Source organism: Stenotrophomonas sp. Y-13, assembly GCF_046267925.1.
Lineage (GTDB): Bacteria > Pseudomonadota > Gammaproteobacteria > Xanthomonadales > Xanthomonadaceae > Stenotrophomonas > Stenotrophomonas acidaminiphila_A.
The window spans coordinates 2,109,447-2,333,999 of record NZ_CP176501.1 but is presented as its reverse complement, the minus strand read 5'-3'; the positions used below and the strand labels follow the sequence as shown (position 1 = coordinate 2,333,999).

Annotated in this window: 203 protein-coding genes, 5 tRNA genes, 1 other RNA gene and 2 pseudogenes (2 of these 211 running past the window's edge); 111 read left to right on the top strand and 100 right to left on the bottom strand. The window is 68.5% G+C overall.

Annotated elements, in window-relative coordinates; translation table 11 throughout:
* Window positions 1-1,612: the 5' portion of an alkaline phosphatase gene (locus ACJ7VY_RS10620; protein ID WP_161613598.1), read on the bottom strand. 86 nt of this gene lie to the left of the window's left edge; only the first 1,612 of its 1,698 coding nucleotides appear in the window; its start codon is at window positions 1,610-1,612; its stop codon lies off the left edge, out of view.
* Between the two features lie 148 nt (window positions 1,613-1,760).
* On the opposite strand from ACJ7VY_RS10620, the gene ACJ7VY_RS10615 reads away from it, so the two are divergent.
* The 3 genes from ACJ7VY_RS10615 to ACJ7VY_RS10605 all read left to right on the top strand — a co-directional run bounded on the left by ACJ7VY_RS10615 (window position 1,761) and on the right by ACJ7VY_RS10605 (window position 5,977).
* A complete protein-coding gene (locus tag ACJ7VY_RS10615) occupies window positions 1,761-3,071 on the top strand; it encodes a dicarboxylate/amino acid:cation symporter (RefSeq protein ID WP_161613599.1) in 1,311 nt (436 codons plus the stop codon).
* 106 nt (window positions 3,072-3,177) lie between these two features.
* Window positions 3,178-4,545, top strand: a complete 1,368-nt coding sequence (locus ACJ7VY_RS10610; RefSeq protein WP_321989005.1) for a pitrilysin family protein — start codon at window positions 3,178-3,180, stop codon at window positions 4,543-4,545.
* A 10-nt stretch (window positions 4,546-4,555) separates the two neighbouring features.
* Window positions 4,556-5,977, top strand: a complete 1,422-nt coding sequence (locus ACJ7VY_RS10605) for a pitrilysin family protein (protein WP_313247912.1) — start codon at window positions 4,556-4,558, stop codon at window positions 5,975-5,977.
* A gap of 131 nt (window positions 5,978-6,108) precedes the next feature.
* On the opposite strand, the gene ACJ7VY_RS10600 is transcribed toward ACJ7VY_RS10605, so the two are convergent.
* Window positions 6,109-6,855, bottom strand: a complete 747-nt coding sequence (locus tag ACJ7VY_RS10600) for a C40 family peptidase (RefSeq protein ID WP_409475588.1) — start codon at window positions 6,853-6,855, stop codon at window positions 6,109-6,111.
* A gap of 105 nt (window positions 6,856-6,960) precedes the next feature.
* Complete coding sequence (locus ACJ7VY_RS10595) at window positions 6,961-7,494, bottom strand: C40 family peptidase (protein ID WP_313253423.1); 534 nt, start codon at window positions 7,492-7,494, stop codon at window positions 6,961-6,963.
* A 110-nt stretch (window positions 7,495-7,604) separates the two neighbouring features.
* Here ACJ7VY_RS10595 and ACJ7VY_RS10590 point away from each other — a divergent pair, with 110 nt between their 5' ends.
* The 6 genes from ACJ7VY_RS10590 to ACJ7VY_RS10565 all read left to right on the top strand — a co-directional run bounded on the left by ACJ7VY_RS10590 (window position 7,605) and on the right by ACJ7VY_RS10565 (window position 13,800).
* Window positions 7,605-8,087, top strand: a complete 483-nt coding sequence (locus ACJ7VY_RS10590; protein WP_293758439.1) for a peptidylprolyl isomerase — start codon at window positions 7,605-7,607, stop codon at window positions 8,085-8,087.
* 126 nt (window positions 8,088-8,213) lie between these two features.
* On the top strand, window positions 8,214-9,434 hold the full coding sequence (locus ACJ7VY_RS10585; protein ID WP_313253419.1) for a DUF418 domain-containing protein: 1,221 nt from the start codon (window positions 8,214-8,216) through the stop codon (window positions 9,432-9,434).
* A 251-nt stretch (window positions 9,435-9,685) separates the two neighbouring features.
* Window positions 9,686-11,038, top strand: coding sequence for a glutathione-disulfide reductase (gorA, locus tag ACJ7VY_RS10580; RefSeq protein WP_313253416.1), 1,353 nt, complete (start codon window positions 9,686-9,688; stop codon window positions 11,036-11,038).
* 54 nt (window positions 11,039-11,092) lie between these two features.
* A complete protein-coding gene (locus tag ACJ7VY_RS10575) occupies window positions 11,093-12,061 on the top strand; it encodes a DMT family transporter (protein WP_409475587.1) in 969 nt (322 codons plus the stop codon).
* Window positions 12,058-12,402, top strand: coding sequence for an MGMT family protein (locus ACJ7VY_RS10570; protein WP_313253413.1), 345 nt, complete (start codon window positions 12,058-12,060; stop codon window positions 12,400-12,402). Before ACJ7VY_RS10575 ends, ACJ7VY_RS10570 begins: the two co-directional genes overlap by 4 nt.
* Before the next feature lie 729 nt (window positions 12,403-13,131).
* Entirely contained in the window at window positions 13,132-13,800 is a 669-nt protein-coding gene (locus ACJ7VY_RS10565; protein WP_161613609.1) for a rhomboid family intramembrane serine protease, read from the top strand.
* Window positions 13,801-13,963: 163 nt separating this feature from the next.
* Here ACJ7VY_RS10565 and ACJ7VY_RS10560 read toward each other — a convergent pair whose 3' ends face one another.
* Window positions 13,964-15,973 (bottom strand): M13 family metallopeptidase, encoded by a 2,010-nt coding sequence (locus ACJ7VY_RS10560; protein WP_313253410.1) that lies wholly within the window; start codon window positions 15,971-15,973, stop codon window positions 13,964-13,966.
* Between the two features lie 209 nt (window positions 15,974-16,182).
* Entirely contained in the window at window positions 16,183-18,282 is a 2,100-nt protein-coding gene (locus ACJ7VY_RS10555) for a M13 family metallopeptidase (protein ID WP_409475586.1), read from the bottom strand.
* A 150-nt stretch (window positions 18,283-18,432) separates the two neighbouring features.
* On the opposite strand from ACJ7VY_RS10555, the gene ACJ7VY_RS10550 reads away from it, so the two are divergent.
* Entirely contained in the window at window positions 18,433-20,037 is a 1,605-nt protein-coding gene (locus ACJ7VY_RS10550; protein WP_409475585.1) for a phytoene desaturase family protein, read from the top strand.
* A 25-nt stretch (window positions 20,038-20,062) separates the two neighbouring features.
* Here ACJ7VY_RS10550 and ACJ7VY_RS10545 read toward each other — a convergent pair whose 3' ends face one another.
* The 3 genes from ACJ7VY_RS10545 to ACJ7VY_RS10535 all read right to left on the bottom strand — a co-directional run bounded on the left by ACJ7VY_RS10545 (window position 20,063) and on the right by ACJ7VY_RS10535 (window position 25,954).
* Window positions 20,063-20,887: a hypothetical protein gene (locus ACJ7VY_RS10545; protein WP_313253406.1), complete on the bottom strand. Its 825-nt coding sequence runs from the start codon at window positions 20,885-20,887 to the stop codon at window positions 20,063-20,065.
* A 154-nt stretch (window positions 20,888-21,041) separates the two neighbouring features.
* Window positions 21,042-23,045 (bottom strand): alpha/beta hydrolase family protein, encoded by a 2,004-nt coding sequence (locus ACJ7VY_RS10540; protein ID WP_104939117.1) that lies wholly within the window; start codon window positions 23,043-23,045, stop codon window positions 21,042-21,044.
* 86 nt (window positions 23,046-23,131) lie between these two features.
* Window positions 23,132-25,954, bottom strand: coding sequence for a TonB-dependent siderophore receptor (locus tag ACJ7VY_RS10535; protein WP_287130771.1), 2,823 nt, complete (start codon window positions 25,952-25,954; stop codon window positions 23,132-23,134).
* Between the two features lie 414 nt (window positions 25,955-26,368).
* On the opposite strand from ACJ7VY_RS10535, the gene apbC reads away from it, so the two are divergent.
* Both apbC and dcd read left to right on the top strand, forming a co-directional pair.
* Window positions 26,369-27,229, top strand: a complete 861-nt coding sequence (apbC, locus tag ACJ7VY_RS10530; protein ID WP_409475584.1) for an iron-sulfur cluster carrier protein ApbC — start codon at window positions 26,369-26,371, stop codon at window positions 27,227-27,229.
* Between the two features lie 106 nt (window positions 27,230-27,335).
* On the top strand, window positions 27,336-27,908 hold the full coding sequence (gene dcd / locus ACJ7VY_RS10525; RefSeq protein WP_054666666.1) for a dCTP deaminase: 573 nt from the start codon (window positions 27,336-27,338) through the stop codon (window positions 27,906-27,908).
* A gap of 72 nt (window positions 27,909-27,980) precedes the next feature.
* Here the strand turns inward: dcd and ACJ7VY_RS10520 are convergent, their stop codons facing one another.
* The 3 genes from ACJ7VY_RS10520 to ACJ7VY_RS10510 are packed head-to-tail and all read right to left on the bottom strand — an operon-like array spanning window position 27,981 to window position 29,257.
* Window positions 27,981-28,148: a LiaI-LiaF-like domain-containing protein gene (locus ACJ7VY_RS10520; protein WP_162838910.1), complete on the bottom strand. Its 168-nt coding sequence runs from the start codon at window positions 28,146-28,148 to the stop codon at window positions 27,981-27,983.
* Between the two features lie 30 nt (window positions 28,149-28,178).
* On the bottom strand, window positions 28,179-28,601 hold the full coding sequence (locus tag ACJ7VY_RS10515; RefSeq protein WP_104939115.1) for an HIT domain-containing protein: 423 nt from the start codon (window positions 28,599-28,601) through the stop codon (window positions 28,179-28,181).
* Window positions 28,598-29,257 (bottom strand): dienelactone hydrolase family protein, encoded by a 660-nt coding sequence (locus tag ACJ7VY_RS10510; protein ID WP_409475583.1) that lies wholly within the window; start codon window positions 29,255-29,257, stop codon window positions 28,598-28,600. The genes ACJ7VY_RS10515 and ACJ7VY_RS10510 overlap by 4 nt, the downstream gene beginning before the upstream one ends.
* Before the next feature lie 141 nt (window positions 29,258-29,398).
* On the opposite strand from ACJ7VY_RS10510, the gene rimO reads away from it, so the two are divergent.
* Window positions 29,399-30,760, top strand: a complete 1,362-nt coding sequence (gene rimO, locus ACJ7VY_RS10505) for a 30S ribosomal protein S12 methylthiotransferase RimO (protein WP_409475582.1) — start codon at window positions 29,399-29,401, stop codon at window positions 30,758-30,760.
* Window positions 30,761-30,909: 149 nt separating this feature from the next.
* On the top strand, window positions 30,910-31,614 hold the full coding sequence (locus ACJ7VY_RS10500; RefSeq protein ID WP_409475581.1) for a DUF3025 domain-containing protein: 705 nt from the start codon (window positions 30,910-30,912) through the stop codon (window positions 31,612-31,614).
* Between the two features lie 137 nt (window positions 31,615-31,751).
* Here ACJ7VY_RS10500 and greB read toward each other — a convergent pair whose 3' ends face one another.
* Both greB and ACJ7VY_RS10490 read right to left on the bottom strand, forming a co-directional pair.
* Complete coding sequence (gene greB, locus ACJ7VY_RS10495) at window positions 31,752-32,258, bottom strand: transcription elongation factor GreB (RefSeq protein ID WP_104939111.1); 507 nt, start codon at window positions 32,256-32,258, stop codon at window positions 31,752-31,754.
* Between the two features lie 228 nt (window positions 32,259-32,486).
* On the bottom strand, window positions 32,487-33,992 hold the full coding sequence (locus ACJ7VY_RS10490; protein ID WP_409475580.1) for a helicase HerA-like domain-containing protein: 1,506 nt from the start codon (window positions 33,990-33,992) through the stop codon (window positions 32,487-32,489).
* A gap of 122 nt (window positions 33,993-34,114) precedes the next feature.
* Here ACJ7VY_RS10490 and ACJ7VY_RS10485 point away from each other — a divergent pair, with 122 nt between their 5' ends.
* The 9 genes from ACJ7VY_RS10485 to ACJ7VY_RS10445 all read left to right on the top strand — a co-directional run bounded on the left by ACJ7VY_RS10485 (window position 34,115) and on the right by ACJ7VY_RS10445 (window position 43,850).
* Window positions 34,115-35,695, top strand: a complete 1,581-nt coding sequence (locus ACJ7VY_RS10485) for a transglycosylase SLT domain-containing protein (RefSeq protein ID WP_240211855.1) — start codon at window positions 34,115-34,117, stop codon at window positions 35,693-35,695.
* Between the two features lie 79 nt (window positions 35,696-35,774).
* Entirely contained in the window at window positions 35,775-36,272 is a 498-nt protein-coding gene (locus tag ACJ7VY_RS10480) for a CinA family protein (RefSeq protein WP_161613623.1), read from the top strand.
* Window positions 36,273-36,309: 37 nt separating this feature from the next.
* Complete coding sequence (gene ubiB / locus ACJ7VY_RS10475) at window positions 36,310-37,989, top strand: 2-polyprenylphenol 6-hydroxylase (RefSeq protein ID WP_312346437.1); 1,680 nt, start codon at window positions 36,310-36,312, stop codon at window positions 37,987-37,989.
* A gap of 98 nt (window positions 37,990-38,087) precedes the next feature.
* Window positions 38,088-38,738 carry a transcriptional repressor LexA gene (lexA, locus tag ACJ7VY_RS10470; protein ID WP_161613625.1) on the top strand — a complete coding sequence of 217 codons (651 nt, stop codon included), beginning with the start codon at window positions 38,088-38,090 and terminating at the stop codon, window positions 38,736-38,738.
* 181 nt (window positions 38,739-38,919) lie between these two features.
* Window positions 38,920-39,954 (top strand): recombinase RecA, encoded by a 1,035-nt coding sequence (gene recA, locus ACJ7VY_RS10465; RefSeq protein ID WP_104939106.1) that lies wholly within the window; start codon window positions 38,920-38,922, stop codon window positions 39,952-39,954.
* A 144-nt stretch (window positions 39,955-40,098) separates the two neighbouring features.
* Window positions 40,099-40,590, top strand: a complete 492-nt coding sequence (gene recX / locus ACJ7VY_RS10460; protein WP_409475579.1) for a recombination regulator RecX — start codon at window positions 40,099-40,101, stop codon at window positions 40,588-40,590.
* A 98-nt stretch (window positions 40,591-40,688) separates the two neighbouring features.
* Window positions 40,689-43,340 (top strand): alanine--tRNA ligase, encoded by a 2,652-nt coding sequence (gene alaS / locus ACJ7VY_RS10455; RefSeq protein WP_409475578.1) that lies wholly within the window; start codon window positions 40,689-40,691, stop codon window positions 43,338-43,340.
* A gap of 139 nt (window positions 43,341-43,479) precedes the next feature.
* Window positions 43,480-43,683 (top strand): carbon storage regulator CsrA, encoded by a 204-nt coding sequence (gene csrA, locus ACJ7VY_RS10450; protein WP_054668711.1) that lies wholly within the window; start codon window positions 43,480-43,482, stop codon window positions 43,681-43,683.
* Window positions 43,684-43,757: 74 nt separating this feature from the next.
* Window positions 43,758-43,850, top strand: a tRNA-Ser gene (locus ACJ7VY_RS10445).
* A 36-nt stretch (window positions 43,851-43,886) separates the two neighbouring features.
* Here the strand turns inward: ACJ7VY_RS10445 and ACJ7VY_RS10440 are convergent.
* The 3 genes from ACJ7VY_RS10440 to ACJ7VY_RS10430 are packed head-to-tail and all read right to left on the bottom strand — an operon-like array spanning window position 43,887 to window position 44,542.
* A complete protein-coding gene (locus tag ACJ7VY_RS10440) occupies window positions 43,887-44,120 on the bottom strand; it encodes a helix-turn-helix transcriptional regulator (protein ID WP_409475577.1) in 234 nt (77 codons plus the stop codon).
* Window positions 44,113-44,331: a hypothetical protein gene (locus tag ACJ7VY_RS10435; RefSeq protein ID WP_409475576.1), complete on the bottom strand. Its 219-nt coding sequence runs from the start codon at window positions 44,329-44,331 to the stop codon at window positions 44,113-44,115. The genes ACJ7VY_RS10440 and ACJ7VY_RS10435 overlap by 8 nt, the downstream gene beginning before the upstream one ends.
* The gene (locus tag ACJ7VY_RS10430; RefSeq protein WP_409475575.1) at window positions 44,324-44,542 is read right to left on the bottom strand and encodes a hypothetical protein; all 219 of its coding nucleotides are present in this window, start codon (window positions 44,540-44,542) and stop codon (window positions 44,324-44,326) included. Before ACJ7VY_RS10430 ends, ACJ7VY_RS10435 begins: the two co-directional genes overlap by 8 nt.
* 96 nt (window positions 44,543-44,638) lie before the next feature.
* On the opposite strand from ACJ7VY_RS10430, the gene ACJ7VY_RS10425 reads away from it, so the two are divergent.
* A complete protein-coding gene (locus ACJ7VY_RS10425) occupies window positions 44,639-44,878 on the top strand; it encodes a hypothetical protein (RefSeq protein WP_409475574.1) in 240 nt (79 codons plus the stop codon).
* 18 nt (window positions 44,879-44,896) lie between these two features.
* Here ACJ7VY_RS10425 and ACJ7VY_RS10420 read toward each other — a convergent pair whose 3' ends face one another.
* From ACJ7VY_RS10420 to ACJ7VY_RS10375, 10 genes are all read right to left on the bottom strand, one after another.
* On the bottom strand, window positions 44,897-45,634 hold the full coding sequence (locus ACJ7VY_RS10420; RefSeq protein WP_409475573.1) for a hypothetical protein: 738 nt from the start codon (window positions 45,632-45,634) through the stop codon (window positions 44,897-44,899).
* Window positions 45,631-45,888, bottom strand: coding sequence for a hypothetical protein (locus ACJ7VY_RS10415; protein ID WP_409475572.1), 258 nt, complete (start codon window positions 45,886-45,888; stop codon window positions 45,631-45,633). Before ACJ7VY_RS10415 ends, ACJ7VY_RS10420 begins: the two co-directional genes overlap by 4 nt.
* Entirely contained in the window at window positions 45,885-46,331 is a 447-nt protein-coding gene (locus tag ACJ7VY_RS10410; protein WP_409475571.1) for a hypothetical protein, read from the bottom strand. Before ACJ7VY_RS10410 ends, ACJ7VY_RS10415 begins: the two co-directional genes overlap by 4 nt.
* Complete coding sequence (locus ACJ7VY_RS10405; protein WP_056931375.1) at window positions 46,328-46,555, bottom strand: helix-turn-helix transcriptional regulator; 228 nt, start codon at window positions 46,553-46,555, stop codon at window positions 46,328-46,330. The genes ACJ7VY_RS10410 and ACJ7VY_RS10405 overlap by 4 nt, the downstream gene beginning before the upstream one ends.
* Window positions 46,555-47,139 carry a hypothetical protein gene (locus tag ACJ7VY_RS10400; RefSeq protein ID WP_409475570.1) on the bottom strand — a complete coding sequence of 195 codons (585 nt, stop codon included), beginning with the start codon at window positions 47,137-47,139 and terminating at the stop codon, window positions 46,555-46,557. Before ACJ7VY_RS10400 ends, ACJ7VY_RS10405 begins: the two co-directional genes overlap by 1 nt.
* A gap of 2 nt (window positions 47,140-47,141) precedes the next feature.
* Window positions 47,142-48,035 carry an ATP-binding protein gene (locus ACJ7VY_RS10395; RefSeq protein WP_409475569.1) on the bottom strand — a complete coding sequence of 298 codons (894 nt, stop codon included), beginning with the start codon at window positions 48,033-48,035 and terminating at the stop codon, window positions 47,142-47,144.
* A 459-nt stretch (window positions 48,036-48,494) separates the two neighbouring features.
* Window positions 48,495-49,010: a hypothetical protein gene (locus ACJ7VY_RS10390; RefSeq protein ID WP_409475568.1), complete on the bottom strand. Its 516-nt coding sequence runs from the start codon at window positions 49,008-49,010 to the stop codon at window positions 48,495-48,497.
* A gap of 38 nt (window positions 49,011-49,048) precedes the next feature.
* Window positions 49,049-49,282 carry a hypothetical protein gene (locus ACJ7VY_RS10385; RefSeq protein ID WP_409475567.1) on the bottom strand — a complete coding sequence of 78 codons (234 nt, stop codon included), beginning with the start codon at window positions 49,280-49,282 and terminating at the stop codon, window positions 49,049-49,051.
* Between the two features lie 85 nt (window positions 49,283-49,367).
* Window positions 49,368-49,652, bottom strand: coding sequence for a hypothetical protein (locus tag ACJ7VY_RS10380; protein ID WP_409475566.1), 285 nt, complete (start codon window positions 49,650-49,652; stop codon window positions 49,368-49,370).
* The gene (locus tag ACJ7VY_RS10375; protein ID WP_409475565.1) at window positions 49,649-49,771 is read right to left on the bottom strand and encodes a hypothetical protein; all 123 of its coding nucleotides are present in this window, start codon (window positions 49,769-49,771) and stop codon (window positions 49,649-49,651) included. The genes ACJ7VY_RS10380 and ACJ7VY_RS10375 overlap by 4 nt, the downstream gene beginning before the upstream one ends.
* 408 nt (window positions 49,772-50,179) lie before the next feature.
* Here ACJ7VY_RS10375 and ACJ7VY_RS10370 point away from each other — a divergent pair, with 408 nt between their 5' ends.
* Genes ACJ7VY_RS10370 through ACJ7VY_RS10330 form a run of 9 tightly spaced genes read left to right on the top strand, consistent with a single transcriptional unit; the run spans window position 50,180 to window position 59,230 of the window.
* The gene (locus ACJ7VY_RS10370; RefSeq protein ID WP_409475564.1) at window positions 50,180-50,593 is read left to right on the top strand and encodes a terminase small subunit; all 414 of its coding nucleotides are present in this window, start codon (window positions 50,180-50,182) and stop codon (window positions 50,591-50,593) included.
* Window positions 50,577-51,437 (top strand): hypothetical protein, encoded by an 861-nt coding sequence (locus ACJ7VY_RS10365; RefSeq protein WP_409475563.1) that lies wholly within the window; start codon window positions 50,577-50,579, stop codon window positions 51,435-51,437. The genes ACJ7VY_RS10370 and ACJ7VY_RS10365 overlap by 17 nt, the downstream gene beginning before the upstream one ends.
* A 2-nt stretch (window positions 51,438-51,439) precedes the next feature.
* On the top strand, window positions 51,440-52,222 hold the full coding sequence (locus ACJ7VY_RS10360) for a hypothetical protein (RefSeq protein ID WP_409475562.1): 783 nt from the start codon (window positions 51,440-51,442) through the stop codon (window positions 52,220-52,222).
* Window positions 52,222-54,081, top strand: coding sequence for a hypothetical protein (locus tag ACJ7VY_RS10355; RefSeq protein ID WP_409475561.1), 1,860 nt, complete (start codon window positions 52,222-52,224; stop codon window positions 54,079-54,081). Before ACJ7VY_RS10360 ends, ACJ7VY_RS10355 begins: the two co-directional genes overlap by 1 nt.
* A gap of 39 nt (window positions 54,082-54,120) precedes the next feature.
* Window positions 54,121-54,630 carry a hypothetical protein gene (locus tag ACJ7VY_RS10350; protein ID WP_409475560.1) on the top strand — a complete coding sequence of 170 codons (510 nt, stop codon included), beginning with the start codon at window positions 54,121-54,123 and terminating at the stop codon, window positions 54,628-54,630.
* Entirely contained in the window at window positions 54,630-55,250 is a 621-nt protein-coding gene (locus ACJ7VY_RS10345) for a hypothetical protein (protein WP_409475559.1), read from the top strand. Before ACJ7VY_RS10350 ends, ACJ7VY_RS10345 begins: the two co-directional genes overlap by 1 nt.
* Window positions 55,250-55,945: a hypothetical protein gene (locus ACJ7VY_RS10340; RefSeq protein ID WP_409475558.1), complete on the top strand. Its 696-nt coding sequence runs from the start codon at window positions 55,250-55,252 to the stop codon at window positions 55,943-55,945. Before ACJ7VY_RS10345 ends, ACJ7VY_RS10340 begins: the two co-directional genes overlap by 1 nt.
* The gene (locus ACJ7VY_RS10335) at window positions 55,938-57,011 is read left to right on the top strand and encodes a hypothetical protein (RefSeq protein ID WP_409475557.1); all 1,074 of its coding nucleotides are present in this window, start codon (window positions 55,938-55,940) and stop codon (window positions 57,009-57,011) included. The genes ACJ7VY_RS10340 and ACJ7VY_RS10335 overlap by 8 nt, the downstream gene beginning before the upstream one ends.
* Window positions 57,011-59,230: a hypothetical protein gene (locus ACJ7VY_RS10330; RefSeq protein WP_409475556.1), complete on the top strand. Its 2,220-nt coding sequence runs from the start codon at window positions 57,011-57,013 to the stop codon at window positions 59,228-59,230. The genes ACJ7VY_RS10335 and ACJ7VY_RS10330 overlap by 1 nt, the downstream gene beginning before the upstream one ends.
* Here the strand turns inward: ACJ7VY_RS10330 and ACJ7VY_RS10325 are convergent.
* Window positions 59,224-59,505: a hypothetical protein gene (locus ACJ7VY_RS10325; protein ID WP_313213880.1), complete on the bottom strand. Its 282-nt coding sequence runs from the start codon at window positions 59,503-59,505 to the stop codon at window positions 59,224-59,226. The two genes, ACJ7VY_RS10330 and ACJ7VY_RS10325, sit on opposite strands and share 7 nt — an antisense overlap.
* 42 nt (window positions 59,506-59,547) lie before the next feature.
* A complete protein-coding gene (locus ACJ7VY_RS10320) occupies window positions 59,548-60,102 on the bottom strand; it encodes a hypothetical protein (RefSeq protein ID WP_409475555.1) in 555 nt (184 codons plus the stop codon).
* A gap of 240 nt (window positions 60,103-60,342) precedes the next feature.
* On the opposite strand from ACJ7VY_RS10320, the gene ACJ7VY_RS10315 reads away from it, so the two are divergent.
* The 8 genes from ACJ7VY_RS10315 to ACJ7VY_RS10280 all read left to right on the top strand — a co-directional run bounded on the left by ACJ7VY_RS10315 (window position 60,343) and on the right by ACJ7VY_RS10280 (window position 65,423).
* Complete coding sequence (locus tag ACJ7VY_RS10315) at window positions 60,343-61,377, top strand: hypothetical protein (RefSeq protein ID WP_409475554.1); 1,035 nt, start codon at window positions 60,343-60,345, stop codon at window positions 61,375-61,377.
* A gap of 300 nt (window positions 61,378-61,677) precedes the next feature.
* Window positions 61,678-61,932 (top strand): holin, encoded by a 255-nt coding sequence (locus tag ACJ7VY_RS10310; RefSeq protein ID WP_240211908.1) that lies wholly within the window; start codon window positions 61,678-61,680, stop codon window positions 61,930-61,932.
* Window positions 61,925-62,410 (top strand): lysozyme, encoded by a 486-nt coding sequence (locus ACJ7VY_RS10305; RefSeq protein WP_409475553.1) that lies wholly within the window; start codon window positions 61,925-61,927, stop codon window positions 62,408-62,410. Before ACJ7VY_RS10310 ends, ACJ7VY_RS10305 begins: the two co-directional genes overlap by 8 nt.
* On the top strand, window positions 62,407-62,862 hold the full coding sequence (locus tag ACJ7VY_RS10300) for a hypothetical protein (RefSeq protein ID WP_409475552.1): 456 nt from the start codon (window positions 62,407-62,409) through the stop codon (window positions 62,860-62,862). The genes ACJ7VY_RS10305 and ACJ7VY_RS10300 overlap by 4 nt, the downstream gene beginning before the upstream one ends.
* Window positions 62,862-63,578, top strand: coding sequence for a hypothetical protein (locus ACJ7VY_RS10295; RefSeq protein WP_409475551.1), 717 nt, complete (start codon window positions 62,862-62,864; stop codon window positions 63,576-63,578). Before ACJ7VY_RS10300 ends, ACJ7VY_RS10295 begins: the two co-directional genes overlap by 1 nt.
* Window positions 63,579-63,588: 10 nt before the next feature.
* Window positions 63,589-64,104, top strand: coding sequence for a hypothetical protein (locus ACJ7VY_RS10290; RefSeq protein ID WP_409475550.1), 516 nt, complete (start codon window positions 63,589-63,591; stop codon window positions 64,102-64,104).
* A gap of 81 nt (window positions 64,105-64,185) precedes the next feature.
* Window positions 64,186-64,905, top strand: a complete 720-nt coding sequence (locus tag ACJ7VY_RS10285) for a glycine-rich domain-containing protein (protein ID WP_409475549.1) — start codon at window positions 64,186-64,188, stop codon at window positions 64,903-64,905.
* Window positions 64,902-65,423, top strand: a complete 522-nt coding sequence (locus ACJ7VY_RS10280) for a DUF4376 domain-containing protein (RefSeq protein WP_409475548.1) — start codon at window positions 64,902-64,904, stop codon at window positions 65,421-65,423. The genes ACJ7VY_RS10285 and ACJ7VY_RS10280 overlap by 4 nt, the downstream gene beginning before the upstream one ends.
* Before the next feature lie 771 nt (window positions 65,424-66,194).
* On the opposite strand, the gene ACJ7VY_RS10275 is transcribed toward ACJ7VY_RS10280, so the two are convergent.
* The 4 genes from ACJ7VY_RS10275 to ACJ7VY_RS10260 are packed head-to-tail and all read right to left on the bottom strand — an operon-like array spanning window position 66,195 to window position 67,439.
* Window positions 66,195-66,800 (bottom strand): DNA-3-methyladenine glycosylase, encoded by a 606-nt coding sequence (locus tag ACJ7VY_RS10275; RefSeq protein ID WP_240211914.1) that lies wholly within the window; start codon window positions 66,798-66,800, stop codon window positions 66,195-66,197.
* On the bottom strand, window positions 66,793-66,993 hold the full coding sequence (locus ACJ7VY_RS10270) for a hypothetical protein (protein ID WP_313250178.1): 201 nt from the start codon (window positions 66,991-66,993) through the stop codon (window positions 66,793-66,795). The genes ACJ7VY_RS10275 and ACJ7VY_RS10270 overlap by 8 nt, the downstream gene beginning before the upstream one ends.
* 7 nt (window positions 66,994-67,000) lie before the next feature.
* On the bottom strand, window positions 67,001-67,216 hold the full coding sequence (locus ACJ7VY_RS10265) for a hypothetical protein (RefSeq protein WP_240211916.1): 216 nt from the start codon (window positions 67,214-67,216) through the stop codon (window positions 67,001-67,003).
* Window positions 67,209-67,439, bottom strand: coding sequence for a hypothetical protein (locus tag ACJ7VY_RS10260; RefSeq protein WP_240211917.1), 231 nt, complete (start codon window positions 67,437-67,439; stop codon window positions 67,209-67,211). Before ACJ7VY_RS10260 ends, ACJ7VY_RS10265 begins: the two co-directional genes overlap by 8 nt.
* A 53-nt stretch (window positions 67,440-67,492) precedes the next feature.
* On the opposite strand from ACJ7VY_RS10260, the gene ACJ7VY_RS10255 reads away from it, so the two are divergent.
* Window positions 67,493-68,425 (top strand): SOS response-associated peptidase family protein, encoded by a 933-nt coding sequence (locus tag ACJ7VY_RS10255; RefSeq protein WP_409475547.1) that lies wholly within the window; start codon window positions 67,493-67,495, stop codon window positions 68,423-68,425.
* A 346-nt stretch (window positions 68,426-68,771) separates the two neighbouring features.
* Here ACJ7VY_RS10255 and ACJ7VY_RS10250 read toward each other — a convergent pair whose 3' ends face one another.
* Complete coding sequence (locus tag ACJ7VY_RS10250) at window positions 68,772-69,920, bottom strand: tyrosine-type recombinase/integrase (protein WP_409475546.1); 1,149 nt, start codon at window positions 69,918-69,920, stop codon at window positions 68,772-68,774.
* 375 nt (window positions 69,921-70,295) lie between these two features.
* On the opposite strand from ACJ7VY_RS10250, the gene ssrA reads away from it, so the two are divergent.
* Window positions 70,296-70,649, top strand: a transfer-messenger RNA (tmRNA) gene (gene ssrA / locus ACJ7VY_RS10245).
* Between the two features lie 645 nt (window positions 70,650-71,294).
* Here the strand turns inward: ssrA and smpB are convergent.
* On the bottom strand, window positions 71,295-71,798 hold the full coding sequence (smpB, locus tag ACJ7VY_RS10240) for an SsrA-binding protein SmpB (protein WP_054666626.1): 504 nt from the start codon (window positions 71,796-71,798) through the stop codon (window positions 71,295-71,297).
* 52 nt (window positions 71,799-71,850) lie between these two features.
* Between smpB and ACJ7VY_RS10235 the strand changes: the two genes are divergently transcribed.
* Both ACJ7VY_RS10235 and ACJ7VY_RS10230 read left to right on the top strand, forming a co-directional pair.
* Window positions 71,851-72,279: a type II toxin-antitoxin system RatA family toxin gene (locus tag ACJ7VY_RS10235; protein WP_161613652.1), complete on the top strand. Its 429-nt coding sequence runs from the start codon at window positions 71,851-71,853 to the stop codon at window positions 72,277-72,279.
* A gap of 3 nt (window positions 72,280-72,282) precedes the next feature.
* Entirely contained in the window at window positions 72,283-72,540 is a 258-nt protein-coding gene (locus tag ACJ7VY_RS10230) for an RnfH family protein (RefSeq protein WP_161613653.1), read from the top strand.
* A 21-nt stretch (window positions 72,541-72,561) separates the two neighbouring features.
* Here the strand turns inward: ACJ7VY_RS10230 and ACJ7VY_RS10225 are convergent, their stop codons facing one another.
* Window positions 72,562-72,957 (bottom strand): outer membrane protein assembly factor BamE, encoded by a 396-nt coding sequence (locus tag ACJ7VY_RS10225; protein WP_104939099.1) that lies wholly within the window; start codon window positions 72,955-72,957, stop codon window positions 72,562-72,564.
* Between the two features lie 104 nt (window positions 72,958-73,061).
* Here ACJ7VY_RS10225 and fur point away from each other — a divergent pair, with 104 nt between their 5' ends.
* Window positions 73,062-73,469, top strand: a complete 408-nt coding sequence (gene fur, locus ACJ7VY_RS10220) for a ferric iron uptake transcriptional regulator (RefSeq protein ID WP_054668708.1) — start codon at window positions 73,062-73,064, stop codon at window positions 73,467-73,469.
* A gap of 273 nt (window positions 73,470-73,742) precedes the next feature.
* On the opposite strand, the gene recN is transcribed toward fur, so the two are convergent.
* Entirely contained in the window at window positions 73,743-75,407 is a 1,665-nt protein-coding gene (gene recN / locus ACJ7VY_RS10215) for a DNA repair protein RecN (protein WP_313231202.1), read from the bottom strand.
* A 186-nt stretch (window positions 75,408-75,593) separates the two neighbouring features.
* Here recN and grpE point away from each other — a divergent pair, with 186 nt between their 5' ends.
* From grpE to ACJ7VY_RS10190, 5 genes are all read left to right on the top strand, one after another.
* Window positions 75,594-76,109, top strand: coding sequence for a nucleotide exchange factor GrpE (gene grpE / locus ACJ7VY_RS10210; protein WP_409475545.1), 516 nt, complete (start codon window positions 75,594-75,596; stop codon window positions 76,107-76,109).
* Window positions 76,110-76,250: 141 nt separating this feature from the next.
* Window positions 76,251-78,173: a molecular chaperone DnaK gene (gene dnaK / locus ACJ7VY_RS10205; RefSeq protein WP_104939096.1), complete on the top strand. Its 1,923-nt coding sequence runs from the start codon at window positions 76,251-76,253 to the stop codon at window positions 78,171-78,173.
* A 133-nt stretch (window positions 78,174-78,306) separates the two neighbouring features.
* The gene (dnaJ, locus tag ACJ7VY_RS10200) at window positions 78,307-79,437 is read left to right on the top strand and encodes a molecular chaperone DnaJ (protein ID WP_104939095.1); all 1,131 of its coding nucleotides are present in this window, start codon (window positions 78,307-78,309) and stop codon (window positions 79,435-79,437) included.
* A gap of 124 nt (window positions 79,438-79,561) precedes the next feature.
* Window positions 79,562-80,470: a pyridoxal kinase gene (gene pdxY, locus ACJ7VY_RS10195; RefSeq protein WP_161613657.1), complete on the top strand. Its 909-nt coding sequence runs from the start codon at window positions 79,562-79,564 to the stop codon at window positions 80,468-80,470.
* Window positions 80,467-81,588 carry a prephenate dehydrogenase gene (locus ACJ7VY_RS10190; RefSeq protein ID WP_409475544.1) on the top strand — a complete coding sequence of 374 codons (1,122 nt, stop codon included), beginning with the start codon at window positions 80,467-80,469 and terminating at the stop codon, window positions 81,586-81,588. Before pdxY ends, ACJ7VY_RS10190 begins: the two co-directional genes overlap by 4 nt.
* Window positions 81,589-81,982: 394 nt before the next feature.
* Here ACJ7VY_RS10190 and ACJ7VY_RS10185 read toward each other — a convergent pair whose 3' ends face one another.
* From ACJ7VY_RS10185 to ACJ7VY_RS10165, 5 genes are all read right to left on the bottom strand, one after another.
* A complete protein-coding gene (locus tag ACJ7VY_RS10185) occupies window positions 81,983-82,174 on the bottom strand; it encodes a hypothetical protein (protein ID WP_104939092.1) in 192 nt (63 codons plus the stop codon).
* 74 nt (window positions 82,175-82,248) lie between these two features.
* Complete coding sequence (locus ACJ7VY_RS10180) at window positions 82,249-84,018, bottom strand: ABC transporter transmembrane domain-containing protein (protein WP_409475543.1); 1,770 nt, start codon at window positions 84,016-84,018, stop codon at window positions 82,249-82,251.
* A 37-nt stretch (window positions 84,019-84,055) separates the two neighbouring features.
* On the bottom strand, window positions 84,056-84,646 hold the full coding sequence (locus ACJ7VY_RS10175; RefSeq protein ID WP_161613661.1) for an IMPACT family protein: 591 nt from the start codon (window positions 84,644-84,646) through the stop codon (window positions 84,056-84,058).
* Between the two features lie 80 nt (window positions 84,647-84,726).
* Window positions 84,727-85,632, bottom strand: a complete 906-nt coding sequence (locus tag ACJ7VY_RS10170) for a hypothetical protein (protein ID WP_409475542.1) — start codon at window positions 85,630-85,632, stop codon at window positions 84,727-84,729.
* Window positions 85,629-86,147 carry an RNA polymerase sigma factor gene (locus ACJ7VY_RS10165; RefSeq protein WP_409476804.1) on the bottom strand — a complete coding sequence of 173 codons (519 nt, stop codon included), beginning with the start codon at window positions 86,145-86,147 and terminating at the stop codon, window positions 85,629-85,631. Before ACJ7VY_RS10165 ends, ACJ7VY_RS10170 begins: the two co-directional genes overlap by 4 nt.
* 205 nt (window positions 86,148-86,352) lie before the next feature.
* Between ACJ7VY_RS10165 and ACJ7VY_RS10160 the strand changes: the two genes are divergently transcribed.
* Window positions 86,353-89,256, top strand: coding sequence for an EAL domain-containing protein (locus ACJ7VY_RS10160; protein ID WP_409475541.1), 2,904 nt, complete (start codon window positions 86,353-86,355; stop codon window positions 89,254-89,256).
* A gap of 733 nt (window positions 89,257-89,989) precedes the next feature.
* On the opposite strand, the gene ACJ7VY_RS10155 is transcribed toward ACJ7VY_RS10160, so the two are convergent.
* From ACJ7VY_RS10155 to purB, 10 genes are all read right to left on the bottom strand, one after another.
* Window positions 89,990-90,583 carry a TIGR00730 family Rossman fold protein gene (locus ACJ7VY_RS10155; RefSeq protein ID WP_409475540.1) on the bottom strand — a complete coding sequence of 198 codons (594 nt, stop codon included), beginning with the start codon at window positions 90,581-90,583 and terminating at the stop codon, window positions 89,990-89,992.
* Between the two features lie 113 nt (window positions 90,584-90,696).
* Complete coding sequence (gene lpdA / locus ACJ7VY_RS10150; RefSeq protein ID WP_409475539.1) at window positions 90,697-92,133, bottom strand: dihydrolipoyl dehydrogenase; 1,437 nt, start codon at window positions 92,131-92,133, stop codon at window positions 90,697-90,699.
* A 129-nt stretch (window positions 92,134-92,262) separates the two neighbouring features.
* On the bottom strand, window positions 92,263-93,456 hold the full coding sequence (gene sucB / locus ACJ7VY_RS10145; RefSeq protein ID WP_104939086.1) for a dihydrolipoyllysine-residue succinyltransferase: 1,194 nt from the start codon (window positions 93,454-93,456) through the stop codon (window positions 92,263-92,265).
* 42 nt (window positions 93,457-93,498) lie between these two features.
* Window positions 93,499-96,330 (bottom strand): 2-oxoglutarate dehydrogenase E1 component, encoded by a 2,832-nt coding sequence (locus ACJ7VY_RS10140; RefSeq protein ID WP_293758530.1) that lies wholly within the window; start codon window positions 96,328-96,330, stop codon window positions 93,499-93,501.
* 178 nt (window positions 96,331-96,508) lie between these two features.
* Entirely contained in the window at window positions 96,509-97,414 is a 906-nt protein-coding gene (locus ACJ7VY_RS10135) for a GNAT family N-acetyltransferase (RefSeq protein WP_409475538.1), read from the bottom strand.
* A complete protein-coding gene (locus tag ACJ7VY_RS10130) occupies window positions 97,411-98,853 on the bottom strand; it encodes a cupin domain-containing protein (protein ID WP_313253320.1) in 1,443 nt (480 codons plus the stop codon). The genes ACJ7VY_RS10135 and ACJ7VY_RS10130 overlap by 4 nt, the downstream gene beginning before the upstream one ends.
* Window positions 98,854-98,911: 58 nt before the next feature.
* Window positions 98,912-101,167, bottom strand: coding sequence for a putative bifunctional diguanylate cyclase/phosphodiesterase (locus ACJ7VY_RS10125; protein WP_104939082.1), 2,256 nt, complete (start codon window positions 101,165-101,167; stop codon window positions 98,912-98,914).
* 141 nt (window positions 101,168-101,308) lie between these two features.
* Window positions 101,309-101,596, bottom strand: a complete 288-nt coding sequence (locus ACJ7VY_RS10120; protein ID WP_104939081.1) for a hypothetical protein — start codon at window positions 101,594-101,596, stop codon at window positions 101,309-101,311.
* Between the two features lie 160 nt (window positions 101,597-101,756).
* The gene (locus ACJ7VY_RS10115; RefSeq protein ID WP_409475537.1) at window positions 101,757-103,745 is read right to left on the bottom strand and encodes a methyl-accepting chemotaxis protein; all 1,989 of its coding nucleotides are present in this window, start codon (window positions 103,743-103,745) and stop codon (window positions 101,757-101,759) included.
* Between the two features lie 291 nt (window positions 103,746-104,036).
* Entirely contained in the window at window positions 104,037-105,419 is a 1,383-nt protein-coding gene (gene purB, locus ACJ7VY_RS10110) for an adenylosuccinate lyase (RefSeq protein WP_240211937.1), read from the bottom strand.
* A 143-nt stretch (window positions 105,420-105,562) separates the two neighbouring features.
* Here purB and ACJ7VY_RS10105 point away from each other — a divergent pair, with 143 nt between their 5' ends.
* A complete protein-coding gene (locus ACJ7VY_RS10105; RefSeq protein ID WP_409475536.1) occupies window positions 105,563-106,960 on the top strand; it encodes a class II fumarate hydratase in 1,398 nt (465 codons plus the stop codon).
* A gap of 314 nt (window positions 106,961-107,274) precedes the next feature.
* On the opposite strand, the gene ACJ7VY_RS10100 is transcribed toward ACJ7VY_RS10105, so the two are convergent.
* The 7 genes from ACJ7VY_RS10100 to ACJ7VY_RS10070 are packed head-to-tail and all read right to left on the bottom strand — an operon-like array spanning window position 107,275 to window position 111,767.
* Window positions 107,275-107,709 (bottom strand): hypothetical protein, encoded by a 435-nt coding sequence (locus ACJ7VY_RS10100; RefSeq protein WP_104939078.1) that lies wholly within the window; start codon window positions 107,707-107,709, stop codon window positions 107,275-107,277.
* Between the two features lie 60 nt (window positions 107,710-107,769).
* Window positions 107,770-108,357 carry a DUF2884 family protein gene (locus ACJ7VY_RS10095; protein WP_409475535.1) on the bottom strand — a complete coding sequence of 196 codons (588 nt, stop codon included), beginning with the start codon at window positions 108,355-108,357 and terminating at the stop codon, window positions 107,770-107,772.
* A 33-nt stretch (window positions 108,358-108,390) separates the two neighbouring features.
* Complete coding sequence (locus ACJ7VY_RS10090; RefSeq protein WP_409475534.1) at window positions 108,391-109,230, bottom strand: DUF4097 family beta strand repeat-containing protein; 840 nt, start codon at window positions 109,228-109,230, stop codon at window positions 108,391-108,393.
* A gap of 50 nt (window positions 109,231-109,280) precedes the next feature.
* A complete protein-coding gene (locus ACJ7VY_RS10085; RefSeq protein ID WP_161614040.1) occupies window positions 109,281-110,294 on the bottom strand; it encodes a hypothetical protein in 1,014 nt (337 codons plus the stop codon).
* Complete coding sequence (locus ACJ7VY_RS10080; RefSeq protein WP_104939075.1) at window positions 110,291-111,163, bottom strand: ABC transporter ATP-binding protein; 873 nt, start codon at window positions 111,161-111,163, stop codon at window positions 110,291-110,293. The genes ACJ7VY_RS10085 and ACJ7VY_RS10080 overlap by 4 nt, the downstream gene beginning before the upstream one ends.
* Complete coding sequence (locus tag ACJ7VY_RS10075) at window positions 111,160-111,522, bottom strand: GntR family transcriptional regulator (RefSeq protein WP_240211942.1); 363 nt, start codon at window positions 111,520-111,522, stop codon at window positions 111,160-111,162. Before ACJ7VY_RS10075 ends, ACJ7VY_RS10080 begins: the two co-directional genes overlap by 4 nt.
* Window positions 111,523-111,524: 2 nt before the next feature.
* The gene (locus ACJ7VY_RS10070; RefSeq protein WP_104939074.1) at window positions 111,525-111,767 is read right to left on the bottom strand and encodes a hypothetical protein; all 243 of its coding nucleotides are present in this window, start codon (window positions 111,765-111,767) and stop codon (window positions 111,525-111,527) included.
* A gap of 171 nt (window positions 111,768-111,938) precedes the next feature.
* Between ACJ7VY_RS10070 and ACJ7VY_RS10065 the strand changes: the two genes are divergently transcribed.
* From ACJ7VY_RS10065 to ACJ7VY_RS10045, 5 genes are all read left to right on the top strand, one after another.
* On the top strand, window positions 111,939-112,469 hold the full coding sequence (locus ACJ7VY_RS10065; protein WP_233996378.1) for a glutathione peroxidase: 531 nt from the start codon (window positions 111,939-111,941) through the stop codon (window positions 112,467-112,469).
* A 100-nt stretch (window positions 112,470-112,569) separates the two neighbouring features.
* A complete protein-coding gene (locus ACJ7VY_RS10060; RefSeq protein ID WP_104939072.1) occupies window positions 112,570-113,529 on the top strand; it encodes an FKBP-type peptidyl-prolyl cis-trans isomerase N-terminal domain-containing protein in 960 nt (319 codons plus the stop codon).
* Between the two features lie 21 nt (window positions 113,530-113,550).
* Complete coding sequence (locus tag ACJ7VY_RS10055) at window positions 113,551-114,900, top strand: UDP-glucose dehydrogenase family protein (RefSeq protein WP_409475533.1); 1,350 nt, start codon at window positions 113,551-113,553, stop codon at window positions 114,898-114,900.
* The gene (locus tag ACJ7VY_RS10050; RefSeq protein WP_104939070.1) at window positions 114,893-115,135 is read left to right on the top strand and encodes a SlyX family protein; all 243 of its coding nucleotides are present in this window, start codon (window positions 114,893-114,895) and stop codon (window positions 115,133-115,135) included. The genes ACJ7VY_RS10055 and ACJ7VY_RS10050 overlap by 8 nt, the downstream gene beginning before the upstream one ends.
* Window positions 115,136-115,152: 17 nt before the next feature.
* A complete protein-coding gene (locus tag ACJ7VY_RS10045) occupies window positions 115,153-115,797 on the top strand; it encodes a DUF2058 domain-containing protein (protein WP_104939069.1) in 645 nt (214 codons plus the stop codon).
* Between the two features lie 26 nt (window positions 115,798-115,823).
* On the opposite strand, the gene ACJ7VY_RS10040 is transcribed toward ACJ7VY_RS10045, so the two are convergent.
* Both ACJ7VY_RS10040 and ACJ7VY_RS10035 read right to left on the bottom strand, forming a co-directional pair.
* Window positions 115,824-117,044: an MFS transporter gene (locus ACJ7VY_RS10040; protein WP_409475532.1), complete on the bottom strand. Its 1,221-nt coding sequence runs from the start codon at window positions 117,042-117,044 to the stop codon at window positions 115,824-115,826.
* A gap of 150 nt (window positions 117,045-117,194) precedes the next feature.
* Window positions 117,195-118,645 (bottom strand): annotated as a pseudogene (locus tag ACJ7VY_RS10035) (amidohydrolase family protein).
* 229 nt (window positions 118,646-118,874) lie between these two features.
* Between ACJ7VY_RS10035 and ACJ7VY_RS10030 the strand changes: the two are divergent.
* Entirely contained in the window at window positions 118,875-119,756 is an 882-nt protein-coding gene (locus ACJ7VY_RS10030; protein WP_104939066.1) for a LysR substrate-binding domain-containing protein, read from the top strand.
* A 46-nt stretch (window positions 119,757-119,802) separates the two neighbouring features.
* On the opposite strand, the gene ACJ7VY_RS10025 is transcribed toward ACJ7VY_RS10030, so the two are convergent.
* From ACJ7VY_RS10025 to ACJ7VY_RS10010, 4 genes are all read right to left on the bottom strand, one after another.
* Complete coding sequence (locus tag ACJ7VY_RS10025) at window positions 119,803-120,972, bottom strand: amidohydrolase family protein (protein ID WP_409475531.1); 1,170 nt, start codon at window positions 120,970-120,972, stop codon at window positions 119,803-119,805.
* Window positions 120,973-121,233: 261 nt separating this feature from the next.
* Window positions 121,234-123,915 carry a methionine synthase gene (gene metH, locus ACJ7VY_RS10020; RefSeq protein WP_409475530.1) on the bottom strand — a complete coding sequence of 894 codons (2,682 nt, stop codon included), beginning with the start codon at window positions 123,913-123,915 and terminating at the stop codon, window positions 121,234-121,236.
* On the bottom strand, window positions 123,912-125,045 hold the full coding sequence (locus tag ACJ7VY_RS10015; protein WP_161614049.1) for a homocysteine S-methyltransferase family protein: 1,134 nt from the start codon (window positions 125,043-125,045) through the stop codon (window positions 123,912-123,914). Before ACJ7VY_RS10015 ends, metH begins: the two co-directional genes overlap by 4 nt.
* Window positions 125,046-125,091: 46 nt before the next feature.
* Window positions 125,092-126,021: an ArsR/SmtB family transcription factor gene (locus ACJ7VY_RS10010; protein ID WP_161614050.1), complete on the bottom strand. Its 930-nt coding sequence runs from the start codon at window positions 126,019-126,021 to the stop codon at window positions 125,092-125,094.
* A gap of 205 nt (window positions 126,022-126,226) precedes the next feature.
* Between ACJ7VY_RS10010 and ACJ7VY_RS10005 the strand changes: the two genes are divergently transcribed.
* The 6 genes from ACJ7VY_RS10005 (at window position 126,227) to ACJ7VY_RS09980 (ending at window position 141,990) form a co-directional block, all read left to right on the top strand.
* Window positions 126,227-127,375: an acyl-CoA dehydrogenase family protein gene (locus tag ACJ7VY_RS10005; protein WP_409475529.1), complete on the top strand. Its 1,149-nt coding sequence runs from the start codon at window positions 126,227-126,229 to the stop codon at window positions 127,373-127,375.
* Between the two features lie 615 nt (window positions 127,376-127,990).
* Window positions 127,991-130,144 (top strand): type I secretion system permease/ATPase, encoded by a 2,154-nt coding sequence (locus tag ACJ7VY_RS10000; protein WP_409475528.1) that lies wholly within the window; start codon window positions 127,991-127,993, stop codon window positions 130,142-130,144.
* Window positions 130,141-131,562, top strand: coding sequence for an HlyD family type I secretion periplasmic adaptor subunit (locus ACJ7VY_RS09995; RefSeq protein WP_313248349.1), 1,422 nt, complete (start codon window positions 130,141-130,143; stop codon window positions 131,560-131,562). The genes ACJ7VY_RS10000 and ACJ7VY_RS09995 overlap by 4 nt, the downstream gene beginning before the upstream one ends.
* Window positions 131,563-131,565: 3 nt before the next feature.
* Window positions 131,566-132,639, top strand: coding sequence for a redoxin domain-containing protein (locus ACJ7VY_RS09990; RefSeq protein ID WP_409475527.1), 1,074 nt, complete (start codon window positions 131,566-131,568; stop codon window positions 132,637-132,639).
* A gap of 97 nt (window positions 132,640-132,736) precedes the next feature.
* On the top strand, window positions 132,737-133,522 hold the full coding sequence (locus ACJ7VY_RS09985; RefSeq protein ID WP_313248353.1) for a hypothetical protein: 786 nt from the start codon (window positions 132,737-132,739) through the stop codon (window positions 133,520-133,522).
* Window positions 133,523-133,545: 23 nt separating this feature from the next.
* Window positions 133,546-141,990: a calcium-binding protein gene (locus ACJ7VY_RS09980; RefSeq protein WP_409475526.1), complete on the top strand. Its 8,445-nt coding sequence runs from the start codon at window positions 133,546-133,548 to the stop codon at window positions 141,988-141,990.
* Between the two features lie 213 nt (window positions 141,991-142,203).
* Here the strand turns inward: ACJ7VY_RS09980 and ACJ7VY_RS09975 are convergent, their stop codons facing one another.
* The 4 genes and pseudogenes from ACJ7VY_RS09975 to ACJ7VY_RS09960 all read right to left on the bottom strand — a co-directional run bounded on the left by ACJ7VY_RS09975 (window position 142,204) and on the right by ACJ7VY_RS09960 (window position 147,369).
* Window positions 142,204-145,371, bottom strand: a complete 3,168-nt coding sequence (locus ACJ7VY_RS09975) for a multidrug efflux RND transporter permease subunit (protein WP_293758585.1) — start codon at window positions 145,369-145,371, stop codon at window positions 142,204-142,206.
* 21 nt (window positions 145,372-145,392) lie between these two features.
* A pseudogene (locus ACJ7VY_RS09970) lies at window positions 145,393-146,571 on the bottom strand (efflux RND transporter periplasmic adaptor subunit); the annotation flags it as partial.
* 22 nt (window positions 146,572-146,593) lie between these two features.
* Window positions 146,594-147,142: a TetR/AcrR family transcriptional regulator C-terminal domain-containing protein gene (locus tag ACJ7VY_RS09965; protein WP_233996377.1), complete on the bottom strand. Its 549-nt coding sequence runs from the start codon at window positions 147,140-147,142 to the stop codon at window positions 146,594-146,596.
* A gap of 98 nt (window positions 147,143-147,240) precedes the next feature.
* The gene (locus ACJ7VY_RS09960; protein WP_409475525.1) at window positions 147,241-147,369 is read right to left on the bottom strand and encodes a hypothetical protein; all 129 of its coding nucleotides are present in this window, start codon (window positions 147,367-147,369) and stop codon (window positions 147,241-147,243) included.
* Between the two features lie 99 nt (window positions 147,370-147,468).
* On the opposite strand from ACJ7VY_RS09960, the gene ACJ7VY_RS09955 reads away from it, so the two are divergent.
* From ACJ7VY_RS09955 to ACJ7VY_RS09935, 5 genes are all read left to right on the top strand, one after another.
* Window positions 147,469-152,448, top strand: a complete 4,980-nt coding sequence (locus tag ACJ7VY_RS09955; RefSeq protein ID WP_409475524.1) for an NAD-glutamate dehydrogenase — start codon at window positions 147,469-147,471, stop codon at window positions 152,446-152,448.
* A 323-nt stretch (window positions 152,449-152,771) separates the two neighbouring features.
* Complete coding sequence (locus ACJ7VY_RS09950; RefSeq protein WP_161614058.1) at window positions 152,772-153,542, top strand: NAD kinase; 771 nt, start codon at window positions 152,772-152,774, stop codon at window positions 153,540-153,542.
* A 50-nt stretch (window positions 153,543-153,592) separates the two neighbouring features.
* Window positions 153,593-154,549: a 5'-nucleotidase gene (locus ACJ7VY_RS09945; RefSeq protein ID WP_104939057.1), complete on the top strand. Its 957-nt coding sequence runs from the start codon at window positions 153,593-153,595 to the stop codon at window positions 154,547-154,549.
* A gap of 41 nt (window positions 154,550-154,590) precedes the next feature.
* Window positions 154,591-155,271 carry a transferase gene (locus ACJ7VY_RS09940; protein WP_409475523.1) on the top strand — a complete coding sequence of 227 codons (681 nt, stop codon included), beginning with the start codon at window positions 154,591-154,593 and terminating at the stop codon, window positions 155,269-155,271.
* Window positions 155,272-155,541: 270 nt separating this feature from the next.
* On the top strand, window positions 155,542-155,754 hold the full coding sequence (locus ACJ7VY_RS09935) for a cold-shock protein (protein WP_054666511.1): 213 nt from the start codon (window positions 155,542-155,544) through the stop codon (window positions 155,752-155,754).
* A gap of 302 nt (window positions 155,755-156,056) precedes the next feature.
* On the opposite strand, the gene ACJ7VY_RS09930 is transcribed toward ACJ7VY_RS09935, so the two are convergent.
* The 15 genes from ACJ7VY_RS09930 to asnS all read right to left on the bottom strand — a co-directional run bounded on the left by ACJ7VY_RS09930 (window position 156,057) and on the right by asnS (window position 167,435).
* Entirely contained in the window at window positions 156,057-156,200 is a 144-nt protein-coding gene (locus ACJ7VY_RS09930) for a hypothetical protein (protein ID WP_199776709.1), read from the bottom strand.
* 30 nt (window positions 156,201-156,230) lie between these two features.
* The gene (locus ACJ7VY_RS09925; RefSeq protein WP_161614060.1) at window positions 156,231-156,476 is read right to left on the bottom strand and encodes a hypothetical protein; all 246 of its coding nucleotides are present in this window, start codon (window positions 156,474-156,476) and stop codon (window positions 156,231-156,233) included.
* A 9-nt stretch (window positions 156,477-156,485) separates the two neighbouring features.
* Entirely contained in the window at window positions 156,486-156,749 is a 264-nt protein-coding gene (locus tag ACJ7VY_RS09920) for a YkgJ family cysteine cluster protein (protein WP_409475522.1), read from the bottom strand.
* 479 nt (window positions 156,750-157,228) lie between these two features.
* Window positions 157,229-157,780 (bottom strand): DUF2939 domain-containing protein, encoded by a 552-nt coding sequence (locus ACJ7VY_RS09915; protein ID WP_409475521.1) that lies wholly within the window; start codon window positions 157,778-157,780, stop codon window positions 157,229-157,231.
* Between the two features lie 16 nt (window positions 157,781-157,796).
* Window positions 157,797-158,267, bottom strand: a complete 471-nt coding sequence (locus tag ACJ7VY_RS09910) for a hypothetical protein (protein WP_409475520.1) — start codon at window positions 158,265-158,267, stop codon at window positions 157,797-157,799.
* Window positions 158,268-158,341: 74 nt separating this feature from the next.
* Window positions 158,342-159,028, bottom strand: a complete 687-nt coding sequence (locus ACJ7VY_RS09905; RefSeq protein ID WP_409475519.1) for a DUF2461 domain-containing protein — start codon at window positions 159,026-159,028, stop codon at window positions 158,342-158,344.
* Window positions 159,025-160,467 carry an exodeoxyribonuclease I gene (sbcB, locus tag ACJ7VY_RS09900; RefSeq protein WP_409475518.1) on the bottom strand — a complete coding sequence of 481 codons (1,443 nt, stop codon included), beginning with the start codon at window positions 160,465-160,467 and terminating at the stop codon, window positions 159,025-159,027. The genes ACJ7VY_RS09905 and sbcB overlap by 4 nt, the downstream gene beginning before the upstream one ends.
* An 85-nt stretch (window positions 160,468-160,552) precedes the next feature.
* The gene (locus ACJ7VY_RS09895) at window positions 160,553-161,926 is read right to left on the bottom strand and encodes an NAD(P)/FAD-dependent oxidoreductase (protein ID WP_313231148.1); all 1,374 of its coding nucleotides are present in this window, start codon (window positions 161,924-161,926) and stop codon (window positions 160,553-160,555) included.
* Between the two features lie 18 nt (window positions 161,927-161,944).
* Complete coding sequence (gene kynU, locus ACJ7VY_RS09890; protein ID WP_409475517.1) at window positions 161,945-163,219, bottom strand: kynureninase; 1,275 nt, start codon at window positions 163,217-163,219, stop codon at window positions 161,945-161,947.
* 112 nt (window positions 163,220-163,331) lie between these two features.
* Window positions 163,332-163,850 carry a 3-hydroxyanthranilate 3,4-dioxygenase gene (locus ACJ7VY_RS09885; protein WP_409475516.1) on the bottom strand — a complete coding sequence of 173 codons (519 nt, stop codon included), beginning with the start codon at window positions 163,848-163,850 and terminating at the stop codon, window positions 163,332-163,334.
* 16 nt (window positions 163,851-163,866) lie between these two features.
* Window positions 163,867-164,529, bottom strand: a complete 663-nt coding sequence (can, locus tag ACJ7VY_RS09880; RefSeq protein ID WP_104939048.1) for a carbonate dehydratase — start codon at window positions 164,527-164,529, stop codon at window positions 163,867-163,869.
* A gap of 67 nt (window positions 164,530-164,596) precedes the next feature.
* On the bottom strand, window positions 164,597-165,307 hold the full coding sequence (locus tag ACJ7VY_RS09875) for an FMN-binding negative transcriptional regulator (protein WP_313248376.1): 711 nt from the start codon (window positions 165,305-165,307) through the stop codon (window positions 164,597-164,599).
* A 7-nt stretch (window positions 165,308-165,314) separates the two neighbouring features.
* Window positions 165,315-165,629: a hypothetical protein gene (locus ACJ7VY_RS09870; RefSeq protein WP_104939046.1), complete on the bottom strand. Its 315-nt coding sequence runs from the start codon at window positions 165,627-165,629 to the stop codon at window positions 165,315-165,317.
* Window positions 165,626-165,931: a hypothetical protein gene (locus ACJ7VY_RS09865; protein WP_161614067.1), complete on the bottom strand. Its 306-nt coding sequence runs from the start codon at window positions 165,929-165,931 to the stop codon at window positions 165,626-165,628. The genes ACJ7VY_RS09870 and ACJ7VY_RS09865 overlap by 4 nt, the downstream gene beginning before the upstream one ends.
* Before the next feature lie 109 nt (window positions 165,932-166,040).
* On the bottom strand, window positions 166,041-167,435 hold the full coding sequence (gene asnS, locus ACJ7VY_RS09860) for an asparagine--tRNA ligase (RefSeq protein ID WP_161614068.1): 1,395 nt from the start codon (window positions 167,433-167,435) through the stop codon (window positions 166,041-166,043).
* Between the two features lie 145 nt (window positions 167,436-167,580).
* Between asnS and ACJ7VY_RS09855 the strand changes: the two genes are divergently transcribed.
* The 12 genes from ACJ7VY_RS09855 (at window position 167,581) to gyrA (ending at window position 182,858) form a co-directional block, all read left to right on the top strand.
* The gene (locus tag ACJ7VY_RS09855) at window positions 167,581-167,919 is read left to right on the top strand and encodes a HesB/IscA family protein (RefSeq protein WP_161614069.1); all 339 of its coding nucleotides are present in this window, start codon (window positions 167,581-167,583) and stop codon (window positions 167,917-167,919) included.
* Window positions 167,920-168,169: 250 nt separating this feature from the next.
* Complete coding sequence (gene rpsF, locus ACJ7VY_RS09850) at window positions 168,170-168,601, top strand: 30S ribosomal protein S6 (protein ID WP_104939042.1); 432 nt, start codon at window positions 168,170-168,172, stop codon at window positions 168,599-168,601.
* A gap of 11 nt (window positions 168,602-168,612) precedes the next feature.
* Window positions 168,613-168,843 (top strand): 30S ribosomal protein S18, encoded by a 231-nt coding sequence (rpsR, locus tag ACJ7VY_RS09845; RefSeq protein ID WP_054666474.1) that lies wholly within the window; start codon window positions 168,613-168,615, stop codon window positions 168,841-168,843.
* Between the two features lie 161 nt (window positions 168,844-169,004).
* On the top strand, window positions 169,005-169,454 hold the full coding sequence (gene rplI / locus ACJ7VY_RS09840; protein WP_104939041.1) for a 50S ribosomal protein L9: 450 nt from the start codon (window positions 169,005-169,007) through the stop codon (window positions 169,452-169,454).
* Window positions 169,455-169,676: 222 nt separating this feature from the next.
* Entirely contained in the window at window positions 169,677-173,180 is a 3,504-nt protein-coding gene (gene smc / locus ACJ7VY_RS09835) for a chromosome segregation protein SMC (RefSeq protein WP_409475515.1), read from the top strand.
* A 46-nt stretch (window positions 173,181-173,226) separates the two neighbouring features.
* On the top strand, window positions 173,227-173,961 hold the full coding sequence (gene zipA / locus ACJ7VY_RS09830) for a cell division protein ZipA (protein WP_312347256.1): 735 nt from the start codon (window positions 173,227-173,229) through the stop codon (window positions 173,959-173,961).
* Window positions 173,962-174,068: 107 nt separating this feature from the next.
* Entirely contained in the window at window positions 174,069-176,549 is a 2,481-nt protein-coding gene (gene ligA / locus ACJ7VY_RS09825; RefSeq protein WP_409475514.1) for an NAD-dependent DNA ligase LigA, read from the top strand.
* Window positions 176,546-177,022 carry a GNAT family N-acetyltransferase gene (locus ACJ7VY_RS09820; RefSeq protein ID WP_161614073.1) on the top strand — a complete coding sequence of 159 codons (477 nt, stop codon included), beginning with the start codon at window positions 176,546-176,548 and terminating at the stop codon, window positions 177,020-177,022. Before ligA ends, ACJ7VY_RS09820 begins: the two co-directional genes overlap by 4 nt.
* On the top strand, window positions 177,019-177,963 hold the full coding sequence (gene epmA, locus ACJ7VY_RS09815) for an EF-P lysine aminoacylase EpmA (RefSeq protein ID WP_409475513.1): 945 nt from the start codon (window positions 177,019-177,021) through the stop codon (window positions 177,961-177,963). The genes ACJ7VY_RS09820 and epmA overlap by 4 nt, the downstream gene beginning before the upstream one ends.
* A 181-nt stretch (window positions 177,964-178,144) precedes the next feature.
* Window positions 178,145-178,840 (top strand): DUF3011 domain-containing protein, encoded by a 696-nt coding sequence (locus tag ACJ7VY_RS09810; RefSeq protein ID WP_312347261.1) that lies wholly within the window; start codon window positions 178,145-178,147, stop codon window positions 178,838-178,840.
* Between the two features lie 22 nt (window positions 178,841-178,862).
* The gene (gene mtnA / locus ACJ7VY_RS09805; protein ID WP_240211966.1) at window positions 178,863-179,927 is read left to right on the top strand and encodes an S-methyl-5-thioribose-1-phosphate isomerase; all 1,065 of its coding nucleotides are present in this window, start codon (window positions 178,863-178,865) and stop codon (window positions 179,925-179,927) included.
* A gap of 234 nt (window positions 179,928-180,161) precedes the next feature.
* Complete coding sequence (gene gyrA, locus ACJ7VY_RS09800; RefSeq protein ID WP_409475512.1) at window positions 180,162-182,858, top strand: DNA gyrase subunit A; 2,697 nt, start codon at window positions 180,162-180,164, stop codon at window positions 182,856-182,858.
* A gap of 255 nt (window positions 182,859-183,113) precedes the next feature.
* Here gyrA and ACJ7VY_RS09795 read toward each other — a convergent pair.
* From ACJ7VY_RS09795 to ACJ7VY_RS09750, 10 genes are all read right to left on the bottom strand, one after another.
* Window positions 183,114-183,190, bottom strand: a tRNA-Arg gene (locus tag ACJ7VY_RS09795).
* A gap of 52 nt (window positions 183,191-183,242) precedes the next feature.
* Window positions 183,243-183,319 (bottom strand) — tRNA-Arg (locus ACJ7VY_RS09790).
* 62 nt (window positions 183,320-183,381) lie between these two features.
* Window positions 183,382-184,224, bottom strand: a complete 843-nt coding sequence (locus ACJ7VY_RS09785; protein WP_409475511.1) for an alpha/beta fold hydrolase — start codon at window positions 184,222-184,224, stop codon at window positions 183,382-183,384.
* On the bottom strand, window positions 184,221-185,030 hold the full coding sequence (gene thiD / locus ACJ7VY_RS09780; protein WP_409475510.1) for a bifunctional hydroxymethylpyrimidine kinase/phosphomethylpyrimidine kinase: 810 nt from the start codon (window positions 185,028-185,030) through the stop codon (window positions 184,221-184,223). Before thiD ends, ACJ7VY_RS09785 begins: the two co-directional genes overlap by 4 nt.
* Before the next feature lie 35 nt (window positions 185,031-185,065).
* Window positions 185,066-185,740 carry a YoaK family protein gene (locus ACJ7VY_RS09775; protein ID WP_104940213.1) on the bottom strand — a complete coding sequence of 225 codons (675 nt, stop codon included), beginning with the start codon at window positions 185,738-185,740 and terminating at the stop codon, window positions 185,066-185,068.
* Window positions 185,741-185,765: 25 nt separating this feature from the next.
* Window positions 185,766-186,260, bottom strand: a complete 495-nt coding sequence (locus ACJ7VY_RS09770) for a hypothetical protein (RefSeq protein WP_409475509.1) — start codon at window positions 186,258-186,260, stop codon at window positions 185,766-185,768.
* A gap of 28 nt (window positions 186,261-186,288) precedes the next feature.
* Complete coding sequence (locus tag ACJ7VY_RS09765; protein WP_158681870.1) at window positions 186,289-186,525, bottom strand: hypothetical protein; 237 nt, start codon at window positions 186,523-186,525, stop codon at window positions 186,289-186,291.
* Between the two features lie 42 nt (window positions 186,526-186,567).
* The gene (locus ACJ7VY_RS09760; RefSeq protein ID WP_104939031.1) at window positions 186,568-187,968 is read right to left on the bottom strand and encodes a PhoH family protein; all 1,401 of its coding nucleotides are present in this window, start codon (window positions 187,966-187,968) and stop codon (window positions 186,568-186,570) included.
* Between the two features lie 81 nt (window positions 187,969-188,049).
* Complete coding sequence (locus ACJ7VY_RS09755; RefSeq protein WP_409475508.1) at window positions 188,050-188,529, bottom strand: peroxiredoxin; 480 nt, start codon at window positions 188,527-188,529, stop codon at window positions 188,050-188,052.
* A 78-nt stretch (window positions 188,530-188,607) separates the two neighbouring features.
* Entirely contained in the window at window positions 188,608-189,267 is a 660-nt protein-coding gene (locus tag ACJ7VY_RS09750; protein ID WP_409475507.1) for a glycine cleavage system protein R, read from the bottom strand.
* A 63-nt stretch (window positions 189,268-189,330) separates the two neighbouring features.
* Between ACJ7VY_RS09750 and dapA the strand changes: the two genes are divergently transcribed.
* Both dapA and ACJ7VY_RS09740 read left to right on the top strand, forming a co-directional pair.
* A complete protein-coding gene (gene dapA, locus ACJ7VY_RS09745) occupies window positions 189,331-190,224 on the top strand; it encodes a 4-hydroxy-tetrahydrodipicolinate synthase (protein WP_409475506.1) in 894 nt (297 codons plus the stop codon).
* A gap of 31 nt (window positions 190,225-190,255) precedes the next feature.
* Window positions 190,256-190,765 (top strand): hypothetical protein, encoded by a 510-nt coding sequence (locus ACJ7VY_RS09740; RefSeq protein ID WP_161614082.1) that lies wholly within the window; start codon window positions 190,256-190,258, stop codon window positions 190,763-190,765.
* 131 nt (window positions 190,766-190,896) lie between these two features.
* Here ACJ7VY_RS09740 and fdxA read toward each other — a convergent pair whose 3' ends face one another.
* Together fdxA and ACJ7VY_RS09730 are read right to left on the bottom strand one after the other, a co-directional pair.
* Window positions 190,897-191,220, bottom strand: a complete 324-nt coding sequence (fdxA, locus tag ACJ7VY_RS09735; RefSeq protein WP_161614083.1) for a ferredoxin FdxA — start codon at window positions 191,218-191,220, stop codon at window positions 190,897-190,899.
* A 223-nt stretch (window positions 191,221-191,443) separates the two neighbouring features.
* A tRNA-Glu gene (locus ACJ7VY_RS09730) sits at window positions 191,444-191,518 on the bottom strand.
* Window positions 191,519-191,559: 41 nt separating this feature from the next.
* On the opposite strand from ACJ7VY_RS09730, the gene pcnB reads away from it, so the two are divergent.
* The 6 genes from pcnB to pgi all read left to right on the top strand — a co-directional run bounded on the left by pcnB (window position 191,560) and on the right by pgi (window position 197,182).
* Window positions 191,560-192,933, top strand: coding sequence for a polynucleotide adenylyltransferase PcnB (pcnB, locus tag ACJ7VY_RS09725; protein ID WP_161614084.1), 1,374 nt, complete (start codon window positions 191,560-191,562; stop codon window positions 192,931-192,933).
* Window positions 192,934-192,938: 5 nt separating this feature from the next.
* Entirely contained in the window at window positions 192,939-193,427 is a 489-nt protein-coding gene (gene folK, locus ACJ7VY_RS09720; protein WP_409475505.1) for a 2-amino-4-hydroxy-6-hydroxymethyldihydropteridine diphosphokinase, read from the top strand.
* Window positions 193,428-193,458: 31 nt separating this feature from the next.
* Entirely contained in the window at window positions 193,459-194,274 is an 816-nt protein-coding gene (panB, locus tag ACJ7VY_RS09715; protein WP_409475504.1) for a 3-methyl-2-oxobutanoate hydroxymethyltransferase, read from the top strand.
* Window positions 194,271-195,110: a pantoate--beta-alanine ligase gene (panC, locus tag ACJ7VY_RS09710; protein ID WP_313231113.1), complete on the top strand. Its 840-nt coding sequence runs from the start codon at window positions 194,271-194,273 to the stop codon at window positions 195,108-195,110. The genes panB and panC overlap by 4 nt, the downstream gene beginning before the upstream one ends.
* A 180-nt stretch (window positions 195,111-195,290) precedes the next feature.
* Window positions 195,291-195,671, top strand: a complete 381-nt coding sequence (panD, locus tag ACJ7VY_RS09705; protein WP_104939022.1) for an aspartate 1-decarboxylase — start codon at window positions 195,291-195,293, stop codon at window positions 195,669-195,671.
* Complete coding sequence (gene pgi, locus ACJ7VY_RS09700) at window positions 195,668-197,182, top strand: glucose-6-phosphate isomerase (RefSeq protein ID WP_409475503.1); 1,515 nt, start codon at window positions 195,668-195,670, stop codon at window positions 197,180-197,182. The genes panD and pgi overlap by 4 nt, the downstream gene beginning before the upstream one ends.
* Window positions 197,183-197,309: 127 nt before the next feature.
* Here the strand turns inward: pgi and ACJ7VY_RS09695 are convergent, their stop codons facing one another.
* On the bottom strand, window positions 197,310-198,347 hold the full coding sequence (locus ACJ7VY_RS09695; RefSeq protein WP_312347280.1) for an AraC family transcriptional regulator: 1,038 nt from the start codon (window positions 198,345-198,347) through the stop codon (window positions 197,310-197,312).
* A gap of 121 nt (window positions 198,348-198,468) precedes the next feature.
* Here ACJ7VY_RS09695 and ACJ7VY_RS09690 point away from each other — a divergent pair, with 121 nt between their 5' ends.
* The 4 genes from ACJ7VY_RS09690 to ACJ7VY_RS09675 all read left to right on the top strand — a co-directional run bounded on the left by ACJ7VY_RS09690 (window position 198,469) and on the right by ACJ7VY_RS09675 (window position 204,901).
* Window positions 198,469-199,686 (top strand): parallel beta-helix domain-containing protein, encoded by a 1,218-nt coding sequence (locus ACJ7VY_RS09690; protein ID WP_313248412.1) that lies wholly within the window; start codon window positions 198,469-198,471, stop codon window positions 199,684-199,686.
* 10 nt (window positions 199,687-199,696) lie between these two features.
* Window positions 199,697-200,824 carry an SO2930 family diheme c-type cytochrome gene (locus tag ACJ7VY_RS09685; protein WP_409475502.1) on the top strand — a complete coding sequence of 376 codons (1,128 nt, stop codon included), beginning with the start codon at window positions 199,697-199,699 and terminating at the stop codon, window positions 200,822-200,824.
* A 92-nt stretch (window positions 200,825-200,916) separates the two neighbouring features.
* Window positions 200,917-203,388 carry a TonB-dependent receptor gene (locus ACJ7VY_RS09680; protein ID WP_409475501.1) on the top strand — a complete coding sequence of 824 codons (2,472 nt, stop codon included), beginning with the start codon at window positions 200,917-200,919 and terminating at the stop codon, window positions 203,386-203,388.
* Between the two features lie 106 nt (window positions 203,389-203,494).
* Window positions 203,495-204,901, top strand: coding sequence for a coniferyl aldehyde dehydrogenase (locus ACJ7VY_RS09675; RefSeq protein ID WP_240211979.1), 1,407 nt, complete (start codon window positions 203,495-203,497; stop codon window positions 204,899-204,901).
* Window positions 204,902-205,067: 166 nt separating this feature from the next.
* Here ACJ7VY_RS09675 and ACJ7VY_RS09670 read toward each other — a convergent pair whose 3' ends face one another.
* Both ACJ7VY_RS09670 and ACJ7VY_RS09665 read right to left on the bottom strand, forming a co-directional pair.
* Window positions 205,068-205,529: a phasin family protein gene (locus tag ACJ7VY_RS09670; protein WP_409475500.1), complete on the bottom strand. Its 462-nt coding sequence runs from the start codon at window positions 205,527-205,529 to the stop codon at window positions 205,068-205,070.
* A 92-nt stretch (window positions 205,530-205,621) separates the two neighbouring features.
* Entirely contained in the window at window positions 205,622-205,897 is a 276-nt protein-coding gene (locus ACJ7VY_RS09665; RefSeq protein WP_240211981.1) for a polyhydroxyalkanoic acid system family protein, read from the bottom strand.
* Window positions 205,898-206,016: 119 nt separating this feature from the next.
* Here ACJ7VY_RS09665 and ACJ7VY_RS09660 point away from each other — a divergent pair, with 119 nt between their 5' ends.
* The 4 genes from ACJ7VY_RS09660 to aroA all read left to right on the top strand — a co-directional run bounded on the left by ACJ7VY_RS09660 (window position 206,017) and on the right by aroA (window position 210,702).
* Window positions 206,017-206,817, top strand: a complete 801-nt coding sequence (locus ACJ7VY_RS09660; protein WP_293763139.1) for an FHA domain-containing protein — start codon at window positions 206,017-206,019, stop codon at window positions 206,815-206,817.
* A 141-nt stretch (window positions 206,818-206,958) separates the two neighbouring features.
* Window positions 206,959-208,044: a phosphoserine transaminase gene (gene serC, locus ACJ7VY_RS09655; RefSeq protein WP_409475499.1), complete on the top strand. Its 1,086-nt coding sequence runs from the start codon at window positions 206,959-206,961 to the stop codon at window positions 208,042-208,044.
* A gap of 56 nt (window positions 208,045-208,100) precedes the next feature.
* Window positions 208,101-209,249 (top strand): prephenate dehydratase, encoded by a 1,149-nt coding sequence (gene pheA, locus ACJ7VY_RS09650; protein WP_161614095.1) that lies wholly within the window; start codon window positions 208,101-208,103, stop codon window positions 209,247-209,249.
* Between the two features lie 142 nt (window positions 209,250-209,391).
* Window positions 209,392-210,702, top strand: a complete 1,311-nt coding sequence (aroA, locus tag ACJ7VY_RS09645; protein ID WP_409475498.1) for a 3-phosphoshikimate 1-carboxyvinyltransferase — start codon at window positions 209,392-209,394, stop codon at window positions 210,700-210,702.
* A gap of 69 nt (window positions 210,703-210,771) precedes the next feature.
* Here the strand turns inward: aroA and ACJ7VY_RS09640 are convergent, their stop codons facing one another.
* Window positions 210,772-211,326, bottom strand: a complete 555-nt coding sequence (locus ACJ7VY_RS09640) for an energy transducer TonB (protein WP_409475497.1) — start codon at window positions 211,324-211,326, stop codon at window positions 210,772-210,774.
* Between the two features lie 130 nt (window positions 211,327-211,456).
* Entirely contained in the window at window positions 211,457-212,107 is a 651-nt protein-coding gene (locus tag ACJ7VY_RS09635) for an energy transducer TonB (RefSeq protein ID WP_313248428.1), read from the bottom strand.
* A gap of 130 nt (window positions 212,108-212,237) precedes the next feature.
* Between ACJ7VY_RS09635 and serS the strand changes: the two genes are divergently transcribed.
* The 13 genes from serS to ACJ7VY_RS09570 all read left to right on the top strand — a co-directional run.
* Window positions 212,238-213,518: a serine--tRNA ligase gene (gene serS, locus ACJ7VY_RS09630; RefSeq protein ID WP_104939011.1), complete on the top strand. Its 1,281-nt coding sequence runs from the start codon at window positions 212,238-212,240 to the stop codon at window positions 213,516-213,518.
* Between the two features lie 175 nt (window positions 213,519-213,693).
* Window positions 213,694-214,686 (top strand): LysR family transcriptional regulator, encoded by a 993-nt coding sequence (locus ACJ7VY_RS09625; protein ID WP_161613668.1) that lies wholly within the window; start codon window positions 213,694-213,696, stop codon window positions 214,684-214,686.
* Between the two features lie 69 nt (window positions 214,687-214,755).
* Window positions 214,756-214,845: transfer RNA gene (locus tag ACJ7VY_RS09620), tRNA-Ser, on the top strand.
* Window positions 214,846-214,908: 63 nt separating this feature from the next.
* A complete protein-coding gene (locus ACJ7VY_RS09615; RefSeq protein ID WP_240211987.1) occupies window positions 214,909-215,373 on the top strand; it encodes an acetyltransferase in 465 nt (154 codons plus the stop codon).
* Complete coding sequence (gene tadA, locus ACJ7VY_RS09610; protein WP_104939008.1) at window positions 215,370-215,882, top strand: tRNA adenosine(34) deaminase TadA; 513 nt, start codon at window positions 215,370-215,372, stop codon at window positions 215,880-215,882. The genes ACJ7VY_RS09615 and tadA overlap by 4 nt, the downstream gene beginning before the upstream one ends.
* Before the next feature lie 97 nt (window positions 215,883-215,979).
* A complete protein-coding gene (gene orn / locus ACJ7VY_RS09605) occupies window positions 215,980-216,564 on the top strand; it encodes an oligoribonuclease (protein WP_104939007.1) in 585 nt (194 codons plus the stop codon).
* A 3-nt stretch (window positions 216,565-216,567) separates the two neighbouring features.
* On the top strand, window positions 216,568-217,422 hold the full coding sequence (locus ACJ7VY_RS09600; RefSeq protein WP_409475496.1) for an EcsC family protein: 855 nt from the start codon (window positions 216,568-216,570) through the stop codon (window positions 217,420-217,422).
* Window positions 217,423-217,470: 48 nt separating this feature from the next.
* Window positions 217,471-218,007, top strand: coding sequence for a GNAT family N-acetyltransferase (locus tag ACJ7VY_RS09595; RefSeq protein ID WP_313253202.1), 537 nt, complete (start codon window positions 217,471-217,473; stop codon window positions 218,005-218,007).
* A gap of 252 nt (window positions 218,008-218,259) precedes the next feature.
* Entirely contained in the window at window positions 218,260-218,883 is a 624-nt protein-coding gene (locus ACJ7VY_RS09590; RefSeq protein WP_409475495.1) for a glutathione S-transferase family protein, read from the top strand.
* Window positions 218,884-218,926: 43 nt separating this feature from the next.
* A complete protein-coding gene (locus ACJ7VY_RS09585) occupies window positions 218,927-221,203 on the top strand; it encodes a thiamine pyrophosphate-dependent enzyme (protein ID WP_409475494.1) in 2,277 nt (758 codons plus the stop codon).
* An 8-nt stretch (window positions 221,204-221,211) separates the two neighbouring features.
* Entirely contained in the window at window positions 221,212-223,155 is a 1,944-nt protein-coding gene (gene asnB / locus ACJ7VY_RS09580; protein ID WP_409475493.1) for an asparagine synthase (glutamine-hydrolyzing), read from the top strand.
* A 73-nt stretch (window positions 223,156-223,228) separates the two neighbouring features.
* Window positions 223,229-223,786, top strand: a complete 558-nt coding sequence (locus tag ACJ7VY_RS09575; RefSeq protein WP_161613675.1) for an NADPH-dependent FMN reductase — start codon at window positions 223,229-223,231, stop codon at window positions 223,784-223,786.
* 216 nt (window positions 223,787-224,002) lie between these two features.
* Window positions 224,003-224,553, top strand: partial view of a replicative DNA helicase gene (locus ACJ7VY_RS09570; protein ID WP_054666361.1) — the start only. 865 nt of this gene lie beyond the right edge of the window; the window shows 551 of its 1,416 coding nt (coding positions 1-551); it begins with the start codon at window positions 224,003-224,005; its stop codon lies off the right edge, out of view.

The following is a 224,553-nucleotide window of genomic DNA, read 5'->3' as shown; positions in this document are numbered from 1 at the left end:
GCTCGCGCAGGCGCGGGGTGGCCTGCACGATCAGGTGGTAGATGGCGTTCTGTTCCAGCGTGCCGCGCACCGCGGTGCTGCCGGGGCCGCGCGCCCAGATGCCGACGTCCTCGCCGCCGTGCGATTCGGCCTTGGCCGGGACCAGCGCTTCCTGCATGTAGTCCGGGTGCTCGGTGTCGACGTGGGTCAGGTCGGGGCGGCCGCGCGCCGGCTCGTAGCTGCTGGGCGCGTGCGGGAAGGTCTTGGGGCCGGCCGGCTGGCGGTTGCTGGCGCCGGTGTAGCCGGGACCGTTGGCATAGCTGAGCGTGGTGTAGGGCAGGCCGGTGGCGTCGCGCGCCAGGTCGAGGCCGCCGGCACCGTCCTCGCCGCCCTTGTCCTTGACCTTGCCCAGGATCGGGTTGCCGCGCGCCGGGTAGCCGACGAAGTTGAGCGTGTGCGAATGGTCGGCGGTGACGATGATCAGGGTGTCATCGGCCGAGGTCGCTTCGGCCGCCGCGCGCACCGCATCGGACAGGGCGATGGTGTCGCCCAGTGCGCGCGCCGCATTGCCGCTGTGGTTGGCGTGGTCGATGCGCGCGCCCTCCACCATCAGCACATAGCCTTCCGGATGCCTGGACAGGTTGGCGATGGCCGCACGGGTCAGCTCGGCCAGCGACGGCTCGCCGGCCGGGTCGCGGGCGCGGTCGTGCTCGTACTGCATGTGGTCCGGCTCGAACAGGCCCAGCAGCGCCGGGGCATCGGCCGCGGCCTTGAGCTGCGCGGCATTCCACACGTAGGCGCCCTGCGGGTGCGCGGCCTGCCATTCGGCCACCAGGTTGCGGCCGTCCAGGCGCAGGCCGACCTTGTCGGCATACTCCGGATCCTGCTCGTTGACGGTGGTGAACTGGCCGCGGCCGCCGCCCAGCGCGACCAGCGGGCCACGGCCGTAGCGCGTGGTCGACAGCAACTGCTGGGCGATGTCCACGCAGCCGGCGGCGCGGGCCGCCTCGGGCACGTCGGTGTCGTTCTCCCAGTTGCGGTCGGGCGAATGCGCGTAGGTCGCCGCCGGGGTGGCGTGGGTCAGGCGCGCGGTGGACACCACGCCGGTGGCCATGCCGGCGCTGTCGGCCAGCTGCAGCCAGGTCAGCGCATGCTTGCCCAGGCTGTCGGCGCAGTCGCTGCGGCTGCCGGCGCTGACGCCAATGGCGCCCATGTGGGTCTTCACGCCAGTGGTGATGGCGGTCATGGTGCCGGCCGAGTCCGGCGTCTGCGAGTCGGTGTTGTAGGTCTTGCTGAAGGCGGTCGCCGGGAAGCGCTCCCAGGACAGCAGGTTCTCCTCGCCCGGGTTGCCGTGGCGCTGGCCCTCGAGGATGCGCGCGGCAGCCACGGTGGTCAGGCTCATGCCGTCGCCCAGGAACAGGATCACGTTCTTCGCCTTGCCGGCCATGGCGCCATTGCCGGCGGCCTGCGCGGCGCCGGCGCGGTACCACCATTGCGGCGTCTCGCCCTGCGGGTGGCTGACCGCCGGCACCTCGACGGCGAGGGCCTGCGGCGCGCGGGGCGCGGCGGTGCTGGCGCAGGCGCCGAGCAGCAGGGTGGACAGGGCGGCGAGCAGGGAAGGGGCGTGGCGCATGCGATCGACCATGAATCCGGAACAGGCCGCCATTATGACGATCCTGAAAAGGCATGCCGATGACACGCAGCTTTTCCGCGCTGGCGTCGTGCCGCCCGCGGGCTTGCGCTATCGTGCCGGTTCCTGAAAAAAGTCCCCGGATTCCCCTATGAAGCTGGTTTCTGCCTGGTTGCGGATTCCGTTCTGGCAGCGCGTGGCAGGCGGCTTCGTGCTTGGCGCGCTGGCCGGCTGGGCGCTGGGCCCGGCCGCCGAGCTCTGGTTCGGCCCGCTGGGCGAGCTGTACGTCACCCTGATCAAGATGATCGCCGTGCCGCTGGTGTTCTTCGCGGTGATCAGCGCCATCGGCTCGCTGCACGGGCAGAAATCGGTGGTGGCGCTGGGCGGGCGCACCTTCCTGTGGTTCATCATCACCGCGGCGCTGGCGGTATGCGTCGGGCTGGGCGTGGGCACGGTGATGCAGCCGGGCACCGGCGGCCTGAGCCTGGCCATGGACAGCGCCTATACCCCGCGCGACGTGCCGTCGGTGGCCAAGGTGCTGATGGACGTGGTGCCGTCCAACGTGTTCTACGCGCTGTCGGGCATCGGTACCAAGGTCAACGCCGCCGGCGAGACCGTGTTGGCCGCCGGGCGCGGCTCGATCCTGCCGGTGATCTTCTTCGCCGGCCTGCTCGGCTTCGCCATGGTCAAGCTCGGCGACAAGGTCGGCGAGGCGCGCAGGCTCACCGGGCAGCTGAGCGAGGTCATGATCCAGGTCACCCGCTTCGTGCTGGAGATGACCCCGCTGGGCACCTTCGGCCTGATCGCCGGCCTGGTCGGCAGTTATGGCTTCGAGAAGCTGCTGCCGCTGGGCAGTTTCGTGCTGGCGCTGTACGTGGCCTGCGCGCTGCATATCGTGGTGGTCTACAGCGGCCTGCTGCTCGCCCACGGGCTGAACCCGATCAAGTTCTTCCGCGGCGCTGCGCCGGGCATGCAGGTGGCGTTCGTGGCCTCGTCGAGCTTTGCGGCGATGCCGGCGGCGATGCGCTCGATCACCGCCAACCTGGGCGTCAACAAGGACTACGCGTCGTTCGCGGTGCCGCTGGGCGCGAGCATCAAGATGGACGGCTGCGGTGCGATCTACCCGGCGCTGTGCGCGGTGTTCATCGCCCAGTACACCGGGGTGCCGCTGACCCCGGAGCAGTACGTGGTGGTGCTGATCGCTTCGGTGCTGGGCAGCTTCGGCACCGCCGGCGTGCCGGGTACGGCGGTGGTCATGGCCACCGTGGTGCTGAGCGCGGCCAACCTGCCGCTGGAGACCATCGGCTACCTGTACGCCATTGACCGCGTGCTGGACATGATGCGCACCATGACCAACGTCACCGGACAGATGGTGGTGCCGGTGATCGTGGCCAAGGAAACCGGGCTGCTGGACCGGCAGGTCTACGACGCCCCGGTCCGTCCCGGCGTCGGGGTGGACTGACCGCCCGTCGCCGGGGCCTGCCCGGGGACGGCCATCCGCGCAAGGCGGGTGCATCATGGGGGCGGCGGCCATCCGGCCCGTCCATGACAACGAAAGGAGTCGCTCCATGATGCTGCAACGAATGCTCCTGCTGGCCGGCTGCGCGCTGGCCGGCACGGCCGCTGCCGCCGACGCCGACCAGTGGCGGGTGCCGGTGGCGGTCGAGAAACTCGACAACGGCCTGACCGTGGTGGTGTCCGAGGACCACAGCGCGCCGGTGGTCGGGATCAGCGTGGTCTACCGCGTCGGCATGCGCCTGGAACCGCGCAACCGCACGGGTTTTGCGCACCTGTTCGAACACCTGATGTTCCAGGGCACGCCACAGGCGCGCAAGGGCGTGTTCGACAGCGTGATCACCGGCGGTGGCGGCCGCAACAACGGCTCCACCCGCGCCGACTTCACCAACTACATCGAAACCGCGCCGGTCTCGGCGCTGGAACCGATGCTGTGGCTGGAAGCGGACCGGATGCGCACGTTGGACTTCAACCCGGAAACGCTGAAGAACCAGCAGGACGTGGTCAAGGAGGAGATCCGCAACAACGTCCAGAACCAGCCCTATGGCGGCTTCATGTGGATCGACATCGGCCAGCACGCGTTCTCCAAGTGGGAGAACAACCATGACGGCTACGGCAGCTTCCACGATCTGGAGAACGCCAGCCTCGACGACGTGCGCGCCTTCCACCGCGATTACTACGGCCCCAACAACGCGGTGCTGTCCATCGCCGGCGACGTCACCCCGGAACAGGGCTTCGCCCTGGCCAAACGCTACTTCGGCGACATCCCGGCGCGGCCGACGCCGCCGCGGCCGGATTACACCGAAGGGCTCAATACCCGCGAGGTCCGCCTGCAGCAGTCAGATGCGCTGGCGCAGGTGCCGGCGCTGGCGGTGGGCTGGAAGATGCCCGACCGCGGCAGCCGCGACCAGGCGCCGATGGCGGTGCTGGGCGCGCTGCTGGCCAATGGCGAGGCTTCGCGCCTGCACCAGGGTCTGGTCAAGGAGCGCCAGCTGGCGTTGAACGTCGACTCGCTCTATGGCCTGACCAGCGCCTGGGAGTACGACGGTCCCACCCTGTTCGTGGTGTTCGCCATGTACAAGCCCGACCACGACGCCGACGCGGTGCTGTCCGGGATCGACGCGGAGATCGCCCGGGTCGCCAGCGAAGGCGTGGACGCGGCCACGCTGGCGCGGGTCAAGACCCAGTTGCTGGCGCAGTGGTACGACGGCCTGGAGATGTTCCTGGACCGCGCCGACGCGCTGGCCAAGCTGCAGGCGCTGTGGGGCGATGCCCAGGTGGTCAACCGGATCCCGGGATGGATCGAAGCGGTGGACGCCGCCGACGTACAGCGCGCCGCGCGCACCTACCTGACCACCGCCAACCGCACCGTCATCGACCGCAAGCCGGCGGCGATGCTGGCCCCCGCCGCGCAGAAGTGAGGACACCGCCATGATCAAGCCGATACCCTGCCTGCTCGCGATGGGCCTGGCCCTGTCGCTCGCCCCGACCGGCGCGGGCGCCGCCCCCGCGGCGCTGCCCGCCGGCCTGCCGGACTATGCCGCCGACAAACCGCTGCCGGTGCCCGAAATATCGCGCAGGACCCTGGCCAATGGCCTGGAAGTGTGGGTCGTGCCCCGCAACGGGCTGCCACGCGTGGACTACGTGCTGGCCATGCGCGGTGCCGGGCTGGCCGCCGATGCCGCCGCCACGCCCGGCTTCGCCACCGTGCTTGCGCGGCTGTTGAGCGCCGGCACCCAGGCGCACGACGCGCGCCAGATCGCCGAGCTGGCCCAGGGCATGGGCGGCAGCGTCAGCGCCGTCGCCAGCGTCGACGGCCTGCTGCTGAGCGGCTCGGCACTGGCCTCGCAGGCCAAGCCGATGCTGGCGCTGCTCGCCGAAGTCGCCCGCACCCCGGCCTTCGCCGACAACGAAGTGGAACTGGCCCGGGCCAATGCCGCCCAGGAGCTGAAGGCGGCCGAGGCGCAGCCGGGCTTCCGTGCCTCGCGCGCGCTGCTGCAGGCGGTCTACGGCGACCACCCGTATGCGCGCACGCAGCTCGACCACGCCACTTTGCCGGCGCTGACCCCGGCCGCGCTCAAGCGCGAACACGCGCGTCGCTTCCACCCCGGGCATGGCCTGCTGGTGATCACCGGCCGGATCGACGCCGCCACCGCGTTCGCCGAGGCCGAGCGTGCCTTCGGTGACTGGCGGGGGCAGGGCGATGCGGTCGCCGACACCGCGCCCGCGCCGCGCCAGGCCCCGGCGCAACGCACGATACTGCCGCGCCCGGGCAGCGTGCAGTCGACCTTCCGCATCGGGCGCCCGGCCATCGCCGCCACCGACCCGGACTACGTGCCGCTGCAACTGGCCAGCACCGTGCTGGGCAGTGGCATCAGCAGCCGCCTCAACCAGAACCTGCGCGAGGAAAAGGGCTACACCTACGGTGCCGGCGCGGGCCTGGCGGCGCTGCGCGCCGGCGGCAACCTGGTGGCGTCGGCCGACGTGCGCAACGAGGTCACCGGCGCGTCCCTGCACGAGTTCATGAAGGAGTTCGACCGGCTGGGCAAGGAGCCGGTACCGGCCGCCGAACTGGAATCGACCAAGCGCTATGTCGCCGGCGGCTACCTGATCAGCAACCAGTTGCAGGCCACGGTGGCCGGCACCCTGGCCAGCAACTGGCTCGCCGGGCTGCCGCCGGAGTTCCTGGGCCAGTACGTGGGCAGGATCCGTGCGGTGGACGCGGCGGCACTGCAGGCGGTGGCCGCGCGTTACTACGCACCGGAGACGCTATCGGTGATCGTGGTCGGTGACCGCGACGCGGTCGCACCGCAGCTGGAGCCGTTCGGCCCGTTCGGCGTCGAGCAGCGCTGAGGCACCCCATCCGGGCCGGAGCGACTCCGGCCCGGAGACACGGCGGCCAGGTGGCTGGCGCCATCCGGGGACAGGCATGAAAAAAGCCGCGGCGGAGCCGCGGCTTTGCAAGAGGCAGCCCGGGACGCCGGTTACAGGTCCAGGCGGCGCGCCTGCATGAACTTGTCGCCCCAGTATCCGCTGAGCAGGGTGTCGGTGCGCACGTCCTTGCCGGTGCTCGGCGCATGCAGGAAGCGGCCTTCGCCGACGTAGATGCCGACATGGTCGACGCGGCCCCTGCGGCCGAAGAACACCAGGTCGCCGGCGACCAGCGCCGAACGGTCCTTGATCAGCTCGTTGCTGGCCTGGCTGGCCATCTCGCGCGACACCCGCGGCAGCTCGATGCCCAGCGCGGTGCGGAACACGTAGCCGACCAGGCCGCTGCAGTCGAAACCGGCGTCCGGCGAGGTGCCACCCCAGCGGTACGGGGTGCCCAGCAGGGTCATGGCGCGGCGCAGGATCGACTGCACCTTGCCGTCGCTGTCGTTGGCCAGCGCCGTGTCGGTGGCGCCGGCCACGCTCTTGGATGCGTCGTAGGCCGAGAGCAGGCGGCCGAGGTCGCCGGCGAACATCGCCGAGCGGTCCATCAGCGGAATGGTGTCGTTGGCGGCCAGGTGCGGGAGCAGGGCGGCCAAGGTCGCGGTGGCGGCGGCGTCGGCCTTGCTGCGCTGGGCGTCCGGCTTGGCCGCGGCCGGGCGGGCGGCGGGCTCGGCATCGGGAGCGCTCTGGGCGAGCGCCGGCATGGCGGTGATGGCCAGGGCCGCGGCGCACAGCAGCCGGCGGAAGGCGGGAATTCGGTGACCGGGTTGACCCGGATGGGACGGATTTTCGTTCGTCACGCGGCAGTCACGGAAAAAAGCGATGGGCGATCATGCCCTGTGAAAAGTGTGCATAGGTACAAATTTCGTTAAATTTTCATTATTTCCTATGACTTTTTTCACACTTCAATGCAGCACGCGCTTGGCGCCGGTGTAGTGGTCGCGCCAGTACGGGCCTTCCAGATGGTCCAGCCGCACCGTGCCACCGGTGCTCGGCGCGTGCACGAAGCGCCCCTCGCCGACATAGATGCCGACGTGCCAGACGTTGCCCTTGTCGCCGAAGAACACCAGGTCGCCGGCTGCCAGCTGCCGCGGCTCGATGCGCGGCCCCTGCACGGCGGCCAGCTCGCGCGAGGTGCGCGGCAGGTTCAGCGCCAGCATGTCGCGGTAGACATAGCTGACCAGCCCGCTGCAGTCGAAACCCGATTCGGGCGTGTTGCCGCCGTAACGGTAAGGCGTACCGACCAGCCCCAGCGCCCGCATCAGCACCGACGAGGCCGCGGCCGGATCGGCCGGGGTCACCTGTGGCCAGGCATGGCTGGCCGGGGGCGAGGCGGGGCGCCTGGCGGGCGCATGGCCGCAGGCGGCGAGAACCGAGGCCGCGGCGAGCAGGGCCGGCAGCCGCCAGCGGCGGTACCGGAAAACTGGCGTGATGTGCATGGAGCCCGGATAATGCGCCACCTCAAGACGGCTGCCATGATGGCCGCCTCCCCGTCGGCCGGCAAGGCCGTCCCAACGTCTGCCAGCGGGCAGCCACTGAAGAGTTGCGCATGAAGATCGAAAAAGACCGCGTCGTCCGTTTCCACTACACCGTTTCCGAAGTCGGCCAGGCGCCGATCGAAAGCTCCCGCGAGCGTGGTGAGCCGCTGGCGATCCTGATCGGCCACGGCAACATCATCCCGGGCCTGGAGACGGCGATGATGGACAAGGAGGCCGGCGAGAGCTTCGGCGTGGACGTGAAGTCGGCCGACGCCTACGGCGAGCGCCGCGAGGGCCTGACCCAGCGCGTGCCGAAGAAGCACTTCGGCAACACCCGCCTGGTGCCGGGCCAGCAGGTGATCCTGCAGACCAACTTCGGCCCGCGCGCGGTCACCGTCGAGAAGGTCGGCATGACCGTGGTCGACGTCGACCTGAACCACCCGATGGCCGGCAAGGACCTGCACTTCGACGTGGAGATCGTGGAAGTCCGCGAGGCCAACGAAGAAGAAGTGCAGCACGGCCACGTGCATGGCGACGGTGGCCACCACCACTGATCGCCCGACCGGCGATTCCGCAGCGAACGGCCCGCCCTGTGCGGGCCGTTTCGTTTTCCGGCGCCGCGGACGGTGGCCGTGGCCGCATGCTCTAATCGCCGGTCCATCCACGGGGGAACCACGGACGTGTCCAACGCCACTTTCCAGCCGATCGCGCCGGACGAGCGCATCGCCACGCTCGATGTCCTGCGTGGACTGGCGCTGCTGGGCATCCTGCTGATGAACATGGAGGCCTTCGTCGGCCCGCTGGACCTGTCCACCAGTGGCATCGACCCGCACTGGCGGGGCGTGGACCGCTGGGCGGACGCCTTCGTCTACATCTTCGTGCAGGGCAAGTTCTTCACCCTGTTCTCGCTGCTGTTCGGCGCCGGCTTCGCGGTGATGGCGCAGCGCGCCGAGGTCGCCGGGCGCGATTTCACCCGCTTCTACCTGCGCCGCAGCCTCGCCCTGCTGGGCATCGGCCTGGTGCATGCGCTGCTGCTGTGGTCCGGCGACATCCTGGTCGCCTACGCGCTGTTGTCGTTCCTGTTGCTGGCGTTCCGTGACGCGCCGCGTGCCTGGCTGCCGGCAATGGGCGTGCTGGCCTACCTGGCGGCGGTCGGGCTGATGCTGCTGCTGGGCGCGCTGATGCTGCTGGTGCCGGCCGACACAACGGCCGCGCAGGCGGCCCACGCGCAGGCCGCGATCGAGGCCCAGCGACAGGCCTACGGGCACGGCACCTATGGCCAGGCGGTGCTGCAACGGCTGCGCGATTTCGGCGCATCGCTGGGCGCGCTGCTGGTGGTGGGGCCGCAGGTGCTGGGCATGTTCCTGATCGGCAGCTGGTTCGCGCGCAGCGGCGCCATCGCCGATCCCGAGGCGCACCGGCGGCTGTTCGCGTGGCTGCGCTGGGGCGCGCTGCCGCTGGGCCTTGCGCTGATGCTGGCCTGTGCCTGGTACCAGCCGTGGCTGGCGCCGGGGCGTTTCGACCTGCGTTCGGCCGCGGCCTACGGCGGCACCGCGGTGGCCGGCCTGCTGATGTGCCTGGGCTACCTGGCCTGGGGCGTGCGCTGGAGCCACGCGCTGCGCGGGCTGGCCCCGGCCGGGCGCATGGCGCTGAGCAATTACCTGGGGCAGTCGCTGGTATGCACGCTGCTGTTCTACGGCTATGGGCTGGGCGGTTTCGAGCAGATGGGACGCGCGTGGCAACTGCTGTTCGCGGTGGCGCTGTTCGCGGTGCAGCTGCTGCTGAGCCGGGTCTGGTTGCGCCATTTCCGTTTCGGGCCGATGGAATGGCTGTGGCGTGCGATCACCTACTGGCGGTTGCCGCCCCTGCGCCGCGATCCGGCCGACGCGCGGCCGCGGTAGCCGCGCCGCGGGCGACCACGCCCGGCTGCGCCCGCTGCCCGCGCGTTGCCTGATGCCCGCCCGGCGGCGTCGGTGGCGCATGGCCGCGGCCGCGTGGATCGGTTTCGCCGGGGCATTTACAGGCCGGCAACGGCACGGCATGGCATGCTCGGGGCCCGCATGGACAACAGGAGTGGACGCGCAATGACCGACCTCATCAGCGGGCATGTGGCGGTGATCGAAACCGCATCCCGGCGCATGGGAGCGGCGCGGTGAGCGGGCAGTCATTCGATCTGGTCGTGCTCGGCGGTGGTTCCGGCGGGCTGGCCGCGTGTTTCCGCGCCGCGTCGCACGGCGCGAAGGTGGCGATGCTGGAACCGGCGTTGCTGGGCGGTACCTGCGTCAATGTCGGTTGCGTGCCGAAGAAGGCCATGTGGCTGGCGGCTGACCTCGCCGAACGCATCGCGCTGGCCTCGGCGCTGGGCTTCGACGTGCCGGCGGCGCCGCGCCTGTCGTGGCCGCGGCTGCTGCAGCGCCGGCAGCAGTACATCGATGGCATCCATGCCAGCTACCGGCAGCGGCTGCAGGACAGCGGCGTGGTGCACATCGCGCAGCGCGGCCGCCTGCGCGACGCCCGCACCGTGGAATGCGAGGACGGCACCCGGCTGCACGCCGGGCATATCGTCATCGCCACCGGCTCGCATGCGTTGAAGCCGGACCTGCCCGGTGCCGGGCTAGGCGGGGTCTCGGACGATTTCTTCGCCCTGCAGGCGGCACCGGCGCGGGTGGCCATCGTCGGTGGCGGCTACATCGCGGTAGAACTGGCCGGCGTGCTGCATGGGCTGGGCAGCGAGGTGACGCTGCTGGTGCGCGGCAAGGAGCTGCTGTCGCAGTTCGACGCCGAAATGACGGCGCAGTTGGCGCAGAACCTGCGCCAGCAGGGCATCACGGTGCGGTTCGAGTGCCAGTTGCAGGCCCTGGAGCGGCGCGCGGGCGGCATCCACGCGCGCCTGCAGGGCGGTGCCGCGGACGCGCTGTTCGACACCGTCCTGTTCGCCACCGGCCGTGCCCCGAGCACCCGCGGGCTGGGGCTGGAGGCCGTGGGGGTGGCGCTGGACGACAACGGCGCCATCGTGGTCGATGCGTTCCAGGACACCTCCGTGCCCGGCATCAGCGCGGTCGGCGATGTCACCGCGCAGGCGATGCTGACGCCGGTGGCGGTCGCCGCCGCGCGCCGGCTGATGGACCGCCTGTACGGCGGCCAGCCGGAGGCGCGGCTGGACTACGACAACATCCCCAGCGTGGTGTTCTCGCACCCGCCGCTGGGCAGCGTCGGCCTGAGCGAGGCGCAGGCACGCGGGCGCTTCGACACCGTCACCACGTACCACAGCCGCTTCCGGCCGATGCTGCAGGCGCTCGGCGAGGGCCAGACCCGTTCGCTGTTCAAGATGGTCTGCGCCGGCGCGGACGAGAAGGTCGTCGGCATCCACCTGCTGGGCGAGGGCGCCGACGAGATCCTGCAGGGCTTCGCGGTGGCGCTCAAGGCCGGGGTGACCCGCCGGCAGATGGCCGATACGGTGGCGATCCACCCGACCTCGGCCGAGGAAGTGGTGCTGATGCGCTGAGCGCGCCGCAGGCGGGATAATGCCGGGCTCATCTCCCCCGGATGCGCTCATCCCGTGAATGCTCCCCCCCGCGGCGCCGCTGCGGCGCCGCCGCCGGCGCCGGTCGCTTCGTCGCTGCCGACCACGTCGCGGCGCCTGCTTGCCAGCGGCCTGCTGCTGGCCGGCGTGGGCGCCATTGCCGCATCCGGCAAGGCGGTGATCGTCAAGCTGGCCTACCGCCACGGTGCCGATGCGACCACGCTGCTGGCGCTGCGCATGCTGGTCGCGCTGCCGTTCTTCGTGGCCATGGGCGCGTGGGCCGCGCGCCGGGCGCCGGCGCTGTCGCGCGGCGACCTGGGGCGGGTGGCGCTGCTGGGTTTCAGCGGCTATTACCTGTCCAGCTACCTGGATTTCCTGGGGCTGCAGTACATCAGCGCCACGCTGGAGCGGCTGATCCTGTACCTGAGCCCGACCCTGGTGGTGCTGATCGCGCTGCTGGTGCTGCGGCAGCGGCCGACGCGGCTGCAGGTGCTGGCGTTGCTGGTCAGTTACCTGGGCGTGCTGCTGGCCTTCGGCCACGACATCCAGCTCGATGGCCGGCGCACGCTGCTCGGCGCGGCGCTGGTGTTCGCCAGCGCGCTCAGCTACGCGGTCTACCTGTTCGGCAGCGGCCAGGCGGTGGCGCGGATCGGCGCGGTGCGCCTGACCGCCTACGCCAGCACCGTGGCCTGCGTGCTGTGCATCGGCCAGTACCTGTTGTTGCAGCCACTGGCGGCGCTCGGCAGGCAGCCGCCGCCGGTGTACTGGCTGTCGCTGCTCAACGGCACCGTGTGCACGGTGCTGCCGGTGCTGGCGATCATGCTCGGGGTCAAGCGCATCGGTTCCTCGCTGGCCGCGCAGGTGAGTATGCTGGGCCCGGTCTCCACCATTGTGCTGAGCGTATGGCTGCTGGACGAACCGATGGGCCCGTGGCAGGGCGCCGGCACCGTGCTGGTGCTGCTGGGCGTGCTGCTGGTGGGCAGCGGCGTGGCCCGCAGACGATGAGCGCGGCGACCGATGCGGCGGCGGCACAGGCACGCATCCTGGCGGTAATCCGCGCCATCCCGCGCGGGCAGGTGATGGGCTACGGCGAGGTCGCGGCCAAGGCCGGGCTGCCGGGCCGCGCGCGGCTGGTGGCGCGGCTGCTCGGCGGCAACGACGACCGGACCCTGCCGTGGCACCGGGTGCTGCGTTCGGATGGGCGCATCGCCCTGCCCGAGGGGTCGGCCGGCTGGCGCGAGCAGGCACAACGCCTGCGCGCCGAGGGCGTGGTGGTCGAGAACGGCCGGGTCCGGCGCGCACGGCCGCCGCCCGACCTGGATGCCCGGATCTGGGGGCCTGCCTGAAGCAGGAACGGGTAAAGAAGCGCGGGGAACCAGGACACCGCGACCGGTTTCAAGTGAGCGGATCGAGCGCGCAGCCGACAGCCGGCACCCGCCTATATATCTGGAACCTGGAACCAAGCCCCCTGAGTCAGGGGGCGGCCGCGAAGCGGCGGGGGTCTGGAAGCACGGGATGGGGCCCGCGGTTTGCGTTGCAAACCGTGGGGCGTCAGCGCGAAGGCGATGACGCATTCCCCCTGAGTCAGGGGGCGGCCGCGAAGCGGCGGGGGTCTGGAAGCACGAGATGGGGCCCGCGGTTTGCGTTGCAAACTGTGGGGCGTCAGCGCGAAGGCGATGGCGCATTCCCCCCGGGTCAGGGGGCGGCCGCGAAGCGGCGGGGGTCTGGAAGCACGAGCTGGGGCCCGCGGTTTGCGGCGCAAATCGTGGGGCGTCAGCGCGAAGGCGATGACGCATTCCCCCTGAGTCAGGGGGCGGCCGCGAAGCGGCGGGGGTCTGGAAGCACGAGATGGGGCCCACGGTTTGCGTCGCAAACCGTGGGGCGTCAGCGCGAAGGCGATGACGCATTCCCCCTGAGTCAGGGGGCGGCCGCGAAGCGGCGGGGTCTGGAAGCCCGAGATGGGGCCCGCGGTTTGCGTTGCAAACCGTGGGGCGTCAGCGCGAAGGCGATGACGCATCAGCGAAGGTAGCGGCGCGTCCCCGGCTATCATGGCGGCAGTTCCCAAGGATGCCGCCATGTTTCCCCGATTGCCCACCGTCACCAAGGCGCTGCTGATCGCCAACGTCGTGCTGTTCATCCTGCAGCAGCCGTTCCTGCTGGGGATGGAAACGTTCGAGCCGTTCATGTTGTGGCCGCTCAATACCGGTGGCTTCGACCCGTTCTCGCCCGGGCAGAACTTCCAGCCTTGGCAACTGCTGACCTATGGCTTCCTGCATGGCGGTTTCACCCACCTGTTGTTCAACATGCTGGCGCTGTACATGTTCGGCGCACCGCTGGAGCTGACCTGGGGCGAGAAGCGCTTTGCCACGTATTACCTGGTGTGCGTGGCCGGCGCCGGCCTGTGCCAGCTGCTGGTGGCGGCGCTGATCGGCGAGGGCGGCCCGGTGCTGGGTGCGTCCGGTGGCGTGTTCGGCTTGCTGCTGGCGTTCGGCATGCTGTTCCCGAACCAGCGGGTGATGCTGCTGTTCCCGCCTATCCCGATGAAGGCGCGCACCTTCGTCATCGTGTTCGGCGCCATCGAACTGATGCTGGGGTTCACCGGCTGGCAGCCGGGGGTGGCGCATTTCGCGCACCTGGGCGGCATGCTGTTCGGCTGGCTGCTGATCCGCTACTGGCGCGGGCAGCCGCCGTTCAACCGCCGCGGTGGTGGCGGCCGACCCAACCACCTGCGCCGGGTGAAGTGACGCGCGGCGCGCGTCACGCGTAGGTGCCGGGCTTGCCCGGCACAGGGCTGTCCAGGCGAGGCGTCATGCAGGGGTCATGCGCGGCGAGCCCCGCCTCTACAGGGCAGGAAACAAAAAAGGCGCGGAAGTCCGCGCCTTTTTCGTGGGCCGAGGGAGTGGCCCGTCAGCGCCAGATCCGGATCTGCTCCGCATCGGTGCGCTGCATCGGCTGGCCGGGCTTGCACTGGAACGCCGCGCCGAAGGCCGGCAGGTTGGCCAGCGGGCCGTTGGTACGCCAGCGGCCCGGCGCGCGCGGTTCGGCGCCCAGCCGCTGCACCGCCTCGTTGGGCGAGAGCTGCTGCGGCCACAGCGATGCCCAGGCGCGGAAGAAGGCCTGGCGGTCGGCCGGGCTGGCGTCCGGCTGCGCGGCGGCGAACGCCTCCCAGGCGATCTCCACGCCGGAGATGTCGGCCATGTTCTCGTCGCGGGTCAGTTCGCCGTTGACCTTGGCGTCCTTCACCCCCGGGAACGGGTAAGCGCCGTACTGCGTGGCGACGCGGTTGCCGATCAGGGTCCAGGCGCTCTTGTCCGCCGGCGTCCACCAGCTGCGCAGCTCGCCCTTGGCATCGACCAGCGCGCCCTTGGCGTCGATCGCGCGGCTGATCTCATGCGCGACCAGGCCGCCGTAGGCGCCGAACTTGCCCGGCAGGCCGTCGGCATCGGTGAAGATCGGCCCCTGCAGCGCGGCGGCGGTGACGATCAGGCGGTTCTGCGCCAGGTCATAGGACAGCGCTGGCTGCTGTGGCAGCACGTCCCAGCGGCGGTCGGCGTTGCCCTTGCCGATGCGCTTCATTTCCTGGGCATGGCGCCAGGTCGAGGCGATCAGCATGTTGCCGCCGAAGCTGCCACGGCCCATCGGCTGCACGGTGTAGTCGAGGTCGCGCAGCGGCTTGCCGATCTCGATCTTCAGCGCGGCCAGCTTGGCCTCGGCCTCGCTCCTGGCCTCGGCGCTCATCCAGGTGCTGCGCTTGACCGCGGCGATCTGCGCTTCACGGATCTGGTCGACCATCAGCCCGGCCTGGCGCAGCGCGTCGCGGCTGACATGGGCGGCGGCGTATTCATGGCCCAGCATCGGGCCGGCGGCGACGTTGATCGCGTCGAGCACCTGTTCCCAGCGCGCCGGCGCGATGGCCTGGCCGCGCAGCACGCGGCCGCGGAACTCGAATTCCGCGTCACGGTAGGCCTTGGACAGGTACGGCGCCATGGCATCGCCCACGCGCCAGCGCAGGTAGGCCTTCCACTGCTCGGCCGGCAGCCGGGTGATCATGCCGTTGAGCTGCTGGAACAGCGCCGGATCGGACAGCGACACCAGGTCGTCGTTGACGCCCTGCGCCTTGAGGAACGCGTCCAGCTGCAGGTTGCGGTAGCGGCTGTTCAGGTCCTTGGTGGAGACCGGCGCGTAGTTGTTGAACGGGTTGTTGATGCCGGCCAGCGGCTGCGCGTTGCGCGCCAGCTCGGTCTCCAGCTGGATCACCAGCGCCGACTCGGCGTCGAGCTTGCTGGCCGGGGTGCCGGTCAGCGCCAGGATCTGCTTCACATAGGCGCGGTAGCGACCCATCAGCGCCACCGTGTCGGCGTCGGTGCGGGTGTAGAAGGCCGGGTCGGGCAGGCCCATGCCGCCCTGCATGAAGTAGCCGATGTGGCGGTCCAGCGCCTTGAGGTCGACGTCCGGGGCGAAGTTGAACGCCACCGGGATGCCGACCTGGTGCAGCGCGGCGATCGAGGCGGGGATGTCCTTCGCTTTCTTGATCGCATTGATGCGGCCCAGCAGCGGCGCGATCGGCTTGGAGCCGTCGGCTTCCACGGCCGCCTCGTCCAGGCCGCTGGCCCAGAAATCGCCCAGCAGCTTCTGCACGTTGCCCTGCGGCGCAGTCATCGCGCGCTCCAGCAGCTGGCGCTGCTGGGTGCGGGCGTTGTCGGCCAGTTGCCCCAGCGCGGTGACGGCGCCGACCTGCGGGACCGGATTGGCCTTGAGCCAGTCTGCGTTGGCCTGCTCGTAGAAGTCGGTGCAGGCGGGGCTGACCGCGGGCGCGCGCGGGGCAGCCTTCTTGCGCGCGGCATCGGCGCCAGGCGCCGACAGCGCGGCGGCCACGCCAAAGGCCAGTGCCAGGGAAAGCGGGCGGAGGGTGGGCATGTGCAGCGGATCCGTCGAGGACTGAAAGTGGGCGGAGTTTAGCAGCGGGCGGCGCAGACGGAGGAGCGTGCCACGGCACCGGTGCGGGCAGGCGCCGCGGTTGCGTCGGCGCCGCGCGCGTGGCGCCTTCGTGCGTGCGCGGCGCGCGGAAAAACGAAGGCCCGGGAAATCCCGGGCCTTCGTTGGCTGGCGCGTGGTGCGCTGGCCGATTACCAGATCACCACCTGCTTGTCGCCGCTGCGGACCATCGGCGAGCCGGCCTTGCACTGGAACGCGGCGGCGAAGGTCGGCAGGTTCGACGGCGCACCCATGGCGCGGAACTGCGCCGGGGCGTGCGGGTCGGTGGCCAGGCGGACCTTGGCATTCTCCGGGGTGTACTTGGTGCGCCACACGGTGGCCCAGTTGAAGAAGAAGCGCTGGTCGCGGGTGAAGCCGTCGATCTTCGGGTCTTCCTTGCCGGCGCTGGCCTTCTGCAGGGCGTCGTAGGCGGTGGCCAGGCCGCCGAGGTCGGCGATGTTCTCGCCCAGGGTCAGCGAGCCGTTGACGTTCTGGTCGCCCACCTTGTACTCGTCGAACTGCTTGACCAGCTTGCCGGTCAGGCTGGAGAAGCCCTTGGCGTCGGCCTCGGTCCACCAGTTCTCGAAGTTGCCGGTCGGCCCGAAGCGGCTGCCCTGGTCGTCGTAGCCGTGGGTCATCTCATGGCCGATCACCGCGCCGATGCCGCCGTAGTTGAGCGCGTCGTCGGCGTTGGGGTCGAAGAACGGCGGCTGCAGGATGGCGGCCGGGAACACGATCTCGTTCTGCAGCGGGTTGTAGTAGGCATTGACCGTCTGCGGGGTCATGCCCCACTCGGTCTTGTCGACGGGCTGGCCGATCTTGGACAACGCGAACTTGTAGTTGAACGCGTTGGCGGCGCGGATGTTGCCCAGGTAGTCGTCGTGCCTGGTCTGCAGGCCGCTCCAGTCGCGCCACTTGTCCGGGTAGCCGATCTTCGGGGTGAAGGTCTCCCACTTGGCGATGGCCTTGGCCTTTGTCTCGGCGCTCATCCACGGCAGGTTCTGGATGCGGTCCTTCAGCGCCGCGGCCAGGTTCTTCACCAGTTCTTCCATCTTGGCCTTGGCTTCCGGCGAGAAGGCGACCTTGACGTACATCTGGCCGAAGGCTTCGCCGGCGTCGTTCTCGATGGTCCCCAGCACGCGCTTCCAGCGCGGCTTGATTTCCTTCTGGCCGTTGAGTTCCTTGCCGTAGAACGCGTAGTTCTCCTGCACGAACGCATCGCTCAGGTACGGCGAGGCGCCGTCGACGGTGTGGAAGCGCAGGTAGGCGCGCCATGCGGCCGGGTCGGTGTCGCCCAGCATCTTGCTCACTTCCTGGTGGAAGCCGGGGATGGCCAGCGAGAACTTCTCCGGCGCGGCGATGCCCTGCGCCTCGAAGAACTTGCTCCAGCTGAAGTTCGGGGTCAGCTTGTCGGCGTCGGCCACGGTGACCGGGTTGTAGTACAGCGAGACATCGCGCGACAGCTCGACGCTGGACTTGGAGGCCTTGGCCAGGCGGGTCTCGAACTTGACCACGTCCTCGGCCTGCTTGGCGGCGTCGGCCGCGGCCACGCCCGACAGTTCCAGCACCTTGGCCACGTGCGCCTGGTAGGCCTTGAGCTTGTCGGCCTTCTTCGCGTCGGTGTAGTAGGTGCTGTCCGGCAGGCCCAGGCCGCCCTGGCTGGCGTAGGCCATGTTCATCGACGAGTTCTTGAAGTCCGCTTCGGGGCCGAAGCCGAACAGCACGTTCTCGCCCTTGGCGGCGCTGGTGCGCAGGTAGTTGGCGATGGCGTCCTTGTCGGCCAGCGCGTCGATGGCCTCCAGGTCGGCCTTCAGCGGGGTGATGCCCAGCGCGTTGATCTTGGCTTCGTCCATGCCCGAGGCCCAGAAGTCGCCGACGATCTTCTCCACGCCGGTCGCGTTCTTCATCGCCGCGGCCTGTTCGGCCAGCTGGTGCTGCACGGCGACCGAGCGCTCGTCGAGGATGGTGAAGGCGCCCCAGCTGGTGCGGTCGCCCGGGATCTCGTTGGCGCTGAGCCACTTGTCGTTGACGTAGCCGCCGAAGTCGGTGCAGGCGTCCTTGCTGGGATCCAGGTCGGCCACGCTGAAGGCGTTGTAGGCCGGCAGCTTGGACTCGTCCAGCTTCAGTTCGGCGGCGGCCTCGGGGGTCGGCGCGGTGGCGGCCGCGGCCGGGGCTTCTTCTTTCTTGCAGCCGACCAGCGCGGCCGAGACGGCCAGGGTCAGCAGGAGAATCTGGGGTTTGCTAACGATCACAGGAGGCCTCCGGGCCGGATTCGGTGCATGGGTGAGACCCCGATCACGGGGCGTGCGCAGAAGATACGCCTGTAACCGTTGCCGAAAGGGTGTCGAAGGTCATGCCGGTCGCCGGGTCCGGCGGCTGCCGCGGGGTGATATACAGGGCGGATGACAGACAACGCTTCGCGGCAGTGGGATGCGGTCCTGGTCGGCGGCGGCCACAACGGACTGGTGTGCGCGGCCTACCTGGCCAGGGCCGGCAAACGGGTACTGGTGCTGGAGCGGCGCGAGGTGGTCGGCGGCGCCGCGGTCACCGAGGAATTCCATCCCGGCTTCCGCAATTCGGTGGCGTCCTACACGGTGTCGCTGCTGCAGCCGCGGGTGATCGAGGACCTGCAGCTCGAGCGCCATGGCCTGCGCGTGGTGCCGCGGCGGATCAACAATTTCCTGCCACTGCCCGGCGGCCGCTACCTGCTGGCCGGCGGCGGGCGCACCGGCCTGGAAGTGGCGAAGTTCTCCGCCCGCGATGCCGAACGCCTGCCGGCCTACGAGCAGCGCCTGGAGATCTTCGCCGACGTGCTGCGCGCGGTGGCGCTGCAGCCGCCGCCGAACGTGACCGGCGGCGGCTGGCTGCATGCGCTGCCGGAACTGTGGAAGGCCGGCCAGCTGGGGCGGCGCCTGCAGGGCCTGGACATCGCCTTGAAACAGGAGTTGCTGGACCTGTTCACCCTGTCCGCGGCCGAATACCTGGACCGCTGGTTCGAAAGCGAACCGATCAAGGCGCTGTTCGGCTTCGACGGCATCGTCGGCAACTACGCCAGCCCGTATGCGCCGGGCACCGCCTACGTGCTGCTGCACCACGTGTTCGGGCAGAGCAACGGGGTCAAGGGCGCCTGGGGCCATGCCATCGGCGGCATGGGCGCCATCACCCAGGCGATGGCACGTTCGGCGATCGAGGCCGGCGCAGTGATCCGCACCGGCGCCGGCGTGGAGCGGGTGCTGGTGGAAGGAGGGCGGGCGACCGGCGTGGTGACCGCCGGCGGCGAGGTGATCCGCGCCCGCGCGGTGGTCGCCAACGTGAATCCAAAACTGCTGTACGAGCGGTTGCTGGAACCGGCGGACGTGCCGCCGGCCACCCGCGAGCGGATGGCGAACTGGCGCTGCGGTTCGGGCACGTTCCGCATGAACGTGGCGCTGTCGCGGCTGCCCGATTTCAGCGTGCTGCCGGGGCAGGGCGACCATCTCACCGCCGGCATCATCATCGCCCCGAGCCTGGACTACATGGACCGTGCCTGGCAGGACGCGCGCCGCCACGGCTGGTCGCGCGAGCCGGTGGTGGAGATGCTCATTCCCAGCACGCTGGACGATTCGCTGGCGCCGCCGGGCCAGCACGTCGCCAGCCTGTTCTGCCAGCACGTGGCACCGCAGCTGCCGGACGGGCGCAGCTGGGACGACCACCGCGAGGAGGTGGCCGACCTGATGATCGCCACCGTCGAGCGCCACGCCCCCGGCTTCGCCGCCTCGGTGCTGGGCCGGCAAATCCTCAGCCCGCTGGACCTGGAACGCACCTTCGGCCTGGTGGGTGGCGACATCTTCCACGGCGCGCTGAGCCTCAACCAGCTGTTCAGCGCGAGGCCGATGCTGGGCCAGGCCAACTACCGCGGCGCGATCCCCGGGCTGTACCTGTGCGGTTCCGGCACCCATCCCGGCGGCGGCGTGACCGGGGCGCCGGGGCATAATGCGGCGCGGGAGATACTAAAGGACCGCGTTTGACGACGACGGAGCAGGTCCGGCGTTGTCAGGGACTGTCACGGAGGCCTTCAATACGGGGCATCTCATCGTCTGCGTCCGGTTCTGGAGCGTCCAGAAGCGGCGCCACCGGCGGTATGCGTGACGGCTGCTTGTCGGCAGGCAGCTGTTGCGCGGAGCCGACGTTTACGGTGGCGATGCGCGGCTTCATCCATGACGAATCCTGCCATGCCTGGTACTTGGCAGGATCCCAATAGCGTTCGTCATAGAACTTCGAACCATCAATTTCGGTACTGCCCACGGCCGTGGGAATGATGATGCGTACGTTCCCGCTAAAACCGGTCCTGCTGCCGGTAAGGCTCCTGCGCTCTCTGCGTAGCTTGGAGGCAATACGCGGCAACGCCGCCGCGTCACCGTAACGGGCATAGACCTCCTGCCCTACCTCAAGCGCCTGTGCACGCTCGTCTTCTGACAGGTCAGTCCAGTACCGCTCGCGCATCCCCGCAAAACCCTCGTAGCCACGCTCTGCTGCGAGATCCATCCAGGCATAGGCCCGCGCCCGGTCGCGCTCGGTGCCGGTGCCGGTCCATAACATCTCCGCGACCATGCCTTGTGACGGCTTGTCCCCGTAGAAGGCAGCATTCTGGAAGTATCGCAGCGCCTTTTTGTGCTCACCCGACTTGTATTTTTCAATGCCAAGCATTCGAAAGCGCAAGTCCGGGTGTCCATTGAGGAAGCCGGATGTGACCATCAGTGGATCCTGTACAGGATCGGCCGGAAGCGTACCGACTGCCTCGCGCGCGACAGCGGGAGTCCAAGCGCTCGACAGGGCCAATAAGATAAATGCCCTGGTGAGTGTGCCTTTAAGCGTCATATGTCTGCTTTCTGCTGTCCCTGCCATGAAGCAATGTTCGACTGGCTGGCAGGTGCCGTGGAACGGTCAAAAGTCATTGCGGCGACGGGGGGCGCGAAACGCCCCCCGTCGCTCGTGGCACCGCCATTCTCCGGGCGCGTTTACCACGCCCGCGTCAGTCCGCGTTGGTCGGTTGGCCGACATCGACCTTGCCATCGCCGATATGACGCTGGAAGAAGCCCAGCATCTCCGTGTACAGGTTGACGCGTGCGTCCTCGCCGTAGAAGCCATGCATTTCGCCGGACTGGATGATCATGCCTTCCGGTTTGTTGCCTGCTGCGATCAGAGCCTTGTTCATCAGTTCCGTCTGCTCTGGCGGAGTGCGTACGTCACGGGCACCAGCGGCGAGATACACCGGGATCTTCACTTCGTCAGCCCGGCGTGCGGGTGAGCTCTCCGCCCACAGCTTGGAATCGGTCCCATGCGTACGCCGCAGGAAGCGACGACCCGAGTCCCGCTCGGGTATGTCGCCCTTCTTGAACATCATGTCGATGTCATAGACACCCACATATCCGAACGTGCATTTGAACAGGCCGGGCTCTCTGATGGGTGCCATCAGTGCGGAATAGCCGCCGAAGCTGCCGCCGTATATACAGATGCGATCCTTGTTGGCGTAGCCGTTGTCGATCACCCAGTGCGTCGCGTCGAGTATGTCGTTCTGGATTCCTTGGCTCCATTGCTGGTGGCCTGCATCCTGAAATTCCTTGCCATACCCACCAGAGCCTCGGTAGTTGACCTGCAGCGTCGCATAGCCCCTGCTGGCAAACAATTGTGTTTCCGGATTGAAACCCCAGCGGTCGCGCGGGCCGATGGGGCCGCCGTGTGGATTCACGATCAGTGGAAGATTCTTGCCATCACTGCCGTGCGGTAGGGTGAGGAATGCATGGATGAGCTTTCCGTCACGAGAGGTGAACGAGAAAGGCTTCACCGAGGCGAGCCGGGCCGACGCCAGCTGCGGCCTCTGCTTCATCAGAAACCGCGCCTTGCCGCTTTCACGATCGAACAGATACAGCTCGGATGGGTTGGTATCGCTGTAAACGTTGACGATGATCTTCTTGCCATCGGCAGTGGCGTTGGAGAAGTCGACCATCTGCCCTTCGAACGCATTCGCCAGCGACAGATAAAGCTGTGCATCCGGATGATCTTCATTGGTGAGTGTGACCTTGGGGGCCCCGGCCTCGGTGACCACGCCAATGAGCGTTGTTTCATCCGTTGACCAGATCATGTCGGAGACCTCGGCGACGGGATCCTGGTGAAGCGTCGTGAACTTTCCTGTCGAGGGATCCAGCGTGCCTATCGCGGCTGGCCGCCGTCCGTCATCGCGACTTGCATAGATCGTGCCGTTCGTGGTTGCCCGCACGATATCCAGATGGTTGCCGTCCGATTGGGATGAGTTGATCAGGGTCCAGTTGCCCGCATCCCGCCGGTAGAGCTCGGTTCGCTCATCGTACTCGCCATCGTCACCCTTGCTGGTGGAGCAGACTGCGAACTGCGGTTGCTTGGCGGAATCCAGGGTGATGTTGCAGTTCTCCTTTGGTGCGCGCGCCAGGCTGGTACGCCGACCACTCAAAGTATCCATCCTGACGATTTCGGTGCCGACGCCCTCGGAGGAACGGGCGCTGGTCACTTGCATGATCACGTTCTGATCGTCGTCTTTCAGCGTATCAAGCAGACTGAAACGCTCTGCGCCGACGGTCTTTGCCCGTTGGGTGGCATCACGGGTGCCGTAGAAAATGAGTGGCCGCGGCTGCGAGCCATCTGCGTTCACGGCAAACCATTCTCCGGTCGAAAAGGGAGCCGCATAACCGCCCATCTTCTTGACAGCGTTGAACATCAGGCGTTCCGGGCTCGTCCAGTAGAAACTGCCAACGCTTTTCTGGTCGGGGAGCTGGTTGACCTTGACGATCTTGAGGTCGGAAGTCCGCAGTACGGCCAGTACGTCCTGTTCACCGCGATCCATGGTGATGGCGATATAGCGCCCATCCGGCGAAATCTTGGCGGTACCGTAGGCGGAGTGCGCGACAAAGTCGCGGATTGACGGGGGCGACTGCACCGGCGCCGCAGAGGCGGCAGAGATGGAAAGTGTGAGCAGAATGGCTGCTGGCAGGCATGATTTCATCTGGATTTCCTTGTCTGATATCGGCTTGCGCATCAACAGAATGGCCCGGGAGTACCCGGGCCATTCGGTTTACATCACGTGTTCAATCAACGGAAGCGGTACTGGAACTCGACCGCAACCTCACGTCCAACTGCATCAAAGGCGCGCCAGAAGTACGGGTAAGAGTTGAAGCCGTCGTCCCTCGGGTGATGGTTGTCGAACATGTTGTTGACGTACAGGTTCACCTGTGCCTTGTCAGTGATCTTCTTGCCGACACTGCCGTTCCAGATGAAATAGGGGGCGATGCGGCCGGTTTCCTGCCAATTGGGCAGGCTGCCATAGCGGATCATGAACAATGCCGCCTGCCAGTCATTACGCTGCCAGGTACCGGTTGCACGGATACGGCTACGGAAATCGAAGTTACCCAGGTCATCGCGGTAGTCCAGGACCGGGTCGGTCTTGAACTGCGCGGAGGTCTGGCCCAGGGTGTGCGACCAGCCCACCTGGACGCGGAAGTCACCCAGTCGGTCGGTGTCCAGCCTGTAGTCCAGGGTCGCGTCGATACCCTTGGTGCCGAGGACCGCGCGGTTGATCGGGCCACGGCGGATCTCCGTGATCTGACCATCGTTCGGCGTGCCCGGAGCGCTCAGGCGGGAAACACGCGACAGCATGTCGTTACAGAATGCGGAACCCAAGGTGCCCAGGGTGAACGGCTGGCCATTGCGGGTCTTGCCGGTGATGCAGCCCGCTTCCCCTTCCAGGATATAGGCGGAAGTGATGTCGGAGACCACGTCCTCCAACTCGATGTGGTAGTAGTCGGCGCTGATCGACAGGCCGTCAATGATGTCCCACACGAAGCCGGCCGTCCACGACTTGCCGGTCTCTTCACGCAGATCCTTGGTGCCCTGGCGGACGCCGAACGCAGTGTAGTTGGTGGTCGTATCCGAGGTCGGGCACTGCGACGCCACGCGGCCACTTTCAAGGCAGCGGCGCACGTCGAGAATGCTGCTGTACGAGCCGCTGCGCTCTGCGAATACGTAGTGCATGTCCGGGGCGCGGAAGCTGGTCGCGTAGGAGCCGCGCACCAGCAGGTTCGAGAACGGACGCCATTCGAGGCCTGCGTTCCAGGTGCGGGCGTCATCCACCGCCGTGATGTCGTCGTACTTGTCAAGACGGCCGGCGATGCTGGCCTTCAGGCTGTCGAAGATCGGAACAGACAGCTCGACACCCGTCGCGTAACGGTCACGCTTGCCGCCGCCGCCCGTGCCCGTGCGGTTGTAGGGGCGATCGGCACCGGTATAGTCCGGCAGGATACGCGGATCTTCGTTCAGCTCGTACTCTTGCTGGGATGCTTCCACCACGGCTGCGAAGCCGAGCGGACCCGCAGGCAGTTCGAAGAGATCACCGGAAACCACGAAGTTGCCCTGGTTCACGTACGACTTTGCATCCGTCTTGATGACGGTGCTCATCGACGCGAACTGCTCAGGCGTCAGCGCACTGTAGTAGCGGGATTCATTCAGATCATAGATCGCGTAGCCGTTGCGCGTGCCAATACGCTGGCCGAGGAACCAGTCGTTGATCTTCGAGGCGATAAGGCGCGGAGTTTCGACCTTGATGCGGTACTCCGCGCGGGACAGGGTGGCATCCCAGTCGAAGCGTTCACCGAAGTTCCCCTTGAAGCCGACGGCAAAATCGTAGGACTTCTCGTCGTTCTTGCTCATCAGCTTGTCCACGCCGCCGGCTTCCTGCGGTGTGAAGACGCGCTGCGCGTCGACGATGGTGCCAAGGCCCTGGTCGTACCAGAGGCCACCGACAGTGGGGCCACCCCAGAACTGGGTGCCACCGGTGTACTTGGCGCGCGACCAGTAAGTCTGCAGGCTTGCCCATGCCTGGACCCCGCTGTCGAAATCGAACGTGCCGTACAGGTAGGCCGACATGTCGTTGTTGCCATTGCTGATCGTCTGGTAACCCACATCCTTGTAGCTGCCGCAAGCCTGGCCAAGGTTGGTGATCACGCCGGCTGCATTAGCGGAGCGATAGTTGTGGCGAACCCACTCGTCGCCAAACTGCTCGCACGCCCCCGGGGGCGGCGCGATATAGCTGTTCGCGCTCTTGGTGCGGTCGCGGACGCGCATGGTTCCGGTTGGCTGGATGCCCACGTAGTCCGGTGGCAGCGGGTTGTCCAGCAGCGAGTCCATGAAGTCACGCTGGAACGCATGCAGCGGCTCGGAGTTGAAATACTCGACGGCATAAGTGACGCTCCACTTGTCGCCCGTCTTTCCGCCAATCCACTGCAGGTCGGCGCGATCTCGGCCGCCATCGGTGGTGGTGGAGCCCTTGACCTTGAGCAGATCGCCTTCGAAGTTCGTTTTGAGAACGATGTTGACCACGCCGGCAACGGCGTCGGAGCCGTAAATCGCCGAAGCGCCGCCTGCCAGCAGTTCGATACGCTCGACTGCGGCGGCGGGGATATTGCCGAAGTTGGCGAAGTTGCTCTGCCCGTTGTAGGGCAGTGGGTAGTCGGCGGCACGACGGCCATTGATCAGCAGCAGGGTGCGGCCCGGGCCGAGGCCGCGGAGGTTGATCACGCTGGCATTCGGCGTGAAGCCACCCTGGAAAATCTCATTCTGGGTGGATCCGCTGGCCTGGGTCAGGGTGTTGAGCGCATCGAAGACGGTAGTGAAGCCTTCGCGCTCGATCTGAGCGGAGGAAATCACTGTTACCGGTGCTGGACCCTCGACCTCTGCGCGCTTGATGCGGGAGCCGGTGACTGTGACCTTGTCCAGATTGGTTGCATTCTTGTTGCTCACCTCATGGCCGGGCTGGAGTTCAGCTTCCTGAGCATGAGCCGGCGCTACTGCAGTGACTAGCATGGCACTGGCGAGCGCGAACGACAGCGGGTGACGGCTGAGTGAGAAGCGGTTGATCATCGGTTGCCCCTGGGTGCAGTGTGCGAGGTGAAAGCCGGATCGGCAGTCCGTGCTTCACTCTCCTCGCGGTCTGGAATCACGTCGCAAAAAATTCATGTGCCGATAACTTCGAATTAACACATGGTTAATTTTGCATGTCAACCATTCAGTTCATGGTCATAAGTGCGTGATCCGGCAAACTTCTGGCTCGACGACGGTGGTCAGGTCTCATTGAAGATCCGAGCGCACTGGATGTCCTATGGAAGCGCAACTGCGTGGTGGCCCAGAACTCAAGTCGTCGGAGTGCCGCACGTGATGCAGGGTCTGGCGCCGCTGCATCGGGCCATCAAAGGAATGGGGCGCCTGGCCTGCCGCTACCCTGGAGCTCTTCTATGAAGCATCATCTGCGGGTTTATCTGATCAGGAATTACTAGCATGGCCTCGCAGAAAGCCGCCCTGTCGACGAGCATTCACCGCGTCCAGAAGGGACTTTCGCCCCATCCCCGCATCCGCAACGTCATCGCCGTGGGTTCCGGCAAGGGCGGGGTCGGCAAGTCGACGACGGCGGTGAACCTGGCTGTGGCGCTGCAGCAACTGGGCGCGCGGGTGGGGGTGCTGGATGCTGACATCTACGGGCCCAGCATGCCGGCGATGCTGGGGCTCAGCGGGCGCCCGGAGAGCCCGGACAACAAGTCGATCGAGCCGATGCGGGCGTTCGGGGTGGAGACCATGTCGATCGGGTTCCTGGTCGATCAGGACTCGCCGATGATCTGGCGCGGGCCGATGGCCACGTCGGCGCTGACCCAGCTGTTCAACGACACCCGCTGGGACGATCTGGACTACCTGCTAGTCGACCTGCCGCCGGGCACCGGCGACATCCAGCTGACCCTGGCGCAGAAGATCCCGGTGGCCGGCGCGGTGATCGTGACCACGCCGCAGGACATCGCCACCCTGGACGCGCGCAAGGCGCTGAAGATGTTCGAGAAGGTCGAAGTGCCGGTGCTGGGCATCATCGAGAACATGGCGGTGCATACCTGCTCCAGCTGCGGCCACGTCGAGCACCTGTTCGGCGCAGGCGGCGGCCAGCGCATGGCCGCCCAGTACGGGGTGCCGCTGCTGGGCTCGCTGCCGCTGGAGATCGGCATCCGCGAGCAGGGCGACGCCGGCACGCCGATCGTGGCGGCGGCGCCTGATTCGGCGGCCGCCAAAGCCTATGTGGCCGCGGCGCGGCGCATGGTCGAGGAGCTGGGCAAGCGCCCGCGGGCGGGCATTCCCATCGTTTCCTCGCTGGTCTGAGCCGGCGGCCGCTACCACCCGGGCGCCATGCCAGGCGCCGGGCTTGGGCTAGAATCGCCCTCCCTCCGGCCCGCGGGCCGGGTTCCATCGCCACCAGGAACGTCGAATGAGCATCAAGAGTGACCGCTGGATCCGCCGCATGTCCGAGCAGCACGGCATGATCGAGCCGTACGAAGCCGGGCAGGTCAAGCAGCTTGATGGCCAGCGCATCGTCAGCTACGGCACCTCCAGCTACGGCTATGACGTGCGCTGTTCGCGCGAATTCAAGGTGTTCACCAACATCAACTCGACCATCGTCGACCCCAAACACTTCGACCCGAAGAGTTTCGTCGACATCGAGGCCGACGAGTGCATCATCCCGCCGAACTCGTTCGCGCTGGCGCGCACGGTGGAGTACTTCCGCATCCCGCGCGATACGCTGGTGGTGTGCCTGGGCAAGAGCACCTATGCGCGCTGCGGGATCATCGTCAACGTGACCCCGCTGGAGCCGGAGTGGGAAGGCCACGTGACCCTGGAGTTCTCCAACACCACGCCGCTGCCGGCACGCATCTATGCCAACGAGGGCGTGGCGCAGATGCTGTTCTTCCAGGCCGACAAGGACGATGTCTGCGAGACGTCCTACCGCGATCGCGGCGGCAAGTACCAGGGCCAGACCGGGGTGACCCTGCCGCGTACCTGAGCGGCGGGTTCCGCGGCAGACGAAAAGGGCGCGGAATTCCGCGCCCTTCGTGTTTGCGCCGGCGGCCCGGGCCTACTTGCCGCGCCCGAACAGCATGCCGATGCCCACGGCCACCAGGATGGCCGGCCACCAGGTGGCCAGCATCGAGCCGATGTTGCCGTTGATCCAGCCCAGGTTCTTGGCCAGGAAGAACAGGCCGACGACGATCAGGATCAGGGCGGCGATCAGGTTGGAGCGCATCGACTTGCGGGTCCTTGATTGAAGTGGTGGCTATCGTAGCCGCTGGCGCCAGATTTCGACACGCTCGGCCAGCACCCCCGGGTCGAAGCGCTGCGCCGGGCCGCTGCCCCAGACCGGTCCGGGCCAGGCGGCATCGCCCTCATGGCGGCCGACCAGGTGGATGTGCAGCTGCGGCACGATGTTGCCGAGCGCGCCGATGTTGAGCTTGGTGACGTTGGGCTTCTGCTTCAGGTGGCGGGAGACCTGGTTGATCTCGGCCAGCAGCAGCCGCTGCTGGTTGCCGTCCAGGTCGATCCACTCGCTGGCGCCGGCGACGCGCGGCACCAGCACGACCCAGGGGAAGCGGTCGTCGTTCATCAGCCGGATCTGGGACAGCGGGCCGTCGGCGATCAGCACGCTGTCGGCGGCAAGGCGGGTGTCAAGCTCGAAATCGGACGTCACAACGTCGGTCATCGCAGGTTCTCGCTGAGGAAGGCCAGGGTGCGTTCGCGCGCCAGCGCGGCGCTCGGAGCGTGGTAGTGCGCGCCGACCTCGCGGTTGAAGGCGTGGTCGGCCGGGTACACGTATACCTGCATCGACGGTTGCTTTTCACGGTGCGCTGCAACGGCGGCCGCCGGGATCGAGGGGTCCTGCGCGCCGAAATGGAAGATCGCCGGGGCCTTGAACGGCGCATCCAGGAACGGCACGTTGCGTGCGCCGTAATAGCTGGCCGAGGGCAGGCCCAGCCGCTGCGCGGCGAGCAGGGCGATGGTGCCGCCCCAGCAGTAGCCCACGGTCCCGACCTTGCCGTGCCCGGCCAGGGCGTGCGCGGCGGCATCCACGATATCGACGGCGCGGTCCACGCCAAGCGCGTCCACCAGCGCCCTGCCGCGGGCGGTGCCGGCGGCGTCGTAGTCCAGCTCCAGCCCCGGTTCGATCGGGTCGAAGAAGGAGGGGGCCAGCACCGCGTAGCCCTCGCCAGCGTACTGCTCGGCGACATGGCGGATATGGGCATTGGCGCCGAAGATCTCCTGGATCACCACCAGCCCCGCGCGCGCGGGGCCGTCGGGCAGGGCCTGCCAGGCGCGTACCGGGCCATGGGCGGTTGCGAGGGTGATCCAGTGGTTCATGGAGGGCTCCGTGGCGCGGGGGAATGATTCCCGCCGATGTTAAGGCCACTGCCGGGTAGCGCCGGCATCCGGCCGGTATAATCGCCGCCCTCACGGCCCCGCGGCCATTCCGGCCCCGGCCTTCCAGAACCGCCAGACCCCATGTCCCAGCTGAACCCCAAAGTCGGCTTCGTCAGCCTTGGCTGCCCGAAGGCCCTCGTCGATTCCGAGCGCATCCTCACCCAGTTGCGGGTGGAGGGCTACGACATCGTGCCGTCCTACGACGCGGCCGACGTGGTGGTGGTCAACACCTGCGGCTTCATCGATTCGGCCGTGGCCGAGTCGCTCGATGCCATCGGCGAGGCGATGAACGAGAACGGCAAGGTCATCGTCACCGGCTGCCTGGGCAAGAAGTCGGAGATGATCCGCGAGCAGTACCCGGACGTGCTGTCGGTGTCCGGGCCGCAGGACTACGCCAGCGTGATGGATGCGGTGCATGCCGCGCTGCCGCCCAGGCACGACCCGTTCGTGGACCTGGTGCCGGACTACGGCATCAAGCTGACCCCGCGCCACTATGCGTACCTGAAGATTTCCGAAGGCTGCAACCACCGCTGCAGCTTCTGCATCATCCCGTCGATGCGCGGCGACCTGGTCTCGCGCCCGGTGGAGGACGTGCTGCGCGAGGCCGAGCGGCTGGTGAAGGGCGGCGTGCGCGAACTGCTGGTGGTGTCGCAGGACACCTCGGCCTACGGCGTGGACCGCCGGTACGCGCCGGGCACCTGGCGCGGCAGGGAATACGCCACGCGCATGAAGGCGCTGTGCGAGGGCCTGTCCGAGCTGGACGCGTGGACCCGCCTGCACTACGTCTACCCGTATCCGCACGTGGACGATGTCGTGCCGCTGATGGCCGACGGCCGCATCCTGCCGTACCTGGACATCCCGTTCCAGCACGCCAGTCCGCGCATCCTCAAGCTGATGAAGCGCCCGGGCGCGGTCGACAAGACCCTGGAGCGGGTGCTGCGCTGGCGCCAGATCTGCCCGGACATCACCGTGCGTTCGACCTTCATCGTCGGTTTCCCGGGCGAGACGGAAGCCGAGTTCGAGCAGCTGCTCGAGTTCCTCGACGCCGCCCAGCTCGACCGCGTCGGTGCATTCGCCTATTCGCCGGTGGAAGGCGCCACCGCCAACGAGCTGCCCGACCCGGTGCCGGAAGGCGTCAAGCAGGAGCGCCTGGCGCGCTTCATGGAAAAGCAGGCCGCCATCTCCGCGGCCAGGCTGGAAGCGAAGGTCGGCAGCGTGCACCAATGCCTGGTGGACGCCATCGAGGACGGCATCGCGGTGGCGCGCTCCCGGGCGGACGCGCCGGAGATCGACGGCCTGGTGCATATCCAGAATGCCGACGCGGCGGGGCTGCGCGTGGGCGATTTCGTCGACGTGGAGATCACCGACAGCGACGAGCATGACCTGTTCGGCGACGCCCGGGTCAAACCCGCCACGACGCCGTTCGATCTCAAGGTGCTGTGACCGGCCAGCCGGGAGGCGGGGGCGGTGGCGCGGACGGCGCTTGCGCTGCACCCGGGCGGCGCCGTTTCATCGCGCCGTCGCGTGCGCAGGTCGATCCGGCGTGCTTCCGGCATCCGCTGTTCGATGGATATGCCGCCCATCGCGGATGGATGACCGCCGCAGGGTGGCCCGGGATCGACGCACTCAACGCTTTGTTGCCGGCGCACGGGCCGCGCTTCGTCGTGCAGGACGAGGCGCTGCTGGCCGATGGCCTGCACTACGAAACGCGCATCGCCACGCGGGGGCGCATCGCCACCCGCCCGGAGAACTGGCACGACCTGTTCAACGCACTGGTCTGGGCACGTTACCCGGCGATCAAGTCGGCGCTCAACGCGCGCCAGTGCCTGCATGTCGCCGCGATGGGGCCGCAGCGGCGCAACCGCGCGCAGCAGGCGCTGACCCAGTTCGACGAATGCGGGGTGATCGTGCGCATTGCCGATCCGGGGCTGCTGCGGTTGTGGGATGGCCATCAGTGGCCTGCGCTGTTCGCCGCGCAGGCCGCGCGCTGGCAGGACGGTGGCATCGGCGTGGCCGCGGTGATCGGGCACGCGCTGATGGAGCAGGCACTGGTGCCGGGGCGGCGCCTGGTCGGGCGCTGCGTGGTGGTGCACGGCGCGGACGATGCGGCCTGCGTGGCGCGCGTGGCCGGGGCGCTGGCAGCCGGCGAGATCCTCGACGATCCGTTGCAGCTGCGCCCGCTGCCGCTGGCCGGCGTGCCCGGCTGGCAGCCGCGGCAGGACGATGCCTTCTACGCCGAAGCCGGCTATTTCCGGCCGTTGCGCGAAGGGCGCACATACCCCGCGCCGCTGCGCTGACGCGGTCCGGGTTCGCCGGCCATGACCGGTGCGTCCCGCTTTGCGCGGGATGCCGTGCCGACTTGCCGGCCCGGCGGCCTGGCCGGCGCGAAGCCGCAGGCGGGGGGGGGGCGGCTCGCACCCGTCGCCGTGGGGCATCACCCGGCGGCGTAGTCGATGCCGATGATGGCGAACCCCTGCCGTCCGCCCGGCAGTTCCACCTCGAATTCGTCGTCGATGCGCTTTTTCAGCAGCGCGCGGGCCAGCGGCGAATCGATGCTGATCCAGCCGGCGGTCGCATCGGTTTCATCCGGGCCGACGATGCGGTAGACGTGGACCTGGCCGGACTGGACGTTCTCCAGTTCCACCGTGGCGCCGAAGAACACCGCATCGGGGTCGCTGGGGCGGGTGTCGACCACGCGCAGCGCTTGCAGGCGCTTGCTCAAATAGCGCACGCGGCGGTCGATCTCGCCCAGCTGCTTCTTGCGGTAGGTGTATTCGGCGTTCTCCGATCGGTCGCCTTCGGCCGCGGCGGCGGCCAGCGCCTTGACCACCTCGGGTCGCCGCTGCCGCCACAGTTCATCCAGCTCGGCCTTCAGCCGCGCATGGCCCTGGGCGGTGATCAGGGCAGTGCTCTTTTCTGCAGGGGGACGCCAGCGGCTCATTGCGACGGAACATCGGGAAGACGCGGCGCATGGTAGCCGCGCACGCGTGCGCCAGGCCAACCAATGGCTGACGTCACGGCACGTCGATGGAGCGCGGGCACGCCGGGCGGGCTGCCCGCGGCGGCCACGGCACCGGGTTGGGGCGCTTGCCGAGCGCGGCGTGACACGCGGTGGCGCAGGCATCCGGCGACGTCGGCCAGCGGACGCCATGGCGGTCGCGGGGACCGGTCAGCGCTTGCCGCCGAAAATCCCACCGAGGATGCCGCGCACGATCTGGTTGCCCAGTTTGGTGCCGACCGTGCGCGTGGTCTGTTTGGCCATGGTCTCGATCATGCCCTGGCGGCGCCTGGTACCGAAGATGGCGTCCTTGATGGCCTGGCCGAAGCCGCCTTCCTGGCTGTCGTCCTGCTCGCGGGTGCGCGCCGCCGGCGCCTTGGCCTGGTCGGCGGCCTGTTGCGCGCGACGCGCCAGGATCTCGGCCGCCGATTCGCGGTTGACCGCGCTGTCATAGCGGCTGCCGACCGGGCTGCCGGCGCGGACCTGGGCGCGCTCGGCGTCGGTGATCGCGCCCATGCGGCAGCGCGGCGGCGCCACCAGCGTCTTCTGCACCGGCGCGGGCACCCCCTTGTCCTGCAGGGTGGACACCAGTGCCTCGCCGGTGCCCAGCTGCGACAGCGTGGCGACCACGTCCAGCTTCGGGTTCGGGACGAAGGTCTCGGCCGCGGTCTTGACCGCCTTCTGGTCGCGCGGAGTGAAGGCGCGCAGCGCGTGCTGCACGCGATTGCCGAGCTGGCCAAGGATGTTGGCCGGCACGTCATCGGGGAACTGCGAGCAGAAATACACGCCCACGCCCTTGGAGCGGATCAGCCGCACCACCTGCTCGATGCGCTGCACCAGGGCGGGCGGGGCATCGTCGAACAGCAGGTGCGCCTCGTCGAAGATGAAGACCAGCTTCGGCTTCTCCAGGTCGCCCACTTCCGGCAGTTTCTCGAACAGTTCGGACAGCAGCCACAGCAGGAAGGTCGAATACAGGCGCGGCTTGAGGATCAGCTGCGCCGCGGCGAGGATGCCGATCACGCCGCGGCCGTCGTGGTTGACGCGCATGATGTCGGCCAGTTCCAGCGCCGGTTCGCCGAAGAACCCCTCGCCGCCGTCCTGCGACAGGCGCAGCAGCGCGCGCTGGATCGCCGCCACCGACTGTGCGCTGACCAGCCCGTACTCGGTGGACACGTCCTTGCGCTCCTCGGCCACCAGGTTGAGCAGGGCGCGCAGGTCGTCCAGGTCGAGCAGCAGCAGGCCGCGGTCGTCGGCCAGCTTGAACACGATGTCGAGCACCCCGGCCTGGGTGTCGTTGAGCTCCAGGATGCGCGCCAGCAGGGTCGGGCCCATCTCGCTGACCGTGGTCCGCACCGGGTGGCCGAGCTGGCCGTACAGGTCCCAGAACACCACCGGGCTGGCGGCCGGGGCGTAGCCGGGCACGCCGATGTCGGCGGCGCGCTGGGCCAGCTTCTCGCCGCCGTCGCCGGGCACGGCCAGGCCGGCCACGTCGCCCTTCACGTCGGCCAGGAACACCGGCACGCCCAGCCGCGAGAAGCCCTCGGCCAGGGTCATCAGCGTCACTGTCTTGCCGGTGCCGGTGGCGCCGGCCACCAGGCCATGGCGGTTGCCGAAGCGCGGAAGCAGGGTGACGGCGATGTCGTCGGTGATGCCCTTGCCGATCAGGATGGGGTCCATGCAGTGCTCCCGGGTGTTCGTGGGGGTGATTCTAGCTGCCGACTGTATCGCCTGGCCGTTCCGGTTGCCGGGCAGCGAGGCCGGCGGCTACCCTGCCAGCCTTTCCGCCCGTAAAGCCGCTGATGCCTGCTTCCGTTCCGTCCTTCCGTCGTTGCTCGCTGCTGGTCGCCGCCTCGCTGCTGATCGCCATTCCCACCGCGCACGCGCAGCGCGTGTCCGCCCGCGACAAGGCCCGGGTCGAGGCGATCGAACAGCGCATGGCCGCGGCTGAGAAGCGTTATGCGGATGCCCTGCTGCTGGTTGCCAACGCCGACCCCAAGGGCACCGCCGAGGGCAATGCCGCGCTGGAGGACATGGAGGACGTGATCAATGCCTGCATCGGCCAGAAGGGCTGCCAGGTGGGCAACCTGCTGTCCACCTACAAGCGGCTGCTGAAGAAGCAGGCCGACGACAGCGCCGGCGACAGCGCCGACGAGGCCGGCGATACGCTCGAGGCCGATCCCGACCACGTCGGTCCGCTGGTCGCCGACGTGCCCGAGGCCGCGCGCGCGGCGGCACTGCTCAACGACCACCGCCACGCCTTCGATGAGATGGTCGAATACAACCCGGCCATCCAGGCCGGCATCCGCCGCTGGCTGACCGACATGCGCCCGGCGCTGCTGACCAGCTACGAGAACTACATGAACCTGCGCGCGGTGATGTGGCCGGAGTGGGAAAAGCGCGGCCTGCCCGAGGCGCTGCTGTTCGGCATCATGGCCAAGGAGTCCAACGGCCGCGTGCACGCCTCCTCGCGCGCCGGCGCGGCGGGGCTGATGCAGTTCATGCCGGCCACCGGCCGCCGCTTCGGCCTCGGCCCGGACGGCAGCGGTTTCGATACCCGGTTCGACGCGCGCAGCGCCGCCGAGGCCAGCGCCTCCTATATGAACGAGCGCATGGGCCAGCTCAACCGCAACATCGAGCTGGCGCTGGCCGCCTACAACGGCGGCGAGGGCCGCGCGCAGCGGGTGTTCAACCAGGGCGGCGGGCAGGGCTTCTGGACCGATTCGATCTACAACCAGTTCCCGGGCGAGACCAAGGACTACGTGCCGATGGTGATCGCCGCGGCGTGGATCTTCCTGCACCCGCAGCAGTACGGCGTCGAGTTCCCCAAGGTCAACGCGCAGCCGGCGACGATCCGCCTGGCCAGGTCCACCACGATCTACGAGCTGACCATCTGCCTGGGCAGCGCCGGTACCCGCGACGGCTACATGCGCGTGCTGCGCAACCTCAACCCGCGCTACGAGGCCGATGGCTGGATTCCCGCCGGCACCACCATCAACGCCACCACCCGCATCGCCGGGCTGTACAACCGGCATTGCGTGAACGGGCCGCGCGCGGACCTGGCGCGGGCATTGATCACCGCCGACGTGAATGCCGCGATCAAGCGGCCGCAGGCCGCCAGCTACACCGGCAACGTGGCGGTGGGCGACGTGCAGGCGATGCAGGCGGCCGCGCCTGCCGCCACCGCGCCAGTCGCCCCGGCACGCCCGGCACGGCGGCCGGCCGCGCGCAGTTACAAGGTCGCCAAGGGCGACACCCTGGGCCGCATCGCCGCGCGCTTCCAGTGCGAGCTGCCGGCCCTGGCGCGCGCCAACGGGCTGCGCGCCCCGGCCTATGCGATCAAGCCCGGGCAGGCGCTGAAGCTGGAAGGCTGCGACCGCTGAACGCGGCGGGCGCACGGCGGCGGTTTCGCCGCCGCGGGTTTTTCGTTACAACGGGGCAACCCTTTACGCAGGCGACGACATGGCCACCACGCCCGACGATCTGGAACTGGAGCGCCTCGCCGCCCGCATCGGTGAGCGCCTGCGCGCCGCGCGCGACCGCGTGGTCACCGCCGAGAGCTGCACCGGTGGCTGGATCGCCAAGGCCATGACCGGCGTGGCCGGCTCCTCGGACTGGTTCGACAGCGGCATGGTGGCCTACAGCTACGAAGCCAAGCAGGCGCTGCTGGGCGTGCGTCCGCAGACGCTGGAAAGCCAGGGCGCGGTGAGCCGCGAGACGGTGATCGAGATGGTTTCGGGTGCGCTGGTGCATTCCGGCGCCAGCGTCGCCGTGGCCGTCACCGGCATCGCCGGGCCCGGCGGCGGCAGCGCCGACAAGCCGGTCGGCACGGTATGGATCGGCTGGAAGCGGCGTGGCGGTTACACCCATGCCGAGCGCTTCCACTTCGACGGCGACCGCGAGGCGGTGCGGCGGCAGACCGTGGCGCGCGCGCTGGAGGGGCTGGAGGCCCTGCTGTGATGGCTGGCCGGCGGCTCCCCTGTGGAGGGCGCGGCTGATGTGGGAGGCGCTGGGCACCGTGCGCGACCTGGGGCGGCTGCAGGAGATCGCCGCGGTCCTGATCCGTTATGGCTTCGGCGACGTGGTCCGCCGCGTCGGCCTGGCCGACGTCCTGCAGCGCGCCGGGCGCCTGCTGCACTGGAACGATTCCGGCCAGATGCTGCAGATGTCCGCGCCGGTGCGGGTGCGGCGGGCGATGGAGGAACTCGGCCCGACCTTCGTCAAGCTGGGGCAGGTGCTGGCCACGCGCGTGGACCTGTTTCCGCCGGAATGGATCGACCAGTTCAGCGAGCTGCAGAACGCGGTGCCGGCGCTGCCGTACGACCAGGTGCGCGGGCAGCTCGAGGCCGACCTTGGCGAGCCGCCGGAGCAGGCCTTCGCCCGCCTGGAGCAGCGGCCGATGGCCGCGGCGTCGCTGGCGCAGGCACACCGGGCCTGGCTGCACGACGGCACCCCGGTGGTGTTGAAGGTGCGCCGGCCCGGCATCCGCGACGTGGTCGAGGCCGACCTGCGCCTGCTGGCGCGGCTGGCGGAGATCATCGAGGCGCGCCTGCCAGACCTGCGCCGCTACCGGCCTTCGGAAGTGGTGCAGCAGTTCACCCGGTCGCTGCGGCGCGAGATGGACTTCGCCGCCGAATGCCGCAATGCCGAGCGCATCGCCGGCAACTTCGCCGGCCATCCGGAAGTGCTGATCCCGCGCGTGCACTGGCAATGGACCTGCGAAAGCCTGAACGTGCAGGACTTCGTCGACGGTATTCCCGGACGCGACCTGCAGGCCGTCGATGCCGCCGGCCTGGACCGCGTGGCGCTGGCGCATACCGGCGCGGCGATCATCCTCAAGATGGTGCTGGACGACGGCTGCTTCCACGCCGACCCGCACCCGGGCAACATCTTCTACCTGCGCGACGGGCGCATCGGCATCATCGATTTCGGCATGGTCGGGCGGCTGTCCGAGCAGCGCCGCTTCCAGGTCGCGAGGCTGCTGCACGGGCTGGTGACCCAGGATCCCGAGGCGGTGACCGACGTGCTGCTGGAGTGGGCCGGTGGCGTGGAAGTCGACGAATCGCGCCTGCAGCAGGACCTGGGCAGTTTCGTCGACCAGTACCGCGGGGTACCGCTCAAGGACCTGCGCATCGGCCTGATGCTGGGTGACGTGACCGCACTGCTGCGCCAGTACGGGCTGACCCTGCCGGCCGACCTGGCGCTGATGATCAAAACCTTCCTGACCCTGGAAGGCATGGGCCGGCAACTGGACCCGGATTTCGACATGGCCGGCGCCGCGCGCCCGTTCCTGGAGCGGATCATGCGCCGCCGTTACGCGCCGCGCGCGGTGCTGCGGCGTGGCCGTCGCAGCCTGCTCGGCGCGCTCGACCTGGCCGGCGACCTGCCGCGCGACATGCGCCGCCTGCTGCAGGCCGCACGCCGCGGGCGCATGCGCCTGATGGTGGACACGCCGGGACTGAAGGGCTTCGGCGACCAGGTCAACCGCGCTGCCAACCGCCTGACCGTGGGCATCGTCACCGCCGCGCTGATCATCGGCTCGTCCATCGTCATGAACAGCATCGGCAGCGGCAGCAACCGCTGGCTGCTGGCGCTGGGCGTGGCCGGTTTCCTCGGCGCCGGGCTGTGCGGGGTGTGGATCCTGTTCTCGATCTGGCGCAGCGGCAGGCGCTCCTAGCGGGCCGACGACCGCGTACGGCAAGGGCCGGGGGCCCGCCTGGTGGCCTGGCCGCCAGGCACTTGCGACGGCCTTCGTTAGTAGTAATACTACTAACCATGGACCTGACCCAGACCCAGCAGGCGATCCTGCAGATGATCGCCGAGCGCATCGACAGCGAGGGCATGCCGCCCTCGCAGACCGAGATCGCCCGCGCTTTCGGCTTCAAGGGGGTGCGCTCTGCGCAATATCACCTGGATGCACTGGAAGCGGCCGGCGCCATCGAACGGGTACCGGGCCGGGCACGGGGCATCCGCCTGGTGCGGCCCGCCGGTGACGACGAACCGGCGGTGACGGTCGCGGCGATGGCCGAGGACCCGGTGCTGCGCCTGCCGGTACTGGGGCGGGTCGCCGCCGGTCTGCCGATCGGCGCGGACATCGGCTCGGGGGCGGACGATTTCGTGGTGCTCGACAAGGTGTTCTTCTCGCCGGCGCCGGACTACCTGCTGAAGGTTCAGGGCGATTCGATGATCGACGAAGGCATCTTCGATGGCGACCTGATCGGCGTGCACCGTACCCGTGACGCGCGGTCCGGGCAGATCGTGGTGGCGCGCATCGACGACGAGATCACGGTCAAGCTGCTCAAGGTCGGCAAGGACCGCATCCGCCTGCTGCCGCGTAATCCGGACTATGCGCCCATCGAGGTGCTGCCGGACCAGGACTTCGCCATCGAAGGCCTGTATTGCGGGCTGTTGAGGCCGAACCGGTGACCGCATTTCTCCCATCGCAGGGGCGATGGTTTTCCTACGGGCGGCAGGTGCCGGCGCGGCTGCCGGTATCCTTCCCGTCCCGATAATCTGGCCGCCCGCACTCGTCTCAGCCTGTGCGATACGCCCCCGCTACAGTGGACCCATGACGAAATCCATGACATCAACGACGAGGAAGACCCCGATGGACGATAACAAGAAGCGCGCGCTCGCTGCCGCCCTGGGCCAGATCGAAAAGCAGTTCGGCAAGGGGTCGGTGATGCGCATGGGCGACCGCGTGGTCGAGCCCGTCGAGGCGATTCCCACCGGTTCGCTGATGCTGGACATCGCGCTGGGCATCGGCGGTCTGCCCAAGGGCCGCGTGGTCGAGATCTACGGCCCGGAGTCCTCGGGCAAGACCACCCTGACCCTGCAGGCCATCGCCGAATGCCAGAAGCAGGGCGGCACCGCCGCCTTCATCGACGCCGAGCATGCGCTGGACCCGATCTACGCCGCCAAGCTGGGCGTGAACGTGGACGACCTGCTGCTGTCGCAGCCGGATACCGGCGAACAGGCGCTGGAGATCGCCGACATGCTGGTGCGTTCGGGCTCGGTGGACATCCTGGTGATCGACTCGGTTGCCGCGCTGACCCCCAAGGCTGAAATCGAAGGCGAGATGGGCGACCAGCTGCCCGGCCTGCAGGCGCGACTGATGAGCCAGGCGCTGCGCAAGCTCACCGGCAACATCAAGCGCTCCAACACCCTGGTGATCTTCATCAACCAGCTGCGCATGAAGATCGGCGTGATGATGCCCGGCCAGAGCCCGGAAACCACCACCGGTGGCAACGCGCTGAAGTTCTACGCCTCGGTGCGCCTGGACATCCGCCGCATCGGCTCGATCAAGAAGGGCGACGAGATCATCGGCAACCAGACCAAGATCAAGGTGGTCAAGAACAAGCTGGCGCCGCCGTTCAAGCAGGTGGTCACCGAGATCCTGTACGGCGAAGGCATCAGCCGCGAGGGCGAGCTGATCGACATGGGCGTGGATGCCAAGCTCGTGGAGAAGGCCGGCGCATGGTACAGCTACGGCGACGAGCGCATCGGCCAGGGCAAGGACAACGCCCGTGGTTACCTGCGCGACAACCCGCAGGTGGCAGCCAGGCTGGAGGCCGAGCTGCGCGAGAAATTCCAGCCCGCCGACGCCGCGCGCGATGCCGGCGACGACGCGGACGAGGAATGATTTTCCCGCGGGGACGGGCGGCGCATCGTCAGTGACGTCGTCCCGTCCCCGCGGTTTCATGGAGGTAAAGGGATGCTCCGCAGCAGGGTTGCCAGCAGGTAGGTACGGGGCATGCCCCGTACGCGCGCGATGGCAGGTAACGCAATGAACGACAGCGAAGATCAGTCGGGCCGCCGCAGCCGGCGGCCACGTGAACAGACGCCGCTGCAGCGCGCACTTGGGCTGCTGGTGCGGCGGGAACATTCGCGCAAGGAGTTGGGGCGCAAGCTCAAGGCCCGCGGGGTGGACGCCGACGCGGTGGACGCCGCGGTGGCGCGGCTGGCCGAGGAAGGCTGGCAGGACGACACCCGGTTCGCGGAGGCCCTTGTGCGCAACCGCACCGGCAGCGGCTACGGCCCCCTGCACATCCGTGCCGAGCTGGGCACCCACGGCCTGGACAGCGAGGCGATCGAGGCCGCACTGGCTACCTTCGAGGGTGATTGGACAGCGCTGGCCAGGGACCTGGTCTGCCGCCGTTTTGGTCCGGACGGGCCGCTGGACCTGGCCCAGCGGCGCAAGGCCGCGGACATGCTGGCCCGGCGCGGCTTCGACGGCGGCTGCATCCGCGCCGCTACCCGCTACGATCCTGAGGACTGACGCGACCGGGCCTGATACCCTTTCAGGGTTTCGGCTGTCCCGGGTCCACGCACCGCGTGGGGTGCCGGCTGCCGCCAGCCCGCCTATCGCCAGTCCTCATGAATACACCCGTCAAGTTCACTACCTCTCAGATCCGCGCCGACTTCCTCGACTTCTTCAAGGGGAAGGGCCACACCATCGTGCCGTCGGCGCCGCTGGTGCCGGGCAACGACCCGACCCTGCTGTTCACCAACTCCGGCATGGTGCAGTTCAAGGATGTGTTCCTGGGCGCCGAAAAGCGCAGCTATGTCCGTGCGGCCGATGTGCAGCGCTGCCTGCGCGCCGGCGGCAAGCACAACGACCTCGACTCGGTCGGTTACACCGCCCGCCACCACACCTTCTTCGAGATGCTGGGCAACTGGTCCTTCGGTGACTACTTCAAGAAGGACGCGATTGCGTGGGCGTGGGAACTGCTGACCCAGGTCTGGAAGCTGCCGGCCGAGCGCCTGCTGGTCACCGTCTACCACAACGACGACGAGGCCTACGCGCTGTGGCGCGACATGATCGGCGTGCCGGAAGACCGCATCGTGCGCATCGGTGACAACAAGGGCGCGCCGTATGCCTCCGATAATTTCTGGCAGATGGCCGATACCGGCCCGTGCGGCCCGTGCACCGAGATTTTCTTCGACCATGGCGAGCACATCGCCGGTGGCCCGCCGGGCTCGCCGGACGAGGACGGCGACCGTTTCATCGAGATCTGGAACCTGGTGTTCATGCAGTTCGACCGCCAGCCGGACGGCACCCTGGTGCCGCTGCCGGCGCCGTGCGTCGACACCGGCATGGGCCTGGAGCGCCTGGCGGCGATCCTGCAGCACGTGCACACCAACTACGAGATCGACCTGTTCCAGGCGCTGATCCGCAAGGCCGCCGAGCTGACCGGCACCGCCGATCTGGAGAACAAGTCGCTGCGCGTGATCGCCGACCACATCCGTGCCTGTTCGTTCCTGATCGTCGATGGCGTGCTGCCGTCCAACGAAGGCCGCGGCTATGTGCTGCGCCGGATCATCCGCCGCGCCCTGCGCCATGGCTGGATGCTGGGCGTGCGCCAGCCGTTCTTCCACAAGCTGGTGCCGACCCTGGTCGAGCAGATGGGCGAGGCCTACCCCGAGCTGCCGGCCGCCGCCACCACGGTGCACAAGGCGCTGCTGGCCGAGGAAGAGCGTTTCGCCGAGACGCTGGACGCGGGCATGAAGATCTTCGACGACGTCGCCGCCCGGGTCGGCGATGGTGTCATTCCCGGTGCCGACGCCTTCCGCCTGTACGACACCTACGGTTTCCCGGTCGACCTGACCGCCGACATCGCCCGCGAACGCGGCATGACGGTGGACATGGCCGGCTTTGACAGCGCCATGGAGCACCAGCGCGAGATGGCGCGCGCCGCCGGCAAGTTCGGCGGTGGCGTGACCCTGCCCGCCGAACTGGTCGCGACGCTGTCGCCCACCGTGTTCCTGGGTTACGACCAGCAGCAGGCCGAGGGCCTCAAGGTCGTCGCCCTGCTCAAGGGGGGGCGCCCGGTGGAGGAGGTGCAGGCCGGCGACGAGGTGATCGTGTTCACCGACAGGACGCCTTTCTATGCCGAATCCGGCGGCCAGGTTGGCGATACCGGCATGCTGTCCGGCAGCGGCGTAGCGCTCGCGGTTTCCGATACGCAGAAATTCGCCGGCCAGTTCCACGGCCACGTCGGTACCGTGGAGCAGGGCACGATCAAGCTCGGCGACGTGCTCGCCGGCGCGATCGATGCCGCCCGTCGCAGTGCCACCATCCTCAACCACTCCGCCACCCACCTGCTGCATGCCGCGCTGCGCGAAGTGCTGGGCAGCCATGTGCAGCAGAAGGGCTCGCTGGTGGCGCCGGATCGCCTGCGCTTCGACTTCTCCCACTTCCAGCCGATCAGCAGCGACGAGCTGGCGCTCATCGAGCGCAAGGTCAACGAGCAGGTCCGTGCCAACAACGCGGCCGAAGTGCACCACATGGGCATGCAGGAAGCGCTGGATTTCGGGGCGATGGCGCTGTTCGGCGAGAAGTACGGCGAGAACGTGCGCGTGTTGAAGATGGGCGACTACTCGACCGAATTGTGCGGCGGCACCCACGTGTCGCGTACGGGCGACATCGGCCTGTTCAAGATCACCGCCGAGGGCGGCGTCTCGTCCGGCGTGCGCCGCATCGAGGCGGTGACCGGGCAGGGGGCGCTGGACCACGTGGACGCCGAGGAGGCGCGCCTGGCCGAGGCCGCGAGCCTGCTGGGCGGGGCGGCGGCCGATGTGGTGGACAAGATCCGCCAGCTCGGCGAACGGCAGAAGAAGCTCGAGCGCGAGCTGGAGGCCCTCAAGGCCAAGCTGGCCTCCGGCGCGACCGCCGACCTCGGTGCCTCGGCGGTCGAGATCGGCGGCGTGAAGGTGCTGGCCGCGCGCCTGGAGGGCTTCGATGCCAAGGCCCTGCGCGAGGCGATGGACCGGCTCAAGCAGCAGCTGGGCGACGCGGTGATCCTGCTGGCGGGCGCCCAGGACGGCAAGGCCTCGCTGGTCGCGGGCGTGAATGGCTCGGCAATGGGCAGGGTCAAGGCCGGGGAACTGTTGTCCCATGTCGCCGGTCAGATCGGGGGCAAGGGCGGTGGTCGTCCCGATCTGGCACAGGGTGGCGGTGAAGACGGTCCCAGGCTGGTTGCCGCGCTCGACGGCGTGCTGGAATGGATCAAGCCACACTTGGCATGAACGTAGGCAGCCGCGCGCCTTGAAGGCGCCTGCTGCCTGCCATTAACATTGGGAGTCTTTTCCCTTTGTCGTGGGGCGCAGGTTCTTGGCGCGCCAATGCCGGTGGGAAACCCCCACCGGTTCCATGGAGACTCGCACAATGTTGATCCTGACTCGCCGTGTAGGCGAAACCCTGATGATTGGTGACTCGGTCAGCGTGACCGTGCTCGGCGTCAAGGGCAACCAGGTACGTATCGGTATCACCGCGCCCAAGGACGTGGCGGTGCACCGTGAGGAAATTTTCCAGCGTATCCAGCGCGGCGATGAGCCGGCTGCACAGGGAAGTGAAGAAACTTCCGAATAAGGGTTTACCTTTCACCCCGTTAAACGGTATTCTTCGCGCCCTGCCACGGAACACGCGGCAGGGCGAAAGAAAACGGAGTGATGCCCGAGAGGCCGAAGGGGCTCCCCTGCTAAGGGAGTATAGGGTCAAAAGCTCTATCGAGGGTTCGAATCCCTCTCACTCCGCCAAGACCTGATCTAAGCCGCTGATTTCAGCGGCTTTTTTCATGCCGCGAGGTCTTGCCCCATGCTTTGCCCCATGTTCGGGGACCAGGCTTTGCCGGCTGCAACGGCGAGGATGAATTCCTCGATCTCCGGCGAGAACCAGAGCGATTTCGTGCCGATCTTGCGCGGCTTCGGGAACAGATCCTTGGCCATCATCCGGTAGATCGTAGCCGTGCTGAGGCCAACCCGGAGCTTGACCTCCTTCAGTGGCCACAGGGCGATTTCGTCAGCCATGTCGGCTACCTCCATTGCGTTGCAGGTTGGGGCGCTTGAACGGCGCCATGACCTTGTGGGCCTCGGCCTTGTCGCCGGCGGCCAGGTGGAACATGGCGAGCGCGCGGGCCTCCCACAGGCGGCAGGTGCGCGGTGGCGCGCGCTCCAGGTCGACGCCAGACATACCGGCCAGCTGCCGGGCATGGTGCTGGACCTCGGCGAAGTCACGCATGGCTCGCCTCCTGCGGGCTGTCCGCGTCCAGGTAGCGCAGCTGCCACTTCGGATGGAAGGGGATCGTGAAGCGGTCGCCGTCGAGCTGGATGTTCAGACGCCCGTTACTCGCCGAGCGGATCGTTCCTTTCGCCGTCGTTCCGTTCCCGAGGTATGCCACGCGCGCGCCGCGCTTTGCGGGCACGCCGTAGGTCTTGCGAATCCATGCCATGTCACCAGACATCCTTCACCCCCTGCGGGCGGGCGGCTATGTGGCTCTTGGATGCCTGCGCACTATCATGAGACAAGCCCAATCGGACCTCGACTGATGAAGTACCTCGGCACGAACAAGGATGGCCATGACGAGTATGAGGTACCTCCGAATCCACTCCTTGCAATTCATCAGCAGCTCCGGAACAAGGAAAAGGCGCTGGCCGACAAAGAAGATCGGAGACACGCGGAGGCCATGAAGCTGGCACGCTCGTCCGCACGAGCCGCTTGGTCGGCTTTCGTGGTTTCCCTTCTGGCCCTGCTGGTGTCCCTGGCGGCCTTCTGCTTAGCGCAGTAGCCGCTCTTGCCAAGTTGCTCACGGCTGCACCTCCGCATCGCCGGCCTGCGCCGCATCAAGCACACGGCGCGCCAGCTCCCGGTAGTAGGCCCGATCTGGCATCTCGTGCTCGACGCCGGCAACCGTCCACGGCTCGTCCGTAGCTTCCTGGTAGAGCAAGGCGGCGATGCGCTCGATCACATCACTGCCGCCCTTGGGGCTGCCCAACCCTTCGGCGCTTCCGAACTGTTCGTTCAGCGCGCCCTTGGGGCCGGCGTCGATCTGCGCGCGAAGCTCGTTTGCGAACAGCAGGTGATCGTTGCCGGTAAACTGGCTAACACCATGCTCGGCAGCCTGTCTTTCCCACTTTTCGGCCAGCCGCAGCATCTGTGATCGCAGGTCGATCCCCGGCGCTGCGGGGGTGCGCATCGCTGCAGCGTGCAGCTCGCCAATGATCCGGCCAGCGTCCTCGTGATCCTTCGCGCCGAGCATGTGCAGCAGATGCGCGTGCAGGTGGTCGGCCGGCGCTGCGGTGACGGGGGCGGCGAACACCGGCCTGACCTGCATGCGGTGATCCTCGCCGTCTGCCTTCCAGCGTGCGATACGCGCCTCGATCTCTTTGCGAGAGCCGCCGTCGGTCCACTCGGACCACGTGTTGTCAGTGTCCAGCCAGCGCCATTGCCAGCCCACCGCCTCCTGCGCTGCGGCGGGCTGAGTAGTCAAGTTTTGCTTGACTACTGGCGATGCCGAATCGTGCTGCTCGTTGTGTGCGTTCATGCGGCTTGCTCCATGGCGGCCAGGTCGATCTCGTCCACGCGGTCGCGCAACTGGCGCTTGGCGTGGCGCAGGACCTTGGCGACGTAGGTGGGATCGGCGCTGGTGAAGAAGGTCCGGGCTTCCATGTGCAGCGCGCCTCGGTGGTCGCGCCGGAACAGGCGGTAGGTCACCGCGGATCCGTCGTCAGTCGGGAAGCGGCCCCAGCTGAGGCCTTCGTTGCGCTTCGGGGCGCGGCGGGTGAAGTGGCGGTTCACGGCTTCACCTCCGCCGGCAGCAGCTTCTGCTGGTGCATATGCTCGATGACCGTCTGCCCATTCGGCAGCAGAATGTGGGATAGGAACGCGGCTTCGAACGTCAGCATCCCGATTTCGATGGCCGTGACCTGGCCCTTCACCCAGTCGCGGAGGATTGAGTAGACGGCGATGCCGCCGATCTTCAGCGCCTTGGCTTCGTGGTCCGCCCTGGTTCCGCGTGTCCTGCTGGTGAACGGGTGTGCCTTCAGCCATGCCACGGCGTAGCCCTTCGCACTGGCGCGAAGTTGCACCTGCCGGCCGTGATGCTCGAACTGAACGAACAACTCGCCGGTCTCGTAGTCCTCGCCGGTGGCGAACCGCTGGCAGCCGAACGCGCGCAGCATCTTCTGGATTTCGCCGATGGCCTTGTCGCCGCTGGTGGCGTTCTCGTAGGGCAAGTTCACGCTGCCTTCCTCCACTTCGTGGCTAGGGAATCCCACGTCAGCGGGTGCGGGCGCTTCTTGATCCGCTGGTAGGCGGCGTCGGGGGAGATGCCCAGCCGGCGCGCAATCTGGGCTGTCGTGCAGAGCTGGCCTTCCACGACGTGCGCGTACAGCGCGGCCCGGGCGGCACCGCCGCGGCGCGATCCGGCGCGGCTCTCTTCGGGTTGGAAGGTGACGGTGCCCATCAGGCTGCCTCCGGCATGTCGGCAGGCAGGTAGTCGCGCGCGAATGCCAGGTAGTCCAGCGCCAGCTGCATGCAGTCGTCATGCATGCACGGGTAGCGGGTGATCTCCAGCAGCTGCGGGGCGGATACCTGGAACACCAGCGGTTCCAGTTCGCGCAGTTCGAACACGTTCCAGCGGAACACGTCGGCGTCGAACAGGTCGAGATAGAACCGCCATTGGTAGCCGGCCAGATACCGCTCCGCGTCGAATCGGCTGGTGGTCTTGTGGTCGTCCACGCGCCGACCGTCCAGGCAGTCCACCTTGCCGGTGACCGTCAGGCCGCCGTATTGGCCATACGCGCGCACTTCGCGGATGCTCGGAAGCACCAGCTCCGCATCGGGCAGATGGAACGTGTAGCCCATCGCCTCCAGCACCTCGTAGGTGCCAGGCTGCGCATTCTCCAGCGCTTCGTGGAACGCGGTGCCGGCCAGCATCGCCGGGGTGGGGTTGTCCACGGTGATGAACTCGATCAGGTTCTCCACCGGCTGATCCTCGGCCTCCCGCCAGCGGCGGAAGGCTTCGATGTTGGAGACGCGGGCCAGCATGATCAGGCCGCCTTCTGTGCGATGTACTCGCCAGCCTTCTTGTCGAAGGTAAGGCCCAGCGCGGTTGCTCGGTCGTGCAGCAGGATCTGCGCGGCGCGGGAGCTGGACTTGGCCGCATCCAACAGGCCATTGATGCCGTCGGCATCCTCCACGTCGGCCAGATTGGTGCGCCACTTCTCCAGCGCCGCCTGCGCCTCCCGCTGTTCCTCGGTCATCGCGTTGAGCTTGTCCTTGATCTTCTGGATGACGCCGGCCAGGAACTCCGGCGCGCGCTCGGGATGCGGTACTTCCAGCGGGTCCAACTGCCCAGGGTTCTTGCCGAACTGGGAATCGGTGGGGCTGAAGTTCAGCATCCGCTTGCCGTCACGGATCGACAGCCGGCCCATCGCGTCGGCGGCCTTGTAGATTTCGCCCTTGCTGCCGCCCTGCACGTCCAGACGCTCGATGATCTCGTCGCCGTTGCGCTGCTCGTCCATGTGGGCGATCAGCACCACGTCCTTGCCCAGGCTGTTCAGATGCTTCAGCCATGCAACGAACTCGGCCTTCAGCGTGCCGTAGCCCTGCAGCGTCAGCGCACCGCCGCGGCCGGCTTTCGGATTCCGGCGGATGATGTCGGCGGTCAGCACGTCGAGCGCGCGGCCGGCGGTGTCCACCACCACGGTGTTGAAGTCGGCCAAGTCGTCGGCGGTGATGTTGGCCACGTCCTCCCAGCGGTCCACCTGCACGGTGTCCTTGCGGTTGGCCGCCCGGTGCGCGCCGCGATCAAAGTCCAGCAGCAGCGGCTTATCGGCGGTGAAGGAGATCGACGTCTTGCCCAAGCCGGGCGCCGCGTAGATGCACAGGTTCAGGCGGCTGACGGTGATGGGGTCGGTGGAGCGGATGATGCGCAGAGCCATGGTTAGAACTCCTCAGGCTGGGAAAGGTCTTGCGGGAACACCGGGCCGGGCAGTTCCGGCTCGCGGTCGTCGGTCATGTCGAGGAACTCGCCGTTGTCGTCGTACAGGTCGGGCATGGGAGCCTCGGTAATAGGTGCCGGCATTGCCCGGCCGGCGCGGGTGCGGAACTGGAGGGGAGGCCAGTTGCCGCGGTGCGCCCTGCGCTGGGGAGTGCGCAGGGCAGGGGGAATGGGTGGAGAGGGCCGGTGCTGATCTCCGGCTTGCTACCGCGTACTGTGGCCCCGATCCACGGATGCGTCCGGCTAGGAATTGCTCGCATCTCTACGCCTTGGGGTTGCCTGTTACCCGGTTTTTGATGGAAGGCCGAAACCTTCTTTCCCATGGGCGGTGTCCCGCTTTGGGCGCTTCCAGTTGCCTAGGTACTCGCGCATCAGCCTGCGCATTCCTCTCCGTGGTTGATCAGGCCGCCAGGTCGGTCTGCTGGGCAGCAGCCTTCGGCGGGGTCAGGGTCAGCAGCACGTCCTCGCGGATCAGCGCTTCGGACAGCTCGGCCAGCTCGTCGGGCGTGACGTTGGCCGACGCGGTGAACGACAGGCCGACGCTGCCGCCTTCCTTGGGCTCGATCACGAAGCGCTTCAGCTTCACGTCGACCAGGACGATGGGCTCCACGCCTTCCAGCAGGCCGTCGATCTGCAGCTCGTAGCCCAGAAACTCGTGGGCGAGCTTCAGCGGCTCCAGGCTGGGGAACTTCACCGCCGACAGCGGCGTGTCGCCGATCGGCAGGTCCTGCTGCTCGCCCTTGCCGGGCTTGCGGAACAGGGCTTCCTTCAGCCCCTTCTCGATGCTGTCCAGCAGGGTGTTGCCGGCGCTGGTGGTGAACTTGATGTCGGCTGCCAGCTCGCGTTCCTCGCCATGGCGCTCGATGCGCTGGTTGACGTTGGCGATGGCCGAATCGTGCTTTTCCAGTTGGAACATGGGTGTTGCCTCCATAGGGCCGGCCACGCCGGCGGGGATCAGCGGGTGTCGCGCTTGCGCTGCTCGGGGAAGCTGCGCGGGCGGATGAAGTCGGTGCGGCGACGGGTGAGCCGGCGATGCTCGTGGCGGAAGGCGCGGACGATCAGCACCAGCAGCCAGAGGCACAGGAGGGCCAGCGGCAGCACGAAGGAGTCGGCGCGCACGATCACCGCGCGGCGGGCCATGTCGGCGAAGAACACCAGCGCCGCGGTGTAGAGGGCGAGCCGGATCACGGCTGCACCTGCACTGCGCACCACAGCGCGGTCAGGTACATGGCGGTCATTGCCGAGTAGCCGAGGACGGACCAGGCGAGGCGCTTCATGCGGCCTCCCGTTCGAGGTCGCGGACCTGTCGGCGCAGGTCATCGATCTCGTTGTCCTTCTGCGCGATCTGGCGCTTCAGGTCCTCATTCTCGGACTCGGCGGCAATCAGGTCAGAACATGCGCTGGTCAGGGCCTCGCGCATCTTGTACGACGAGACCTCCTTCACCTTCTCGATGAACTTGTCGAACTCTCCATCGAGGAAGTCACCAACCACGCGGCTGACCTCGGGGCAGGTTTCCTTGCAGTAGTCGAAGCTGCGCTTGTCGGCGTACCTGCTCATGCCATCGCTCCCAGCAGCAGGGCGAAGCCAACGCCGGCAAGGAACGCCAGCACAGCGATGACGACCATGTCGCGCGCGGTCTGCTTCGCCGCGGTTTTGAGGGCTTGTTCGAAGCTCATGCCGGCTCTCCCGTGGCTTTGGCGATGGCGGCTCCCTGACCTGCACGCCCTGGAAGAGGACATCCGCTTCCACCTGCCGGCGTGGGCTCTGGACGATGAGCCTGCCCAGTTGGACGACGGAGCCGAGCGACCCGTGCAACTCCAGCTCCCGTTCCCTCCGTTGCATGAGATGGCCGCTGCCGCGTAATGGCGGCATGAGCGACCGCCAGACGCCCAACACCATCGATCCGTATCTCGAAGCGCCGGCCGGGGCGCTCTCTGCAGTACCGGCCCGACCAGCGGGCAGGTGTCGACAACAGCCCGCAGCCGACACGGAAGAGGCCGCGTGCGCCCGGCCGGGGGCCATGACCCTCGGTGACGCCATGACTTCCGGGAATCGGCGATCCACCGCATCGGGAGGTTGAGCCCATGACGGGACTCACCCCCAAGCAGGAGGCGTTCTGCCAGCGGTACCTGGAGAGCGGCAACGCCAGCGAGGCCTACCGGCAGTGCTACAGCGCCGAGAAGGCCAAGCCCGAGACCATCAACCGCTCGGCGAAGGAGCTGCTGGACAACCCCAAGATCGCCGCAAGGCTTGATGAGCTCCGTGGGGTGGCACTGGCCGCACATGGGGTGACCATCGCCAGCCTGGTCGCCGAGCTGGAAGAGGCGCGCCAGGTGGCCAAGAAGCGGGAGCAGGGCGCCGCGATGGTCCAAGCAACCATGGGCAAGGCAAAGCTGGCCGGCCTGGATGAGGGCGAGAAGGACGACGACGACTTGCCGCCACCGGTTGCCGTGACGGTGAACGTGGTCAGTGGGCGAAAGCGTGCCCGCTGTATTTGAGGCGGTCGTCGGTGCAACCAGCTCCATTTACTACACCGCAGCGGTGCGCACCAATGGGCTGGAAACGTACGCTTTCCTCGTGGAGGCCTGGACGGATGCTCCCGATCCGCCCGATCCCCCGGAGCCCACCACTGTTTACAACTGCGCCTGCGACGACGACTACCCGCGCACCACGCTGAAGCAGATGCGTAGCCGCATTGCCACGCGGCTCGGCTTTGCCACCCAGGTCGCGATGGGTGCTCTTCCGCCCGGCATGGCTGAGCTGCTGGACGACTTCATCCGCAATGCCCAGGAGATGCTCTACCGCCGCTACCCGGTGTTCCGGTTGGAGCGGTTCTATGCCTGGAAGATGCAGCCGGGCGTTCGGTTCTACGATTTCTCGGGCAACGAGGACGCATGTCAGAAGCACATGGATCCTCGCATGGTCACCTGGGTGGGCGTTTCCCAGGGCGATCTGTGCTGGCGTCCCCTGATCTGTGGGATCGATCCGATGATGTATGGCAGTCCCGGTCCGGGCATCCCATCGCACTACGAGGTCCGGCAGTGCATCGAGGTATGGCCTGCGCCCGTCGACGCCACGTGGGTCCTGCGGATCAAGGGGCACTTCGGGCTGTTGCCATTGGACAGTGAGGGCGACCAGACGACGATCGATCCCGAAGCGATCTTTCTGCAGGCCCTGGCCAATGCCAAGGCGCACTACGGCCAACCCGACGCTGGCAACTACGCCGCGCAGGCGACGGCCTACGTGCGCAGCCTCATTGCCGGGTCCCATCACACCCGGCGGTACATCCCCGGCAGCGCGATGCCGCCGCCGGCTGTGCGCCCGGTCTTGAAGGAGGATTAAGGATGCGCAGTCAGGCACTCACGTCGGTCAAGGCGGGCATCACCCGCTTGCGGGACAAGGGCGGAGCATCGCCGGATTCGCTGTATGACCTGGTGAACGGGTACGTCACCGCGGCGCGAACCATCAAGTGCCGTCCTGGCACGCGCATCGAAGTGGTGCTCCCGGCAGGGACGAAGGGCCTTGTCTGGTTCCAGGGCAAGTTCGTCGTGTTCTCGCATCTGGTGGTCGACTCGGGCACCTCGCGCGTCGAGGTGGAGGTGATCCGGCACCCCACGGCACCGGCGACCGCCATCAAGGACATCCACTTCGCGCTGCCGTTCCTCGGTTACCTGTACGTGGTGGCCGAGTTTGCCGATGGCCTCATCCGCCACTACTGGCTGGAGAAGGGGGAGGTCTGGCAGCCGAACCACATCTACCTCCCGGGAACGCTCGTTCGCCCCACCGAGGGCAATGGGATGGCTTACCGCGTCGAGTCGGACCGCGCCGGGTACACCCCCTGGGCGCCCAACGTCGGCCGCGCGTTGGGCGATGTCGTCGTGCCGGTCGTGGACAACGGCTACCGGTACGCAGTCACCGAGACGGTGGGTGATAGCCCGCGCTCCGGGACGGTGGAGCCGACGTGGCCGACCAATCCTGGCGAGACGGTCATCGAGGACGTCAGCAACCGGAACCCCTACACCGTCGACCAGGAGACGGGCACTCCGACCACCCCTGTTCCTTCATCCGTGAAGGAGCGCTACGGCAGTGGCTCCCGGTCGACTTCGAACAGCAGCGAGGCGCAGTAATGGCGTATCCCGTCTGGCAATCCGGCACCCTGTACCAGCCTGGCGACATCGTCGTTCCCATCACTGCGCCGTCTCCCACGGCAACGTCCGTGGAGAACGGAGAGTTCACCGACGGAGCGAACAACTGGGACTTCACCGGCTCGGCCTTCTACTCCGAGCATGTCTCCAAGGGGGGCTGGCGCACCTACGTCGAACTGCCGGGCAACCAGGCCGGCGGCGGCGCGCTTAACCAGACGAAGCTGGTGGTCCCGGTCGGCAAGAAGATCACGGCCGCCTGCCTGATCGACCAGGGAGCCTCTGTCGCTGGCGCAACGCGGGGCTGGGTGGAGGTGCATTGGTTCAGTGCTTCCAACGTCCTGCTCAGGATCGACAAGGGCAACCAGGTGGACAGCGGTTCCGGCGGCGCTGTCCATCGCTCAACCTGCGAGGCCATCTGCCCTGAAGGTGCGGCCTACTGCAGGGCCGGCATCGAGCTTTGGTCTGTCGCGGACCACAACCACGCGATCTGGGGCGGCAACCTGTGGGTGGAGGGAACCTTTGCCGGGCTTCCCGCCGATCTGGCCTACAAGGCGGTGCAGCCCGAGTCTGGGTTCTCCGACGCCAGCGAGCCGGCCTGGCCGCCGGTACTCGGCCAGCAGGTGGTCGACAACGAGGTCACATGGGAAGCGATCGCCGCCACCCGCGTGGTGTGGACCGCCGAGCCCCTGTACATCAGCGGCGACACGGAACCGGAGTGGCCGGAGGAAGAAGGCGGCATGGTGAAGGACGGCACCGTCACCCTGCGGGCCGTCTCGCGTCGTGTGGAGGATCCGAACTGCCCGAACACCAAGATCGTGGCCATTGCCGCGTCCAAGGTGTTCTGCGGGGACGACGACATCGTGCGCTACTCGGCCACTGTCAACCCGCTGGATTGGTCGACGGACAACGACGCCGGCTACCTGCCCACGGGCCTGCAGAACTACGGGGCGAACCCGGTCACGGCCATGGGGCTGTACCGCGGCAACCTGATCGTGTTCAACGCCGAGGCCTTCCAGCTCTGGCAGGTGGACGAGGACCCGGCCAACATGGCGCTGCTGGACGCGTTGCCGATGGGCAGCACGCAGCATCATGCAATCGCCCCGGTATCCAACGACCTGTTCTTCCTGGCGTCGCAGGGTGTCCGCACGGTCGGTATCGCGGCCAGCAGCACAAACTTCCAAGCGGGTGACGTGGGCATGCCGATCGACCCTCTGGTGCAGGAAGCCATGGCGGCTGGAAGTGAACCGCTGGCGCTGTACTACCCTGCGATGGGCCAGTACTGGCTCGTGTTCAACAGCTACGGCCACTGGGAAGGGGAAATGTGGATCCCGGGTACTGCCCAGGTGTTCGTCTACTCGATGACCCGAATGGGGCAGGTGGGCGCCTGGTCGCGCTACACCTTCCCCTATGCGATCGATGACTGGGCCATCGCGGGCGACCTGCTCTACCTGCGCTCCGGCGACTTCATCCACCGCGTCGGTGAAGCGGCCGGTGACGAGATCGGCATTCAGCGGGACGGCTGGACGTTCGAGGTCGTCCCGTTCGAAGGATTGATCCAGTGGCCGTGGCTCGAGTTCGGGCAGCCAGGCGTAACGAAGATGCTGTACGGCTTCGACATCGTTGGCCAGGGCAGGGTGTCGGTCTCATTCGGCATCGACCAGAGCAACGGTGGCCTGTTTACGCCGGGGTACACGGTGCCAGCGGATACCGTCCCCGGGATGGTGATCCCGATGCCATTGGCCGCCCCGTCGCTGTCAGTGAAGCTGACCTACGACGGCAGCGAACCCTGGCAGTGGAACGCGCTGGGCCTGTACCTCCAGGACCTGCGCGGGATGTCCTGACTCCGTTGAACCCCCTCCGGCGGGCAGCAGCATACGTCCATGCTGCCCGCTCGCCTTCCCTCGAACATCGTCCCCTGCCGTCCGGCGCATCTGGTGTTCCTTTCGGACCGGATGCGCGCGGACGAGCAGGCGCAGTTCCTGGCCGTCACGGGCCTGGCTGAGTTCTCGCCGGACGTTGCTGCGGCGTTCTTCATCGAGACGGCGCAGAAGTCGCAGGGGTTCGCCTTCACCGTCCTGCAGGGCGACAACCTGCCCGCCGCCGGCGGCGGCTTCCAGCCGGCGGGTGCCGGCGTGTGGCAGGCCTGGATGGTCGGCACCGAGGACGGCTGGGCCCAGCAGTGGCGCGCCATGACCAAGGCCACGCGCTGGCTCATGGATCGGCTGTATGAGGCGGGCGCACATCGCCTGCAGACCAGCGCCCTCACCACCCGGGAGAAGGCCATCGAGTGGTTCGAGCGGTCGCTGGGATTCCGGCCGGAGGGCGTCTGGCGCCACTTCGGTGTGCGGGGCGAGGACATCGCCCATTTCTCGAAGCTGAGGGGTGAGTAATGGGCGCCGGTGGCGGTTCCAACAAGGCAGCACAGCAGGCGGCCCAGCAGGAAGGGTTGCGGCAGGCCAACATCAACCGTTCGATGCAGCAGATCAACCAGATCTACGGCAGCCCGCAGCGGGAGGCCGACATCAATGACTTCCTGTCGGCCAGCCGCAGCTTCTACCGGCAGAACCTGGACCGGCAGCACGACGCGGCGGACCGCAGCCTGCGCTTTGCGATGGCGCGCAACGGTCAGACGGGTGGCTCGGTTGCTGTGGACGCCAACCGCCAGCTGGGTCAGGACTACCAGCAGGGGATCCTGACCGCCGATCGCCTGGCGCAGAGCGCGGCCAACGAGCTGCGCAACGCCGACGAGACCAGCCGGATGAACATGATCCAGCTGGCGCAGACGGGCGCGGACATGACCACCGGCGCGAACAACGCCGCGCTGTCACTGCGCAACAACCTGGCCGGCGCGCGATCGCAGCTCAACGCCGACGCGCTGGGCGAGCTGTTCTCGGGCGTCGGGACCATCGCCAAGGCCAGCCGGGACCAGGCCGAGACGCGCCGGGCGAACCGGGATTTCTACAACCTGTACTACTCGCCGGGCTTCGGCTACGGCGCTGGGGGCCGCTGATGGGCACTGAGGCAATTTGGGTTCCGCTGGCGCTCACGGCACTGAGCGCGGGCGCGAACTACTACAACACCCGGCAGACGCAGAAGAAGCAGGACAACATCCTGGCCGGCCAGATCCGGCAGCAGGGCGTCCGCCAGCAGGAAGCCGATCAGGCGATCGCCGAGGCCATGCGCGAGCGCGCGGCGCAAGGCGCGGAGAGCGAGCGCTCCGCCATCGGTAGCCAGTATCTCGACCAGGTGCGCGCGGCTCAGGCCAACGCGCAGCGCGGGCTTGGCCAGGTGGGGCAGGTGAGCCGTGCGTACCAGGTCGACGCCAACAACGCGGCGCTGGGCATCGGCGACTACGGCGCACGGACTGCCGACCTGATGGCTCGCATCGATGCGCCGGCACAGCAGCGGCAACGCGAGGGTGTCGCGGACGCGCGCGTGGCCATGGAGCTGGACCAGATCGGCCGCCGGAGCCGTGCAGACGACTACCTGGCCCAGCTGCGCTTGCGCGGCGTCCAGCGCAATCCCTGGGTCGATATGGCCTCCAGCCTGATGGGGGCCGGCGCGGGATTCGCGGCGCAGTCCGGGATGGGCCAGCCGAGCCTGGCGCAGATCCAGACGCAGGCCAAGGTAGGGGGCGACTTCGGCGCCGCCAACAACGCATTGAATCGCCAGCTGCAGGCGAAGTGGGGGCTGATGAATGGCTGACCTGAGCCGATTGATCCAGGGCGGTATGGACCTGGCCAGCGCGTTCGGCCGGGGCGACAGTGCCTACAGCCGATCGATGACCGATGCCGCGCGCATGGAGGGGCTGGTCCTCGACGCTGCCAAGAAGCGCGAAGAGATGCTGGCCCGCCGTGGGCTGGGCAGCGCCATTCAGGCGCTAGGCGGCAGCCCGGACCTGGCCACCCTGTTCGCCGCAGGTGTGGACCCCACCAAGCTCTCCGGCTACCAGGGTGACATGCAGGAGCAGGGCTTCCGCGCGGACGCCGCGACGCGCGCGACCACTGGCGACTGGGATGGGGCCAACGCGGCGCTGATGGGGGTCGCCAACGGTCCGCAGCAGCTGGCCACCGTGGAAGGTCAGAACCTGCTGGCCAACCGGTTCCTGGCCGGCGCCAACGGCGTCACCACCACCGAGCAGGGCCGCGCCAGCATGGCGGCCGACGCCGCACGCGCCCGTGCTTCCGATGCCTCGGCGGCGAGCAGCTACGCCAGTGCCGCACGGACCCGCCAGGCCACGGGGATCGACGCTGCCGAGTTCGGCCTGAAGCGGTCGGGGCAGTGGAACCCGGGCGGGGCTTCAGCCGGTGCCGCTGGCAAGCCGCTTCCTGCTGAGACTCGGATGAAGCTCGGCATGCTCGAGGCGGCGCGCGAGGCAGCGAAGAAGTACGAGAACGCTGTCTTCCCGGAAGGGGGTGGGTTCAACCGTGGTGCCCTGTACGTCGGCCCTGCCGGCGGCCAGATCGAAGAGGCGATCAACAACATCCTGCGCGTTGAGTCTGGCGCAGCGGTTCCAGAGTCGGAGGTCAAGAGCGGCGTGCGTCGCTACGGCGCCACGGCGCTCAACCAGGAGAAGACCGCGCGAGCGAATCTCCAACAGCTCTACGACAAGGTGCGGATCCTTGAGGAAAGCGTCACCGGGCAGCCCTCGCTGGGTGGTGCCTTCAACGGTGGCCCGACTGGCAGGGCTCCGGCCGTCGGCACGATCGAAGGCGGCTACCGCTTCCGGGGTGGCAACCCGTCCGATCCCGGCAGCTGGGAGAAGCTCTGATGGCCGGTCCGTGGGAGAAGTACCAGCAGCCCGGCATGCAGCCGGCCCCGGCCGCCAAGGAAGGGCCGTGGTCGCGGTATGCCGCCGATGCGCCAGCCGCGGCCCCGCAGGCCGAGCCGGAGTACCGCGCCACCGACGAGATGAGCGGGCTCGATCGGTTCCGGGCGGGCATCGGCAAGGGTTTGGTCGACACGGGCGAGGGCGTTGTCCAAGCGCTGGTCGACCAGGCCAGCCGGCCCATCCCCGCGCTGGCCGACATCTTCGCCAACATCAACCCCGAGGCGGCATCGAAGGCGAAGGAGATCCTGCTGCGTCCCCAGCAGGCCATGCGCGAGCATGTGGCCGAGCGTCGCGCTGGGGATGAGGACTTGATGAACACCACCGGTGGCAAAGGTGGCAATGTCCTAGGAGCAATTGCCGCTTCCCTTCCATTGGGCGCCGTTGGCATGGTTGGACGTGGGGTAGGGGCAGCCCGCGCAATCGGGCAGTCGGCTCTTGCCGGCGCCTTCCAGGGCGGCCTGCAGCCCGTGGTGAGCGATGAGGAACGGGTCAAGAACAGTGCCCTCGGTGCTGCGTTCGGCGGCGGCCTGTCCGCTCTCGGTCGTGGCGCGATGCGTGTGGCCGAAGAGGTCCTCCCCTCCAACTTCCTCGCCAGAACCATGAACTACTTCGGTGAGCGGGCCAATCGGCAGCCCTATGCGCAGGAAAGCGAGGCATTGGCAGCACGGACCGGCATCGACTTCACGCCAGGCATGGTCTCTGGCGGGAAGGCGCAGACGGCGATGGAGAACATGGCCCGCCAGTCCGTGTTCTCGGCCGATACCGCATTCAAGGCGGACGAGCGGATCGCCACCCAGGCCGTCCAGTACGTCCGGCGAGTGATGGACCGGATCAGCCAGGACAACCTGTCTCCCCAGAGCATCGGCGAGGGCATCCAGAAGACCGTCCGCGATGCCGTGGAGAAGATCGCCACCAGCCGGGAGCAGATGGCCGCCCGACAGTTCGGCGCCATCCGGAACCTGGTTGGCGACACGCCAGTGGTGGACTACTCGGCCACCAAGAAGGCCCTGAACGACATCATCGGCGAATACGGCGATGTGATCGGCAGCGACGCCGGCAAGATCCGTGCGCAGGCACAGAGCCTGCTGGACGAGATCGTGCAGAAGGGCGAGGGTGTCTCGCTCGATGCGGCGCGCAGGGCGCGCGGCTTCTACGGCGCCGCGGCCCGCGGGAAATCCAACCTGTTCGACAACGTCAGCCCCGACCTCAACCGGAGGCTCGCGGCCAAGATGTACGGGGCAATCTCTGACGATCTCGATGCCGCCGCCGGGCGGATCGATGAGCTGGCCGGATTCGGGCAGAACATGCCGGTCCAGGAGGGCGTCCAGGCGTTGCGTCCCAGCGAACTGCTGAAGCAGGCCAACGACGATTACCGGCGCCATTCGCAACTTCTGGAGGCCGTGAAGAACAGCCCGCTGAAGCGCCTACTGGGCGACGAGTTCAACGTGGACGACTTCATGACCGTCAACACGCTGCCACCTGAGACCGTGATCGCCCGCATGGGGTCCATGAAGCCGACCGAGTTGAACCTGGTCCGCGACTTCATGGAGAAGAACGCCCCGGACACCTGGCAGCAGTACAAGCGCATGCTCCTGGACGACGCGCTGGCGGCGGCCGAGACGGTGCCCACCTCAGGCGGCGCAAACTCGCTTCCGTTCAACGCCAGCGGCTTCATTCGCGCGATCGGTGGGGACAAGCCGGAGAAGATCGAGAGGCTGCGGGCCATCTTCAACCCGAAGGAGATGCCTGAGGTCTTGGACGCCATGCAGGCAGCGCGCCGGCTGGGGGACAAGTTCGGCGCGAATTTCAGCGGCACTGGCCCCTACGCCGAGGTGTCGCAGGCTGCGCAGAGCTTCGTGGACTCGATCAAGAACATGAGCATCCGGGGGATCGCCGGTGCGGCCTCGCCGGTCATCGGCTTGAATGGCGTGGCGCGGATGATGCTCAACTCGGACGGCCGGAAGGCACTGATCGAGCTGGCCAAGCTTCCACCGGGCGCGAAGCGGGCAAACGATCTCGCCGCGTATCTGGCCAGTGTGGCCGCGGTCAGCACGAGCGAGAAGGAGCCCTTGGAGATCAGCGTGGCCGGTGGAATACCCGGGGCAGCGCCGACCGAGGAAGAGCTACAGGCGCTCCGCGCTCGGAACGCGGGTCAGTGACGGTAGCGGCGGGTGTGCCACCACCCGCCAACCGACAGCGTGAGCAGGATGACCAGCATTGCGACACCGCAGGCCAGGGCCCAGGCGCCGATGGCCGGCAGGATCCAGTCGGACAGGTTGTTGTAGATGCGGCCCTGCGTAGCAGCAATCACAGGCGCGCTGATGGAGATCATCCCCACATACCGCCGCGCCCAGTAGCCGAACTTGGCCCGGACGTACTGGCCCACGGTAGTGGGGACGATCTCGGCGTCTTGGATGTCAGCGGGCTGGCTCATGGCGTAACGCTACCACCCAGCCACGTTTGGGGCCAGAAGAGGCTAATTACTCCCGGAAAAGGGGTCTTTAAGGTCTCGCTCAATGCGGCGAATGCGGAGCTCTAGGTCTTTCAGAGTGGGGCGGATGTTGCGCTCGACTTCCACTGACTCGTCATATGCCTCGCGTGCGGAATCCTCGATGCGATTCAGGCGAGTCCAGATGTTCTCTATGGCCTTGTCCAGCTCTACCTTCTTCTTCTGCTCATGCTTCCCCCACAAGTAGAGGAGGAACCATGTGATTGCAGAGAAGACGATCCACTGTGGGACATGTATGTCTGGCAGAAGGATATCGAACAGCTTCCAGGTGCCAAACACCACCGCGAGGATGATGGATAGGCAGCCCAGCTCGTACATCATGCCGAGTGTCACCAGGGAGCCCAGGATGATCGCGGCCCACATAAGGGCTTCAGACCGTTGCCCCGCGTAAAGCGCGAACCAGAGCGTTAGCGCAATCGTTGCGATTCCGGCTGGATAGCGCCAGTACCACGGCCACTCTGTGATGGAGGCAAGCCCCCCGGCTTCGTCTCTGGTGACGCCCCAACGCCCACGTGTCGCCATTCCATCCCCCCATCCCTAGACCCGGCAACCCTACCACCAGGGCGGCGGGGAGGGCACCGGGGCCGGTCTGCCCGGCGCTCACCCGGGCAGTGCACCGGCAGTGCGCGGGTGTTGTCGAGCACGCACATCAATGGCAGCATCCGCCAACAGCGGCAAGGGGGTGCTGCGTGGGGGCTGTCTAAATGCCAGCGAACCTCTTGGCTGCTGCCTGTGGAACAGCAAGCCCAAGGAGGGCGCCCTTTGACCATCAATATTGCTTTGGCTACCTATGACAGCATCGTTCTTGGGTGCGACAGTCTGTCCAGCATGGTGGACAGCGTAATTTTTCCGTTCGCGCCTGGTACCACGTTCGCCCAAGATGCCAATGGAAATTTCATCACCGATAAGGACGGGAACTACGTCATTGCATTTGACCAACGTCAGGTCTCCCAGGTCGCAACCACTGTTTTCGGTGGTGTCAGTAAGATGTTCTGCGTCTACGACTCCCAGTCTGACGAAGACGACGGAATAGCCGTGGGAGCTGTCACTGCTGGCCTAGCGATCTTGGGCGGGGTCACTATCGCAGAGCACGCAAAGCGGTTTCGGCGAAGCCATAAGAACGTAAAGTTCGAAACCGTCGAGGCAGTTGCAACCGCCTTTTGTCAGCATTTCTGCAACCTATGGGATGCCGAGTTCAGTGACGTAGGGGAAACTCAGCGAGGGTATCTTCCCACCATTCAGTTCATCGTCGCTGGGTATGGGAAGGACGATGAGTACGGGAAAGTGTTCAAGATCGACGTTCAGGCACGATCCTTGCAAGAGCAGTTTCCGGGTGGCGATCACGCCGGAATTTGTTGGGGTGGCATGGCGAATTATGTGGAGCGCTTAACTCGTGGAGTCGACCAGAGCTTGGTGTACACCGCCACAAAGCAGGTGGCCGCGGCGATTGCTGCACAGCGTGTATCTGTCTTGACTGACATTTCGAGGGCCTTGGCCGCGGCCGGGATCGAGCTCCCTGAGGGCCTGCGCCTTGACATCACTGAACAAACGGAACCGACTCTGCCTTGGGATTCACAGCAGGCGGACATTGATTTCGGGAACCTATCAACCCAATACGCTGTCGAACTAGTCGAGCTTCTTGTCAATACCCAGTCGGGCATGCAACGATTTGCTCGCGGAATCCCGACAGTCGGCGGCCGGACCCATATCGGCGTCTTGAAGCGCGGCGAAGGATTCAGGCTTTTGAACGAGCCCCAACTACAGCATCTCCATACGGGATACAGCCATGACTTCTAGCCTCTTCATGAACAGCGGATCGCAGCGATTCACTGAAAGAAAAGGGGTGCGATCGGTCCGGGCCGATGAGCGCTCTGGTGCATTGCGCAACAACGAGAAGAGCGAAGGGGCTGTTAGGACGAAGACGTACCAGGTCAAAGTGAAAGATGGCCGGCTCGTGCTCTCCAGCTCGCCAAAGAGAAAGCCAATCTAGGTCGCCTTGTGCCGTTAGATGAAAGCCCCGCGCCTGCGGGGTTTTTCTTTGCCCGTTGAACCCGCTTCAGGCTGCCCCAGCATGTCCGAAACGGAATGGGGCAGGGCATGAAAGATCAGGCGGCGGAAGCAACGATTGCGGCTGTGGCGCAGAAGGTCGCCTACGGCGGCGGGGGCGTTGCGGCCTTTGGCGGGCTGACGGCGAACGAGATTGCCGCGTTCGGTGGCCTGTTCATCGCCTTCCTGGGCCTGCTGGTGCAGGTCTACTTCAAGGTCCTGGACAACCGCCGGAAGAGTGAGCTGCACAAGCTGATGCTCTCCGGCCGCCGGTTCGACCCGGTGCAGGGGGACTCCGATGACTGACGCCAAGGCAAAGGCGGTTGGCGGAGGCGTCGCCGCGGTGGCGCTTGCGGGTGTCCTGGCCCTGGCTGCGCCGCTGATCCAGAAGTGGGAGGGCGTCCGCTACGAGCCCTACCGGGACAGCGTCGGCGTGTTGACCGTCTGCTACGGACACACCAAGACGGTGCGGGCCGGCAAGCGGTACACCCGCGCCGAGTGCGACGCGTTGCTGGCACAGGACATGGCCGAGGCGAACGGGTACGTCCGCCAGTGCATGGGCGTGCCGATGCTGCGGCATGTCGAGGCGGCCCTGACGAGTGCGGCCTTCAACCTGGGCCCGAAGGTCGTCTGCGGCTCGACCCTGCAGCGCAAGGCCCAGGCCAACGACTGGCCGGGGGCGTGTGCGGAGCTCGACCGATGGAACAAGGCCGGCGGCCGCGAGCTCCGTGGGCTGACCCTGCGGCGGGCCGATGAGCGCGCGATGTGCGAGGGGCCGCAGTGAACCGGGTCTACGCCGCCGCCCTGCTCGTCGGCCTGTCCTTCTGGGCGGGCTGGGAGTGGCGCGATCGCTCCGCCGACCTGGCCCAGAGCCGGCAGGCCACCAAGCAGGCCCAGGCCGAGACCAAGGCCGTAGAAACCGCTCGCAGCGCCGAGCACCAGCAGTCCGACACCCTGGCCAAGATCGGAGAGACCCATGAGCAAGCCCGCGCCGCGGCCCCGGCCGTCGCTGATGCTGTTGTTGCTGACCTGCGTGCTGGCAATCTCCGGCTGCGCGACGGCTGGGCGAGCTGCGAAACCCAGCGTCTGTCCGACGCCAGTGCCGCCGCCCGCGAACGTGATGCGGCCGCCCAGCGCCGAGCGGAATTTGCGGGGGCTGTTGTTCGAGCCGGCCGAGACGCAGACGACCAGCTCGCGGCCTGCCAAGCCGTAATCCGGGCCTACGTGGCGCAGTGATGGCCGGGACGAAGATCAAGCTGAAGGACCAGCTCGGGCGCGTTGTCCGGGTCGGCGGCGATGGCACCAACGGGGCAACCGTCGGCAAGGATCTGCGCTGGCCGGACGGCTCTCTGGTCCAGGAGTCTCAGATCCGCAACTCCGGCAGCCAGGCCGGCGGAAGCACCGGCGGTTCAACCGGCGGAGTCGCGTCGACCGTCTGGAAGCTGATCCGGGAGGTGCCGGCGAACCTGCAGAAGCTGGCCGCTCTAGCCGGGGTGGGCCTTGCCGTGCGCGGCAGCGACGGGTCGTGGCACCAACGCTCGATCGCGGCCGGCGAGGGCATCCAAGTCGAGAACGCCGACGGCGTTGCCGGTGATCCCGTTGTCTCGCTGGCCCCCCTGGTTCGCCCCGCCGCGGCCACGGTGTCGGCCCTGCGGCTGGTCTCGGAGAGCGCCGATGGCGTCCGCCACCTTGATCCCACGGACGCGGCGTCAGTCGCCGGGATGCTGGGCGTATCGATCACCGCGGGCGATGCAGGCGCCGCGATCAGCATCAAGGCCGGTGAATCGATCGATGACGCTGGCTGGTCGTGGTCCCCCGGGTTCGTGTTCGCCGGGCCCAACGGCGCGCTCACCCAAGTCCCGCCGGCCACCGGCTGGGAAATCGTGGTCGGGTACGCCCCTTCGCCGACCCGCCTGAACCTCACTTTCGATGAGCCAGTGAAGCTGGCATAGGAGCAAGCAAATGGTGGACAAGGTTCTCTATCGGAACGCCGGCGAGACCAAGCAGTACACGCCGATCACCGCCTCGGCCGGTGCTGGCGACGCCGGCAAGATCCCGGCTCTGGGCAGCGACGGCAAGCTGGATCCGTCGATGTACGACCCGGGCGCAGATCCCAGCGAGCCGATCACCGCCAGCGAGACGATCGGCGCCGGCAAGTTCTACAACCGCTTCTCCGACGGTGGTGTCCTCAAGGCGCGCCTGGCCGACAACTCCAACGCGCGCCCGGCCCACGGCTTCGTGCGTGAGTCCGTCGCCGCGGATGCGGAAGGGACGGGTTACCCGCTCGACTCGGTCAACGACGCGCTCACCGGCCTGACCGTCGGGACGAACTACTACCTGGGCACTGCCGGAGGCGTCATCGCGGTGCCCCTGGATGCGGCCGACGCCGGCAACACCGGCAAGATCGACCAGAAGCTGGGCATGGCCAAGAGCGCCACGGAGCTGGTCACGGACGACTACGACTACGTGGTGCTCTGAGTGACCGAGCGGCGGCCGCTTGTTCGAGTTGGCGGGGAGACTGTGCAGCTCCCCGCTGGCGACACGCTGCCTGGAGGCGGAATGCTCTACCGGAAGCAAGTCACCTTTACTACCAGCCAGGACTGGACCTTTCCTGCCACCGCGCTGCCGGCTGTTCGCGTCGTATCGCGGGGTGGCGGTGGCGGTGGCGGTGGTGCGGCGGCTGCCGGCGCCAAAGGTGGTGGCGGAGGCGGCGGGGAAAGGAAAGAGCAGGACACCAATCTCGTCCCTGGCGCCACCTATTCGGTGCTTATCGGCTCTGCGGGACCGGGCGGCTATGCAGCTGCTTGGGACGGTACGCAGTTCACCATCGTCGCTCCCGGTGGAGATGGTGGCGACACCAGCATTGTAGGTACTGAGGTACTGGCCAGAGGCGGCAAAGGTGGTGCCACGCCCAATAGCACGAACGGCGCGGGTCTCGGCGGTCGCAGTGGAGCTGGTGTCGGTGACGGTGCTGGCAACGGCAATGCCAGTTTGTCGTCAACTAGTAGCCCTGGCGCATCCGGCTCGAGTAGTACGGCTGATGCTTACTCGGCTTTCCACGGAGAGTGCTCCGGCGGGTCCGGCGCTGCCCCGCAAATTCGCTCGGTGTATCCGGGTGCCGGAAGGGGCGCTAATTCCGTCGGGAACGGTAGCGACGCAACTGAGACTGGATGTGGAGGCGGCGGCGCCTGGGGCACATCAGGCAGCACCGGCGCTCGAACAGGCGGCACCGGGTATCGCGGGCAAATCGACATCATCTACTGGGACACCGTTCCATGAGCCGCATCGCACTGATCCGTGGCGGAATGGTCGCCAACGTCATCGAGGCAGAGCTTGCGTTCGCGCAGACGCTGCCGGGCTACGACCACGTGATGGAGGCCGGGGGCGCTGGCCCAGGCTGGCTTCTGGTCGATGGCGTGCTGGTGCACCCCACGCAGGCCGTGTCCGAAGACCTGGCGGAGGCGAAACGCCGGCTTCGCGAACGTGCCACCGCGCTGCGCTGGGAGCACGAAACCGGCGGAATCACTGTTGGCGGGGTGCGGGTGCTGACCGGAATCGAGGACCAGAACCGGATCGCCACCGCCTTGATCGGTGCGCCGGCCACGCTCGATTTCAAGGCGGAGAGGGGTTGGGTGACGCTCACCCTGGCCGACCTGCAGGGCATCGCCGACGCGATCACCACCCACGTGCAGGCGTGCTTCAGCGCTGAGCGCGCGCACCATGAAGAAATTGGTCGAATTTCCTCCATGGAAGCGGCGAAGGCCTACGATGTTGACGCCGGGTGGCCCACTTCCTAACGACGATATGGGCGAGCCGTGGTGGCGTTTGGAATTTTCGCCCGTAATGGTGAGAGTAGAAGGGCGAGGCCCACGCATCGTTTTGCTAGCAAGGCGCTTGGAGCAAGATCGCTCGCGGCAGCACTCCCATCCGCTCCGCCACGCCCGCAAATTCGTTTACTACGTCAACCTTCGCACCCGCATTTCGTTGGGACGCCGTATGCAGCAGCTTCTGATACACCTGCCAGAAGCCGGGCCCGTTCCCGTGAAGCCGGTATGCCGCCTGCAGCTGAAGCCATTCTTCGTTCGTCAGGTATTCCGCGCTGTATCCCATATCAGACTCCTTGCCGCCTTCCCCCGCAGGTCGAACTTAAGTCGAGCACGCGGGGGTGGGAGTGAAGGTGTCGTGATCGGCTCGTATGCCGTGCGTAAACGGTCCCGGCAACTTGCAGGGTGGGGTCGGAGCGGAAGTGTCCGCAGCGCAGGCGCCTAGGCGATTTACGGATTCACGTAGGAGCCGGTTCGGAACGGTCGCTTCTTCGACCAACGAAAGTCCCGAAGTGCGACGGAGAACACACGGAAGCCTGGCCATGTGCGCCGGATTCGCGCCGCGGCAAGGGCCTACTCCGATAGCGCGGTGCTGGGTTCGCTGACATTCCGTGGACCTTGGGCCGGCTACTGTGAGCCGGCCAGCACCAGCGCGCCGACTGACAGTCCAGGCCAAACCCCGCCGGGCTCCCGCATGGACGCGGGGGCAGCTGGCGCCCATGGACCTCACCGGGACGTGGTTCGCTACGTGCGCGGAGAGCGCTTGCCGGAGACGTGGCCGTGGTCCCGTACGTGCCACCGCCACGGGAGGTCGACCGCTTTGCTGATGCCGATGCGGGGGCTCACCACGGGGTCCACCGGTGGCGGTGTGCCGTCGCTCACGATGGAGACGCCCCGGTCCATGGTGACAAGGTCGGCACCGTCGAACGAGCGATCCAGGCCCATGGCCTGAGAGAGCTTCCCCGGCCCGCTGGCCAGGTCGCGGTCGCGCTTGGCGGCAGCCCGAGCCTCCCGCATCAGGTCAAGACCCGAGAGCGGCTCGGCGGCCCGCAGAAGCACACCCGCGCCATCGTCAACGTCGCCACACACCGCATTGCTGCCCCAATGGATGCCGTAGGAGAAGTAGACGTACAGGTGGCCAGGCGGGCCGAACATCGTCGCATTCCGGGCGGTCTTGCCGCGGTGCGAATGGGCGGCGGGGTCTTCACTGCCCGCGTAGGCCTCAACCTCGACTATGCGGGCAGCTCTCCCGTCAGCGCGCACGAGAATCTTGTTCAGCAGTTCAGGCGCTACCGCGGTGGGATGCCTCCGGTAGAACTCGCGGGGCAGCGGGGACCAGGGCTCACCCATTGATGCCGGCACGGTCGACCATCTCTCGCAGGCGGTCGAGCACGTACTCCTGCTGCTCATCGCGGACGTCTTCACAGAGTCGGTCCGTCCGGTCCTCAAACTCCCGGTAGAACGTGTTCATGTCCAGGCGGAGCCTGGGTATCTCTGCTTCGATTTCCGCTAGCCGGTTCTCGATCTCCTGTTGGCTCAACATGGCAACCTCAAATGAAGCCTTGCAGGCTGGTCTGGACACGCAGGGTGACCAGCCACGACGCAATCAGCTCATGGATCGCGTGCTCGTCCTCCGGATACCGGCCGATGAGGCGGTCCTCGATCGCTCCCAGGACTGCATCCAGCTCTGGGCCGGGGCCATGCTCGGACACCGCATGCCGCAGCTCGTTGAATGCCAGGTCGTAGTCGGCCTGCTGGCTATTCATGGCCTTCCTCCGTCTCCACCGCCCCCACCGAGTGCATGATCGCCACCACCTCGTTGTGGAAATAGTCGGCATCGTTCGCCGAAATGCGGTGCTCCAAGGCCTCGGCCTCGCCGGCGATGGCATCGGCCAGGTCTGCTGCAGGCAGTTCCTGGGCAATTCGGGCGGCCTGGTTCCGCAGGCCTTGGAGCAGCTCATCGAGCTGTGAACGGGTCAGGTGGGTCATGGCATCGATCCTACGGCGGTGGCGTTATCCTCCGGTCAACACCGGAGGCTCCCATGTGCTACTCAGCCCAGATCGAAGCGGCATACACCAAGTTCGTTCGCAAGTTCGGTGCTGTGCTCGACAAGAAGGCGTTCGCCAAGATGTGGTTGCGCGACGAGGGGAACGAGCGCAGGCCCAAGACCCCGCGGGCGCTGGACCTGTCGTTCCTGGCCTCGGACGACCCCGACGTGGCTTGGATAGCGCAGGAGATTCGCCAATGGGACGCCGAGGACGTCGCACAGCTTGAGACCGAGCTGTTCCGCCAGGCCAAGCGCCTGGCCGATGCCGAGCGGAAGCTGGCCACCAAGCCGACCAAGACCGCGGAGAACGAGAAGCGCATCGCCGGCAACAAGATCGAGCAGATCAAGGGGCGGATCGCTGACCTGAAGCGGTCGCGGCCTGAAGCCAAGGACTCGCGAATGTTCCCCGGGTACTACTGCCCGGTCCTGGTGAGCGAGGGCGGCCGGCTGGTGGTCAAGCCCATGCGCTACCAATGCCGCCTGGCGGGCAAGCCGGCCTTCTACGACACCAAGTTCCCGGGCACCTACAACGCCCGCCGGGACAGCCTGGAGAAGTTCTGGGCGCCTGCCTTTGGCCGGACCCACGGTCTCATCGTGGCCGACCGCTTCTACGAGCACGTCGAGGTCGACGGAGAGAATCGCGTGCTCGAGTTCGTCCCCAGGACCGGGGAGCAGATGCTGATCGCCTGCCTGTGGTCCCACTGGACAGACCCGAAGGGGCAGGAGCCCGACCTGCTGAGCTTCGCCGCGGTCACCGACGACCCGGAGCCGGAGGTCGCCGCGGCCGGCCATGACCGGACGATCATCAACATCAAGCCCGAGCACGTCGACGCCTGGCTCAATCCGGACCCTGCGAACCTGCAGGCCCTGTACGCCATCTTCGATGACAAGCGGCACCCCTACTACGAGCACCGCATCGCTGCGTAGCTGGCCCAGCCTTACCGCCGCCTTCGCGGCTTCCTCGCGGGAACCTGGAACGGCAATGCCTGCGGCTCAGTGGGTGGCGGGGGCACGAGGGGCGATCCAACTCCAAGCCCGTCGTACTGGGCCACGATCTGGTCCCGCCACTTCGCTGCCCATGCGTTGATGAAGCGGGTGGCAGCCTCCCCGTCGCGGTGAGACTTCCGGGTCAGGTTCCTGGTGCCCACGTTCCGCGTCGACAGGGCCACAGGGCCGTCCGGATCCACCATGGCGATCATGTGCCGGCCGTACTGCAGCGCCTTAGTCTGCCCGACGTGGGGGCGCCAGTGGAATTCGGGGGGTAGGGACGTATTCATTGGTAGCCACAGAACATGGCCCATGCTTCCATCAGGACGCGCCGTCGGTCCAGCATGGCGCCGCGCCGATATGCGGCTTCGGCCTTGTTCCGGATGGCGTGGGCCAGAGCCATCTCGACCACCTCGTTCGGGGTCTCGGTCGTTTCGGCTGCCCAGTCGCGGAAGCTGGAGCGGAACCCATGGACCGTGAAGGGCAGCCCCAAGCCCTTCGGTGCCGGCTTCTGGACCAGGTACAGCATGGCGTTCTCCGACAGTTTGAAGGGCGGCTCCTTCCTGCTCAGGGGCTTCAGGATCGCGAGAGCGGCGGCAGTCAGCGGCACCGAGTGTTCCCGGCCGCCTTTCATCCTGCTGGCAGGGATGGTCCAGACCGCGGCATCCAGATCGAATTCTGACCACTGCGCCCCGACCACTTCGTCCGTTCGGGCGGCAGTGAGGATGGTGAAGCGGAGCGCGCGCCGCGATCTGCCGTCCCGCTCGGCGAGCGTTGCCATGAACGCCGGCATCTGGGCGTAGGGCATGGCCGCGTGGTGCCGCCCCTTGGTGACCTTGGACGGCTTGGGCAGCAGGTTCTGCAGGTGCCCCCGCCACCTGGCCGGGTTCTCGCCTTCCCGCATGCCATGGACCTTGGCCCAGTCCAGAACCCGCTCGATGCGGCCGCGAACGCGGGTGGCCGTGACCGTCTTCTTCTCCCAGATCGGGCGCAGGCAGGCCATCACCATCTGGGTGTCCACCTCGGCCACAGGCGTGGCTCGGGCTGGGCCGTAGTCCCTCAGGGACTGGATCCACTGTTCGGCCTGGGCGTCGTTCTTCCAGCCGGAACGGTGCGCGGCGATGTAGGCATCCGCCGCCTCACCAAACGTCGCGCCGGCGGACTTGGCGGCCCGACGGGTGGCGATGGGGTCATCCCCGGTCACCAGCAGCTTGCGTTGGGCCACGGCGGCCTGTCTGGCCTCTGCCAGCGACACGACCGCGACGGAGCCCAGACCCATCTCACGGCGCCGGCCGGCACGCTGGTAGCGCAGCACCCAGGACTTTGCCCCGGTCGGGCCGATGAGCAGGTACAGGCCGCCGCCGTCCGCGTGGTAGCCTTGCTTGGTCAGGGTCTGAACCGCCCGGGCACTCAGGCGGTGGATCGGTCGAGCCATCGAATCTGCCCCATCATCTGCCCCATGTTTCGGGCCGGGATTGTATGAGAAGGCAGGATAAGGGTGCGGAGTCGCAGGCCTTGATACTGCTGGGTTTTGAGTCTTGCAGAGAATGCTGGGGAAGGCCGAATCGGCCTCTCACTCCGCCAGTTGAAGAACGTCTGCAAGCCCCGGGTTTGCGGACGTTTTTCGTTTCCGGGGCATGCATGAGCGGGCCGCGATGCAAGCCACGGGCGGGGCATGACTGGAAGATGTCCGCCGGGTCACGCGCAGGTGACGCATCGCGCCACATCGCGTACCATGGCCGCTGTCGAGCATCGTCCACGCCGCATCGCGGATGCGGGCGATCAGTACGGAAGAATTCTTGAAGAAATCGGGGGTGCACTGGTTTCGACGGGGGTTGTGAAGTCGCTTGGCGCATGCCGAGGGGGTAGCTTTCCTCGTAAATCCAGCTGCACAACTCATAGTTGCCAACGACGACAACTACGCTCTGGCCGCTTAAGGCCTAAGCCCCGAAACAGCTTGTGTCCGTGCTCGCTGCGTAGGGTCATCATCACGGAATCGCATGGGGTGGCTGCCCGTCAGCCCCAAGCTAGATAAAGCGGGCTGGTTCCGGGATGCGCTTTGCGCGCCGTGCTGTTCCGGGGCGAGATACAACGGCGAGCTAAGCATGTAGTGCCGGGGATGGAGTGCCTTCGGACGGCGGTTCAATTCCGCCCACCTCCACCATCTGTAGAGCCCAGCCTTTATCGGCTGGGCTTTTCTTTTTCCGCCCGCCGACGCGCTCCCGGAGCGTGCGTCGCAGGCCTGCGCAAGGGCGCTGCGTGCAGCTGCAGTCCGTCGCGTGCGGCCGTGATGCCGTGAGGCTCCATCGCGCTACGGGCGTGATCGGGCGCGGTTCCCGCGTCGTCGCATCGCCGGTCAAGGCGGCTGGCACCCGGCATCCGCGGGTGGGGTGATCGCCATCTTCCGCGACCGCCCGGGGGCCACTGGAGGTCTCTATCACGAGGTACGCCCGCGCAGGGGTGCTTGCGCTGACGCCGCCTGCGCCAGCGGTGCGGCATGCACGCTGTTCTCCTGGCCTTGCAGGTATGCCGGCTGCGCTGATGCGCAAGTCGGTGGTGCCAGCAGACACGGCTCGCGGCCGGCAGCGGCATGCAGCGACAGCGGCCCCGCGTCGCTGGCGGCAATGCCGGCAACGGGGCGCTTCCATCGCTGGTGGTCAGATCACGCGCGGCGTGCCGCACAGGGCGCTGACGCATGCGGGCGTCGCCCGGCGCGCGGTGCTGTCATACCCGCGCGATGCCAAGCCCAGCAGGGCGGGCAGGGTCGCCTGCGTGGGCAATGCGGCGGGCGGCCGGGCCGCCGCCGTGCTCAGGCGTTGCGGTTGTGGGCGCGTAGGGCGCGCTGCTTCTCGCGGGCCCAGTCGCGGTCCTTGGCCGCATCGCGCTTGTCATGCGCCTGCTTGCCCTTGGCCAGTGCGATTTCCAGCTTGATGCGGTTCTTGCTCCAGTACATCGCGGTCGGCACCAGGGTGTAGCCGTCGCGCTCCACCCGGCCGATGAGCTTGTCGATCTCGCGCCGGTGCAACAGCAGCTTGCGCTGGCGCCGGTCCTCCGGGACGGTATGGGTCGATGCCTGGATCAACGGTGTGATCTGCGCGCCGATCAGGAAGATCTCGCCATCCTTCACGTAGGCGTAGGCGTCGGTCATGTTGCCGCGCCCGGCGCGGATGGCCTTGATCTCCCACCCCTGCAGCACCAGCCCGGCCTCGAAGCGTTCTTCCAGGTGGTACTCGTGGCGCGCGCGCTTGTTGAGCGCGATGGTTTTGTCGGCCTGCGCGTTCTTTGCTTTATCCTTACCGGGTTTCTTGCTCATTTCCGTATTGTCTCCGATTCGGAGGCTTTCCGAACATCCGTCCGTATCCCGCATGCCTATCATCCGCCGCAGCGCCCTGGTCGAACAGCCGGCCGAGCGCATGTTCGACCTGGTCAACGACGTAGCCGCCTATCCGCGGCGTTTCCGCTGGTGCGAGGCGGCGCAGATCCTGGAAGCGGGCCCGGAGCGGCTGGTGGCCCGCCTCGACCTGGGGCTGGGCTCCTTCCGCACCTGGTTCATGACCGAGAACACCCTGCAGCGCCCGGGCAGCATCGACATGCAGCTGAAGGACGGCCCGTTCAAGCGCCTGCATGGCCGCTGGCAGTTCCAGCCATTGTCCGACGCCGCCTGCAAGGTGAGCCTGGAGCTCGAGTTCGAGCCGACCTCGCGCCTGCTCGGGCCGGCGCTGGCGCTGGGCTTCCAGGGCCTGGCCGACCGCATGGTCAACGATTTCGTGCGCGTGGCCGAGCAGGGGGGCTGAGGCGTGCGGGTGGAGGTGGTGCTGGCCTGGCCGGAGCGCTACCTGCGGCGCGAGCTGGTATTGCCCGAGGGGGCGACGGTGGCCGACGCGGTGGCGGCGGCGGCGCTCGATCCCGGTGGTCAATCCCGGGCCGTGGCCGTGCATGGCGTGCTGGCGCGGCCGCAGCAGTTGCTGCAGGACGGGGACCGCGTCGAGCTGCTCAGGCCGCTGTTGGCCGACCCCAAAGAAAATCGCCGCCGGCGGGCGCGCGGCGGCGATTGATCCGGTGCGCGGTGCTGGGCGTCAGCGGCCGCCGCGCTTCTTCTTGTCTTTGGCCAGGTTGGGGCCGAACTGGCGCACGCTGCGCTTGGCCAGTTCCCCGTCCTCGTTGGGGAAGTAGTCGCCTTCCCAGCGGGTGACCCGGTCGTTCTCGAAGAACACGGTGAAGTTCTTCACCTCGGTCCTGCCCAGGCGGTTGACGCGCTGGCTGGAGGTGTAATCCCAACGCTGGGCGTGGAACGGGTCGGGGATGGACGGCGTTCCAAGCAGCGCGTTGACCTGCTGCTTGCTCTGGCCCACCTGCAGCTGTGCGACGGACTTTTCTTGCAGCAGGTTGCCCTGGTAGATGGGCTGCTTGTAGATGATGCCGCACCCGGTGGTGGACAGGGCGACAACGGCGATCAGCAGGAGGTTGCGCATTGGGACGGGCGAATGAGGAAATCCCGGCGATGATACACTCCCCGGCACCCAGCGCGATCTGACCGGAGGCAACTGGCGTCAAACCGCCAATGAACACGATGGCCATGGAATCCAACGACCTGCGCAAAGTCGGCCTCAAGGTGACGCATCCGCGGATGCGCATCCTGGCGCTGCTCGAGCAGAACACCCCCCACCACCACCTGACCGCCGAGGACATCTACCGGCAGTTGCTCGACTGCGGCGACGAGATCGGCCTGGCGACGGTCTATCGCGTGCTGACCCAGTTCGAGGCGGCCGGCCTGGTGCTCAAGCACAATTTCGAGGGCGGGCAGGCGGTCTACGAGCTGGACCGGGGTGGCCATCACGACCACATGGTGGACGTGGATACCGGCAAGATCATCGAGTTCGAAAGCCGCGAGATCGAGGAACTGCAGAAGCGGATCGCGGCCGAGCACGGCTACGAACTGGAAGAGCATTCGCTGGTGCTCTACGTGCGCAAGAAGCGCCGCTAGCGCCGCTGAGCGGCCATTGGGCGCCCGTACCTGACGACACCGGCCTTGTGCCGGTGTCGTCGTTTCAGCGGGTCTGCGTCTCCTCCCGCACCCAGGGCGGGGAAGGGCATGCAGGGGCAGCGCCGGGGCGTGACGCCCGGTGGCTGCGCTGGCGGGCACTGGCCCGGTAGCGGCAGCGAGGCGGCCGCTGTCAGGCGGGTCAGGCCCGGCGGCGCGGATGGCGCCCGTGCGGCGGGTCCCGGCCCTGGCCCGGTAGTGCCGTTCCGGGCCGGCTCAGGCCTCGGCGAGCAGTTTGCGGGCCGCGGCGCGGGCTTCCTTGCTGACTTCGGCGCCGCCGAGCATGCGTGCCAGCTCTTCCTCGCGGCCCTTGGCATCGAGCAGTTCCACCGCGCTCTGGGTCATGCCTTCCACCGGCGCCTTGCTGACCCGGTAATGGGCGTGCCCCTTGGAAGCGACCTGCGGCAGGTGGGTCACGCACAGCACCTGGCGGCGCTCGCCCAGGGCGCGCAGCTTCTTGCCGACGATATCGGCCACGGCACCGCCGATCCCCGAGTCGACCTCGTCGAACACCATGGTCGGTACCGCATCCAGGCCCAGTGCCGCCACTTCGATGGCCAGCGAGATGCGCGACAGTTCGCCGCCCGAGGCGACCTTGCGCAGCGCCCTGGGCGGCTGCCCGGCGTTGGCGGCGACCAGGAATTCGACCCGTTCGGCGCCATTCGGGTCCGGGCGCGGCTGCGGCTGCGGTTCCAGCTCGATCAGGAACTGGCCGCCGCCCATGCCGAGCTCGCCGATCAGCGCGGTGGTGGTGTCCGACAGCGCGCTGGCCGCGGTGGCGCGGCTGGTGGTGAGCACGGCGGCCTGCGCCTGCCAGTGCGCGGCCGCCTTGTCGATCTCGCCCGCCAGTTGCGACAGCCGCGCGTCGGCGCCGCGCAGTTGTTCCAGCTCCGCGGCGATGCGCTCGCGGGTGGCCGCCAGCTCCTCCATCGACACCCGGTGCTTGCGTGCCAGGTCGTGCAGGCGGCCGAGCCGGCGCTCGATGTCCTCGAACGCCTCCGGGTCGCTGTCCAGGTCGTCCTGCACCCGGTCCAGCTGGGCCAGGGCCTCGTGCAGCTGGATGCCGGCGGCGTCGAGCATGCCGTCGATCTCGCCCAGCCGCGGGTCGTGCTGGCTGACCCGCGACAGTTCGTGCCGCACCTGTTGCAGCAGGCCGAGCAGGGACGGGCCGTCGTCGCCGTTGAGCGCGCCGCCGGCGTACTGGCAGGCTTCGATCAGCGCGGTGGAATGCGCCTGGCGGCGGTGGCTGGCGGCCAGCGCGGCCACCGCGGCCGGTTCCAGTTCCTCGCGCTGCAGTTCGCCCAACTGGTGCTCCAGGAAGGCGATGCGGTCGGAGACGTCGCCCTGCTGCGACAGCGCGTCGCGCTCGTCGACCAGCGCCTGCCAGCGGCTGCTGGCGGCGCGTACCGCGGCGCGCTCGGCGTCGTTGCGGGCATAGGCATCGAGCAGCGCCAGCTGGCTGGGGCGCGACAGCAGCGCCTGCTGTTCGTGCTGGCCATGGATCTCGACCAGGAAGGCGGCCAGTTCGGCCAGCTGTGACACCGGTACCGGGCGGCCGTTGATGAAGGCGCGCGAGCCGCCGTCGGCGCGGATCACCCGGCGCAGCTGGCACTGGTCCTCGTCGTCCAGTTCGTTGTCCTGCAGCCAGCGGCGGGCCGGGGCGCCGTCGTCCAGGTCGAATTCGGCCGAAAGCTCGGCCCGGCTGGCGCCGTGGCGGACCACGCCGCTGTCGGCGCGCAGCCCGGACAGGAAGCCCAGGGCGTCTACCATCAGCGACTTGCCGGCGCCGGTCTCGCCGGAAACCACGGTCATGCCTGGCCCGAACTCCAGTTCGGTGGCGCGGACGACGGCGAAATCCTTGATCGAAAGATGTCTGAGCATGGTCGGCAGAAGATGGGGCCGCGCAAAACTAGCATGTGCATGCGGCGGGTCAATCCGGGAAGGGCGCTCCGGGCGCCACATTAATGCGCGGCTGTCGCACCGGATGAGCCGGAACCTTGAAACCCGGGGGGCAGCCCACATACGGGGGAGCAGGCAGGCGGCAGAACGACCGCCAGGGAACCGGAAATGAACCAAGACCACCCCGAATTCGAGACCGACAACAGCGCCGAGGGCATGGCCGCGGCGCAGGACGCGCAGGTCCAGGCGCTGCGCGCCGAGATCGAGCAGCTCAAGGGCGAGTCGCTGCGCGAGCGCGCCGACCTGGAAAACCAGCGCAAGCGCGTGGCGCGCGACATCGAACAGGCGCGCAAGTTCGCCAACGAGAAGCTGCTGGGCGAGCTGCTGCCGGTGTTCGACAGCCTGGACGCCGGGCTGGCCGCCGCCGGCAGCGAGCCCAGCCCGCTGCGCGAAGGGCTGGAGCTGACCTACAAGCAACTGCTCAAGGTCGCCGCCGACAACGGCCTGACCCTGCTCGACCCGGTGGGCCAGGCCTTCAATCCCGAGCATCACCAGGCCATCAGCCAGGTCGACGCGCCGGCCGGGATGGCCCCGGGCGCGGTGGTGACCGTGTTCCAGAAGGGCTACCTGCTCAACGAGCGCCTGCTGCGGCCGGCGCTGGTGGTGGTGGCCCGGGTCGACTGACCCCGGCCGGCTGGCCGCCGCCTTAACGCCGGCGGCCAGCGGCAAACAGCGTTCCGGGGGTGGCTTGAATGTCATCCGGCCATCCCCCACATCCCGTTCATACCCGGCGGCTGCCGGCACACGAATCCTCAGGAGTCCCCCATGGGCAAGATCATTGGTATCGACCTCGGCACCACCAACTCGTGCGTGGCGATCATGGACGGCGGCAAGGCCCGCGTCATCGAGAACTCGGAAGGCGACCGCACCACGCCTTCCATCGTCGCCTACACCAAGGACGGCGAAGTGCTGGTGGGTGCCTCGGCCAAGCGCCAGGCCGTCACCAATCCGAAGAACACCTTCTACGCGGTGAAGCGCCTGATCGGCCGCAAGTTCACCGACGGCGAGGTGCAGAAGGACATCGCCCACGTGCCGTACGGCATCCTGGCCCATGACAACGGCGACGCCTGGGTGCAGACCAGCGACGGCCGCAAGATGGCGCCGCAGGAAATCTCCGCCAAGGTGCTGGAAAAGATGAAGAAGACCGCCGAGGACTTCCTCGGCGAGAAGGTCACCGAGGCGGTCATCACCGTGCCGGCGTACTTCAACGACAGCCAGCGCCAGGCGACCAAGGACGCCGGCCGCATCGCCGGCCTGGACGTCAAGCGCATCATCAACGAGCCGACCGCGGCTGCGCTGGCCTACGGCCTGGACAAGGGCGACAACAAGGACCGCAAGATCGTCGTCTACGACCTGGGCGGCGGCACCTTCGACGTGTCGATCATCGAGATCGCCAACGTCGACGGCGAGAAGCAGTTCGAAGTGCTGGCCACCAACGGTGACACCTTCCTCGGCGGCGAGGACTTCGACAACCGCGTCATCGAGTACCTGGTCGACGAGTTCAACAAGGACCAGGGCATCGACCTGCGCAAGGACCCGCTGGCCCTGCAGCGCCTGAAGGACGCGGCCGAGCGCGCCAAGATCGAGCTGTCCAGCGCGCAGCAGACCGAGGTCAACCTGCCGTACGTCACCGCCGACGCCTCCGGTCCGAAGCACCTGAACATCAAGCTGACCCGCGCCAAGCTGGAAGCGCTGGTGGAAGACCTGATCAAGAAGTCGATCGAGCCGTGCCGCACCGCGCTGAACGATGCCGGCCTGCGTTCGAGCGATATCCACGAGGTGATCCTGGTCGGCGGCCAGACCCGCATGCCGAAGGTGCAGCAGGCCGTGGCCGAGTTCTTCGGCAAGGAGCCGCGCAAGGACGTCAACCCGGACGAGGCCGTGGCGCTGGGCGCCGCGATCCAGGGCGGCGTGCTGGCCGGCGACGTCAAGGACGTGCTGCTGCTGGACGTGACCCCGCTGTCGCTGGGCATCGAGACCCTGGGTGGCGTGTTCACTAAGATCATCGAGAAGAACACCACCATCCCGACCAAGGCCTCGCAGGTGTTCTCCACCGCCGAGGACAACCAGTCGGCGGTGACCGTGCACGTGCTGCAGGGCGAGCGCGAACAGGCCCGCTACAACAAGTCGCTGGCCAAGTTCGACCTGACCGGCATCGAGCCGGCGCCGCGCGGCCTGCCGCAGGTCGAGGTGTCCTTCGACATCGACGCCAACGGCATCCTGCACGTCTCGGCCAAGGACAAGAAGACCAACAAGGAGCAGAAGGTCGAGATCAAGGCCGGCTCGGGCCTGTCCGAGGACGAGATCAACCGGATGGTCGCCGACGCCGAGGCGCACCGCGAGGAAGACAAGAAGTTCCAGGAGCTGGTGCAGGCGCGCAACCAGGCCGACGGCCTGATCCACGCCACCCGCAGCGCCATCACCGAGCACGGCAGCAAGGTCGGCGGCGATGTCATCGGCAAGGTGGAAGCGGCCCTGGCCGACCTGGAAACCGCGATGAAGGGCGACGACAAGGCGCAGATCGAGGCGCGTTCCAAGGCGCTGGAGGAAGCCGGCCAGGCGCTGTACGCCGCCGCTTCGGCCGGCGAGCAGGGTGGCCCGGCCCCGGGTGCCGGTGCGGCCGGCCCGTCGAACGACGACGTGGTCGATGCCGAGTTCACCGAGGTCAAGGACGACAAGAAGTCCTGACGTCCGGTGCCCCTCTCCCTGCGCGGAGAGGGGCCGGGGTGAGGGTTCGGGACCGCATCGCGGTCCCGGGCCCTTGTCGCATCCACGAACCCCCGCCCCAGCCCTCCCCTGGAGGGGGAGGGAGAGGTAGAGCATGAGCAAGCGCGATTACTACGAAGTACTGGGTGTCTCCCGCGACGCCGGCGACGAGGAACTGAAGAAGGCCTACCGTCGCTGCGCGATGAAGCACCACCCGGACCGCAACCCGGGCGATGCCGCGGCCGAAGCCGCCTTCAAGGAGTGCAAGGAGGCCTACGAGGTCCTGTCCGACGGCAACAAGCGGCGCATGTACGACGCCCACGGCCACGCCGCGTTCGAACACGGCATGGGCGGCATGGGCGGCGGTCCCGGTGGCCCGGACATGGGCGACATCTTCGGCGACATCTTCGGCAACATCTTCGGCGGGGGCGGCGGCGCCCGCCAGGCGCGTCGCGGCGCCGACATCGGCTACGTGATGGAGCTGGACCTGGAGGAAGCGGTGGCCGGCGTGGAACGGCGCATCGAAATCCCGACCCTGGTCGAGTGCGGCGACTGCGACGGCAGCGGCTCGGAGGACGGCAAGGTCGAGACCTGCAACGTCTGCGGCGGTCGTGGCCAGGTACGCATGCAGCGCGGCATCTTCGCCATGCAGCAGGCCTGCCACAACTGCGGCGGCCGCGGCCAGATCGTCGCCCGCCCGTGCAGGACCTGCCATGGCAACGGCCGCGTCGAGGAAGACAAGGTGCTGTCGGTGAAGGTGCCGGCCGGCGTCGATACCGGTGACCGCATCCGTCTGCAGGGCGAGGGCGAGGCCGGTCCGGCCGGTACCCCGCCGGGCGACCTGTACGTGGAAGTGCGCGTGCGCGAGCACCCGATCTTCACCCGCGACGGCGACGACCTGCACTGCGAAGTGCCGATCCGCATTTCGCAGGCGGCGCTGGGCGACGCCGTGCGCGTGGCCACGCTGGGCGGCGAGGCGGAGATCCGCATTCCCGCCGAGACCCAGACCGGCAAACTGTTCCGCCTGCGTGGCAAGGGCGTGCGCTCGGTGCGCAGCCGTACCGAGGGCGACCTGTACTGCCGCATCGTGGTGGAGACGCCGGTCAACCTGACCGCCGAGCAGCGCCGGCTGCTGGAGCAGTTCGAGGCCACCTTCAGTGGCGAGGAGGCGCGCAAGCACTCGCCCAAGTCGGCCACTTTCCTGGACGGCGTCAAGGGCTTCTGGGACCGCATGACCTCGTCCTGACCCGGCGCGATCGCTGCAATGCCATGACCAGGCCGCAGTCCGCTGCGGCTTCGTCGTTTCCGGCATTTGGTTGCGTGCGCATCCATGCCGCCGGCCACCGTTTGCGCAGGCGTAGAATGCGGCGATGAACGACGTCGACCACAGCCATCTCGTGCACGGTCGCCGGCAACGCCCGGACGGGCCTTCGCCGGTGGACGTGATTTCCGTACAGTCGCAGCTGGTCTACGGCCATGCCGGCAACAGCGCGGCGGTGCCGCCGCTGCGCGCGCTGGGCCTGCGCGTGGCGGAGATTCCCACCACCCTGCTCAGCAACGCGCCGTTCTACGCGACGCTGCGCGGCCGCGTGCTGCCGGCGGACTGGTTCGCCGAACTGCTGCAGGGAGCCAGCGAGCGCGGCCTGCCGCAGCGCGCCGGCGCGCTGGTGTCCGGTTATTTCGGCAGCGTGGCCAACGGCGCGGCGTTCGCCGACTGGCTGGACACGGTGCTGCCCGCCTGCCCGGACCTGCGCTACTGCCTGGATCCGGTGATCGGCGATACCCACACCGGTCCCTATGTCGAGCCGGGGCTGGAGCGCATCTTCGCCGAGCGGTTGCTGCCGCATGCCTGGCTGGTCACCCCCAATGCCTTCGAACTGGGCCGCCTGACCGGCATGCCGGCGCTACGCCAGGACGACGCCATCGCCGCTTCGCGCGTGCTGCTTGAGCGCGGCCCGCAGTGGGTGATCGCGCATTCGGTGTCCGGCGTGCCGGGCGAACTGGTGACCCTGGCGATCGGCCGCGACGAGGTCTGGCGCTGGGCCTCGCCGCACCTGCCGGTGGACGTGGCCGGCACCGGCGATGTGCTGATGTCGCTGCTGGTGGCGTTCCTGCTCAAGGGCCATCGCTTCGAGGATGCGGTGGGGCGCGCCATCGCCGGCGTGCATGCCGCGCTGGAAGCGACGCTGGCGCACGGCGTGGAGGAATTCGATGTATTGGCGGCGGCGCCGGCGGCACTGGGTACGCCGCACCGGTTCCGCGCCGAGCGGCTGGCGTGAGCGCGGCGCAGGCACCGGTCGTCGGCATCGTCGGCAGCGGCGGCGCCTATGGCCGCTGGCTGCGCGGGTTTTTCCAGGCACGCATGGGGCTGGAGGTGATCGGCCACGATCCGGTCGACGCCGACTCGCAGACGCCCGAACAGCTGCTCGAGCGCGCCGACGTGCTGTTGTTCTCGGCGCCGATCCGGCATACGCCGGCCCTGATCGACGAGTACGTACGGCGTTCGGGCGGGCGCGAACGCGGCAGGCTGTGGCTGGACGTGACCTCGATCAAGAGCGCACCGATGGCGGCGATGCTGCGCTCGCAGGCCTCCGTGGCCGGGCTGCATCCGATGACCGCGCCGCCCAAGGCGCCCACGCTCAAGGGCCGGGTGATGGTGGTGTGCGAGGCGCGCGTGGCCGCGTGCTGGCAGCCCTGGCTGGAACGGCTGTACGCCGCGCTGGAGGCCGAGTGCGTGCCGGCCACGCCCGAGCACCACGACCGGGTGATGGCGCTGGTGCAGGCGCTGGTACATGCCAGCCACCTGGCCCAGGCCGGCGTGCTGCGCAGCTACGCGCCGCTGCTTGGCGAACTGCAGGCGCTGATGCCCTACCGTTCGACCGCATTCGAACTGGATGCGGCGGTGATCTCGCGCATCCTGTCGCTCAACCCGGCGATCTACGAGGACATCCAGTTCGGCAACCCGCACGCGGGCGAGGTGCTGGACCGCATGCTGGAGCAGCTGCGGCAGCTGCGCGCGCAGCTGGCCGACGGCAGCGATGCGGCGCGGGCGGCCTTCCGCAGCCAGTTCCTGGACGACAACCGCCAGGCGGTGGGCGAGCAGGCGCTGCGCGATGGCAATTACAGCTTCGAGCGCCTGGGCTACCTGCTGGCCGACCTGACCGACACGCGCGCGATGAGCGTGCACCTGCCCGAGGATCGTGCCGGTTCGCTGCGCGAGCTGCTGCACGTGTTCGAACGGCACGGCATCAGCCTGTCCTCGATCCATTCCTCGCGTACGCCGGCGGGCGAGGTGCATTTCCGCATCGGCTTCGCCCAGCGCTATGCGCCGGACCTGCTGGACGCGGCCGCGCGCGAGATCGACCACACCGGCATCGGCCGGGTACTGCAGCACTGAACGTGCGTCATCCACAGCGGGTGTGGATGACCTGCGCACAAGCCTGTGGATGAACGCCGGCAGCCGTTGTGGCGCAAGGCTGTCAAGATGGATGGCGAAATTTTGGCCGGCGCGCATCGGCGATCCGGGGAAAGCATCGGTTGCGGTCGCATCGCCGGCCGCACCGCTCCGCCAGGTGTTGTCGGCGGTGTCCCGCGCATTCATCCACAGCGGGTGTGGATGACCTGCGCACAAGCCTGTGGATGAACGCCGGCAGCCGTTGCGGTGCAAGGCTGTCAAGATGGCTGGTCAATTATTCGCCAGCTGGATGCGCGCACCGGCGGTGATGCCGGCGCGTGTGGCGACAAGGCCGGCGCACGCACGGAAGCCGTGCGCGCGGGTGCCCGCCGGTTGTTCAGATGTGCAGCCGCACCTGTCCGTCGAGCGTGACGAATTCGCGCGCGTTGCGCCGCAGGTGGCGGCCATCGTCCAGTTCATAGCGCGGCGTGGTATCGCCGTTGCCGGCGCTGCCGGGCTCGGGAACGAACTCGATGATGATGCGGCTCTCGCCGTTGCTGTCGGTGGCGGGGAACTGGCGGAACGACATCGGCAACCTCCTGCGTGGCATGCAACCCGGTACGTCCGGGCCAGCCTGCATCGGCGCCCGTTAGCGCGGCGTCGTCAGTCGATGAACTGCAGCCGCGCCAGTTCCGCGTACAGGCCGCCCTCGCGCAGCAACTGCGCGTGGGTACCCTGGGCCACGATGCGGCCGTGGTCCATCACCACGATGCGGTCGGCCTTGAGCACGGTGGCCAGGCGGTGCGCGATCACCAGCGTGGTGCGGCCGGCCATCAGCCGTTCCAGCGCCTGCTGCACCGCGCGTTCGCTCTGCGCGTCCAGCGCGCTGGTGGCTTCGTCCAGCAGCAGGATCGGCGCGTCCTTGAGCAGGGCGCGGGCGATGGCGATGCGCTGCTGCTGGCCGCCGGACAGGCGCGCGCCGCGCTCGCCCAGCTCGCTGGCGTAGCCCTCGGGCAGGGCACGGATGAAATCGTCGGCCTCGGCGGCGCGGGCGGCGGCATGCACTTCCTCGTCGCTGGCCTGCAGGCGTCCGTAGCGGATGTTGTCGGCGGCACTGGAGGCGAACAGCGCCGGTTGCTGCGGCACCAGCGCGATCCGCTCGCGTAGCGCGGTCGGTTCGGCCTGGCGCAGGTCGATGCCATCGATGCTGATGGTTCCCGCCTCGGGATCGTGGAAACGCAGCAGCAGCGACAGCACCGTGCTCTTGCCGGCCCCGGAGGGGCCGACCAGCGCCACGGTCTCGCCCGGCCGCACGTGCAGGGTGAAGCCGTCCAGCGCCGGCTGCCCGGGGCGCTGCGGGTAGTGGAAGACCACGTCCTGGAAGCGGATGTCGCCGCGCAGCGGCGTGGGCAGCGCCAGCGGCGCGGGCGGCGCGCTGACGCCCGGGCGTTCCTGCAGCAGTTCGGCGATGCGGCCCATGCCGCCGGCGGCACGCTGCAGTTCATTCCACACCTCGGCCAGCGCACCGACCGAGCCGCCGCCGATCAGCGCGTAGAACACGAACTGGCCCAGCTCGCCCTTGCTGATGCGCCCGGCGATCACGTCATGCGCGCCCGACCACAGCACCAGCACCACCGCGCCGAACACCAGGGTGATGACGATGGCGGTGACCAGCGACTGGGTGCGGATGCGTCCGCGCGCGGTCGCCACCGCCACCGCCACCGCGTCGGCGAAGCGGCCGGTTTCGTAGCCTTCGCGCGCATGCGCCTGCACCGTACGGACCGCGCTCAGGGTTTCGCTGGCGAGGTTGTTGGCATCGGCGACGCGGTCCTGGCTGGCGCGCGAGGCCTTTTCCAGCCGGCGTGCGCCGAGGATGATCGGCAGGACCGCCAGCGGGATGCCGACCAGGGTGAACGCCGCCAGCCGCGGGCTGGTGACGAACAGCATGGCCACGCTGCCGACCACGGTGACGGTGCTGCGCAGCGCCACCGACATGCTGCTGCCGACCACGCTGCGCAGCAGTTCGCTGTCGGCGGACAACCGCGAGACCAGTTCGCCGCTGCGGTTGCGGTCATGGAACTGCGCGTCCAGCGCGATCAGGTGCGCGTAGAGCTGGCGCCGGAGGTCGGCCACCACTTTTTCGCCCAGCAGCGACACGAAGAAAAAGCGCGCGGCGCTCGCCACGGCCAGCACCACCACCACCGCGAACACCAGCAGGAATACCTGGTCGATGTTGCTGCCGTTGCTGAAGCCGTCGTCGATCATGCGCCGGAACGCGACCGGGAAGCTCAGCGTGGCCACCGAGGCCACCGCCAGCGCCGCCAGCCAGGCGGTGAACAGCGCCATGTGGCGGCGCACGAACGGCCACAGCGCCCGCAGCGTGCCCAGCCGTGCCTTGGCGGAAGAAGAGGGAGCGGTGGCGGTATCGGTCATGGGCGTGGCAGTGGAAAAAGGAAGGGCGGTGCCGGCGTCAGCCGCCGGCGTCGAGCCAGCGCACCCTGTCACGGGTGGCGTCGCGCAGCTGGGTTTTCAAGCCGTCCACCCGTTCGGCGGGCAGTTCGATGGCCAGTTGCGCACCATGCTCGTCGAATTCTTCGCCGAGCTTGTCCGCCGCATGCGCGGCCAACTGCGCATGCACGGTGCCGAGTTCGTCGAATGGGCACGCCAGCCGCAGCCTGCGCATCGCCACCAGCGGCAGGCGCGGCGCCAGCCGCAGGCATTCGGCGGCGGTGCCGCCGTAGGCGCGCACCAGCCCACCGGCGCCGAGCTTGATGCCGCCGTACCAGCGGGTCACCACCACCACGACACGGTCGTAGCCCTGGCCATCGATCGCCGCCAGGATCGGGCGACCCGCGGTACCGGCGGGCTCGCCGTCGTCGCTGGAACGGTATTCGTTGCCGCAGCGGTAGGCCCAGCAGTTGTGGGTGGCGTCGGCCACCGAGACCGTGCTGACGAAGGACAGTGCATCGGCCGCATTGCCGATCGGCATGGCCTGGGCAAGAAAACGGCTGTGCTTGATCTCCAGCAGGTGGCTGGCGGGCGCGGCGAGGGTGTCGGGCATCGCCCACATTCTAGGCCGCCGGGCAATCATTTGCCGCGCGGGACCGGGCCCGCGCGCGGCAACCGCCGGCGGGATGCCGCTCAGTCGCCCAGCAACGGCCGCAGGTCGCGCGGGATACGGGCTTCCGGATAGACCTGCATGAAGCGCTCCAGGCTGGCACGTGCGTTGTCCAGGTCACCGTCGGCACGCCGCGCGCGGATGCGCTGCAGCCATTGCCGGCGCGGCAGGCGCGCGTCCCCGTCGATGGCGGCCGACGCGGCGGGCACGACCTCCGCTGCGGTCGGTTCGGGCCGCCTGGCGGCGGACGCCTGGACCGGCGCAGCCGCGCGTGCGTCCTGGGGGGGCGAATGCAGGCGCAGTTCGGCTTGCACCGCGGCCTGCTCCGCCGCGGCGGCGGGTTCCAGCGCATAGCTGGACGCCGTGGGGGCAACCCGCGATGCCGTGGCAGGGGCAGTGGCAGGCGCGGCGGGTGCCGGCGGCGGGGGCGGCACGGAGGCGACCGGCGCGCGCGCCGCTGCCGGTGCGGCCCGCGCGGGCGCTGCTGCTTTCCGTGCCAGGCTGTCGACAGGGGCCTGGCTTGGTGGTGGCGCTGCCATGGGGGCGGGAACGGACGGCGGCGGCGGGGGCGATACCGCCGCGTCGCGCGCCTCCGTGGCGGTCATCGGCGCCGGTGCCACCGCCGCGGGCAGCGGTGGTGGCGTGGGCCGCAGCTGCCAGGCCAGGCCGACAACCAGCACCAGCGACGCGGCGGCGGCGAGCGAGGACACCAGGCCGCGGCGCCAGCCGCGTCGTGCCGGGCGCGCGCCGGTAGTGAAAGTGGCCGGGGGCGCGGACGGCCGCGGCGCCGGTTCCGACCCGGCCGGTTCGCGCGCGAGCGCGGCGATGGCCGCGTCGATCCGCGCCGACGGCGCGATGCCCGCGGCGGGACGGCCCAGCAGCCGTGCCAGTTCGCGCTCTTCGGGAGTCAGGGGGTCGGACCTGTTCATTCGCTCAACCTCGCGCGCAGCTTGTCCATCGCATAGCGCAGCCGCGACTTGACGGTTTCCCGCCCCACGCCGGTGATCTGCCCGATCTCCTCCAGGCTCAGTTCCTGCTCCAGGCGCAGGATCAGGACTTCCTGCTGCTCCTGCGGCAACTCGGCCATGGCCTGGCGCAGCCGCAGCCGTTCGTCCTGCTCGTGGGCCAGCAGTTCCGGGGTGCAGGCATCGGCCAGGCGCGCGGTGCGCTGTTCGGCATCGTCCGGGGCGGCGGGCCGGTGCCGCGCCGCGCGCCAGTGGTCGTTCAGGCGGTTGTGGGCGATGCGGAACAGCCAGGTGGCGAAGCCCGCCTCCGGCTTCCAGCGCGAGCGGGCCAGGATCATCCGCTGCCATACGTCCTGGAACAGCTCCTCGGCCAACGCGCGGTCGCGCAGCTGGCCCAGCAGGTAGTGGAACAGCCGCGCGCGATGCCGCGCATACAGCTCGGCGAAGGCTTCGCCATCGCCTTCGGCGTAGGCCAGCATCAGCGCTTCGTCGGTCGGGGCTTGGAGGGCGGTATCCACGTGGCCCAGCCTAAGCGCTGGCCGCGCCACTGCCTAGTCGCCGCCGGGCGCGGGCCGGCGCCGGTTCAGCCAGCCCCGGCGCGGGCGCACCGCAGGCGGTGGTTGCGGCATTATGCTGCGACAGGGGAGTTCCGGAGTGCCGGAACCCGGAACACGCATGGAGATCATGTCCCACCGCCAACTCGACCTGCATGCCGGCAGCGGCCGCGTGGACACCGATTCGCCGACCAACCGCGTGGTGGCGACGCTGCACGGCCTGCTGCCCCAGGGCAGCGCCGTGGCGCTCGCCTGGGACGATGCGGTGCTCGGGCAGGGCGACTGCGTCAGCCCGGGTGCCGATGGATTGCGCGGACCGGTGCACGCATTGCTGGCGGGCGAGCCGCTGCCGGACGGCCTGCGCCAGGCCGTGGTGGAACGCTGGACCGACGCGGAAGGTGGTGCCCGCATCGTGGTGCTGGCCGAGATCGATGCCAGTTTCTCCGACGCGCAGCGGCAGGCCTGGCTGGGCACCGCGCACGCGCTCGTCGCCGCGGTGCTGGTGTCGCTGCGCCAGGGCGTGCAGATCGAGCAGCTCGAACGCGCCAAGCGCCTGCAGCGGGCCCTGTTCGAGATCGCCGACCTGGCCGGCAGCGACCTGGAAATGTCGCAGATGCTGGCCCATTTCCACCGCATCCTGTGCACCCTGATGTACGCGGACAACTGCTACATCGTCGAATGCGACGAGCACCAGAGCAGCCTGCGCTTCCTGTATTTCGCCGACGAACTGGACAACTTCGCGCCGCATCCGGAGCGGCGTTTCCGCTTCGAGGAAATGCAGGACAGCCTGACCTTCGCGGTGCTGCGCCTGGGCAGGACCATGCATGGCCCTTCACGCGAGCTGCTGCAGGTGCTGGACCACCAGCATTCCGTGCACAGCGGCCCGGACAGCGCCGATTGGCTGGGGGTGCCGATGTGGCGCGACGGTACCGTGTGCGGCGCCATCGTGGTGCAGAGCTACGAGAGTGGCGTGCAGTACGGCGACGAGGACCGCGACGTGCTCAATTTCGTGGCCAAGCACATCCTGACCGCCATGGACCGGCGCCAGGCGCACGTGCAGTTGGAGCAGCACGTGCAGCGGCGCACGCTGGAGCTGGAGCGGGCCAACGCCAGCCTGCAGGAGGAAATACAGGAGCGGCGGCGCGCCGAGGCCCTGCAGGCGGCGCTGTTCAATGTCTCGGAACTGGCGATGAGCGCAGGCAGCCAGGCGGTGTTCCATGCCGAGGTGCACCGGGTGATCGGCGGCCTGCTGGACGCAAGCAATTTCTACATCGCGCTGGTCAACGAGCAGGGCGACGGGCTGGATTTCGTCTATTCGGTGGACGAGTTCAACCGGGTGCGCGCGTCGCGCGCCTTCAGTGGCGGCCTGACCGAGTACACCCTCCGCAGCGGCCAGCCGCTGCTCGCGACCCGGGCCGAGATCGACCAGCTGATCGCGCGCGGCGAGGTGCGCGAATTCGGCGCCAAGTCGCAATGCTGGCTGGGCGTGCCGCTGTTCAGCGACGACGAAGTAGTGGGCGTGATCGCGGTGCAGAGCTACAACCCGCAGGTCAGCTTCACCGCCCACGACCAGCGGCTGCTGGCGTTCGTGGCGCGCAACATCGGCAACAGCCTGGCGCGCCAGCGCGACCGCAATCGCCTGCTGCAGGCGCATGCCGAGCTGGAGCAGCGCGTGGCCGAGCGCACCCGCGAGCTGGGCGAGGTCAACCAGAAACTGCTGGCGCAGATCGGCGAGCGCATGCGCGTGGAGCAGCGCCTGACCCACCTGGCGATGCACGACGTGCTGACCGGCCTGCCCAACCGCCTGCAGTTGCTGGAGAAGCTGGAAGAGGCGATCGAACACGCGCAGCTGGGCATGGGCCCGATGTTCGCGCTGCTGTTCCTCGACCTGGACCGCTTCAAGTGGGTCAACGACAGCATCGGCCATGCCGCCGGCGACCGCATGCTGGTGGAAGTGGCGCAGCGCCTGGTGGGCATGCTGCGCAGCGACGACGTGGTGGCGCGCCTGGGCGGCGACGAATTCGCGCTGCTGGTGCGCTGCGACGGCGCCAAGGAGGCCATGGACGTCGGCCGGCGCCTGCTGCGTTCGCTGGAGCACTCGATGTGGGTCGACGGGCGCGAGTTGTTCCCGTCGGGCAGCATCGGCATCGCCCTGTGGAGCCCGCGCTACACCTCCGGCGCGGAACTGCTGCGCGACGCCGATGCGGCGATGTACCGCGCCAAGGGCATGGGCCAGGATCGCTGCATGCTGTTCGACGAGGCCATGCGCGAGCAGTCGCTGCAGAGCCTGGAACTCGAGGCGGACCTGCGCCGGGCGATCATCAACAATGATTTCCTGCCGTTCTACCAGCCCATCGTGTCGCTGGCCGATGGCGCCGTGGTCGGCCACGAGGCGCTGCTGCGCTGGCAGCACGAGGGCAGGGGCCTGCTGCTGCCGGGCGAGTTCATCTCGTTGGGCGAGGAAAGCGGCCTGATCGAGCAGGTGGACTGGCTGATCTACGAGCAGGTGGTGCGCGACCTGGCCGGCACCGGTTCGGGCTATGTTTCGGTGAATGTCTCGCCACGGCATTTCCGCTCGTCCGAGTTCGCCGCGCGCCTGCTGGGGCTGTTGGAAGCGGCCGGCGCCGACCCGGGACGGCTGCGGGTGGAGATCACCGAGATGGCATTGCTGGAGGACGCCCCGCGCACGCTGCGTACCCTGTACCAGCTGCGCGAGCGCGGGATCGTGGTGCAGCTGGACGATTTCGGCACCGGCTATTCGGCGCTGTCCTACCTGCACCGCTTCCCGATCAGCGCGCTGAAGATCGACCGCAGTTTCGTGGCCGGGTTGCACGCCGACAACGGCAAAAGCACGCAGGCGCTGGTCGAGGGCGTGGTGTCGCTGGCGCGTACCCTGGGCATCGAGACCATCGGCGAGGGCGTGGAGGACGAGCGCCAGCTGCGCACGCTGTTCGACATGGGCTGCAATTTCGGCCAGGGCTATCTGCTGGGCCACCCGCTGCCGCGCGAGGCGACGCTGTACCGGATGGCGTGAACCGCCGCACCGCCGCGTGGTCGATGCCGGCACCTGCCGGCACCTGCCGGCGCCCACCGCAATGCCGTGCGGCGTTCGTCGAGCCGCGCCGGGCACCCTGCGGAAACGCGGCGCGGGGTGCTCCGTCAAACCGCACCATGCTGGACCACGGTCGCGCGGATGCCTGCCGCCGCGGCACGTGCCGGTGGGCTGTCCGCAACGCAGGGCGCGGTTATTCCGCGCCAGGGCAGGGAGGGCGGCGCCAACGAAGCCCGCCGCGTCGTCACGCGCCTGTGTGCCTGCCGCAACGCCGTGCCAATGGACTTACCGCAACGCCGCACGCAGCTTTTCGTCGAACCGCGCCAGGCAGGGAAGGAGGCGCCAGCGAAGCCTGCCGCGTCGCCACGCGCCGATGGCCTTACCGCAACGCGGCGCGCAGTTTCTCGTCGAACCGCGCCAGGCAGGGAGGGAGGCGCCAGCGAAGCCCGCCGCGTCGCCACGCGTCAATGGGCCTGCCGCAATGCTGCGCGCCAATGGACTTGCCGCAGCGCAGCGCGCAGCTTTTCGTCGAACCGCGCCAGGCAGGGAAGGAGGCGCCAGCGAAGCCCGCCGCGTCGCCACGCGTCAATGGGCCTGCCGCAATGCTGCGCGCCAATGGACTTGCCGCAGCGCAGCGTGCAGCTTTTCGTCGAACCGCGCCAGGCAGGGAAGGCGGCGCCAGCGAAGCCCGCCGCGTCGCCACGCGCCAATGGCCTTACCGCAACGCCGCGCGCAGCTTCTCGTCGAACCACTTGTCCGCCTGCGCCGGCGAATAAGCCCGCATCCACGCCAGCATCTGCCCGGCGTCGTCGCCATACCACAGGTCGTGGCGTTGTTCCGGATGCAGGAAGCGTTCTTCCACCATGTGGTCGATCATGCCGATCAGCCTGGCGTAGAAGCCGTTGACGTCGAGGAAGGCGCAGGGCTTGTTGCCGATGCCGAGCTGGCGCCAGGTCAACATCTCGAAGATCTCTTCGGCGGTACCGAAACCGCCGGGCAGGGCGACGAAGGCGTCGGACAGGTCGAACATGCGCGATTTGCGCTCGTGCATGGAGCCGACGACCTCCAGCGTGGTCACGCCCTGGTGCGCCACTTCCAGGTCCACCAGGTGCTGCGGGATCACCCCGGTGACCTGGCCGCCGGCGGCCAGTACGCCGTCGGCTACCGCGCCCATCAGCCCGGTGCGGCCGCCGCCGTAGATCAGGCGCAGGCCTTCGTGGGCGATGCGCGTGCCCAGTTCGGTGGCGCGCTCGATGTACAGGGGATTGGCACCGGGGTTGGAGCCGCAGTAGACGCAGATCGATTTCATGGGAAGTCCTGGGGAGGTGTGCGGATCGCGTCGATGAACAGGGCGCGATCGGGGGAATGCAAAAGCAAGAAGGCTCCGCCGGGGCGGAGCCTTCTGGGTCAGGCCGGTGGCGCTCAGTTGGCCTTGTGGATGGCGCGCTTGCCGACCGCCATGGCCGCGTCGTGGATCACTTCCGACAGCGACGGGTGGGCGTGGCAGATGCGGGCCAGGTCGTCGGCCGAGCCGCTGAACTCCATGGTCAGCACGCCTTCGTGCACCAGTTCGGAGACATTGGCGCCGACCAGGTGCATGCCCAGCACGCGGTCGGTTTCGGCGTGCGCCAGCACCTTGACGAAGCCGGCCGGCTCGACCATCGCCACGGCACGGCCGTTGGCGGCGAACGGGAAGCTGCCGGCCTTGTACGGGATGCCCTCGGCCTTGAGCTGGGCTTCGGTCTTGCCGACCCAGGCCAGTTCCGGCTCGGTGTAGATCACCCACGGGATGGTGTCGAAGTTGACGTGGCCCGGCAGGCCGGCGATCAGTTCGGCCACCGCGATGCCTTCCTCGAAGCCCTTGTGCGCCAGCATCGGGCCGCGCACGCAGTCGCCCACCGCCCAGACGCCGTCGACGCCGGTGTGGCAATGGTCGTCGACCACGATCTGGCCGCGCTCGTTGACCTGCACGCCGGTGCCCTCGGCCAGCAGGCCCTGGGTGGCGGCGCGGCGGCCGACGGCCACCAGCAGCTTGTCGACGGTCAGGGTCTTCTCGCCTTCACCATCGGTGTAGGTGACCACCACTTCCTTCTTCTTGCCCTTGCCGGTCACTTCGGTCTTGCTGACCTTGGCGCCGAGCCTGATGTCCAGGCCCTGCTTCTTGAATTCGCGGGCGGCGACCTTGGCCACTTCGGCGTCGGCGGCGGCCAGGAACTCCGGCATCGCCTCGAGAATGGTCACTTCGGCGCCCAGGCGCTTCCACACGCTGCCCAGTTCCAGGCCGATCACGCCGGCGCCGATCACCGCCAGGCGGCCCGGTACTTCGGTGAAGTCCAGCGCGCCGACGTTGTCGACGATGGTCTCGCCGTCGAACTTGGCGAACGGCAGTTCGATCGAGTCCGAGCCGGCGGCGATGATGACGTTGGTGCCCTTCAGCTCGACCTCGCTGCCGTCATGCTGCTTGACCTTGACGACGTTGCCGGCCTGCAGTTGGCCGAAGCCGTAGTAGGCGGCGACCTTGTTGGCCTTGAACAGCTGGGCGATGCCGCCGGTGAACTGCTTCACGATGGCGTCCTTGCGGCCGACCATCTTCTCGACATCCATCTTGGCGTCCTTGAAGCTGATGCCATGGTCGCCAAAGATGTGGCCCATGTTCCAGTACTGGCGCGAGGAGTCCAGCAGTGCCTTGGACGGGATGCAGCCCACGCGCAGGCAGGTGCCGCCCAGCGCCGGCTTGCCGTCCTTGCCCAGCGCCGCGTCGATGCAGGCGGTCTTCAGGCCCAGTTGGGCGGCGCGGATGGCGGCGTGGTAGCCGGCCGGGCCGGCACCGATGACGACGACGTCGAATTGTTCAGCCATTTGAGGTTCCTTGGTGCTTTCCTTCGGCCTCGCGGGCGAGGCCGGTGGCGCGGGGCGCCGGGCAAGGGGCGGGCGCTGGGCCGGCCCCGGAGCGACCGACCCCTCCGCGGGGGGAGGGGTCGGCGGGTGTTACAGGCCGAACAGCATGCGGCCCGGGTTTTCCAGCTGGTTCTTGATGTCCACCAGGAACTGCACCGCGTCCTTGCCGTCGATGATGCGGTGGTCGTAGGACAGCGCGATGTACATCATCGGCGCGATCACGACCTGGCCGTTCTCGGCGATCGGGCGCTCCTTGATCGTGTGCATGCCGAGGATGGCGCTCTGCGGCGGGTTGACGATCGGGGTCGACATCAGCGAGCCGAAGGTGCCGCCGTTGGTGACGGTGAAGGTGCCGCCCTGCAGGTCGTCCAGCGCCAGCTTGCCGTCGCGCGCCTTCTTGGCGTAATCGGCGATGCCCTGCTCGATGTCGGCGAAGGACATGCGCTCGACGTTGCGCAGCACCGGCGTCACCAGGCCCTTGTCGGTGGACACGGCGATGGAGATGTCCGAATAGCCGTGGTAGATGATGTCGTCGCCGTCGACGGAGGCGTTGACCAGCGGGAAGCGCTGCAGCGCGTTGGCCGCGGCCTTCACGAAGAAGCTCATGAAGCCGAGCTTGATGCCGTGGGCCTTCTGGAACTCGTCCTGCAGTTCCTTGCGTGCGGCCGAAACCTTGGCCAGGTTGACTTCGTTGAACGAAGTCAGCATGGCGATGGATTCCTTGGACTGCATCAGCCGCTCGGCGATGCGCTTGCGCATGCGGGTCATCGGCACCCGTTCTTCCGGACGCGCGCCGCCGGCCTTGCCGACGCCGCCGTTGCGGGCGAAGTTGACGATGTCTTCCTTGGTCACCGCGCCATGGCGGCCGGTGCCGGCCACGTCGGCCGGGTTCACGCCTTCGGTGATGGCCGAGAAGCGGGCGCCCGGGGGCAGGTTGTCGGCGGCGGACTTGGCGGCCGGGGCCGGCGCGGCGGCCGCAGCGGCCGGTGCCGGGGCCGCGGCCTTCGGTGCCTCGGCGGCAGCCGGGGCCGGCGCGGCGGCGACGGCGCCTTCCTCGATGATCGCCACGACCTGGCTGCTGGTCACGGTGGCGCCTTCGGGGAACTTGATCTCCTTGATCACGCCATCGACCGGCGACGGGACCTCGAGCACGACCTTGTCGGTTTCCAGGTCAAGCAGGTTTTCGTCACGCTTGACCGCGTCGCCGACCTTCTTGTGCCAGGTGGCAATGGTGCCGTCAGCGACGGATTCGGGCAGTACCGGGGCTTTGACTTCGGTGGCCATGCAGGGGCTTCCTGGTTCGTATTCTTGGTGAAAGGGGGAGAGTTATTCAGCGAACTGGTCGTTGAAGGGGTTGACCAGCGCATCGGCGAGCAGCTGTTGCAGTTCGCGCAGGTGGTCGGCCATGTGGCCGACGGCCGGCGACGGCGAACGCGGGCGGCCAGCGTAGTGCAGGTTCTGGCCATCGGCCAGGCAGGCCTGCAGGTGGTGGCGGATCTGGTACCACGCGCCCTGGTTCATCGGCTCTTCCTGGCACCACACCACGTCGGCGGCCTTGCCGTACTTCTTCAGTTCGGCGGCCAGCTGCGGGCGCGGGAACGGGTACAGCTGCTCCACGCGGATGATCGCCACGTCGTCCTGGCCACGCTTGGTCTGGTCTTCCAGCAGGTCGTAGTAGACCTTGCCCGAGCACAGCACCACGCGCTGGACCTTCTTGGCGTCGGCGCTGGCGTCGCCGATCAGGTGCTGGAACTCGCCGTTGGCCAGTTCGTCCAGGGTCGAAACGGCCAGCTTGTGGCGCAGCAGCGACTTGGGCGACATCACCACCAGCGGCTTGCGGGTGGTCATGCACAGCTGGCGGCGCAGCATGTGGAACGCCTGGGCCGGGGTCGACGGCACGCAGACCAGCATGTTCTCCAGCGCGCACAGCTGCAGGAAGCGCTCCAGGCGCGCCGAGCTGTGTTCCGGGCCCTGGCCTTCGTAGCCGTGCGGCAGCAGCAGGGTCAGGCCGGAAATGCGGCCCCACTTGGCCTCGCCGGAGGCGATGAACTGGTCGATCACCACCTGGGCGCCGTTGGCGAAGTCGCCGAACTGGCCTTCCCAGATGCACAGGGTGTTGGGATCGGTGGTGGAGAAGCCGTACTCGTAGGCCATCACCGCCTCCTCGCTGAGCAGCGAGTCGATGACGGTGGCCTGCTCCGGCGACTGCACCAGCTGGCGCAGCGGCAGGTAATAGGCGTCGGTCTTCTGGTCGTGCAGGATCGCGTGGCGATGGGTGAAGGTGCCGCGGCCGACGTCCTGGCCGACCAGGCGCAGGCCATGGCCCTGGTCGAGCAGGGTGGCGTAGGCCAGGTTCTCGGCGAAGCCCCAGTCGCCCGGGATCTCGCCGGCCGCCATCTTGCGGCGGTCGTCATAGACCTTGGCCACGCGCGAGTGCAGTTCCACGCCCTCGGGGATGGTGTTGATCAGCTTGGCCAGGCGGGTCAGTTCGGTCATCGGCACCCGGGTGCTGACCGGGTCGGACAGCTTGCCGGCCAGCAGCTTCGGCCAGTCCACGTACAGCTTGCTGGTCGGCGGAGTCTTCTCGACCTGTGCCAGCTCGGTGGTGACTTCGCCCGAATCGAGCTTCTCGCGGTAGGCATCGACCAGCGCCTTGCCGCCATTGGCCGGGATCACGCCCGCGGCCTCGAGCTTCTCCGCGTACAGTTCGCGGGTGGTCTTGTGCTTGCGGATCACCTGGTACATCAGCGGCTGGGTGATCGCCGGCTCGTCGGCCTCGTTGTGGCCCCAGCGGCGGTAGCAGACCAGGTCGATCACCACGTCCTTGTGGAACTGCTGGCGGAAGTCGTAGGCCAGCTTCGCGGCGAACACCACCGCCTCCGGATCGTCGCCGTTCACGTGCAGCACCGGCGCGCCGACCATCTTGGCGATGTCGGTGCAGTACAGGGTCGAGCGCGAGTCGTCGCGGTTGGAGGTGGTGAAGCCGACCTGGTTGTTGATGACGATGTGCACGGTGCCGCCGACCGCGAAGCCGCGCGCCTGCGACATCTGGAACAGCTCCATCACCACGCCCTGGCCGGCGAACGCGGCGTCGCCGTGGATCAGGATCGGCATGACCTGCTTGCGCGCGGTGTCGCCACGGCGTTCCTGGCGCGAACGCACCGAACCGGCGACCACCGGGTCGACGATCTCCAGGTGCGACGGGTTGAACGCCAGCGCCAGGTGCACCGGGCCGCCGGCGGTGGCGACGTCGGCCGAGAAGCCCATGTGGTACTTCACGTCGCCGGCCACGGCACGGTCGTCGTGCTCGAAGCGGCCTTCGAACTCGTCGAACAGCTTGCGCGGGTTCTTGCCCAGGGTGTTGACCAGCACGTTCAGGCGGCCGCGGTGGGCCATGCCGATCACCACGTCCTTGACCCCGTCCTTGCCGGCGCTGCGGATCACCGTGTCCATCATCGGGATCAGCGAATCGCCGCCTTCCAGCGAGAAGCGCTTCTGGCCGACGTACTTGGTGTGCAGGTAGCGCTCGAGGCCCTCGGCCGCGGTCAGCCGCTCCAGGGTGCGGCGCTGGGTGTCCGCGTCGAGGTTGTAGTTGCCGCCGGCGCTTTCCAGGCGCTGGTACAGCCACTGGCGCTGGTCGACTTCGGCGATGTACATGAACTCGGCGCCGATGGAGCCGGTGTAGGTCGCCTTCAGGCGCGCCAGCAGGTCGCGCAGCTTCATGCGCGGCTGGCCGCCGACGCCGCCGGTGCTGAACTCGTCGTTGAGGTCGGCGTCGGACAGGTGGTGGAAAGCCAGGCCCAGGTCGGGCGGGTTGACCGGCGGGGTCAGGCCCAGCGGGTCGAGCTGCGCGCCGAGGTGGCCGCGCGAGCGGTAGGCGGTGATCAGGCGTCCGACGTTGCGCTCGCGCTCGTCGCCGCCGCCGGCACTGGCCACGGCACTGGACGCGTTGCGGCCGGCCTCGGCGATGTGGGCGATGACGGCCGAATGCGGGACATCACCTGCCTCGCGGCCCTTGAAACCGTCGAAGTAGGACTTCCATTTGGGGTCCACACTGTCCGGGGAGACGAGGTACTGCTCGTACAGGTCCTCGATATAGGAGGCGTTGCCGCCGGCGAGTTGCGATGACTGCGCAAACTGCTTCAGGAGATTGTCCACGATGGAGGGTCGGATTCGCTTGTGGGGTATGGCTTCTGGAACCGGCGGGGACCTTGCAGCAGGGCGCCGCGCGGGCGTGATGAAACCGCTGAATTATACCCTCGCGGGGACAGGAAGGGGCACACACGCTGTCCCCCGGGTTAATGCCGGGCCATGCCTTGTCCGCACCCGACAGCGCTCACATGCCGAGTGTCCGCAGCCCTTCGCAGAGCGCTGCGGCGTCCCATGCGCGCTGGAACAGCGCGTCCTGCTGGCGGGCCGTCGCGGGCATGTCCAGGCACAGCTCGCCTTCGAAGCGGTCGCCCATTGGACGAAAGTAGCAGTCGCCGTTGTCGTTGCTGGCGCTGGCCGGCGCCAGCGCCGGGTCGCCCGGGTCCACCGGCTGGCGCAGCGCGAACACGCTGGGCAGGCGCTGCAGCAGTGCCAGCAGCGCGGCCGGCATGGCCGCGGGTTCGGCATCGTGCAGCAGCACCAGCGCCTGTTTGTCGTGGCGGCGGGTGGCGAAGCGGCGCAGCGCCTGCAGCACCGCCGGCTGCGCGAGCAGCGCGGTGTCGCCGCCGCGGCAGCCGAGCAGGAGCCTGCGGCGGGCGCGGTGGATCACCGCCGCCAGGGCCGCCTCGGCCTGGGCGGCATCCTGCACGCGCATGGCGCCGCCCATGCGGCGGCGCATGGTCTGGTGGACGATGCCGGCCTCGGTGAACGGCGCGCCTTCGGGCAGGAAGCCGTTGCGGGCATAGAAATCGCGGGCGTGGAGCTGGGCATGCAGGGTCACCTCGTCCCAGCCGCGGTGCGCCGCTTCGGCCACCAGCGCCTGCAGCAGCGCCTCGCCGACACCGTGGCCGCGCCAGCCGGGCAGCACCGCCATGCGGCCGATGCGGCGCTGCGGCGTCAGCCGGCCGGTGCCGATGGCGTGGCCATCGGCATCCAGCGCGAGGACGTGGTGGCTGAGCGGGTCCAGGTCATCGCTTTCCAGCGCCGCCGGGACCTGCTGCTCGCCGACGAACACGGCGTGGCGCACGCCGTGCAGCAGCGCCTGCCGCGTGGCGTAGTCGGCTGCCTCGACGTGGAACGCCGCCGGGGTCATGCCGCCGGGCCGTCCTCGTCGCCGTCGTCGCAGATCACCACCACCTCGACCCCTTCCTCGTTCACCTGCACGGTGTCGATGGCGCCACTGGCCGGCTCGCCTTCGCCGGCCTGGGCGTACTCGAACACCTCGATTTCCAGCTCCGGTGCGTCGGCTTCGTCGTCGAGCGTGTCGTCGAACGCGTCTTCCATGACCTCGAGCGCATCCTGCTCGGCCTGCATCGCCGCCAGGGTCTCGGCGTCCAGCAACTGGTAGTGGCCGCCGGCCAGCAGTTCCATCACCGCGCTGCGGCCCTTGGCCGAGAGCTTGCGGAACAGCGGTGCGTCGATCCGTTCGGCCGCGGCCAGGCCCTGCGCGTCCTTGACCGGCAACGGGAAGGCATGGCCGCTGCTGTACAACACCGCGCCGCGGGTGGCGCGACGCCAGGCCAGCCGCGCCCACGGGTGGCGCTCGAGCAGGCCGCCCTCGTCCAGCACCGCGTCCACGTCGGCGGGGGCGGGCGGGGCCTGCGAGGGCAGGATGTCGCCGGCGGCGCGGTAGGTGGTGATGAAGCGGCCGAACCAGTCGCCCAGGCGGTCGGGGTCGTTCATGCGCAGCGCATTGAGCGCGGTGACCACGCGCTTCATCGCCGCCGCGTCGATCTCGTTGGGGTCCTCCGGCAGCTTCAGGTCCGGGTCCTGGTAGCGGATGGCCTCGTCGGCGTCGGCCACCAGGTCATCCAGCCAGTCGCTGATCAGCTCGGCCGAGGACGGCGCGCGCATGCCGAAGGAGAACGTCAGGCACGGGTCCTCGGCCACGCCGTGGTGCGGCACGTTCGGCGGCAGGTACAGCATGTCGCCCGGTTCCAGCACCCAGTCGTGGGTCGGCTTGAACCTGCGCAGCAGCTTCAGTTCGACGTCGGGGCGGAAATCCAGCGGCGGGCGCTTGCCCCGGGTCGATTCGCTGGCGTCGATCTGCCAGCGGCGGTGGCCGTGGGCCTGCAGCAGGAACACGTCGTACTGGTCGACATGGGCGCCGACCGAGCCGCCGGTGGCGGCGAAGCTGATCATCACGTCATCCATGCGCCAGCGCGGCAGGAAGTTGAAGTGCTCGATCAGCGCGCGCACGTCCGGGTCCCACTTGTCCACGTCCTGTACCAGCAGGGTCCAGTCGTGGTCGGGCATGCCCGGGAAATCCTCCTCGCGGAACGGGCCGTTGCGCAGGGTCCAGCCGTCGGTGGCGCGGTCATGGGTGACCAGGCGCGCCAATGCGCCTTCCTCGCAGGCCAGCCCGGCCAGGTCTTCGGGCATCACCGGGGTCTGGAAATCCGGGAATGCGCCACGGATCAGCAACGGGCGCTTCTGCCAGTAGTCGCGCAGGAAGCGCTCGGCGGGCATGCCGAGCGGATGGCGGGCGCTGGCCCTGATCTCGAGCGGCAGGGAGGAGGAAGTCTTTTTCATCGCGCGCAATACCATTGAAAAACGGGGGCGGCGGAGTCCGCCGACGGAAATCGCATTGTCACCCAGCCGCCGCCGACGCGCCTAGCACCGCCGCGGGCGGGGCCAGCGGCGGGAGCGGCGCGGCGCCGCCCTCGAGCAGGCGCTCCAGCACCGCAGCCGGGCAGGGCGGGCTGAAGCCGTAGCCCTGGGCCAGCGGGCAGCCTTCGGCGCGCAGGAACTCCAGGTGGCGGGCGTGCTCGACGCCCTCGGCCACGACCTCCAGGCCCAGGCTGTGGCCGAGGCCGATGATGGCGCGGCTGATCACCCCCAGCTCGGCGTCGCCGGGCAGGCCGGCGATGAAGCTCTTGTCGATCTTCAGCATGTGCAGCGGGAACCGCTTGAGGTAACCCAGCGACGAGTAGCCGGTGCCGAAGTCGTCCAGCGCCAGCCGCACGCCGAGCGCGGCCAGGCGCCGCAGTGCTGCGCCCAGGGTGGCGTTGCTGTCCTGCATCAGGTGGGTTTCGGTGATTTCCAGCACCAGGCTGGCCGCGGGCAGGCCGGTGTCGTCGAGGATGGCCACCACGCGTGCCACGAAATCGTCCTGCTGCAGCTGGCGCCGCGAGAGGTTGACCGAGCAGTACAGGTGCCGGTGTCCGGCCAGCTGCCAGGCCCGGGTCTGCCGGCAGGCCTCGCGCAGCACCCAGTCCCCCACCTGGACGATTTCCCCGGATTCCTCCAGCGAGGGGATGAACTCCAGCGGCGGCACCAGGCGGCCATCGTGGCGCCAGCGCAGCAGCGCCTCGACCCCGGCCATCGGCGGGTCGTGCGCGTCCAGGCGGTGGATCGGCTGGTAGTGCAGCACGAACTCGCCACGCGCCAGCGCCTGGCCCAACGCGCTCTCCAGTTCCAGCTGGCGCTGCGCGCTGGCCTGCAGCCCGGCGCTGTAGTGGGCGAACTGGGCCTTGCCGGCCTGCTTTGCCTGGTGCAGGGCAAGGTCGGCGGCCTGCAGCGCATCGTTGAGGTCGGCGCTGGCATGCAGGGTGGCGATGCCGATGCTGGCGTTGACCACCAGGGTGCGGTCGTCCACGCGCATCGGCTGGTGCAGGTGGCCGAGGATGCGCTGGGCGACCTGTTCGGCGCACCCGGCGCTGCCGGGGTCGACCAGCAGCACCACGAATTCGTCGCCGCCGAAGCGGAACAGGTGGTCAGCGGCGCGCAGGCACTGCGCGAGCCGGCGGCCGACCTCGACCAGCACGCCGTCGCCGAACAGGTGGCCGAAGCTGTCGTTGATGAGCTTGAAGCGGTCCAGGTCGATGAACAGCACCGCTGCCTGGCCGCTGCCGGTGTCGTGCAGCTGGCGCTGGGTATGCAGGAGCAGCTCGTCCAGCCGCAGGCGGTTGGCCAGCCCGGTCAGCGGGTCGTGGCGGGCGGCGTGGTGCAGCTGGTGTTCGACGGCCTTGCGCCGGCTGATGTCGCTCTGCGAGCCGGTGATGCGCAGTTGTCCGTCGCGGTCGGCCTCGGCCACGCCGCGGCTGAGCACCCACAGCCAGTCGCCATTGCGGCAGCGGATGCGGTATTCGTGGTGGATCCAGTCCGATTCCCCGTGCAGGTGCGCATTGATGGCCTGGTGCAGGCCGGGCAGGTCGTCGGGATGGACCCGGGAAAACCAGGCGTCGCTGGTCTGGCCCAGGGCCTGCCGCTCCAGCCCGATCATGTCCGCCCAGCGCTCGGACACGTACAGGGTGTCCGCCCCGGGATGCCAGTCCCAGATCCCGTCATGGGCGCCACGCAGGGCCCGCGCGAAGCGCGCTTCGCTGTCCTCCAGCGCCTTGCGCTGGGCGGCGCTGTAGGTGTCGATGGCCAGGGTCATGTCGAAGAACACGGCCTTGAGCAGGCTCGAGAAGAGCTGCACGTCGGCGCCCTGGCCGCACAGCGGCGCCAGCATCTGCTCCAGGTACAGCCGGTAGGCGGCCAGGTACCACTTCAGCTCGACGCCGTTGATGTGGTGGATCAGGCCGATGCGCAGGCGGTTGTCGATGTAGTCGCGGTCGTAGGGCCCCTGCCACAGCCGCTGGTAGTACTCCAGTTGCCGTTGCTTCAACCGGTGCACGGTGCCCGCGTCGCCGAGCAGCGCGGCCGGGGCGGGGAAATCATCGAGGTGGCGGTACAGCCGCTCGATGAACGCGGCCTGCGCGGCGGCCATGCGCGCGGCGTTTTCGTTCAGGCGCCGCGCGTCGTCCTGGCCCCATTCCAGCAGGCGGCCGCGTTCGCTGATTTCCGCCTGCTCCAGCCCGATTCGCCGCATCAGCTCCTGCAGTGTGTCGACGGCACCCATGGTTCCCTCTTGCGTTGAAGACCGGCATGGAAAAAGCGCCACGGCGGCGGTTCCGTCCGGAACGGCCCCCGCAGCGCCTTGTCTTGCAGGCCCGTGCGTCCTGCCCGGCAAAGCGGGTCCGCGCGTGGCGCGGCACCCGGGTCAAGCGGCGCCTGCCAGATCCTCCAGCAGGCGGGTAAGGCGTTGCCGCAGTTGCCCCATCTCGCGCGAGCGGAAGGCATGCCGGCTGCGCTCCAGGGTTTCGATGGCCTCGTACAGGGTGGCCTGGACCTGCCCGGTGGGGCCCAGCGGGTCCGGATCGAGCCACCGGCACAGTGGCGCGCGGTCGCAATCGCAGCTCTGCTGGATGACCTCGGCGTCACCGGTCGCGGCCATGAGCACGCGCAGCCGCGCGGCCAGGGCCGGGTCGGTGCAGATGATCCGGGCCACGCCGCTGTCCCGTGCGGGGCGCGGGGGCGGCGCGGTGGGCGCGGCGTCCGGTTCCGGACCGCCTGCGGCGCCGGCGGAGGTGGGGGGCATGCTCGACATCTGTTCCTGTTCCATGTTTGCGTGAAAAGCGTCCATCGTTTCCCGCCACGCGGGCCTTCCGTCACCATGCCACCGTCGACACCGCACGCGGTAGCGCCGTGGCAGTGCCCGCTGCTGGCGCCAGCCGGAACCGGGCGGCGGCCTGCGCCAGCCGGGCGGCCTCATGCTCCATGTCGTGGGTGGCGCGCCCGGTTTCCTGCACCAGCAGCGCGTTCTGCTGCGTGCTCCTGTCCATCTGCGCGATGGTCTGGTTGAGTTGTGCGATGCCCGCGCTCTGCTCGCGCGAGGCGCTCGCTATCTCCGCGGTCAGGGCGGTGACGTGCTGCACCGAGGCCACGATGTCGACCATGGTGCGGCGCGCCTTTTCCACCTGCGCCGAGCCGTCGGCGACCTTCTCCACCGAGTTGCCGATCAGGTCCTTGATCTCGTGCGCGGCGACGGCCGAGCGCTGCGCCAGCGTGCGCACCTCGGCGGCGACCACGGCGAAGCCACGCCCGCTGTCGCCGGCGCGGGCGGCCTCGACCGCCGCGTTCAGGGCCAGGATGTTGGTCTGGAAGGCGATGCCGTCGATCACCCCGATGATCTCGCCGATCCTGCGCGACGCGGTTTCGATGGCGCGCATGGTCAGCACCACCTCGTCGACCACCTGGCCGCCCTGGCGGGCGACCGCCGCGGCGCCCTCGGCCAGCTGGCTGGCGTGGTGCGCGGCCCCGGCATTGTCGCCGATGGTGGCGGTGAGCCGGTCCATCGAGGCGGCCGCCTCGCGCAGCGTGGCCGCCTGCCGCCCGGTGCGCGCGGACAGCTCGTCGTTGCCGCCGGTGATGCTGCCGGCCGCCGCCGCGATGCGGTCGGCGGACTGCTGGATGCCGGCGACGATGCCGGCCAGTTGTTCGGCGGTGGCGTTGGCGTCGGTCTTCATCTGCCCGAACACCCCGTCGAAGTCGCGGGTGATGCGTCGCCCGAGGTCGCCGCGCGACAGTGCCGACAGCAACTGGCGCATTTCGTCGGCGCTTTCGGCGGTGGCGTCGAGCAGCCGGTTCACGCCCCGGGACAGCCGCCCCATCAGGCCGGCCTCGCCGGATGCCTGCAGGCGCTGGTCCAGCCGGCCCTGCGCGGCGCCGTCGATGATCGTGGCGATGTCGTGCTCCATGCGCGCCTCGGCGGTGCGGTCGTGCCATTCGACGACGAAGCCGTGGCGCTGGCCGTCGGCGTCGACCATCGGGGTGACGTTCAGGCTGAAATGCGCCTCGCCGATCTGGATGCGGCCGGAGTGAGCGCCGTCGAGGGTGTCGAGCAGGGCGCGGATGCGCGCCGGGTCGCGGTGGAAACAATGGATGCTGGCGCCGATCAGGCGCTCGGGGTCGAAGTCCGGGAACGCCTTGAGCAGTTCCGCGCGCTGGTTGCGCAGGATCGCGATGACCGCCTGGTTGGCATAGACGATGTGGTGTTCGCGGTCGGCGATCATCATGCCGGTGCGCAGCGCGCACAGCGCGGCTTCGACATGGAAGCCGGGCGCGGCGCTGGTGGCGGCGGGCAGCGGTGCAGCCGCGGTGGCTTCCTCGTCCGCGTGCGGTCGTGGTTCCGTACCGGAGCCGCGCAGCCGCACCGCGAATACGCAGGCAATCCCGGTTACCACCGAGACCGCGGCCATCCGTGGCAGTGCCGCGGCCAGCATCGGCTGCAGCGCCGCCAACCACAGCAGCAGGCCGGTTGCCGCCAGCGCCAGCGGTGCCCAGTCGCGATAGCACAACAGCAGGGCGACCACGGCCACGCTGCCGGCGGGGCCGAGCGCGGGCGGGGCGGCAGCCAGCGCCGCGACCAGCGCCGCGGCGATCGCCAGGCGGCTGCGGCGGGTGCCCGGCGCACGCCGCGCCTGCAGCACCGCGAACGCGGTGGTGGGCAGGTACACGGCCACGAACAGGATCCAGCCACCCGAATCCAGTGCATGCGCCAGCGCCGCCACCCCCAGCAGCGCCAGCATCGGCAGGAACAACCGGTCGGCCTCGATGGCCTCCGCATCCCGCGTCAGCGATGTCTCGACAGCACCCATGAATCCCCCTGTTGAAAACCTGGGCATGAAAAAAGCGCCATGACAGCCACCCCGGGGGAGTGGCTGTCATGGCGCTTCGTCTTGCAGGCCCGTGCGTCCTGCCCGGCAAAGCCGGTCACCGCGTCTGGCGGTACCTCAACCGCGCTTTTCTACACGATTGGCGGTCATTGTTCCAGAGGTCCGCCGGGCGCTGGCGGCGGCAGCCCGGCGGGCACATGCGGCAACGGCCAGGCGGGTGCCTGGCCGTTGCATGCGGGAAGCCCGGCCCGGGGCCAGCGGCCGGGGCCGGGGTCAGATTGCCTTGGCCAGCGATGCGGCCAGGCCGGCGTAGCCGCCGGGGGTGAGCTCGCGCAGGCGCTGCTTGGCCTCGGCCGGCAGGTCCAGCGATTCGATGAACCCACGCATCGACTCGGCGGTGATGCCCTGGCCGCGGGTCAGGGCCTTGAGCTGCTCGTACGGGTTGGGCAGGCCGTGGCGGCGCATCACCGTCTGCACCGCCTCGGCCAGCACTTCCCAGGCCGCGTCCAGGTCGGCGTCCAGCCGCTGGGGGTTCACTTCCAGCTTGCCCAGGCCCTTGGCCAGCGATTCCAGCGCCACCTGGGTGTGGCCGAACGCGGTGCCCAGCGCACGCAGCACGGTGGAGTCGGTCAGGTCGCGCTGCCAGCGGCTGATCGGCAGCTTGGCGCTGAAGTGCTCGAACAGCGCATTGGCGATGCCGAAGTTGCCCTCGGCGTTCTCGAAGTCGATCGGGTTGACCTTGTGCGGCATGGTCGAGGAGCCGACTTCGCCCTCCTTGAGCTTCTGCTTGAAGTAGCCCAGCGACACATAACCCCAGATGTCGCGCGCCAGGTCGATCAGGATGGTGTTGGCGCGGCGCGCGGCATCGCCGATCTCGGCGACGTTGTCATGCGGCTCGATCTGAGTGGTGTAGGGGTTGAACACCAGGCCCAGCGAGGTGACGAAGCGTTCGGCGAAGGCCGGCCAGTCCACGTCCGGGTAGGACACCACGTGGGCGTTGTAGTTGCCCACCGCGCCGTTGATCTTGCCGGTCAGCTCGACCGCGCCGATCTGGCGGATCTGCCGTTCCAGGCGCGCGACGACATTGGCCACTTCCTTGCCCAGCGTGGTCGGCGAGGCGGTCTGGCCGTGGGTGCGCGAGAGCATCGGCTGCGCGGCCTGGGCGTGGGCCAGCTGGCGCAGCGAGGCGGCGATGCCCTGCAGGGCAGGCAGCAGCACGGTGCCACGCGCCTCGGCCAGCATCAGCCCGTAGGACAGGTTGTTGATGTCCTCGCTGGTGCAGGCGAAATGCACGAATTCCAGCGCCGGCGCCAGTTCGGCGTCGTCCTTGAGCCGCTCCTTGATGAAGTACTCCACCGCCTTGACGTCATGGTTGGTGGTGCGCTCGATCTCCTTGACCCGGGCGGCGTCGGCCACCGAGAAGCCATCGGCCAGCGCGCGCAGGCGCGCCTTGCCGGCGGCGGAGAAGTCGGCCAGTTCGCCGATGCCCGGCTCGGCCGCCAGCGCCAGCAGCCACTCGATCTCGACCTTCACCCGCGCGCGGATCAGGCCGTACTCGGAGAAGATCGGGCGCAGCGCGTCGACCTTGGACGCGTAGCGCCCGTCGAGCGGGGACAGGGCGAGCAGGGCGGCTTCCGGGCGGGACGGTTCGGTCATGTCGGCAGGCAGGGGCAAGGGGCGGGGGCGCATATTCTACGGCCTGTCCGGAACGGCCGCCCGCGCACGCCGCGCACACGCCGGCATGCGCAGCTGCGGCGTATCCTCGGACGCCTTATTCGACGAGGGCTGGGAGAATGCCGATGGGCGGGAAATTCCGGATCGAACACGACAGCATGGGTGAACTGCAGGTGCCGGCCGAGGCCCTGTGGGGGGCGCAGACCCAGCGTGCCGTGCAGAACTTCCCGGTGTCGGGGCAGCGCATGCCGCGCGCCTTCATCCGCGCGCTGGGGCTGATCAAGGCCAGTGCCGCCGAGGTCAACACCGGGCTCGGGCTGCTGCCCAAGGGCGTGGGCCGGGCGATCCGCGCCGCGGCCCTGGAGGTGGCGGCCGGCGCGCACGACGCGCAGTTCCCGGTCGATGTCTACCAGACCGGCTCGGGTACGTCGTCGAACATGAACGCCAACGAGGTCATCGCCACGCTGGCCAACCAGAGCGGCAAGGCCGGCAAGGCCCACGTGCATCCCAACGACCACGTCAACCTGGGGCAGAGTTCCAACGACGTGATTCCCACCGCCATCCGCGTCTCGGCGCAGCTGGAAACGGTGCAGACCCTGCTGCCGGCGCTCCGGCACCTGCGCCGCGCCATCGACAGGCGCGGGCGGGCGCTGGGCAAGGTGGTGAAGACCGGCCGCACCCACCTGATGGACGCGATGCCGCTGACCTTCGCGCAGGAGTTCGGCGCCTGGTCGGCGCAGCTGGAATCGGCGCAGGGGCGCATCGAGGACGCACTGAAGCGGCTGCGCCGGCTGCCGCTGGGCGGCACCGCGATCGGCACCGGGATCAATGCCGATCCGCGCTTCGGCGGCAAGGTGGCGCGGGCGCTTTCGAGCGCCACGGGCACCCGTTTCGAGAGCGCGCAGAACAAGTTCGAAGGCCTGGCCGCGCAGGACGACGCGGTGGAGCTGTCCGGCCAGCTCAACGCGCTGGCGGTGGCATTGATCAAGATCGCCAACGACCTGCGCTGGATGAATTCCGGGCCGCTGGCCGGGCTGGGCGAGGTCGAGCTGCCGGCGCTGCAGCCGGGCAGTTCGATCATGCCGGGCAAGGTCAACCCGGTGATCCCGGAAGCGACGGTGATGGCCGCGGCGCAGGTGATCGGCCACCACACCGCGATCACCGTGGCCGGGCAGACCGGCAACTTCCAGTTGAACGTGGCGCTGCCGCTGATCGCGGCCAACCTGCTCGATTCCATCCAGCTGCTGTCCAGCGTGATGACCCTGCTGGCCGACAGGGTGTTCGCCGGGCTGGTGGTCAAACAGGAGCGGGTACGCGAGGCGCTGGCGCGCAACCCGATCCTGGTGACCGCGCTCAACCCGATCATCGGTTACGAGAAGGCCGCGGCCATCGCCAAGCGCGCCTACCGGGAACAGCGCCCGGTACTGGAGATCGCCCGCGAGGACAGCGGCCTGCCGGAAGCCGAGCTCAAGCGCCTGCTGGACCCGGCGGCGTTGACGCGTGGGGGCATCCACGACCATTGAGGGCGCCGGAACCCGGCGGTTGCGGTTGCCGTCGCGGCTGTCCGCGGCACGACGCGTGGGCGAGCATCGGCGCCGGCGCGATCGCGGCATCCGCGCATCCATGATCGCCGCGCGGTATCCGGCATTCTGTTTCCATGCAGCTCGCGCGGGCGGTGCCGGCATTGCTGGAGGCCGGCGTTCTGCCTGCATGCCGGGTTCGCCGCATCGCCGGCAGCGGGCGGGCCCGGGCGGTGCGTCGGCACCCGGTGACCTGCGCTGACGGCCCGCGCGCGGTTCATGCTACCGCGGCCGGGTGAGCGGCCGCGGCGCGGGATTCAGCGCAGTGCGCGCGGGTTGGCCAGCGCTTCGCCGTACTGCTTGAACTCGGGAATGCGCTCGGCCAGGTCCGGCGGGAACGGCGTTTCGCCGGCGGGCACGTCCAGCGGGATGGTGCGGCCGCTGGCATCGGCGGGCGCGGTGGATTCGGTCAGGGTGTTCTGGCGCAGGATCTGCAGCTTGACGAAGCTGGTCCGCAGCAGCGCGCGCTGCGCCTCGTCGAGCGGGATCTCGATGTCATCCACGCGCAGCCTGCCGTCGGGCAGGATGTCCAGGTTCGGGTAAGGCGCACGCCGCACCGACACCATGTTGGCGCCCACCTCCATCTTCGGCTTGCTGCGCTCGGCGCGGTGGGCGGTGTACTGCTCGCGGTCGCCGCAACCGGCGACGGCGGCGATGCAGGCCAGCAGGAGGGACAGCAGCAGCTTGTTCATGGCGGGGTGGAGCGGTACGGCGGGGGAGCGCCGATTCTACCGCTCCCCCGCCGCCGCCGGTCAGCGTGCCGTCACCCGGCCGTTGCGGCATTCATCGATGTCGCTCTGGTCCATCTTCGCGTAGGGCTTGAACTCGGGGATGGCCGCGGCCAGGCGCTGCTGGGTGGCGAGCATCGCCGGCAGCTGGTCGCAGATCCGGGTGGTGCTCTGCTCGAGCTTCCTGGCCTCGTCCTCGATCCGCTTCTCGATCTGCTCGGTGTCGCCGGAGAGGACGCCCTTGAGCGCCTCGCCGGCGGCGCGGACGCCAAGGTTGGCACCCTGCACGCCGATCTCGATGCCGGCCTCGGCGACCTGGACGACCTGCGCGCGGTACTCCAGCAGGAGCTTGCGCTGGGCGTCGTCGACCGCGATCTTGCGGCCATCGATCAGCAGGTCGCCGGCGGGCGAAATCTCCACCTTGGCGCCGCCGTCGCTGGAAATGCTGATGTTCTTCTCGGTGATTTCCTTGCGCGCGCGGTTGGTCGCTTCGCGCACCTTCTGGCCGATGCTGGCTTCGCCGAGCGGATCATCGGCCTGCGGGCGTTCGCCGCAGGCAAGCAGCGGCAGGCACAGCGCCAGCGCGAGCAGGGGGGCTTTGAGGGTTTTCATGGGAGTGCTTCCGTTGCTGGCAAGAAGGGAATGTCACCGCTTTTTCGGCAGTTCCACGGTGCCGCGGATGCCGGAGTGGTCGATCGAACCGCTGCCGCTGTGCCGGACCCGCAGGCCGCCGGCATCGCGCACGCGCAGGTCGCCCGAGCCCAGGGTGCCGAGGCCGACCGTGCCGCGGACGCCGCTGATGTCGGCGTCGCCCGAGCCGATGCTGTCGATCTCCACGTTGCCCTGCACGTCGCGCAGTTCCAGGTCGCCCGAGCCGATGCTGCCGACCCTGGCATCGCCGCGCACCCCGCCGACGCGGGCATCGCCCGAGCCGATCGAGACCACGTGCAGCGCGCCGACGTTGTCCAGCTCGATGTCGCCGGAGCCGACCGCGGCGGTGGCCAGCGCCTTGATGTCGCGGGCCTTCACGTCGCCGGAGCCGACATCGGCGCTCATCGCCTGGGCGCCGCTGAGCGAGGCATCGCCGGACCCGACCTTGAGCTGCACCAGCAGCGTGTCGGGCAGCGTGCCGGTGATGTCCAGCCACGCATAGCTGGAGCCGAAGCCGATGTTCAGCCCGCGGCTCTCGCGCTGCAGGCGGACGACGAGCTTGTCGCCGACCTTTTCCTGGGTGAGCGAGAGCTGGCCGAGCAGGTCCTGGCTGGACGCGCAGGCGCGGCCGGACAGGGCGGCGCGGGCGCCGGGCGATGCCTGCAGCCGCAGGTCATGGCTGTTGACCTCGAACACCACGGCCTTGACCCCGGCCAGCGCCAGGTCCATTGCCTGCGGCTGGCTGAACTTGCAGTGTTCGTCGGCCAGGGCCACGCCCGGCAGCAGGGCCAGGGCGAACAGCAGGGGCTTGATCGTCGCGTGCTTGATGTCCATCGGGTTCCTCGGGGTCACGGCGGATGGGGGGGCGGATCGACAGCGGGGGATCAGGTGTCGTCGCGGCGCTGGCGCAGCCAGATCGCCGCGGCGATGAACACGGCGCCGACCACGACGCCGACCCACAGCTCGGGGTTGGCCAGGCCCGCCAGCTGCACGCCGGGCGAGAAGCCATGCAGCATCGACTTGACCGACTCGCCGGTCGGCGTGGGGCTGCGGTAGGCCAGTTCGATGCCCGGGGTGGCGCTGAGCAGCAGGCGGCTGACCACGTGGCCCCAGAACCAGCCGCTGTTCAGGCCGAACAGCTTCATCAGATCGAACCAGCTGACGATGACGCCGGCGAACACCGGCAGCATCACCGCCCACAGGAACGGCTTGCTGCGCGCCCAGGCCGAGCACAACAGCAGCCAGCCGGCGGTGGGCAGCGCCCACAGCGCGTAGACCGGGATCCAGGCCAGGTGGCTGGCGGCGATCGAGAACGGATTGGACGAGGCCCAGATCAGGGTCACCGGGTTGCCACCGTGGAACAGCACCACCAGGCTGATCATGACCATGAAGCCGAACATGGTGATGATGGCCGCGACCACCGCCAGCAGCGGGGCGATGACCAGCGCCCCGACAAGCTTGGACAGCACCGTCTGCGTGTCCGAGACCGGCATCGATTTCCAGAACAGCACGCTGCGGTCGCGGCGGTCGTCGTACAGCGCGCCCAGGCAATAGAAGAACACCACGAACGCCAGGGTGATGAACGGCCAGGCCGAGCTGAGCAGCAGGGTCATGTTCATGCCCTCGCCGAACTTGGCGATGTCCGCGGGGGTCATGTGCTGGGTCAGCATGCCCAGGTCCAGGCCGTTGACCTGGATGCCGTTGATGTGCAGGTCGCCGTTCTCGGCGGCGCGGCGGGCGGCGATCAGGCCGGCGATGATCGCCATCAGCGATAGCAGCAGCGAGATGCCGCCGGCCACCAGCGGCGCGCGCAGGAAGCCGCCGCGGTTTTCCCAGTACTCGCGCTTGAGCAGCCACTTGAACTTGCCCAGCGGGGTGATGTGATGGACGGCGTTCATGCGTAGGTTCCCTTCATGATGGCCACGAACAGGTCGGCAAGGCCGGGGTTGCGGGTTTCGCCCAGGGCGTCGAGCTGGGTGCGGTCGGCGCCGTCGTAGAGCAGCACGGTCTTGCCGAACGGCAGCGCGCGCTCGTCGATGGGCGACAGCTCGCGTGCGGCCTGCAGGGTGTCGGCCGATGCCAGCAGCTCGGTATAGCGCTCGGACACGTTCTCCATGTCGGCCGAGAGCACGATCCGGCCGTCGCGGATGAACAGCACGTCGGTGAGGATGTGCTCGATCTCCTCGACCTGGTGGGTGGTGATGATGATGGTCTTCTGTTCGTCGAAGTAGTCCTCCAGCAGGCGCTGGTAGAACTCCTTGCGGTAGAGGATGTCCAGGCCCAGGGTCGGCTCGTCCAGCACCAGCACGCGCGCGTCGATGGCCATCACCAGCGCCAGGTGCAGCTGCACCACCATGCCCTTGGACAGCTCGGACACGCGCTGCTTCGGTTGCAGCTTGGTGTTGGCGAGGAAGCGCTCGCAGCGGGCGCGGTCGAAGCGCGGGTGCACGCCGGCGACGAAATCGATGGCTTCCTTGACCCGGATCCAGCGCGGCAGCACCGCCACGTCGGCGATGAAGCACACGTCGTTCATCAACGCGTTGCGCTGGGTGCGCGGGTCCATGCCGAGCACGCGCAGGTCGCCCTCGAACGCGGTCAGCCCGAGCAGGGCCTTGAGCGCCGTGGTCTTGCCGGCGCCATTGGGGCCGATCAGGCCGACGATGCGGCCCGGGGCGATGGTGAAGCTGGTGTTGTCCAGTGCCGGCTTCTGCTTGTAGGCCTTGCGCAGGCCCTGGGCGGAAACGACGGCGTCGACGGCGGCATTCATGGTGTGGTCCCCGGTGGCAGCAGATCTTCCAAGGTCAGGCCCAGGCGCTGGATGCGTTCCAGCACCCCGGGCCACTCTTCATTGAGAAAACGGTCGCGCTCGCTGCCGCGCAGTTTGCGCGCGGCTTCCTCGGTCATGAACATGCCCAGGCCGCGGCGCTTCTCGACCAGGTTCTCGTCGGCCAGTTCCTGGTAGGCGCGCGAGACCGTGATCGGGTTCAACTGGTACTCGGCCGCCACCTGGCGTACCGAGGGCAGGGCGTCGCCCGGCTTGAGGACCCCGTCCAGCATCATCGCGATGACGCGATCCTTCAGCTGGCGGTAGATGGGAGCGCCATCGCTCCACTGGATATCGCTCATGGTCAGCTCCGTGGATTCAGCGACTGTGCGAATGAGAAGTAGGGCAGGGAAAGGCTGGTCCGCATCCGCCGGATGGGGCGCTTCTTCTCCTGCACGTTGGCCTCCTGCTCTTCGCCGGTGGTCCCGGCGGCATAATCCTGGACCGCGCCACGGCCGGCAGGCAGGGACAGCGTGCAACCGATCAACAACAACGTGCCGGCAGCGGTCAGTGCCGGGAGAAGATGTCGCTGGTGCCTTCGGTTCATGGCGGTCCCCCTGTGTAGGGTGGCTGGTGTTGTATGCAACTATAACACCGACACGCCGACATGCAACTCCCCTGTAACCCAACTGATGGCCTAGTCTGCGCACGAGCCGCGCACACACCCAGGAGAATTCCGATGTCTATCCGCAAATACCTGATTGCAGTGGCATTTGCCATGTCCATGGCCGGGGGGGCGGGCGCCGCCGACGGTGCCTTGCTGGACCGCGACTACCGGCCGCTTGCCGGAAAGGACCCGGTGAACCTGAACCGCGAGTACGGCGGCAAGGTGCTGCTGGTGGTGAACACCGCCTCCAAATGCGGCTACACGCCCCAGTACGAGGGGCTGGAAGCCCTGCACCAGGCGCTTGCCGGGCGCGGTTTCGCGGTGCTGGGCTTTCCCTCCAATGACTTCAAGGGCCAGGAGCCGGGCAGCGAGGCGGAGATCCAGGAGTTCTGCACGCTGACCTACGGGGTCAAGTTCCCGATGTTCCAGAAGGTGCACGTGACCGGCGCCGAGGCCACGCCGCTCTACCGCGACCTCGCCCGCCTGACCGGCGTGGCGCCGGGCTGGAACTTCCACAAGTACCTGATCGCGCGCGACGGCCGGGTGGTGGCGCAGTTCCCCAGCAAGGTGCGGCCGGACGACCCGGAACTGCGCGCGGCGATCGAGCGCGAACTCGCGCGGCCGGTGCCGGGCCGCCGCTGATGCGCGCGGCGGCGCACCGCCTCGACATCGCCGGTGTGCGTGCGACAATGGCGCCCTTCGCGCCGATGCCGGCGTCTGTTCACTTCCAGGAAAGCAGCGAATGAAGATGGGAAAGCGCGGCGCCGTGGCGTCGCTGATGATTCTGGCGTTGGCGGTCCCCGCGGCCGTGATCGCGCAACAACCTGCCGCCCCGGCGGCCACCAAGGAGAAGTCCGTTTTGACCTCGGAACGTGAAAAGATCGGCTATGCCATCGGCGTGGACGTCGCCAGTTCGTTCGAACCCATCGCCTCGGAAGTCGACGTCGCCGCGCTGCGCCGTGCCGTGGAAAACGCCTTCGCCGGCGGCCAGCCGCTGCTGTCGCAGGAAGAAGCGCAGAAGACCGACCAGGCGCTGCGCATGGCGATGATGATCCGTTCCGGCCAGCAGGTGCCGGGCATGGCGCCGGGCAGCCAGCCGCCGGCGGTGGACCGCGAAAAGGTCGGCCTGATGCTGGGCAGCTACGCCGTCGGCCCGTCGCTGGCGCCGATCCGCGGCGACATCGACCTGGACGCGGTGTTCCAGGCCATCGGCACCATCTTCGCCAAGGGCACGCCGCTGATGGACCGCCAGCAGGCGCAGGCCACGCTGCAGGCGTTCAGCACCGCCAAGCAGGCCGCCGCCGCCGGCAAGAACCGCGAGGAAGGCAATGCGTTCCTGGCCAAGAACAAGACCCAGCCGGGCGTGGTGACCACCGCCTCGGGCCTGCAGTACCAGGTGCTGCGCGCCGGAAGCGGCGAGCGCCCGATGGCCACCAGCCGCGTGCGTGTTAACTATGAAGGCAAGCTGCTGGACGGCACCGTGTTCGACAGCAGCTACCAGCGCGGCCAGCCGGCCGATTTCGGCCTGAACCAGGTGATCAAGGGCTGGACCGAAGGCGTGTCGCTGATGCCGGTCGGTTCCAAGTACCGGTTCTGGGTCCCGTCCGAACTGGCCTATGGCAGCAACGGCACCCCGGGCGGCCCGATCGGCCCGGACGCGACGCTGACCTTCGACGTCGAGCTGCTGGGCGTCCTGCAGTAACCCCACGGAGCCCCTGCACCCATGCGCGTTGCGATTTTCGGTACCGGCTACGTCGGACTCGTCACCGGGACCTGCCTGGCCGAGGTTGGGCATGACGTGGTCTGTGTCGACATCGACCAGGCCAAGGTCGACGGCCTGAACCGGGGCGTCATCCCGATCTACGAACCGGGACTGGAACCGATGGTCAAGGCCAACCATGCCGCGTCGCGGCTGGCCTTCACCACCGACGCCGCCTCCGCGATCGCGCATGGCCAGGTGGTCTTCATCGCGGTCGGCACGCCGCCGGACGAGGACGGCAGCGCCGACCTGCAGTACGTGCTGGCGGTGGCCCGCACCATCGGCCGGCACCTGCAGGTGCCGACCGTGGTGGTCAACAAGTCGACGGTGCCGGTGGGCACCGCCGACAAGGTCCGCGCGGCGATCGCCGAGGAACTGGCCGCGCGCGGCGTGGAGATCGCGTTCGACGTGGTCTCCAACCCCGAATTCCTGAAAGAGGGCGATGCGGTGGCCGACTGCATGCGCCCGGACCGCATCATCATCGGCGCCGCCAGCGACGCGCCGGTGGCGGTGATGCGCCGCCTGTACGCACCGTTCAACCGCAACCACGACCGCGTGGTGGAAATGGACGTGCGTTCGGCCGAGCTGACCAAGTACGCGGCCAACGCGATGCTGGCGACCAAGATTTCGTTCATGAACGAAATCGCCAACATCGCCGAGCGCGTCGGCGCCGACATCGAGCACGTCCGCCAGGGCATCGGCTCGGACCCGCGCATCGGCTGGCACTTCATCTATCCCGGCGCCGGCTACGGCGGCTCGTGCTTCCCCAAGGACGTGCAGGCGCTGGCCCGCACCGCCCTGCAGTACGGCCATGCGCCGCGCCTGCTCGAGGCGGTGGAAGCGGTGAACGAGGCGCAGAAGGGGCACCTGTTCGAACTGGTCCAGCGCCACTATGACCGGGGCGAGGACGAGGGCGTGCGCGGCAAGACCTTCGCGGTGTGGGGGCTGGCGTTCAAGCCCAATACCGACGACATGCGCGAAGCCTCCAGCCGCCGCCTGCTGGCGCAGCTGTGGGAGGCCGGCGCGCGGGTGCGCGCCTACGACCCGGAGGCGATGCACGAGGCCCGCCGTATCTTCGGCGAACGCGACGACCTGGTGCTGTGCGACTCGGCGTTCGCAGCGCTGGAAGGCGCCGATGCGCTGATCGTGGTCACCGAATGGAAACAGTTCCGCAGCCCGGATTTCGCCCGCATCCGCCAGGCGCTGGGCGACGCGGTGGTGTTCGACGGCCGCAACCTGTACGACCCGCATGAGATCGAGGCGGCCGGACTGGCCTATTACGGCATCGGCCGGGGGCGCTCCCTGCATGTCTGACCTGCTGCCGAGCGCCCGCGAACAGGCCCTGGAAGAACGCCTGGTGGAACTTGAAATGCGCGTGTCCTTCCAGGAGCACGCGCTGGCCGAGCTGAGCGAAGCGCTGGCCGATGCGCGCATGCAGGGCAGCCGCAACGCCGACGTGCTGCGCGTGCTGCTCGAGGACCTGGGCAAGGTGCGCAATGCGCTCAATGCCTCCGACCCGGCGAGCGAACCGCCGCCCCCGCACTACTGATACGACGTACCGCACGCATGAGCGACACTCTCCGCGACCAGCTCCTCGGGCTGGGCTTCAAGCCCGCGCCCAAGCCGGAGCGCAAGCCCGACACGCGCCGCGACGGCCGCCCGCAGGGCAGGCCGGCGCAGGCCGGCAACAAGCCCGCTGGCAAGCCCGGCCATGCCGGCAAGCCGGCGCACGGCAACAAGCCCGCCCATGGCGGCCCGCAGGGGCCGCGCAAGCCGCGTTCGCAGGAAGACATCGACCTGGCCAAGGCGTATGCGATCCGCGCGCAGAAGGAAAAGGACGAGCGCATCGAGGCCGAACGCCGGAAGCAGGAAGAAGCCCGCCTGCGCCGCGAGGCCAAGGCCCGGCTGGACGAGCTGATCAAGGACAAGGGGCTGAACGACCCCGACGCCGATATCGCCCGCCACTTTCCCTATGGCGGCAAGATCAAGCGCATCTACGTCACCGCCGACCAGCTCAAGGCGCTCAATGCCGGGCAGCTGGGCGTGCTGCAGCAGAACGGGCGCTATCTGCTGGTGACGGCCGAACTGCTGGCCGAGGCCGAGAAGATCTTCGCCCCGGCCGTGGCACTGAAGGTCGACCCCGACGCACCGGCCGGGGACGACCCCTATGCCGACCCGATGTACCAGGTACCCGACGACCTGGTCTGGTAGGTGCGGGGCTTGCCCCGCACGTTGCCTCAGCGGGCGTCGCGATGCCCGCCAGGGCATGCGGGGGACGCCCCGCGTCCACGGCGGTTCCGCTCCGGTACGAAGCAGAACGCGATCACCGCGCCGGCCAGCGCGAAGCAGCCGCCGGCGATGAAGGCCACCTTGCCGTCACCGAACGGCCACAGCTGGCCGGCGATCAGCGCGCCGAGCACGCCGCCCAGGCCCGACGAGAACCCGTAGAACAGCCCCTGGCCGTGGCCGTTGAGGTTGCCGGGGAAGTAGCGCGCCAGCAGCTGCATCGCCGAGGCGAAGAACGCGGCGAAGCCCAGGCAGTGGGTGGCCTGCGCCACCAGCATCACCGGCAGGTCCTCCGGCCACAGTGCGGTGGCCCACCAGCGCAGTGCGGCGCTGGCCATGGAGATGATCAGCAGCCAGCTGGCGTCCCAGCGCCGGAAGAAGCCGGCGATCAGGAAGAACACCGCCACCTCGAACACCACGCCCACCGTCCACATCAGGCCCAGCAGCGAGGTGCTGTAGCCATGCTGGTCCATGTACAGCGAGAAGAACGTGTAGTACGGCCCGAACGAAAGCTGCTCGAGGAACGCGGCGATGAAGAACGCCAGCACCGGCGGCCGCCGCACGATCGACCAGAAACCCTGCACGTGCGCGGCATGGGTGCCGACATGGCGGGCATAGCGGTTGGCGAAGGACGCGCCGGTCATCAGCACGAACAGCGGCAGCATCAGCCACGGCAGCAGGCCGGCGCCATGGCGTTCGATGACCCAGCCGAACAGCGTGACCACGGCGATGAAGCCCAGCGAGCCCCATACCCGGATCATGCCGTAGCGGTGGCTGTCGCTGCCCAGGTGGGTGAGGGTGATGGACTCGAACTGCGGCATCACCGCGTTGTAGAAGAAGCAGAACCCGACCATCACCGCGTACAGCGTCCACGTCGGCTGCGGCAGCAGGAAGCCGGCGAAGCTGATCACCGTCAACACGCAGCCGATGCGCAGCCAGCGGATCGGGCGCGGCGAGACCGCCGCCAGCGAGGTCCAGGTGCTGGGCGCGACCACCCGGGTGGCGTACCACAGGCTCATCATCACGCTGATCGCGGTGACGCCCATGCCGCGCGACTGCAGGTACAGGCTCCAGTACGGAGTGAACGCGCCGAGCGCGGCGTAATAGAAGAAATAGAAGCTGGACAGCCGGGCGACGGGGACCGAGGGCTGCAGCGGGGTCGGGGAGGTCATGAACAGGCGCGCGGGCGCGTAAAGCAGGGTGCCTATTGTGCGCCCTGCGCCGCGCCGCGTCCCGCCGTATTGCGCGCGGAAGGCGCGCTTGCGCCGTCCGCGCGGGGGCGGGGCCGGAGCGGCCGCCAAAGCGCCGCAGGCATCCGCTGATCAGGGGCTGGCTTCGGCGTTCCAGATGGCGACCTGGGCACGGATTCCGGCGAGCATCGCATCCAGCGCGGCGCGGTCGTAGACGGTGCCGCGCAACACCACCGTGTCGATGCTGCTGGTCGCGGTGATGTCCTGCAGCGGGTTGCGCTCCAGCAGCACCAGGTCGGCGGCCTTGCCGGCGGCGATGGCGCCATAGCGGTCCAGCCTGCCGAACCACGCCGGGCCGTTGCGGGTGGCCGTGGCCAGTGCCTGCGCCGGCGTCAGCCCATGGCGCACATACAGCGCCAGCTCGTTGTGCAGGCCGATGCCGGGATAGTTGTAGGAATTGAGGAAGCCGGCATCGGTACCGGCCATGATACGCACGCCGGCCTCTTGCAGCAGCGGCAGCACCGCGGCGACCCGGGCGTGGCGCGCGTGCCGCGCCTGGACCTGTTCCGGCGTGGCGCTGGCGGCGCGCTCCACGCGCCAGGCGTAGGTCTTGCGCAGGCCCGGGCCGATGTAGGGCAGGTACGGGTCATCGGCATGCGCTTCGCTGTCGAGGAAGCTGAGGATGCGGCTGCCGTCGAGCGTGGGCGTGACCGCGACCCCGCGTTCGGCGAAGCGGTGATAGGCGGCCAGCGCGGTGGCGCGGTCGAAGCCCTCGTGCAGGCGGCGGCTGGCCTCGGCGCGGTCGATGCGGCCAGCGGCGAAATCAGCGGCGATCCGGGCCTCGTCCGGAACGCCGGCCTGGAACGCGTAGTCCAGGTGCTCGATGGAGCTGAGTCCGGCGTCGATGGCCTGGCCGACGGTCAGCGCCATCGGGATGTGGCCCGAGGTGCGCAGGCCGCGCTTGCTCGCCTCGGACACCGCGTACAGGAACAGCTCCGGCTTGAGCGTGCTGTCGGTGATCTTGACGAAATCGACCCGGTCGCGCTGTTCGCGGTCCAGCGCGGCGTCCACACCGGCCTCGTCGCCAGCTTCCAGGGTGCCCTTCCAGACCGGGGCGATGCCTTCGATCTTGGCGCCGGAGGTGAACAGCTGCGGCCCGAACAGCTGGCCGTCGGCGATCTGCGCCCGCCACGCCAGCACCTGCCCGGGCAGGTCGCCGGACGCGTCGCGCACGCTGGTGATGCCATGGGCGACGTACAGCGGCAGCAATGCCTTGTTTCCTCGACCAGCGCCGGGCCGCCGCCGAAGTGCACGTGCATGTCCCACAGCCCCGGGATCAGGTAGCGGTCGCGCGCATCGAGCGTTCTGCGCGCGCGCCACTGGCCGGCCAGCGTCGCGTCCGCGCCGACCGCGACGATGTCGCCGCCGCGGATCGCAACGGCCTGGCCGGGCAGGGTGCGGGCGTGCTCGACATCGACGACGGTGGCGTGGCGGATCAGCACATCGGCATCCAGGCGTGCGGCCAATGCCGGCGACGCCAGCGCCAGCAGCGAGGAAAGGGCGAGGCGGAGCGTGGTGTTCATTCGGTGCGTTCCAGGGCGGGCGTGGCTGCCCGTACGGCGGGAGGAGAGGGCGGCAGGCACCGGCCGGGCACGCGCCGGGTCGCGGTACGTCAAGCCGATGCGGGGTGGTCGCCGCCTGTCCGGGTCTGCGCTGCGCGCGGCGCCGGGAGCAGCGCGGCGGTCGGGTGTTTGCATGCGCTCCGGGGCGATGCTACAAGCCGGTGCGTCCATCCAGAAATGAAATGTACCGATGGAAAACAGTCCGAAATCGAATAGGGTGCTGTTCGACCTCGATCTGCTGCGCGCCCTGTTGACGGTGGCCGACTGCGGCAGCTTCACCGCCGCCGCCGCGCGCCTGCATTCCACCCAGTCCACGATCAGCCAGAAGGTGCGGCGGCTGGAGGAACTGGCCGGGCACCGGCTGCTCGACCGTGGCGTGCGCGACGTGCGCCCCACCGATACCGGCGAGACCGTGCTGGGCTACGCGCGGCGCCTGCTGGCGCTGAACGAGGAACTGGGCGAGGCGCTGTCCGGCGCGGGGGTGGCCACCACCCTGCGCCTGGGCGTGCCGGAGGATTTCGCTGGCGGCCGCACCACGCACCTGTTGGCCGATTTCAGCCGGCGCCACCCACGGGTCAAGCTGGAGGTCAGCAGTGGCCTGAGCCGCGCGCTGGCCGAGGGCTACGACCGTGGCGAGCTGGACCTGGCGCTGGTCAAACAGCGCCGCGGCAGCCGCGAGGCGCTTGCGCGCTGGCCCGAGCCGATGCGCTGGATCGACAGCGCGGCCAGCCCCGCGTTCGCACTGGACCCGGTGCCGCTGGTGGCCTTCCCGCCACGCGGCCTGTACCGCGAGGACATGATCGACGCGATCGAGGCGCTGGGACGGCGCTGGCGCATCAGTTTCACCAGTTCCAGCCTCGGCGGCATCCAGGCGGCGGTCGCCGATGGGCTCGGCATCAGCCTGCTGCCGGCGCGCACGGTGACACCGGCGCATGTGGTGCTGGGCGTGGAAAGCGGCCTGCCGGAGATCGACAGCATCGAACTGGCGCTGCTGATGCGGCCCTCGGCCGACCCCGAGGTGCGGGTGCTGGCCGACATGCTGGTGGAGATGCTGGCGCAGCCGCAGGCATAAGCGCGCGGAGGCCGCAGGTGCGGGCGTGCCGCTCCGGGGCAATCGCTCAGGCGTCCGGCCCGAGCCGGCCGCGGCGCACGATGCCGCGGCGGCACGGTACCCCGGCCACCGCGGCCGCGGCATTGGGCGCGTCCAGCATCAGGAAGGTGGCTTCGTTGCCCACGGCCAGGCCGTAGCCCTGCAGGCCAAGCACGCGCGCGCCGGCGCCGGTGGCCATCTGCAGCGCCATGCACAGCTCCTCGTCGGTATGGAACCCGGAGCGGTAGCCCAGCAGCATCGCCCGCTGCAGCATGTCGCCGTTGCCATACGGCCACCAGGCGTCGCGGATGTTGTCGTTGCCCAGGAACACCTCCACGCCGGCCGCGCGCAACTGCCGCACCGGCGGGAACGGGCGGTCGCCCGGGGCATTGGTCATGATCGCCACGCCGGCATCGGCAAGCGTCGTGGCAATGCGCTCCAGCTGCGCGGTATCCACTTCGCCCAGCGCATAGGCATGGCTGACCGCGACGCGTCCGTGCATGCCCAGCGCGCGGCTGCGTTCGGCGATGCGCCGCAACTGTTCGACGCCACCCAGGCCAGGTTCGTGCAGGTGGATGTCGACCTTGGCGCCGTGGCGCTCGGCAATGCCGAACACCACGTCGAGCTGGCCGGTGCTGTCGCCGTCGAGCGTGTCCGGGTCGATCCCGCCGACCACCTGCGCGCCTTCGCGCATCGCCGCGTCCAGCACCTGCGCGGTGCCGCGGCAGGACTGCACGCCGGCCTGCGGGAACGCGACCAGTTCGATGTCGACGATGCCACGCCAGCGCTCGCGCACCGCGTTCACCGCGTGCAGGTGGTCCAGGCCGGTGGTGGCGTCGACGTCGACATGGCTGCGCATCGCCACGGTGCCGAACGCGGCCGCCTGCGCCACCAGGGCGTCGGCGCGCTCGACGATGGAGGGCGCGGCCGCCAGTTCCTGCTTTTCGATGGACAGGCGCTCGCGCAGGGTGTGCGCGGGGCGGTGCGGGTGCCAGCGGTCGCCGACGAAGCTCTTGTCCAGGTGGATATGGCCGTCGACCAGGCCCGGCAGCACCAGCTGCCCGCCCAGGTCGATCTGTTCCACGCCGTCGCAGCGCGGCAGGGCCGGGCCGATGGCGGCGAAACGGCCGCCGGCCACGGCCAGTTCCAGCGGCGTACCGTCGGGGCCGATGGCGTTGATGAAGAGCTGGTCGAACATGGGGGTGTCGCGGGGCAGGGGGGCGGGGCCGCCACGATAGGGCCGCCGTCGGCGCGTCGGAAATGAAGTATCGCGATGGGCGGCATTCGCCACGGTGATGGCGGGCTGCCGGCGGCACCGGCCCGTGCAAGGAACGCCCACGCGCGCAGCTCAGTGCCGTGCGCCGCATGCGCCGCGGGGTGTCGCCCGCGCCACGGCGCCCTGGCGATTCCCGGGCGCAGGCCCCGCACGCGGATGCCGGCGCATCCGCGTGGCGTGCGCTCAATCCGGGTCGTAGTCCAGGTTCGACGCCAGCCAGCGCTCGGCCTGCGCCCGGTCCACGCCCTTGCGCCGCGCATAGTCGGCCACCTGCTCCTTGGACACCCGCCCGACCACGAAATACTGGCTCTGCGGGTGGCTGAAGTAATAGCCGGACACCGCCGCGGTGGGCAGCATGGCGAAGCTTTCGGTCAGCGACATGCCGATGCTTTCGGCGCCGAGCATGGCGAACAGCGTGCGCTTCTCGCTGTGCTCCGGGCAGGCGGGATAGCCGGGGGCGGGACGGATGCCGACGTACTGCTCGGCGATCAGCGCTTCGTTGTCCAGCGCCTCGCCGGCGGCATAGCCCCAGTAGCCGGTGCGCACGCGGTGGTGCAGGCGCTCGGCCAGCGCCTCGGCCAGGCGGTCGGCCAGCGCCTTGAGCAGGATCGCGTTGTAGTCATCGTGGTCGGCCTCGAAGCGCGCCACGTGCGGCTCGATGCCGATGCCGGCGGTGACCGCGAAGGCGCCGATCCAGTCCTGCCGGCCGCTGTCCTGGGGGGCGATGAAGTCGGCCAGGCAGAAGTCCGGGCGCTCGGCCGGCTTGTCCACCTGCTGGCGCAGGAAGTGCAGGGTGGTCTCGCCGTCGGGCAGCGAGACCACCACGTCGTCGCCGCGGCTGTTGGCCGGCCACAGCCCGAACACGGCGCGGGCTGTCAGCCATTTTTCCTTGATGATCGTGTCCAGCATCGCGCGGGCGTCGCGGTACAGCGCGCTGGCCTGGGTGCCGACGATCTCGTCGTCGAGGATCGCCGGGAACTTGCCGGCCAGTTCCCAGGCGCTGAAGAACGGGGTCCAGTCGATGAACGGCAGCAGGTCCTGCAGCGGCCAGTCCTCGAACACGTGCACGCCGGGCCGGGCCGGCACTGGCGGAACGTACTGCGCCCAGTCGCAGCGGAAGCGCTGGCCGCGCGCGTGTTCCAGCGACACCAGCCGCTTGGCGTCGCCGCGGTTGCGGTGGCGCTGGCGGATGTCGGCGTAATCGGCGTCGTTGGCGGCGACGAAAGCGCCGCGCAGCTCCGGCGAGATCAGCGACTGCGCCACGCCCACCGCGCGCGAGGCATCCTTCACCCACACCGTCGGCGCGGCGTAATGCGGGTCGATCTTCAGCGCGGTGTGCGCGCGCGAGGTAGTGGCGCCGCCGATCAACAGCGGGGTGCTGAAGCCCTGGCGCTGCATCTCGCGGGCGACGTGGCTCATTTCCTCCAGCGAGGGCGTGATCAGCCCGGACAGGCCGATCAGGTCGGCGTTCTCGGCGCGCGCGGTGTCCAGGATCTTCTGCGCCGGGACCATCACCCCCAGGTCGATCACCTCGAAGTTGTTGCAGGCCAGGACCACGCCGACGATGTTCTTGCCGATGTCGTGCACGTCACCCTTGACCGTGGCCATGACGATCTTGCCGTTGCTCTTGCCGACGTCGCCGGTGCGCAGCTTCTCGGCCTCGATGAAGGGCAGCAGGTAGGCCACCGCCTTCTTCATCACCCGTGCCGACTTGACCACCTGCGGCAGGAACATCTTGCCGGCGCCGAACAGGTCGCCGACCACGTTCATGCCGTCCATCAGCGGCCCTTCGATCACGTCCAGCGGCCGGCTGGCCTGCTGCCGCGCCTCCTCGGTATCCGCCTCGACCCAGCTGTCCAGCCCATGCACCAGCGCATGCGCCAGCCGCTCGCGCACCGGCCTGTCGCGCCAGCCCAGGTCCTCGGCCTTCTTCTCGCCCTTCCTGCCCTTGTAGCGCTCGGCGATCTCCAGCAGGCGTTCGGTACCGTCGCGGCGGCGGTTGAGGATCACGTCCTCCACCCGCTCGCGCAGTTCCGGTTCCAGGTCGTCGTAGATCGGCAGCGCGCCGGCGTTGACGATGCCCATGTCCATGCCGGCGCGGATGGCGTGGTACAGGAACACCGCGTGGATCGCCTGGCGCACGGTCTCGTTGCCGCGGAAGGAGAACGAGACGTTGGACACACCGCCGGACACGTGGCAATGCGGCAGCGTGCGCTTGATGATGCGGGTGGCCTCGATGAAGTCCACCGCGTAGTTGTCGTGCTCCTCGATGCCGGTGGCGACGGCGAAGATGTTCGGATCGAAAATGATGTCCTGCGGCGGGAAGCCGACCTGCTCGACCAGGATGCGGTAGGCGCGGGTGCAGATCTCCACCTTGCGCGCGCAGGTGTCGGCCTGGCCGTCCTCGTCGAAGGCCATCACCACCGCGGCGGCGCCATAGCGGCGCACCAGCCTGGCGTGCTCGACGAACGCCGCTTCGCCCTCCTTGAGCGAGATTGAGTTGACCACGCTCTTGCCCTGCAGGCACTTCAGCCCGGCCTCGATCACGCTCCACTTGGACGAATCGACCATCACCGGGATGCGGGCGATGTCCGGCTCGGACATGATCAGGTTGAGGAAGCGGGTCATCGCCTTCTCGGAGTCGATCAGGCCCTCGTCCATGTTGACGTCCAGGATCTGTGCGCCGCTGGCGACCTGCTGGCGTGCCACCTCCACCGCTTCCTCGTAGCGCTCCTCCTTGATCAGCTTGCGGAACTGCGCGCTGCCGGTGACGTTGGTGCGCTCGCCGACGTTGACGAACAGCAGGTCCGGGGTGATGACCAGCGGCTCCAGGCCGGACAGGCGGGTATACGACGGGGTGTTCATGCGGCCTGCTCCCGCGCCCGCGGCAGCGCCCGCGGCGGCACCCCGGCCACGGCCTCGGCGATCGCCTTGATGTGCGCCGGGGTGGTGCCGCAGCAGCCGCCGACCAGGTTCAGCAGCCCGGAGGTGGCGAACTCCTTCAGCGTGGCGGCCATTTCCTCCGGGGTCTCGTCGTACTCGCCGAAGGCATTGGGCAGGCCGGCGTTGGGGTGGGCGCTGACGTAGCCGTCCGATACCTGCGCCAGGGTTTCCACGTGCGGCCGCATGTCGCTGGCGCCCAGCGCGCAGTTGAAGCCGATCGACAGCGGTTGGCCGTGCGCGACCGACGCATGGAAAGCCTCGGCGGTCTGCCCGGACAGGGTGCGGCCGGAGGCGTCGGTGATGGTGCCGGAGATCATCACCGGCAGGCGCCCGCCGCGCGCATCGAAGGCTTCCTCGATGGCGAACAGCGCGGCCTTGGCGTTGAGCGTGTCGAAAATGGTTTCCACCATCAGCGTGTCGGCGCCGCCGTCGATCAGGCCGTCGATGGCCTCGCGATACGTCGCGCGCAGTTCGTCGAAGCTGGTGTTGCGGAAGCCCGGGTCGTTGACGTCGGGGCTGATCGAGGCGGTGCGGCTGGTCGGGCCGAGCACGCCGATCACGAAGCGCGGCTTGTCCGGGGTCTTCGCCTCGATGGCGTCGCAGCATTGCCGTGCCACCTGCGCGCCGGCCTTGTTCAGTTCGTACACCAGGTGCTGCAGGTGGTAGTCGGCCTGGCTGATCGAGGTGGCGTTGAAGGTGTTGGTTTCCACCAGGTCGGCGCCGGCCTCCAGGTAGGCGCTGTGGATGCCGGCGATGATGTCCGGCCGGGTCAGCAGCAGCAGGTCGTTGTTGCCCTTCAGGTCATGGCCGCAGCCGGCACCGTGGACGTGCGCCTGCGGCGCTGCCGTGGCAGTGCCGGGCGCGGCCGGTGGCTGGGCGTCGTGGCGCGAATCGAAACCGCCGGCGAAGCGCTGCCCGCGGTAGTCGGCCTCTTCCAGCCCATGGCGCTGGATCATCGTGCCCATGGCGCCGTCGATGACCAGGATGCGCTGCGCGAGTGCCTGCAGCAGCAGGGCGACGCGTTCGGGATGGAGCCAGGGGAGGGCGTGCATGGGCGGACCGTGGTCTGGAATCGGGGGCGAGGGCGGGTATGCCGGCTCAGGGGCGGTGAGCGATCAGCGAGATCACCTCGAAATGCGGCGGGCGCTTCTCGCGGGTGACGGTCTCCAGGCTGGATACCTCCAGCCCAGCCTTCTCGACGAACCTGCGCAGCTCCTTGCCGGTGAAGCCCAGGTTGACGTGGCCGTAGGCTTCCACCGCCACCTTGTGCTCATGGCGGGCCAGGCTGCACAGCATCAGCCGCCCGCCCGGGCGCAGCACCCGCGCGCCTTCGGCCACGGCCTTGGCCGGGTGGCTGGCATAGGTGAGGGCGTGCATCAGCACCACCAGGTCGAAGCTGCCATCGTCGAACGGCAGCTGGTGCATGTCGCCCTCGCGCACTTCCACGTTGGGCAGCTTGCGCAGGCGTTCGCTGGCCGCCGCGACCACGCGCGCGCTGGTGTCGATGCAGACGTAGCGCTGCGCATGCGGGGCCAGCAGTTCGGCCAGCACGCCGTCGCCGGAGGCGATGTCGAGCACGTCGCCGGTTTCCAGCAGCGGCAGCGCGCTGCGTGCCAGCGCCTCCCAGGTGCGTCCGGGCGAGTAGTGGCGTTCCATGTCGCCGGCCACGCTGTCGGCCCAGTTCTGGTCGGCCGCGCGCATCGCCAGCACCGAGGGCACCCGCTCGGCGTCCTGGCGCAGCAGCGGGTCGTCGCTGCCGTTGCTCAGCGCATGCCACAATGCGCGCTGCGCCGGATCCAGCGCGGCGTCGTCGAAGCGGTAGTAGGCCGATACCCCCGCGCGGCGGTCGCGGACCAGCCCGGCTTCCTTCAGCCGGGCCAGGTGGGTGGACACGCGCGGCTGCGCCAGCGTGGTGATGGCCGACAGCTCGGCCACGGTCAGCTCTTCCTGCTCCAGCAGCGTCAGCAGGCGCACGCGGGTGGCGTCGGCGAACACCTTCAGGCGGGTCGACCAGTCTTCCAGATCCATAAATATCTACCTATCGAGATAGAGAGATATTTTGCTGCTGCGGCGCGGCAGGGTCAAGGCGCGGCCCGCGTGGGCCAGGCGAACGGGCGCGCAGGTCGACGTGAATGGCGCTGTCCACCCAGCGCCGTCTGCCGCGGCCAGCCCCTCTTTGCCGGTCATGGCAACAGTTACAATCGCAACTTCGTAATGCCCTGGGAGGGGTGTAGTGGATTTCAGCTTTTCCGACGAACAACTGATGCTGCAGGACGTCGCCCGCCGCATCGCCCAAGAGAAGATCGCGCCCAGCGCCGAGCACCACGATGCCACCGGCGAATACCCGCTGGAGAACATCCGCCTGCTCGGCGAGAACGGCCTGATGGGTATCGAAGTGCCGGTCGAGTACGGCGGTGCGGGCATGGACCCGGTGTCCAGCGTGCTGGCGATCATCGAGGTGTCCGCCGCCGATGCCGCGCACGCCACCATCATGTCGGTCAACAACTCGCTGTTCTGCAACGCCGTGCTCAGCCACGGCAGCGAGGAACAGAAGCAGCTGTACGTGCGCGCGATCGCCGAGGGCCGCGAGATCGGCGCCTTCGCCCTGACCGAATCGCAGTCCGGCTCCGACGCCACCGCCATGCGCTGCCGCGCGGTGAAGCAGGCCGACGGTTCCTACGTGATCAACGGCCAGAAGAGCTGGATCACCTCCGGCCCGGTGGCGCGCTACATCGTATTGTTCGCGATGACCGACCCGTCGCAGGGCGCGCGCGGCATCACCGCCTTCATGATCGACACTACCCGCCCGGGCTTCGGCCGCGGCAAGACCGAGCCCAAGCTCGGCGTGCGTGCGTCGGCGACCTGCGAGATCGAGTTCCAGGACTACGTGGCGCGCGCCGAGGACGTGATCGGCGCCGAGGGGCAGGGCTTCAAGATCGCCATGAGCCTGCTCGATTCCGGCCGCATCGGCATCGCCGCGCAGGCGGTGGGCATCGCCCGCGCTGCTTACGAGGCGTCGCTGGCCTACGTGCGCGAACGCAAGTCCTTCGGCGCGCCGATCGGCAGCTTCCAGATGATCCAGGCCAAGATCGCCGACATGAAGTGCAAGCTGGACGCGGCGCTGCTGCTGACCCTGCGCGCGGCATGGACCAAGGCCCAGGGCAAGCGCTTCTCCACCGAAGCCGCGGTCGCCAAGCTCACCGCCTCGGAAGCGGCGATGTGGATCGCCCACCAGGCCGTGCAGATCCACGGCGGCATGGGCTATTCCAAGGAAATGCCGCTGGAGCGCTACTTCCGCGACGCCAAGATCACCGAGATCTACGAAGGCACCAGCGAGATCCAGCGCCTGGTCATCGCCCGCAGCGAAACCGGCGTGCGTTGAATACCGTTTCTCGTTGAGTCCCGCATTTATTGCGCGCCATTGGCGGGTGCGTGGCTGAGCAACCGCGCTGCTGGCCTCGGCCGGGGCGCGGCGTGGAGCGGGGCCCGGAACGAGGGTAGCCGCAGACCAACGTTCTCCGCAGCGTTGGCGGAATCTTCCACCCGAGAAGAAATGATCAAGAGCCCCGGCATGGCCGGGGCTTTGTCGTTAAGCACCGCCAGGATCCGTGGCGATTGATATATCTGTGAAGCCCGTCCCGGGGCGGTCGATGGCTGTGCGTATCCAATGAAAGTGGGGTAGTCGGCAGGCACCTCATGCACGCCAGTCGCGGACTGCACTGCATCCCATGCTGGAGCCCGGGTGTATCGGGCATTTAACGAGTATTGAACCGGATATGTCGGGATGTTCGCAGGTTCCGCAGGTGACGCAGTTCATGAATTGCGAATTTCCCCAAATTCCATTTCCTGTTCTTTTTCAGGAGGTTGATTGGATTCTGGCTGTTTCAGTGGAATCAATTGACGGTATTTCCTTGTGTTCACCGGAAATTGCTGCAAGCCTGTCTGTATCCCCGATGCGCTGGCCTCAGAAGGGAATGGCATGGATGCAGAAAGAACCATGGACGTGGTTGTACCGCTGCACGGCACGCAGCCGGACTACGCCTTGCGCGGTCTGGTGCTGTTGGCGCAGTTCCACGGCATCGCCGCCGACGAGCAGCAATTGGCCCATGATTTTGGGCGTGGCGGCGAAGCATTCGACGAAAGCGCACTTTTGCTGGCGGCCGGGCAACTCGGCCTGAAGGCCAGATTCCATCCGCACCCTGCTTCCCGCATTGGCAGCGCCAACCTCCCGGCACTGGCTTGGAGTACCGGGGAGGAGCCGCCCTTCGTGGTCGCCAAAGTGTCGCCCAATGGAGACCAGATACTGATCCACGATCTGGTTGAGCGTCGCCCCAAGGCGCTGAACCGGGACGAGTTCGAAACCCGCTACGCGGGACGCCTGTTGCAGGTCGCCTCGCGTGCTTCCGTGCGGGGCGAACTTGCCAAGTTCGATTTCACCTGGTTCGTACCGGCGGTCATCAAGTACCGCAAGCTGTTGACCGAGGTCTTTGTCGTCTCGCTGTTCATCCAACTGTTCGCACTGGTCACGCCGCTGTTCTATCAGGTGGTGATGGACAAGGTACTGGTGCACCACGCGATGACGACGCTGCACGTGATTGCCATCGGTCTGGTCGCGATGGCCGTGTTCGATGTAGTGATGAACGGCCTGCGCACCTATGTGTTCGCCCACACCACCAGCAAGATCGACGTGGAACTGGGTGCCCGGCTGTTCCGCCACGTTCTCAACCTGCCGCTGGCCTACTTCGAATCGCGACGTGTCGGCGACACTATCGCCCGCGTACGTGAACTGGAGAACATCCGCCAGTTTCTGACCGGGCAGGCCCTGACCTCGGTGCTGGACCTGTTGTTCACCGTGGTCTTTCTCGCGGTGATGTTCTGGTACAGCGGCTGGCTGACCTTGGTGGTGGTGCTGTCGCTCCCCGTCTATGCCCTGATCTCCGGCGGCATCACGCCGATACTGCGCAAGCGCCTGGACGAGAAGTTCGCGCGTGGCGCCGACAACCAGGCCTTCCTGGTGGAAGCGGTCAGCGGCATCGGCACGGTCAAGGCCACGGCGGTTTCGCCGCGGATGACCCGCACCTGGGACAACCAGTTGGCCGGCTACGTGGGGGCCAGCTTCCGTGTCACCAAGATCGCGACTCTGGGCCAGCAGGGAGTGCAACTTACCCAGAAGCTGGTAAGCGTCGCGATTCTGTTCTTCGGTGCCAAGCTGGTCATCGAGAACAAGCTGACGCTGGGCCAGTTGATCGCCTTCAACATGTTGTCCGGGCAGGTGGCCGCGCCGATCATCCGGTTGGCCCAGCTCTGGCAGGACTTCCAGCAGGTGGGCATTTCCGTCGAGCGCCTGGGTGACATTCTCAATACCCGCACGGAAGTACCTGGGAGTCGCTTGGCCTTACCGCCGATTCAAGGGCGCGTCACTTTCGAACATGTCACCTTCCGCTACCGGCCAGATGCGCCGGAAGTGCTGCGTGGCATCAACCTGGACATCCAGCCCGGCGAGGTCATCGGCATCGTCGGCCGCTCCGGGTCCGGCAAGAGCACCCTGACCAAGCTGGTGCAGCGGCTGTATGCCCCCGAGCGCGGCCGGGTGCTGGTGGACGGGCAGGACCTGGCCGTGGCCGATCCGGCGTGGCTGCGTCGCCAACTGGGCGTGGTATTGCAGGAAAACTTCCTGTTCAACCGCTCGGTGCGCGAGAACATCGCGCTTGCCGAGCCGGGCATGCCGCTGGAGCGGGTCATCCGCGCCGCGAAATTGGCGGGCGCGCATGAGTTCATCATGGAGCTGCCCGAAGGCTATGACACCAAGGTCGGCGAGCACGGTGCCGGGCTTTCCGGCGGACAGCGCCAGCGGGTCGCCATTGCCCGCGCACTTATCGCCGACCCCCGCATACTGATCTTCGACGAAGCCACCAGCGCGCTGGACTACGAGTCCGAGCACGCGGTCATGTCCAACATGCGCGCCATCTGCAAGGGGCGCACGGTCCTGATCATTGCCCACCGCCTGTCCACCGTGCGCCATGCCAATCGCATCGTGGTGGTGGAAAAGGGCGAGATCGTCGAAGCTGGCAACCACGAGAGCTTGCTGGCCCGGACCGATGGTTATTACGCCCATCTGCACCGCCTGCAACAGGGAGGCACGGCCTCATGAGGCACGTCCTGCAAGGCGTAGGGGATTTCCTGCAGCGTTATGCCGCGATCTTTCGTGCCGTGTGGTCGGACCGGAAGTCATTGGATTCACCATCACGCACACAGGACGAGATTGCCTTCCTGCCAGCACACCTGGAACTGACGGAGACCCCGGTTTCCCCGGCGGCCCGCTGGACGATGCGGATCATCGCCGCCTTTTTTTGCATCGCATTGCTGTGGGCCTGTATCGGCAAGGTGGACGTGGTGGCCGTGGCCCCCGGCAAGACGGTCGTTGGCAGCCGAACCAAGGTAATCCAGCCGCTAGAGACCGCCGTGGTCCATCGCATCCTGGTTCGCGATGGGCAGGCAGTGAAGCAGGGTGACATCCTTGTGGAACTGGATGCCACAGCCACCGGCGCGGATTTCCGGCAGGCCGATGAGGCGCTTATCGCCGCGCGCCTGGCGCAACTGCGGCAGACCGCCATGCTGCAGGCGCTGGATACGGGCGCGTTGCCGGACATGCCGGATGACCCGGGCGTTTCCGCGTCGCGCGTGCGCGCGGCCTGGGACCTGGCCGCCAGCGAACTTGCCGAATACCAGGCACGACGCCAGAACCTGCTGGCCGCCATTGCCCAGCGTGAGGCGCAGGTCAACACCGTCCGCTCGCAGATCGGGCCGATGGAGCAGAGCCTGGCCATCTCCCGGGAGCGGGTAGCCGATCTGGAGCGCCTGCTGGGCGGGCAATACGTCAGCCGCCATGAATACCTTGCCCGCCGGCAGGAAATGGTCGAACTGGAGCGGGCATTGGCGGCCCAGAAGGCCACGCTGCTGGAAACCCGTTCGGCCTTGGTCGGCGCCCGGGAGGAACTGCGGGTGCTGGAAACCGATACCCGGCAACAGGCCTTCGACAATCTGCGGCAGGCACGCGAGCAGACGGGGCAATACGAGCCGCAGGTGGCCAAGACCCGCCAGCGCGATGAATTGATGCAGCTGCGCGCGCCGGTGGACGGCACGGTGCAGCAGTTGGCGATTCATACAGTGGGCGGCGTAGTGACGCCGGCGCAGGCGTTGATGGCCGTGGTGCCGAACCAGGAATCGCTGGAGGTTGAAGCTACGGTATTGAACAAGGACATCGGTTTCGTCAGGCCCGGGCAGCCGGTGACGCTCAAGGTGGAGAGCTTCCCATACACCCGCTACGGTTATCTGGAAGGCATCGTGGAGACGGTGTCACACGATGCCGCGCAGGACGAACAGTTGGGACTGGTATTTCCGGCGCGGGTCCGTCTGCAGAGGGCCGATCTGATGGTCGATGGCGTGAAGGTGGCGCTGACGCCAGGCATGAGCCTGAGCGCGGAGATCAAGACCGGAAAGCGTCGGTTGATCGACTACGTGTTCAGTCCATTGCAAAAGCATGGTGGTGAAGCATTCCGGGAGCGATGAATCATGGAGCGGACAGTATCCCTGAAAGACGATGGCACGGCCCGGGCGGCGGCCTTATCTGAAGTCGTTTCGCCCGCTGCATCGAAGCTCCGGCGGGTGCCCCGGGCTGGCGAGCCGGCGCCGTGGTTCCATGCCGCCACGGCCGAGAACCCGGATTTCAGTTTCGATACCGTGGCCGGGCGACGGGTGGTGCTGTGCTTCTTCGGCGAGATGCAGGCAGCGCCGCTGCAATCCTTGTTGAGTGGCATGCGGGCCGTGCTGGCCCAGGTTGTACGGTCGCAGTGTGCGTTCTTTGGCGTAGGGACCGCTCGTGACGACGCGCAGGCCAAACTGCTCAAGCAACAGTTTCCCGAAGGTTATCTGTTTCTGGACCGTGACCGAGCCGTAAGCAAGCTTTATGGTGTGGCACCTACTGACGGTCGAGATACCCCCATTCGAGTGGCCAGCTTCGTGCTGGACGAGCGATTGAGAGTGGTCGGCGTGATTCCGTGGACAGGGGGCAGTGTGCAGCACGCTGGGGACCTGCTGAGCGTCCTGCGGGCTTTGCGGGAGGAAATTCCCGAGACCTCTGCACCCGTGCTGATCATTCCGCGCATCTTCGAGCCGGAACTGTGCCGGAGACTGATCGGGTATTACGAGCAGCACGGGGGCGAGAAGTCCGGCTTCATGCGCGACGTGGATGGCCAAACGAAGTTGATCCACGACCCCCAGCACAAGCGGCGCAAGGACCGAGTGGTCGATGACGAGCATCTGCGTCTTGCCTGCCTGCACCGTATCCATGACCGTTTGGTGCCAGAGATCGAAAAGGCGTTCCAGTTCAGGGCCACGCGAATCGAGCGCTACAACGTGGCTTGCTATGAGGCCGAGAATGCGGGGCACCTTCGGGTACATCGGGATAACACAACGGTGGGAACGGCGCACCGCAGGTTCGCGGTGTCGTTGAATCTCAATTCCGGGGACTACGAGGGCGGAATGTTGCGGTTTCCCGAGTTCGGCAGGCGTTTGTATCAGCCGCCACTGGGAGGGGCAGTGGTGTTCTCGTGTTCGCTGCTGCGCGAGGCAACACCGGTGACGTAGGGCGCGCGGTATGCGTTCCTGCCTTTTCTCTATGACGAATTGTCGGCTGCTTTGCGAGATGGAAACCGCCGAAAGTCAATGGACGGTGGAAAGTCGAATGTGTTCGATCAATAAACACGGTTGGGCGAAAAAGCAGGGCGCGATGGCTGGCCATTTGCCCGTTCGTCGAAAGTTCGGAGCCAGGGCATCGCCGTGGCAGTTACTCATTTCTTCGTTCGCGCTATCCATTGCTGCATTCCTGAGTTCCTGTGACAAGGAGAGAAATATGTCTGATGCATCAGCACGCAAGTCAGAGCATGGCCTCGTAGAAGGCATGGCCAATACCATAAAGGTCGGAAGTGCGTCATTCCGAATTCCGCCAGAGGTGCGCTTCGACGTCCGTACGGAAGGGGTCGCAGAGCCGGGACGTGCAGAGACGCTGATCATCTATATCAATGTGGCGAATCTTATGGAAAATCCGCCAGCGGAAAATAACGAAACGCTTGGACGGAATATCGTAAGAGTCGAGATCAGGAGTCATGCTTACCACCCGGGCAATAGCATATTTTCTCGCGCTGAGTCTCTCGGTGCCCCTCGGACCAGGGAAGATCTGGGTCTGCTCGAATACCCGGGGACGGGAGGGGGGCAAACTGACTATTCGCGCTCCTGGAAATACAGGTCCATCGCGCCGAATGAGCGCGGCGATTTTCCGATGCATACGGAAATATTTTGTCAGGTTGCTTGGCCGGATGACCCGAAAAAGATAAATGGAACGTGCAATTCTACCTACTACACTAAGACGGGGATTGCTGTTGAATCATTTTTCTCGTTTGATTTGTTGAATAAATGGGATTCTGTTCTTGATGTGGTTGTTAATGCAGCGAATGAATATGAAGTTAAGTAAATAATTTAAAAGGGAGATTTGTCATGGCTGACATCTATCTGACGAACGCGCAAATCCAAGTTATCAGGGGGCTGGCTTCGCGAGGCCCTAACTCGAACGGGAACTATTCGGACGTCTACGAAGCCATCGCCCAGATGCTTCCCGACGGGCAGGTCAAGCTCTGGTTCGAGGGGGCGGCACTCGCGAATGCGGGAAGAGGCGCATTCTCTGAGTTGATTCGGGCATATAGCCGCCGGCAGATGGAGCTAAGGGGTATCGGCTACACGAATGAACTGATGCAGGCGGCATCCAACCAGGTAGCCTTCAATGCTCTAAACGATATCCTGAATGATAGTCGCAATCAGGGAAACGGTCTCTGGCTTTTCCCAACCATCGCAGATATCGCAAACCGTGACGCGACGGGTGTTGGGCAGGTGCTGTTCGCCGCTCTCGGGAATGATTCTGCGGGTGGCGAGACGAACGCTGCTTGGTCTGGGGCGATTCTTTTTTCGGCATTTGGCCAAGACGAAACGTACCGTCTCACCGCGCAGGGTGGGTCGGGCCTGGATCGTGTCGACGATATAAAGAATCTGTTGTTCGCTTTCAACGCGTTCTCGTACGCAATTCAAACGGCCAAGACCGTCGCCCTGCTGGAGGACGAGCAGACCTTTATCGATGATTCTTCGGTCGGCTGGGATACTTTCTGGGAGGCGGCGTTTAACTCCAATCTGGGTAATATTTGGGCGCTGGCGTCAGATCAACTCGCAGGCATCTTGTCCGGGGATGCCAAGAGGCTGGGAGGACTTATCTCAAAAGCGGGGTTGGGTGCAGTTCTAGATTGGGTTCGCGCATCGTATTCTGGCGCACGACCCACTACGCCAACGTCTGACCAAGACTTTGTGGCGGCAGCCACGTCGTTCTTTGCAGGTATCGACCCGTCAACCGTTGCGACGCTTCTCCCGAGCGACAAGCCATCAATTGTGGTGCTTGCACAGGGCAGCGAAGCGGCGAGGAATGCCTTGATGGCGCTCTCGCCCATTATGGTGAACCTGCCCTCTTATTCGCACGACCTTAGCCTGCTCAACGAAGAGACGGGCGAGGGGGAGCTGTCGGAGCAATGGATAGACAAACGGGCATCTTTTCTGGTGTTTGAGCGTCTGTATCGCGAAGATGGCCAAACGGACGGTGTCTTCGATATGCCCCTTGGCCTGCCTGTGCCAATCGTCGGTGATATCGAGTTCAGAGACTACTCATCGGGGGCGGAATACAAGCTGGAGGTCGATGGTGTCGACCTCGGTTTCGCTGATAAGCGCTACTTCTTTTTCGGTGGGAATGGGGGAGACACCTTCGAGGGTGGCGATGGCGACGATTCACTATTTGGTATGGGCGGTGATGACTCGCTCCAGGGGGGAGATGGGGACGATTATCTTGAGGGAGGACAAGGCGGCGACTTCATCGACGGTGGTGGCGATGACGATGAGATTCAGGCCGGCCAGGGCGACGACGTTGTGTATGGTGGCTCCGGAAAGGACATCGTCCACGGCGGCGCGGGCGACGACGTAATCTACGGTCAGGTGGCATCCGATTCGAGCGATACCGCCGAGGATAAGCTGTACGGCGATGCTGGTGACGATGAGATCCACGGTGCCGCGGGCCGGACACTTCTGGATGGCGGCGCTGGAAGTGATCGTCTGGAGGGTGGTGAAGGCTTCGATACGTACAAGGCCGACAATCAAGACGTCATAATGGATGAGGATGGGGCTGGAGAGGTCTTTCTCGACAAAATGCGTTTGACCGGTGGGAAGCGAAAGGAAACCGACCCGGAGAATGAGTACCGCAACGGAAGTACGCTTTATGTGCTTGATGGCGCCACGCTCACGATCAACGGCGGGCTGACTATCGAGCAGTTTGAAAACGGTGATCTCGGGATTTTCCTGGAAACCGAACCTGACGATGAGGCCGACGAAGGGCCGGATGTCGTGCCCGCCGAGAACAGGACATCGCCCATCGTGATCGACTTGGACGGTGACGGCGTCGAGACAGTTGGTATTCAGATGGATCGCTATTTCGATCACGACGCCAATGGTATGCGTGAACGTACGGCTTGGGCATCAGGTGACGACGGCATACTGGTGCGGGACCTCAACGGGAACGGCGCCGTCGACAGCGGTCGCGAGATGTTCGGAAATCAGACGCGGCTGGAAAACGGAGCGCTGGCAGCCAATGGCTTTGAGGCACTGCGTGATCTGGACGACAATCAGGATGGCCTGATTGACCAAAATGATGCGGTATTCGGCGAGCTACGCATATGGCGTGATCTCAATGGTAACGGGGTTACCGAAGCTGGCGAATTGCAGACCCTCGAACAGAGTGGGTTGAAGGCCATTCGAACCGGCTGGCAGGCGTCAAATTATGTCGATGCCAATGGCCAGAGCCACGCTCAGATCGGTACGGCCGTTCGTCTGGACGGGACTGATGCGGCGGCTGCAGACGTCTGGTTCAAGGTTGATACGACGCATCGAGTTAACGCGCAATTCGACGATGCGATCTTCGATGTTGCGGGTTTGCCGGATGCCAAAGCCTTCGGCAACCTGCCGGATCTGCGCCAGGCAATGGCAAATGACCCGATTCTTACCGCATTGGTGGAGACGTATGCGGTCGAAACCGATCCAGCCGCCAGGGACGCCATGCTGGAAGGCTTGATTTTCCAATGGGCCGGCGTGGCCGGGGTCGATCCATATAGCCGGGATCCGCGCATGGTCTATGGCCATGTCATGGATGCGCGGCAGCTTATCGTTCTCGAGCAATTAATCGGTCGGGGTTACGAGGGCACGTGGTGCTGGGGGGAGCGCGACCCCAACCCACACGGCAATGCCGCTCCGCTGCTGAGGGCTGAGTTCGCAAAATTTGCGAAATTTGTAAGCGCTCAGTTGCAGGCGCAGATTGATCCCCAGAAGTATTCGTTCATCAAGGGCGGGTTCGCATCCGGCTATTCGCATGTCATCGTCGATTGGAATGTGTTCCAGCAAGTCGCCGTATCCCTCCACGCCAATGGTCAGGATGACAAGTTGAAGGAAGTTATCGCGGTCCTGCGCGACTTGGGCGCCTATTCCACAGTATTCCGGACACAGACCAGTCAGGGATTCGCGCAGGTCCAGGCACTACATCCTGAATTGTCGCCGCTCTTTGGCATCCCCTCAGTGGTCGGAACGGAGGGCAATGATCGGCTTGTGGGTGGGTATCAGGGGGTGGTGTTTGTCCCTGACAAGGGCGACGACACCGTGTTCGGTAGTGCCGGCAACGACACGTACTATTACCGCGTAGGCGACGGCAAGGACCGGATCTACGATAGCAATGGATCGGATCAGTTGGTATTCATGGAGGGGATCGAGACATCGCATGTCACCGTCACACGCGACTTGACGTCGATAACCTTGGTTATCACCGTCGGTTCAACAGTTGGCGAAGTCCGCATCGACAATGTATTCGACGAGAATGGGCATTATCGTGAGGGCGTGATTGAGGTCATTCGTTTCGACGATGGGACGACGTGGGGATTGGCGGATGTCATGTCGCGGATTGCGCTCCCCGTGACCGCAGGCAATGACGTGCTATATGGAACCGTTTCCGATGAAACCATTTCTGCCCAAGGTGGAAACGACAGCATCTTTGGCCTGGATGGCGACGACCATCTGAATGGTGAAGCTGGTGACGACACCATCCATGGCGGCAATGGCGATGATGTACTCGTGGGCGGCTCTGGAAATGATCTGCTCAATGGCGGGGCTGGTAACGATACTTATGTGTTCGGCCCCGGCTTCGGTCAGGACATCATCGAAAGCTACGATGACCATCCGCAACGCCTGGACAAGATCGTCTTCGAGACCGGAATAGCGGTGGCTGACGTCACCGTGGTGCGTGACGGGTACGATCTTCTGCTGAAGCTGGTCAGCGGCGATAGCGTTCGGGTGAAATCGCACTTCTATGGAGGCGGTGAGGGTGCATACAGCATCAACGAGATCCATTTCTCGGATGGAACGGTATGGACTCCATCGACGTTGAAAGCAAAAGCGCTGGCAGGGACGGCTCTCGCTGACGTGCTGACGGGTTACGCATCGGACGATGTGATTGACGGCTTGGCCGGCGACGACGTGATCCGTGGTGGTGAAGGCAACGACCAGTTGAACGGCGGTGATGGTGCCGATGTCCTGTTCGGCGAGAACGGCGACGATACGCTCACCGGCGGTGCGGGAAGGGATCAGCTGTTTGGCGACAATGGTGATGATGTGCTGGATGGTGGCGAGGGGGATGATCGCCTTGGAGGTGGCTACGGCAGCGACCTGCTGATCGGTGGAGCCGGCAATGACCTGTTGTTCGGTGGCGCCGATGATGACCAACTGGTGGGTGGATTGGGCGATGATCGCCTGGAAGGTGGCTATGGCGACGACAACTACTATTTCGCACGTGGCGACGGCAAGGACACCATCAATGATATCGGTGGCTACAACACGATCTACGTTTCGAACCTGCCATTGAATGAAGTGTATTTCCGAAGGGATGGGACCAACCTGCTCATCCTTTTTACCTCCAGTCCGGATGATCAAATCAGCCTGGAGTATTTCTTCGATCCTGTAACCGGCTTGGCGAAGTCGGGACTCACGGTGGACCCGGGCAGCGGTACACCCTGGATCATCTCGGCGAACGATCTGGATGCCGTGGTCCTGTTGGGCACCACGCTGGACGACACGATCAACGGAAATGCACTGGACAACGTGATCAGCGGCCTGGCCGGCAACGACACGATCCGGGCCGGAAATGGTGCGGATACGCTGGACGGAGGCTTAGGGGACGACGTGCTGTACGGCGAAGCCGGAGATGACGTCCTGAGCGGAGGCCAAGGCAACGACCTGCTGGATGGCGGCACTGGTGCAGACCAGATGGCCGGTGGTGCCGGCGACGACATCTATGCGGTCGATGATGCCGGGGACGTAGTGACCGAAGTGGCCGGTGAAGGTACGGACCTTGTCCGGAGCAGCATCAGCTACGTCATGCCGGATCATGTCGAATTGGTCGAGCTGACCGGCAACGCCAATATCGATGCCATAGGCAACGGTCTGGACAACGTGCTGACCGGCAACGCCGGTGACAATCACCTTCAGGGTCTCGCCGGCAACGACACGCTGCATGGCGGCGAAGGCGATGACCTGCTGGAAGGCGGTGCCGGCGACGATGTGCTGAACGGTGGCAACGGCATCGACGAACTGAGAGGAGGTATCGGCAACGACCTTCTGGATGGCGGTGCGGGTGCGGACACGCTGATCGGCGGTGCCGGGAATGATACCTACCGGGTCGATGATGGTGGCGATGTGGTGGTCGAGCTGTCCGGCGAAGGCACGGATACGGTCGAGTCCACCGCCTACAGCTATACCTTGTCGGACAACATCGAGCAGTTGGTACTGGTTGAAGGCAGCTATGCCTACGAGGGTATTGCCGGCACGGGCAGTCAGACCCTGACCGGCAACAGCAATGGCAATCGCCTGGATGGCGGTACCGGTGCCGACACCATGATCGGCGGCTTGGGCGATGACATCTACGTGGTTGACCAGGCCGGGGACGTCATCGTCGAGTACGCAGACGAAGGCACTGACACGGTCGAGTCGAGCATCAGCTATACGCTGGGCGCGACATTGGAGAACCTGACCCTGCTGGGCACCGCCAACTTGGATGCCACCGGCAACAGCGGCGACAACGTGATCCGCGGCAATGCCGGCAACAACCAGATCGTGGGCGGTGCCGGTGCCGACACCCTGTACGGCGGCGAGGGCAACGATTACTACGTGGCCGTGTCCGCGTCCGACCGGGTGTACGAGTACGCGGACGAAGGCATCGACACCATCGAGCGCGTGTTCGAGACCAACCTGGTCCTGGACGCCAATGTCGAGAATCTGGTTCTGGGGGCCGGAATCACTACCGGCAACGGCAACGGACTGGATAACACGATCACGGGCAATGCCGGCGACAACACGCTTGGCGGCTGGGACGGCAATGATGTCCTCCATGGCCTCGACGGGAACGACAACCTCTTCGGCGGCAATGGCATCGACGCGCTGTACGGCGGCATCGGCAATGACTACCTCGACGGTGGAGCCGGTGTGGATCATCTGGAAGGCGGGGCCGGCAACGACGTCTATATCGTCGACGACAGCAACGATGTCGTGGTCGAGGCCGCCGGTGGCGGTACCGACCAGGTCCAGACCACCGCCAGCTACACGCTGTCGGCCAACATCGAGAATCTGTTCCTGCAGGGTAGCGCCGCCGTTGACGGCACCGGCAATGCGCTGGACAACTACATTGCGGGTAATGGCGCCGCCAACGAGATCGACGGCGGCGGTGGCAACGACACCATCGTCGGTGGCGGTGGCGACGACTTCCTGATCGGCGGCACGGGCGACGACAAGTACGTGTTCGATGCCAGCTCCGGCAGTGACGTCATCGACAACAGCGATGGTGGCTTCGACGGGGTGTTCTTCACCAACGGCATCACCCGCGAGCGCCTGTCGTTCAGCCGCGATGGGGACGACCTGCTGATCTCCATCGACGCCTCGTCCACTCCCGCGGTCCGTGTGCTGGACCACTTCCTGGGGGGCAATGCCGCCATCGACTATGTACAGCCGGATGGCGGCTTCTACCTGCCCACGAGCGAGATCAACCAGATCGTGGCGGGCGGAAGTACCGGCGGTGAGTACGATCAGGTCATTGACGGTACGGCTGCTGGAGAGCAACTGGCCGGCAGTTCCGGCAAGGACCTGATCAAGGGCCTGGCGGGCGATGACCAGTTGTTCGGCATGGGCGGCAACGACACCCTGCAGGGCGGAGACGGTGACGACTACCTGGCGGGCGGCAGCGGCAATGGCGCTGGCTCGGGTAATGACAGACTGGAAGGCGGCGCCGGCAACGACACCCTTGCGGGTGAGGATGGCAACGACACCCTGATCGGCGGTGCGGATGACGACAGCTATGTCTATACCTCCGGACAGGACGTCATCGACAACACCGGCGGGGGCTATGACGGGCTGTTCTTCCAGAATGGCATCACCGAAAGCCAACTGGCGTTTTCGCGTACTGGCGACGACCTGCTGATTACCGTCGACGGCAACGCGGGTGACACCGTGCGGGTCACCGACCACTTCCTGGGGGGCGACTACGCCTTGGACTATCTGCAGCCAGCCATGGGTTCGATGCTCACCACGGCGCAGATCAACGCGAAGATCGGAGGCGGTGGCACGCCTCCCGGCGGCGGCAGCGGTACGGCTCCTTCGCAGGGCAACGATACGGACTACCCGAGCAAGAAGAACGGCACCGCCGCGGGCGAGCAGATCGTGGGTACCTCCGGGCGTGACCTGATCAGTGGTCTGGGCGGAAACGACACGCTGTTCGGCATGGGCGGTGACGACAAGCTGGTCGGCGGCGACGGCGATGACTATCTTTCCGGCGGCAATGGCAGCTACACCGGTTCGGGCAACGACATTCTCATCGGCGGCAACGGCAATGACACACTGGTGGGCGAGGATGGCGACGACACGATGTTCGGCGGCGTAGGTGACGACCAGTATGTCTATGGCGGCGGCTCTGACGTCATCGACAACAGCGGCGGCGGCACCGACTGGATCCTGTTCAACTCCAGCAGCAAGAGCATCGACCGCACGCGCCTGAGCTTCCATCAGGATGGTGATGACCTGCTGATCCGTGTTGACGGCGATTCCTCCCAGCAGGTGCGCGTGTATAGGCACTTCGACGCCAGTGGCAATTACGCCATCGATTATGTGCAACCTTCCGACGGTTACGGATTCTCCGCTGCCAGCATCAATACCTTGTTGACCCCCATGCCGGGCGCCCAGCCTTTTGCGGCTCCCATGACGCAGGGCGAAACAGCGGCCATGCGGCAGATGTCCATGCCGAACCCGGCGCATACCTCGATGGCGAAGGGAACGATTGGGAGCGGCTCGAAGCGGGAAGGCAGTGGGATCTGGGGCTATGTGCCCCATCGTCCAACCCGCGAGGCCGGGGAGGTCCTGGGCTTTGATCCGCGTGCGTCAGGCCTGTCTTCTGAAGGTATGGATGTGTCACGGCGGACCGTGCCGTGGCTGCCGTTGATGTGGGACGACGCGGTATCGCCTTCGTCCTTGGAGGCGGAAGGCCGTCCGGGCATATCAGACGCAGGCCGGCCGGCGATGCCTTTGGAGATGGATTGGCAGGAGGTGCCGGACAGCTTGGATATGCCAACGCCGATCATCCGGGAGGCGTTCATTACCCGGACGGGAGAGCTTCAACTCCTGGTCGACGCGATGGCGCGTTACGGCGATGCCGTGCAGTCGGAGCAGAGCATGCCGGATGCAGAGCCGTTCGTTCTGGGCGTGCATGGTGTCCCGGGGGGCGCGTTCAATCCGCGTCCCAGGCATCACGCCATGCCAGCGCTGCAGATGATGTAGCCGAAAAGTACTCGATTGAGCAGCTTCGAGAAGAGACCCGGGGACACCCGGGTCTTTTCGTCTGTCGAGCGGCGAAGAATAGCGCCAAGTACGAATGCGCGCATGGTTGCATGCAGCCGGACTGTGACCGGAAGGTCGCACGGCCATTTCCCTGAAACGAAGAAGCCCCGGCAATGCCGGGGCTTCTTCGTAGTTTCAGGATCGACGTCCTTATCAACGATCCTGCTGCACCGTACGCACCTTGTGCTGCTCGATGAACTGCCTGGAGGGCTCGTCCAGCTTGTCGCCCAGCACGCGGCGCACGGTGACGAAGAACAGCGGGATCAGCAGCACGCCGATGACGGTGGCGAACAACATGCCACCAATGACGCCGGTGCCCAGCGAGTGGCGGGCGTTGGCGCCGGCGCCGGTGGAGATGGCCATCGGCAGCACGCCCAGGATGAACGCGAACGAGGTCATCAGGATCGGCCGGAAGCGCAGGTGCGCCGCTTCGATCGCGGCCTCGCGCAACGTCTTGCCGGCGGCGCGCTGTTCCACCGCGAATTCCACGATCAGGATCGCGTTCTTCGCGGCCAGGCCGATCACCGTCACCATGCCGATCTTGAAGTACAGGTCGTTGGGCAGGCCGCGCAGCAGCGAGAACACCACCGCGCCGAGGATGCCGACCGGCACCACCAGCAGCACCGAGACCGGGATCGACCAGCTTTCGTACAGCGCGGCCAGGCACAGGAACACCACCACCACCGACAGCACCATCAGCAGCGCCGCGGCGTTGCCGGCCAGGATTTCCTGGTAGGACATGCCGCTCCAGTCGTAGCCGAAACCGTTGGGCAGGTCGTTGCGCACCAGGCTCTCCATGGTCGCCATCGCCTGGCCGGAGCTGCCGCCCGGGGCCGGCGAGCCGACGATGTTCACCGCCGAATAGCCGTTGTAGCGGCTCAGCGCCGGCGGTGCGTAGATCCACTCGGACTTGACCACGGTGCTGAGCGGGATCATCGAGCGCTGGCCGTCGGCGTCCTTGCTCAGCGAGCTGGGCACGTAGTAGCTGCGCAGCGATTCGGGGCCGGTGCGGTAGGCGGCATCGGCCTGCATGTTCACGCGCTTGATGCGGCCGCCATAGAAGAAGTCGTTGACGTACACCGGTGCCAGCATCATCTGGATCGCGGTGTAGACATCATTGACCGACACGCCCATGGCCTGGGCCTGCACGCGGTCCACCTTCAGCTGCAGCTGCGGCGAATTCTCGAGGGTGTTGGGACGCACGCCGACCAGTGACTTGTCGGCCGATGCCGCGCCGATGAGGGTGTTGCGCGCCTCCATCAGGGCATCCTGGCCGGCGCCGGCGCGGTCCTGCAGCCACATGTCGAAGCCGCCGAACTGGCCCAGGCCCTGCACCGTGGGCAGGTTGACGAAGAACACCTGCGCGTCCTTGATGCCGACGAACGCCTTGCCGTTCATCTTCTGGATGAACTCCGGCGCGGTCTCCTCGCGCGCGTCCCAGTCCTTGAGGCGGATGAAGGCCATGCCGACGTTCTCGCCGGAACCGACGAAGCTGAAGCCGGTGACCTGCATCATGCCCTCGAACGACGGGTCGTCCTTCATCATCCCGTACAGCTGGTCGAACACCACCGTGGTACGGCTCTTGGTCGCGCCCGGCGGCAGCTGCACGATGGCCAGCGCATAGCCCTGGTCCTCTTCCGGCAGGAAACTGCCGGGCAGGCGGGTGAACAGGAAACCGCACAGCACCAGCAGCAGCGCGAACACCATCAGCCAGCGCGGGCTGTGGCGGATGACGCTGCCGACGCTGCCGACGTAGCTTTTTTCCAGCTTGCCGTAATAGGTGTTGAAGGTGCGGTAGATCCAGTTCGGCCGTTCATTGTGGGTCGGCTTCAGGAACGCCGCGCACAGGGCCGGGGTGAAGCTCAGCGCCAGCAGCGCCGAGAAGCCCATCGACATGGCGATGGTCAACGCGAACTGCTTGTAGATCTCGCCCGAGGCACCGGGCTGCATGGCGCTGGGGATGAACACCGCCGCCAGCACCACGGTGATCGCCACCACCGCGCCGGTGATCTGGCCCATGGCCTTCTGCGTGGCCGGCTTGGGGTCGAGCTTGTCCTCGCTCATGATGCGTTCGACGTTCTCGATCACCACGATCGCGTCGTCGACCACGATGCCGATCGCCAGCACCATCGCGAACAGGGTCAGCTGGTTGATGGTGAAGCCGATCGCCAGCATGCCCATGAAGGTGCCGAGCAGGGCCACCGGGATGACCAGGGTGGGGATGATCGTCGCGCGGAAGTTCTGCAGGAAGATCAGCATCACCAGGAACACCAGCACGACGGCTTCCACCAGCGTGTGCACCACTTCCTTGATCGAGATGTTGACGAAGGTGGTGCTGTCGAACGGGGTGAACCAGCTCACCCCGGGCGGGAAGCTGGGGGCCAGGTCGTCCATCTTGGCGCGTACCGCCTTGGACACGTCCAGGGCGTTGGCGCCGGGCAGCAGCTGGATGGCGAACGCCGCCACCGGCTTGCCGTTGTAGCGGGTGTCGAAGCCGTAGTTGGAGGCGCCGAAGGCGACGCTGGCCACGTCCTTGAGCCGCACCACGCTGCCGTCGGCGTTCGCCCGCAGGATGGTGTTCTCGAATTCCTCCGGCGTGCTGTAGCGGCCCTCGGCGGCGACGGTGGCGGTGAACGCCTGGCCGTTCGGCGCCGGGTCGCCGCCCACTGAACCGGCGGCGAACTGCAGGTTCTGGGTGCCGATGGCGTTGTACACGTCGGTGGCCGACAGGTGGTAGCCCTGCAGCTTCTCCGGGTTGAGCCAGATGCGCATGGCGTACTCGGAGCCGAACTGCTGGGTGCTGCCGACGCCCGGCACGCGCGAGATCTGGTCCAGCACGCGTGAGCCGACGATGTCGTTGAGCGCGTCGCGGTCCACCGAGCCATCGTCCGAACGCACGCCGATGGCCATCAGGAAGCCGGCGTTGGCCTTGGCCACCACCACGCCCTGCTTGGTGACTTCCGATGGCAGACGCGGGGTCGCCAGGGCGACCTTGTTCTGCACCTGCACCTGGGCGATGTCCGGGTCGGTGCCGCTGTCGAAGGTCAGGGTGATGGACACGCGCCCGGTCGAGGACGAGGACGAGCTGAAGTAGACCAGGTTGTCGATGCCGGTCAGCTGCTGCTCGATCACCTGGGTGACCGATTTCTCCGCGGTGGCGGCGCTGGCGCCCGGGTAGGTGGCGCTCACGGTGACCTGCGGCGGGGCGACGCTGGGGTAGGACTCCACGCCCAGGTTGAGGATCGAGATCACGCCGCCCAGCGAGATCAGGATGGCCACCACCCAGGCGAATACCGGGTGTTCGATGAAGAATTTAGGCATGGCGGGTTCCCGTTTCCCTTACTTGGCAGGCGCCGGCGCGGCGGCTGCGGGCTTGGCGGCGGGCTGGGCCGGGCCCGGCTGCCACGGCGAGGGCTTGGCCGGCGCGCCCTCCTTGACCTTCTGCACGCCGGAGACGATCACCCTGTCGCCAGCGGCCAGGCCGGAGGAGACCAGCCAGCTGCCGTTCTGCTGGCCGTCCAGCGCCACGTCCTTGCGTGCCACGTTGCCGTCCTTGCCCACCACCAGCACGTACCCGCCGCGGGTGTCGCGCAGCACCGCCTGCTGCGGGATCAGGAAGGCGTTGTTGCGCTCGCCCAGGTTGGCCTTGAAGCTCACGAACGAACCCGGCAGCAGGCTGCGCTCGGGGTTGGGCAGCTGCGCCCGCAGCGAGACCGCGCCGGTAGCCGGGTCGACCGTGGTCGCCGAGAAGTCCAGCGTGCCCTGGTGGGCGTACGGGGTGCCGTCGGGCAGGTTCACCTGCACCGTGGTCTTGCCGTCGCCGGCCAGGGCCACCGCGCCCTTGTCCTGGGCGGCGCGCAGCGCGCTCAGTTCGTCGGCGGTCATCGAGAAATTGACGTACAGCGGGTCGATCTGGTCGACCGTGGTCAGCAGCGTCGCCTCGCCCTGGCCGACCAGCGCGCCTTCGGTCACCTGCTGCTTGCCGGCCACGCCGGCGATCGGCGCGGTGACATTGGCGTAGCCCAGGCTGATGCGGGCGCTGGCCACGGCGGCCTGCGCCTGCTGCACGGCCGCCGCGGTGGTGCGCTCGGCGGCCTCGGCGTTGTCCAGGTCGGACTTGGATACGTAGTTCTGCGGCGCCAGCGAGCGCGCGCGTTCGGCGGTGGTCCGGGCGTTGGCGTGGCTGGCGCGGGCCGCCGCCAGCGCGGCTTCGGCTGAGGCCAGTGTGGCGCGCAGCGGCGCCGGGTCGATCTGGAACAGCAGCTGGCCTTCCTTCACCGCGCTGCCTTCTTCGTAGGCGCGCTTGAGCAGTACCCCGGACACCCGTGCGCGCACGTCGGCCGAGCGGAACGGCGACAGCCGGCCGACCAGTTCGCGCTGCAGCGGAAGTGTCTGTGGCTTGGCTTCGATGACCCCGACATCCGGCGGCGGCGGGGCGGCCTGTTCCTGTGGCTTCTTGCAGGCCGTCAGGCCCAGGGCCAGGGCACCGGTCAGGGCGAGGATGCGCAGCGGGGAGGTCATCGGGAAACTCCGGAGGTTGTTTTCAGCGGGTGCCGGGGATGCCGGCCGGCGGCGCCGGGAAGGCGCGCAGGAAGGCATCGACGGCGAATTCGGCCCACCGGCGGCGCAACTCGGGGGCGTCGCGGTGGGGAGCGTGGAACCGTTGTCGTTCGAAATCCTGACCAGCGATCATGCTTATTAACATTTCAGCCATGAAATGCGCATCGTCATGGATGATCCGGCCGCGCGCCATCTCGGTTCGCATCCATTCAGCCAACTGGTCGCGCACCACGTCGGCGCTGTCATGGTAGAGCGCGCGGGCCTCGTCGCGGAATTCCAGGGTACTGCTGGCGATCACCTGCGCGGCCTGGCGCACGCGTGGCTGGTTGCGGTGCTCCAGGTAGTGCACGGCGAAATCCAGCAGTACGTCGCGCAGCGGGCGTTCGTCGCCGGCGGCCAGCGGCGCGGCGGCGACGCTGGCGTGGCGGCGCATCGCCAGGCTGAGCAGCTCGCGCTTGCTGCCATAGCGGCTGTACAGGGTCTGCTTGGAACAGCCGACGTAGGCGGCCACCGCGTCCATGCTCAGGTGCATGCCCTGGGTCGCCAGCAGCTCGCGCACGGCGTCGAACACGCGCTGGTCGCGCGCTTCGGCGGGCCTGGATCGGGGACGGGTGGGATGCACGATTTGGACTATACCGTCCAGTTTACAATTGGTAAAGCAGCGCGGAAATGCGCTTTTCCAGCTTGGCCGTGGTTCGCGTTGGGAAATGCTTTTGTTGCCTTTTTATTGTTTGAATTCATTGACTTGCGCTTGTTCATGGGGGTGTTCGAAGGGGCCGATTGCGGCCCTGCAACAATGCTCTTTGAATGGCGGGGGCTACAATCGCGCCTCCCCAGGAGCCCACTGAAAGCTCAACCATGAAATCGCAAAACAACGCTGCCAAGTCCGCAAAAACGAAATCCCAACCGGCTGCCAAGCAGAGTGTTTCCGAGGCCGGCCTGTCCCTGGAGCCGGTTTTTGCGGCCTTGCGCAAGCGTTACCCCGCCGCGGCCCAGGCCCAGGCGGTCGCCTTCGCTTCGGCCTTCTACAAGCGCATGGAAGCGGATGAGTTCGGCGCGCACCGTGCCGAGGACTGGGCGGCGCTGGCCGCCGGCATGCTGGAGTTCGCCCGCGTGCGCAAGCCGGGCAAGGCCAACGTCCGCGTGTTCAATCCGGGCCTGAAGACCGATGGCTGGGAAACCGCCCACACCGTGCTGCAGATCGTCAATGACGACATGCCGTTCCTGGTGGACACCGTTTCGCTGGCGCTGGCCGACATGGGCGTCGGCGTGCACGTGCTGGGCCACCCGGTGATCGCGCTGGGCCGCGACAAGTCCGGCAAGCTGACCAGCGTCGGCGACGGCCCGCTGGAGTCGGTGATGCTGCTGGAGATCGACCGCCAGCCGGCCGAGGCCATGGACGCGGTGGCCAAGCGCGTGGGCGAAGCGCTGGAGGACGTGCGTGCCATCGTCAAGGACTGGGAGCCGATGCGCGACAAGGCGCTGGCCCTGGCCGAAGACCTGGGCCAGCGCACCCTGCCGGTGAGCGATGAGTCGCGCCACGAGGCGCAGGAGTTCCTGCGCTGGGCCGCGGACAACCATTTCACCTTCTTCGGCTACCGTGAGTACAAGGTGGAGAAGCAGGGCCGCGAGGACGTGCTGGCCGCCCAGAACGGCACCGGCCTGGGCCTGATGCGCGGCAAGGACACCTCGGTGGCGCGCCCGGTCAAGGGGCTGGCCGCGCAGGGCCTGAACACCACCAGCGGCCTGACCGACGCGCTGATCCTGACCAAGACCAACGCCCGCTCGCGGATCCACCGCGGCGGCTACATGGACTACATCGGCGTGCTGGAATTCGACGCCAAGGGCCGCATCGTCGGCGAACAGCGCTTCCTCGGCCTGTTCACCTCCAGCGCCTACAACCGCCGTCCGTGGGAAATCCCGCTGGTGCGCCAGCGCTATGAGAACGTGATGAAGCGTTCGGGCCTGAGCCCGTCCAGCCACAGTGGCAAGGCGCTGCGCCACATCCTCGAGTCGCTGCCGCGCGAGGAGCTGTTCCAGTCTAGCGAGGACGAACTGTTCCGTACCGCGATGGGCGTGCTGGGGCTGCAGGAGCGCGTGCGCAGCCGCCTGTTCCTGCGCCGCGACAAGTTCAGTCGTTTCATTTCCGCACTGGTGTTCCTGCCGCGCGAACGCTTCAACACCGACGTGCGCCTGCGCATCGAGGGCCTGCTGCGCGAGGCGCTGCAGGGTGAGTACGTGGATTCGAGCGTGGTGCTGGGCGATTCGCCGCTGGCCCAGGTGCACCTGATCGTGCGCCCCAAGGCCGGGCAGAGCCTGGATCTGGACACCGAGGGCCTGGAGAAGCGCCTGGCCCACGTGCTGCGCAACTGGCAGGACGACCTGCGCGAGGCGCTGGTCGCGCGCCACGGCGAAGGCGAGGGCCTGCGCATCGCCTCGCGCATCGGCAAGGCGCTGCCGGCTGGCTACATCGAGGACTCCAGCGCCGAGATCGCCGCCGCCGACGTGGCCCAGCTCGATGCGCTCACCGGCCCGGACGACCTGCGCCTGAGCCTGCAGGCCATCCACCGTGACGGCGGCGACGGCCTGCGCATGAAGCTGTACCGCCAGCTCAAGGACATCCCGCTGTCCGACGTGCTGCCGATGATGGAGAACATGGGCCTGCGCGTGATCGCCGAGCGCCCGTACCGGCTGATGGTGGACGACGCGCCGGTCTACGTGCAGGACTTCGAGGTCGAATCGACCGTCGGCGCGATCGACGCGGCCGCCGCCAGCGCCGCCTTCGCCGAGGCCTTTGCCCGGGTGTGGCACGGCGAGGCCGAGAACGACGGCTTCAACCGCCTGGTACTGGCCACCGGCCTGGACTGGCGCCAGGTGTCGATGCTGCGCGGCTACTGCAAGTACCTGCTGCAGATCGGCGTGCCGTTCTCGCAGGCCTACGTCGAAGGCACCTTCAACCGCTACCCGCTGCTGGCGCGGCTGATCGTGGAGCTGTTCGAAGCCCGCTTCGACCCCGCGCCGGTCGCCGACAAGGCCACCGCCGACGCGCAGCTGGCGCAGTTCAAGGCGCTGGCCGGCGGCGATGCCGCCACCATCAAGCTGCTCGAGGGCGTGGTCAAGGCGCGTGGCGGCAACCGCGATGCGCGCATGGCGCTGGTGCATGACACCCTGGTCAAGCTGCTGGACGGCGTGTCCAGCCTGGACGAGGACCGCATCCTGCGCAGCTTCATCGGTGTGATCCAGGCCACGCTGCGAACCAGCTACTACATGCCGCGCAAGGACGGCCTGCGTGCCGACGGCGGCCCGGCCGACTACATCAGCTTCAAGTTCGACGCCGCCAAGGTGCCGGACCTGCCCAAGCCGCGCCCGTACCGCGAGATCTTCGTGTGCGGCCCGCGCGTGGAGGGCACCCACCTGCGCTTCGGCCCGGTGGCCCGTGGCGGCCTGCGCTGGTCCGACCGCCGCGAGGATTTCCGCACCGAGGTGCTGGGCCTGGTCAAGGCGCAGATGGTGAAGAACACGGTGATCGTGCCGGTCGGCTCCAAGGGCGGTTTCTACGCCAAGCAGCTGCCGGACCCGGCGCTGGACCGTGACGCTTGGTTCGCCGAGGGCGTGGCCTGCTACAAGCGCTTCATCAACGGCCTGCTGGACATCACCGACAACATCGTCGGCAACAAGATCGTGCCGCCGCAGGGCGTGGTGCGCCACGACCAGGACGACCCGTACCTGGTGGTCGCCGCCGACAAGGGCACCGCAACGTTCTCCGACACCGCCAACGGCATCGCCCGCGCGCATGGCTTCTGGCTGGACGACGCCTTCGCCTCGGGCGGCTCGGTCGGTTACGACCACAAGGGCATGGGCATCACCGCGCGTGGTGCGTGGGAGTCGGTCAAGCGCCACTTCCGCGCGCTGGGCCGCGATTGCCAGAAGCAGGACTTCACCGTGGTCGGCATCGGCGACATGTCCGGCGACGTGTTCGGCAACGGCATGCTGCTGTCCGAGCACATCCGCCTGGTGTGCGCGTTCGACCACCGCCATATCTTCCTCGACCCGAACCCGGTGGCCGCGACCTCCTTCAAGGAGCGCGCGCGCATGTTCAAGGTGCCGCGTTCGAGCTGGGCGGACTATGACGCCAAGCTGATCAGCAAGGGCGGCGGCGTGTATCCGCGCTCGCTCAAGTCGATCGAGATCACCCCGCAGGTGCGCGAGGCGCTGGGCATCGACGCCGGCATCAAGTCGATGACCCCGACCGAGCTGATCAACGCCGCGCTCAAGGCGCCGGTGGACCTGGTGTGGAACGGCGGCATCGGCACCTACGTGAAGTCGGCCAGCGAGAGCAACGCCGATGTCGGCGACCGCGCCAACAACGGCCTGCGCGTCAACGGCGGCGAGCTGCGCTGCAAGATCGTGGGCGAGGGCGGCAACCTGGGCATGACCCAGCTCGGCCGCATCGAGGCCGCGCACAACGGCGTGCTGCTCAACACCGACTTCATCGACAACTCCGCCGGCGTTGATACCTCCGACCACGAGGTCAACATCAAGATCCTGCTCAACGACGTGGTGCGCGCCAAGAAGCTCACCGTCGAACAGCGCAACAAGCTGCTGGCGTCGATGACCGACGAGGTCGCCGGGCTGGTGCTGATGGACAACTACCGCCAGAACCAGGCCATCAGCCTGATGGAGCGGATGAGCGTCAAGCGCCTGGGTTCCAAGCAGCACTTCATCCGCACGCTGGAGCAGCAGGGCCTGCTCGATCGCCAGATCGAGTTCCTGCCGTCCGATGCCGAACTGTCCGCGCGCAAGGTGCGTGGCCAGGGCCTGACCCGTCCGGAGCTGGCGGTGCTGCTGTCCTACTCCAAGATCGTCGCCTTCCAGCAGCTGCTGGAATCGGACATCCCGGAGGACCCGTACCTGTCCAAGGAGCTGCTGCGCTACTTCCCGCAGCCGCTGCAGAAGAAGTACGCCGACGCGATGAACGGCCACCGCCTGAAGCGCGAGATCATCGCCACCGCGGTGACCAACCAGACCATCAACCGCATGGGCGCCACCTTCCTGATGCGCATGCAGGAAGACACCGGCCGCAGCGTGGCCGAGGTCGCCAAGGCCTACACCATCAGCCGCGAGACGCTGGACGCGCGCGCGCTGTGGACCCAGATCGACGCGCTCGACGGCACCCTGCCGGAAGCCGTGCAGGTCGATGCCCTGGAAGTGATCTGGAAGCTGCAGCGTTCGTTCGTGCGCTGGCTGCTGAACCGTCCGGGCGCGATGCCGGGCATCACCGCCGCGGTCGAGCGCTACCAGGGGCCGTTCAACGACATCCGCGTCGCCTCGGGCGTGCTGCCGGATTCGCAGCGCCCGGCCTACGAGGCCAGCGTCAGGCAGTGGAAGGAGAAGGGCCTGCCGGCGGCGCTGGCGCAGCAGCTGTCCGAGCTGCAGTTCCTGGAGCCGGCGTTCGACATCATCGAACTGGCCCGCACCCGCAAGCTCAAGCCGGTGGACGTGTCCAAGGTCCACTTCCGCCTGGGCGAAGCCCTGCAGATGCCGTGGCTGTTCGAGCAGATCGACGCGCTGGAGGTCAATGGCCGCTGGCACGCGGTCGCCCGTGGCGTGCTGCGCGACGAACTGGCTGCGCACCAGCGCAACCTGGCCGGCCAGGTGCTGTCGATGAAGGGCGGCAGCGCCGAGGCCAAGGTCGCCGCGTGGCTGGGCCGCGACGACAGCAGCCTGCGCTTCACCCTGGCGATGCTGGCCGAACTGGCCGAGCAGAAGACGCTGGACTACCCGACCGTGTCGGTCGCGGTGCAGCGCCTGGGCCAGCTGGCGGCGCACGGGGTCTGACCCCGTGGTCGGGCCGGTTTTACCGGCCCGACCCAGAAGTCCGCGGCGCGAACTTTTGGCACCGCTCTGGGTCTGCCTGTCCCCGCGGCTGTCGCCGTGCCTCCTTGACAAAGGGGGCTTTGCGCCAGAGCGTTGACAGAGGGGTGCCGACCGTTGGTCGGCCCCTGCCGGATATGAACATCGCGGCCAGGGTCGCTCCTGCAGAAGCAACGGCTGTTGCGGCAGGAGCGGCCCTGGCCGCGGTGCTTTCCGGCTCCCGGCTGCCGGCAAAGGCAGGGTTGGCGATTGCGGGTTATCCTCGGTAATCCCCACCGCAACCGACGATGGCCATGTCCCCCCGCATCGCCTTTCTCGCCAGCACCACCGACGCCGCGCAGCAGGCCCGTGAACGCTTGGCCGCGCGTTACGGCGACCACGCCCCGGAGGCGGCCGACGTGCTCTGCCCGCTGGGCGGCGACGGCTTCATGCTGCAGACGCTGCACCGCTTCGGCAGCATGGGCAAGCCGGTGTTCGGCATGAAGCTGGGCACGGTCGGCTTCCTGATGAACCACCATCGCGACGACGACCTGCTGCACCGCCTGTCGCAGGCGGAGCCGGCGCACCTGCGTCCGCTGGAGATGATCGCGCGCACCGAGTCCGGCACCACGGTCGGTTCGCTCGCCTACAACGACGTGTCGATGCTACGGCAGACGCGGCAGGCGGCGCACATCGGCATCGACCTCAACGGCCAGCAGCGCGTGGAGGAGCTGATCTGCGACGGCGTGCTGGTCTCCACGCCGGCCGGCAGCACCGCCTACAATTACTCGGCGCACGGGCCGATCCTGCCGCTGGGTTCGAACACCATCGCGTTGACGCCGCTGGCGCCGTACCGGCCGCGGCGCTGGCGCGGGGCCATCCTCAAGGCCGAGACCGAAGTGCGCTTCCGCGTACTCGACCCCTACAAGCGGCCGGTCAGCGTCACCGCCGATTCGCACGAGACCCGCGACGTGGTGGAGGTCACCATCCGCGAGTCGCGCGAACGCCAGGTGACGCTGCTGTTCGACCCCGAGCACAATCTGGAAGAACGCATCCTCAGCGAGCAGTTCATGTTCTGAGCGGGTGCGCGGCAACAACGCCGGCGACGGCAAGGCAATGGATCAGGAACATGGGTGACAACACTCCCAGGCTGTTGACGGTGGCGGTGACCTCGCGGGCGCTGTTCGACCTGGAGGAAGGGCATGCGCTGTTCGAGCGCGAGGGCGTGGAGGCCTACGCCGCTTACCAGCGCGAGCACGAGGACGACGTGCTCAAGCCGGGCGTGGCCTTCCCGGTGGTGCGCAAGCTGCTGGCGCTGAACGAGGGCGCGCCGCTGGAGACGCCGCGGGTGGAGGTGATCCTGCTCTCGCGCAACTCGGCCGACACCGGCCTGCGCATCTTCAATTCCATCCAGCACTACGGGCTGGGCATCGTGCGCGCGACCTTCACCGCCGGCGAGCCGACCTGGCCGTACGTCAAGCCATTCGGTACCGACCTGTTCCTGTCGGCCAACCCGGAATCGGTGCGGCGTGCGCTGGTGCATGGCATCGCCGCCGCCACCATCCTGCCGCGCGGCCCCGGCGAGGTCTCGGCGGCCGCGGCGGCCACCGATACCGGGCGGCCGCCGACGCAGCTGCGCATCGCCTTCGATGGCGACGCGGTGATCTTCGGTGACGAGGGCGAGCGCATTTCCCGCGAGCACGGGGTGGAGGCCTTCGGCCGGCACGAGCGCGAGCACGCGCATGCGCCGCTCAGCGGCGGGCCGTTCCGCAGTTTCCTGTCGGCCCTGCACGCGTTGCAGGCCGCGTTCCCGGCCGGCGAGGAGGCACCGATCCGCACCGCGCTGGTCACCGCGCGCTCGGCGCCGGCGCATGAGCGGGTGATCCGTACCCTGCGCGAGTGGGGCGTGCGCCTGGACGAGGCGTTGTTCCTCGGTGGCCGCCACAAGGGGCCGTTCCTGGAAGCATTCGGCGCCGATATCTTCTTCGACGACTCGCAGCACAACATCGACAGCGCGCGCCAGCACCACAGCGTCGCCGCCGGCCACGTGCCGCACGGCATCGCCAACGCCGACCGCGGCGGATGAGCGGCGGCGGGCACGCTTACGTCCGGCGTACCTGGCGGCACGTGGAACTGCAGTTCCAGGGCGATGTCACCCAGACCCGGATGTCGCGCTGGTTCCCGCAGCGCCTGCAGGTGGGTTACACCCGCAGCATGCTCGCCGCGCTGTGGCTGCACCCGGCGCCGCGGCATATCGGCATCATCGGGCTCGGTGGCGGCGCGCAGGCCAAGTTCTGCCACCGCTATTTGCCGCAGGCATGCATCGAGGTGGCCGAGAGCGACGCCACGGTGATCGCCCTGCGCGATGCGTTCCGCATCCCGGCCGACGATGCGCGGCTGCGGGTGGAGTGCATCGATGGCGCGCGCTGGCTGCGCCGCCATCGCGGCCGCTTCGACCTGCTGCTGCTTGATGCCTACGACGCGCAGGGCATTCCCGCGGCGCTGTCCACCCAGGCGTTCTACGACGATTGCCACACGGCGCTGGGGGCGGACGGGGTCATGGCCAGCAACCTGTACGACACCGATACCCGCGGTCACCTGACGCGGCTGCGGCGCAGTTTCGATGGCCGCGTGCTGAAGCTGGACGAGCCGGGCATGAGCAACAAGGTCGCGATCGCCTGGAACGGCGCGCCGCATCCGGCGCCGGTGGGCGCCGCACTGGCGGCGTTGCCGTGGGGCGCACGCGGGCAGCTGCGCGCCGGTTTCCAGCGCCTTGCGCAGGCATGGGCGCGGGGCGCGCAGCACTGAGTCGTGTGTCTCCGGCGCCTTGCCCGGTGCCGGCGGCGATGGCCATGCAGCGCCGGCCCCAGGCCGCAGCCTGAACCGCGGCCGGCGCCGGATTTGCTTTACGCGCGCCAAGCCTCTACCGTGGCCGTGCTGAATGACAAGGGTCACCTTGAATCGTGGCCCGATGCTGTAGAGGTTGCCTTCTACACTGTTGCACCCGCTTCTCAATTCTCCTTGGAATCAGCGTCCTGCCGCAGTCCGCGGCGCCCATCCGCAACAAGGAGTATTGAAATGTCCCAGTCCCAGACCGGTACCGTGAAGTGGTTCAACGACGCCAAGGGTTTTGGCTTCATCACCCAGGACGGCGGCGGTGAAGACCTGTTCGTCCACTTCCGTTCGATCGAATCGTCCGGCTTCAAGTCGCTGCAGGAAGGCCAGAAGGTCACCTACGTGGCGGTGAAGGGCCAGAAGGGCATGCAGGCCGACCAGGTCCGCGTGGTCTGACCGATCGGCGATCGCCCTGATCAGGAAGCCCGGCCTCGCGCCGGGCTTTTTCGTTGGGCCCCGGTGCGCCACGGATACCGCGCAGCCCCGGCGCTTTCGCGCAAGGCAGGCGCGTGGGCGAGGGTGCCGTGCATGGTCTGCGGGGCGACCCGCAGGCAGGCGCAGGTCGCGCGGGCACGGGCAGCGGTGGCAATGCAGGGGCGCGGCCGCTGCGTTGCGGTTTCAGGGCATCTGGCGCTTACCTGCCGGGCGCCATGCGCGGCTGCGGCTGCACGCCCGCTGCACGGGCGTGGCCAGGGCGATCAGGACGCGGACGTCGGCGGGTCGGGCGTATCGGTCGCCTGGTTTGCGTTGGACGCGCGCTTCCTGGCGAGCTTCTCGTCTTTCTGCTTTTTCTTGGCCAGCTCGCGCTGGCGTTTCTCGTATGAGTAGTTGATCTTGGCCACGGTCGTCGTCTTCCGTTGGGGGAGGGTAGGTCAGGCCTTTTCCGGCGCGGGGGTGGCAACCGCTGGCTTGGCGCCGCGGCCGGACGGCTTCGGGCTTTCTGGCTTGCCGCGCAACGGGGTGTTGCCGAGCGTTTCTATCTTTCCGCCGGCACGGTCGAACGCGGCCAGGTCCTCGGCGATGCGTTCACGGGTCAACGGCCCCGACGAGGCTGGGCCGGCGAAGGCCGACGTCGTTTTCCTCGGCGCGGTGGAGCTGGATTTGCGGGGCGTGCTCATGAGCTTTCCTCAGGCCAGTGTGGATTCGATGGTGCGGCTTCCGCCGTGCGCGTAGGCCGCGCGCAGCGAGCGGCAGCAGGCGCCGCCCATGACGAAGGTTCTGCAGACCGCCGGCCGGCTTGCATGGATCCGGCAGTTCATCCGCTGCCCGTCCACCGCCACGCACCAGCCTTCGGGGTCGCGGGCCATGACCCGCAGGCCGTGGACCCGGGGGGTCAGGTGGGCCGACACGTCGTCCTCGCCGCCCAGTACCACGGTCTGGCGGCAGCACACCGCATCGCAGGACGTGCAGTGGATCGCGGCAGCCGCTTGACCGGCTGAGGGCTTCAGACCCGGTCTCCGTCGGGGCCGGGAGGCGCCGCGGGCAATGCCGGCGCCTGCCCGTGCGGATCGGCGGCGACGCCGCTGCCGGGCCGGCCGGGTGCCGGTGTGTGGAAAGTGGAATGCGTGGTCATGGAGACTCCCGTTGAGCGGCCGTCCGGCGGTACCGGGCGGATGACGCAGGAAAGGGAGCGGAGCGGGCAACTGCCTGGGCGGCTGCGCGGAACGCGCGGGGCAGGCAGTGCCTGCATGGTCATGCTATCACCTGGCGACCCGGCCGGCTTCACGGAGTATGCCGTTTCCGGCAGGCACCGCTCTGGTGGAGAGTGCGGCCGACGCCGTGCGCTGGCGGATATCGGCCTGCCGTGATGCCGTTGCGGGGCCCTGGAGGCGACGTCCGGCCGGCACCTGTCGGGTCGGTGGCAGCGTCCTCAGCCAGGTGCGTCCAGCGGCAGGGTGATGTCGGTCAGGCGCCAGCGCAGCCCCTGGCGGGACAGCACGAAGACCACGCGGCCGCCGCCCTCCAGCTGCCGGGTGGCGGTGAAGCGCGACAGCGATTCGTAATGCCCGCGTGCGCCCTGCAGCGGACGCGCCGGCGCCGGTGGGCCCCAGGTGTCGCCGTCGGCGGTGTCGCCGGTGGCGCGCTTCCACACCCCGTGTCCCTGCAGCAGGGCGGCAACCCCGGCCGGGGTGACCATCAGGTCCACCGCGGCGCCGCTCAGGCGGCCGGCGACTCCCAGTGCCATGGCGCCGAGCAGGCTGGACTGCATGTCGCTGCCGGCGCGCCGCACCAGCTGGTCGTCGAGTTGCGCCTTGAGGTTGATCCGCAGCGCGGGGAAATCGACATGACGGGCAAGCCGCGCGGCGTCGCGCTGTGCGATCGCCTCGGAGATGCCATGGATCGCCAGCCAGGGCCCGGCGGCGACGTAGCCGGCGAGCAGCACCAGCAGCAGGGCGAGGGTTGCCAGCAGCCACTTCTTCATCAGCGGGCTCCGTGGCTCAGGCCGGCAGGTCGGGGTGGGACTCGGCCCAGCGCCGCAGCAGCACCAGGGTCTCGGCCCAGGCCTGGCTGCAGAAGCCCAGGAACTCGCTGTCCGGATCCCAGCCCAGGTGGCGGAACTCGAGCACGGTCATCGGTTCGCCCTCATGCGGCAGGCCGCGCCACGCGCCGGGGCTGGCGCGGCGCGACAGCTCGAAGCGGATCTCGGTGCCGGTCCAGGCCGAGGCGGGGCTCTGTGCCGGGTGCCGGCTGATCACCTCCCAGCGCACGCAGTGCGCCGAGGTTTCCAGCACCTTCATGGCGACCACGCCATGCGCCGGACCGGGGTTGTGGCTGAGCACGTCATCGCCGTCGATCACGCTGGCGGTATGGGCGACCCACCAGCACCCCAGTCCGCGTGCGGTGGCCAGGCCGGCATGGACGGTGGCCAGTGGTGCGTCGATCCAGATCTGGTGATGGATGGCGGCCATGGCGGCGGCTCCGTCGGGCGTTGCCCGCTAGGGTGCCGCAAATCCACCGGCGTGGCGTGAATCCCGGTGCGCGGTCAGAACTCCAGGTCCAGCGCCGCGCACAGGTAGTCGACGAACGGCCCCAGCGCGGCGAGGTCGGCGGCGAGGGTCTGGCGCAGGCGCGGGCCGGTCATCACCGTGTCGTCCAGCGGGCGCCACAGCACCCAGTTGCGGTGCTTGAGGTCGTCGATGAACGCGAAATCGGCGGGAAAGCCACGCGGCGCGCGCACCAGTTTCTCGCTGGTCTCGAATGCATAGCGGCGGCGCGTGGCCGGCGCGTGCGCGGCCGCGCTCCAACTGCCGGGGTTGTCGAAGATGAACTGGCGGATGCGGCGCTGCGTATCCGGCTCCGGGTGCCAGACGCCGGCGCCGACGAAGCTCTCGCCCGGTGCCAGGTGGATGTAGTACGACGGCGCCGGTACCTGCTTGCGGCGCTCGTGGAACAGGCGCGCGCCCTGCCAGGTCTTGTACGGCGTCTTGTCGCTGGAGAAGCGCGAGTCGCGGTAGATGCGGAACAGTGAGCCGCCGACGGTGCGCGGGTCGGCGCGGAAATGCGTGCTGACCTGCGCCAGGTCCGGCTGCAGGTCGGCGATCAGGCGCAGGAACGGCTGCCGCACGTGCTCCTCGTACTCGTGCTTGTGCTCGGCGAACCACGGCTTCTCGTTGTGGCGGGCGAGCCCGCGCAGGAAGGTGAAACTGGCGTCGCTGAAGTATCGGCTCATAGCGATTGCTGCAGGTTCTGGCCCCACTGGTCCAGTGCATCGAGCAGGGCCAGCGCGGCGGGGTTGTCGTGGTGTTCGGTGCGCAGGGCAAGCACCTGCGCGAAGTAATCGGGCAGGGTCTGTTCGCCGAGCCCCGGGCTGTCCAGCAAGCGCTGGCGGCGATAGCCGTTCCAGCGCGTGCGCTCGCCGGGGTCCAGGGTCTGCGGGTGGTTGCGCGCGCGATAGCGGAACAACAGCTCCGGCAGGCGCGGGTCGCGGAAGCTGGCGGCCATCTGCGCCAGCGCTTCGGGCGGGCAGGCGCGCACGCGCGCCAGCTGCGCGCGGTCACCCTCGGCCAGGAAGCCGTCGTACAGCGCGCCATCGGGATCGGGCGGGCCCTCGGCCGGGCGCTCGCGGGCGAATACCCGGCGCACCTTCTCGGCCAGCGCCGGGCCATGCGCGCGCAGCTGCGCGGCGCGCGCCTCGGTCGCCGCCGGGTCGATGCCCAGCCGCTCGAAATCGGGCGCGCGCAGGTGGTTCCAGGCCACCAGTGCCGGCACCTTGTTCAGGTGCACTTCCTTGAGCGGAATGCGCTGCTGGCCCTCGGGCAGGTCGGCGGCACGGGTGTACAGCCGCTGCGTGATCTCCTCCACCGACAGGTCGAGCAGCATCTGCGGATCGGCGTCCAGGTCGAACACGATCACCCGGTTGCCGATGTGCGGGTGGGTGGCCAGCGGCAGCACCGGCGCCGCGCACAGGCGGCTGGCGGGGTAGCGCATCGAGATGTGCAGCGCCGGCTGCATCGCCACCACGTCCAGCAGGCCGGCGACGAAGCGCTTGTCGCGCAGCTTCAGCGCGTAGTCCCACATGCGCGGCTGCGCGCGGCGGAACGCGCGGGCCATGCCGATGGTGGCGTACACGTCGGACAACGCCTCGTGCGCATCGCCCTGGCGTACGCCGTTGGCCAGCGCCAGGTGTTCCAGCTTGAACGAGGTGGCGCCGTCCTCGCGCCGTGGCCAGTGGATGCCGTCAGGACGCAGCGCGTGTACCAGCCGCAGCATGTCCAGCAGGTCCCAGCGCGAATTGCCGCCGCGCCACTCGCGCTCATAGGGGTCGAAGAAGTTGCGGAACAGGCCGTGGCGGACGAACTCGTCGTCGAAGCGCAGGGTGTTGTAGCCCAGCGTGCAGGTCTGCGGGCGCGCCATCAGTTCGTTGATGCGCGCGAATGCCTCGGCCTCGCTCACGCCCTCGGCCAATGCACGCTGCGGGGTGATGCCGGTGATCAGGGTGGCGACCGGCGAGGGCAGCAGGTCGTCGGCCGGCCTGACGAAAAAACTCGCCGGTTCCTCCACCACCTGCAGCTGCGCGTCGGTACGCACCGCGGCGAACTGCGCGATGCGGGTGCGGCGCGGGTCCTGGCCGAAGGTTTCGAGGTCGTAGAACAGGAAGGTCTCGGGCATGGGGCTTACCGTCGGGCTGCCGCGTCCGCCGGGCGTGGCGGCGGTGGCGTCCCCTGGCCAATGCGGTGCTGCGGGGCAGGGATCATCAGTGCGCGCCCTCCAGCACCGGCAACTGCGCGTGGATGGTCTTTTCCAGCGCGGACCAGTCGATGCCGGCCAGGCTGGCATGGCCGGCGGTGGCCTCGGCCAGGATCCGCTGCTGCAGCCGGGTGCGTTCCAGCGCCAGCGCGTAGGGCGTGTGCAGGAAGGTCACCATGGTGTAATGCGGCACGAAGCGCGTGGGCCAGCGCCGCTGCAGTTCCTGTTCCAGCTCGCGCTGCAGCAGGAAAGCCGGATCGGCGACGCGGTCGCGCATCTCCAGGTAGTTGTCCAGCGCCATCTGCTGGATCGCCGCGGCGTTGGGCTTGCGCTCGGCCTCGAACGCGGCGAACGCCCGGGCGCTGTCCGGGTGCGTTTCCAGCAGCTCGGCCAGCGCCACGCAGTCCTCGAAGGCGCAGTTCATGCCCTGGCCGTGGAACGGCACCATCGCGTGCGCGGCGTCGCCCAGCAGCACCGCCTTGCCGCCGAGGTGCCAGCGTTCCAGGTACAGGGTGCCGAGCAGGCCCGGCGGGTGCTGCTCCCAGTCGCGGCGCAGGTGCGGGATCAGCGGCAGCGCATCGGCGAACTCGCGCGCGAACAGCGCCTCGGCCTCGGCGCCGCTGCGTACGCTGGAGAACCCCGGGTCGCCTTCATTGGGCAGGAACAGGGTGACGGTGAAGGTGCCTTCGTCGTTGGGCAGGGCAATGCACATGTAGCGGCCGCGCGGCCAGATGTGCAGGGCGTTGGCCTCGATCTGGAAGCTGCCATCGGCCCCGGGCGGGATCTCCAGCTCCTTGTAGGAGTGGTCCAGGAACTCGGTGCGTTCGCCCAGCGGCGACTTGCGGTTCATCGCCGCGCGCAGCGCCGAACCGGCGCCGTCGGCACCGACCAGCGGGGTGTCGAAGTGGATGTCGTGCGGGCTGTCGTCGCGGTCGTCGATGAAGCGCGCATAGCCGGCATCGAAGTCCACCGTGTGCAGGCGATGGTGGAAATGGAAGCGTGCGCCGGCGTCCTCGGCCAGCTGCAGCAGGGTGACGTTGAGGTCCTTGCGGTGCACCGACCAGATCACTTCGCTGTCGTCGCGGCCGTAGCGCTGCAGTTGCGGCGGGGCGCCGTCGCGCGGGTGCACCATGCGCCCGCGCATCATCACCGTGCGCGCCATCACCGCGTCCTCCACGCCGGCGCGGCGCAGCGCGTTGCGCCCGCGCTCGGCCAGCGCCAGGTTGATCGACCGGCCACTTTCGTAGTCGGCCACCCGCGGATCGCCGCGGCGTTCGTAGACGGTGACGCGCCAGCCACGGCGCGAGAGCAGGATCGCCAGCAGGGAGCCGGCCAGGCCGGCGCCGATCAGGGTCAGGTGACGCGGGGGGGAAGCGTTCAAGTCATTGTTTCCGGGGAATCAGGGGCCGGCCCAGGCCTCCACTTCCTCGACGAAGCGCAGCACGTCGCGGTAGCGGTTGTACATCGGGGTCGGGGAAATGCGGATCACGTCGGGTTCGCGCCAGTCGCCGAGCACGCCGACCGACTGCAGGTATTCGAACAGCGAGCGTCCCTGTTCGCGCCCGCCGGCCACGCGCAGCGACAGCTGGCAGCCGCGCCGCGCGGGCTCGGCGGGGGTGATGATCTGCAGCACGTTGGGCAGGCGCGCGCGGACCAGGGTCTCCAGGTAGCCGGTCAGGCGCAGCGACTTGGCCCGCAGCGCCTGCATGCCGGCCTGGTCGAACAGCTCCAGCGACGCGCGCAGCGGCGCCAGGCCGAGCACCGGCGGGTTGCTCAGCTGCCAGCCTTCGGCACCGGCTTCGGGCACGAACTCCGGCGCCATGCGGAAGCGCGTGGCCTGCTCGTGGCCCCACCAGCCGGCGAAGCGCGGCAGCGTGGTGTCGTGGGCGTGGCGTTCATGCACGAAGCAGCCGGCGACCGCGCCCGGGCCGCCATTGAGGTACTTGTAGTGGCACCACACCGCGAAATCGGGGGCGACCTCGTGCAGCGCCAGCGGCACGTTGCCGACCGAGTGCGCGAGGTCGAAGCCGATGTTGGCGCCATGCGCGCGTGCCAGCCGGGTGATCGCCTCCAGGTCGAATGCTTGCCCGGTGCGGTACTGCACGCCGGGCCACAGCACCAGCGCCACGCGCCGGCCGTGCTCGGCCATTGCCTGCTCGATCGCGGTCATCGACAGCGTGCCATCGGCTTCGTCCGGGCGGACTTCGATCAGGTCGGTGGACGGGTCGAAACCGTGGAAGCGGATCTGCGCCTCGACCGCGTGGCGGTCGGTGGGGAACGCGCCGGCTTCCATCAGGATCGCCGGGCGCTCGCGGGTAGGCCGGTAGAAGCTGACCATCATCAGGTGCAGGTTCACGCTCAGCGTGTTCATGGCCACCACTTCCAGCGGCTGCGCGCCGACCACGCGGGCCAGCTGGTCGCGCACCAGGCGGTGGTAGTTCATCCAGTGGGTCGGGCCGGTGAAGTGGCCCTCGACGGCGATGCGCGCCCACAGGTCCATGACCTCCTGCACCATCGCCTGTGCGCCGCGCGGCTGCAGGCCGAGCGAATTGCCGACGAAGTAGGCCTGGTCGGCGCCCTGGTGCTGCGGAAACAGGAACTGGCCACGCAGGTGGCGCAGCGGATCGGCGGCATCGAGCGCAGTGGCATGGGCCGGGGACAGGCGTTCGTTCATCGGGGCGCGTGCATTGAAAACGTGCCCGCAGTGTACCGCCCGCTCGCGGCACGCGGTTGCCACCGGGGCCACGGCCAGGCGCCCGCGCCTGGCCGTGGCTGCCGGGCGCGGCTCAGTCCTGCACGGCCGGCAGCGGATGCACTGTGCCGCAGGCCGCGCAGGTGCGATGCGCCAGCGAGGAATGGAAGCGGTCGAACACCTTGGGCAGGTCGGTTTCGATGTTGCCCAGGTGGAAGAACTCCTCGTACAGCTTGTGGTTGCACTGCTCGCAATGCCAGGCCACGCCGTCGAGCTCGTGCGGCAGGCGCTTGCGCTCGACCACCAGGCCGATGCCGCCGGGCGGGCGCCGCGGCGAATGGTGCACCCGTGGCGGCAGCAGGAAGATCTCGCCGGCACGGATCGGGATGTCGCGCACCCGCCCGTCTTCCTGCACCTTCAGCACCATCTCGCCCTCGAGCTGGTAGAACCACTCCGGGCCTTCGTCGTAGTGGAAGTCGGTGCGCGCGTTGGGGCCGCCGACCACCATGACGATGAAGTCGCCGTTGTCGATCATCCGGTTGCCCACCGGCGGCTTGAGCAGGTGGCGGTTGTCCTCGATCCAGGCGTGCAGGTTGATCGGCGCGGCGAGCATGGTCGGTTCCTGTCGGTCAGTCGCGCCGGCCCTGGCGCGGTACGAAGGCCAGGGCGTTTTCGTAGGCCTGCTTGAGGTCTTCGGCCGCGCCCACGTCAATGCCCATCTCGCTGACGCGTCCGTCCTTCAGGCTGTAGACCCAGCCGTGCACCATCAGCTTCTGGCCGCGGGCCCAGGCATCCTGGACGATGGTCGAGCGGCACAGGTTGGCGACCTGCTCGATCACGTTCAGCTCGCACAGGCGCGCATGTCTGAGCTCGTCGTCCTCGATTGCGTCCAGGATCGCCGCGTGCTTCTGCACCACGTCACCGACATGGCGCAGCCAGTTGTCGGCCAGGCCGACGCGGGTGTTGTGCAGGCAGGCATGCACGCCGCCGCAGCCGTAGTGGCCGACGATCAGGATGTGCTTCACCTTCAGCTGGTCCACCGCGTACTGGACCACGCTCAGGCAGTTCAGGTCGCTGTGCGCCACCACGTTGGCCACGTTGCGGTGCACGAATACCTCGCCCGGCGCCATGCCGATGATCTGGTTGGCGGGCACGCGCGAGTCGGAGCAGCCGATCCACAGGTATTCGGGGTGCTGCTGCTTGGACAGCTGCTGGAAGAAATCGGGGTCCTCGCGGGCGATCCGGTCGGCCCATTCGCGGTTGTTCTGCAGCAGCTTGCGGATGTCTTTCATTTCGGGTGTTCCTGACGTTGAGGGGTGGAAGGCGCGGCGGTGGCCGCGTCGTCGGGAAACGGGGCGTTCAGTGGCCCGCGGCGGCCTGTTCGCGGTAGCGGCGCATCCACTGCGCCAGCTCCCGGGAAGCGGGGCCTGGCAGCCGTTCCAGCGCGGCGATCACCGCCTGCTGGTTGGCGTCCGGTTGGTTCTGGCTCATTTTCAGCTTGATCTGGACCTGCTCGACCTGGAAGCGGAAGCCGACGATGCCGCGCAGCTGGCGGCGCTGTTCGTCGCGCTCCGGTGCGAAGCGCCAGTCCTGGCCGACGCCGGCCTCGAAGCGCGCGCTGAGCGCGCCGACCAGTGCGGCCAGCGCGTCCTCGCCGTCGAAGGGTTGCAGGCGGCCGCGCAGTTCGGCGCTGGCATAGTTCCAGGTCGGCACGCGCGCGGCCGCTTCCTGGTGCGCACCCCGTCCAAGGGATGCGCCCTCCGGGCCAGCCTGCGGCTGTCCAGCGCCGTTCCCGACGGCGTTGTCCGGATACCAGCTCGCCGACACGTAGCCGTGCGGGCCATCGACCAGCACCTTGGCCGCGCCGGCATGGCGCGCCTGCGGGTTCGCCCGGGCCCAGTGGCCGAGCAGTTCAATGCGTTCGCCGTCGCGCCGGTACAGTACCGGCAACCGGGTCAATTCGGGCAGGCCGTCGGCGCCGGTGGTCAGCACGGTGACGAACGGATCGCGCTCCAGCAGGCGATCCAGCCAGACCAGATCATGCTCGGCGAAGGCGCGTGGGGTGAACATCGGTCGCTCAGGCGCGCCCGCCCAGCGACTGCACCATGCGTCCGCGCAGCTCGGCGTCGCTGCCGGCCTGCGGTGGCTGGACTTCATGTAGCGAGAAGCCGCGCGCCAGCGCGTCCTCCTCGTCCAGCCCGTCCCAGGCGACGAACTCGGCGTCGAACAGCTGCGCGCGCGCGGTGTCCTCGCTGTCGTAGCTCAGGGTATTGCCGTCGCTGTCCAGCACCTCGGCGGTGCCGGCCGGGCGCACGCGCAGCCGCGCCCAAACCAGGGTGGTGCCGAGGCTGGCCAGCCACCACTGGTCGGCGCAGGTGTCGATGTCGTTCATTTCAGTACCAGGGAATAGAGCCAAAGCAGTCCGGCCATGCCCAGCCCGGCCCAGATCACCCACAGCGCGATCCGCGCCGGGGTGGCCAGGCCGCTGAGCGCGCGGTCGTCGAGCGCGCGGTAGGCGCCGCCGACCAGCCAGCGCAGTGCCTTGCCGTCGAGGAAGGCGAAATCGCCGAAGCCGGCGGCGACCGCCGGGTGGCGGTCACGGACATGCACCAGGGTGAGCGGCCAGAAGATCAGGAACGCACTGAACCCGGCGATGGCCACGCCGACGAAGCACAGGGCGAGGAAGAGCGTCATGGCAGGAGTGAGTGAAAAGGAGTGAGAAGTGAGAAACAGCGGCTGCTGCCCACTGCCGGGAGGTCTGCTTTTTTCTCTCTTCTCACTTCTGTTTCCTCACTTCTGCTCCTCAGAATTCCGCCGAGCCCGGCGCGCGCGGGTAGGGGATCGCATCGCGGATGTTGGACAGGCCGCAGACGTAGACCACCAGCCGCTCGAAGCCCAGGCCGAAGCCGGCGTGCGGTACCGAGCCGTAGCGGCGGAAATCGCGGTACCACTGGTAGTGCTCCGGATCCAGGCCGAACTGCGCCATGCGCGCGTCGAGGATGTCCAGGCGCTCCTCGCGCTGGCTGCCGCCGATGATCTCGCCGATGCCCGGGGCCAGCACGTCCATCGCCGCGACGGTCCTGCCGTCGTCGTTCAGGCGCATGTAGAAGGCCTTGATGTGCTCGGGGTAGTTGGTCACCACCACCGGGCGGCCGACGTGTTCCTCGGTCAGCCATCGCTCGTGCTCGGTCTGCAGGTCCAGGCCCCACTCGACCGGGTAGTCGAACTTCCTGCCCGACTTCTGCAGCAGGCTGACCGCATCGGTGTACTCGATGCGCTCGAACGGCGCGTTGACGAACGTCTCCAGGCGGGTGATGGCGTCCTTCTGCACGCGCTCGGCGATGAAGGCCATGTCGTCGGCGCGCTCGTCGAGCACCGCGCGGAACAGGTACTTCAGGAAGTCCTCGGCCACGCGCGCGTCCTCGGCCAGGTCGGCGAAGGCGATCTCCGGCTCCACCATCCAGAACTCGGCCAGGTGGCGGGTGGTGTGGCTGTTCTCGGCGCGGAAGGTCGGACCGAAGGTGTAGACCTTGCTCAGCGCCAGGCAGTAGGCCTCGACGTTGAGCTGGCCGGACACGGTCAGGAAGGTTTCCTTGCCGAAGAAGTCGCGGCTGAAATCGATGCCGCCGTTCTCGCCGCGCGGCAGGTTGGCCAGGTCCAGGGTCGAGACGCGGAACATCTGCCCGGCGCCCTCGGCGTCGGAGGTGGTGATGATTGGCGTGCTGATCCAGTAGTAGCCGTTCTCGTGGAAGTAGCGGTGTACGGCCTTGGCCAGGCAGTCACGGATGCGGGTGACCGCGCCGAACAGGTTGGTGCGCGGGCGCAGGTGCGCCACTTCGCGCAGGAACTCCGGTGACATCGGCTTGGGCTGGATCGGGTAGGTCAGCGGGTCCTCGACCCAGCCGACGATCTCCAGGTTTTCGCCCTGGATCTCGAAGCTCTGGCCCTTGCCCTGCGACTTGACCAGCTTGCCGGTGGCGATGACCGAACAGCCCGGGGTCAGGCGCTTGATGTCGTCGAAGTTGGCCAGCGCGTCGGTGGCCACGACCTGGATCGGGGCGAAGCCGGAGCCGTCGCTGACATTGACGAAGGCCAGCCCGTTGGAGGCACGGACCGTGCGAACCCAACCGCGAACCGTGACTTCTCCGCCTTCCGGGATCTTCCCGGCCAGGGCGTGCGCAACGCTGACCACCGTCATGACTTGAATCCTCTGCTGATCGACTCGATCTATGAACGCGGAATTCTAGCGGCTGCGCGGCCGGACAGGCGAGGGATCCGCCATCCGGGGCCGGTACAGCCGGGTTTTCCTATAATCGCCCCGCAATCCCCGGAGTCGCTTGCCCATGGCCATCCACCTCACCCCTGTCGCCTTCGCCCGCGTGCAGCGCTTCGTCGCGCAGACCCCCGGCGCGCTGGGCCTGCGTTTCGGCGTGACCCGCACCGGCTGTTCGGGCTGGGGCCACACCACCGACCTGGCCCGTGAGCAGCGCGAGGACGACACGGTGTTCGAGCAGGACGGCGTGCGCATCTTCGTCGACGCCCAGAGCCTGGCCCTGGTGGACGGCACCGAGATCGATTACGGCAAGCAGGGCCTGAGCGAGACCTTTTTGTTCAGGAATCCGAACGCCACCGCCGAGTGCGGATGCGGCGAGAGCTTCACCACCGACGCCGACAAGGCCTGATCCGGCGTTCCCTCCCGTTGCCGGGTCCGGGCGGCTGCCGGCCGCGGCCCGGACATGTCCATGGCCCGGCGGGCAGGGCCGGGCGGCACCCGGTTCAGGTTGCCCGGTGGTCGCTCGATTGCCCGGTCACCCCATCTGCGCCATAATGCGCGGCTTCCTGCCTTCCGGGGCGGGAGTCCTTGCCCCACCGCGGTCTCAACGGCGGGGGGCTGTCCGGCCCGAGAGGGCTACATCCGAAAGGTAGAAAAACATGAGTCGTCATTACGAAGTCGTGTTCCTGGTCCACCCGGACCAGAGCGAACAAGTCCCGGCCATGGTCGAGCGCTACAAGGCGCTGGTCGAGGGCGGCAACGGCAAGATCCACCGCCTGGAAGACTGGGGCCGCCGCCAGCTGGCGTACCCGATCCAGAACCTGGTCAAGGCCCACTATGTTCTGATGAACATCGAAGCCGACCAGTCGGTGATGAACGAACTGACCGAAAGCTTCCGTTTCAACGACGCCGTGCTGCGCAACCTGGTCATCAAGCGTGACGAGGCCGAGACCGAGCAGTCGCTGATCATGAAGAGCAAGGACGAGAAGGGCGACAAGCCCGAGCGTGGCGAGCGCCGTCGTCGTGACGACGAAGAAGCTGCCAATTCCAACAATGAAGAAGCCGGCGACGACGCCGCCTCTGCCGAATAAGGAGTCAGCTCATGTCCAAGTTCTTCCGTCGCCGCAAGTTCTGCAAGTTCACGGCTGAAGGTGTGAAGGAGATCGATTACAAGGATCTCAACACCCTGCGCCAGTACCTGACCGAGAACGGCAAGATCGTGCCGAGCCGCGTCACCGGCACCAAGTCCAAGTACCAGCGTCAGCTGTCCACGGCGGTCAAGCGCGCCCGTTTCCTGGCGCTGATCCCGTACACGGACAACCACGACGTCTGAGTGCAGAAGTAAGTGCGGCGCATGCGCCGTAGAAGTGAGGAGTGAGATGTTTTCTCTCGCTTCTCACTCCTCTTGACTCACTCCTGACCCCACCCGTCCATTCGGACAGCAAGCGTTGCGGTGTCCTGCGGGGCATCGCTAACGAATAACGGAGCAAGAAAATGAAGCTGATTCTGCTGCAGAAGGTGACCAACCTGGGCAACCTGGGCGACCTGGTCGACGTGAAGCCGGGCTACGGCCGCAACTTCCTGGTGCCGCACGGCAAGGCCGTGCCGGCCACCGAAGCCAACGTTGCCGCCTTCGAAGCCAAGCGCGCCGAGTACGAAGCCAAGGCCAAGGCGTCGCATGACGAAGCCGAAGCCCGCGCCGCCAAGTTCGCCGACGCCAGCGTCACCATCGGTGCGCATGCCTCGACCGAAGGCAAGCTGTACGGCTCGGTCGGCCCGCGCGACATCGCCGAGGCCTTCACCGCCGCCGGCCTGCCGCTGGAAAAGAGCGAAGTCATCCTCGGCGAGGGCGCTTTCCGTGCCGTCGGCGAGTACGACGTGCTGATCAAGCTGCACGCCGACGTGGAAGCCACCGTCAAGGTCATCGTCGAAGCCGACGCCTGATCCCTGCGGTTCACGTTGTACCCGGAACGGGCGCCGCAAGGCGCCCGTTCTTTTTTGTCCGGTCGCGCGCCGCCCGGCCGCGGCCGGCCCCGGGCTGCCCGGGCCCCGCGCCACGGTGGAAGAGGGGCTTATACTCCCCGCAGACTGCTGTTCCCAAGCCCCGATTCCCCGCAGAACCCACGGTGCCGCCCCCCGGCCCGGCACTGGAACCTTGCCTGCCCCATGCGTCTATCCACGATCAAGCTCTCCGGTTTCAAGTCGTTCGTCGATCCCACGACGCTGCACCTGCCGACCAACATGACCGGCGTGGTCGGGCCCAACGGCTGCGGCAAGTCCAACATCATCGACGCGGTGCGCTGGGTGATGGGCGAGAGCTCGGCCAGTCGCCTGCGTGGTGACTCGCTGACCGACGTGATCTTCTCCGGCTCGGCCGGGCGCAAGCCGGTGTCGCAGGCCACGGTCGAGCTGATCTTCGACAACACCGACCACACCATCGCCGGCGAATACGCCTCGTTCAACGAGATCTCGGTCAAGCGCACGGTCAGCCGCGACGGCAGCAGCAACTACTACCTCAACGGCACCAAGTGCCGGCGCCGCGACATCACCGACCTGTTCCTCGGTACCGGCCTGGGCCCGCGCAGTTACTCGATCATCGAGCAGGGCATGATCAGCCAGATCATCGAGGCGCGCCCGGAAGACCTGCGCGTGTATCTGGAAGAGGCCGCCGGCATCTCCAAGTACAAGGAACGCCGCAAGGAAACCGAGACCCGCATCCGCCACACCCGCGAGAACCTGGACCGCCTGAACGACCTGCGCGAGGAGATCGGCAAGCAGCTCGAACACCTGCGCCGGCAGGCGCGCCAGGCCGAGCAGTACCAGGCGCTGCAGGAAGAGCGCCGGGTCAAGGACGCCGAATGGAAGGCGCTGGAATACCGCGGGCTGGACAGCCGCCTGGGCGGGCTGCGTGAAGCGCTGGCGCGCGAGGAGACCCGGCTGCAGCAGCTGGTGGCCGAGCAGCGCGAAGCCGAGAGCCGGATCGAGACCGGGCGCGTGCGCCGCGAGGAGGCCGCCGAAACCCTGTCCCGGGCGCAGGCCGACGTCTACCAGGTCGGCAGCACCCTGGCGCGGCTGGAACAGCAGATCCAGCACCAGCGCGAGATGGCGCAGCGCCTGCACAAGGCCCGCGACGAGACCCGCCAGGCGCTGGCCGAGCTGGGCCAGCACATCAGTGGCGACGAAGCCCGGCTGGCGGTGCTGCGCGAGGCGGTGGAGAACGCCGAGCCGCAGCTGGAGCAGTTGCAGGAAGAGAACGAATTCCGCCAGGAAGGACTGCGCGAAGCCGAGGCCGCGCTGCACGACTGGCAGCAGCGCTGGGAAGCGCACAACCGCAACACCTCCGAGGCCACCCGCTCGGGCGAGGTGGAGCGCACCCGCGTCGATTACCTCGACCGGCAGATACTGGAGGCCGATCGCCGCCGCGAAGCGCTGCTGGCCGAGCGCGCCGGGCTCGACGTCGAGGCCCTGGCCGAGGCGTTCGAGCAGCTGCAGCTGCAGCACGAATCACAGGCCACCACGCTCGATGAGCTGAACGAGCAGGTGGAGCTGCGCAGGGAGAGCGCGGCGGCACTGCAGGAACGGCAGCGCGCCAGCCAGGCCGAACTGGCCGAGGTGCGCAAGCAGGCGCAGGCCGCGCGCGGCCGCCTGTCTTCGCTGGAAACCTTGCAGCAGGCCGCGCTCGGCCAGGAGCAGGGCGCGGCGGTGGCGTGGCTGAAGGCGCAGGGGTTGGATTCGGCCGCGCGCGTGGGCGAGCGCATCACCGTCGAGAGCGGCTGGGAGAACGCGGTGGAAAGCGCGTTGGGCCAGTTGATCGAAGGCGTGCTGGTCGATGCGCCCGAAGCACTGGTCGATGCACTGGGCGAGCTGGGCGAGGGCCGCATCGCGCTGGTGGCCGATGCCGCGGGCGATGCGGATTTCGCGCCGACCTCGCTGGCCGCGCGGGTGCAGGGGCCACTGGCGATCCGTCGCCTGCTGGCGCGCCTGCATGGCGCCGAGGACCTGGCCGCGGCGCGCGCGCTGCAGCAACGCCTGGGCGAGGGCGACTCGGTCATCACCCGCAATGGCGAGCGCCTGGGCGAGGGCTGGGTGCGGGTGTCGCGGCAGGGCGCGGCCAAGCAGGGCGCGCTGCTGCGCGAGCGCGAGATCGTCACCCTGCGCGGGCAGATCGAGGAACTGCAGGAGCGCGAGGGCGAGCTCGAACGCCAGCTCGGCGCGTTCCGCGAGCAGCTGCTGGCGGCCGAGCAGCAGCGCGAGGAAGCGCAGCGGGCGTTGTACCAGGCACATCGCAGTGCGTCCGAGCTGGCCGGGCAGGTGCAGAGCCAGCGCGGCCGGCTGGAGTCGGCGCGCACCCGCATCGAGCGCATCGAGACCGAGCTTGCGCAGCTGCTGGAAGCGCTGGACGCCAGCCGCGAGCAGGCTGGCGAGGCGCGCGTGCGGCTGGAGGACGCGGTTTCCAGCATGGGCGACCTGGAAACCACGCGGCAGGCGCTGGAGGGCGAACGCCGCCAGCTGACCGAGGCCCGCGACCTGGCCCGCGACGCCGCGCGCAACGTGCGCGACAGCATGCATGCGCTGGCGCTGACGCTGGAGTCGCAACGCGCGCAGATCGCCTCGCTGTCGCAGTCGCTCGAGCGCATGAGCACCCAGCGCGGGCAGCTGGACTCGCGCCTGGGCGAGCTGCATTCGCAGCTGGACCAGGGCGACACGCCGGTGCAGGCGCTGGAGGCCGAACACCAGAACGCGCTGGCCGAGCGCGTGCGCGTGGACCGGGTGCTGGCCGAGGCGCGCGCGCAGCTGGACGGCATCGACGCCGAACTGCGCACGCTGGAGCAGACCCGCCACCAGCGCGACGAGCAGGCGCTGGCGCAGCGCGAGCGCATTTCCCAGCGAAAGCTCGACCAGCAGGCGCTGGTGCTCAGCGCCGAGCAGCTGCAGGCGGCGGTGGAGAAGGCCGGCTTCGTGCTGGAGGACGTGGTCAACGCCCTGCCGGAGGACGCGCGCATCGGCGAATGGGAGCAGGCGGTGCAGCAGATCGACGCGCGCATGCGCCGGTTGGAGCCGGTCAACCTGGCCGCCATCCACGAGTACGGCGAGGCCTCGCAGCGCTCGGAGTACCTGGAATCGCAGCACGTGGACCTGACCACCGCGCTGGAGACGCTGGAAGAGGCGATCCGCAAGATCGACCGCGAGACCCGCGGCCGCTTCAAGGACACCTTCGACCGCGTCAACGCCGGCGTGCAGGCGCTGTATCCGCGCCTGTTCGGCGGTGGCCACGCCTACCTGGAGCTGACCGGCGAGGACCTGCTCGATACCGGCGTGACCATCATGGCGCGCCCGCCCGGCAAGCGCGTGTCCAGCATTTCGCTGCTGTCCGGTGGCGAGAAGGCGATGACCGCGGTGGCGCTGGTGTTCGCCATCTTCCAGCTCAACCCAGCGCCGTTCTGCCTGCTGGACGAGGTGGACGCGCCGCTGGACGAGGCCAACGTCGGCCGCCTGGCCAACATGGTCAAGGAAATGAGCGAGAAGGTGCAGTTCCTGTTCGTCAGCCACAACAAGGCGACGATGGAGGCCGCGCACCAGCTCTCCGGCGTCACCATGCGCGAGCCGGGCGTCAGCCGCCTGGTCAGCGTGGACCTGGAGGAAGCGGCGCGTTTGGCGGGCGCGGCCTGACGTGCCATGCTAGTTGCCTGAACGAACCAGCCGGAGAACCTATCGAATGTCCGACACGGCACTGTTGCGTATCGGCATCCTTGCCGCCGGGCTGCTGCTGATCGCGGCGATCCTCCTGTTCGGGCGGCCGCGGAAGCCGGCGCAGGGCAAGCGCCGCGAACCGGCCGAAAGCGGCGAGCGGCCGCGGCGCGAGCCGGTGCTGGCGGCAGGCGAGGAGGGCGCCGATGCGGTCGCCGTGCCCGAGGCGGACCAGGAGGCCGCCCAGCAGGAGCTGGGGCTGCCGGACGTGGACGCGCCGGGCAGCGAACTGGGCAAGCGCGCGACCCAGGATTTCGACAAGATCGTCTCGCTGTACGTGGCCGCGCGCGCCGGGTTGTCGCTGCGCGGCGAGGACATCGTGGTCGCCGCCGAAAAGACCGGGCTGGTGTTCGGCTACATGAACGTGTTCCACCGCATGGTCGAAGGCCACCCCGAGCGCGGGCCGATCTTCAGCATGGCCAGCATCATGAAGCCGGGCAGTTTCGACATGGCCCACATCCGCGAGATGGAAACCCCGGCCATCGCCTTCTTCCTGACCCTGCCGGCGCCGATGACCGCGCTCGACGCCTGGGAAAAGATGCTGCCCACCGTGCAGCGCATGGCCGAGCTGCTGGACGGCGTGGTCCTGGACGACAGCCGCAACGCGCTGGGGCGCCAGCGCATCGCCCACATCCGCGACGAACTGCGCGCCTACGACCGCCAGCACCAGGCGCCCCCGCTGACCAAGCCGCCGCGCTGGTGAGCGCGCCGCGCTGACCACGGCAAGGGGGCGTCGCATGCGGCGCCCCTTGTTGTTTGCGCGGCCGGCCACACGCGTTGCATGCACCCGTGCGCGGGTAAAATCCGGGCATGACTTCCGAAGCCACCGCCCGCCGCCGCATCGCCGAACTCCGCCAGCAGCTGGCCACGGCCGCGCAGGCCTACCACGAGCATGACGAGCAGCTGATTCCCGATGCCGATTACGACCGGCTGCTGCGCGAACTGGAAGCGCTGGAGGCGGCCCATCCGCAGCTGGACAGCGCCGATTCCCCGACCCACCAGATCGGCGGCAGGCCATCCTCGCGCTTTCCCGAGGTGGTGCACGCGATGCCGATGCTGTCGCTGGGCAATGCCTTCAGCGACGAGGAAGTGCGCGACTTCGTACGCCGCATCGACGAGCGCCTGCAGCGCCGCACGCTGCTGTTCTCGGCCGAGCCCAAGCTTGATGGCCTGGCGATCAGCCTGCGCTACGAGGACGGCGTGTTCGTGCAGGGCGCGACCCGCGGCGACGGCAGCCGCGGCGAGGACGTCACCGCCAACCTGCGCCAGATCAAGGTGATCCCGGCCCGGCTCGAAGGCGCGGGCTGGCCGGCGGTGCTGGAGGTGCGCGGCGAGGTCTACATGCCGCGCGCCGATTTCGAGAAATACAACGAGCAGGCGCGGCTGCACGGCGGCAAGGTGCTGGCCAACCCGCGCAACGGCGCCGCCGGCTCGCTGCGCCAGCTCGATCCGCGGGTGAGCGCGCAGCGGCCGCTGAGTTTCTATGCCTACGGCACCGGCGAGGTCGAGGGCGGCGAGCTGCCGCCCACCCATTCGGCGACGCTGGCGCGGCTGGCGCAGTGGGGCTTCCCGGTGAGCGAGCTGTGCCGGGTGGTCGAGGGCGTCGATGGACTGCTCGACTACTACCGCGACATCGGCGCGCGCCGCGACGGGCTGGCATTCGACATCGACGGCGTGGTCTACAAGCTCGACGACCGCGACGGCCAGCGCGAGATGGGCTTCGTCGCCCGCGCGCCGCGCTGGGCCATCGCCCACAAATTCCCGGCGCAGGAGCAGACCACCACGGTCGAGGCGATCGAGATCCAGATCGGCCGCACCGGCGCGGCCACGCCGGTGGCGCGCCTGCAGCCGGTGCAGGTGGCCGGGGTGACCGTCACCAACGCCACCCTGCACAACGCCGACCAGATCGCGCGGCTGGACGTGCGCGTGGGCGACAGCGTCATCGTGCGCCGCGCCGGCGACGTGATCCCCGAAGTGGTCAGCGTCATCCCCGGGCGCCGCCCGCCCGGCGCGCTGCCGTGGACGATGCCGGCGGCCTGCCCGGTATGTGGCGCCGAGATCGTGCGCGAGGAGGGCGCGGCGGTGTGGCGCTGCTCGGGCGAGCTGAGCTGCCCGGCGCAGCGCAAGGAGGCCATCGCCCATTTCGCCTCGCGCCGCGCGATGGACATCGACGGGCTCGGCGACAGGTACATCGAGATCCTGGTCGACGCCGGCATCGTGCGCGGCGTGGCCGATCTCTACCGCCTGCAGCGCGACACCCTGCTGCTGCTCAAGCTGGCGCTGGACGCGGCCGACCCCTCGGCGCTGGCCAACGGCATCGCCCCGCACCTGCCGGCCGAGGGCAGCGGCGAGTGGCTCAAGGCGCTGCTGCGGCTGGACGGCACCGATCCGCGGTGGCGCGCGCAGGCCCTGGCATTGCCGGCACGCTTCGAGTGGAACCCGAAAAAGATCGCCACCCGCTGGGCCGACAACCTGATCGCGGCCATCGACGCCAGCCGCACCACCACGCTGGAGCGGCTGCTGTTCGCGCTCGGCATCGAGCATGTCGGCGAGAGCACCGCCAAGGCGCTGGCGCAGTGGTTCGGCGATCTGGAACTGATCCGCCAGCTGCCGTGGCCGCTGTTCAAGCGGGTGCCCGATATCGGTGGCGAGGTGGCGCGCTCGCTGGGCCATTTCTTCGAGCAGGAAGGCAACCAGCAGGCGATCGACGCGCTGCTGCAGGTCGGGCGGGTGCGCATCGGCGATACCCACCTGCCGTCGCCGCGGCTGCGCGAAGGGCTGGACCTGGCGCAGCTGCTGGTCGAGGCCGAGATACCGGGCATCACCCGGCTGCGTGCGGAGAAGCTGGTGGCGGCGCTGCCGTCGGCGCAGCAGATCCTCGACGCCGAGCCGCAGCACCTGCTTGCCGCCGGGCTGCCCGAGGACACCGCGCACGGCCTGGCGCAATGGCTGGACAGCGACAACCACGGGCAGCTGCTGCTCAGGGGCGAGGCGCAGATGCGGCGCCTGCTGGAACTGGCCCCGGAGGCGGCCACGCAGCCGGCCGGGCCGCTGGACGGCCAGACCGTGGTGCTGACCGGCACGCTGTCGGCGCTGACCCGCGACGCCGCCAAGGCGCGGCTGGAAGCGCTGGGCGCCAAGGTCGCCGGCAGCGTTTCGAAGAAGACCGCCTTCGTGGTTGCCGGCAGCGAGGCCGGCTCCAAACTGGACAAGGCCACCGAACTGGGCGTGGAGGTGTGGGACGAACCGCGCCTGCTCGCCTTCCTCACCGAACACGGACAACACCCATGAACCTGCGTTTCCGCCTCGCCACGCCCGAGGATTTCCCGCGCCTGCTCGCCATGGTGCGGGCGTTCTATGCCGAGGACCAGATCGCCTACGACGCGGCGCTGGTCGAACCCGGCCTGCGCACCCTGCTGGCCGAGCCGGCCTGCGGCGCGGCCCTGCTGCTGGAGGGCGACGACGTGGCCGAGGCCGGCTACATCACCCTGGGCTGGTGCTTCAGCGTGGAGCAGGGCGGTCGCTTCGTGCTGCTGGACGAGCTGTACCTGGCCCCCGCCGCGCGGGGCCGCGGCTGGGGGCGGCAGGCGCTGGCGCTGGCGCGCGACTGGGCGATCGTCGAGGGCGCCAGCGTGATGCGGCTGGAAGTGAACCACCACAACGCCAGGGCCAGGGCGTTGTACCTGTCGGCCGGCTACCGCGACGACCAGCGCGACATCCTGACCCTGCCGCTGGCGGTGTCGCCGACGGGCCTGCATCCGTGATCGAGGCGCTGCAGCGGCGCGCGCGCCTGAACGCGCTGATCCGCGATTTCTTCGCGCGCCGCGGGGTGCTGGAGGTGGAAACGCCGATCCTGTCCGCGGCCGGCAACACCGAGCCGAACATCGACGGTTTCCAGACCCGCTTCAGCGGCCACGTCGACGCCGGCTCGCCGCTGCGCTGGCTGCGCACCTCGCCCGAGTACCCGCTCAAGCGGCTGCTCGCCGCCGGCGTCGGCGACTGCTATGAGCTCGGCCGGGTGTTCCGCAACGGCGAGGCCGGCGGCCGCCACAACCCCGAATTCACCATGCTCGAGTGGTATCGCGTCGGCTGGGATCACCATCGCCTGATCGAGGAGACGGTGGCGCTGGTGCGCGAGGCGCTGGCGATGGTCGGGCGCGAGGCGGCGCTGCAGGTACTGAGCTACCGCGAACTGTTCGTCGGCACGCTCGGCGTGGACCCGTTCAGCGCCGACGAGGCGCAGCTGCGCGCGCCGTTGGCCGGCGTCGGCCTCACTGCCGACGGCCTCACCCGCGACGACTGGCTGGACCTGCTGATGACCCATCGCATCCAGCCTTGCTTTCCCGCCGACCGCATCACCGTGGTCCACGATTGGCCGGCGACGCAGGCCGCGCTGGCCCGCATCCGCCCCGGGCAGCCGCCGCTGGCCGAGCGCTTCGAGCTGTACCTGGGCGCGGTGGAGCTGGCCAACGGCTACCACGAGCTGAACGATGCGGTGGAGCAGCGCCAGCGCTTCCAGCGCGACCTGGCGGTACGCGCCGCGCGCGGTGACGTGCAGCCGCCGCTGGATGAGCGGTTCCTGGCCGCGTTGCCGGCCCTGCCGCACTGCGCCGGCGTGGCGATGGGCGTGGACCGGCTGTTGATGGCGCTGGCCGGAACCGGCCGCATCGCCGACGTGCTGGCCTTCGATTTCGCCCACGCCTGAGGGCGTGGCCGGCGCGGCAGTGCCCGGCATGCGGGCATTGCACGCCCGCGTGCGCGGTTGCCGGTGCGGTGCCCGCTGCGCGCATGTATTGCCTGCGCACCGCCGATGATGCTCTGATCACGCCTGCGGGCGCAGTGTGTGTGCCGGCGGAGTCCATCCGATTGCAGCGCGGGAAGGTCTGATGAAGGGTGTGTGCGGCCTGTTGCCAGCACTGTGGCTGTTGCCGATGCCAGCCGTGGCGGGGCCCGACGACACGGCGCCAGCGCCGGCGCAGGTGGTGCGCTGCGAATCGGAAGATGGCGTGCGCCAGCGCTGCGCGATGGATGTCTCGCGTGGCGTGCAGCTGGTGCGCCAGCTGTCGACCCAGAGCTGCATCCGCGAGACCAGCTGGGGCGTGGACGAGCGCGGGATCTGGGTCAGCCGCGGCTGTCGCGCCGAGTTCGCACCCGAACAACCGGCGCCCGGGCAACGCCTGGTGCGGCGCATGGTCCGCTGTGAATCCAAGGGCCGCACCGTGACCTGCCCGGTGCTGCTGCGTGGCGCGCCGGTACGCCTGATCCGCCAGCAGTCGCTGCTGCCCTGCAGGGAAGGGCGTACCTGGGGATACGGGCGCAACGAGATCTGGGTGAGCCGTGGCTGCGAGGGGCAGTTCGAGGTCGGTGCCGAGGATGGCTCCGGATTCGTCGACGTCCCGCGCCAGGTCATCTGCGAGTCGAAGAGCGAGATGCGCCGCGAGTGCGGAGTGAGCGTGGAGCGCAAGGTCACGCTGGTCAGGCAGTTGTCCAACGCGGCCTGCGAGGAAGGACGCAGCTGGGGCTGGGACCGCGCCGGCATCTGGGTGGACAAGGGCTGCCGCGCCGAGTTTTCCGCCGATTGACGGCGGCCCGTACAATGGCGCGATGAACGACAACCACGCCATCGACTACGCCCGTTACGACCACATCCGCCCGATCCGCTGGACCGGCGACGCCTTGGAGCTGCTGGACCAGCGCAGATTGCCGTTCGTCGTCGAGCACGTGCTGTGCGGCGACAGTGATGCGGTCGCCGCCGCCATCCATGCGCTCACCGTGCGTGGCGCGCCGGCGATCGGCATCGCCGCGGCCTGGGGCGTGGTGCTGGCCGCGCGCGAGGTCGATGCCGGCGATGGCGCCGCCGCGCTGCAGGCGCTGGAACCGGCGATGGCGCGGCTCAATGCCGCACGCCCGACCGCGGTCAACCTGGCGTGGGCGCTGGCGCGCATGCGCCGCGCACTGGCCGCGGCCGGCAGCGACTGGCGGCAGGTGCTGGCGCTGGAGGCGCAGGCGATCGCCGACGAGGACCTGGCCGCCAACCGGCACATGGGCGAGCGCGGGGCGGCCCTGATCGCGCCCGGCAGCGGCGTGCTGACCCACTGCAACACCGGCTCGCTGGCCACCGCCGGCTTCGGCACCGCGTTGGGCGTGATCCGCGCGGGCGTGGCCCAGGGGCGCATCGCCCGGGTGTTCGCCGGCGAGACCCGGCCGTGGCTGCAGGGCGCACGCCTGACGGTGTGGGAGCTGCAGCAGGACGGCATCGATGCCACCCTGGTCGCCGACTCGGCGGCGTCGCACCTGATGAAGACCGGCGCGGTGCAGTGGGTGGTGGTCGGCGCCGACCGCATCTGCGCCAACGGCGACACCGCCAACAAGATCGGCACCTACCAGCTGGCCATCGCCGCGCGCCACCACGGGGTCAAGTTCATGGTGGTGGCGCCGTCCTCGACCGTGGACATGGGCACCGCCCATGGCGATGCGATCGAGATCGAGCAGCGTGACCCGGGCGAACTGTTCGGGGTCGGCGGCGTGCGCACCGTGGCCGAGGGCATCCAGGCCTGGAACCCGGTGTTCGACGTGACCCCGGGCAGCCTGATCGACGCCATCGTGACCGAGAAGGGCGTGATCCTGGACCCCGACAGCGCGGCCATGCGCGCGGCGTTCGGCGGCTGACCCCGGGGCTGGCGCGGGCGCCGGCGGCGGGCTGCCGGCGGCGGTGCGGTAAAACCGCTGCTGACGCTGCCGCGCAGCAGCTAAGTCCCTGATTTATTCCGTTAAAAGTGCTGCCGCCCGAGGCGGCAGACGGCGCCGTGTGGTAAACTCGGCCACTTGAATCGGGCTTGTGCCGGGACCGCCCACAAGGGCCGTCGGCGCTGCTCCGGACCGCTACCAGAATACGGAATCCGAATGGCAGAAACCGCCAAGGAAATCATCCAGGTCAACCTGGAAGACGAGATGCGCAAGAGCTACCTCGATTACGCCATGAGCGTGATCGTGGGCCGCGCGCTCCCCGACGCCCGCGACGGCCTCAAGCCGGTCCATCGCCGCGTCCTCTACGCGATGCAGGAGCTTGGCGCGCACGCCAACAAGCCGTACTACAAGTCGGCGCGCATCGTCGGTGACGTCATCGGCAAGTACCACCCGCACGGCGACATCGCGGTCTACGACACGCTGGTGCGCATGGCGCAGCCGTTCTCGCTGCGCTACATGCAGATCGATGGCCAGGGCAACTTCGGCTCGGTCGACGGCGACAGCCCGGCGGCGATGCGTTACACCGAATCGCGCCTGTCGCGGATCAGCCACGAGATGCTGGCTGACATCGACAAGGAAACCGTCGATTTCCAGCCCAACTACGACGAGAAGGAACTGGAGCCGACGGTCCTGCCGACGCGCTTCCCGAACCTGCTGGTCAACGGCTCGGCCGGCATCGCGGTGGGCATGGCCACCAACATCCCGCCGCACAACCTCACCGAATCCATCAACGCCTGCATCGCGCTGATCGACAACCCGTCGATCGACGTGGACGGGCTGATGGAGTACATCCCGGGGCCTGATTTCCCGACCGCCGGCATCATCAACGGTACCGCCGGCATCATCGCCGGCTACCGCACCGGCCGTGGCCGCGTGCGCATCCGCGCCAAGGCCGACATCGAAGTGGCCGACAACGGCCGCGAGTCGATCATCGTCACCGAGATTCCCTACCAGGTGAACAAGGCGCGGCTGATCGAGAAGATCGCCGAGCTGGTCAAGGAAAAGAAGCTCGAGGGCATCAGCGAGCTGCGCGACGAGTCCGACAAGGACGGCATGCGCATCTACATCGAGGTCAAGCGCGGCGAATCGGCCGAGGTGGTGCTGAACAACCTGTACCAGCAGACCCAGATGGAGTCGGTGTTCGGCATCAACATGGTGGCGCTGGTCGACGGCCGCCCGAAGCTGCTGAACCTCAAGGAGATGCTGGAGGCGTTCGTCCGCCACCGCCGCGAGGTGGTCACCCGCCGCACCATCTTCGAACTGCGCAAGGCGCGCGCCCGCGCGCACGTGCTGGAAGGCCTGACCGTCGCGCTGGCCAACATCGACGAGATGATCGAGCTGATCAAGACCTCGTCCAACCCCGCCGAGGCTAAGGAGCGCATGCTCGCCAAGGTATGGGAGCCGGGTCTGGTCGGCGCGCTGCTGGGTGCCGCCGGCGCCGAGGCCTCGCGTCCGGAAGACCTGCCCAGGGGCATTGGCCTGGTCGACGGCCGCTACCAGCTGTCCGACGTGCAGGCCACCCAGATCCTGGAAATGCGCCTGCACCGCCTCACCGGCCTGGAACAGGACAAGCTCACCGAGGAATACAGGCAGCTGCTGGACGTGATCGCCGGGCTGATCCACATTCTGGAAAATCCCGATCGCCTGCTGCAGGTGATCCGCGAGGAGCTGGAGAGCGTGCGCGCCGAGTACGGCGACGAGCGCCGCACCGAGATCCGCCACAGCGAGGAAGACCTGGACATCCTCGACCTGATCGCGCCGGAGGACGTGGTGGTGACGCTGTCGCGCGCCGGCTACGTCAAGCGCCAACCGGTGTCGGCCTACCGTGCGCAGAAGCGCGGCGGCCGCGGCCGCAGCGCGGCGGCGACCAAGGACGAGGATTCGATCGAACAGCTGTGGCTGGTCAACACCCATGACACGCTGCTGACATTCACCAGTTCCGGCAAGGTGTTCTGGCTGCCGGTGTACCAGCTGCCGGAGGCCGGCTCCAACGCGCGTGGCCGCCCGATCATCAACTGGATCGCGCTGGAGAACGGCGAGCGCGTGCAGGCGGTGCTGCCGGTGCGCGAGTACGACGACAACCACTTCGTGTTCTTCGCCACCCGCAACGGCACGGTCAAGAAGACCCCGCTGAGCGAGTTCGCGTTCCGCCTGGCGCGCGGCAAGATCGCCATCAACCTCGACGAGGGCGATGCGCTGGTCGGCGTCGGCCTGACCGATGGCGGGCGCGACATCCTGCTGTTCGCCTCCAACGGCAAGACCGTGCGCTTCGGCGAGGACCGGGTGCGTTCGATGGGCCGTACCGCCACCGGCGTGCGCGGCATCAAGATGGCCAAGGGCGAGGAGGTGGTCAGCCTGATCGTGGCCGAAAGCGCCGGCGGCGCCGAGGACGAGAACGAGGACGACAACGGCGTCGAGGAGATCGCGGCCGAGGGCGGCGAGATCATCGAGTCGGCCGACGATGCCGGCGTGCAGTACATCCTCACCGCCACCGAGAACGGTTACGGCAAGCGCACGCCGCTGGCCGACTACCCGCGCAAGGGGCGTGGCACGCAGGGCGTGATCGGCATCCAGACCAGCGAGCGCAACGGCAAGCTGGTCAGCGCGGTGTTGCTGGGCACGGGCGACGAGGTGCTGCTGATCTCCGATGGTGGCACCCTGGTGCGCACCCGTGGCTCGGAAATCTCGCGCGTGGGCCGCAACACCCAGGGCGTGACCCTGATCCGCCTGTCCAAGGGCGAGAAGCTGCAGGCGGTCGAACGCCTGGATGCGTCGCTGCAGTCGGGCGACGATGCCGACGAGGATCCGGCGTCCGACGGGGCGGAGCAGGGCGTGCCGGTATCGGAGGGCTGAAAAGCCACCGTCCGCGTTGAATGAAAGCGCCGGCGCAAGCCGGCGTTTTTTTTGCCGCCCGTCCGTCCAAGCGGGTTGTCGCGCGGCGTTCGCCAGGCAGGCCTGCCGGTACGGTGGCCGTGGCCGCTGCGCTGGACCTGTCTTGAGGCATCGCGCGCGGTGTGTTCAAGGGTGGTGTGGCGGCGGGCCCGTCGCGCTCGCGGCTTTTCCGGAGCGCAAAAAAAAACAGCAGGCAAGGCCTGCTGTTCGGTGTAATGGCGCGCCCGGAGAGATTCGAACTCCCGACCGCCTGGTTCGTAGCCAGGTACTCTATCCAACTGAGCTACGGGCGCGTTTTACCTTTATTGTTCTGACGGGGAGCACTGCATGTGCAATGTTCCAAACTGGCGCGCCCGGAGAGATTCGAACTCCCGACCGCCTGGTTCGTAGCCAGGTACTCTATCCAACTGAGCTACGGGCGCGTCGTCAGGAGCGGAATTATGCGGATATGACGCGCAGGCGTCAACGCTTTTGTGAAATTTTCCTATAACGATGCCGATGCCAGCGCATCGGCGACGATGGCCGGTGATTTCATCCAGCTGAAATGGTCCGCGCGGGTGCCCAGCTCGCTGCCGGACAGGATCCGCAGCGTCGTCGGCGCGACCGGCAGCTTGGACAGCAGGTGGCGCATGGATCCGGCCGGGGCCAGCCAATCGGCCTCGAACAGCAGCGCGTTCACCGGCAGCGCGAGCGCGCGCATCGCCGCCTCCAGGTCGACCGCCAGCCCCGCCGCGGCGTAACGGCCGCTGAGGCCCACCCGGGCCCAGTCCTGGATCAGGCCGCGTGCCTCGTTGCCGCCGAAGCCGAGGCGGCGCCCGGGCAGCGCCCCGCGCCGGTGCGCCAGCCAGGGCAGGAAACGATAGGCCGGCGGCAGCAGCCAGCGCCGCGGCGCCGGGAAACCCGGCCACCACGGGGTGCCGCTGGCGACCAGCCAGAGCGCGGTGAACGCCTCCGGGTGCAGGCCGGCATGGCAGCACGCCAGTTGTCCGCCGAGGCTGTGTCCGCCCAGCCGCAGCGCGAGGCCGGGCAGCGCCGAACGGACCGCCGCCTCGGCGGCGGGGAGGTCGTGCAGCAGCAGCTCGCGATAGCCCCAGTCGTCGCGCCTGCTGGCGCGCAGGCTGCTGCTGCCGTTGCCGCGCCATTCGTGCACGAATACGGCGACGCCGCGTGCGCCCAGGGCCTCGGCCAGCGCCAGGTAGTGGCGGGCGGCCACGCCCAGGGCGGGCAGCCACAGCACCGCCGACCGCGGCTGCGGGGGTACCTGGGCGAGCAGCTGGAAGCGGTGTCCGTCGGCCGCGGCGACGTCGATGACGGTATGCACGCTCATGCCGGCCCGGCGGCGCCGAAGTGATCCAGCACCATGACCTCGCCGCGCCCGGGGTGGTAGCCGTTGCGCAGCCCGCGGGCCACGTAGTCGATGGCGGCCCCGCAGGCATTGGGCAGCGACAGCCCGCGGCACAGCTGCGCGGCGATGGCCGCCGCGAGGGTGCAGCCGGTGCCGTGCGCATCCACCGGCAGCCGGGCGTGGCTGAACTCCTCGCCGGTGACGCCATCGAAGTAGCGGTCGATCACCCGCGGGCCTTCATCCAGGTGCCCGCCCTTGAGCAGCACCGCCCCGGCGCCGAGCCCGAGCAGCGCGGCGGCGGCGTCCTCGGCCTCGCCGGCGGTGCCGATGCGGCGCCCGAGCAGCAGCTCGGTCTCGGGCGCATTCGGCGTGAGCAGCGTGGCCAGCGGCAGCAGGCGCTCGCGCAGCGCGCGCAGCGCGCTGGCTTCCAGCAGGCGCGCGCCGCTGGTGGCGACCATCACCGGGTCCAGCACCACCTGCGGCGGCCGGCGCGTTTCCAGCACGTCGGCGACCAGGTGGATGACATCGGCGTTGGCGAGCATGCCGAGCTTGACCGCGTGGATGTCGAAATCATCGAAGCAGGCGTCGAGCTGGGCCTGCAGGAATTCCAGCGGCGGCACGTGCACGGCGACGACGCCGCGGGTGTTCTGTGCGGTCAGCGCGGCGATCGCGGACAGGCCATGCACGCGGTGCGCGGCGAAGGCCTTGAGGTCGGCCTGGATGCCGGCGCCGCCGCCCGAATCGGAGCCGGCGATGGTGAGGACGGAAACGGGAGTGGAAGGCGTCATGGCGGGATTGTGCCGCGTTTGGCCTGCCGCTGCCGTCAGGGCGCGGGGTACAGGTGCTGCGACAGCCGGTAGATGATGTAGGTGGCGCCGGTGCAGCCGGTCAGCAGCGCCGGCGCGAGCAGCGCGTCGTACCCGTAACGCTGGAACAGCCAGGCGCCGATGATGCCGCCGGCGAGGAAGCCGCTGATGATCAGCCCGCTCAGCGTCAGCCGCCGCATCTGCAGCGGCAGCCCGCGCAGCAGATGGCCCAGGCCGATGCCCAGGTCGGTGAACATGCCGCTGAGGTGGGTGGTGCGCACCACCGCGCCGCTGAAAGTGGTGACCATGGCGTTCTGCAGGCCGCAGGCCATGGCCGCGGCCAGCGCGCCCCATATCTGCTGTTGCTTGAACAGCGGTATCGCCACCAGCAGCAACAGCGATTCGATGGTCAGCACCACGCCGTAGCGCCGGCCCAGCCGCAAGGTGCCGTCCTGCACGATCAGCCCGCTGAGCATGGCGCCCAGCGAGAAGGCGATGAGCATGCCCCACAGGTGCGACACGCTGCGCCAGTCGCGCTGCGCCAGGGCCATGCCGAGCTGGCTGGTGGTGCCGGTGAGGTGGCTGACCGCCTGGTGCTCGAAGCCGAGGAAGCCGACCACGTTGACCATGCCGGCCACGCAGGACAGCGCGATCGCGCCGATCCATACCCAGCGGGGGAGCTGTATGCCCATGGCGCTGACGGTACCGCCGGCCCGCTCAGAAACCGCCGTTGCGGGCGATCTCGGAGAAGTTGCCGGTCTGCGGGTCGTACACCGCCCCCCAGAAGGCCGCGCCGCCGTCGCAGACCCGTACCGCCTCGCGCGCCGGGTTGGTCTTGTCGTGGTCGGGCAGGGTGAAGGCGTTGATGTAGATGAGCTGCCGGCCCCGCGCGATGAAGCCCACGTACTGGCGGCTGGAGCGTGCCGGCTCGGCGATGGTGGGCTGCAGCTGCTGCAGGCGGCTTTCCAGCGCGTCGATCTGCGCGCGGCTGGGCGCCCAGTAACCGCTGACGCCATCGGGCTGCCTGGCGGGACTGTCGCGCGAGCAGGTGTCGAGCACCTGCGCGGCGACGAGCGGGCGCGTGACCACCCACGACTGCCCGGCCTTGATCGCCGTCGGCACGGTGGCGCCGGGCTTCACGTTGGCCGGCGTGCAGGCGGCCAGCGCGAGCAGGCCGGGGACGAACAGGAGCAGGGAACGGGCGGCTTTCACGGCGACTCCGGGCAGTGCGTGGCGGACTTCAGGCAGTGGTGGCAGGGGCGGGCGCGTAGCTCTCAAGGTAACCACAACCGGTGCAGCGGTAGGTGCGCGTGGCCAGTTTCTGGCGCGGCGTCTTCAGGCCCATCCAGAACGACTTCTGCGGCTGGCCTTCCACCCAGGCCGTGATCGAGCGTTCGTTGGCATGGCCCTCCTCCAGCAGATAGCCGGGGTGCATCGGAGCGTGGCATTTGCAGCATTCCAGTTCGGGATGGGTCATGGGCATGGGCGCTCGGGAGGGCGGGGCATCGCGTCGGCGACGTTACAGTACTTCGGACGCGTAATCGGCCAGCCGCGAGCGCTCGCCGCGGCGCAGGGTGATGTGCGCGCTGTGCGGCCAGTTCTTGAAGCGGTCCACGGCGTAGGTCAGGCCCGAGGTGGTCTCGGTCAGGTACGGCGTGTCGATCTGCTCGACGTTGCCCAGGCAGACGATCTTGGTGCCGGGGCCGGCGCGGGTGATCAGCGTCTTCATCTGCTTCGGGGTGAGGTTCTGGGCCTCGTCCAGGATCAGGTAGCGCGACAGGAAGGTGCGCCCGCGCATGAAGTTCAGCGAACGGATCTTGATGCGCGAGGCCAGCAGGTCGTTGGTGGCCGCGCGGCCCCAGGCGCCGCCTTCCTGGTTGTGGGTGAGCACTTCCAGGTTGTCGGTGAGCGCGCCCATCCATGGCGTCATCTTCTCTTCCTCGGTGCCGGGCAGGAAACCGATGTCCTCGCCGACGCTGACCGTGGCGCGGGTCATGATGATCTCGCGGTAGCGCTGGGTGTCCATGGTCTGCGCCAGGCCCGCGGCCAGCGCCAGCAGGGTCTTGCCGGTGCCGGCGGTGCCGAGCAGGGTGACGAAGTCGATCTCCGGGTCCATCAGCGCGTTGAGCGCGAAATTCTGCTCGCGGTTGCGCGCGGTGATGCCCCACACCGAATGCGCGCCGTGGCGGAAGTCATCGACCAGGGTCAGGGTGATGCGGCCGTCGGCCTCGACCCGGGCGACCTTGAGTTCGACCTCGTCGTCGCCCGGCAGGTAGACGTACTGGTTGGGGAACCACTGTTCGTCGTCGGTGGCGCGGATCTCGTAGCTGGTGCGGCCCTTGTCGCTCCAGCTGCGCAGGTCGCTTGCGTGCTTCTTCCAGAAATCCTCGGGCAGCGCGGTGGCGCCGGTGTACAGCAGGCTGAAGTCGTCCAGTGCGCGGTCGTTCTCGTAGTCCTCCGAGTCGATCCCGGCGATGGCCGCCTTGATCCGCAGGTTGATGTCCTTGGACACGAATACCACCGGCACGTCCGGGGTCTGTTCCTTCAGCGCCAGGATCGCGCCGAGGATCGCGTTGTCCGGGATCACCGCGCCGAAGCTCTTGCCGGCTTCGAAATGGCTGGTCTGGAAGTACAGGTGGCCGGCGCTGCGCGCGCCGCGCAGCTGCAGTCCCTGCGGCAGTACCAGCGGCACGCCCCTGGCGATGCCGCCGATGCCGGAGGCCTCGATCAGCTCGTTGAGGAAGCGGCTGACCTGGCGCGCGTTGCGGCTGGCCTCGGAGGTGCCCTTCTTGCCGTTGTCCAGTTCCTCGATCACCTGCATCGGCAGGTAGACGTCGTGCTCCTCGAATTTGAACAGCGCGGTCGGATCGTGCATCAGCACGTTGGTATCCAGCACGTAGATGCGCTTGCCTCGGGTCATCGTCGATTCCTGGTTACGGGCAGGGAAAAACCGCCACGACCTGCGGGGCAGGGGCGCGGCGGACGAGGTGGGCGATGGGACTCACGTGGACCGGGCGGCCTTCAGGGCGTCGAGCACGGCCTGGGCATGGCCGGCGACCTTGACCTTGCGCCATTCCTGCACCAGGGTGCCGTCGGGCGAGACCAGGAAGGTGCTGCGCTCGATGCCGCGCACCTGCTTGCCGTACATGTTCTTCATGCGGATCACGTCGAAGGCATTGCACAGCGCCTCGTCGGCATCGCTGATGAGCGGGAACCCGAAGCCCTGCTTCGCGCAGAAGTTGTCGTGCGACTTCACCGAGTCGCGGGAGACGCCGAACACCCGCGCGCCGGCGCGCTTGAACGCCGGCAGCTGGGCGTTGAACTCCAGGCCTTCGGTGGTGCAGCCGGGGGTACTGTCCTTCGGGTAGAAGTACAGCACCAGCCAGTGGCCGGCCTGCGCGGCGAGGGTGGTGGTGGCGCCGCCGGACAGTGCCAGCGGCAGCTCGAGGGTGGTGCGGTCCAGGGTATCGCCGATGTTCATCAGATCCTTTCCGGAGCCTGGGGTACTTCCATTGCAGCTACATGAAACGCCGCACGCCCGTGACGGACGCGCGAATGTTCAGAACTTCATCGGGTCCATGATCGCGTCCAGGTTGAGGTGGTCGCAGAACTCGAGGAAATCGTCGCGCAGCGCGGCGATGTGCATGTTGGCCGGCACGCCGATGGTGATCTGCGCGGAGAACATCTCCGCGCCGGTCTGCATGGCCTGGTAGCGGGTGCTCTGCAGGTTCTCGATGGTGATGCCCTGGCGCTCGAAGAAGTCGGCCAGCTGGAACAGGATGCCGGGCTTGTCCGCGGCGATCACTTCCACGATGTAGGGCAGCAGGTTGGACTGGGCCTGCTTGGCGGCGGTGCGGTACCACACCAGCTTCAGGCCTTCCTCGCGCTCCAGCCGGGTCAGCATCGCCTCGAGCTTGGCCACCGCGTCCCACGAGCCGGTGGCCAGCGTGGTGACCGAGACATCGCGCCCCACCGTGGACAGCCGCGCGTCGACCAGGTTGCAGCCACTGTCGGCGATGCGGCGGGTGACGGACAGCAGCGGGGACTCCGGATGCGTCGTGTAGGCGTTGATCAGGAGGTGGTTTTCGGTCGGCTGCGGCCGCGGGGTGCTGTTGGTCAAGGTGGTTCCGGGGTGCTCTGTGAGTCTGAACGGCGCCGGCGCGGGCACGTTCGCTGGCACCCAGCATACTTGCCCGTGCTTTCGACCGGCAAGTAACATGCCCCCGGTCACGAACCCGCCGCCAGGCGGGATTCCCAGCCCCCTCGAAGAACGGCGTTCCCCTTGTCCATTTCCGGCCTCATCACCGCCCTGGCGACGCCTTTCCTTGCCGACGGCGCGCTGGATGGCGCCGGTTGGCGGCGGCTGCTGGCGCTGCAGGAGGCCGGGGGTGCGCAGGGCGTGGTGGTGGCCGGCTCCACCGGCGAGGCGGCCACCTTGTCCGACGCCGAATACGACACCCTGCTGCGCACCGCCGTGGAGGTCCTCGGTGGCCGCATGCCGGTGCTTGCCGGGACCGGCCATTCCGGTACCGCCCGCACCATCGAGGCCACCCGCCGTGCCGCGCGCAACGGTGCCACCCATGCGCTGGTGGTCACCCCGCCCTATGTGCGCCCGACCCAGGACGGCCTGCGCCAGCATTACCTGGCCGTGGCCGAGCAGGGCGGGCTGCCGGTGGTGCTGTACAACGTGCCCGGCCGCACCGGCTGCGACCTGCTGCCCGACACCGTGGCGCAGCTGGCGGCGCATCCGCGAATCGTCGGCATCAAGGAGGCGGTCAGCGACTCGACCCGCATGAAGGCGCTGCTGGAACTGCGCGGCGACGGCTTTGCCGTCCTCGGCGGCGACGATGCCAGCGCCGCGCGCGCGCTGCTGGCCGGTGCCGACGGCCTGGTGTCGGTCGGTTCCAACGTGCTGCCGGGGGCGTTCCGTACCCTGTGCGACCTGGCGCGCGCCGGCAACCATGCCGCCGCCGAAGCCTGGGACGCGCGCTTGCAGCCCTACCACGATTTCTTCACCCTCGAGTCCAACCCGATCCCGATCAAGGCATTGCTGCAGCGCCTGGGCATCGGCCATGGACAGCGCCTGCCGCTGTTGCCCCTGTCCGCCCCGCACCACGCCGCCGCCGACCACCTGGCGGCCGACGTGGGCGCCCTGGAAGCACTATCCAGCCACTGAACCTGCAGTGGCCAGAACCTGGAGATCCACCATGCGTCATTCCCGTTCCGCCGTCCGCGCACTTTCGCTGGCCCTGCTGGCCATCGCCACCACCGTCACCGCGACCGGCTGCTTCAAGCGCGGCGCGCGCGGCGACTACGCGCTGGCGCCGGAAATGCGTCCGCTCGAAGTGCCGCCGGACCTGACCCTGCCCAACACCGCCGGCGCGTCGCAGGTGCCGGCGCTGGCATCGGCCGCGCGTCCGGCGCAGCCCGCCGCGGCGCAGCCGGCGCAGGGCGGCTTCACCGCCAGCGGCAGCCGCGACGAGGTGTTCGGCAAGGTCGGCGACGCCCTGGCCACGGTCGAGGGCGTGACCATCGCCAGCCGCGCGCAGCTGCTGGGCTCGTACGACGTGGCCTATGAAGGCAGCAACTTCCTGGTGCGCGTGGTCGGCGTCGATGCCGGCGCCTACGTGTCGGCGGTCGATCCGCGTGGCCTGCCGGCCACCGACCCGGCGGCGATCAAGCTGCTCGGTGCGCTGAAGGCCAAGCTGGCGCCGTAAGTACGGTTGCCGCGGCCCATGGCGGCATGCCGCCATGGGCAACGGGCGCGCTGCGCCGGCCTGGCCGGCGTCTGCTCGCGGAAACGAAAAGGGCGCCGACGGCGCCCTTTTTTCGTGTCCCGTCTGGCGGGTCAGCGTTCCAGCAGCTTGAGCTTGTCCGGCTTGCCGTCCCACTCGGCGGCATCGGCCGGCGGGTCCTTGCGCACGGTCAGTACCGGCCAGGCCTTGGCCAGCTCGGCGTTCAGCGCGACGAAGGCTTCCTGGCCCGCCGGCACGTCGTCCTCCGGATAGATGGCGTTGACCGGGCATTCCGGCTCGCACAGGGTGCAGTCGATGCACTCGTCCGGGTCGATCACCAGGAAGTTGGGGCCTTCATGGAAGCAGTCCACGGGGCAGACTTCGACGCAATCGGTGTGTTTGCACTTGATGCAGTTTTCGGTGACGACAAAGGGCATGACGGGGTCCGGCGTTGAACACGCCAATTCTAGAGCAGGATGCCGTCGCTGGGCGGGGCCATTTTCATTCGCGCCGGCTGTCGCGCGCCGGCCATGCCCGTGGCGTGTGCCAGGGCGCGGCGGCCGGCCTGCGCGGGTGGCGCCGCCGCGATGCGCCAGTGGAGAGGGCGCAGGCAACAAAAAACCCCGCACGGGCGGGGCTTTTTGATTTCGCGGACGGAGTTGGCGCTCCCTAGGGGACTCGAACCCCTGTTTTAGCCTTGAGAGGGCCACGTCCTAACCACTAGACGAAGGGAGCGTTTGGTCGCGTCCGGCGAGCGCGCTAGTATATGCACCTGTTTGCCGTCAGGCAACCCTGCAACCCCAACCGGAATCGCCAACATCAATTCCACAGTTACAACGCCGTTCACCCTGCGCGTCATCCCGCGCGACCAGCACACCATTTCGCGCAAGGACGTCAGTCCCAACGCCCTGCGTGTGCTCTACCGCCTGCGCGAGGCCGGGTTCGGTGCCTACCTGGTCGGCGGCGCCGTCCGCGACCTGCTGGTAGGGGGGCGGCCCAAGGATTTCGACGTGGCCACCGATGCCACGCCGGAGCAGATCAAGCAGCTGTTCCGCAACTGCCGGCTGATCGGCCGCCGCTTCCGCCTGGCGCACGTGGTGTTCGGCCGCGAGATCATCGAGGTCGCGACCTTCCGCGCCAACATCGACGACGGCAGCGGCGACCGCGAGGTCGAGAACGGCATGCTGGTGCGCGACAACGTCTACGGCAGCATCGAGGACGACGCGGTGCGCCGCGACTTCACCTGCAACGCCCTGTATTACGCCATCGAGGATTTCTCGGTACGCGACTACGTCGGTGGCTTCGAGGATGTGCTGGCGCGGCGCATGAAGCTGATCGGCGACCCCGAGCAGCGCTACCGCGAGGACCCGGTGCGCATGCTGCGCGCGGTGCGGCTGGCGGCCAAGCTCGATTTCGGGATCGAGCCGGCCACGGCCGAGCCGATCCCGCGTCTGGCCGGGCTGCTGGAAGAGGCGGCGCCGGCGCGGCTGTTCGAGGAAGTGCTCAAGCTGTTCCTGTCCGGGCACGGCGTGGCCAGTTTCGAGGGCCTGGAGCGCCATGGCCTGCTGCCGGCCCTGTTCCCGGAGAGCGCGGCCGCGCTGAAGAGCAACCGCAGCGGGGCCCTGCGCCGCTTCGTGATCGAGGGGCTGCGCAGCACCGATGAGCGCGTGGCCAACGACGAGCCAGTGTCCCCGGCGTTCCTGTTCGCGCTGCTGCTGTGGCCGGCGTTCTGCCGCACCCTGATCGCCCTGCAGCGGCAGGGGCTGGCGCCGGAAGAGGCGCAGCGCCGCGCCGCCGACCGGGTGACCCTGCACCAGCTCACCACCATTGCGCTGCCGCGCCGGTTCTCGTTGCCGATGCAGGAAATCTGGCTGCTGCAGTCGCGCTTCGCCTCGCGCCAGCGCAAGCGCGTGTTCCGCACCCTGACCCATCCGCGTTTCCGCGCCGCGTTCGATTTCCTGGTGCTGCGCCAGGCCGCGTCCAGTGAACATGCCGCCGACATTGCGTTCTGGCGCGAGGCGCAGCAGCAGTCCGGGCGCGAACTGGAGTCGTCGCTGGACTCGCTGCAGGCCGAGGGCGCTGCCGAGGAGGGCGCGGCCCCGCGCCGTCGCCGCCGCCGTCGCCGCAGCAGCGCCGCCGCGGGCGAGTAAGCGCCATGGTCATGGCGTGCGTGGGCCTGGGCGCCAACCTCGGCGATGCGCCGGCCACCGTGCGTGCGGCGGTGCAGGCGCTGGCGACGCTGCCGGGCTGCCGCCTGCTGGCCGCGTCGCGGCTGTACCGCACCCCGGCCTGGGGCAACGAGGACCAGCCGGATTTCATCAATGCCGCGGTGGCGCTGGAGACCACGCTGCCGGCGCCGGCCCTGCTGGAGCAGCTGCTGGCGACCGAGCAGGCGTTCGGCCGCGTGCGCATGGCCGGCGAGCGCTGGGGCCCGCGCACGCTCGACCTGGACCTGCTGCTGTACGCGGCGCAGGTGATCGACCTGCCGCAGCTCAAGGTGCCGCATCCGCACCTGCATGAGCGCGCTTTCGCCCTGCTGCCGCTGGCCGAGGTGGCGCCGGAGGCGGTGATTCCCGGCCATGGAACGGTGCGTGGCGCGCTGGCTGCCATCGAAACCTGCGGTATCACGCCGATAGGGGGATAATGCGCGGCTCATCACCGATCGTTATCCCCACATGAGCACCCACGCAGACAGCAAGCCCTGGACCGTCCCGGCGCTGGCCGAGGCCAAGCGCAATGGCCAGAAGCTGGTGATGTTGACCGCCTACGACGCCGGTTTCGCCCGCACGTTCGATGCCAACGGGGTCGACCTGATCCTGATCGGCGATTCGCTGGGCATGGTGGTGCAGGGGCATGATTCGACCCTGCCGGTCACCGTGGCCGACATCGCCTACCACACCACCGCGGTCGCGCGGGTACTGCAGCGCGCGCTGCTGGTGGCCGACCTGCCGTTCGGCGCCGATGCCACCCCCGAGCGTGCGTTCGAAGCCTCGCTGCAGCTGCTGCGCGCCGGCGCGGAGATGGTCAAGATCGAGGGCGCCGGCTTCAAGCTGGACGTGATCCGTTACCTGGTCGAGCGCGAGATCCCGGTGTGCTCGCACCTGGGCCTGACCCCGCAGTCGGTGCTGACCCTGGGCGGCTTCAAGGTGCAGGGGCGCGGCGAAGCCGCCGAGCGGCTGCGGGCCGACGCCCGCGCGGTGGCCGCCGCCGGCGCCGCGCTGCTGGTGCTCGAATGCGTGCCGTCGCCGCTGGCCGCGCAGATCACCGCCGACGTGGCGATCCCCACCATCGGCATCGGCGCCGGCCCCGGCTGCGACGGCCAGGTGCTGGTGATGCACGATTTCCTGGGCCTGGACAGTGGCCACCGCCGGCCCAAGTTCGTCAAGGATTTCCTTGCCGAAGGCGGTTCGGTGGCCGGCGCCGTCCGCGCCTACGCCGACGCGGTCCGCGCCGGTACCTTCCCCGACGCGGAGCATGCGTACGCATCATGATCGAGACCGTCACCGAACTTTCCCGGCTGCGCGCCATCGTCGGCGGCTGGAAGCGCCAGGGGCTGCGGGTGGGCTTCGTGCCGACCATGGGCAACCTGCACGCCGGCCACTATTCGCTGGTCACGCTGGCGCGCCGGCACGCCGACCGGGTGGTGTCCAGCGTATTCGTCAACCCGACCCAGTTCGGCCCGAACGAGGACTTCACCCGCTACCCGCGCACCCCCGAGGCGGACACCAGCGGGCTTGAGCAGGCCGGCTGCGACGTGCTCTGGCTGCCCACGGTCGAATCGATGTATCCGTTCGGCGTGGAGCTGGCGGCCAAGGTGCACGTGCCTGGGGTCAGCGCGCTGCTCGAGGGCGCCCACCGCCCGGGCCATTTCGACGGGGTGTGCACCGTTGTCGCGCGCCTGTTCAACCAGGTGCAGCCGGACATGGCCGCGTTCGGGCGCAAGGACTACCAGCAGCTGGCGGTGATCCGGCAGATGGTGGCCGACCTGGCATTCCCGATCGAGATCGTCGGCGGCGACATCGTGCGCGAGGACGACGGCCTGGCGATGAGCTCGCGCAACCAGTACCTGACCGCCGATACCCGCCCGCAGGCCGCGCTGATCCGCCAGGTGCTGCTGGGCATGCGCGACGCCAGCCTGGCCGGCACCCCGCGGGCGCAGGTCGAGGCCGAGGGCGCGGCGCGGCTGCAGGCGGCCGGGTTCCAGGTCGACTACGCGGTGGTGCGGCTGCCGGACCTGGGCGAGCCGGGCGAGGACGCCGGCGCCCGCGTGGCCCTGGTCGCCGCCCGCCTGGGCAGCACCCGGTTGATCGACAACATCGAGTTCTGACCCGCCCCGGCCGGGACCGCCGCTGTCCCGGCCGATGCGCTCCGATGTCCTGCAATGGCGCCCTCGTGGCGCCATTTCGCTGCCCGCGCGGGCGGGCAGGGCCGCTCATGTTGCAGTGCGGGCAAGGGCCCCGGCCGGTGCTAGACTGCGTGCTTTCTATCGCAGTTTCCCGGCATCGCCATGCAACTTTCCCTGCTCAAGACCAAGATCCACCGCGCCACCGTCACCCACTCGGAGCTGAACTACGAAGGCTCCATCGCGATCGACGGCGACCTGCTGGAAGCCACCGGCATCCGCGAGTTCGAACAGGTGCACATCTGGGACGTGACCAACGGCGCGCGTTTCTCCACCTATGCCATCCGCGCCGAGGCCGGCAGCGGGGTGATCTCGCTCAACGGGGGCGCCGCGCGCCACGTGCAGGTGGGCGACATCATCATCATCGCCGCCTTCGCCGGCATGAGCGAGGCCGAGGCCGACAGCTTCCAGCCCAAGCTGGTGTATGTCGACGGCAACAACCGCATCACCCACACCAACCACTCCATCCCCACACAGGCCGCATGACCACGCACAACGGATTGACCGCATTGCACGCCCACGCCCAGCGTCTGCAGGGCACGGGTATTCCCTCGCTGTTGGCCGCCGAGCCGGACCGGGTGAAATCCCTGGCGTTCAAGGTCGGTCCGTTGTACGTGAATTTCGCGCGGCAGACATATGACCGCGCCGCCCTGCAGGCACTGCTGGACCTGGCCGCCGCGCGCGACGTCGCCGGCGGCTTCGCGCGCCTGTTCGGCGGCGAGCGGATCAACCTCACCGAAGACCGTGCGGTGCTGCACAGCGCGTTGCGCGGTGCCGCCAGCGATGCCCCCGCGGCGGTGGCGGCGCATGCCGAAGCGGCGGCCGTGCAGGCGCGCATGGGCGCGCTGGTGCAGGCACTGGAGGCCAGCAACGTCACCGACATCGTCAGCGTCGGCATCGGCGGTTCCGACCTCGGCCCGCGGCTGGTGGCCGATGCGTTGCGCCCGGCCAGCGGCGCGCGCTTCCGCGTGCACTTCGTCTCCAATGTCGACGGCGCGGCGATGCAGCGCACGCTGGCCACGCTCGATCCGGCCACCACCGCCGGCATCCTGATCTCCAAGACCTTCGGCACCCAGGAAACCCTGCTCAACGGCGCGATCCTGCGCGACTGGCTGGGCGGCAGCGACCGGCTGTACGCGGTCAGCGCCAATCCCGACCGCGCCGCCGGCACGTTCGACATCGACGCCGCGCGCGTGCTGCCCATGTGGGACTGGGTCGGCGGCCGCTATTCGCTGTGGTCGGCGGTGGGGTTCCCGATCGCGCTGGCGATCGGCTTCGAGCGCTTCGGCCAGCTGCTGGCCGGCGCGGCGGAAATGGACGCGCATGCGGCCAGCGCGCCGCTGGAGCGCAACCTGCCGGTGCTGCACGCGCTGACCGACATCTGGAACCGTAATGCGCTGGGTTACGCCACCCACGCGGTGATGACCTACGACCAGCGCCTGGCGCTGCTGCCGGCGTACCTGCAGCAGCTGGTGATGGAAAGCCTGGGCAAGCGGGTCCGGCTCGACGGCAGTCCGGTCGAAGCCGACACCGTGCCGGTGTGGTGGGGCGGGGCGGGCACCGACGTGCAGCACAGCTTCTTCCAGGCGCTGCACCAGGGCACCAGCATCGTGCCGGCCGATTTCATCGGCTGCGTGCGCGGCGACGACCCGTACACGCTCAACCACCAGGCGCTGCTGGCCAACCTGCTGGCGCAGACCGAGGCGCTGGCCAACGGCCAGGACAGCGACGATCCGCACCGCCGCTATCCCGGTGGCCGCCCGAGCACGCTGATCCTGCTCGACGCGCTCACCCCGCGCGCGCTGGGCGCGCTGGTCGCCATGTACGAGCATGCGGTCTACGTGCAGTCGCTGGTGTGGGGCATCAACGCCTTCGACCAGTTCGGCGTCGAGCTGGGCAAGCAGTTGGCCAACCAGCTGTTGCCGGCGCTGCAGGGCGGGGCGGTGGACATCGCTGATCCGATGACGCGCGAGGCGTTGGCCCAGCTGCGCGGCTGAGCGGTCGCGCCCGGCGCCGCGTGCCGGGCCATGGGGGCAGGACCGACGCCGCGCCGAGATGCGCGGCGTCGTCCGTCCTGCCGCCGGCATCCGTCAAGGTGCGCTGCACCCGCGGCCCTGCCTGCCTTCAATCGCCGGCGCGCCGTGCCTGGCTCGGCGCGCGCCCGGTCCAGCGCTTGAACGCGCGGCGGAACTCGCGGGCGTCGTTGAACCCCAGCCGGCCACCGATGGCGACGATGGACAGCGTCGGGTCGCGCAGCAGTTCCATCGCCCGCTTGGTGCGCACGCGGTCGTGGATCGCGCTGAACGAGGTGCCTTCCTCGGCCAGCTGCCGGCGCAGGGTGCGTTCGCTCAGGTGCAGCGCCGCGGCCATCTCGGCCATCTGCGGGTTCTCGCGCAGGCGCGTGCGCAGGTGGCTCTCCAGCGCGGCGGTGGTCTCGCCGCAGGCCGGCCGCGCATCCATCTGCATGCGGCACAGGGTCATCACCTGGTTCGAGGTCACCGGGTTGTAGCTGGTGAAGGGCAGCTCCAGCCAGCGCCGGTCGATCACCAGCGCATGCCGCGGCTGTTCGAAACGCACCTCGCAGCCGAACAGGTCGCGGTAGCGCTGTGCATGGCGCGGCGCCGGGTAGCCCAGTTCCAGGCGCTGCGGCTGGAACCCCGGGCCGACCAGCTCGCGCACCAGTTGCAGCACGCTTGCAAACAGCTCCTCGCACAGGAACGGCTGCAGGTCGTGGGCTTCGTCCGGCGCGCTGGCGACCGCCGCCACGCAGCCGTCGCCATGCTCGGCCAGGGTGATGTCCATCAGCGCGCCGCTGTTGCGCTGGTAGGCCAGGCCGACGCGCACCGCCTCGCCGAAATCGGGGGCGGTTTTCATCGCCAGCCCGAGCAGCCCGAAGTTGCCCAGGTTCTGGCGGCCGCCGAGCTCCAGGCCCAGGCCCTCCACGGCCAGTGCCGCCAGCGCGCGGCGGATCACCGTGCTCGCCTGGCGGTACGAGATGCGGGTGTCGGGATTGCTGATTTCCTCGGGTTGCAGGCGGGTGCCGGCGAACCAGGCGCTGCAGTCGATTGCCCTCTCGGCGGCGAACTGCATCAGCCCGCAGAGGATGTTGGTCGGTCGGTCGGCGGAGGACAGGTCATCGCCGATTGCGGTGGTCAAACGCATCCGAGGTCCTTCCGATTGTCCGGTTTGCCCCCCTTTGTATGCCGCTTATGCCCTTCGCGCAATGTGCCCCGCCGCACCAGACTGCGGCCCAGACTTGGCGAGCACGTACGGGAGAGAATTCATGCAGCGCAGCATTCTTGTCGGCACGATCGGCGCACTTGCGCTATTGCTCTCCGCTTGCCAGAAGACCCCCGAGGCACCGGCCCCGGCGCCCGGCGATGCCGGCTTCGCCAGGCTGCTGCAGCAGAAGCTGCTCGATGCCCGGCCCGGCGATGTGATCGAGGTGCCCGAAGGCACCTTCCGCTTCGACCGCAGCCTCAGCCTGCGGGTGGACAACGTCACCCTGCGCGGCAGGGGCATGGACAAATCCATCCTCAGCTTCAAGGGCCAGAAGGCCGGTGCCGAGGGCCTGCTGGTGAACGCCAATGGCTTCACCCTGGAGAACCTGGCGATCGAGGACAGCAAGGGCGACGGCTTCAAGATCAGCCAGTGCGAGAACGTCACCGTGCGCGGCGTGCGGGTGGAGTGGACCGGCGGGCCCAGCACCAGCAACGGTGGCTACGGCCTGTACCCGGTGCTGTGCAGGAACGTGCTGATCGAGGACTCGGTGGCCATCGGCGCCTCGGACTCGGGCATCTACGTCGGCCAGTCGCGCGACGTCATCGTCCGCAACAACCGCGCCGAACGCAACGTGGCCGGCATCGAGATCGAGAACACCATCAACGCCGACGTCCACGACAACCAGGCCACCGGCAACACCGGCGGCATCCTGGTGTTCAACATGCCGGCGCTGACCCAGCAGGGCGATGCGATCCGGGTGTTCCGCAACAAAGTGGTGGAGAACAACCACGACAATTTCGGCGCAAAGGGCACGCCGGTGGCCAGCGTGCCGGCTGGCAGCGGCGTGGTGATCAACTCCAACGACAACATCGAGATCTTCGACAACGACATCGCCGGCAACCGCACCGCCAACATCATCGTGTCCAGCGTGTATTCCACCGGCTACAAGGACGACAAGGCCTCCGGTGCGTTCGATCCGTATCCCGAGCGGATCCACGTGCACGGCAACCGCCTGTCCGGTGGCGGCGATTCGCCCGACCGGATGGACTTCAAGGCACTGAAGGTGGCGATGTACGGCCTCACCGGCAGCTTCCCGGACGTGCTGTTCGACGGTTACGTCAACCCGCGCCGCGCCGAAGGCCCGCAGATCTGCCTGCGCGACGTCTCCGGCGTGCTCAACGCCGACGGCCCCGGCGGCTACAAGAACCCGAGCAAGGACGCCAGGCCCTACGACTGCACGCTGCCGTCGCTGCCGGCGGTCGACCTGAAGCGTGGTTGAGGGGGTGCGCATGCCGTTGCATCGCCCGCTGCTGGCGCTGGCCGCACTGCTGCTGGCGGGTTGCGCCCGCGCCCCGGCACCGGAGCCGGTACGCTTCTTCGCCGACGGCCAGCCCGAGCGCCTGGCCGAGTGGAACGTGCTGTACGTGGCCGATGGCCGGTTGCGGCTCAACGCGCGGGTGCTGCCGTACGACCTGGATTCGGCGCTGTTCACCGACTACGCGCACAAGCTGCGCACGGTGTGGATGCCGGCGGGCGCCGCCGCGCGCTACCAGCCGGACGGGGTGCTGGATTTCCCGGTCGGCACCATCATCAGCAAGACGTTCTACTACCCGCGTGGCGATGACGGCACCGTGCTGCGCAGCGCCGACACCGGCGCCGAGCCCGACGGCGGGCTGACGCTGGACAGGGTGCGGCTGGTGGAGACGCGGCTGCTGGTGCGCCGCGCCTCGGGCTGGCTGGCATTGCCCTATGTGTGGAACGACGCGCAGACCGAGGCGCGGCTGATGCGCACCGGCGACCTGGTGCCGCTGACCCTGGCCGGTGCGGATGGCCGGCGTCAGCAGCTGGACTACCTGGTGCCGGACGAGAACCAGTGCGCCGGCTGCCATGGCACCGACCTCAGGTCCAGGCAGATTTCCCCGATCGGGCCGAAGGCGCGGCATCTGAACCACGACTTCGCCTACGCCTCCGGCAAGGCCAACCAGCTGCGGCACTGGCAGGCGCTCGGCCAGCTGGTCGACGTACCGGCCGGCACGCTGCCGCGCAACGTTGCCTGGAACGACCCGCAGGCGCCGCTGGAAGCGCGCGCCCGCGCGTACCTGGACATCAACTGCGGGCACTGCCACAGCGACAAGGGCGCGGCCCGCACCTCGGGCATGTGGCTGGACGCCAACACCCACGATCCGCTGCGCATCGGCCGCTGCAAACTGCCGATCGCCGCGGGGCAGGGCACCGGCAACCGGGCCTGGGACATCGTGCCCGGCGCGCCGGACGATTCGATCCTGACCTACCGGATGGAAAGCACCGACCCGGGCGTGATGATGCCGGAACTGGGGCGCGCGCTTGTCCACGAGGAGGGCGTGGCGCTGATACGGCAGTGGATCGCGGCGATGGCCGCGCAGGACTGCGGCGCCTAGCGCCGGACGGGGCACACACCGGGAACCGGCGGTGCTGGCCGTGCCGCGTCCCGGGTCGCAAGGGGGCAACTCACATGGGAAAGGGGAACGCGATGACGTACAACAGATTGTCGCGCGGCGTCCGCAGGGCGCTGCTGACCTCGTTGCTGGCCACGCCGGCGCTGGCCGTGCAGGCGCAGGCGCAGCACCCGCCGCCGGCGCCGCCGGAGGCGGTCGAGCTGGACCGGATCGTGGTCACCGCGCAGAGCCGCGAGCAGGAACTCAAGGACGTCCCCATCGCCCTGCAGGTCGTCGGCGAAAACGTCATCGAACAGACCATGGCCGAGAACCTGGGCGACCTGGACAGCTTCGTCCCCGGGCTGTCGATCAGCGACGACCAGCCGACCCAGGCCAGTTTCAAGCTGCGCGGGCTGAGTACCGGCGACTTCGGCATCGGCACCGACCCCACGGTCGGCGTCTATGTCGACGGCGTCTATGCCGGCCGCGGCGGCGGCACCGTGCTGCCGTTCCTGGACGTGGAACGCATCGAGGTGCTGAAGGGGCCGCAGGGCACCCTGTTCGGCCGCAACACCGCCGCCGGCGCGGTGTCCATCGTGACCAAGCGCCCGGGCGACACGCCTGAAGGCCGCGCGCGGGTACGCCTCGGCAACCATGGCAAGCAGTACGTCGATGGCATGCTCAACCTGCCGGCCGGCGACACCGTGGCCTTCCGCCTCAATGCCATGGACAGCCGCAGCGACGGCTGGATCAGGGACGCCGCCAGCGGCCGGCCGCTGGACGACGGCCGCAACTGGGCCGCGCGCGCGGCGTTGCGCTGGGACATCGGCGACAACACGCAGATGCTGCTGAGCTGGGACCACGAGGACCTGGACCAGCGCTCGCGCCCGGCGATCGGCATCGTCGCGCTGCCGCCGGCGCCGGGCGTGCCACCGGTGCCCGCCGACCCGGCCGGCTATCAGGACCCGGTCGGCCACGCCGCCTACACCGACGTGGTGGACAACAACGAAACCCGCACTTTCGATGGCGCGACGCTGATCCTGGACCACGCGTTCGAATGGGGCCACCTGGTGTCGACCAGCGCCTGGCGCAGCTTCGACACCTACAACCGCGCCGAGGAAGACGGCACCCGCCGCCGCGAGCTGTACCTGGACACCATCAACATCGAGGACAACACCACCTGGTACCAGGAGTTCAAGTTCAGCGGCACCCGCGGGCGACTGGACTGGGTGGCCGGCACCAGCTGGTTCCAGGAAAAGGCCAGCCAGTCCAGCGTGGTCGACCTGACCAGCGACAGCATCAACACCGCTGCCGCCGGACTGTACGGCCTGCCCCTGTTCGGCATGCTGCAGGACGCGGCCGACTACTACGGCATCCCGGTGCAGCTGTTCGGCCATCCGTGGCGCGAAGCCTACGACAACACCGTCGATTCGACCGCTTACGCGGTCTTCGGTGACGTGATCTGGCATGCCACCGACACCCTCAACCTGACCCTGGGCCTGCGCTATACGCGCGACCGCAAGGCCTTTACCTGGTTCAACGACCACCACCGCGCCGACGCCCTCAACCAGGCGCTGCAGACCCTGGAGCAGTACGGCGTGCTGCCGCAGCCGCTGCCCTGCGCGGTGCTGGGCCTGTGCGCCCTGGACGGGGATGGCGATGGCCTGATCGCGATCGACGCGGCGTTCCTGGCGGGCTTCGACCTGGCGTTCAGCGACCCCGTGTCGATGGCCAACAAGGGCGTGACCAACCGCGCCCGCCACGCCTGGAGCGACTGGAGCCCGCGGCTGGTCGTCGACTATCACCCGTCGGCCGACACCATGCTGTTCGCCTCGGTGGCCAAGGGCTACAAGGCCGGTGGCTACAACGCGTTCTCGCCGGGCGCCAGCTTCGCCAACGAAAGCGTGTGGAACTTCGAGGCCGGCATCAAGCGCGACCTGCGCGACCTGCACATCCAGTACGAGGCGTCGGTGTTCCACTATGTCTACGACAACCGCCAGGCGATCCGCCTGGACACGACGTCCGAGATCCCGCGCTACGTGGTCAGCACCAGCGACCTGGCTGCGCGCGGCATCGACGTCAGCGCGCGCTGGCAGGCCAGCGACCGGCTGAGCGTGGATGTCGCCGCCGAGTGGATCGACTCGACCTACAAGAACTACGTCACCCCCGAGGGGATCGACCTCGACGGGCAGCCGACCGGCGAGCCGAGCCTGTCCTTCGCCGCTGGCGCCGCCTACACCGTGCCGCTGGGCGCGCATGGCGAGCTGACGCTGTCGGCGCGCCACGCGTATGGCGGCAGCGCGCGCTGCAACGCCGGTTCGCTGAGCCAGGGCAACTGCGGCCGCTACCCGGCCTTCAGCATCGGCGAGGAGCGCAACCGCACCGACCTGTACCTGCGCTGGCGCTCGCCGTCCACGCACTGGAGCGTGGCGGCCTACGCCAACAACGTCTTCGACAACCGCTATGTCAACGGCCTGTACACCTATGGCACCACGGTGGTCGGCACCACCGCGGCCGGCATCAGCGAGCCGCGGTTCTACGGCATGGAACTGATGTACCGGTTCTGAGCCGGCCGGGGCGCGGGTGCGGCAGCGGCCCCCCCGCAGCCCCGGCATGCCGCGCGATGCAACCGCCGCTCGCGCCGGTCGCGGCGCAGCCACTAGACTCGAGCCCATGGACACCACCACCACGCCCATTGCCGAACTGCGCCCCACCCTGGACCGCCTGCGCGCGGCCTGGCAGGCGCGCAAGCCGGATCGCGCGCAGCGCAGCGCCGACCTGCTGCGCCTGCGCCAGGCCCTGAAACGGCGGCTGGACGCGATGGCGCAGGCCATCGCCGCCGACTTCGGCCATCGTTCGCTGCATGAGTCGCGCATCGCCGACGGCATGGCCGTGCTCAACGAGATCGACCACCTGCGCCGGCACCTGCGCCGCTGGATGAAGCCGCGCCGGGTCGGCGTCGGCTGGCGGTTCCTGCCGGCGCGCGCGGAGATCCGCGCCGAACCGGTCGGTGTGGTCGGCGTGATCTCGCCGTGGAACTACCCGGTCAATCTGGCGTTGATCCCGCTGGCAACCGCCATCGCCGCCGGCAACCACGTCTACCTGAAGCCCTCCGAACACACCCCGCGCACCAGCGCGTTCCTGCGCGAGCTGCTGGCCGAGGTGTTCCCGGACGGGCGCGTGGCCATCGCCGAGGGCGCGGCCGAGGTCGCCGCCGCGTTCGCCGCGCTGCCGTTCGACCACCTGGTGTTCACCGGGTCCACCGCGGTCGGGCGCAAGGTGATGGCGGCCGCCGCGCCGAACCTGACCCCGCTGACCCTCGAACTGGGCGGCAAATCGCCGGCGATCGTCTGCGACGACTATCCGCTGGAGCTGGCCGCCGCGCGCCTGGCCACCGGCAAATGGTTCAACGGCGGGCAGACCTGCATCGCCCCGGACTACGTGCTGGTGGGCGCGGCGCGGCGCGACGCGCTGGTGCAGGCGCTGCGCGCGCAGGTGCGTGCGCGCTATGGCCAGGCCCTGGCCGGCAACGACGACTACAGCCGCATCATCAACGCCGGCCAGTACGCGCGCCTGCAGGGCTACGTGGACGACGCCCGCGCCCGTGGCCTGGAGGTGATCGAACTGGGCCAGGCCGATCCGGCGCAGCGGCTGTTCCCGCCGACGCTGGTGCTGGAGCCGGGCGATGACGCCACGGTGATGCAGGAAGAGATCTTCGGCCCGGTGTTTCCGATCCGCAGCGTGCGCTCGCTGGACGAGGCCATCGCCTACGTCAACGCGCACGACCGGCCGCTGGCCCTATACCCGTTCAGCCACGACCGCGCGCAGGTGGAGCGGATCCTGGGGGCCACCCTGGCCGGCGGCGTCTGTGTCAACGACACGCTGTTCCATTTCGCCATCAACGACCTGCCGTTCGGTGGCATCGGGCCCAGCGGGATGGGTGCCTACCACGGCCGCGCCGGCTTCGACGCGATGAGCAAGCAGCTGCCGATCCTGTGGCAGGCGCGGCGCAGTGGCGGCGACCTGCTGAAGCCGCCCTACCGGCAGGCGCAGTGGCTGATCGACCTGATCGTGCGCTGAGCGTGCCACTGCCGGCTCCCCCCGTTCGCGGCGCAGGGCAGGCGCCGCGGCCTGGGGAACGGGCACAAAAAACCCGCCATCCGGTGCCGTGAGGGGAGGGAGACAAACGGCGCGGTACTGCTGGCGGGTGTAGGGATTCTTGCTCAGTTGATGTTGCTTTGCAACATCACGCTTGGTCGGGGGAGGGCCGGGTGCTGGCCTGCGCTTCGGCCCGGTTCAGGCGCGCATTGAGCGCGTCCAGGCGTGCGTTCAGTGCCTCGATGTCCGAGCGGCTGGGAATGTCCATGCGTCGCAGCACCCGCTGCACCCGGTCCTCGAACGATTTTTCGACCCGGTCCCAGGTGCCGGCCGCGCGCTCGCGGGCGTTGCCCAGGGTGTTCTCCACGGAATCGCGCAGGCTTTCGCCGCGCGGCGATTCCTCGCGGCTGCGGGCCTCCATCGATTCGCCTTCGCGGACCAGCGATTCGAACAGCCGGCTGCCGCCGGCCTGGGCCCGCGACAGCGCGCCAAGCCCGGCCAGCCACACCTGCTGCGCCGAGCCGCCCAGCGTGCGGCCGCCGCGGGCGCCACGCTCCTGCGTGGTCGCGCCCGGCTCGTGGCCCGGATTGCGGTGTTCATGGGTAGTCATTGCGGGTGTTCCTCCGTTTGCGGCGAGCGGGGACCACCGTAGCGCCGGCGGCGCAAGCGCGGCGTGATGGAAGCGGCGCCCGTGCCGGCCGTTCAGCCCAGCTTTTCGGACAGCACCCGCCGGATCTCCGATTCCACCGTGCCCTTCATGGCCGACAACAGGAAGCCGAGCTCGGCCTTGACCCGGACCGCGCCCGGCAACAGTTCGATCACCCCGTCGACCCCGGAACGGGCGAAATGCAGGTTGTCCCCCTCCCAGCGCGCACTCACGTCGAAGCGCTCCTGCAGCTTCCGCGCGACCTCGGCGATGGCGTCGCGGGCCCGCTCGTCGGTCAGCGGGTGGGCATGGCGGATATCGATGGTGGACATGCGGGGCTCCTGGCAATCGGGCGTGGAACGCGGGTGCGGCATTGTGCGGACCGGCGCGCCACAGTCCAAGCCCCGTGTCCGGCTTCTGCACGCTCTGCCAACCTGCTAGGCTGCCGCCGGTGCGCACCCTGCAAGTCCATTTCAGCAATCGCCAGCAACCGGATCAGCCCCTAGCGCCGGGGGTGCAGCGCATCGTCCGCGATGCCAGCGGGCAGGTCCGCCTGGGCGACGACAGCGTCGGCCCGTTGCTGCTGGCCCGCTTCTGCACCGACGAGCGCGGGGTCTGGCTGCAGGTGGCCAGCGGCAGCCGCGGCATCCACGTCAATGGCCGCCCGGTGCGGCGCATGGCATTGCTGCGCGCCGGGGATTCGGTCTACGCCGATGGCGTGGAGATGCTGCTGCGTGGCGAGTGCGAAGCCGTCGCCCAGCCGCCGGCCGCGGGCGGCGACCACGGCGACGACCTGCGCGTGCTGCTGCGCGGCGTCGGTGGCCGCCACCACGGCCGCTGCTACCCGCTCGACCGGCCGCGCACCCTTGGCCGCGACGGCAGCGCCGACGTGGTGATCGACGACCCGGCCTTTCCCGAGCGGCAGGCGCGGTTCGAGCGCCATGGCGACCGGGTGCTGCTGCGCGACCTCGGTTCGCCGGAGGGATGCCGGGTCAACGGCATCGCGGTCCGCCACTGCTGGCTGCAGGGGGGCGACCAAGTGGTGTTCGAAGGCAACCAGCGCTTCGTGCTGGAAGTGCCGCTGGACGTCCACGCGGCCGCGTTCTCCACCGCGCCCGATAGCCCCGGCGTGGAGCCGGAAACCGCCAGGGACGACACCCGGCCGCGCGCGCGGCGCTGGCCCTGGCTGCTGCTCAGCGCGCTGCTGCTGGGTGCTGCGATCAGCGCACTGCTGCTGTTCGGCGCCCGTTGAACCACCCCGCCGGCCGCGCATGGCGGCCGCGCCATCGCGCTACGCGCGGCCCCGCGAATTGGCTGCAGATGCAACTTTTTCCGCGCCCCCAAAGCCTGTTGCGCTGCGGCATACTTGGGGTTCCCCTCGGACAGGTGTGACATGACGCGCGCGTTCAATTTCAGTGCCGGCCCCGCGACGCTGCCGGAATCGGTCCTGCGCCAGGCGCAGGCGGAAATGTTGGAATGGAACGGCGTGGGCGCGTCCATCGTCGAGATCAGCCACCGCAGCGCCGACTTCATGCAGGTGGCGGCGCAGGCCGAAGCCGACCTGCGCACCCTGGTCGGCATTCCCGATGACTACGCCGTGCTGTTCCTGAGCGGCGGCGCGACCACCCAGCAGGCGCTGCTGCCGCTGAACCTGGCCGCGCCGGGGCAGCGCGTGGACTACGTGGTCAGCGGGCACTGGGGCAAGACCGCGGTCAAGCAGGCGCGGCCCTACGTGGACGTGAACATCGCCGCCGACGGCGAGGCCGATGGCTTCCGCGACATCCCCGCGCGCGCGCAGTGGCGGCTGTCCGCCGATGCGGCCTACGTGCACATCACCGCCAATGAGACCATCCATGGCGTCGAATTCCGCGATGCGCCGGACGTGGGCACGGTGCCGCTGGTGGCCGATTTCAGTTCGTCGATCGCCTCCGAGCCGATCGATGTCACGCGCTACGGCGTGATCTACGCCGGCGCGCAGAAGAACCTCGGCCCGGTCGGCATCGCCGTGGTCATCATCCGCCGCGACCTGCTCGAGCGCGCCGGGCAGCCGCGCGCGGACATCTTCGACTACCGCTCGCACGCCGCGCGCGACTCCATGCTCAACACCCCGCCGACCTGGAACTGGTACCTGCTCGGCCTGACCGTGAAGTGGATGCTGGCGCAGGGCGGCACTGCCGAGTTCGCCCGCCGCAACGCCGCCAAGGCAGCGCTGGTGTACGCCACCATCGACCAGTCGGGCGGCTTCTACCGCAACCAGGTGGCGCCGGCCGTGCGCTCGCGCATGAACATCCCGTTCTTCCTGCCCAGCGCCGAGCTGGACGCGCGCTTCGTCGCCGAGGCCAGGGCCGCCGGGCTGCTCGCGCTCAAGGGCCACAAGGCGGTCGGCGGCATCCGCGCCTCGCTGTACAACGCCATGCCGCTGGAAGGCGCGCAGGCGCTGGCGGCGTTCATGCGCGACTTCCAGCAGCGCAACGGTTGAACCCACAGGCCGCCGCCCGCGGGCGGCGGAAAGCAGACGTCATCGAGGAAGGCAACGTGGCCGCAAAGCCGAAGAAGACCCCCGCAGACAAGCCGCCGGCGCGCGCCGCCGAAGCGGCGGCCGCGCCGCCGGCGCTGGCCGACGTGCGCGCCAAGATCGACCAGATCGACCGCAGCATCCAGTCGCTGATCGCCGAGCGCGCGCGGTTCGCGCACCAGGTCGGCAAGGCCAAGGGCAAGCTCGCCGCCGCCGTCGACTACTACCGCCCTGAGCGCGAGGCGCAGGTGCTGCGCATGGTGGTCGACCGCAACGAAGGCCCGCTGTCGGACGAGCTGCTGGTGCACGTGTTCCGCGAGATCATGTCCGCCTGCCTGGCGCAGCAGGAACCACTGAAGATCGGCTACCTCGGCCCCGAGGGCACCTTCAGCCAGCAGGCCGTGCTCAAGCATTTCGGGCGCTCGGCGCTGGGCCTGCCGCTGGCCAGCATCGAGGAAGTGTTCCAGGAAGTGGAAGCGGGCAACGCCGACTTCGGCGTGGTGCCGGTGGAAAACTCCGGGCAGGGCACGATCCAGATCACCCTGGACATGTTCCTGACCTCCAGCCTCAAGATCTGCGGTGAAGTGGAGCTGCGCGTGCAGCAGTTCCTGATGTCGCGCAGCGGTCGGCTGGAGGACATCGAGCGGGTCTACGCGCACCCGCAGTCGTTCATGCAGACCTCGGCCTGGCTGCGCGCCAACCTGCCCGCGGCGGAGAAGGTGCCGGTGTCCAGCAACGCGGAGGGCGCGCGCCGCGCGCGCAACGCCGACGACGCGGCGGCCATCGGCGGCGAGAGCGCCGGCCACGTGTACGGGCTGAAGAAGGTGGTCACCAAGCCGATCCAGAACGACGCGGACAACACCACGCGCTTCCTGGTGATCGGCCGCCGGTTCTTCCCTTCCTCGGGCCACGACCGCACCTCGGTGCTGGTGTTCATCCACGACAAGCCCGGCGCCCTGTTCGACGTGCTCAGCCCGTTCGCGCGCCACGGCATCAGCATGAACCGGATCGAGTCGCGCCCGTCGCACCAGGCCAAGTGGGAATACGCGTTCTTCATCGACCTGGCCGGGCATATCGAGGACGCCTCGATGCAGGCGGCACTGGCCGAACTCGAGGCCCATTCGGCGCAGATCAAGGTGCTGGGTTCCTACCCGGTCGCGGTGCCGTGAGCTGACCCCGCTCCGCCGCGTGGACGGTACTCCGCGCCCCTTCCGGCCGCCGCCTGGCACCGCCGCTGCCGGCCAGGGCGGCATGGACAACACCATACGCGGCCTGCGCCGGCATGGCAGACGCACAAACAACGAGACCCGCATGACCTCCCAGCCCCACTGGATCGCAAGCAAAGGCCAGCCCCTGCAGGGCACGCTCGACATTCCCGGCGACAAATCGGTGTCGCACCGCGCGGTGATGTTCGCCGCGCTGGCCGACGGCGTATCGCACATCGACGGTTTCCTCGAGGGCGAGGACACCCGCGCCACCGCGGCGATCTTCGCGCGCATGGGCGTGCGCTTCGAAACCCCGTCGCCGTCGCGGCGCATCGTCCATGGCGTGGGCGTCGACGGACTGAAGGCGCCGGACGGCGAACTGGACTGCGGCAACGCCGGCACCGGCATGCGCCTGCTGGCCGGGCTGCTGGCGGCGCAGCCGTTCGACAGCGTGCTGGTCGGCGACGCATCGTTGTCGCGGCGGCCGATGCGCCGCGTCACCGGCCCGCTGGCGCAGATGGGGGCGCGCATCGACACCCGCGACGACGGCACCCCGCCATTGCGCATCCACGGCGGCCAGCCGCTGCACGGCATCGACTACGCGCTGCCGGTGGCCAGCGCGCAGGTGAAATCAGCGCTGCTGCTGGCCGGCCTGTATGCCAGCGGCGAAACCACCGTGGTCGAGCCGCACCCGACCCGCGACTACACCGAGCGGATGCTGCGCGCGTTCGGCGTGGAGATCGAGTTCGAACCCGGCAGGGCACGCCTGCGCGGTGGTCAGCGGCTGCGCGCCACCGACGTTGCAGTACCGGCGGATTTTTCCTCCGCCGCGTTCTTCATCGTCGCCGCCAGCGTCATTCCCGGCTCACAGGTGCGGCTGCGCTCGGTGGGGCTCAACCCGCGCCGCACCGGCCTGCTGGCCGCGCTGCGGCTGATGGGTGCGGACATCGTCGAGGAGAACCCTGCCGAGCACGGCGGCGAGCCGGTGGCGGACCTGGTCGTGCGCCATGCGCCGCTCAAGGGTGCCCGGATCCCCGAGGCGCTGGTGCCGGACATGATCGACGAGTTCCCCGCGCTGTTCATTGCCGCCGCCGCGGCCGACGGCCCCACCGTGGTGAGCGGCGCCGCCGAGCTGCGGGTGAAGGAATCGGACCGCCTGGCCGCAATGGCGACCGGGCTGCGCACGCTCGGCCTGCGCGTCGACGAAACCGACGACGGCGCCACCGTCCATCCCGGCGCGCTCGGCAGCGGCACCATCGAAAGCCACGGCGACCACCGCATCGCCATGGCGTTCTCCATCGCCGGCCAGTTGAGCCGCGGGCAGGTACGGATCAACGATGTCGCCAACGTGGCCACCTCGTTCCCGGGTTACGACCGGCTGGCACGCGAGGCGGGGTTCGCGCTGGCCTCCGCCTGAGGACGGGAAACAAACGTACCGGGCCGGCCGCGCGGCGCGGCCGGCCCGTGTCCGTGGCACCGGAGCCGATCAGCGGCCGGTGCGGAAATCGACCGGCACCCGGACCACGCTCGCCACCGCGCGGCCGTCGCGCACCGCCGGCTCGAAGCGCCAGCCGCGCAGCGTGTCCAGCACCGCGCGATCGAGGTCGCGGCTGCGCTGGCCATCGTGCGCGACGATGCTGGCATCGGTGACCTTGCCGTGGGCGTCGACCTGCAGGCTGGCGACCACGCTGCCTTCAATGCCGGCGCGGAGCGCGGCCGGCGGGTAGGTGGGGGCAGGGTTGCCAGCCAGCGGCCGCGCCTGGTGGTCGCGCGCCATGGCCGGCCTGCGCTCGCCGGCGGCAGGCGCCTTCAGCGGCGTTGTCGCGGCCGGCGCCGCGTCTGCCGGTACGGCTGCCATGGGCGCGGTTCCGGTGGCCGGCGGCAGTGCCGGCGTGGGCTCGGCGTGGCGCCGCACCAGGGCGAACACGCCGAGCAGGATCGCCAGCAGCAGGGCGATCCACAGGACGGGCGACACCGCGTGACGGGACGACTGCCCGCTCTGCGCGGCGTTGTTCAGTTCATGGGCATGGGTGGCACTCATGGTCGGCTCCTTCTGCGTCCAGTGACGCCTGGAGTCTGGCCCGATGCGCGCCGCGCAGGTGTCAGCAGAACGTCAATGCGGCGCCGACGGGTCCGCCACAGTTCAGCGTGCGGCGCAGGTACCGTTCAGCTTATTGCGCCGGCTGGAAGTCGAAGGGAATTTCCAGGCTGCCGGCCATCGGCTGGCCGTTGCTCTGCGCCGGCTGGAAGCGCCAACCGCGCACGGCCTCCAGTGCCGCGCGGTCGAGATCGCGCGAGCCGCTGCGCTGGATGATCCGCGCATCCAGCGGCGTGCCGCTGGCATCGACCTCGACGCGCACCACCACGGTGCCGCTTTCGCCACGGCGCAGCGCCGCCGGCGGATAGGATGGCGGCGGACTCTGCCCCGGCAGTGGCACCGGGCGGTCGCCCGGCGCCACGGCGGCGGGCGGCGCGGCCGGGTTGGCCGGCGCCGTGGCCAGCGGGGTCTCGGGCAGCGGCTGCGGTGGCGCAGGCGCGGTTTCCACCACCTGCGGCGCGTCCTCGGCCGGCGCTTCCGGGCGCGCATCGGGCATGTCGCTGGCGCCGGTGCCGGCCGGCAAGGGCTCGGGCAACGGCATGGCCGCATTGGCCTGGGCCTGCGGCTGCGCCGGATCGACCGGGTAGGCGTCGTTGTGCCGGCGCGCGTTCAACCACACCACCACGAACAGCAGCAGGCCGGCGCAGAAGGCGATGCCGGCGACCTTCAGGGCGTTGTGCGGCAACACGAAGGCGGGGGTATGGTCGGAGCGGGAAGCGGGCATGGGCGGCGCGTGCGGGGGGCGTGACCGGGAGGGCGGCGATCGGATTCTGGCACAGGACCGCAGCGGCGCGCGGCAGAGCGGCGCGGTTCGGGCGATAATTGCGTTCCGTATCCGTTTACAGTGCCGCCCCATGCTCGATCCCGCCCTTCTCCGACAGCAGCCCGCCGAACTGGCGCAACGCCTGCGCGACACGCGCGGCTTCGAACTCGACGTGGCCGCGATCGAGTCCCTGGAGGCCGACCGCAAGCGCATCCAGGTGCGTACCCAGGAACTGCAGAACCTGCGCAACAGCCGCTCCAAGGCGATCGGCCAGGCCAAGGCCAGGGGCGAGGACGTGTCGGCGATCATGGCCGAGGTGGCTGCCTTCGCCGATGAGCTGAAAGCCTCGGAGGTCCAGCTGGACGAACTGCGCGCGCGGATCGAGGCGATCTCGATGGGCATCCCGAACCTGCCGGCCGACGACGTGCCGGCCGGGGCCGACGAGAACGACAACGTCGAGCAGTCGCGCTGGGGCACGCCGCGCACGTTCGATTTCGCGGTGCTCGACCACGTCGAACTGGGCGCCCGCAACAAGTGGCTCGACGGCGAGACCGCGGCCAAGCTGTCCGGTTCGCGCTTCACCGTGCTGCGCGGTCCACTCGCGCGCCTGCACCGTGCCCTGGCCCAGTTCATGCTCGACCTGCACAGCGGCGCGCATGAGTACCAGGAAACCAACGTGCCGGTGATCGTCAATGCCGACAGCCTGTACGGCACCGGTCAGCTGCCCAAGTTCGAGGAAGACATGTTCATCACCCACCTGGGTGAGCAGAAGCGTTACCTGATCTCGACCTCGGAGATCTCGCTGACCAACATCGTGCGCGACGAGATCGTGGAGGCCGAGCGCCTGCCGCTGCGCATGACCGCGCACTCGCTGTGCTTCCGTTCCGAGGCCGGCAGCGGCGGCCGCGACGTGCGCGGCATGATCCGCCAGCACCAGTTCGAGAAGGTCGAGCTGGTCTCGGTCTGCCGCCCCGAGGAAAGCGACGCCGAGCACCAGCGCATGACCGCCTGTGCCGAGGCCGTGCTGCAGAAGCTGGGCCTGCCGTACCGCAAGATGCTGCTGTGCACCGGCGACATGGGTTTCTCGGCGGTGAAGACCTACGACCTGGAGGTGTGGCTGCCGTCGCAGCAGACCTATCGCGAGATCTCCTCGTGCTCGAACTGCGGCGATTTCCAGGCGCGGCGCATGCAGGCGCGCTGGCGCAACCCCGCCACCGGCAAGCCGGAGCTGGTGCATACCCTCAACGGCTCCGGCGTGGCCGTGGGCCGGGCGATGATCGCGGTCATGGAGAACTACCAGAACGCGGATGGCTCGATCACCGTGCCCGAGGCGCTGCGCGCGTACATGGGAGGCGTGGAGCGGATCGGCTGAGCCTGGCCGTCGTCCTGTTTCGTCCCGGAGGCCCGCAGCGATGCGGGCCTCTGCGTTGTCGGGGGCGGGCAGGAGGTGGGAAGGTCGCCCATACAGGACCGTTTGAGGCCTGATTTGTAAAATCAGGACAAAGGTGGTTGAATCTCGCCATTCGTTCCAGTTGTGGGATCAATCCATGCAGGACCTCAACGACCTCTACTACTTCGCGATGGTGGTGGACCATGGCGGTTTTGCCGCCGCCGAGCGTGCGCTGGGCATCCCCAAATCGCGCCTGAGCCGGCGCATCAGCCAGCTGGAAACCGACCTGGGCGTGCGCCTGCTGCAGCGCTCGACGCGCCGCTTCGCGGTGACCGACGTCGGCATGAGCGTGCACCGCCATGCGCAGACCATGCTGGCCGAGGCGCAGGCCGCGCGCGAAGTGGTGGACCGGCTCAGTGCCGAGCCGCGCGGGCTGGTGCGTGCCAGCGTGCCGGTGTCGCTGGCACAGATGCAGCTGCCCAAGCTGCTGCCGAAGTTCCTGGAGCAGTACCCCAAGGTGCGGCTGCAGCTGAACATCAGCAACCGCCGCGTGGACATCATCAACGAAGGCTACGACGTGGCGCTGCGGGTACGCTCGCGGCTGGACGACGACGGCAGCCTGGTGATGCGCAGCTTCGGCCAGGTGCAGGAGCTGCTGGTCGCCAGCCCGAAGTACCTGGACCGCGCCGGCCGCCCCAAGACGCCCGACGACCTGGCCCAGCACGTCACCCTGAGCATCAGCGAGGACGAGGCGCGCCAGCGCTGGGAACTGCACGGCCCGGGCGGCGTGGTCAGCCGCGTGGACCTGCAGCCGCGCGTGGCCGGTTTCGATTTCCCGCTGCTGCAGAGCATGGTCAAGGACGGCTTCGGCATCACCATGCTGCCGGAAACGGTCTGCGCCGAAGCGGTGCGCAACGGCGAACTGGAAGTGGTGCTGCCGGACTGGTCGCTGCCGCAGGGCATCTGCCATGCGGTGTTCGCGTCGCGCCGCGGGCTGTTGCCGGCGGTGCGGGTGTTCATCGACTTCCTCGCCGAACACCTGCCGCCGCAGCTGGAGGCCTCGCGCCTGGACTGCGGCGGCGCCTGCGAACGCGCCAAGGAGAAGATCCGCGCCTCGACCATGGGCGCGCTGGCGATCGAGGCCGGTTGAGCACAATCCCCGGTGGCGTGCGAGAATGCGCGCCCCTGGCCGGTGCGCAGGCATCGGCACGACAGTCACGGGCAGATGGCCGAGCGGTTTAAGGCACCGGTCTTGAAAACCGGCGAAGGGTCAAACCTTCCGTGGGTTCGAATCCCACTCTGCCCGCCATTCCGACGGCCCGGGCGCATGTGGCCCCGGCCCCGTCGCGGGCTCTTTCCGGACTTGCGAACCATGCCGACACTGCGTCCATCGCGCCCGCAAGACGGCGCCCGGGTCATCGACATCTGGCGCCGCGCCGTCGATGCCACGCATCACTTCCTTGCCCCCGCCGACCGCCAGGCCCTCGATGCCGAGGTCAGTGCATTGCTGCCCGCGGCGCCGCTGCGGCTGGCGGTGGACGCCGACGATGTGCCGCAGGCCTTCATGTGGGTCGTGGACGGCCAGCTGGAGGCGCTGTTCGTGGATCCGGCGCAGCACGGCCGCGGGCTGGGACGCCGGCTGGTGGAGCAGGCGCTGCGCGAACACCCGCACCTGTGTACCGACGTCAACGCGCAGAACCCGCAGGCGCTGGCGTTCTACACGCGCCTGGGTTTCGTCGAGACCGGGCGCTCGCCGCTGGATGGGCAGGGGCGCGCATATCCGCTGGTGCATCTGCGCCACGCCGGTGCGCCCACCGCAGCGGACGCGGCAGCATGAACGCTGCCACCACCAGCCCCGATCCGCAGGCCGACGAACGCTGGATGCGGCATGCGCTGGCGCTGGCCGAACGCGCGCAGCGCGAGTTCGACGAAATCCCGGTGGGCGCGGTGCTGGTCGGCGCCGACGGGCAGCTGCTGGGCGAGGGCTGGAACCTCAACATCGCCCGCCACGACCCCAGCGCGCATGCCGAGATCGTGGCCATGCGCGAGGCCGGCGCACGGCTGCGCAACCACCGGCTGGTCGGCTGCACCCTGTACGTGACGCTGGAGCCGTGCGCGATGTGCGCGATGGCACTGGTGCACGCGCGGGTGGCGCGGGTGGTGTATGCCGCCACCGATCCGAAGACAGGCGCCTGCGGCAGTGTGTTCGACCTGCTGGGCGACCCGCGCCACAACCACCGCGTGCAGGTGGCCGGCGGCGTGCTGGCGCGCGAGGCGAGCCTGCGCCTGACCAACTATTTCCGCGCCAAGCGTGGCCGGCCGCTGCTGCCCGGCGAGGGCAGCTGAGCGTCCGCCCGGCGTCCGGCCCGGTGAACCCGCGGCGTATCATGGGCGTCCGACAACACGGCCGGCGTCGCCGCCGGCCCCCTGCACGAGGCGCCACATGACGGACAACAGCACAGGCAACGACCGGTTGATCTGGATCGATCTGGAGATGACCGGGCTGGACACGGACAACGATTCGATCATCGAGATCGCCACCGTGGTCACCGATGCCCAGCTCAACGTGCTGGCCGAAGGCCCCGAGTTCGCCATCGCCCACCCGCTGGCGACGCTGGAGGCGATGGACGAATGGAACCGCAACCAGCACCGCCGGTCCGGCCTGTGGCAGCGCGTGCTCGACAGCGACGTCAGCCTGGGCCAGGCCGAGGCGCGGACCATCGCCTTCCTGCAGGACTGGATCAAGGCCGGCGCCTCGCCGATGTGCGGCAATTCCATCTGCCAGGACCGCCGCTTCCTGCACCGGCAGATGCCGCGCCTGGAGCGCTATTTCCATTACCGCAACCTGGACGTGTCCACGGTCAAGGAACTGGCCCGGCGCTGGGCGCCGGCCATCGCCGCCGGGGTGGGCAAGAATTCCAGCCACACCGCGCTGAGCGACGTGCACGATTCGATCGCCGAACTGCGCCACTACCGCCAGTACATGGGGGCGCTGGCCGGGCTGCCGGGCGTGGCGGAACCGGCCTGAGCGATGGGCGAACTGGCGCCGACCCTGGCCGACAGCCCGCAGGACATGGCCGACCTGCGACGTGCGGTGGCGCTGCTGGAAGCGCCGACGCTCAGCGCACGCATGGCCAACCTGGTCGGCTCGCCGCTGGAGTTCGCCGTGCGCCGGCTGCCGGCGGGCGTATCCAGGCGCATCCAGGGCGCGGCCGAGGCCGCGCTGCACAAGGCCGCGCAGGCGGCGCTGTGGAGCATGGACCGCACCCGGCCGGGCAAGCCGGCGTCGCCACGCCTGCACAAGCTGGCGGCGGCCGCTTCCGGTGCGCTGGGCGGTGCCGGCGGGCTGCCGGCACTGTTGATCGAGCTGCCGCTGTCGACCACCATCATCATGCGCGCGGTGGCCGACATCGCCCGCAGCGAGGGCTTCGATCTGGAGGACTTCGGCACCCGCCAGGCGTGCCTGGAGGTATTCGCGCTGGGCGGCAATTCGGGCGGTGACGACGCCAGCGAAACCGGCTATTACCTGGCACGCGGCTTCACCACCGAGCTGATGCGGCACCTGTCGGCCGAGCTGGCCGGCACCACGCTCAGCGGCAGCCACGGCCTGTTGCTGGGGCTGGGGCCGAAGGAAGCCGGCAAATGGCTGGCCCGGATCGTGGAAAAGGTCGCCGCCCGCTTTGGCGTGGTGGTGTCGGAGAAGTTCGCCGCGCAGGCGGTGCCGGTGCTCGGCGCGGTCGCCGGCGCCACCTTGAACACCCTGTTCACCGGCTACTACCAGGACATGGCGCGGGGCCATTTCATTGTCCGCCGGCTGGAACGCAAGTACGGCTTCGAGACCGTGCGCCTGGCCTACGGCGCGGTCAGCGGGCGCATGACCGCCTGAGCGCGACGCGATGGTAGCGTGGCCTGCCGGATACATGGAGAGCCCGCGATGAGCATTTTCGACCTGCGCCTGGAAACCGAGCGGCTGCTGCTGCGGCCACCGTGCGCGGAGGATTTCGACGCGTTCGCCGCGTTCTGCGCCGACCCGCTGCCGATGCAGCACCTGGGCGGCGTGCAGGCGCCGTCGGTGGCGTGGCGCAGCCTGGCCACCATGGCCGGCAGCTGGCACCTGCTCGGCTATTCGATGTTCTCGGTGATCGAGAAGGACAGTGGGCGCTGGGTCGGACGCGCCGGCCCGTGGCAGCCGCACGGCTGGCCGGGACCGGAGGTGGGCTGGAGCATCGTGCCGGACCGGTGGGGCCGTGGCTACGCGCCGGAGGCCGCGCGCGCGGCCATCGACTGGGCGTTCGACGTGCTGGGCTGGGACCAGGTGATCCACACCATCGCACCGGACAACCGCAATTCGCAGGCGGTGGCGCGCAAGCTGGGCGCGCGGGTACTGCGGCATGCCCGCCTGCCACCCCCGCACGAGGTCGACGTCGAGGTGTGGGGACAGCCGCGGGAGGCCTGGAAAGCCCACCGCTGACGCATCGTTGCCGATGTATCCATCGTGGCCGGCCGCGGGTCCGGCATGCGCGGCGGCCGCCCGGCGCATGCGCAGCCTGCGGCGAATGGCGGCGGCGCCGCGGTGCGGTCCTGGACCGCGCGTGGATTTTGCTGCGGTCGCAGCTTTACCAACCGCCCCCGATTCCGGTCAGATGGCAGGATCGCCTGCCAGTCGGCGGTGTGGGGAATCGTGTCGTTGAGCAATCCAGGTGCTGCGTTGACGGTGTATGGCATGTCCACCTCGGGCAATTGCCACAAGGTCCGTTTGTTGCTGGCGCAGCTGGGCACGCGCCATCGCTGGGTCGAGGTGGACAGTGCCGCCGGCCAGACCCGCACGGCCGCTTTCCTGGCGCTGAATCCGAACGGCAAGGTGCCGCTGCTGGAGCGCGGCGACGGGCGCGTGCTCACCGAGTCCAATGCCATCCTGTTCTGGCTGGCCGAAGGCACGCCGTTCCTGCCGGCCGATGGCTGGCAGCGCGCGCAGGCGCTTTCGTGGATGTTCTTCGAGCAGTACAGCCATGAGCCGTACATCGCGGTGGCGCGTTTCATCCGGGGCTGGACGCCACCGGATTCGCCGCGGCGGCAGGAGCTGCCCCGGCTGCGCGAGCGCGGCCATGCGGCGCTGGCGGTGATGGAGCGGCACCTGGCTGGCCACGCCTGGTTCACCGGGCCGGACTACGGCATCGCCGATATCGCGCTGTTCGCCTATACCGCGGTCGCCGCCGACGGCGGCATCGAACTGTCCTCCTATCCGGCCATCGGCCGCTGGCTGCAGGCGCTGCGCGCCCGGCCCGGCTTCGTGGCCATGCCCGATCCCTCGCCGGAGGTGCTGCGCAACTTCGCCGCGTCACCTTGATCCTCCCTTTCCCCAACCCGTCTGCACCGTGGAGTCCTGCCTGATGTTCGCCCGTGTACCCAACCCCATTCCGGCCCGCATGAAGGGCCTGAACCGCGCCGAGATCTGCGATACCAATTTCATCGAATTCGTGAAGGGGCTGGGGCAGGGGCCGGCCGGTGCGCCGCAGGACGGGGCGCCGGTGCTGCCGGGCAGCGCGCTGGACGCGCGCGGATTCCGCGAACTGTTCGAATCGCAGCTGGTGAGCCGCCACCTGGACCTGATGGCGCGCGTGCTGCGCGTGCAGAACAAGGTCTTCTACACCATCGGCTCGTCCGGGCACGAGGGCAACGCCATGGTGGCGCGCGCCGCCCGGCATACCGACCCGGCGTTCCTGCACTACCGTTCCGGCGGCTTCATGGCCGAGCGCTTCCGCAAGCTGCCGGGCATGGACCCGATCATGGACTCGGCGCTGAGCTTCGCCGCCAGCGCGGAGGACCCGGCCAGCGGCGGCCGCCACAAGGTGTGGGGCAGCAAGCCGTTGTGGGTGCTGCCGCAGACCTCGACCATCGCCTCGCACCTGCCCAAGGCGCTGGGCACGGCGCTGGCGATCGAGGCCGGCAAGCGGCTCGGGGTGGAGCTGCCGGTGCCGGGCGACAGCATCGCCATCTGTTCCTTCGGCGACGCCTCGGCCAACCATGCCACCGCCCAGACCGCCTTCAACGCCGCGTCGTGGACCGCCTACCAGAAGCTGCCGGCGCCGGTGCTGTACGTGTGCGAGGACAATGGCATCGGCATCTCGGTGAAGACCCCCGGGGGCTGGATCGCCGAGAGCTTCCGCAACCGCCCGGACCTGGATTACTTCTTCGCCGACGGCCTGGACCTGGCCGCCGGCTACGCCGACGTGCAGCGCGCGGTGGAGCATTGCCGGCGCACCCGCCGGCCGACCTTCCTGCACCTGCGCACCACCCGCATCATGGGCCACGCCGGCACCGACTTCGAGATCGAATGGCGCGCGCTGGAGGAACTGTGCGCGGTGGAGGCGGGCGACCCGCTGCTGCGCTCGGCGCAGATCGCGGTCGAGTCCGGGGTGATGAGTGCCGATGAGGTGCTGGCGTTGTACGAGCGCACCCGCGCGCGCTGTTTCGCCGCCGCCGAGGAGGCTGACCAGCGCCCGCGGCTGACCTCGCTCAAGGACGTCATGGCGCCGCTGGCGCCGTACACCCCGGAGCAGGTGCGCGCCGAGGCGACCCGCGCCGACTACGCGCAGCGCCGCCTGCAGGTGTTCGGCAGCGAGGCGTCGCTGCCCGAGAACCTGCCGCCGCGGCACCTTGCCATCCAGATCAACCAGGCCCTGCACGACCTGTTCTGCAAGTACCCGGACACCCTGCTGTTCGGCGAGGACGTGGCGCAGAAGGGCGGCGTCTACACGGTGACCAAGGGCCTGCACAAGGCGTTCGGCCCGCGCCGGGTGTTCAATACCCTGCTCGACGAGACCATGATCCTGGGCATGGCCCAGGGCTTCGCCAACATGGGCATGCTGCCGGTGCCGGAGATCCAGTACCTGGCCTACCTGCACAACGCCATCGACCAGGTGCGTGGCGAAGCCTGCTCGCTGCAGTTCTTCTCCAACGACCAGTACCGCAACCCGATGCTGATCCGCATCGCCGGGCTGGGCTACCAGAAGGGCTTCGGCGGCCATTTCCACAACGACAATTCGATCACCGCCATCCGCGACATCCCCGGGCTGGTGGTCGGCTGCCCGTCGCGTGGCGACGATGCGGCGATGATGCTGCGCACGCTGGCGGCGCTGTCCAGGGTGGACGGGCGGGTGTGCGTGTTCCTCGAGCCGATCGCGCTGTACATGACCAAGGACCTGTACGAGGCCGGCGACGGCCAGTGGCTGTTCCCGTACCCGGCGCCGGAGCAGGCGCTGGAACTGGGCCAGGGCCGTATCTACGGCGAGGGCAACGACGACCTGGTGGTGTTCACCTACGGCAACGGCGTGCCGATGGCGCTGCGCGCGGCGCGTGCCATCGCGGCGGCGCAGGGCTGGAAGGTGCGGGTGGTGGACCTGCGCTGGCTGGTGCCGCTCAACGCCGCCTACATCGCCGAGCAGGCCAGCGGCGCCCGGCGCATCATCGTGCTGGACGAGGGCCGGCACAGCGCCGGCGTGGGTGAGGGGGTGATCACCGCGCTGGTCGAGGCCGGCTTCGGCGGCGTGCCGCTGCGCCGGGTGACCGGCGCCGACACCTACACGCCGCTGGCCGGCGCCGCACTGCTGGTGCTTCCGGGCGACAATGACGTGGTGAGCGCCGCAGCCGAGCTGGCGCGTGGATAACGATCTGTATGTGTGGACTGGCGGGAATACTGCAATCGCAGGCGCGGTTGCAGGAAGCGGAGTTGGCGGCGCTGGCCGGCGCGATGGGCGATGCGCTGGCCCATCGCGGTCCCGATGACCGCGGCGTCTGGGCCGATGCCGGCGCCGGCGTGGCGCTGGCGCACCGGCGGCTGAGCATCCTCGACCTGTCGCCGCTGGGCCACCAGCCGATGGCGTCCAGCGACGGCCGCTACCGGCTGGCCTACAACGGCGAGATCTACAACTTCGCCACGCTGCGTGCCGAGCTGGAACCGCTCGGCCATGCCTTCCACGGTCATTCCGACACCGAGGTGCTGCTGGCCGCGGTCGTGCAGTGGGGGCTGGAGGCGACGCTGCGGCGCTGCAACGGCATGTTCGCCATCGCGCTGTGGGACCGGCGCGAACAACGCCTGTCGCTGGCCCGCGACCGGGTCGGCAAGAAGCCGCTGTACTACGGCTGGGCCGGCGACACGCTGGTGTTCGGTTCCGAACTGAAGGCGCTGTGGCGGCACCCGGCGTTCGACAACGGCATCGACCGCGACGCGCTGACCCTGCTGCTGCGGCTGGACTACATCCCGGCGCCGCACTGCATCCACGAGCGTGCGTTCAAGCTGATGCCGGGCCGGGTGCTGCACCTGGACGCGGCCGCGGTGGCCGCCGGTGCCGCCGCGCACCGGCCGGCGCAGGCGCAGGTGGCGTACTGGGACGCGCCCTCGCGCATGGCCGCCTGCCTGGCCACGCCGTTCGCCGGCAGCGCGGTCGAGGCCACCGACGCGCTGGACGCGCGCCTGCGCCAGGCCGTGGCGCTGCGCATGGTGGCCGACGTGCCGGTGGGCGTGTTCCTGTCCGGCGGCACCGATTCGGCCCTGGTCACGGCGCTGATGCAGGCGCAGAGCATGGCCCCGGTGCACAGTTTCAGCATCGGCTTCGAGGACTCCGACCACGACGAGGCGCCGCTGGCCAGGGAGGTTGCCACCCACCTGGGCTGCGACCACACCGAGCTGTACGTCAGCGGTGCCGATGCGCTGGCGGTGGTGCCGGAGCTGCCGGCGATGTTCGACGAGCCGTTCGCCGATGCCTCGCAGGTGCCGACCGCGCTGGTGGCGCGGCTGGCGCGGCGCGGGGTCACCGTGGCGCTGTCCGGCGATGGCGGCGACGAACTGTTCTTCGGCTACACCCGCTACCAGCGCGCGCTGCGCAACTGGCGCGCGCTGCAGCGCGTGCCGGCGCCGCTGCGCCGCTGGCTGGGCCGCCATGCCCGGGCACAGGGCGAGGATTCGCGCGCCGGCGGGCTGCCCGCGCTGCTGGCCGAGGCCGGCGCCAGCGGCATCGGCGATGTCTACCGCAACCGCATATCGCGCTGGCGCGCCCCCGCCGCGGTGGTGCGCGGCGCGCGCGAGCCGGCCACGTTCTACAGCCTGCCCGACCCGCTGCAGGGGCAGGGCACGGCGGCCGACGCGATGATGCTGGCCGATTTCACCACCTATCTGGCCGACGACCTGCTGTGCAAGGTCGACCGCACCAGCATGGCGGCCAGCCTGGAGGCACGCGCGCCGCTGCTGGACTGGCAGGTGGCCGAGTTCGCGTGGTCGCTGCCGCTGGCCATGAAGCTGCGCGACGGCACCAGCAAGTACCTGCCCAAGCAGGTGCTGCGGCGCTACCTGCCCGACGCGATGGTGTTCCGCGGCAAGCGCGGCTTCGGCGCGCCGGTGACGCAGTGGCTGCGCGGCGAGCTGCAGGGCTGGGCCGGCGACCTGCTCGATCCGCGACGGCTGCGCCAGGACGGGGTGTTCGAGGAGGCCGCCATCTCCACGCTGTGGCAGCGCTTCCGCCAGGGCGAGCGCAAGTGGCACACCCACCTGTGGAACGTGCTGATGTTCCAGGCCTGGCAGGCGCACTGGCAGGCGCTGCGGGCGCAGGCGCGGGCGGGCTGACCGCGGCCGGCCTTCACCGGCCAACAAGGTGCGGCCGGCTAGGCTGGCCTTCCCTTACCGCAGCGAGGTCGCCATGCAACCGTACCGCATCGCCGTACTTGTCGGCAGCCTGCGCAAGGAGTCCCACAACCGCCGCCTGGCGCTGGCCCTGGAGAAGCTGGCCGGCGATCGCGCGCGGTTCGACTACCTGCGCATCGACGACATCCCGCTCTACAACCAGGACCATGACGGCGACTTCCCGGCGCAGGGCACGCGCCTGAAAGCCGCGATCCGCCAGGCCGATGCGCTGCTGTTCGTCACCGCCGAGTACAACCGCTCCATTCCCGGGGTGCTCAAGAACGCCATCGACACCGCTTCGCGGCCGTACGGCGACAGCGCCTTCGACGGCAAGCCGGCGGCGGTGATCGGAACCTCGCCCGGCGCGGCCGGCACCGCGATGGCCCAGCAGCACCTGCGCAACGTGCTGGTGTTCGTCAACCTGTCGGTGATGGCCCAGCCCGAGGCCTTCCTGCAGTACAAGGACGGGCTGATCGAGGCCGATGGCAGCGTGACCAACGACGGCACCCGCCGCTTCCTGCAGGCGTATGTCGACCGCTTCCTGGACTGGATCCGGATCCACGCCCGGCACTGAACGCGCCGGCGCGGCCCGATCGGGCGATAATGCGGACCCCGGCACCGGCGACGCTGCCGGGGTTTCCGTGCCGGTGGCGTCGCTGGCCCTTGTGAAGCGGGGCCGGTGGCCACATCCACGGGCTGCCGACAGCTTGTCCACGGACTTATCCCCACATTGCCGGCCTGCATCGGCCTACCATGGCCGGGTCGTTTTCCCGCTGCACGAAGGTTTTTCATGTCTGCCCGTCCTGGCTTCCGTTCCGACCGCAACGACCGCGCAGAGCGCGGCGAACAGCGCATCGACACCCTGCGCGTGCCCCCGCATTCGGTCGAGGCCGAACAGGCGGTGCTCGGCGGCCTGATGCTGGCGCCGGAGGCCTTCGACCGGGTCAACGAGGCACTGACCGAAAAGGACTTCTACCGCCGCGACCACCAGCTGATCTACCGCGCCATCCGCGAGCTGTCCGAGCGCGACCGGCCGTTCGATGCGGTGACACTGGGCGAGTGGTTCGAATCGCAGGGCAAGCTGGAGCAGGTCGGCGACGGCGCCTACCTGATCGAACTGGCCAGCACCACGCCGTCGGCCGCCAACATCGGCGCCTACGCCGAGATCGTGCGCGACAAGGCGGTGCTGCGGCAGCTGATCCAGGTCGGCACCGACATCGTCAACGACGGCTTCCAGCCCGAGGGCCGCGACAGCACCGAACTGCTGGCGTCGGCGGAAAAATCGGTGTTCGCCATTGCCGAGCAGGGCGCACGCGGTCGCACCGACTTCGTGGCCATGCC

What these genes read in the sequence shown, in the direction of transcription:
- ACJ7VY_RS10615 (WP_161613599.1), top strand. Translation starts at nt 1,761, where the DNA reads ATGAAGCTGGTTTCTGCCTGGTTGCGGATTCCGTTCTGGCAGCGCGTG.
- ACJ7VY_RS10610 (WP_321989005.1), top strand. Translation starts at nt 3,178, where the DNA reads ATGATGCTGCAACGAATGCTCCTGCTGGCCGGCTGCGCGCTGGCCGGC.
- ACJ7VY_RS10605 (WP_313247912.1), top strand. Translation starts at nt 4,556, where the DNA reads ATGATCAAGCCGATACCCTGCCTGCTCGCGATGGGCCTGGCCCTGTCG.
- ACJ7VY_RS10595 (WP_313253423.1), bottom strand. Translation starts at nt 7,494, where the DNA reads ATGCACATCACGCCAGTTTTCCGGTACCGCCGCTGGCGGCTGCCGGCC.
- ACJ7VY_RS10590 (WP_293758439.1), top strand. Translation starts at nt 7,605, where the DNA reads ATGAAGATCGAAAAAGACCGCGTCGTCCGTTTCCACTACACCGTTTCC.
- ACJ7VY_RS10570 (WP_313253413.1), top strand. Translation starts at nt 12,058, where the DNA reads ATGAGCGCGGCGACCGATGCGGCGGCGGCACAGGCACGCATCCTGGCG.
- ACJ7VY_RS10565 (WP_161613609.1), top strand. Translation starts at nt 13,132, where the DNA reads ATGTTTCCCCGATTGCCCACCGTCACCAAGGCGCTGCTGATCGCCAAC.
- ACJ7VY_RS10560 (WP_313253410.1), bottom strand. Translation starts at nt 15,973, where the DNA reads ATGCCCACCCTCCGCCCGCTTTCCCTGGCACTGGCCTTTGGCGTGGCC.
- ACJ7VY_RS10550 (WP_409475585.1), top strand. Translation starts at nt 18,433, where the DNA reads ATGACAGACAACGCTTCGCGGCAGTGGGATGCGGTCCTGGTCGGCGGC.
- ACJ7VY_RS10545 (WP_313253406.1), bottom strand. Translation starts at nt 20,887, where the DNA reads ATGACGCTTAAAGGCACACTCACCAGGGCATTTATCTTATTGGCCCTG.
- ACJ7VY_RS10540 (WP_104939117.1), bottom strand. Translation starts at nt 23,045, where the DNA reads ATGAAATCATGCCTGCCAGCAGCCATTCTGCTCACACTTTCCATCTCT.
- ACJ7VY_RS10535 (WP_287130771.1), bottom strand. Translation starts at nt 25,954, where the DNA reads ATGATCAACCGCTTCTCACTCAGCCGTCACCCGCTGTCGTTCGCGCTC.
- apbC (WP_409475584.1), top strand. Translation starts at nt 26,369, where the DNA reads ATGGCCTCGCAGAAAGCCGCCCTGTCGACGAGCATTCACCGCGTCCAG.
- dcd (WP_054666666.1), top strand. Translation starts at nt 27,336, where the DNA reads ATGAGCATCAAGAGTGACCGCTGGATCCGCCGCATGTCCGAGCAGCAC.
- ACJ7VY_RS10520 (WP_162838910.1), bottom strand. Translation starts at nt 28,148, where the DNA reads ATGCGCTCCAACCTGATCGCCGCCCTGATCCTGATCGTCGTCGGCCTG.
- ACJ7VY_RS10515 (WP_104939115.1), bottom strand. Translation starts at nt 28,601, where the DNA reads ATGACCGACGTTGTGACGTCCGATTTCGAGCTTGACACCCGCCTTGCC.
- ACJ7VY_RS10510 (WP_409475583.1), bottom strand. Translation starts at nt 29,257, where the DNA reads ATGAACCACTGGATCACCCTCGCAACCGCCCATGGCCCGGTACGCGCC.
- rimO (WP_409475582.1), top strand. Translation starts at nt 29,399, where the DNA reads ATGTCCCAGCTGAACCCCAAAGTCGGCTTCGTCAGCCTTGGCTGCCCG.
- ACJ7VY_RS10500 (WP_409475581.1), top strand. Translation starts at nt 30,910, where the DNA reads ATGACCGCCGCAGGGTGGCCCGGGATCGACGCACTCAACGCTTTGTTG.
- greB (WP_104939111.1), bottom strand. Translation starts at nt 32,258, where the DNA reads ATGAGCCGCTGGCGTCCCCCTGCAGAAAAGAGCACTGCCCTGATCACC.
- ACJ7VY_RS10490 (WP_409475580.1), bottom strand. Translation starts at nt 33,992, where the DNA reads ATGGACCCCATCCTGATCGGCAAGGGCATCACCGACGACATCGCCGTC.
- ACJ7VY_RS10485 (WP_240211855.1), top strand. Translation starts at nt 34,115, where the DNA reads ATGCCTGCTTCCGTTCCGTCCTTCCGTCGTTGCTCGCTGCTGGTCGCC.
- ACJ7VY_RS10480 (WP_161613623.1), top strand. Translation starts at nt 35,775, where the DNA reads ATGGCCACCACGCCCGACGATCTGGAACTGGAGCGCCTCGCCGCCCGC.
- ubiB (WP_312346437.1), top strand. Translation starts at nt 36,310, where the DNA reads ATGTGGGAGGCGCTGGGCACCGTGCGCGACCTGGGGCGGCTGCAGGAG.
- lexA (WP_161613625.1), top strand. Translation starts at nt 38,088, where the DNA reads ATGGACCTGACCCAGACCCAGCAGGCGATCCTGCAGATGATCGCCGAG.
- recA (WP_104939106.1), top strand. Translation starts at nt 38,920, where the DNA reads ATGGACGATAACAAGAAGCGCGCGCTCGCTGCCGCCCTGGGCCAGATC.
- recX (WP_409475579.1), top strand. Translation starts at nt 40,099, where the DNA reads ATGAACGACAGCGAAGATCAGTCGGGCCGCCGCAGCCGGCGGCCACGT.
- alaS (WP_409475578.1), top strand. Translation starts at nt 40,689, where the DNA reads ATGAATACACCCGTCAAGTTCACTACCTCTCAGATCCGCGCCGACTTC.
- csrA (WP_054668711.1), top strand. Translation starts at nt 43,480, where the DNA reads ATGTTGATCCTGACTCGCCGTGTAGGCGAAACCCTGATGATTGGTGAC.
- ACJ7VY_RS10440 (WP_409475577.1), bottom strand. Translation starts at nt 44,120, where the DNA reads ATGGCTGACGAAATCGCCCTGTGGCCACTGAAGGAGGTCAAGCTCCGG.
- ACJ7VY_RS10435 (WP_409475576.1), bottom strand. Translation starts at nt 44,331, where the DNA reads ATGCGTGACTTCGCCGAGGTCCAGCACCATGCCCGGCAGCTGGCCGGT.
- ACJ7VY_RS10430 (WP_409475575.1), bottom strand. Translation starts at nt 44,542, where the DNA reads ATGGCATGGATTCGCAAGACCTACGGCGTGCCCGCAAAGCGCGGCGCG.
- ACJ7VY_RS10425 (WP_409475574.1), top strand. Translation starts at nt 44,639, where the DNA reads ATGAAGTACCTCGGCACGAACAAGGATGGCCATGACGAGTATGAGGTA.
- ACJ7VY_RS10420 (WP_409475573.1), bottom strand. Translation starts at nt 45,634, where the DNA reads ATGAACGCACACAACGAGCAGCACGATTCGGCATCGCCAGTAGTCAAG.
- ACJ7VY_RS10405 (WP_056931375.1), bottom strand. Translation starts at nt 46,555, where the DNA reads ATGGGCACCGTCACCTTCCAACCCGAAGAGAGCCGCGCCGGATCGCGC.
- ACJ7VY_RS10400 (WP_409475570.1), bottom strand. Translation starts at nt 47,139, where the DNA reads ATGCTGGCCCGCGTCTCCAACATCGAAGCCTTCCGCCGCTGGCGGGAG.
- ACJ7VY_RS10395 (WP_409475569.1), bottom strand. Translation starts at nt 48,035, where the DNA reads ATGGCTCTGCGCATCATCCGCTCCACCGACCCCATCACCGTCAGCCGC.
- ACJ7VY_RS10390 (WP_409475568.1), bottom strand. Translation starts at nt 49,010, where the DNA reads ATGTTCCAACTGGAAAAGCACGATTCGGCCATCGCCAACGTCAACCAG.
- ACJ7VY_RS10380 (WP_409475566.1), bottom strand. Translation starts at nt 49,652, where the DNA reads ATGAGCAGGTACGCCGACAAGCGCAGCTTCGACTACTGCAAGGAAACC.
- ACJ7VY_RS10375 (WP_409475565.1), bottom strand. Translation starts at nt 49,771, where the DNA reads ATGAGCTTCGAACAAGCCCTCAAAACCGCGGCGAAGCAGACCGCGCGC.
- ACJ7VY_RS10370 (WP_409475564.1), top strand. Translation starts at nt 50,180, where the DNA reads ATGACGGGACTCACCCCCAAGCAGGAGGCGTTCTGCCAGCGGTACCTG.
- ACJ7VY_RS10360 (WP_409475562.1), top strand. Translation starts at nt 51,440, where the DNA reads ATGCGCAGTCAGGCACTCACGTCGGTCAAGGCGGGCATCACCCGCTTG.
- ACJ7VY_RS10355 (WP_409475561.1), top strand. Translation starts at nt 52,222, where the DNA reads ATGGCGTATCCCGTCTGGCAATCCGGCACCCTGTACCAGCCTGGCGAC.
- ACJ7VY_RS10350 (WP_409475560.1), top strand. Translation starts at nt 54,121, where the DNA reads ATGCTGCCCGCTCGCCTTCCCTCGAACATCGTCCCCTGCCGTCCGGCG.
- ACJ7VY_RS10345 (WP_409475559.1), top strand. Translation starts at nt 54,630, where the DNA reads ATGGGCGCCGGTGGCGGTTCCAACAAGGCAGCACAGCAGGCGGCCCAG.
- ACJ7VY_RS10340 (WP_409475558.1), top strand. Translation starts at nt 55,250, where the DNA reads ATGGGCACTGAGGCAATTTGGGTTCCGCTGGCGCTCACGGCACTGAGC.
- ACJ7VY_RS10335 (WP_409475557.1), top strand. Translation starts at nt 55,938, where the DNA reads ATGGCTGACCTGAGCCGATTGATCCAGGGCGGTATGGACCTGGCCAGC.
- ACJ7VY_RS10330 (WP_409475556.1), top strand. Translation starts at nt 57,011, where the DNA reads ATGGCCGGTCCGTGGGAGAAGTACCAGCAGCCCGGCATGCAGCCGGCC.
- ACJ7VY_RS10325 (WP_313213880.1), bottom strand. Translation starts at nt 59,505, where the DNA reads ATGAGCCAGCCCGCTGACATCCAAGACGCCGAGATCGTCCCCACTACC.
- ACJ7VY_RS10320 (WP_409475555.1), bottom strand. Translation starts at nt 60,102, where the DNA reads ATGGCGACACGTGGGCGTTGGGGCGTCACCAGAGACGAAGCCGGGGGG.
- ACJ7VY_RS10310 (WP_240211908.1), top strand. Translation starts at nt 61,678, where the DNA reads ATGAAAGATCAGGCGGCGGAAGCAACGATTGCGGCTGTGGCGCAGAAG.
- ACJ7VY_RS10305 (WP_409475553.1), top strand. Translation starts at nt 61,925, where the DNA reads ATGACTGACGCCAAGGCAAAGGCGGTTGGCGGAGGCGTCGCCGCGGTG.
- ACJ7VY_RS10295 (WP_409475551.1), top strand. Translation starts at nt 62,862, where the DNA reads ATGGCCGGGACGAAGATCAAGCTGAAGGACCAGCTCGGGCGCGTTGTC.
- ACJ7VY_RS10290 (WP_409475550.1), top strand. Translation starts at nt 63,589, where the DNA reads ATGGTGGACAAGGTTCTCTATCGGAACGCCGGCGAGACCAAGCAGTAC.
- ACJ7VY_RS10285 (WP_409475549.1), top strand. Translation starts at nt 64,186, where the DNA reads ATGCTCTACCGGAAGCAAGTCACCTTTACTACCAGCCAGGACTGGACC.
- ACJ7VY_RS10280 (WP_409475548.1), top strand. Translation starts at nt 64,902, where the DNA reads ATGAGCCGCATCGCACTGATCCGTGGCGGAATGGTCGCCAACGTCATC.
- ACJ7VY_RS10275 (WP_240211914.1), bottom strand. Translation starts at nt 66,800, where the DNA reads ATGGGTGAGCCCTGGTCCCCGCTGCCCCGCGAGTTCTACCGGAGGCAT.
- ACJ7VY_RS10270 (WP_313250178.1), bottom strand. Translation starts at nt 66,993, where the DNA reads ATGTTGAGCCAACAGGAGATCGAGAACCGGCTAGCGGAAATCGAAGCA.
- ACJ7VY_RS10265 (WP_240211916.1), bottom strand. Translation starts at nt 67,216, where the DNA reads ATGAATAGCCAGCAGGCCGACTACGACCTGGCATTCAACGAGCTGCGG.
- ACJ7VY_RS10260 (WP_240211917.1), bottom strand. Translation starts at nt 67,439, where the DNA reads ATGACCCACCTGACCCGTTCACAGCTCGATGAGCTGCTCCAAGGCCTG.
- ACJ7VY_RS10255 (WP_409475547.1), top strand. Translation starts at nt 67,493, where the DNA reads ATGTGCTACTCAGCCCAGATCGAAGCGGCATACACCAAGTTCGTTCGC.
- ACJ7VY_RS10250 (WP_409475546.1), bottom strand. Translation starts at nt 69,920, where the DNA reads ATGGCTCGACCGATCCACCGCCTGAGTGCCCGGGCGGTTCAGACCCTG.
- smpB (WP_054666626.1), bottom strand. Translation starts at nt 71,798, where the DNA reads ATGAGCAAGAAACCCGGTAAGGATAAAGCAAAGAACGCGCAGGCCGAC.
- ACJ7VY_RS10235 (WP_161613652.1), top strand. Translation starts at nt 71,851, where the DNA reads ATGCCTATCATCCGCCGCAGCGCCCTGGTCGAACAGCCGGCCGAGCGC.
- ACJ7VY_RS10225 (WP_104939099.1), bottom strand. Translation starts at nt 72,957, where the DNA reads ATGCGCAACCTCCTGCTGATCGCCGTTGTCGCCCTGTCCACCACCGGG.
- fur (WP_054668708.1), top strand. Translation starts at nt 73,062, where the DNA reads ATGGAATCCAACGACCTGCGCAAAGTCGGCCTCAAGGTGACGCATCCG.
- recN (WP_313231202.1), bottom strand. Translation starts at nt 75,407, where the DNA reads ATGCTCAGACATCTTTCGATCAAGGATTTCGCCGTCGTCCGCGCCACC.
- grpE (WP_409475545.1), top strand. Translation starts at nt 75,594, where the DNA reads ATGAACCAAGACCACCCCGAATTCGAGACCGACAACAGCGCCGAGGGC.
- dnaK (WP_104939096.1), top strand. Translation starts at nt 76,251, where the DNA reads ATGGGCAAGATCATTGGTATCGACCTCGGCACCACCAACTCGTGCGTG.
- dnaJ (WP_104939095.1), top strand. Translation starts at nt 78,307, where the DNA reads ATGAGCAAGCGCGATTACTACGAAGTACTGGGTGTCTCCCGCGACGCC.
- pdxY (WP_161613657.1), top strand. Translation starts at nt 79,562, where the DNA reads ATGAACGACGTCGACCACAGCCATCTCGTGCACGGTCGCCGGCAACGC.
- ACJ7VY_RS10185 (WP_104939092.1), bottom strand. Translation starts at nt 82,174, where the DNA reads ATGTCGTTCCGCCAGTTCCCCGCCACCGACAGCAACGGCGAGAGCCGC.
- ACJ7VY_RS10180 (WP_409475543.1), bottom strand. Translation starts at nt 84,018, where the DNA reads ATGACCGATACCGCCACCGCTCCCTCTTCTTCCGCCAAGGCACGGCTG.
- ACJ7VY_RS10175 (WP_161613661.1), bottom strand. Translation starts at nt 84,646, where the DNA reads ATGCCCGACACCCTCGCCGCGCCCGCCAGCCACCTGCTGGAGATCAAG.
- ACJ7VY_RS10170 (WP_409475542.1), bottom strand. Translation starts at nt 85,632, where the DNA reads ATGAACAGGTCCGACCCCCTGACTCCCGAAGAGCGCGAACTGGCACGG.
- ACJ7VY_RS10165 (WP_409476804.1), bottom strand. Translation starts at nt 86,147, where the DNA reads ATGCTGGCCTACGCCGAAGGCGATGGCGAAGCCTTCGCCGAGCTGTAT.
- ACJ7VY_RS10160 (WP_409475541.1), top strand. Translation starts at nt 86,353, where the DNA reads ATGTCCCACCGCCAACTCGACCTGCATGCCGGCAGCGGCCGCGTGGAC.
- ACJ7VY_RS10155 (WP_409475540.1), bottom strand. Translation starts at nt 90,583, where the DNA reads ATGAAATCGATCTGCGTCTACTGCGGCTCCAACCCCGGTGCCAATCCC.
- lpdA (WP_409475539.1), bottom strand. Translation starts at nt 92,133, where the DNA reads ATGGCTGAACAATTCGACGTCGTCGTCATCGGTGCCGGCCCGGCCGGC.
- sucB (WP_104939086.1), bottom strand. Translation starts at nt 93,456, where the DNA reads ATGGCCACCGAAGTCAAAGCCCCGGTACTGCCCGAATCCGTCGCTGAC.
- ACJ7VY_RS10135 (WP_409475538.1), bottom strand. Translation starts at nt 97,414, where the DNA reads ATGACCCCGGCGGCGTTCCACGTCGAGGCAGCCGACTACGCCACGCGG.
- ACJ7VY_RS10130 (WP_313253320.1), bottom strand. Translation starts at nt 98,853, where the DNA reads ATGAAAAAGACTTCCTCCTCCCTGCCGCTCGAGATCAGGGCCAGCGCC.
- ACJ7VY_RS10125 (WP_104939082.1), bottom strand. Translation starts at nt 101,167, where the DNA reads ATGGGTGCCGTCGACACACTGCAGGAGCTGATGCGGCGAATCGGGCTG.
- ACJ7VY_RS10115 (WP_409475537.1), bottom strand. Translation starts at nt 103,745, where the DNA reads ATGGGTGCTGTCGAGACATCGCTGACGCGGGATGCGGAGGCCATCGAG.
- purB (WP_240211937.1), bottom strand. Translation starts at nt 105,419, where the DNA reads ATGACCGAACCGTCCCGCCCGGAAGCCGCCCTGCTCGCCCTGTCCCCG.
- ACJ7VY_RS10105 (WP_409475536.1), top strand. Translation starts at nt 105,563, where the DNA reads ATGGGCGGGAAATTCCGGATCGAACACGACAGCATGGGTGAACTGCAG.
- ACJ7VY_RS10100 (WP_104939078.1), bottom strand. Translation starts at nt 107,709, where the DNA reads ATGAACAAGCTGCTGCTGTCCCTCCTGCTGGCCTGCATCGCCGCCGTC.
- ACJ7VY_RS10095 (WP_409475535.1), bottom strand. Translation starts at nt 108,357, where the DNA reads ATGAAAACCCTCAAAGCCCCCCTGCTCGCGCTGGCGCTGTGCCTGCCG.
- ACJ7VY_RS10090 (WP_409475534.1), bottom strand. Translation starts at nt 109,230, where the DNA reads ATGGACATCAAGCACGCGACGATCAAGCCCCTGCTGTTCGCCCTGGCC.
- ACJ7VY_RS10085 (WP_161614040.1), bottom strand. Translation starts at nt 110,294, where the DNA reads ATGAACGCCGTCCATCACATCACCCCGCTGGGCAAGTTCAAGTGGCTG.
- ACJ7VY_RS10080 (WP_104939075.1), bottom strand. Translation starts at nt 111,163, where the DNA reads ATGAATGCCGCCGTCGACGCCGTCGTTTCCGCCCAGGGCCTGCGCAAG.
- ACJ7VY_RS10075 (WP_240211942.1), bottom strand. Translation starts at nt 111,522, where the DNA reads ATGAGCGATATCCAGTGGAGCGATGGCGCTCCCATCTACCGCCAGCTG.
- ACJ7VY_RS10070 (WP_104939074.1), bottom strand. Translation starts at nt 111,767, where the DNA reads ATGAACCGAAGGCACCAGCGACATCTTCTCCCGGCACTGACCGCTGCC.
- ACJ7VY_RS10065 (WP_233996378.1), top strand. Translation starts at nt 111,939, where the DNA reads ATGTCCATGGCCGGGGGGGCGGGCGCCGCCGACGGTGCCTTGCTGGAC.
- ACJ7VY_RS10060 (WP_104939072.1), top strand. Translation starts at nt 112,570, where the DNA reads ATGAAGATGGGAAAGCGCGGCGCCGTGGCGTCGCTGATGATTCTGGCG.
- ACJ7VY_RS10055 (WP_409475533.1), top strand. Translation starts at nt 113,551, where the DNA reads ATGCGCGTTGCGATTTTCGGTACCGGCTACGTCGGACTCGTCACCGGG.
- ACJ7VY_RS10050 (WP_104939070.1), top strand. Translation starts at nt 114,893, where the DNA reads ATGTCTGACCTGCTGCCGAGCGCCCGCGAACAGGCCCTGGAAGAACGC.
- ACJ7VY_RS10045 (WP_104939069.1), top strand. Translation starts at nt 115,153, where the DNA reads ATGAGCGACACTCTCCGCGACCAGCTCCTCGGGCTGGGCTTCAAGCCC.
- ACJ7VY_RS10040 (WP_409475532.1), bottom strand. Translation starts at nt 117,044, where the DNA reads ATGACCTCCCCGACCCCGCTGCAGCCCTCGGTCCCCGTCGCCCGGCTG.
- ACJ7VY_RS10030 (WP_104939066.1), top strand. Translation starts at nt 118,875, where the DNA reads ATGGAAAACAGTCCGAAATCGAATAGGGTGCTGTTCGACCTCGATCTG.
- ACJ7VY_RS10025 (WP_409475531.1), bottom strand. Translation starts at nt 120,972, where the DNA reads ATGTTCGACCAGCTCTTCATCAACGCCATCGGCCCCGACGGTACGCCG.
- metH (WP_409475530.1), bottom strand. Translation starts at nt 123,915, where the DNA reads ATGAACACCCCGTCGTATACCCGCCTGTCCGGCCTGGAGCCGCTGGTC.
- ACJ7VY_RS10015 (WP_161614049.1), bottom strand. Translation starts at nt 125,045, where the DNA reads ATGCACGCCCTCCCCTGGCTCCATCCCGAACGCGTCGCCCTGCTGCTG.
- ACJ7VY_RS10010 (WP_161614050.1), bottom strand. Translation starts at nt 126,021, where the DNA reads ATGGATCTGGAAGACTGGTCGACCCGCCTGAAGGTGTTCGCCGACGCC.
- ACJ7VY_RS10000 (WP_409475528.1), top strand. Translation starts at nt 127,991, where the DNA reads ATGGACGTGGTTGTACCGCTGCACGGCACGCAGCCGGACTACGCCTTG.
- ACJ7VY_RS09995 (WP_313248349.1), top strand. Translation starts at nt 130,141, where the DNA reads ATGAGGCACGTCCTGCAAGGCGTAGGGGATTTCCTGCAGCGTTATGCC.
- ACJ7VY_RS09990 (WP_409475527.1), top strand. Translation starts at nt 131,566, where the DNA reads ATGGAGCGGACAGTATCCCTGAAAGACGATGGCACGGCCCGGGCGGCG.
- ACJ7VY_RS09985 (WP_313248353.1), top strand. Translation starts at nt 132,737, where the DNA reads ATGTGTTCGATCAATAAACACGGTTGGGCGAAAAAGCAGGGCGCGATG.
- ACJ7VY_RS09980 (WP_409475526.1), top strand. Translation starts at nt 133,546, where the DNA reads ATGGCTGACATCTATCTGACGAACGCGCAAATCCAAGTTATCAGGGGG.
- ACJ7VY_RS09975 (WP_293758585.1), bottom strand. Translation starts at nt 145,371, where the DNA reads ATGCCTAAATTCTTCATCGAACACCCGGTATTCGCCTGGGTGGTGGCC.
- ACJ7VY_RS09965 (WP_233996377.1), bottom strand. Translation starts at nt 147,142, where the DNA reads ATGCACCTGAGCATGGACGCGGTGGCCGCCTACGTCGGCTGTTCCAAG.
- ACJ7VY_RS09960 (WP_409475525.1), bottom strand. Translation starts at nt 147,369, where the DNA reads ATGAACAAGCGCAAGTCAATGAATTCAAACAATAAAAAGGCAACAAAA.
- ACJ7VY_RS09955 (WP_409475524.1), top strand. Translation starts at nt 147,469, where the DNA reads ATGAAATCGCAAAACAACGCTGCCAAGTCCGCAAAAACGAAATCCCAA.
- ACJ7VY_RS09950 (WP_161614058.1), top strand. Translation starts at nt 152,772, where the DNA reads ATGGCCATGTCCCCCCGCATCGCCTTTCTCGCCAGCACCACCGACGCC.
- ACJ7VY_RS09945 (WP_104939057.1), top strand. Translation starts at nt 153,593, where the DNA reads ATGGGTGACAACACTCCCAGGCTGTTGACGGTGGCGGTGACCTCGCGG.
- ACJ7VY_RS09935 (WP_054666511.1), top strand. Translation starts at nt 155,542, where the DNA reads ATGTCCCAGTCCCAGACCGGTACCGTGAAGTGGTTCAACGACGCCAAG.
- ACJ7VY_RS09925 (WP_161614060.1), bottom strand. Translation starts at nt 156,476, where the DNA reads ATGAGCACGCCCCGCAAATCCAGCTCCACCGCGCCGAGGAAAACGACG.
- ACJ7VY_RS09915 (WP_409475521.1), bottom strand. Translation starts at nt 157,780, where the DNA reads ATGAAGAAGTGGCTGCTGGCAACCCTCGCCCTGCTGCTGGTGCTGCTC.
- ACJ7VY_RS09910 (WP_409475520.1), bottom strand. Translation starts at nt 158,267, where the DNA reads ATGGCCGCCATCCATCACCAGATCTGGATCGACGCACCACTGGCCACC.
- ACJ7VY_RS09905 (WP_409475519.1), bottom strand. Translation starts at nt 159,028, where the DNA reads ATGAGCCGATACTTCAGCGACGCCAGTTTCACCTTCCTGCGCGGGCTC.
- sbcB (WP_409475518.1), bottom strand. Translation starts at nt 160,467, where the DNA reads ATGCCCGAGACCTTCCTGTTCTACGACCTCGAAACCTTCGGCCAGGAC.
- kynU (WP_409475517.1), bottom strand. Translation starts at nt 163,219, where the DNA reads ATGAACGAACGCCTGTCCCCGGCCCATGCCACTGCGCTCGATGCCGCC.
- ACJ7VY_RS09885 (WP_409475516.1), bottom strand. Translation starts at nt 163,850, where the DNA reads ATGCTCGCCGCGCCGATCAACCTGCACGCCTGGATCGAGGACAACCGC.
- can (WP_104939048.1), bottom strand. Translation starts at nt 164,529, where the DNA reads ATGAAAGACATCCGCAAGCTGCTGCAGAACAACCGCGAATGGGCCGAC.
- ACJ7VY_RS09875 (WP_313248376.1), bottom strand. Translation starts at nt 165,307, where the DNA reads ATGTTCACCCCACGCGCCTTCGCCGAGCATGATCTGGTCTGGCTGGAT.
- ACJ7VY_RS09870 (WP_104939046.1), bottom strand. Translation starts at nt 165,629, where the DNA reads ATGAACGACATCGACACCTGCGCCGACCAGTGGTGGCTGGCCAGCCTC.
- ACJ7VY_RS09865 (WP_161614067.1), bottom strand. Translation starts at nt 165,931, where the DNA reads ATGACGCTCTTCCTCGCCCTGTGCTTCGTCGGCGTGGCCATCGCCGGG.
- asnS (WP_161614068.1), bottom strand. Translation starts at nt 167,435, where the DNA reads ATGACGGTGGTCAGCGTTGCGCACGCCCTGGCCGGGAAGATCCCGGAA.
- ACJ7VY_RS09855 (WP_161614069.1), top strand. Translation starts at nt 167,581, where the DNA reads ATGGCCATCCACCTCACCCCTGTCGCCTTCGCCCGCGTGCAGCGCTTC.
- rpsF (WP_104939042.1), top strand. Translation starts at nt 168,170, where the DNA reads ATGAGTCGTCATTACGAAGTCGTGTTCCTGGTCCACCCGGACCAGAGC.
- rpsR (WP_054666474.1), top strand. Translation starts at nt 168,613, where the DNA reads ATGTCCAAGTTCTTCCGTCGCCGCAAGTTCTGCAAGTTCACGGCTGAA.
- rplI (WP_104939041.1), top strand. Translation starts at nt 169,005, where the DNA reads ATGAAGCTGATTCTGCTGCAGAAGGTGACCAACCTGGGCAACCTGGGC.
- smc (WP_409475515.1), top strand. Translation starts at nt 169,677, where the DNA reads ATGCGTCTATCCACGATCAAGCTCTCCGGTTTCAAGTCGTTCGTCGAT.
- zipA (WP_312347256.1), top strand. Translation starts at nt 173,227, where the DNA reads ATGTCCGACACGGCACTGTTGCGTATCGGCATCCTTGCCGCCGGGCTG.
- ligA (WP_409475514.1), top strand. Translation starts at nt 174,069, where the DNA reads ATGACTTCCGAAGCCACCGCCCGCCGCCGCATCGCCGAACTCCGCCAG.
- ACJ7VY_RS09820 (WP_161614073.1), top strand. Translation starts at nt 176,546, where the DNA reads ATGAACCTGCGTTTCCGCCTCGCCACGCCCGAGGATTTCCCGCGCCTG.
- ACJ7VY_RS09810 (WP_312347261.1), top strand. Translation starts at nt 178,145, where the DNA reads ATGAAGGGTGTGTGCGGCCTGTTGCCAGCACTGTGGCTGTTGCCGATG.
- mtnA (WP_240211966.1), top strand. Translation starts at nt 178,863, where the DNA reads ATGAACGACAACCACGCCATCGACTACGCCCGTTACGACCACATCCGC.
- gyrA (WP_409475512.1), top strand. Translation starts at nt 180,162, where the DNA reads ATGGCAGAAACCGCCAAGGAAATCATCCAGGTCAACCTGGAAGACGAG.
- ACJ7VY_RS09785 (WP_409475511.1), bottom strand. Translation starts at nt 184,224, where the DNA reads ATGAGCGTGCATACCGTCATCGACGTCGCCGCGGCCGACGGACACCGC.
- thiD (WP_409475510.1), bottom strand. Translation starts at nt 185,030, where the DNA reads ATGACGCCTTCCACTCCCGTTTCCGTCCTCACCATCGCCGGCTCCGAT.
- ACJ7VY_RS09775 (WP_104940213.1), bottom strand. Translation starts at nt 185,740, where the DNA reads ATGGGCATACAGCTCCCCCGCTGGGTATGGATCGGCGCGATCGCGCTG.
- ACJ7VY_RS09765 (WP_158681870.1), bottom strand. Translation starts at nt 186,525, where the DNA reads ATGACCCATCCCGAACTGGAATGCTGCAAATGCCACGCTCCGATGCAC.
- ACJ7VY_RS09760 (WP_104939031.1), bottom strand. Translation starts at nt 187,968, where the DNA reads ATGACCCGAGGCAAGCGCATCTACGTGCTGGATACCAACGTGCTGATG.
- ACJ7VY_RS09755 (WP_409475508.1), bottom strand. Translation starts at nt 188,529, where the DNA reads ATGAACATCGGCGATACCCTGGACCGCACCACCCTCGAGCTGCCGCTG.
- ACJ7VY_RS09750 (WP_409475507.1), bottom strand. Translation starts at nt 189,267, where the DNA reads ATGTTACTTGCCGGTCGAAAGCACGGGCAAGTATGCTGGGTGCCAGCG.
- ACJ7VY_RS09740 (WP_161614082.1), top strand. Translation starts at nt 190,256, where the DNA reads ATGCGTCATTCCCGTTCCGCCGTCCGCGCACTTTCGCTGGCCCTGCTG.
- fdxA (WP_161614083.1), bottom strand. Translation starts at nt 191,220, where the DNA reads ATGCCCTTTGTCGTCACCGAAAACTGCATCAAGTGCAAACACACCGAT.
- folK (WP_409475505.1), top strand. Translation starts at nt 192,939, where the DNA reads ATGGTCATGGCGTGCGTGGGCCTGGGCGCCAACCTCGGCGATGCGCCG.
- panB (WP_409475504.1), top strand. Translation starts at nt 193,459, where the DNA reads ATGAGCACCCACGCAGACAGCAAGCCCTGGACCGTCCCGGCGCTGGCC.
- panC (WP_313231113.1), top strand. Translation starts at nt 194,271, where the DNA reads ATGATCGAGACCGTCACCGAACTTTCCCGGCTGCGCGCCATCGTCGGC.
- panD (WP_104939022.1), top strand. Translation starts at nt 195,291, where the DNA reads ATGCAACTTTCCCTGCTCAAGACCAAGATCCACCGCGCCACCGTCACC.
- pgi (WP_409475503.1), top strand. Translation starts at nt 195,668, where the DNA reads ATGACCACGCACAACGGATTGACCGCATTGCACGCCCACGCCCAGCGT.
- ACJ7VY_RS09695 (WP_312347280.1), bottom strand. Translation starts at nt 198,347, where the DNA reads ATGCGTTTGACCACCGCAATCGGCGATGACCTGTCCTCCGCCGACCGA.
- ACJ7VY_RS09690 (WP_313248412.1), top strand. Translation starts at nt 198,469, where the DNA reads ATGCAGCGCAGCATTCTTGTCGGCACGATCGGCGCACTTGCGCTATTG.
- ACJ7VY_RS09685 (WP_409475502.1), top strand. Translation starts at nt 199,697, where the DNA reads ATGCCGTTGCATCGCCCGCTGCTGGCGCTGGCCGCACTGCTGCTGGCG.
- ACJ7VY_RS09680 (WP_409475501.1), top strand. Translation starts at nt 200,917, where the DNA reads ATGACGTACAACAGATTGTCGCGCGGCGTCCGCAGGGCGCTGCTGACC.
- ACJ7VY_RS09675 (WP_240211979.1), top strand. Translation starts at nt 203,495, where the DNA reads ATGGACACCACCACCACGCCCATTGCCGAACTGCGCCCCACCCTGGAC.
- ACJ7VY_RS09670 (WP_409475500.1), bottom strand. Translation starts at nt 205,529, where the DNA reads ATGACTACCCATGAACACCGCAATCCGGGCCACGAGCCGGGCGCGACC.
- ACJ7VY_RS09665 (WP_240211981.1), bottom strand. Translation starts at nt 205,897, where the DNA reads ATGTCCACCATCGATATCCGCCATGCCCACCCGCTGACCGACGAGCGG.
- serC (WP_409475499.1), top strand. Translation starts at nt 206,959, where the DNA reads ATGACGCGCGCGTTCAATTTCAGTGCCGGCCCCGCGACGCTGCCGGAA.
- aroA (WP_409475498.1), top strand. Translation starts at nt 209,392, where the DNA reads ATGACCTCCCAGCCCCACTGGATCGCAAGCAAAGGCCAGCCCCTGCAG.
- ACJ7VY_RS09640 (WP_409475497.1), bottom strand. Translation starts at nt 211,326, where the DNA reads ATGAGTGCCACCCATGCCCATGAACTGAACAACGCCGCGCAGAGCGGG.
- ACJ7VY_RS09635 (WP_313248428.1), bottom strand. Translation starts at nt 212,107, where the DNA reads ATGCCCGCTTCCCGCTCCGACCATACCCCCGCCTTCGTGTTGCCGCAC.
- serS (WP_104939011.1), top strand. Translation starts at nt 212,238, where the DNA reads ATGCTCGATCCCGCCCTTCTCCGACAGCAGCCCGCCGAACTGGCGCAA.
- ACJ7VY_RS09625 (WP_161613668.1), top strand. Translation starts at nt 213,694, where the DNA reads ATGCAGGACCTCAACGACCTCTACTACTTCGCGATGGTGGTGGACCAT.
- ACJ7VY_RS09615 (WP_240211987.1), top strand. Translation starts at nt 214,909, where the DNA reads ATGCCGACACTGCGTCCATCGCGCCCGCAAGACGGCGCCCGGGTCATC.
- tadA (WP_104939008.1), top strand. Translation starts at nt 215,370, where the DNA reads ATGAACGCTGCCACCACCAGCCCCGATCCGCAGGCCGACGAACGCTGG.
- orn (WP_104939007.1), top strand. Translation starts at nt 215,980, where the DNA reads ATGACGGACAACAGCACAGGCAACGACCGGTTGATCTGGATCGATCTG.
- ACJ7VY_RS09600 (WP_409475496.1), top strand. Translation starts at nt 216,568, where the DNA reads ATGGGCGAACTGGCGCCGACCCTGGCCGACAGCCCGCAGGACATGGCC.
- ACJ7VY_RS09595 (WP_313253202.1), top strand. Translation starts at nt 217,471, where the DNA reads ATGAGCATTTTCGACCTGCGCCTGGAAACCGAGCGGCTGCTGCTGCGG.
- ACJ7VY_RS09590 (WP_409475495.1), top strand. Translation starts at nt 218,260, where the DNA reads ATGTCCACCTCGGGCAATTGCCACAAGGTCCGTTTGTTGCTGGCGCAG.
- ACJ7VY_RS09585 (WP_409475494.1), top strand. Translation starts at nt 218,927, where the DNA reads ATGTTCGCCCGTGTACCCAACCCCATTCCGGCCCGCATGAAGGGCCTG.
- asnB (WP_409475493.1), top strand. Translation starts at nt 221,212, where the DNA reads ATGTGTGGACTGGCGGGAATACTGCAATCGCAGGCGCGGTTGCAGGAA.
- ACJ7VY_RS09575 (WP_161613675.1), top strand. Translation starts at nt 223,229, where the DNA reads ATGCAACCGTACCGCATCGCCGTACTTGTCGGCAGCCTGCGCAAGGAG.